Raw genomic sequence first — 225413 nt, forward strand, 5'->3', positions numbered from 1 at the left:
CATTGATCCTTAGGTAGCGTGAAGGGGAGGGCATCGCCGATCGGCGGCGCCCCCCCCGATCGCCCGCGGCCTCAGGCCTTGGTCGAGTGGGAGAAGCTCGGGTCGATCGCATCCCCGTTCGCGGGACGGGACATCAGCAGCTTCGCGACCCCCAGAACGAACAGCGCGACGGGCACCACGATGGTGTAATTGGGTGCGTTGAGCATGTGCAGGGCCGAAAGCAGGACGAGCGACGCCCCCACGGCAAAGATTCCAGTGCGATCCATGATGATCCTCTCCCTTTTATTTTGTCCGAAGCTGCGATGGATGGCAGCGGCCGTCAATGGGAAAAGCGAGGGCGGATCGGCCGGCGTGTCGCGACGCCGACGAATGCTTGAATTTGCTTGTCGTCCTTACCGCGCGCTGCGCCCTCAACCCAGCCGCGCCTCGATCGCGTCCCAGATCATGCCCGCGACATCGGTGCCGTCGAAGCGTTCGATCGCGACGATGCCGGTGGGGGAGGTGACGTTGATCTCGGTCAGCCACTTGCCGCCGATGACGTCGATGCCGACGAAGATCAGCCCGCGGCGTTTCAGTTCGGGGCCGAGCTCTGCGCAGATCGCGCGTTCGGTGTCGGTCAGTTCGGTCTTCACCGCCGAGCCGCCGACCGCGAGGTTCGAACGGATCTCGCCTTCGCCCGGCAAGCGGTTGATCGCGCCCGCGATTTCGCCGTCGACCAGCACGATGCGCTTGTCACCTTTCGCCACGTCGGGGAGGAAGGCCTGGATCATGTGCGGCTCGCGCCACGTCATGTTGAACACCTCGATCAGCGCCGAGAGGTTGGCGCCGTCACGCTCGACCTTGAAGATCGCCTTTCCGCCATTGCCGTGGAGCGGCTTCACCACGATCACGCCATGCGTGTCGAGAAAGGCGCGCGCCTCCTCCAGGCTGCGCGTGACGAGCGTCGGCGGCATGAAGTGCGCATAATCGAGCACGAACACCTTTTCCGGCGCGTTGCGGACGCTGGCGGGGTCGTTGACGACGAGCGTGCGGTCGGCGATCCGCTCCAGAAGATGGGTCGCGGTGATGTAGCCCAGGTCAAACGGCGGATCCTGCCGCATCAGCACGACATCGGCCTTGTCGCCCAGGTCGAGCGTCACGGGTTCGCCGAACCGGAAGTGATCGCCCGCGACGCGCTGCACGGTCACCGGGTGCGCCTTGGCCCAGAGGTGGCCGTCCGAATAGGTCAGGTCCTCCGCCAGATAGTGGAACAGCCGGTGCCCGCGCGCCTGCGCCGACAGCATCAGCGCGAAGGTGGAATCGCCCGCGATGTTCAGGCCGGCGAGCGGGTCCATCTGGACGGCGACGGTGAGTGGCATGGAAGACCTTTCGTGAATGGCCGGCAGGTAGGTCGGGGCGGCGCGAATGTCACGGCATCCACGCATTCTCGATGTGTCGGGGCCGCATGCCGGGCGCGATGAGGATCACGTCGACGCGGATATCGTCGCCCGCGCCGGCATAGCGCGGCATGAGGATCTCGGCCGCCGCCGCGACTCGCGCGAGGCGGCGTTCGTCGATCGCGAAATCGAGCTCGGCGGGGGTGGCGCGCAGCTTTACCTCGACAAAGGCGACCAGCGCGCCGCGCCGCGCGACCAGATCGACTTCGCCCGCCGGGGTGCGCACGCGCCGATCGAGAATCCGCCAGCCCTTCAGCCGCAGCCACCATCCCGCGAGCCGCTCGCCACGACGGCCCGCGGCCTCGGCGATGCGGCGGTCCCTCACGCCTTCATCGCCAGTGCGCGGGCATAGAGCGTCTTGCGGTCCAGCCCCAGCGCCTTGGCCACCTCGCCCGCGGCTTGGCCCGGGGAGAGGCGGGTGAGCGCCTCGGCGAGCGCGGCGTCGCCATCCGCTTCGCTGGCGGGCACCGGCTCGCCGGGCGGCGCGACGACGATCACGATCTCGCCCTTGGGCGGCGCGTCGGCATAGCGCGCGGCGAGGGCGGCGAGCGTTCCCGTCACCGCCTCCTCGAATCGCTTGGTGATCTCGCGCGTCACCGCCGCTTCGCGGTCGCCCAGCCGCTCGGCGAGCAGCGCGAGCGTGGCGGCGAGGCGCGGCCCCGATTCGTACAGCACCAGCGTCGCGCGGACGCCGCCGATCTCGTCGATCGCGTCTGTCTTGGCCTGTGCTTTCGGCGGCAGGAAGCCGACGAAGAGGAACCGGTCCGTCGGCAATCCGGCCAGCGTCAGCGCGGCGACCGCGGCGCACGGCCCCGGAATGGTGGCGACCAGATGCCCCGCCGCGCGCGCATCGCGCACCAGCTTGAAGCCGGGATCGGAGATGAGCGGCGTGCCCGCATCCGAGACGAGCGCGATCGCCTCGGTCCCCATGCGCGCGACGAGGCCGGGGCGGACGGCCTCGGCATTGTGATCGTGGTACGGCGTCATCGGGCGTTTGGTGCCGATGTGGCGGAGCAGGCCGGCGGTGACCCGGCTGTCCTCCACCGCGATCGCGTCGGCATGCGCCAGGACGTGTGCCGCGCGGGGGGAAAGGTCGCCGAGATTGCCGATCGGCGTCGCGACGATGTAGAGACCGGGGGAGAGAACAGAAGAATCCATGGGGACGATCATGCCAGAGGCGGGAACGATGGGACAGACGCGGATGGCATGGCGGCGCTGGAGCGCCATCGGCGCGGCGTGTCTGCTGGCCGCATGCCAGACGCTGGTGCCGCGCGCACCGGTCGAGGCGCCGCCACCGCGCGCCACCACCCGCGCCGCGCCGCGCGCCCAGCCGCGCGTCGAGACGAACGTGACTCAGGATGCGCAGCGCAACCGCGTCGCGCTGCTCGTGCCGCTGTCCGGCGGCAATGCGGGCGTGGGGCAGTCGATCGCGAACGCGACGATGCTGGCGCTGCTCGACACACAGAACGACCGCGTGCGGATCACCAATTACGACACCGCGACCGGGGCCGCCGCGGCGGCGCAGCGGGCCATCGCGGACGGCGCGCAACTGATCCTGGGGCCGCTGCTCGCCGAGGATGCACGCGCGGTGGGGCCGATCGCGCACGCGGCGAACGTCCCCGTCATCAGCTTTTCCAACGACACCGGCGTGGCGGGGAACGGCACCTATGTGATGGGCTATGCGCCCGCGCAGTCGATCCAGCGCGTGGTCGATTTCGCCAAGGGACGCGGTGTCACCACCTTTGCCGGGCTCGTCCCCAACGGCCTCTATGGCGAGCGCGCGTCGACCGCGTTCCTGCGCGCGGTGGAGGGCAGCGGCGGCCAGGTCGTCTCGCTCCAGACCTATGGTCGCACGCCTGGCGCGATCGGTGCGGCGGCGAATCGGCTGGTGGCGAAGGCCCCCTATGGCGCGGTGCTGATCGCCGATTCGGGCGCGACCGCGGCAGCCGCCACGCCGCTGGTGAAGAAGGGCAGCGGTGCCTCGACCCGGATCCTCGGCACCGAATTGTGGAATTCGGACGGCGCGCTCGGCAGCCGCGCGGCGCTGACCGGAGCGTGGTTCGCGAGCGTGTCGGACACGCTCTACCGGCAATATGCGGGCAAATACCGCGCGCGCTTCGCCAGCGGGCCGTATCGCCTGTCGAGCCTCGGCTATGACGCGGTGCTGCTGACGGTGCGGATCGCGCGCGACTGGCGGGTGGGAACGCCTTTTCCGGAAAGCCGCCTGCGCGATGCGGACGGGTTTTCGGGGATCGACGGCGCGTTCCGCTTCGGCCGCGACGGCGTCGCCGAACGCGCGCTGGAGGTGCAGGAGGTGCATCCCGGCGGCGCGACGATCGTCTCGCCCGCGCCGAGCGGGTTCGGGCGGTGATGCCGTTACGCGATCGATAGGCTCGGGGCGGGGGCGCCGGTCACGATCTCCGGCAGGATCGCGTCGAGCAGCAGCGCGCCCGCTTCGGTCACGCGCAGCCGGTCGCCTTCGTGGTGGACGAGACCCTGTGCTTCCATCCGCCCGATCGCCGGCCAGTCGAGCGGCGCGGTGCCGCCCGCCAGCGCCGCCACCCGCGCCACGCCGATCCCCTCGCGCAGCCTGAGCCCCATCAGCAACGCCTCGCTCGCGCGCTCGTGCGGGGTGAGAGGATCCTCGATCTCGATGCCGTGTCCATTGCGCGCCACCGCGGCGATCCAGTTCTCGGGCTTGCGGCGGCGCATCGTCGCCATTCCGCCGCGCCGGCCATGCGCGCCGGGGCCGATCCCGGCATAATCGGTGTAGCGCCAATAAGCGAGATTGTGGCGGCTCTCCCCGCCCGGCCGCGCATGGTTGGAGGTTTCATAGGCGGGAAGCCCCGCCGCCGCCGTCATCGCGCGAGTCATCTCGAACAGGTCGGCGGCGGAGTCGCCGTCGGGCACCACGATCCGCCCCGCCGCCGCCTCGGTCGCAAAGCGCGTGCCCGGCTCGATCGTCAACTGGTAGAGCGAGAGATGCTCGGTGCCGAACGCCAGCGCGCGGGCGAGTTCGGCCTCCCAGTCCCCCAGCCGGTGGCCGGGCCGCGCATAGATCAGGTCGAAGCTGACGCGCGGGAACACGGCTTGCGCGATCCCGAGCGCGGCGAGGCCTTCCTCCACGCCATGCGCGCGGCCGAGGAAACGAAGCTGTTCATCGTCCAGCGCCTGCAACCCGAGCGACACCCGGTTCACCCCCGCCGCCGCCAGATCGGCGAACCGTGCGGCCTCGACCGAGGAGGGGTTCGCCTCCAGCGTGATCTCGATCCCGGCATCGAAGCTCCAGGCGCGCTCGGCCGCGTCCAGCACGGCGGCGACGGTCGCGGGCGGCATCAGCGATGGCGTGCCGCCGCCAAAGAAGACCGAGCCCAGCCGCCGCCCCGGCAGCATCGCCGCCTCGTGGCGGAGGTCGGCGAGCAGCGCGTCAGCCCACGCCGCCTGATCCACTTCATCGCGGACATGGCTGTTGAAGTCGCAATAAGGGCATTTGGAGACGCAGAACGGCCAGTGGACGTAGAGCGCGAGCGGGGGTTCGGCGGCGTTCATGGTGCGTGCGCTATGGGCCGAAGCACGGCCAGATCAAAGCGCGTTACGATGGATGCGCACTCGCGCATTTTCCTCCACCAACGACTGGCCTATGCTGTCCACCGGACGCACCGCCGGTCGGGCATCAAACAGGGGACGGGTCATGCTCAAGCCACTTGCCCGGATCGCGCTGGTTCTCGCGGTCACGCTCACGTATCAGGAACATGCAATGGCTGAGCAAGCAGGTCACGTCACCGGCATCGGCGGCATATTCGTCAAGAGCAAGGATCCCAAGGCGCTCGCGAACTGGTATCGCGACATGCTCGGCCTCGACGTCAAACCATGGGGCGGGGCGGCATTGCCGTTCGATACGCCGGGCCATCCTCCGAAAGTTTCGTGGACGGCGTTCCCGGACACCAGCGACTATCTGGCCCCGTCGAACCGCGATTTCATGGTGAACTTCGCGGTCGACGACATGGATGCGATGATCGCGCGGCTGACCGCACACGGCGTTCCGATCCTCAAGCGCGACGACGATGATGCGTTCGGCCGGTTTGCCTGGATACAGGACCCGGACGGGACCAAGGTCGAGCTCTGGCAACCGAAGCGAGGCTGAGGCGAGACGCTGAAAACCGTGCCGCCAACCTCACCTTCGCGGTCGCGCTCGAGCGGCCAGTCACGCCCGCGGCATTGAGCCTACGCCCGGTGTTTCAGAACACCGCCGCCGCCAGTTGCCCGAACGCATCGGCGCGGTGGCTGATCGCGTGTTTGGCATCCGGATCCATTTCGCCGAAGGTGTCGTCGCGGCCATCGGCCTGGAACATCGCGTCATAGCCGAAGCCCTTGTCCCCGCGCGGCGGCCAGACGAGCGTGCCGTCGACGCGCCCCTCGAACCATTCGACATGGCCGTCGGGCCAGGCGAGCGCGAGCGCGCAGACGAAATGGGCGGAGCGCGCCATGTCCGGCTCTTCGTTCAACCGGTCCTCGACCAGCCGCATCGCGAGGTCGAAATCCTTGTCCGGGCCTCCCCAGCGCGCCGAGAAGATGCCGGGATCGCCGTTGAGCGCATCGACGCACAGCCCGCTGTCGTCCGCCAGCGCCGGCAGGCCCGACAGGTCGGCCGCCTGAAGCGCCTTCAGCTCGGCATTGGCGACGAAGGTGACCCCCGTCTCTTCGGGCTCGGGCAGGTCGAGCTCGGCGGCCGACACGACGTCCATTCCGTGTCCGGCCAGCAGGGCGCCGATCTCGCGCACCTTGCCGGGATTGTGGCTGGCGATCACCAGCCGGCCCGGCTTCAGCTTGCGGATCGCCTGCGGCTCCCGACCTTCCCCGCTCACCGCGCGACCGCCTTGGCTTGCGCGGCGAAGATGTCGGCGCAGCCGATCCGGGCGAGGCGGAGCAGGCGAAGCAGCGCCTCCTCGTCATAGGTGGCATGTTCGGCGGTGGCCTGCGCCTCGGCGATGTTGCCGTTTTCGAGCAGCACGAAATTGCCGTCGGCGTCCGCGTTCGAATCCTCGTCATAATCGAGATCGAGCACCGGCGTGCCCTGGTAGATGCCGCAACTGACCGCGGCGACCTTCTGCCGGATCGGATCGACCGTGAGCTTGCCGCTCGTCATCAGCCCGTCGACCGCGAGGCGCAGCGCGACCCACGCGCCCGAGATCGAGGCGGTGCGCGTGCCGCCATCGGCCTGGATCACGTCGCAATCGAGCACGATCTGGCGTTCGCCGAGCGCTTTCATGTCCACCACCGAACGCAGCGAGCGGCCGATCAGCCGCTGGATTTCCTGTGTGCGGCCCGATTGCTTGCCCTTGGCGGCCTCGCGGTTGCCGCGGGTGTGCGTGGCGCGGGGCAGCATGCCATATTCCGCCGTCACCCAGCCTTCGCCCTTGCCGCGCAGGAACGGCGGCACGCGCTCCTCGATCGAGGCGGTGACGAGCACCTTGGTGTCGCCGAAGCCGATGAGCACCGAGCCTTCCGCATGGCGGGTGAAGCGGGGTTCGATGCTGATCGCCCGCATCTGGTCTGGGGCGCGGCCGGATGGGCGCATGGGCATGATCCTGTTGCAACGGTGAATGAATGTCGCCGCGGCCTAGCCTTTCACATCGGCGCTCGCCAGCCTAGATCGGGGGCATGGCCGCGCTTCCCGTCACCGAGCTCACCGATCGTGCGCGCGCGATCTTCCGCGCGGTGGTCGACAGTTATCTGGCGAACGGCGCCCCCGTGGGGTCGCGCACCATCCAGCAGATTTCCGGGATCAGCCTGTCGCCCGCCTCGATCCGCGGCGTGATGCAGGAACTGGAGGAGTTGGGCCTGCTCGCCAGTCCGCATACCAGCGCGGGCCGCCTGCCGACCGACCGCGGCCTGCGGCTGTTCGTCGACGGCATGATGCAGGCGCTGGAGCCGACCGCCGAGGAACAGGCCGCGATCGAACGGCGCGCGGGTGGCGGCGGCCCGGTCGAGGAGGCGCTCGCCGCCACCACCGCGGCGCTGTCGGGCTTGTCGGCCTGTGCGGGGCTGGTGATGGTGCCGCGGCGCGAGATCGTGCTCCGCTCGATCGGTTTCGTGCCCCTGTCCGCCGAACAGGCGATGGCGGTGCTCGTCAGCCAGGACGGATCGGTCGAGAACCGGATGATCGCGCTGCCGCCGGGCATGAACCCCTCCGCGCTGGTCGAGGCCGGCAATTACATGAGCGCGACGCTCGGCGGACTGACGCTGGCCGAGGCGCGGGCGCGGCTCGAGCGCGAACTGGCGGATGGCCGCGCCGCGATCGATGGCGCCGCGCGCACGCTGGTGGAGCGCGGGATCGCGGTGTGGAGCGAGGATGCCGGTCGCCGCCCGGTGCTGATCGTGCGCGGGCAGGGGCGGCTGATCGACGCGGCCGATGCCGCGGACCTGCAACGCGTCAGCGACCTGCTCGACGATCTGGAGGGCAAGCAGGAGGTGGCCGGCCTGCTCGACAGCGCGCGCGCCGGCAACGCCACGCGAATCTTCATCGGCGCGGAGAACAATCTGTTCGCATTGTCGGGATCGTCCGTCATCGCACGGCCGTTCTGTGGGCCGGGCGGGCGCGTGCTCGGTGTGGTGGGCGTGATCGGGCCGGTGCGGTTGAACTATGCGCGCGTCGTGCCCATGGTGGATTTTACGGCCGGCGCGCTCGCCCGGCTCATGGGCTGATGCCTTCGACATTACAGGGAAATGCAGTGACCGATACCGAGAACACCGACCTGCGCGACGCGACGGCCGAGGCCGCACCCGAAGTGGCCGAGCACGATCGCGTGGCCGAGCTGGAGAACCAGTTGGCCGAAGCGAAGCAGAATGTCCTCTACGCCCAGGCCGAGGTGCAGAATGTACGCCGCCGCGCCGAGAAGGAGGCGCAGGACGCCCGCGCCTATGCCACCACGAACTTCGCGCGCGACATCCTGTCCGTCGCCGACAATCTGGAGCGCGGGCTGGCCGCGATCCCGGCCGACCTGCGCGCCGACGACAAGATGAAGGGCCTCGTCGCGGGGCTGGAAGCGACGGGTCGCGAGCTCGCCTCGGTGTTCCAGCGTAACGGCATCACCCGGATCGCCGCGATGGGCGAGCCGCTCGATCCCAACAAGCACCAGGCGATGATGGAGATGCCGAGCGACGCGACGCCCGGCACGATCGTCCAGGAAATGCAGCCCGGCTATATGCTGAAGGACCGCCTGCTGCGCCCTGCGCTGGTGGCGGTGGCGAAGGCGGGTTGACGAAACTGCCTTCGGGCGGAGCTCGAAGAGCATGAAGGACGCTGCATGGACGCCAATCTCACTGCCGATCGCCCGACCTTCGTCACGCATCTCGAATGTTCGCTGACGGGCGAGCGGTACGAGGCGGATACGCTTCACGGCCTCTCGCGCGCCGGGCGGCCGTTGCTCGTCCGCTATGATCTGGCGGCGGCCGCGGCGAGTCTGTCGCGCGATGCGTTGGAGGCGCGGGCGACCGATCTGTGGCGGTGGCGGGAGCTGCTGCCGGTGCGCGACACCGCGGACGTGGTGAGCCTCGGCGAGATCGAGACGCCGCTGATCCCCATTCCCCGATCCTCGGGCAGCCCCAACGTGCTCGTGAAGGACGAGGGGCGCCTGCCCACCGGCAGCTTCAAGGCGCGCGGGCTCGTCATGGCGGTGGCGATGGCCAAGGAACTGGGCGTCACCCGGATCGCGATGCCGACCAACGGCAATGCGGGCGCGGCGCTCGCCGCCTATGCGACGCGCGTCGGCATCGAGACGATCGTCTTCTGCCCGGCGGACACGCCCGAGATCAACGTGCGCGAGATCGCCGTTCAGGGTGCGCGCGTCTGGCGGGTCAACGGCCTGATCGACGATTGCGGTGCGATCGTCGGCAAGGGCGCGGCGGAGGGTCGCTGGTTCGACCTCTCGACGCTGAAGGAGCCCTATCGAATCGAGGGCAAGAAGACGATGGGGCTGGAACTCGCCGCGCAGTTCGGCTGGGAATTGCCCGACGCCATCTTCTATCCAACGGGTGGCGGCACCGGCCTGATCGGCATGTGGAAGGCGTTCGACGAACTGGAGGCGATGGGCTGGATCGGTGCGAAGCGGCCGCGTATGTATGCGGTGCAGGCGAGCGGTTGCGCGCCGATCGTCCGCGCGTTCGAAGAGGGCGTGGAGCATGCCGAGCGCTGGGAGGATGCGCATACCGTCGCCGCCGGCATCCGCGTGCCCCGGGCGGTCGGCGATTTCCTGATCCTGCGGGCGGTGCGCGAAAGTGGCGGCAAGGCGCTGGGCGTCGGCGACCCCGCGATCCTGAAGGCGGTGAGCGATTGTGCGACGAAGGACGGGCTGTTGCTCTGCCCAGAGGGCGGCGCGACTCTCGCCGCATACCGCGAGGCGCTGAACACCGGCGAGGTGGACGAGGACGAGCGCGTCGTGCTGTTCAACTGCGCGACGGGCCTGAAATACCCGATGCCGCCGGCGGATCAGGCGCTCGACCGTCACGCACCGATCGATTTCGACTCGCTCTAGGCTCGCGCGGATCAGCCGAACGGCAGCACACTCTCATATTGCGCGATCGGCGGGGCGCCGGCGACCGCCGCGCCCCGCCGCAGCAGGAAGGCGTGGCGGACGATTTCCGCCTGTTGCTCGATCCCGTAGCGGTGCAGCGGCCATCCGGGGCGGAAGGCGTAATCATAGCGGCAGAAGGGATGGCGCGCGATCGGGAGCATGACGCCGCGCTGATGCTGCCAAACATGAGTCATCTCGTGGACGAACAGCCCCTGCGCGCCGAGATGGCCGGTTGAGAAATCGTCGGACCAGCCGGTCCCGGCGGGGTGGAAATGGATATGGCCCCGCGGTGCCATCACCACGTCGCGCGGCTGGAAGAACGCCCATTTGCGCCGCACCAGCGTGACCGTGCCGTAATCGATCGCGCTGCCGAACACCGTGCGGGCGAGCGCCACCTCGCCCTCGGTCAGCGCGCGCACCGTCATTTGGGATCGGGTGCGCCAGCGCCGATCACGCCGGCATCCTGCTCGATGCGCGTGCCGTCGGCGAAGGAAAAGGTGAGGTGCATCGTGCCGCCCGGCTTGACGACCGGGTTGACGTCCGAGAGCATCACATGGAGCCCGCCCGGCGCGAAGCGCACCGTCGATCGTGCGGGGATCGGCAGCCGGTCGATGGGTGCCATCGCCGACACGCCGCCCGACTGCATCGATCGGTGCATCTGCGCCAGCACCGCGGTGTCGGCCGAAACCGCGATCAGCGTGGCCGGGGCTTTGCCGCCATGAATCGTGAAATAGGCCGCGGCCGGCCGGCCCGGCACCGCGGCCAGGCGCACCCAGGCGTGATCGACATAAAGCGGCTTGGCCTGGTTGCAGGCAGTGAGCGCGAGCGGCGCGATGAACAGGGGGATAGCACGGCGCATGGCAAAACCTCGTCCCGATCGGCGGAAAACTGGTTGCGTCCTAGGTTCCCGGCAATCTTGCGGCAAGCGCGGGCCCACCTATATCGCGCTCATCGGACAAGCGGTTGCGCGCCCGTAACGGCGCGGTTCCGTGATGGTTTTAATATCTGCGAGGGGCTGAAACAGACTCATGGCTAAAGTAATCGGTATCGATCTGGGCACCACCAACAGCTGCGTTTCCGTGATGGAAGCGGGCAAGCCCAAGGTGATCGAGAATGCGGAAGGCGCGCGCACGACGCCGTCGATCGTCGCTTTCGCCAAGGATGGCGAGCGGCTGGTCGGCCAGCCGGCCAAGCGCCAGGCCGTCACCAACGGCGACAACACGATCTTTGCGGTGAAGCGCCTGATCGGCCGCCGCTTTGACGATCCCGTCACCAAGAAGGACACCGAGCTGGTGCCCTACAAGATCGTGCGCGGCCAGAATGGCGATGCGTGGGTGAGCGCGGGCGGCAAGGATTACAGCCCGTCGCAGATCAGTGCCTTCACGCTCCAGAAGATGAAGGAAACCGCCGAGTCCTATCTTGGCGAGACGGTCACGCAGGCGGTCATCACCGTGCCGGCATACTTCAACGACGCCCAGCGCCAGGCGACCAAGGACGCGGGCCAGATCGCAGGGCTCGAAGTGCTGCGCATCATCAACGAGCCGACGGCCGCGGCGCTGGCCTATGGTCTCGAGAAGCAGGACGGCAAGACGATCGCGGTCTATGACCTCGGCGGCGGCACGTTCGACGTCTCGATCCTGGAGATCGGCGACGGCGTGTTCGAGGTGAAGGCGACCAACGGCGACACCTTCCTCGGCGGCGAGGATTTCGACAACAAGATCGTCGATTATCTGGCGCAGGGCTTCCAGAAGGACGAGGGCATCGACCTCACCAAGGACAAGCTCGCGCTGCAGCGCCTGAAGGAAGCCGCCGAAAAGGCGAAGATCGAGCTGAGCTCGGCGCAGTCGACCGAGGTGAACCTGCCCTTCATTACCGCCGATCAGAATGGCCCGAAGCATCTGGTGCGCAACATCACCCGCGCCGATCTCGAAAAGCTGGTCGAGGATCTCGTCAAGCGCACGCTGGACCCCTGCAAGAAGGCGCTGGCGGATGCCGGCCTGAAGGCGGCGGACATCAGCGAGGTCGTCCTCGTCGGCGGCATGACCCGCATGCCGCGCGTGCGTGAGGTCGTGAAGGACTTCTTCGGCAAGGAGCCGCACACCGGCGTGAACCCGGACGAGGTCGTGGCCATGGGCGCCGCGATCCAGGCGGGCGTGCTGCAGGGCGACGTGAAGGACGTGCTGCTGCTCGACGTGACGCCGCTGTCGCTCGGTATCGAGACGCTGGGCGGCGTGTTCACGCGGATGATCGATCGCAACACGACGATCCCGACGAAGAAGTCGCAGACCTATTCGACCGCGGACGACAATCAGGGCGCGGTGACGATCCGGGTGTTCCAGGGCGAGCGCGAGATGGCGGCGGACAACAAGATCCTCGGCCAGTTCGATCTCGTCGGCATCCCGCCGGCGCCGCGCGGCGTGCCGCAGATCGAGGTGACGTTCGACATCGACGCGAACGGCTTGGTCAGCGTGTCCGCGAAGGACAAGGGCACGGGCAAGGAGCAGCAGATTCGCATCCAGGCCTCGGGCGGCCTGTCGGACAGCGACATCGACCAGATGGTGCGCGATGCCGAGCAGTTCGCCGAGGAAGACAAGAAGCGCCGTGCGGGCGCCGAGGCGAAGAACAATGCCGAGAGCCTGATCCACACGACCGAACGCCAGCTTGCCGACAATGGCGACAAGGTGGACGACAGCCTGAAGTCCGAGATCCAGTCGGCGATCGACGACGCCAAGAAGGCGGTCGAGGGTGGTGACCCGGATGCGATGAACGACAAGGCGCAGGCGCTGGCGCAGGTCGCGATGAAGCTCGGCCAGGCGATCTACGAGAAGCAGGCGCAGGCGGATGCCGGCCCCGCGGCCGAAGGCGAAGCGCCCAAGGAGGACGTGGTCGACGCCGAGTTCTCCGAAGTCGACGACCACAAGTAAGTGTAGATGATGCACACCCCCCGTCATTCCCGCAGCCGCGAGAGTGACGGGGTGGCTTGTGGCAAGGGCCCGGTATGAGCACCACGATCGACTATTACGAACTGCTCGAATGCGAGCGGACCGCAGATGCCGGGACGATCAAATCGTCCTACCGCAAGCTCGCGATGAAATACCATCCGGACAAGAACGCGGGATGCAAAGACAGCGAATCCAAGTTCAAGGCCGTCAGTGAAGCCTACGACGTGCTGAAGGACCCGCAGAAGCGCGCGGCCTATGATCGTTATGGCCATGCCGCATTCCAGAATGGCGGCGGTGGCGGTGCCCAGGATTTCGGTGGCGGCTTTTCCGACATCTTCGAAAGCGTGTTCGGCGAGTTCATGGGCGGGCAGCGCGGCGGCGGTCGCCAGCAGCAGCGCCGCGGCGCCGATCTGCGCTACGACATGGAGATCGGCCTCGAAGAGGCCTATCACGGCAAGGCGACCGAGATCACGGTCGACGTTTCCGCCCCGTGCGACACCTGCGACGGATCGGGCGCACGCCCCGGCACGCACGCCAAGACCTGCGCGCATTGCGGCGGCCACGGCAAGGTGCGCGCGCAACAGGGATTCTTCGTGGTGGAGCGCGCCTGCGCGGTCTGCCAGGGATCGGGCCAGGTGATCGCCGATCCGTGCCCCGATTGCCGCGGCGAGGGCCGGGTCGAAAAGACCAAGACGCTGAGCGTCAACGTGCCGCCCGGCGTGGACGAGGGCACGCGCGTGCGGCTGACGGGCGAGGGCGAGGCGGGTCCGCGTGGCGCACCCGCGGGGGACCTCTATATTTTTCTGCATGTCGCGCGGCATCCGCTGTTCGAGCGAGAGGGCACGACGCTATTCGCGCGCGCGCCGATCAGCTTCACCACCGCGTCCCTGGGTGGCAGCATCGCCATTCCGGGGCTCGACGGCCACAAGCACGACATCAAGATCCCGGCGGGCATCCAGTCGGGCAAGCAGATCCGCCAGCGCGGCGCCGGCATGCCGGTGCTCCAGGGCCGCGGTCATGGCGATCTCGTGATCCAGATCGACGTCGAGACGCCGACGAAGCTGTCGCTTCGCCAGAAGGAGCTGCTCGAGATGTTCCGCGAAACCGAGACGGGGGACGAATGCCCGGCCAGCCAGGGCTTCTTTGCCAAGCTGAAGGGCGTGTTCGCGGGGGAGTGAGGCGTCCGGTGGCGTCGCCACCATGATCGGGGGGAAAGCGGATGGGCGCGTTGCTGTTGATCTGGGCGGCGATGGTGGCCGCAGGCGACACCCCGATCGGGCGGCTCCTGCACGCCGCTTTCGTCGAGCGCCCTGCTTCGTGGTGCGCGCGGGTGCGCCGCGGCCATGTCGCACTGGCGGTCCTGCTCGTCACGATCGCCGCTGCCGCGATGTGGGCGGGCGGGACGGACGCGATCAGCGTTCTCGGCATGGCGACGCCCGATCTGGCGATCTGGCTGACCAGCTTCGAGATCGCGACCTATCTCGACATGGCGGTGACCGTGGTGTTGGTGGCCTCAACCCTGCGCGGGCGGATCGTCGCAGCGCGGCTGGGCACCGCCGTCGCACATTTCACGCGATCGGCCGGGCGCCGGCGGCGGGTTCGATCGCAAGCCCGACGCTCCGATCCCGAGCCCGATGGGCTCGGCGTTTCGTTCGCTTGAATAGGGTCCCCCGGCCCTGTCCGCCCCTTCGTAAAGGGGCGGGGGCCGATGGATCAGAAGGTGGCGATGACCACCCCGACCACCAGCGCCTGAGCCGCGATCACCAGCATCGAGCTGGTCACGGTTTCGAACATGCGCATGGGAAGGTCTCCGATGCCGGAGAAATATCCGGCAAGGGCGATATGATGTTGATTGCGTATCCACGCAACTTTGTTGCGCGCAATCATGGTTGCAGAAAGTGCAAGTGGAACGTCAGCCGAACACCCGCGCGAAGATCGTGTCCACATGGCGGAGATGATAGCCCAGATCGAACTTCTCGCCGATCGTGTCCACCGAAAGCGCGGCAGTCACTTCGGGATCGGCCTTGAGCAGCTCTTCCAGGCTCAGCGCACCGTCCGCATCCCACACCTTCATCGCGTTGCGCTGCACGAGACGGTAGGCGTCCTCGCGGCTAACCCCCGCCTGCGTGAGCGCCAGCAGCACGCGCTGCGAATGGACGAGACCACCCATTTTGTTCAGGTTCTTCGCCATCCGCTCAGGATAGACGACGAGTTTGTCCATCACGCCGGTGAGGCGGGCGAGCGCGAAGTCGAGCGTGATCGTGGCGTCCGGCCCGATATAGCGTTCCACCGACGAATGGCTGATGTCGCGCTCATGCCATAGCGCGACGTTTTCGAGCGCTGGCGTGACATAGCCGCGCACCATGCGGGCCAAGCCCGTGAGATTTTCGGTCAGCACCGGGTTGCGCTTGTGCGGCATCGCCGACGAGCCCTTCTGGCCGGGCGAGAAATATTCCTCCGCCTCCAGCACCTCGGTGCGCTGGAGATGGCGTATCTCGGTCGCGAGCCGCTCGATCGAGCTCGCGATCACGCCCAGCGTGGCGAAGAACATCGCGTGGCGGTCGCGCGGGATCACCTGGGTCGACACCGGCTCGACCGACAGGCCCATCTTTTCAGCGACATGCTCCTCCACGCGTGGATCGATATTGGCAAACGTGCCCACCGCACCCGAGATCGCGCAGGTCGCGACATCGGCGCGCGCCGCCACCAGCCGCGCACGGTTGCGGGCGAATTCGGCATGCGCCTGCGCCATTTTCAGGCCGAAGGTGACGGGTTCGGCATGGATCCCGTGACTTCGGCCGATCGTCGGCGTCAACTTATGCTCGTGCGCGCGGCGTTCGAGCACGACGAGCAGCGCGTCGATATCGGCGATCAGCAGGTCGCTCGCCTGCGCCAACTGCACCGCGAGGCAGGTGTCGAGCACGTCGGACGAGGTCATGCCCTGGTGCATGAAGCGCGCTTCGTCGCCCACCTGTTCGGCCACCCAGGTGAGAAAGGCGATCACGTCATGCTTGGTGACCGCCTCGATCGCGTCGATCGCGGCGACATCGATCGCCGGCTGGGTCGCCCACCAGGTCCACAGGGCCGTCGCGGCGGATTTTGGGACGACGCCCAACTCGGCGAGTGCTTCGGTTGCATGCGCCTCGATCTCGAACCAGATGCGGAAACGCGCTTCCGGCGTCCAGATCGCGGTCATCTGCGGGCGGGAATAGCGGGGGACCATAGGGCGCTCTCGATCTCGGGATTGGCACGGTTCGCCGCGCCTCAAGGAGGGCGGGCGTTACCGAGCCGTTAGCAGGCCGCTCGCCGCCCTACAAATCGATCGGGGATTTCCTATATCCGATGACGAACGCTCGATGACTTCAAGTCCATGGGGACCACCTGTGGATGTCTTGGAGTTTCGCGTTCGATGATGATTGGAGACAAACGATGATGAAACCCTTTATTGTCGCCGGCGCCATGATCGTTGCTGGCCCTGCATTGGCGCAGGCCGTTCCGGCAGCTCCGCAAACCGCCGCCCCGCAGACGGCACCTGTCACGACCCCCGCCGATGCTGCACCGCAAGCGGCCGATCCCGCCTCCGCCACTCCGGCGCCGGCGACCGAACAGGTCGCGAGCGCCGTCGACCAGCAATTCGCCACCTATGACAAAAATGGCGACGGCAAGCTGAGCAAGGCCGAGTTCGGCGAATGGATGGTTACGCTGAAGACCGCGAGCGATCCCGCCACCAAGGCGACCAGCCCGGCGACCAAGGCCTGGGTGACCGCCGCGTTCGCGCAGGCCGATACCGACAAGAACGGCGTGCTGAGCAAGACCGAAGTCACCGGCTTTCTCGACAAGGGCAAATCGTGAGCGACACACGTCGCAAGTAAGGAAGGGGCCGTCCGCGAGGACGGCCCCTTCGCCGTGTCAGATCAGGCCCTGCGCCCGCATCGACACATGGCCCTTCGTGCCGACGATGATGTGATCGTGAAGCGCGATGCCGAGCGCTTTGCTGGCATGCTCGATCTGCCGCGTGATCTGGATGTCCGCGCGGCTGGGCGCCGGGTCGCCGCTCGGGTGATTGTGAACGAGGATGATCGCCGCGGCGTTCAGGTCGATCGCGCGGCGGATTACCTCGCGGACGTGCACCGCGGCCTGGTCGAGCGTCCCTTGGCTCATCACTTCGTCGCGGATCAGCATGTTGCGCGTGTTGAGGTGGAGCACGCGGAAGCGCTCGACGCCGTGATGCACCATGTCGGCGCGCAGATAATCGAGCAACGCCTGCCAGTTGGCGAGCACGGGCCGCTCGAACGCCTCGGCACGAAGCAGGCGGACGGCGGCGGCCTGCGCGATCTTGATTGCGGCGACCGAGGTTTCGCCCATGCCGTCGATTCGCGCCAGCGCTTCGCCGTCCGCGATCAGCACGCCGCCGATGCCGCCGAACTCGCGCAGCAGCGCCTTGGCCAGCGGCTTGGTGTCGCGCCGCGGGATGGCAAGCGCGAGCAGATATTCGATGAGTTCGTGATCGAGCAGCGCGTCGCCGCCGCCTTCGAACAGCCGCTGGCGCAGTCGGGCACGGTGGCCGATGCCGTCCTGCGGCGGGGGATCGTCCTCGGCCATCGGGCGGCAGGTTAGGATGCCCGTCCGCGTCGTGCAATTGCCAGCGGCGGGTGGCCGCGCCTATGATCGCGGCTGGTCGGCGTAGCGGAGTGTATCAGGGTTGAGCGACACGCGCGACGAGCCGCCAGCTGCCCGATCGCGTCCGTTGCGCCTTTCGGCGGGGGGCACGGCGCTGCTCGTGATCGCGCTGGCGGTGGTGTGGGGTGTGCGCAAGCCGATCGCCGAACATGTGATCGATCGCACCTTCGCGGCGCGGCACGTGCCCGTGCGCTACACGCTCACCGATCTGGGTCTTGGGCGGCAGCGGCTGACCGGCATCGTCATCGGCGATCCCGCGCATCCCGATCTCGTCGCCGACTGGATCGAAACCGAAACCGGCATCAGCCTGTCCGGACCCGAACTCGCGGGTTTGCGGATCGGCCATGCGCGCCTCCGCGGGCGGCTGGTGAACGGCCGTCTGTCGTTCGGCAGCCTCGACCGGCTGCTTCCCGCCTCGTCCGGCAAGCCTTCCGCGCTGCCGGCGATCGACGCGCGGATCGCCGATCTTCGCGTTCGGCTGGAGACGGTGTCCGGGCTCGTCGGGCTGCGCATTTCGGGCGCGGGGCGGCTCGATAACGGCTTTCGTGGCAGCATCGCCGCGGCGAGCGACGAACTGCGCGCCGGCGGCTGTTCGGGGGCGGGGGCCTCGGCGGTGATGGCCATCCATGTCGCGAAAGCCGGCCCCACCCTCACCGGGCCGGTGAGGCTCGCGTCGATCGCCTGCAAAGGGGTGAGCGCGCGGACAGCGGCGGCCGACGTCTCGGTGACGCTTACGCCGGGCTTCGACCGCTGGCAGGGCCAGGCACGCGCCCATGTCGCGCAAATCCGAAGCGTCGGCCTTGCCACGCGCGACGTTGCCGGCAAGATCGGCTTTGCCGGCGACGCACGCCGCACCACGGGCACGATCGCGGCGCACAGCGGCGGCTTCACGAGCCGCGGCGTCGCGGGCGCGGCGCTGACGCTGGCGGGCCGCTATGCCGTGGCCGGCGGCGCCGTCCGCTATGATGGCCAGGCGGGTGGCCATGGCATCGCTATCGCGCCCGATCGTCTCGCGCCGATCGGCCGGATCGCGGGACGCGCCGCCGGAACGCCGGTGGGACCGCTGCTCGACCGGCTGACGGCAGCGGCGGTCGCGGCGGGCAAGCGCTTCGATCTCGACGCGACGCTCGCCGCCACGACCGCGGGTGGCACGCCGCACGTCGGCGTGTCGCAGGTGGCGCTGAACGCCGCCTCGGGGGCGCGGGTCGCGCTTGCAGGCAGCGGGATCGGCTATGATGGAATCCAATTCACGCTTGTCCGGGCTCACGCCCGGATCGGCGGCGGCAGCCTTCCCGACGGGGTGGCGACCATCGCCTCGGGCGCGAGCGGAATCGTGGCGAACGTGGTCATCCAGCCCTACACGGCGGGCGCGGCGCGGCTGGCGCTGGCGCCGGTGCGCATCGGGATGGCGGGCGGTGCCGTTCGGATCGTCACTCGCGCGACGCTGTCGGGGCCGCTGGGCGATGGCCGGGTGGAGGGGCTGGCCGTGCCGCTCGATCTGCGCTGGAACGGCGGCCTTCTGGTCAACCCGGCCTGTACGCCGGTGGCGTTCGCGCGGCTGGCGCTGTCCGGCCTCGTGCTTGCGCCATCGCGGATCACGCTGTGTCCCACAGGACCCGCGTTGCTGCGCGCCACGGCCGCTGGCGTCTCGGTGGCGGTACGCACCGGGCCGGCGGCCCTCGACGGCACGCTCGGCCGCACGCCGCTCACGCTGACGGCCGCGGGGGGCGGCATCGACCGAAGCGGCTTTACGCTGACGACGGTGGCGGCAAGCATCGGCGCCGCCGATCGCGCGACGCGCATCGATGTCGGGCGGCTCGCCGGGCGCTTCGCGGGCGGCATGGCAGGCGGGACGTTCGCGGGCGCGGGCGGGCGGATCGGCACGGTGCCGCTCGTCCTCTCCGACGCCGCGGGCGATTGGCATTTGGCGCAGGGGCGCCTCACGCTCGGCGGCCGCCTGGCGGTGAGCGACACGCAGACGCCCGCGCGGTTCAAGCCGTTGCGCGCGGAATCCGTCGCCTTCATGCTCGCAGGCGATGCGATTACCGCGACCGCGAGCCTCCATGAACCGGCCAGTGATGTCCGGGTCGCCGACGTCACGATCGTCCATGCGCTGGGCAGCGGGGCAGGCCATGCCGATCTGCGGGTGCCGGCCCTTGCCTTCACCCCCGATTTCCAGCCCGATCGGCTCACCCCGCTGACGCTCGGTGTGATCGCCGATGTGCGCGGCACTATCGACGGCGCCGCGCACATCGCCTGGGATCCGCGAGGCGTGACGAGCGGCGGCGACTTCCACACCGGCGCGATCGATCTCGCCGCCGCGGTCGGCCCGGTCACGGGGATCGCGGGGACAATTCACTTCACCGACCTGCTCGCGCTCCAGAGCGCACCGGGGCAGATGGCGACGGTGAAGACGATCAACCCCGGCATACCGGTGAGCGACGGCATCATCCGCTACCAGACGCTGCCCGGTGCGCGCGTGCAGGTGGAGGGCGCGGCATGGCCCTTTGCCGGCGGCACGCTGCGGCTCGACCCCACCTTGCTCGATTTCGCGCAGGCGGGCGAACGGCGCATGACCTTCCACGTCGCGCATGTCGCGGCCGACCAGTTCCTCCAGCAGTTCGATTTCAAGAATCTCGACGCGAGCGGCGTGTTCGACGGGGTGCTGCCGATGATCTTCGATGCGAGCGGCGGCCGGATCGAGGGTGGCGCGCTCAAGGTGCGCGACGGCGGCGGCACGCTCGCCTATGTCGGCGAGATCAGCCAGAAGGATCTCGGCACCTGGGGCAATATCGCATTCCAGGCGCTGAAATCACTGCGCTATCGCAGCTTGGAGATCGCGCTGAACGGGCCGCTGGCGGGCGAGATGGTGACGGAGGTGCGGTTCGCCGGGATCAGCCAGGGGCAGGGGGCGAAATCCAATTTCCTCATCCGGCGACTGCAGCGGCTGCCGTTCGTGTTCAACATCCGGATCAAGGCACCGTTTCGCGGGCTGCTCGATTCGGCACAGTCCTTCTACGATCCCAAGCGGCTGGTGCAGCGCAATCTGCCGCAGTTGCTCGAAGAACAGGACAAGCGCACCGCGCCGCCCGCACCCGCGCCCATCGTTCAGCCCCCCGCAAGCAGGATCGTGCCATGACCGAAACAGGATTGACGATGGAGCCGGGGACCACGACCTTCGTGCGCAGGATGCGGGATGGAATGACGATCGCGCTGGCGGCACCGGCGATGCTTACGGGCTGCGTCAACGTATCGGCGCCGGACAAGCCGATCGTCATCAATCTGAACATCAACGTCACGCAGGAAGTGGTGTACCGTCTGGACGGCCAGGCGAAATCGCTGATCCAGCAGAATCCGGGGATTTTCTGATGAAGACCATGACGATCATCACCGCGGCGACACTCGGCATCGCGGGCCTGTGCGGCATCGCCTCGGCACAGCGCGACCCGGCCTATGCCGCCGCACGCGCGAGCGGGCAGGTGGGCGAGCAGCCCGACGGCTATCTCGGCCTCGTCGGCGCGGGCAGCGGCGAATATCGCGCGCTGGTCAACAACATCAATATCCAGCGCAAGGCGGCCTATACGCAAAAGGCCACCGCGACCGGCGCCACGGTGGAGCAGCTCGCCTTCACCAGCGGCTGCAACCTGATCGCGCAGACCGCGCCGGGCGAGAAATACCGCACCCCCGATGGCGTGTGGAAGACGCGCACCGCCGCCGCGCCGGAGCGCGATTCGCGCTGCGTGTAACGTCCTGCGCGGCCAGGATTGCGGGGCGGCGCCGACGGGCCGCCGCCCCGGTTGACTTGATCCCACCCCTTTTCTAAACGGGCCATGCAGCGGGAGGGCCTGGCCTTCGCCGCGCGTGTCCGTCGCCATCCGCAAGGCTGGCGACGTTTTCTTATCGGGATGCTTTGTTGGCCGACGACCGCCAGATCGACGACCTTGACCACCGTATCGCGCAGGCGCGTGCGGGTGGCGCGGTGCGTGACGGCGGTCCGAAGCGGCCGGCGAAGGGCTATTCGCAAGGCTCGCGCGTGCTCGCCGAGCTGATCGGCGCGCCCATTGGCGGCGGGGTGATCGGCTGGGCGCTGGACCGGTGGCTGGGCACCTCGCCCTGGTGCCTGCTGGTGCTGGTCGTGCTCAGCTTCGTCGTGGCGTTCCGTAACATCTACCGCATCTCGAAGGAGCGCGCCGAATGATCGCGGCTCCCTGCACAGTACGAGGACATGGCCGTGGCCGGTAAGATCGATCCCATGGAGCAGTTCCAGGTCGAGCCCGTGCTCGGCCGGCATCTGATGATCGGCGGGTTTGACCTGTCGTTCACCAACTCCGCGCTGTTCATGGTCGTGGTGTTCGTGCTGCTCGCGGTCTTCGTCTCGGGCGGCCTCAAGCGCCAGCTCATTCCCGGCCGCTGGCAGGTGATGGTCGAGGGCGCGGTGGGCTTCATCGACGACATGATGCGCGTGAACATCGGGCCCGAGGGCAAGGCGTTCGCGCCTTATATCTTCTCGCTCTTCTTCTTCATCCTGTTCGCCAATTTCATCGGTGTGCTGCCGCTCGCGATTCTGCCGCACCTCCATACCTTCGCGGTCACCAGCCACATCACGGTCACCGCGGTGCTGGCGTTCGTGTCGTTCGCGATCGTGCTGATCGTCGGCTTCGCGCGGCACGGCCTCAAATTCTTCTCGCTGTTCGTACCGCACGGCGCGCCGGCGTGGCTGATGCCGATCATCATCCCCGTCGAATTCGTGTCGTTCATGGTGCGCCCGTTCAGCCTCGGCCTGCGTCTGTTCGTCGCGATGACGGCGGGGCATATCCTGCTCGAGGTGTTCGGCAGTTTCGTGGTGCAGGGTTTCAACGCCGGTGGCACGCTCGGGCCCGTCGTCAGCGTGCTCAGCTTCGTGATGATCGTCGGCGTGTCGGCGCTGGAGCTGCTCGTCTGTGCGATCCAGGCCTATGTGTTCGCGCTGCTCACCTCGCTTTATCTCAACGACGCGGTGCATCTGCACTAGGTCGCGGTTTTCAATATCCATTCGGTTTCAACAGGAGTTTCGACATGACTGATCTTGGTGCAATGTACATCGGTGCCGGCCTCGCGGCCATCGGCGTTGGCCTGGCCGCGCTCGGCGTGGGCAACGTCTTCGGCTCGTTCCTCGAGGGTGCGCTGCGCAACCCGGGTGCCGCGGACGGCCAGCAGGGCCGCCTGTTCATCGGCTTCGCGGCTTCGGAGCTGCTCGGCCTGATCGCGTTCGTCGTCGCGATCCTCATCCTCTTCGTCGTCAAGTAAGCGAAGGGCGAGCGCTTCCATGCCGCAGCTATCCCAAATCGGTGCGATCTACGCCTCGCAGCTGTTCTGGCTCGCGATCGTATTCGGGCTGATCTATTTCGGGATCGGCAAGGCGATGGTGCCCAGGATCGAGCGGACGATCGATGATCGTTCCGCCCGAATCGCGGGCGACCTCGCTGCGGCGGAAGCGGCGCGTGCGGCGGCGCGTGCGGCGGACGAGGCCTATGAATCGGGCCTCGACGCGGCGCGGTCGACCGCGATGCACAAGGTCGCCGATGCCCAGCATGCGGCGACCGCCTCGCTCGAGGTGCGCATGAAGGCGAGCGACGCCGAGATCGCCGACCGGCTCGATGCCGCGACCGCGCGGATCGGCGACACCAAGCGCCAGGCGCTGGGCGAGATCGAGACGATGACGGTCGACGCGGTCGAGGCGATCGTCGCCAAATTGGCAGGCGTGACGGTCGATCGTGCCGCCGCCGAGCATCAGGTGAAGGCGGAATTGGCGCATGGCTGAGGCGAACCACCCGGTCACGCTGGCTACGACGAGGGGCACCGTGGAACTCCACACCGAACCGTCCGCCTTCGGCATCACCGCAGCGGGCTTCGTCGCGCTTTCCATGCTGGTGGTCATCGCCATCATCATCTGGAAGCGCGTGCCGGGCATGATCGCGGGCATGCTCGATGCCAAGATCGCCACAATTCGCGCACAACTCGACGAGGCTTCGCGCCTGCGGGCCGAAGCGGAGGCGATGCTGGTCGCGGCCAAGGCGCGCGATGCGGCGAGTGCCGGCGATGCGGCGTCGATCGTCGCCCATGCCGAGGCCGAGGCCAAGGCGCTGATCGCCAAGGCGGAAGCCGACGCCAATGATCTGATCGCACGCCGCGGCCAGATGGCGGAAGACAAGATCGCTGCGGCCGAGCGTTCGGCGCTCGAAGAGGTTCGCACCACCGCGGCCGATGCCGCCGCGCGGGCCGCGGCGACGCTGATCGCGCAGGCGCATGGTGCCGACAGCGACCGCGTGCTGGTCGATCGGGCGATCGCCGGTCTCGGACGTCCCAACTGACGCTCCGGTTCTGCGGAGCCGGGTGCGGATAAGGATCGATCATGCCCTGGCTGTTCCTCGGCATGGCCGTCATCTCCGAAGTGGCCTGGGCGCTCAGCCTGAAATGGGCGGCGATGCTGGGCACGTGGCAAGCCGCGAGCGCCCCCATCCTCATCAGCTTCGTCACCATGGGCCTGCTCGCGCTCGCCATGCGTGGGCTGCCGGCGGGCACCGCCTATGCGATGTGGACCGGATCGGGCGCGATCGGCGTGATCGTCGGCGGCGTCATCCTGTTCGGCGAGCGGGTGAGTCCGGTGCAAGGCGGCTTCATGGCGCTCACCGTGCTGGGCATCATCGGCACCAAGCTGTTCGCGCAGGGCTGAGCAGGTCGCCACTCGTCGTCGCTGCGTCTCACTTTGCCGCAGACCGGCGGCAGGGTCATTGCCGCTTTCCCCGCACTCGGGTCTAGGACGGGCTTCCGATGCCACCATCCTCATCCCTGATCGCGTTGGCGCTCGCGCTGGCCGCCACGCCGGCCGTTGCCGGGGCACAAGCCATGATCCAGCCGCTGCCGGCGCGCACGGACGCCGATCGGCTGGCCGACACGATGCGCCAGCTGGCGGTCAGCCCGCAGGACGTGAACACGCTGGCGACGGCCGGCGAATTGTCGCTGAAGCTCGACGATCTCACCGCAGCGGCGGGGTTCTTCGCGCGCGGCGACAAGGTCGATCCGCGCAACCCGCGGGTGAAGGCGGGCGAGGGCGCGCTGATGGTCCGCTCCGAGCGGCCGGGCGAGGCTTTGCGCTATTTTGCGCAGGCGGAAAGCTATGGCGGCGACGTGCGCGGCTTCGCGGCGGATCGCGGGCTGGCCTATGATCTCGTCGGCGATCAGCCGCGCGCGCAGCAGCAATATCGGATCGCGCTGAAAGCCGATCCGCAAGACGACGAGACCGTGCGCCGCTACGCTCTGTCGCTGGGGATCGCGGGCAAGCGCGACCAGGCGATCGCCGTGATCGAGCCGCTGTTGCGCAAAAACGACCGTGCGGCGTGGCGATCGCGCGCGTTCATCCTGGCGATGGGCGGCGATCAGGCGGGCGCCGAACATATTGCGACGACGATGATGCCGCCGGGCATGGCGCAGGGGCTGTTGCCGTTTTTCCAGCGGCTGCCGACGCTCTCGGTGGTCGATCGCGCCTTCGCGGTCCATTTCGGCGAGGTGCGGGCGAGCGCGGAGCGGATCGCGGACGCGCGGATGGCACCGGCCGCGGGGCCATTGGCGCCCGAACCCGTGGTGCAGGTGGCGGCGCAAAGTGCGCAGCCCGTGCTCCAGCCCGTAAAGCCGAAAAAGGATCGCCGCTCGAAGCGCGAGCGTGAGGCACAACCGGTTGCGATCGCCACTGCGACGACTCCGGTGCTCCCGCCGCCACCGGCCTATCGCGGCCAGAACGGCGTGGTGCTCGCGAGCACGGTGATGGCGCCGCCGCGCGCGGTGGTGCAGCGGCTTCCGCAGGCGACCGTCCCGGCGGTTCAGCCCTATCGTGCGCCCGTGACCGCGGCGCCCGTCGTCGCACGGATCCAGCCGGTCCCATTCCAGCCCGCCAAGCCGTTGTCGGTGGTGGTGGCCAGCCAACCGGCGATTCCCGTGGCGCCCGTGGCGATCGCCGCGGCTTCGCCATCGATTTCGCCGACGCCGGCATCGGAGGTCGCGGTGCCGCTGCCGACGCCCGGCTTCTCGAGCGTGGCGGCAGCGCCGGTGCGTTCCGTCTCTCCGACAGTGGCGCCGCCCGTCCACCACGTCGGGCGCGCGAGCGAAGACACGATTCTGGCTCGGATCATCGCGGGGTTGTCGATCCCGGCGGCCGAACTCGACGCCGCCGCGCCGCCGCGGCCGGGTGCCGCCGCACCGGTTGCGGTAGCCGCCGCCGACGACACCGAGCGGCTCGCCGCGCAAGCCGAGGCCGAGAAGGTGGCCGCCGAACGCGTCGCCGCGGAGCGCAAGGCCGCGCTCGACAAAAAGGCCGCCGACCGCAAGGCCGCTGCCGACAAGAAGGCGCTCGCCGCCAAGAAGGCCGCCGCTGAAGAAAAGGCGGAAGCCGCCAAGGAAGCCGCCGAGCAGCGCAAGCTGGAGCGCGCCAATCCCGAGCGCATCTGGGTTCAGGTCGCCGGCGGTGCCAACGAGGACGATCTGCCTAAGGCGTGGAAATCGGCCAAGGCCAAGGCGCCCGACATCTTCGGCAGCCGCGGCGGCTGGAGCACGCCCCTGCGCGCGACGAACCGCGTGCTGGCCGGGCCGTTCAAGACGTCCGATGAAGCGCGCGATTTCGTCAACGATCTGAAGAAGAAGGGCGTCTCCGCCTTCACCTTCACCAGCGAGGCGGGGCAGCCCGTCGTCAAGCTGCCCAAGTGAGCGGCCACGCGCCCTGGGCTTCGGACCCGGCGCGCAGCAAAGGACGGCTTCACGAGGAACAGAACGGGACCAGGGGCCCGCGCGACTCGTTCCAGCGCGATCGCGACCGGATCATCCACTCGATCAGCTTCCGCCGGCTGCGGCACAAGACGCAGGTGTTCATGGCGCCCGATGGCGACCATTTCCGCGTGCGGCTCACTCACAGCCTGGAGGTGGCGCAGATCGGCCGGACGATCGCGCGCGCACTCGGGTTGAACGAGGATCTGACCGAGGCGCTGTGCCTGGCGCATGATATCGGCCACCCGCCCTTCGGCCATGCCGGCGAGGATGCGCTCAAGGCGGCGCTGGCGGACGCTGGCGGGTTCGATCACAACGGCCATACTCTGCGAACGCTGACGCGGATCGAGCGGCCCTATCCGCGGTTCGACGGGCTCAATCTCAGTTGGGAGGCGCTGGAGGGGCTGGCCAAGCATAATGGGCCGATCCGCCATCCGGGATGGGCGCTGGCCGAAGCCGATGCGGACTATCCGCTCGACCTGACGAGCTGGCCGAGCCTGGAGGCGCAGGTTGCGGCGATCGCGGACGATATCGCCTATGACAATCACGATATCGACGACGGTCTGCGCGCGGGCCTGCTGACGCTGGATCAATTGTTGGCCGTGCCCATCGTCGCGCGCGGATGGGACGCGGCGTGCGCGCGCTTTCCCGAAGTGGCGCCGAAGCGCCTCGCCAGCGAATTGGTGCGCGGGCAGATCGGCCTGATGGCCAACGATCTGATCGCCGAAACCCGGTCGCGGATCGCGCGGAGCGGCGTCGGCGACGTGGCCGACGTGCGTGCCGCCGGCGAATGTCTGGTCGGCTTTTCGGACGCGATGCGGCGCGAGGAGCGCGACCTCAAACGCTTCATGTACGCCAATCTTTACCACCATCCGGTGCAACTGGCAGCGGCTGAGGCGGCGCACGGCATCGTCGCCGGGCTGTTCGCCGCCTATCAGGGCGATCCGGATGCGCTGTCGGAGGAGTGGCGCGACCGGCTGCCCGAGGACGAACCCGGCCGCAGCCGCCACATCGCCGATTTCATCGCCGGCATGACGGACCGCTATGCGATCACCGCCTATCGCCGGGTGGTGGGGCCGATCGATCTGCCCGAAGGCTTTTGACGACCGGCCCAGACTCGCTCAGCGTGCCGAGATCTCGACGCCCGCGGCGCTGCTCTGCACATCGGCGAGGCGGAACGAGACGGGCATGCCGCCAGCCGTGCCGCTGACGCGATCGCCGCGCACGACGAGGTGGAAGGTGCTGCCCGTCGAGCTGCGGCCATCGATCACCTGCATCGCGCCGGTGCCCTTGGCCGCGGTATAGACATAGGTCTGGCCGTCGCGGGTGAAGCGCTGCTGGCCCTCGGGCGCATGCGCCATGCCGATCGTCGAGGTGAGCGCGGCAGCGGCAGCGGCGAGGATCGCGAGGGTCTTGCGCATGATCGTGTCTTTCGCAGGAGGGACGTTCCGCACCGGAACCTTCGACTAGGAATTTATTGCGATGCAGCATCAGTTGCAAATGCAAACCCATCTTCGCTGCGTGCATTCGGTGCAATCGCGTGAGCGCATGATTTGAGTAGCGGTGGCGCTTGGGCTAGGGCGCAGCATCCTAGCCAGCCTGGAATTCGCATGACGCTCTACACCCGTTTCGCCGCGCACATCGATGCGGCGCTCGACACGCTCGTGACCGCGGGGGCGCTGCCCGCCGATATCGCGCGCCGGAACGTCACGGTCGAGCCGCCGCGCGACGCCACCCATGGCGACCTCGCCACCAACGCCGCGATGGTGCTGGCCAAGCCCGCGAAGACGAACCCGCGCGCGCTTGCCGAAGCTTTGGCGGCCGAACTCGGCAAGCTGGACGAGGTGGCGAGCGTCAGCGTTGCCGGACCGGGCTTCATCAATCTCGTCCTCACCGACGATAGTTGGCGGGCCGAACTCGCCGCCATCACCGATGCCGCCGCCGATTACGGCCGCTCGAACGTCGGGGGCGGGCAGACCGTCAACATCGAATATGTCTCCGCCAACCCGACCGGGCCGATGCACATGGGCCATTGCCGCGGCGCGGTGGTGGGCGATGCGCTGGCGAACCTGCTGGAGTTCGCCGGTAATCGCGTGATCCGCGAATATTATGTGAACGATGCCGGAGGGCAGGTGGACGTCCTCGCCCGCTCGGTCCATCTTCGCTACCGCGAGGCGCTGGGCGAGACGGTGACGATCCCCGAAGGCCTCTATCCCGGCGACTATCTCGTGCCCCTTGGCCAGGCGCTCGCCGCGGAATTCGGCGATCGGTTCGTGGGCGAGAACGAGGGCGAGTGGCTCGCGCTGTTCCGCACGCGCGCGGTGGCGGCGATGATGAACCTGATCCGCGCCGATCTCGCGCTGCTCGGCATCCATCACGAGACCTTCGCATCGGAGGCCGCACTGCAGGCCGCGCGCAAGCCCGAGGCGGCCGAAGCCGTGCTGCGCGCGCGCGGGCTCGTCTATGACGGCGTGCTCGAAGCGCCGAAGGGCGAAACGCCCGACGACTGGGAGCCGGTCGAGCTGCCGCTGTTCCGCTCGACGCGCTTCGGCGACGATCAGGATCGCCCGATCAAGAAGTCCAACGGGCAATGGACCTATTTCGGGGCGGACCTCGCCTATCATTTCCAGAAGGCGGAACGTGCCGATGCGCTGATCGACATCTGGGGCGCGGATCATGGCGGCACGGTCAAGCGGATCGTCGCCGCGGTCGAGGCGCTGACCGAGGGGCGCACGCCGCTCGACGTCAAGCTCGTGCAGATGGTCCGCCTGCTCCGCGGCGGCGAACCGGTCAAGATGTCGAAGCGCGCGGGCAATTTCGTGACGTTGGCCGATGTGGTGAATGAGGTCGGCAAGGACGTGGTGCGCTTTACCATGCTGACGCGGCGATCCGATGCGCAGATGGATTTCGATTTCGCCAAGGTGGTCGAGGCGTCGAAGGACAATCCGGTCTTCTACGTCAATTACGCGCACGCCCGGATCGCATCGCTCCACCGCCGCGCCGCCGAGGCGGGGATCGCCGACGGCGCGCCCGACCTGTCCCGGCTTGATACGGAAGAGCTGGCGCTGGTGAAGCTGGCGGCGCAGTTCCCGCGCATCGTGGAGACCGCGGCCAACGCGCGCGAGCCGCACAGAATAGCGTTCTATCTCTACGACTTGGCCGCCGCCTTTCACGCGTTGTGGAATGTCGGGAACGATCGGCCCGATCGTCGCTTCCTCGTCGTCGAGGATCCCGACGCCACGCGTGCGCGTCTGTTCTTGGCGTCGGCCGTCGGACAGATTATCCGTAACGGACTCTCGATCATGGGCGTCGAGGCGGTGTCGGAGATGAAGTGATGGCCGAGGACATGCACCTACGCGAGGAGGACCGGCTGCCCTGGCTCGAAACCGTCGAGCCGGACGATCACGCCGGGCCGCCGATCGGCCGCGTCGTCGGTCTGGTGATCCTGGGCCTCGTCGTGCTCGCTGGGATCGTCTTCGGCATCTACCGGCTGCAGCGCCATCCGGTGAACGGCAATGGCGAGCTGATCGCGGCGCAGGAGGGCGATTACAAGGTAAAGCCCGACGATCCCGGCGGGCTGAAGGTGGAGGGCGAGGGCCAGTCGGCGATCGCCACCAGCGCGGGCAAGGGCGCGGGCAACGGCGCGATCGACCTGAAGGCCGTGCCCGAGGCGCCGGTGGCGGCGCACCGCCCCGCCGCCAAGCCCACCGCGGTGGCCGAGGGCGGCCGCAACGCGGTGTCGCAAGTGCCCGAATCGCATAGTCGCCTCGTCGCCGCCGCACCCGTCACGGTGGTGCGTCCGCCCGCGGCCGGTGCGGGTAGCGGCGGTTCGCTCGTCCAGCTCGGCGCCTATCCGAGCGAGGCAGCGGCGAACGCCGCTTGGACGACGGTGTCGAAGCGGTTCGGCTATGTCGCCTCGCTCGGCAAGTCGGTGCAGCCGGTCGCCACCGGCGGGCGCACGCTCTACCGGCTGCGCGTCAACGCCGGCAGCGCGAACGCGGCGGCGGATATCTGCGGGCGGCTCCGCGTGGCGGGCGAAAGCTGCTTCGTCGCGAGCTGACCGGCACGCGGAAGAGGTGGCGGGGCGTTCGCCGGCGCGATAGACGATGGGCATGAAGCCCGTCATCTTCGGCCTGTCCGGCCCCGTCCTCACCGCCGACGAGCGCGGCTTTTTCGCCGAGGCGGAGCCGGCGGGCTACATCCTGTTCCGCCGCAACGTCGAAACGCGCGCGCAGCTTCGCGCGCTGACCGACTCGCTGCGTGCGCTCGCGGGCCGCGACGATCTGCCGATCCTGATCGACCAGGAGGGGGGCCGCGTCGCACGCATGGGGCCGCCGGAATGGCCGGCCTTTCCTGCGGGCCCCCGATTCGATGCCTTGTACGAGATCGCGCCCATGTCGGGCATCGAGGCGGCGCGCGCCAACGCCCATGCGCTAGGGCTGATGCTGAGCGAAGTGGGGATCAGCGTCGATTGCCTGCCGCTGCTGGATGTCGGCCAGCCGGACACGACCGACGCGATCGCCACGCGCGCCTATGGCCGCGAGCCGATGCGCGTGGCGGCGATGGGGCGGGCGACGCTGGAGGGACTGGCGGCCGGCGGCGTGGTGGGCGTGGTGAAGCATATGCCGGGGCATGGCCGGGCGCGGGTCGACAGCCATTATGCGCTGCCGACCGTGACCGCGTCCGACGCCGAACTGGCGGTGGATTTGACGCCGTTTCACACGCTCAATCAAGCACCTATGGGCATGACCTCGCACATCGTCTTCGAGGCTTGGGACGCCGATCGCCCCGCCACGCTGTCGCCGACCGTGATCGCCGACATCATCCGCGGGCGGATCGGGTTCGACGGGCTGTTGATGACCGACGATATCGACATGAAGGCGCTGAGCGGATCGGCCGCGGACAAGGCGGCGGGGGCGATCGCGGCGGGTTGCGACATCGTGCTCGATTGCTGGGCGCGGATGGATGAGATGGTCGCGATTGCCGATCGGCTGGGCGAGATCGCCGATCGGTCGCGCGAGCGCCTGACGCGCGCGATGGCGAGCGTCGGCGTAGGCCGGGGCGATTTCGCCGAACAGATCGCCAAGCGCGACGCACTGCTGGCGCTCGTACCCTAGCGCCATGGCGGCCACCGACGACAGGCTGACGCTGGATCTGGATGGCTGGGAAGGGCCGCTCGACCTGCTGCTGGCGCTTGCCCGCGGGCAGAAGGTCGATCTGCGCGCGATCTCGATCCTAGCGCTGGTGGAGCAATATCTCGGCTTCATGGAGCGCGCGCGGGCGTTGCAACTGGAACTCGCCGCCGATTACCTCGTCATGGCGGCGTGGCTCGCCTATCTCAAGTCCGCGCTGCTGCTGCCGCGCGATCCGGCGGTCGAGCCCGATCCGGACGAACTCGCGCTGCGGCTTCAGCTCCGGCTCGAGCGGCTCGATGCGATGCGCGACACTGGGGCGCGGCTGATGGCGCGCGATCGGCTCGGTCGCGACGTGTTCGCGCGCGGTGCGCCCGAGGGACTGCACAATGTGAAGACTGCGGCATGGCAGGTCGGCTTTTTCGACCTTGCCACCGCTTATGGCCGAGTCGCGGCGCGCACCCGGCCGGTGTTCCACGTCGTCGCCGATCGCCAGGTGATGACGCTGGAGGCCGCGCTCGAACGGCTTGTCGCGCTGCTGGGCGTCCAGATCCACTGGCAGCGGATCGAGCGCTTTCTTCCGGACGGCACCGATGGGCTGCGGCGATCGGCGCTGGCGTCGAGTTTTCTCGCCGCGCTCGAACTTGCGCGACAGGGCCGCGTGACGTTGCGCCAGGCCGAGCCGTTCGCGCCACTCTATCTCAAGGCGGGCGCATGACGTCGCCGGGTGATGCCGAGCGCGCGGTCGAGGCGGTGCTGTTCGCCGCGACCGAGCCGATGACCGCCGATGCGATCCGCGCGCATGTCGGCGTCGACGTGCGCGCGCCGCTGCTGGCACTGGCGGCGCATTACGCGGGACGGGGAGTAAATCTCGTCTGTCGCGGCGAGCGCTGGCATTTCCAGACCGCGCCCGATCTGGCGCATCTGCTGCGCCGCGATCGCGAGGAGCCGCGCCGCCTGAGCCGCGCCGGGGTCGAGACGCTGGCGATCGTGGCCTATCACGAGCCGGTCACGCGCGCCGAGATCGAGGCGATCCGCGGCGTGGCGGTGGCCAAGGGCACGCTGGACGTGCTGATGGAGGCAGGGTGGGTGCGCCCGGCGGGGCGGCGCGAGGTGCCGGGACGGCCGCTCGTCTATGCGACCACGCCGCATTTTCTGGCGCATTTCGGGCTGGCCTCGCGCCGCGATCTGCCGGGAATGGAGGATCTGCGCGCCGCCGGTTTGCTCGATCCGGTCGATCTGGCGTTGGAGGTGGAAAAGACGCGCGAGGAGGACTAGATAGACCTGAAGTTTCGGGAGAATTGTAATGGGCGGTTTCAGCCCCATCCACCTGCTCGTCCTCGCCGTCGTGGCGATCCTTCTGCTCGGCGGCGGCCGTTTCTCCAATTTGATGGGAGACGTGGCCAAGGGCGTGAAGAACTTCAAGAAGGGCATGTCGGAGCATGACGACGACGAAACCAAGCCCGCTGCCCGGATCGAAGCCAAGAAATCGGCCGATCCCGCGTTCGATCGCGATGGCAACCGCGTCCGCGACGATCGCCCTTGATCCGGCGCGCAGCGGTCGGCGGGGAAGGCTGAGATGTTCGATATCGCTCCATCCGAGTTCATGCTGGTGGCGTTCGTCGCGCTGATCGTGATCGGGCCCAAGGACCTGCCCAAAGCGATGCGGTTCCTCGGCCACTGGGTGGGCAAGGCGCGTGGCGTCGCCCGCCAGTTCCGGTCCGGCTTCGACGAGATGGTGCGGGAGGCGGAGCTTGCCGACATGGAGAAGCGCTGGGCGGCCGAGAACGAGCGGATCATGCGCGAGCATCCGGCGTCCGACGCCGCGGTGGCTGAGCCGGCGATGACGGATCACGGCATCGTCGATCACAGCGACGTTCCCGTCCATGTCGAAAAGCCGGCGATCGTCGCAGCGGCGCCCGGATCTCCCGCGCCGCATCCCGACGGAGCGCCGTCATGAGCGAGATCGACGACAGCCGGGCCCCGCTGCTCGATCACCTCATCGAGCTGCGCCGGCGTCTGCTGTATTGTACGGCGGCCATCGCGGTTACCTTTTGCGCCTCGCTCTATTTCTCACGCGAGATCTTCGGCTTTCTGCTTCACCCGCTGAAGGCCGCGGGTCAGAATACGGTGATCTACACCCAGATCTTTGAGGCGTTTTTCGTTCAGGTGAAGGTCGCGTTCTTCGCGGCGATGATGCTGTCGTTTCCGGTGATCGCCAACCAACTGTGGCAGTTCGTGGCACCGGGCCTTTATCGCAAGGAACGCCGGGCGCTTCTGCCGTTCATCTTCGCGACGCCGGTGCTGTTCCTGTCGGGGGCGGCGCTCGCCTATTTCGTTGCGGTGCCGATGGCGCTTCACTATCTGCTCGGCTTCCAGGGCAGCGTCGGTGGCGTGACACAACAGGCGCTCCCGGCGATCGGCAATTACCTGTCGTTCATCCAGCAATTTCTCTTCGGTTTCGGCCTGGCGTTCCTGCTGCCGGTGTTGCTGATGCTGCTGGAGCGCGCTGGGATCGTCACGCGCAAGCAACTGGTGGGCGCGCGGCGCTATGCGATCGTGGCGTCGGTCGCGATCGCCGCGGTGCTCACGCCGCCCGATCTGATGAGCCAGGTGCTGCTCGCGGTGCCGCTCATCATTCTCTATGAGGCCGCGCTGATCGGGATCTGGTTCACCGAGCGCAAACGCGCCAAGGATGCGGCCAAGGACGTAGTCTCCGCCTGAACCGCATATGCGAAAAGGGCTCTCGCATCGCTGCGAGAGCCCTTGGTCATGCGTTCCGGTGTAGCCTTACTTGGCGCCCGAATTGTCGGCCGCCTTGGTGACCGTCTTGCCTGCCGAGCTGACGTCCTTGCCGGCGCCGGCGACGGTGTTGCACGCGCTCACCATCAGCATGCCCGCGACCATCGTCAATCCAACCAGTTTACGCATGTTCGATCTCCTAAAAGCGTGGGTAACCCCGCGAAATAGTGCACGGAACGACCGTCCTTCGTCAATCATGGCGAAGTCGTCGACGGGCGCCTGCTTTAAATGTGAAGACCCGGAAACGTCACCGGGGGGGAGGGTGGACGCTTCCGGGTCTATGGCTGGATAGCGAAAGCGGGGGGCATAAGGTCGCTATCCGAAGGTCATAACGGTGATCGGGAAAGGAGGTTCCGGCGGGGCAGGGGTTTTTCTCCGCTTTGCCGAAAGCGCCCCGTCGTCAATCGCGCCCCGTCACGCTGATCGCGATCTCATAGGCGCCGACGAGCGGGTCATGGTGCAGGGGCGCGCGCAATTGGCGCGACAGGCCTTCCATCACGCGGCCATAGCGCGTGCCGGCGAGATCGCGGAGTAGATCGCTATCCACCAGCGACCTCGAGACGACGCGCAGCAGCGCCTTTCCGGGGTCCTCGGCGGGCTTCACGGCCACGCGGATCTGGGCGGATGGGTCGCAGTTGATCGCCAGCTCGATCGTCTCGGTCACGAGGAACGCCACGGCGACGGCGACGTCCTGATTGACGAGATAGGGGTCGATATCGATCGCGATACCGATTGCCGTCGATCCCTCGGGTGCGGTCGCGCGGATATTGGCGGCGAGCTCGCCGATCACCGCGCGCAGGTTCAGCCCGCGATTTTCCTCCATCTCCGCGAAATGGTTGCGATGGACGACTGCGAGCGCGTCGACGCGGCGCTGGATCGAGGAATAGGCCGCCGTCGCATCTGCGCTGCGCGCGCCGCGCGCATGGAAGTTGATGAGGCTGGAGATCACCTGAAGATTGTTCTTCACACGGTGATGCACCTCGCGCGTCAGCTTGGTCTGGCGGACGAGCCCCTCGGCCAGCCCGGCCTCGTGCAGCGCGACGGTGCGGCTGATCGCGCGGAACGTGTCGCCCAGCTCGCGGATCTCCTGCGCCGGCATCTGGTGGAGCGTACCCGGATCGATCACCTCGCCCGGCGTGAACGCCGCGACGCTGGTGCGCAGCGCACGCAAGGGGCGGATCAACAGCCGATCGACCACGAACCAGGCGATGCTCGCCGCCGCGGCCCACATCAGCAGCGGCAGCAGCAGGGCGATCACCAGCGGCGACGTGATCGGCGCGCTGCGAACGCTGGTGCGCAAGGCGAGCCCCGCCACCCCCAGGTCGATCCGCATCGTCTCCATGCGATCAAGCGGCTGGGCATCGGGGATCGACCCGAGGATCAGCGACCGCGACCCGTGGATCAGTTCGCTGCCATAGGGCGTCGCGTGCGCGGTGGGCAGGCCGATCCGCGCCAGAAACGCCTTGGGAAAGAATGCGCGAGCGACGGTCCGGCGTCCCGGTCCGGCCACCGCCATGACGAGGCCCTGGCCAGGCAGGATCTCGGCCACGATCGGCGTACCCATGGTGGGCAGGGCGACGCTGGCCGCGACGGGCTCACCGCAGAGCACATGGCCGACACGATCGGTGATGACGAAGCGCGTGCCGGCTACCGATTGCTGCGCGAAGACGCCCTGCGCGCGCGCGCAGCTCGGGGCGTCCGCGGGGTCGGCGCCGAGTGCGTTCACCGCGACGCGCAGCGCGGTCATGTCGCCCACCAGCTCGATCGCGATCGAGCGCGCGCTTTCGTCCGCGGAGACGCGCAACCGGGCGCGCATTTCCGCATCGGCGATCCGCGTCGTCTGCAGGGTGGCAAAGATCGCGATCAGCGCGAGCGGCAGCAACGCTGCGCTGAGGATCAGGAACAGTTTCGCGCCGGTCTGCATCCGGGCGAGTCGCGACACCGGACTGAGTGCCGTCAGGCGATCACGTGCGATAGCGGCATCGATGGAATTGTTTGAGGCCATGGCCGTTCGGCCGGCCGTCAGTCGAGCTTGCCGAGCAGGTCGAGCATCTCGTCGGGAACCGATTCTTCGACGGTTTTCTGATAGATCGACCGAAGCGCCGTGCCCATGTCGCGATCCTTGTTCTGGACCCTGGCTCCGGATAAATCGGGCTGCTTGGTCTTTGGCGTGTCGTGGCCCAAACTGAAAACATCCCCCTGCACGCCCGCACGTGAACGCGATAACAAACGATCTATCCCGAAGACCGGCCGGAAATCCAGCCGGGCGCATACGCGATTTGGTGTCCCTGAAACCAAATTGCATCTCGATGGTTCCCGGTCAGACCGAAAAATCCGTCCTACGTCAACGTAGGCGGCCATTTCGCGGAAATGACATTGCAACGCGGCGGCCACCGGGACAGATGGAGGCCGCCATTCAGGGAGTATCCGTTACCCATGTCGCTCGGACAGCAACTCGCACCGCATCTCCCCTTCCTGCGGCGCTACGGCCGGGCCCTGACGGGCAGCCAGAATCATGGCGACAAATATGTCCGTGCGACGCTCGAGGCGATCGTCGCCGCGCCCGCCGAATTCCCGAAGGACGTTGATCCGCGTCTCGGCCTCTACAAGATGTTCCAGGGCATCTGGAATTCGACCAACTACGACGAGCTGGGCGACGAGGCGGCGGGCGACAGCCCGGAAGGCCATGAGGCGACCGCGCGCGCGCGGCTTGCCCGGATGACGCCGCTGTCGCGTCAGGCGCTGCTGCTGACGGCGATGGAGGGCTTTACGCCCGAGGATGCGGCTTATTTGATCGAGGTCGAGCCGAGCGAGCTGGATGATCTCGTCGCCGAGGCGATGCGGGAGATCGAGCAGCAGACCCGCGCGCGCGTGCTCATCATCGAGGACGAGCCGCTGATCGCGATGGATATCGAGACGATCGTCCGCGATCTCGGCCATGACGTGACCGGCGTGGCGGTGACCCGCGACGAGGCCGTGGGGCTTGCGATGGAGGATCGCCCCGGGCTGGTTCTGGCCGACATTCAGCTTGCCGACGACAGTTCGGGCATCGATGCGGTGAAGGACATCTTGGCCGAGTTCGAGGTTCCGGTGATCTTCATCACCGCCTTCCCCGAGCGGCTGCTGACGGGCGAACGGCCCGAGCCGACCTTCCTCATCACCAAGCCGTTCCAGCGATCGACGGTGAAGGCGGCGATCAGCCAGGCGCTGTTCTTCGACCAGAGCACGGTGCCGGCGGTATAAACGGGACGGTTCCCGCGGGATAAACAAGACAGTTACGGAGCCAAAACGGGTTTCGCGTGTTGGGACGATCATGGCTGATCCGAATGAACGCATCGAAGTCGAGGCACAGGACGCACGGGCGGGCGCGACGCCCGGCGTCACCCGCTATGTGCTCGGCATATCGCTGATATTGATCGTGGCGATCTTTGCGTTTCTTATTCTGCGCTGAGGTATCTCAGTGCATCCGCTGGCAAATGTCGGCGTCGAGTCTTATGTAGGCGACCGTGCGTGGAGCACGACGAGCGGGGTTGAGGCCATTTCCATGAACGATACGACGCCGCGCGACAGCGATGACGGCGAAGAAGAACTGGTCGTCGTCGAACACGTCTCGCTCTCCGATCCCGAGTTCAAGACTCAATTGGCGCAGGTCATTCCGCATCTTCGCGCGTTCGGTCGCTCGCTTTCGGGCAGCCGCGATCTGGCCGACGATCTCGTTCAGGAAACGCTGCTGAAGGCATGGGCGGCGCGCAAGCGCTTTCAAGCCGGCACGAACATGCGCGCATGGACGTTCATCATCCTGCGCAATCTGTATCTGTCGCAAATGCGCCGCGCGCGGTTCAAGGGCGAGTGGGACGATCTCGTCGCCGACCGCATCCTGGCGGCGCCCGCGAGCCAGGATCGCCATGTCGAACTGGGCGACATGCAGCGCGCGCTGATGCATCTGCCGCAGCCCCAGCGCGAGGCGCTGATCCTCGTCGGCGCAGGCGGCTTCGCCTATGAAGAGGCCGCCGAAATCTGCAATGTGGCGGTCGGCACGATCAAGAGCCGGGTGGCGCGTGGCCGCGTGGCGCTCGAGACCATTCTGACGAACGGATCGCTCCCCTCGCGCCGCAGCCATGAGGTTGATGTCACGAAGACGGCGCTCGACACGATCATGGGTGAAGTCGAGGATCTGAGCCGCGGCCGCTAGCCGCCAGCGTCAGCGGCCGATCGGGATGCGGTCGAGCTGTTCGAGCGCGTGGCGCATGTCAGTCGGCAGATCGATGCGCGAGGAGAATGCACCCTTCAGCGCCGTGCCGACCGCATCGGTTTCGCGGGGCGAGCGGACGATGAAGTCGCCCCTGTTTCCCGCGTGAAGGCTGTGTGCATGATCCATGGCGTCTACAACCCCTGACACGAATATTTGTTGCGAGTCGGGGCAAGAGGCGGAGCGGAAGCTGCATGAATGTCACCATCGCCCGTTCCAGCCTGGCGGAAGCGCTGCGAAGGGCACGCGCGGAGTCGCCGTTCCTCACGCTTCTGCTGACGCGCGAGCCGGAGATCGCCGCGCGGCTCGAGAGCGGCGTGCTCGATCTCGCGGTTCATGACGCCACACCCGATGTGCCAGTGGCACGGCAGTTGCGGCTGGAACGTCGGGCGCTCGCGCTAAACGTCGCGATCGGCGATCTGGCGGGGCTGCTCGATCTCACGGCGGTCACGCAGGCGCTGAGCGATTTTGCGGACCGCGCGGTGGATCGTGCGATCGGGCAGGCGATCCGCGAACGGACTCCCGATGCCGAACCGCAGGGTTTCGCGGCGATCGCGCTCGGCAAACAAGGCAGCCGCGAGCTCAACTATTCGTCCGACATCGATCCGATCTTCCTCTTCGATCCGCAGATTCTCCCCCGTCGCCCGCGCGAGGAGCCGAGCGACGCGGCGGTGCGGATCGGGCGGCGGGTGGTCGAACTGCTCCAGGCGCGCGACGGCGACGGCTATGTGCTGCGCGTCGATCTTCGACTGCGGCCGTCGCCCGAAGTGACGCCGATCGTGCTGCCGGTGGATGCGGCGATCGGCTATTACGAGTCGCAGGCGCTCACCTGGGAACGCGCCGCCTTCATCCGCGCCCGCGCCGCTGCCGGAGACACGGATCTCGGTACGCGGTTTCTCGATGCGGTTCGGCCGTTCGTGTGGCGCCGCGCGCTCGATTTCGGTGCGGTTCAGGAAATCCGGGGCCTCACGCACCGGATCCGCGACCATCATGCGCAGGGCCAGGCGTTCGGCGCCGGTTACGATCTGAAGCGGGGCAGGGGCGGCATCCGCGAGATCGAGTTCTTCGCGCAGATCCACCAGTTGATCCATGGCGGCCGCGATCCGGCGCTGCGCGCCCCCGCGACACGCGACGCGCTGGCGGCGCTCGCCGCGGCCGGCCGGATCGATGCCGAGGATGCGGCCGTGCTGAGCGAGGCCTATACGCGGCTCCGCACGATCGAGCACCGCGTGCAGATGATCGACGACCGGCAGACTCATGCCCTGCCGGTGGCCGAAGCGCTTGATCGCGTCGCGCGGCTCCACGGCGTGAATGACGCCGACGCGCTGCTCGACTGGCTGCGGCCGTCGGTCGGGCATGTCGGGCGGATCTACGATGCGCTGGATGGCGACGCGCAACCGACCCTGCCGCATGACCCCGAAGCGCTGGACGAGGCGCTCGCCTCGGCGGGTTTCGGCGATCCCGCCACGGCGCGGGTCCGGATCGCGGCATGGCGTCAGGGCGGCTATCCCGCGCTCCGCAGCCCGCCCGCGCGCGCCGCGCTGGAGGCGGTGTTGCCGACGCTGGTGCCCGCCTTCGCCGGCGCGCCGGATCCGAACGCGGCGCTGCGGCACTTCGATGCGCTGCTCGAACGGCTGCCGAGCGCGATCAACATCTTTCGCCTGCTCGAGGCCCGGCCGGGGCTCGCGGCGCTGCTCGTCACGATCCTTTCGCATGCCGAACCCCTGGCCGAGGCGCTGGCGCGTCGTCCGGCCTTGCTCGACGGCCTGATCGACGCCTCCGCGCTCGATGCCGTCGGCAGCGTCGAAACGCTGGAGGCCGCGATGCGCGCGGGCGATGCCGGCGAGGATTATGGCGCGCGGCTCGATCACGTCCGCCGCATCGTCGGCGAGATGCGGTTTGCGCTCGGCGCGCAGATCGTGGCGGGTGCGGCGGATCCGCTGGTCGCGGCCGGCGGCTATGCGCGCGTGGCGGAAGCGGCGATCGGCGTGATCGCCACCGCGACGGTGGCGGAGTTCGCGCACGCGCATGGCGCGGTGCCGGACAGCGAGTTCGTCATCCTGGCGCTCGGCCGGATGGGCGGTGGGGCGATGACGCACGCGTCCGATCTCGACCTCGTCTATCTGTTCACCGGCGATTTCCGCAGCGAGTCGGATGGGGCGAAGCCGCTGGGTGCTACGCTCTATTACAACCGGCTGGCGCAGCGGATGACGGCCGCCTTGTCGGTCGCGACCGCGGCGGGGCCGCTCTATCCGATCGACACGCGGCTGCGCCCATCGGGTGCGCAGGGGCCGCTGGCGGTGTCGGTCGAATCCTTCGCGCGTTACCAGCGCGAGGATGCCTGGTCTTGGGAGCATATGGCGCTCACCCGTGCCCGCCCCGTGTTCGGCTCGGCCCGGGCGCGTGCGGACGTGGCGGCGGTGATCGCCGATGTGCTTCGGGGGCAGCGGCCCGCGCGCGATATCGTGCGGGACGCGGTGACGATGCGCGCCGATATGGCCGCGCACAAGCCGCCGCAGGGGCCGCTCGACGTCAAGCTGTCGCCGGGTGGGCTGGTCGATCTGGAATTCGCGGTGCACGTCACGCAACTCGTTCACCGTACCGGGTTCGATCCCGATCTGGGATGCGCGATCGATGCGCTCGCCGACCAGGGATTGCTGCCGCGCACGATGCGGGCGGCGCATGACGACCTCACGCGTGCGCTCGTCGCGCTGCGGCTGCTGGCGCCGGGCTCCGCCATTCCCGACCGGGCGACGCAGGCGCTGATCGCCGACACGCTGGCGCGGCCCGACTGGCAGGCCGTGACGGCGGCCCTCGACGCGACCCGGGCGGCGGTGCAGGGGGTGTGGCACGAGGTGAGCCATGGATGACGGTGCGACGATCCCCGCGGTGCGGGTGACGATGACGGACGGACGCGAGGCGGCGCTGGCGGACCTCGCCCGGCCGCTGGTGGTCTATTTCTATCCCAAGGACGATACGCCCGGCTGCACGCGCGAGGCGCAAGACTTTTCCGCGCTGGCGGACGACTTCGCACAGGCGGGCGTGACGGTCGTCGGCATTTCCAAGGATCCGCCCCAGAAACACGCCAAGTTCGCGGCCAAGCACGCGCTATCGGTGACGCTCGCCACCGATCCGGACGGCAGCGTCTGCGACGCGTTCGGTGTCTGGGGCGAGAAGAACCTCTATGGCCGCGTCTATATGGGTATCGAGCGGGCGACATTCCTGTTCGGCGCGGACGGAACGCTGGTGCGGCAGTGGCGCAAGGTGAAGGTGCCCGGCCATGCGCAGGCGGTGCTCGCGGGGGCCACCGGCGGCTGATTCGCATCGTTTCCCGTTTGCGGCGCGCAATTTTCAACGACTCGGCTTAACCATCAGGCATTCCGCCGCGCCGGGCCCACCATGGTCTTGCCGTGACGTCATAATGCTTGGCAAAGCACGATCGTCGGAAGCGCGGGGGGCCGTGGTTCGCGACGAAGCCGGAGCGCTCTGTCAGGGGCAGGCGCTTGCGAATGCAATTGGGGTCCGATGGCACAGTTCGACAAGGTTGGCGCCGCGACGATGATGCGGGCGAAGTGGGTTCTGCTCTCGGCCATCGCCTTCGGTGGCATCGCCCAGGCCGCCGAACCCGGCGCCTCGGCAGATGTGCAGAGCGCACAGATGGCCAATGTCGCGCAGCTTTCGCAATCGACGCTTCCCGGGTCCACCGTGGGCGGTGCGACCGAGATGGCGGGCGATCGGCAGTTCCGCAGCCTGTTCCTGTCGTGGAAGAAGCTCGACGCGGCACCGGGCGCGCGGATTGGCGGGATCGCCATCCCCTCCGTCCAGCCGGTCCAGCGGCTCGCCTTCACCAGCAATTTCGGCATCCGCAGCGATCCGTTCCAGGGCACCGCACGGATGCATGCCGGCGTCGATATCCCCGGCCCGGTCGGCACGCCGGTCTATGCCACCGCCGACGGCACCGTCGACGAGGCACAGCGCGCCGGCGGCTATGGCAACATGATCGAGATCGATCACGGCAAGGGCATCGCCACCCGCTACGGCCATCTCTCCAAGATCATCGTCGAGAATGGCGCGCACGTCGCGCGCGGCCAGTTGATCGGCCTGATGGGCTCGACCGGCCGCTCGACCGGCCCGCACCTCCATTACGAGGTCCGCATCGACGGCAAGGCGGTGAACCCCGCGCCCTTCCTGACCAGCACCGATTATCTGATCGCCGCGCAGGATCATGCGGTCCACGCGATCCCCGTCTCGACGGGCCCCGCCGCGCAGGATTGAGGCGTCGGCGCGGAGAGGTTGCCCGGCAGCTCGCGCGCGCCTATCTGATCGGCATGGCAACGCGCGCATCCGAGATCACGCTCACCCCCTCCGCCGCCGCGCGGGTGGCGACGATCGCCGCCAAGCAGGGCAAGCCGCCGATTCTGCGCCTCTCGGTCGATGGCGGTGGCTGCTCGGGTTTCCAGTACAAGTTCGGTTTCGCCGACGCGGTCGCGAATGACGACAGCGTGGCGGAAACCGACGGCGTGCGGCTCGTGGTGGACAGCATCAGCCTCGATCTCGTCCGCGGTTGCGCGGTCGATTATGTCGAATCGCTGGGTGGCGCGGCGTTCAAGGTCGAGAACCCCAACGCGGCGAGCGGCTGCGGCTGCGGCACCAGCTTCGCGGTCTGAGCCGGCGCGTGAAGCTCGTCACCTTTAACATCAACGGGATCAAGGCGCGCCTGCCGCGCCTGCTCGAATATCTGGCCGAAGAACAGCCGGAGATCGTGTGTCTCCAGGAACTGAAGACCAGCGACGAGACCTTTCCCGCCGCGGATATCGAAGCCGCCGGCTATGGGGCGCTGTGGCACGGGCAGAAGAGCTGGAACGGCGTCGCCGTGCTCGCCCGCGGCCAACAGCCGATCGAGCGGCAGCGCGGCCTGGCGGGCGAGCCGGAGGACGAGCATAGCCGCTATCTGGAGGCGGACATAGACGGCTTGGTGGTCGCCTCGATCTATCTGCCCAACGGCAATCCGCGCCCCGGCCCCAAATTCGATTACAAGCTGCGCTGGTTCGACCGGCTGGCGGCGCGGGGCCGCGAATTGCTCGCCGAGGAAGTCCCCGTGGTGCTGGCGGGCGATTACAACGTGATCCCCAATGATGACGACACCTATTCGGTGCGCGCCATGGCGGAGGATGCGCTGATGCAGCCTGAGAGCCGCGCGGCGTATCGCCGGCTGCTGGCGCAGGGCTGGATCGATGCGTTGCGCACGCGCGCGCCGGGCGGCGGCGTGTGGACGTTCTGGGATTACCAGGCGGGCGCATGGCAGCGCGACGCCGGCTTCCGGATCGATCATATGCTGCTCAGCCCGCAGGCGGCCGACCGGCTGGTCGATGCAGGGGTCGACAAGGCGTATCGCGCGCGCGAAAAGGCCAGCGATCATGCGCCGACCTGGGTGCGGTTGCGCTAGCCGCATGCCCCGAGCGGCCGGGCGGGTCGAAGGGGAATGGATGATGCGACGTTGGATCTTGGTCGGCCTCGGGCTGGCGGCGGCGTCGCCGGCCTTGGCGCAGGACGAGCCGCGCTTCTGCCCCACGCGGCCGAGCATCGGCGGATCGAGCTGCACCACCGAGACCGGCCAGGTTCAGTTCGAATATTCCTTCCTCGATTGGGAGCGGAACGACCAGCCCGACCAGCGCGAGGACCGCGTGATCGCCGGCGATTTTCTGGCCAGGCTGGGCATCGGCAAGGATACCGAGGTGCAGCTCGGCTGGACCGCTTACGGCCATGATCGCGCGCGCGACAAGGCGACGGGGCAGATCGACACGGTGAACGGCATCGGTGACGTGACGCTCGCGCTGCGCGAGCATCTTGCCGGCGCCGAGGGCAAGCCTTTCTCGGCCGGCGTTCAGGGCTTCGTCACGCTGCCGTCGGGGCGCTATCCGGTTGGCGCGGGAACGTGGAGCGCGGGCGCGATCGTGCCCGTGCAATATGAGCTTACCAAGAAGCTATCGGTGTCGTTCACCGGCGAGGCGGACGCGGCGGCGAACCAGTCCGGCGAAGGGCGGCATCTCGCGTATAACGGCATCGGCGGCCTGCGTTACAAACTGGCGGACAACGTCAACGTCTATGCCGAGCTCGAGCTCGAGCGCGACGACGATCCGCAGGGGCATGAAACACACGCGCTCGCGGCACTTTCGACCGCTTGGCGGCCCACCAAGCGGCTCCAGTTCGACGTGCTGGCGGTCGCCGGGCTGAACCATGATTCGCCCGATATCCGGCTGGTCACGGGCGGGGCGGTGCTCTTCTGATACTGCCGGCGGCCCTGATGCTTCAGGCGGTCGCCGGTCTACCGGCTTCACCGCCGTTGCCGCCCTTGTCGGTGACGGCGCGGCCATGCCCGGCTGGCGACGATGGCGAGATCACCGTCTGCGCGCGCAAGAGCGATCCGCCCAGGCTCGTGAAGCTGCCCGAGGAACGCGTCGCATCGCCGCAGGACCGGATGACCTTTCGCCTGCCGGGTCACGCCACCGGGAACGTCCATGCCTTTCAACGCGACCTGCAGGGCGCGACGTCGCAAGGCGCCGCGGTCACGATCAGGGTGCCGTTCGGCAAGGGCAAGAAGGACTGACGCGCGTCATTCGGTCGGGAGGCGCGGAGGTGCGGAGAGTTCTTGGGCGCGGTAGCGCCTGTTCCTGCGCATTGTGTGATGAAGGCCGCAAGCGCGGCCAATTGTCTTTCTCCGCGCCTCCGCGTGAATCGCACCTGGTCTGTGCTTCGACACGCTCAGCACGAACGGTCGATCCGACATCATCATGTTCAGAGCGTGCGCTCGTACACGATATAGGTCTTGTTGATCCGGCACTGGATCGTCTCGGCGATCGATCGCATGCCCTGATTGTCCTCCAGGATCCAGCCGATCTCGCCGCGGCTGGCGCCGTAGCGCGCGACCGAGGCCTTGCGGATATATTCGATCATCATGAAGGCGAGCTGGCTGGCCATCCGCGACGATTGCAGCTCCTTCACCACGCCCATCAGCGGCACGCGCATCGTCTTCACCTTGGGCGCGCGCAGCCACAACAGCAGCTTGGCCCAGCCGAACGGCAGCAGCGATCCGTTCAGCGGCTTGATCGCCTCGTTGAGGTCGGGAAGCGTAATCATGAACGCGACGGGCCTGCCGTCCAGTTCTGCGATGCGGATCAGGTCGTTGAACACGATCGGCTTCAACTTTACGCCCACATCCTTGATCTCGGGCGGGGTGAGGGGAACGAAGCCCCAATTGTCGGACCAGGCGTCGTTGAGGATCGAGAGGATGATCGCCGCCTCCTCCTCGAACTTCGTCTTGTCCACCTGGCGGACGACGATCCGCGGATTGTTCTCGCCCGATTTGATGATCCGCTTCACGATCGGCGGAAATTCCTGGGTGATATCAAGATCATAAGTGTAGAGTTCGCGCACCGGGGCATAGCCCGCGCGTTCGATCCAGCCGCGATATTCGGGCTTTGCATGGCCCATCATGATCGTCGGCGGATGGTCGAAGCCGTCGACCAGCAGGCCCGGCTCTTCCCAGATCGACATGCTGATCGGGCCGAGAGCACGCGTCATGCCCTGATCGCGCAGCCATTGCTCCGCCCGGGCGAGCAGCGCGACGAAGATGTCCTCGCGCTCCGCATCCATCAGCCCCCATTGGCCCACGCCCGGGCCGAAGCCCTGTTCGGCGGGCATGGTGAGCGCGAGCGTGTCGATATGCGCCGAGATCCGCCCGACCACGCGTCCGTCCTCTTCGGCCAGGAACAATTGCGCCTTCGCATGGCTGAACCAGCCGTTCTTCTCGGGCGTGAGGAGCCCCAGCGCCTCACCCTTCAACGGCGGCACCCAATGGGGATCGTCGCGGTAGAGGCGGAACGGCAGGTCGATGAAGGTCTTGCGGTCTCGCTTCGATTCGATCGGGCGGATGGTCAGGGTTGCCAAGGCGGCCTCCGGTTTCGTTGCGCAGACGGTATGCCGCGTCGTTACGTCAGCAATATGGCCATTGGCGAGCGATGTTTGCACCGCCGGCGACGGGGCGCGTGCGGGCGACCCCTGTAATGCCATGCCGTCGCCACTATCTGCCGGTAATGGACAGCCTCATGGATACCTCGCTACGCCTCGACCGCGGCTCGGCCGTGCCTGCCGCTCCCGCGCCCCGTGCCGCGCCGCTCAAGGTGGCGGACGACAAGGCGATGCTGCGTGCCGCCGCCGATCTGACGCGGGACCTCGTCCAGCCGCGCCCGCGCGTCTACTGGGCGGATCTGATCGCCTCGGCGGCGGTCGGCTATGGCGCGCTCGCGGTGTCGGTGAGCGTCGCGTCCGCCGGATGGGCGATCGCCGCGGCGGTGGTCGCGATGCTCGGCCTCTATCGTGGCCTGAGCTTCATTCATGAGGTGAGCCATATGAAGCATGCGGCGCTGCCGGGCTTTCGTCATGGCTGGAACGCGCTGATCGGCGTGCCGATGCTCACGCCGTCGTTCATGTACGAGGGCGTGCACAATCTCCATCACGCCAAGACGCGGTATGGCACCATCGAGGATCCCGAATATCTGCCGCTCGCGCTCATGAAGCCGTGGACGCTGCCGGTGTTCATCTTCATTTCCGCGCTCGCGCCGATCGCGCTGCTCTTCCGCTTCGCCGTGCTGTCGCCGATCTCGCTGCTGTCGGCGCGGCTGCGCACCGCGGTGGTGGAGCGGTATTCGGCGCTGGCGATCAACCCGCAATTCCGCCGCCGCGCGCCCGAAGGCGAGGCGCGGTGCTATTGGGATCGCGTCGAGACGGCGGCGAGCCTGTGGGCGATCGCGCTGATCGCGATGACCGTGACGGGCGTGCTGCCGCTGCGCGCGTTCCTGACCTTTCTCGGTGTCGCGTCGGGCGTCGCGGTGGTCAACCAGGTGCGCACGCTGGTGGCGCATCTGTGGGAGAATGACGGTGAACCGATGAGCGTCACCGCGCAATATCTCGACACGGTGAACGTGCCGCCGCCGGCGCTGCTGCCGGCTTTGTGGGCGCCGGTGGGCCTGCGCTACCACGCGCTCCACCATCTGCTGCCGGGGCTGCCCTATCATGCGCTGGGTGAGGCGCACCGTCGCATCTCGGCGGTGCTCGACGCGCAGTCGGTCTATCACAAGGCGAGCTATCCGGGATTGCCCGGCCTGGTCGCGCGGATCGCGCGCAGCACGATGGTGGTGCGCCGCTGAAGCCCCACCGGCGCCGCGCCTATTCCTCGGATCGGAACAGCACCGCTTCGCCGATCAGGAAGAACAGCAGGAACGGCGCCCAGGCCGCGAGGAAGGGCGGGTAGGCGCCCAGGCTGCCCATCGCGAGCGCGAAATTGTCCGCGACGAAATAGGCGAAGCCCAGCATCATCCCCGCGACCGCGCGGATGAACAGCTTGCCCGAGCGCGCGATGCCGAACGCCGCCACCGCGCCCAGCAGCGGCATCAGGCAGGCCGAAAGGGGCCCCGACAGCTTGTGCCACAAGGCGCCTTCCAGTGCTTTCGTGGGACGGCCCGCGCCCGAGAGATCGCCGATCGCCGCCTTGAGCGCGCCGAAGGACAGGCCGTCCGCGTTCACCGTGGCGAGCGTCAACTGATCGGGGCGCACGCCCTTGCCGACCACGATGGTCCCCAGATGCGTCAGCGTTCCCGCGCGCACGTCGAAGCGGGTCGCATCGGGTCCGATCGACCAGCCGTTCTTCGCCAGCCGCCCCCGGGGCGCGCGGATGATGCCGGCGAGATTGCCCCCCGCGCGATCGTAGAGCGTCACGCCCCCCAGCACGGCGCCGGCCCCGCGGCCCCGCACCTGGTCCACCTCGATCAGGTCGTCGCCGTCGCGTACCCACACATTGGTGCGGTCGCCGCGGTCGATCGGGAGGGGGCCGTAACCGACCTTTTCCCATTGATCGAGCGTGGCCTGGGCCCGGCTGACGATCCGGTCGTTGAAGGCGAAGCTCAGCACCGCGATGCCGAAACTGGCGACGATCAGCGGCGCGAGCACCTGATGCGCCGACATGCCGGATGCCTTCAGCGCGATGATCTCGCTATTCTGGTTCATCGTCATCAGCGTCAGGATCGTGCCCGGCAGCACCGAATAGGTCAGGCCGAACGCGATCAGCTCGGGCCCGCGCAGCGACACATAGCGCCAGATCTCGGCCTGGCCGTTGCCGTGATAGGCCAGGATCTTGCTGGATTCGGACAGAAGGTTGAGCGTGAGCAGCACGAGCACCAGCCCGCCCAGGATGCCGAACGTCCGCACGAGGAACAGCCGCGCCATATAGGCCGCCACGGTCGGCGACGGGAAGAGGCCCTTCAGGGTCATCGCGACGCCTCTCTGCGCTGGCCGGGCATGCGGCGGGTGACGGCCTTCGCGATCTTCGAAAAGCCGCGTTCCAGCGCACCGATCGGCTGGCCGCCGGGCACATAGGCGATGGTATAGTACATCCACAGCACCAGCCCGGCGAACACCGCGAACGGGCCCCACAGCGCGATCAGCGGATCCACCTTGCCGAGATCGCCGACGCCGGCAGCATATTGGTTCACTTTGAAATACACCACGATCATCACGATCGCGACGAACACGCCGAGCGCGGACGACGATCGCTTGGGCGGCACGCCGAGCGCGAGAGCCAGAAGCGGCAGCAGGAACATCGAGGCGACCTCGGTCAGACGGAAATGGAATTCGGACCGGCTGCCGTTGCGCTCCTGAAGGCTTTGCGCGTGATGGCCGGCGCGCGCGAGTTCGGGCAGCGTATATTCGAGATTGCCGCCGCCGCGCTGGCGGAAGCTTTCGAATTTCGGGAGATCGATCGGCAGGTCGTGCTGGCTGAAGGTCAGCACGCGCGGCACGTTGAACCCGATCCGGTTGTGGATCAGCGTGCCGTTGGTCAGGCGAAAGATGATGACGTTGGGATCGTCGGTCGCGAGGAACTGGCCGCTGGCGGCGGTGACGCCCAGCCAGTCGCCCTTGGCGGTCTGCGCGTGCACGAAGATGCCGGAAAGTTTGCGCCCCTCGTCGCGACTCTGCTCGATCCGCATCGTCATCCGGTCGCCCAGATGGGTGAACTCGCCCACCTTGATCGACGCGCCGAGCGCCCCGGTGCGCAGTTCGAAGCGAAGCTGTTCGTACGCGTAGCGTGAGGTCGGCTGGACATAGCCGACGATGCCGATGTTGATCGCCGCGAGCACGATCGCATACATATAGGGCACGCGAAGCAGCCGGCCGTAGCTCATGCCCACGCCGCGCATCACGTCCAGTTCGGAGGTCGTGGCGATCCGGCGAAAGGCGAGCAGCACGCCCAGCATCAGGCCGATCGGAATGCCGAGCCCCAGATATTCGGGCAGAAGATTGGCGAGCATCCGCCACACCACGCTGATCGGGCCGCCTTCGGTTGCCACGAAATCGAACAGCCGCAGCATCCGGTCGAGCACCAGCAGCATCGCGGCGACGATCAGCGTGGAGAAGAGCGGGACCGCGATGAGCCGGGCCATGTAGCGGTCGATGGATTTCATGGGGCTGGAAACGCGGCTCCGCTGGAATGGCGGCCACGTATAGAGGGGCAGGGGGCGAGCGTCAGCCGAAAAAGGCGCCGGTCATTCGGCGGCGATCTGCTGCTGCGCGGGCGTCGCGGCGACGGCGGCGGCGATCGCCTGTTCCAGCGCGGCGAGCGTGAACGGCTTGCGCAACACGCCGTGCTCGCCGAACTCGCTGGCGTTCACCTCGCCCGCAAAACCCGTGACGTACAGGACGGCGACAGCGGCGATCCGGTCGCCGAGCGCGGCGATCATCTCCGGCCCCGTACGACGCGGCATCAGCACGTCGGACAGGATGATGTCGATGGCATGCGCGTCGATCAGCGCGCCGGCCGCGAAGGGATCGTCGCAGGGCACGACATGATGGCCGAGCTCGACGAGCGCCTGGCTGGTCGCGGCCAGGACGCGCGGATCGTCCTCCACGACCAGGACGCGAAGCGCGGCGCGAGCACGCGGGCTGCCCGGATCGGCGATCGCGCTCGATACTTCGGCGGCGTGCGCGGGAGCGGATTCGCGTGGGATGTAGAGCGTCACCGTCGTGCCCACGCCCGGCGTGCTGGCGATGTCGACATCCCCGTCCAATTGGCGGACGAGTGCGAAGATCTGGCTCAGCCCCAGTCCCGTTCCCTTGCCGACGGGCTTGGTGGTGAAGAACGGCTCGAACACCCGCTCGACGATCTCGGGCGCCATGCCCTCGCCGCTGTCGGCGACCGCGATGGTGACGTGATCGCCCGCGGCGCACGCGCCCACTTCGCCCGCGGCGAGCGTCGCGCATGCGACCGCAATGCCGAGCGTGCCGCGCCCATTCATCGCGTCGCGCGCGTTGACGGCCAGATTGAGAATCGCGTTTTCGAGCTGGAGCCGGTCCGCGCAGACCCGCCAGCCCTGCGATCGGTCGTCGGTGGTGACGGTGATCGCATCGCCCAGCGTCCGGTCGAGCAGATTGGTCATGCCGCCGACCAGCGCGCCGACGCCGATCGGCTCGGGCTTCAGCGATTCCTCGCGGCTGAACGCGAGCAGGCGGCGGGTGAGCGCGGCGGCGCGATCGGCGCCCTCCCGCGCGCTGTCGAGGTGGCGGCGTGCGGTCGCGCCGTCGTGCAGGCTGCGTTGCGCAAGCTCGAGTCCGCCGAGCACGACCGCGAGCATGTTATTGAAATCATGCGCGATCCCACCGGTCAATTGGCCGACCGCGTCCATCTTCTGCGCCTGGCGGAGCTTGGCCTCCTGCGTGCGCAGTTCGTCGGTCGCCTGGGCCACCGCGGCGGCGAGTTCGACGGCGCGCTCCTGCGCCGCGTCCGCGTCCGCCCGCGCAAGGGCGCGCTCGCCGATCGCCTTCACCGTGAGCCAGCCCAGCGCGATCGCCCCCAGCACGATCAGGATGCCGAAGATCGCAAGCACGCCCGCGATGCGGCTCGACCGGTCGACCGAGGCCATCGCGGTCGCGGTGCGCTCGTCGAGCAGGCTGTGTTCGCGATCGATGATCTCGTCCAGCTCGGCGTTGATCTCCGTCAGCGAAGCGGCCTTGCGCGCCTTGTAATAGCGGGCCAGCGCCTGCTCGTTGAGCTTGTAGTTGGTCGAGAGCGCGATCAGCGACAATTCCTTGCCGCGCGTCTCATAGGCGTCGCGCAGCCGGTCGATCCGCGGCTGCTGCTCGACATTGTCGTCGGTGATCTGGTCGAGCCGGTCGATCTGGCCGCCCGCCTGTTGCCACTCGTCGAAATAGAGCTGGCCCAGCTGCTTGTCGCCGCTGATGACATAACGGCCGAGCGACGCCTCGGACCGGGCGATCGTCCCCGCCAGCGTGCGCGCGAGGATCATCACGTCATAGCTGTGCGTCTGCCGCCGGAGCGCGGCGTCGCGTTCGCGATTGGCGCTGCCGAGCGTCAGGATCAGCGCGATCAAAACGGCCGCGCCCAGCAGCGCCATCGCGACCAGCGTGATGGTGCGCCAGGCTGGCCAGCCTCCGGGGGCCGGTGCGTCCCGCTCGTCCCGCGTCATGACGGCGATCCTATCGGATGCCGATTGGCGTGAAAAGCGCCCCCACGCGCTTCAGCCGATGACGCCCACGGCCTGGCCCGCCGCGCGAAACATCGCCGTGATCCGCTCGATCTGTGCCGGTGTATGTTCGGCGCACAGCGAGCAGCGCAGCAGGAAGGTGCCGGCCGGCGTCGCGGGCGGGCGGGCCATGTTGACGTACAGCCCCGCCTCCAGCAGCGCCTGCCACATCGTGACGGCCTGTTCCTGATCGTCGAGGATCACCGCGATGATCGCCGATTCGGGCGTCTGCGTGCCCAGCCGGAATCCCATGTCGGTCAACGCGCCATGCAGCGTGCGCGCGTTGCTCCACAGCCGGGCGCGCTTGTCGTGCGCGACCGCCAGCTTGCGGATCGATTCCGCAGCGGTGGCGACGACCGAGGGCGGCAGGCTGGCGGTGAAGATATAGGCGCGGCAGGCGAGGCGGATCGCCTCGAACTTCGGATGGTTCGAAACGCAGAAGCCGCCGACGGTGCCGACAGATTTGGAAAAGGTGCCGACGATGAAATCCACCTGGTCGGCGAGATCCTGATCTTCGTACACGCCGCGGCCGTTGGGACCGAAAAAGCCCATCGAATGCGCTTCGTCGACCAGCACCATGCAGCCATGTTTCTTCGCCACCGCGACCATCTCGCGTAGCGGCGCGATGTCGCCGAGCATCGAATAGACGCCCTCCAGCACCACCAGCTTGGCGGGCTCCTTCGGCAGCCGCCCGAGCCTCTTGTCGAGATCCTCGACCGAATTGTGGCGGAAGCGCACGATCTCGGCATTGCCCTGCGCACACCCGTCATAGATCGAGGCATGGCTGTCGGCATCGAGAACGACATATTCACCCTTGCCGGCGAGCGTCGAGATCATGCCCAGATTGGCCATGTAGCCGGTCGAGAACACGATCGCGCCGGTCATGGCGTAGAAGTCGCGTAGCGCGTCCTCCACCTCGATATGATCGTGGAAGGTGCCGTTCAGCATCCGGCTGCCGTTGGTGCCCGAACCGAAGCGATCGAGCGCGGTCTTGCCGGCAGCGATCACGTCGGGATCGAACGTCATGCCCATGTAATTATAGGTGCCGAGCAGGATCGTGTCCTTGCCGCGGATCACCGCCTCGGTGGGCGATTTCACCTCTTCCATCACGATCGCGAACGGATCGCGCACGCCGGTGTCGAGCAAGGCGCGGCGTTCGGCGATCAGGCCGTCGAACTTGCTCATCAGGTCGCGTTCGGGCGCGACCGTCGGCGGATCGATCGGCAGGGCCTCGGCCTGGAATCCGGTTTCGGTCATCTCAGCCCCTCAGCTTTTCGACCGCGTCGACCAGCTGGCCGACCGTCTCGATATCCGCCTGCATGTTCATCGTGATGATGATGTCGAACTCGTCCTCGATCGCGGCGACGAAATCCATGACCGTCAGGCTGTCCCATTCGAGATCGCCCTGGAACGTCGTGGCTTCGGACAGTGCGACGCCCTTCTTGTTGAAGGGCGCGATCTGCGCGGCGACGGTGTCGAAGATGGTCTGGCGGTCGCTCATGATGGTCCTTTGCGGGTGCCGAGGCTCTGGCAGCCAAATGCGGCGGCTTTTCGACGCCTATAGCAGGCGGTGTGTGCGATACCATGCGGCGGTCGCGGCGAGCCCCGCGGGCGTGAGCGTCCGCGGCGTCCAGAGCGACGAGGGCGGGCGCTTCGCCGGATCCGCCGTCCAGTCGGCATGGCAGAGATAACGGGCGCGGTCCGCGGTCAGCTTGGCACCCGGCCCGCGCAGCTGAGCGTCGATCGCGGCGCCCGCGCGCAGCAACGACGCGGGCAGGTGGATCGGCCACACCCGCCGCCCCACCGCAGCGCCGATCGCATGGGCGAGTTCGGCATGCGTCATCCCGGTGCCGCCATCGTCCACCTCATAGACGGTGCGTGCACCATCGGTGGCGGCAAGCGCGAGCAGCAATTCGGCCAGATCCTCGACCGCGACCACCGACACGCGCCCCGGCGGCGGCAGCAGCGCGAGCCCGTATCGGGCGATGCGGAACATGTCGCGCATCTCGGTGTCGCGGGGGCCATAGATGCCGGTGGGGCGCACGATCGTCCAGGCGAGCGCGCTCGATTCAACCAGCCGCTCCGCCTCCGCCTTGGACCAGCCATAATCGGAAAGATGCGGCTCGCGTGCGGACAGCGACGAGACATGGACGAAGCGGCGCGTGCCGGCGCGGGTCGCCGCGGCGATCACCGCGCGCGTGCCCTCGACATTGCCGGCGACGAAACCCGCACGGTCGGCCGCGTTCACCACGCCCGCGACGTGGACGACGGCGTCGGCGCCCTCGACCAGCGCGGCGAGGGCGGCGGCGTCGTCCAGCGCGCCCGCGATCCACGTCACGCCCTCGCGCGCCGGCTGCGGCCGCCGGGCCAGCGCGCGGACATCATGCCCCTCGGCCAGCGCCTGGTCGATCAGATGTCCGCCGACGAAGCCGGTGCCGCCGGTGAGCGCTAGGATCACAGCAGCGCCAGATGGTTGCGGTGGACCAGCGCGGCGCGGGGCTCGTGGCCGAGGATCGCGGCGTGCTCGTCGCTGCGCTTGCCCAGCAGCCGCGCGGCATCGGCCGAATCATATTCCGCCAGCCCGCGCGCCACCATGCCATCGGGGCCGGCGATCACCACCAGATCGCCGCGGACGAAATCGCCCTCGATCGCGGTCGCCCCGGCCGAGAGCAGGCTGCCCCCCGCCGCCAGTGCCGCCGCCGCGCCGGCATCGATCCGGATCGTGCCCCGCGCGGTAAGCCCGCCCGACAGCCACGCCTTGCGCGCCGGCGCCGCGCGTTCGGGGACGAAGACCGTGTGCCGCGCCTCGGTGGAAAGCGGCCGGTCGACCCGCCCGGAGGCGATGACGAGCCCCACGCCCGCGCCCGTCGCGATCCGCGCCGCGGCGATCTTCGAAACCATGCCGCCCGATCCCATGCCCGACGCCGAACCCGCGCCCGCCAGCGCGGCGATCGAATCGATCCGGTCGACGCGGGGAATATGCCGTGCGGCGGGGTTCTGATGCGGATCGGCATCGTAGAGTCCGTCGACGTCAGACAGCAGCACCACGCCCTGTGCGCTCGCCGCCTGCGCCACGCGCGCGGCGAGCCGGTCATTGTCGCCGAAGCGGATCTCCGCGGTCGCCACGCTGTCATTCTCGTTGATGACGGGCACCGCGCCCAGCCCGAGCAGCCGCCCGAGCGTCGCCGCGGCGTTGAGATAGCGACGGCGATCCTCCAGATCGTCCAGCGTCACCAGCATTTGCGCGGCGACGAGCCCCTGCGCGGCGAGGAGCTCGGCCCAGACATGGCAGAGCGCGATCTGCCCGGTCGCGGCGGCCGCCTGCGCGTCCTCCAGGCTGGCACGGCCACCTTTGCCCAGCCCCAGCCGCCGCGCACCCAGCGCGATCGCGCCCGACGACACGATCGCCACCTGCTGTCCGTCGCGCACGCGCTCCGCAACATCGGCGACGAGCCCGCCCAGCCATTCGCGCCGCACCCCGCCATCGGGATCGACGAGCAGCGCGGAGCCGACCTTGACGATCAGCCGCGCGCAATCGGCGGGGGCGAAGATCATCGCGTCAGACCGGCGACCACGCGATCTCGTCCTCGCCCTCGTCATCGGCCGCGACCACCGTCGCCTTGCTGCCGATCGCCTCGAGCAACCGGTCGAGCACCGCCTCGACGCCGTCGCCGCTCGCGCCCGACAGCGGCAACACCGGCGCGCCGCTCGCCTCGGCCAGCTCGGCCGACAGGGCGGCGATCAGCTCGGCATCGAGCATGTCCACCTTGTTGAGCGCCACGACGACCGTCTTGTCGGTCAGCCCGGCACCGTAATTCTCCAGCTCGTCGCGCACGATCCTGTACGATTCGGCGACGTTCGCATCATTGGCGTCCACCAGATGCAGCAGCACGCGGCAGCGTTCGATATGGCCGAGGAACCGGTCGCCGATGCCTGCGCCATCTGCCGCGCCCTCGATCAGCCCCGGGATGTCGGCCACCACGAATTCGCGCGCCTTGTGGCGCACCACGCCGAGCTGCGGGCGCGTCGTGGTGAAGGCATAGGCGCCGACCTTCGCCTGCGCGTTGGTCACCGCGTTGATGAAGGTGGATTTGCCCGCATTGGGCAGCCCCACCAGCCCGGCATCGGCGAGCAGCTTGAGGCGCAGCCACACCCAGGCCTCCTGGTACGGCCAGCCGGTGCCGTGCTGGCGCGGCGCGCGGTTGGTCGCGGTCTTGTAGGTCGCGTTGCCGCGCCCGCCGTCGCCGCCGCGCAGGAAGATCTTGCGCTGCCCGGCCTCGGTGAAATCGAGCAGCACCTCCTCGCGATCCTCGGACAGCACCTGCGTGCCCACCGGCACCTTGATGACGAGATCGTCGCCGCCCGCGCCGGTGCAGTTCTGCCCCGATCCGCCATGGCCGCGCGGCGCACGGAAATGCTGGGTGTAGCGAAAGTCGATCAGCGTGTTGAGCCCGGCGACCGCCTCGAAGATGATGTCGCCGCCCTTGCCGCCATTGCCGCCATCGGGGCCGCCATATTCGATGTACTTCTCGCGACGGAAGCTGACGGCGCCGGGGCCGCCGGCGCCCGAACGCGTGAAGATCTTGGCCTGGTCGAGAAAATGCATGGCGCGTCCCGTAACGGCTTAGCGGTCTTAAAGCGACGGTTTAACGCCGGGCGTCACCGCTTGGCCAGCAGCGCCTCGGTCGCGAGCGCCCGCGCGGTGTCGCGTGGCAGCCCCAGCGCGCGCGCCATCGGCCGGCCGAGCAGCGCGTCGCCCAGCGCCATCAGCACCAATTGCAGGGTCTCTTCGTGGATCGGCTTTTCATCGGGCATGTGCCCCTCGGCGAGTTCGTCGACCAGATCGTGGATCGCGGTCAGGATCGGATCGAGCGCATCCTCGTCGCCGCTGAGGATCATCCAGCTCGCCAGCGCGCCCGCGCCGCCCTTGCCGAACGCGTCGAACGTCAGGTCCACCACGTCGCGCGGCTGCTGCTCGCCGGCGCGGACGCTGAGCACGGCGGCGCGGATCATGGCCACGATCCCCATCGCCATCCGTTCGATCAACGCCTTCTGCAACCCTTCCGCCGAGCCGAAATGGTGCAGCACATTGGCGTGCGTCCGCCCGATGCGCGCGGCCACCGCCTTCAGCGTGACGCTCGAGGGCCCCTGTTCCACGAGCAGCGCGCGCGCCGCCTCCAGCGCGGCATCGCGCGATTCGCCGGGCGGGAGACGGCGGCGGGGCGGGGTGGCGGCGGGCATGGGGGCGTTTCGGCGCAAAAACGGGCGAAGGCAATCGTGCAGGCGCCGGCTAGGCCGCGATCGGCACGGGCTCGCTCCTTCGCCCGTCCAGATCGAGGACATAGGCCGCGGACGGAAACTCGCCTTCGCGCGCTGCCGACGCCTTCGCCATCACCGCGCCCGTGGGCCGGAAACCAAGCTTGTGCAGCACGCGGCCCGATGCCGGATTGTCGAGGAAATGCCACGCGCCCAGCCGGCCGATCGGCAGGGCATGACGCGCCATGTCGATCACCGCGCGGCCGGCTTCGGTCGCATAGCCGCGACCCCATGCGTCCGGCTTCAGCCAATAGCCGAGCTGCGGCGTGCCACCTTCGTCGCTGATGCCGATCCCGCCCACCAGTTCGGGCGCGTCGCCCTCATGCGCGAACACCAGGAAGCGTGCGTCATGTGCGCTGCGGGGCAGGGCGACGAAGGCCTGCGCATCGGCCAGCGTGTAGGGATGCGGCACGCGCGTCAGCATCCGCGCGACCCTGGCCTCGCCGATCGCGGCGGCCAGCGCGGGCGCGTCCTCGGGCCAACTTGGCCGCAACATCAATCTCTTGGTCCGTGCGAACACGTCGGCATCCTCCTTTTGCGGGCGCTGGCACGTCCGTGTGACGGGCCGGCGACAGATGGAGGGAGGCACGAAAAAAGGGAGCCGGGGTGACCCTGCTCCCTTGTTCGGTATCGCTTTCGCGAACCCGGGTCACCCTGGTGGGCAACCCGGCCGGTTGCCCGTTATTCGGCGGCGTTCGCCATTTGCTCGATGAAGCAGAATTTGCGGCCGAGACGGCCTTCCTTGAACGCGACTCGGCCGTCGACCAGCGCGAAGAGCGTATGATCGGTGCCCATGCCGACGCCGGCGCCCGGATAGAATTTCGTGCCGCGCTGGCGCACGAGGATGTTGCCCGCGATCGCTTCCTGACCGCCGAACTTCTTCACGCCGAGGCGGCGACCGGCCGAATCGCGACCGTTGCGCGACGAACCGCCTGCTTTCTTATGTGCCATGTCGAATTCGCTCCTTACGCCTGGGCGGCCGGGGCGTCGTGCCCGGCTGCGGTTTGACCGCCGACGCTCACGATCTTCAGGATCGTGTGCTGCTGGCGATGGCCGTTCTTGCGGCGGTAGTTGTGACGGCGGCGCTTCTTGAAGACGATGACCTTGTCCGCCTTCGCCTGCGCGATGATCTCGGCGGCGACCGTGAAACCCTCGACCGAACGCAGCTCCGAGCCTTCGCCCGCGAGCAGCACATCACCGAGCGTCACCGACGCGCCGGCTTCGCCGTCGATCTTCTCGACGACGATCTTGTCTCCGGCGGCGACGCGGTACTGCTTGCCGCCCGTGCGCACGATTGCGAACATGGCTCTCTTCTTTCCAAAAACACCTGTGCCCCGCGCAGGCGAGACCCGGCGGGAAGAAAGCGCGAGCTAGGCGAGGGGGGGCGGAGTGTCAACCCAAACTAGCAGGCGATTGGCGCCTCAGTGGCGATGCTGCTGGCGCAGGCGGTAGCGGCCATCGGCATAGCCGACGAACAATCCCGATATCGCGGGATGGTCCACCGGCTCGTCGCTTTCGTCCGCCACCAGATTCTGCTGGCTGACATAGGCGACGTAGCTCGATTCCATGTTCTCGGCGAGCAGGTGATAGAAGGGCTGGTCCTTGCGGGGCCGCACGCCTTCGGGAATCGCGTCATACCATTCCTCGCTGTTGGCGAAGACCGGGTCGACGTCGAAGATCACGCCGCGAAAATCGAACATCCGGTGACGCACCACGTCGCCGATCGAGAACCGGGCATGCGCGATCGGGGGCGCCTTCACCTCGGTGGCGGCGGCGTGTTCGGTGATGTCGTGACGGGGCATGCCTGCAATCTAATCATTGTTTCGCAGCGCACAAGCAGCCCCTTGTATCCCCCAAATGATTGCGTTAGGGCGCGCCCCTCGACCGGCCGACCCCGCATCCAGCAGGGCCGTAAGATCCTCGCGGAGAGGTGGCAGAGTGGTCGAATGTACCGCACTCGAAATGCGGCGTGCCCTAACGGGTACCGTGGGTTCGAATCCCACCCTCTCCGCCATTTACCCGCCCGTTGGCATTGGTTCTGGATGATCTAGGCGGATGTTTCCTGCCAAATGCTGACACGCAGGTGGACAGATGTGCTCACCCCAATCCGAGCATATGGTAGGTGGCGTCGTGGTCATTCCTGAACGTTAGAGTTGATAGAGGTAAGTTGGTGGCTTTATCGCTCGACAGCGATGGCAGCCGCGGCTCTGCAACCCGGGGCCAGTTTCTGCTCGGTCCGCAACCCGGTTGGCAAAGCCCTCGTGTCAGCCGCCGATCGTCACGGTCGTGGGGTGCGGCATGTCCGGTATCGTGAAGAGCAGCGTATGCGCGTTGGCATCGACCCGCGCCGGCACTGGCCGGCCCGCCACGGCGACGTGCGGCAAAGCAGACGTCCACGCGTGTAACGTCACGTCGATCGCATGCCACCAGGGGTGGAAACGACCCTCCCGTGCCGCGAAGACCAGGTGGGTGGCGTCGCACGTCACGCGCTGCCGCAGATAGTCCCCGTGCCGATAGGCGAAGCTCACGCCGTCGTCGAGGTACAGCGAGCCGCGGCAGTCTGCGCCGGGATAGACGCCAAGCGCCAAATTGCCCTTCGGCACCTCGCCCGTCGCCTGCACCAGCGGCTGGCGGGGAACGATCGCGCCTGGCCGCACGAACACGGCGAGGCGGTCGAGCGTCGGCTTCTCGTTCGTGGCCGCGGCCGAGATGCGCTGGCCGGTCCAGTAATCATACCAGCCGGAACCGGGCAGAGGGTTGGTATAGGCCGCCGGCGATTCGGGCGTCGGCGGCGGCGCCACGAGCAGATCGTCGCCCAGCATGAACTGCTGTTCGGTGCCGCCGAGATGGTCGCCCTTGGCCACCACCCCGGGATAGTCGAGAAACACCGGCCGCATCAGCGGCAGGCCGGTACGGCTGTTCTCGTCCGCCAGCGCATAGAGATACGGCAGCAACCGGTAGCGTTCCTCGATGTAGCGGCGGCGGATCGCTTCCTGCTCCGGGCCATGGACCCACACCTCCTGCGCCGGCTTGTCCTTCTGGTAGTGATCGCGGAAGATCGGATTGAAGGCGCCCACCTCGATCCAGCGCGTCAGGAGTTCGGGCGATGGCGCATCGCCGGCGAAGCCGCCGATGTCGTCGCCCGCATAGGCGAAGCCGGACAGCCCCAGGCTGATGAGCTGCGTCGTCGACAGATTGAGATGCGCCCAACTCGATAGGTTGTCGCCGGTCCAGGTCGCGGCATAGCGCTGGCCGCCGGCATAGGAGGCGCGCGTCATCACGAACGGCCGGCGGTCGGGCGCGAGCGCGAGCACCCCCTCATAGGTCGCGCGCGTGTTGAGCAGACCATAGACGTTGTGCATCTCGGCATGCGTGGCCGTGCGGGGTGCGAAGCCGGGTTCCTCGATCCGGTGGCGGACATCGAGCGGCATGGTCTTGGTGGGCGTATCGAACACCGAGGGCTCGTTCATATCGTTCCAGAAGCCCGAGACCCCCATGCCGACGAGGGCGCGGAACTGGTTGCCCCACCACGCCCGCGCCTTGGGGCGGCTGAAATCCGGAAACACCGAAGGGCCTGGCCAGACCGGACCGACATAGGGCCGTCCGTCGGGCCGCTTGACGAAGATGTCCGCCGCGTTTCCGCTGTCATAGGCGGCATAGCCTTGGCCGGGCGCATCCGCGATGTGGAGGTCGGTGATGGCAACGAGGTGAAGGTCCTGCGTCGCGAGCGACCGCACCAGGCCGGGCAGATCCGGGAACGCCTTCGTGTCGACGGTGAATGGACGATCACGATCCTGATAGTCGATGTCGAGCCATAGCGCGTCGGCGGGGATGTGGTCGCGGCGCAGGCGGTCGGCGATGCCCTGCACCTCGCCCTGCGTCATGTAGCTCCAGTGCGATTGCTGGAAACCCAGCGCCCAGAGCGGGGTGAGCGGCGGCCTTCCCGTCAGATAGGTGTAATCCTGCACGATCGCCTTCGGCCCTGCTCCGGCCATGACATAATAGTCGAGCGGCCCGCCTTCGGCACCGAACGACCAGGTGTCGCGCTCCGCTTTGCCGAAATCGAAGTTGCTGCGCCACGTGTCGTCGAGGAACAGGCCGAAGCTGGTGCCGCCGTCCTGCAGCCCGATCACGAACGGCACCGACTTGTAGAGCGGGTCCGTCGCCGGGCCGAAGCCGAACGAGTCGCTGTTCCACAAGGTGAAGGCGCCGCCCCGCCGGTCGAGCGGACCGGTCTTGTCCCCCAGGCCGAAGAAATGCGCGTCGTTCGGCATCGCCTTGCGGACGTGGAAACCGCCTGCGGTGTCGAAGGCCAGCGCGTCGCCCGGCGCGTCGTCGAGCAGCACGTGACCGGCACGGTCCGCGATCGTCATCCGCAGATGTATCCGGTCGAGCGTGACGGTGATCGCGGCGGTGGTCAGCCGCGTCTCGTCGCCCGATTCCACGACCGTGAACGGCACGCGGTGCGCCCGCACATCGGCCGGCACCGCCCATGACGCATCCTCCGGCAGCGCGGGATGGCCGGCGCGTACGCGCACGATGTCGTCCCGCGGCGCCGTTATCTCCAGCACCACGCCGCCCTGCGCGACCGTGTAGCGATCGGTCGTCCGCGCGGAGGCGCTGGCTGCCGTCAGCGCCATGGCCGCGAGCAGCACGATATGCCGGCCCCTCATGCCAGAACGAAGCTTGCCGGCGTGCCGCCCGTCGCCGACGGCGCGATCACGACGTCGAAGGCGCCGGGATCGGGGTAGCTCGTCAGATCGGCATGGACATAGCCCAGATCGGCCGCGGTCAGCGTGAAGGCGACGGTCGCGCTCTGGCCGGGCGCGAGATCGAGATGCCGGATGCCCTTCAGCACGCGGATGGGCTGGGTGATGCCCGCCACCCGGTCATGAATGTAAAGCTGCGCCACCTCGTGGGCCGGCCGATGGCCGGTGTTGGTGACGGTGGCGGTAACCGTCAGCGCGCCACCGGCCGCCATCCGCGCCGGCGCGACGGTCGAACCATAGGCGATCGTCGAATAGGTCAGGCCATGACCGAACGGATAAAGCGGCGCGTTCGTCACTTCACGGTATCGCGCCTTATAGGCTTTATCGTCGGTCAGCTGCGGCCGCCCGGTCGGCCGGTGGTCGTAGAAGAACGGCTCCTGCCCCGAGGCCTGGGGAAAGCTGACCGGCAGGCGTCCCTGGGGTGCGGCGTCGCCGAACACGAGGTCGGCAAGCGCATGGCCGGTTTCCGACCCCAGGAACCATGTCGCCATGATCGCCGGTGCGGCGCGCACCGCGCCGGTCAGCGCGAGCGCGCGGCCGTGGCGCAGCAGCACCACCATCGGCTTGCCGAGCGCGGCGAGCGCCTCGGCCAGCGCGAGCTGGGGCGCGGGCACGCCGATATCGACGCGGGCCTGCGCTTCGCCCGACATGCCCATGCTCTCGCCCACCACCAGCACGATCACGTCGCTCGCCCGCGCGGCCGCCATCGCCGCCGCGATCCCGCCGGCGAGCGGTGCCTCGTAATCCGATCCGCGCGCGACGTGCAGCCGCGCGCCCGATCCCAGCGCGGCGCGGAAGCCTTCCTCGATCGTGACGTGGTTGGCGACGTCGGGAAACACCGCCCATGGGCCCGGCAGGTCGGCCCGATCGGACACGGCAGGCCCGATCAGGGCGATCGCTCCGGTCTTGGCCAGTGGGAGGAGCCCGCCGTCGTTCTTCAACAGCACGACCGACTTGCGCGCCGCTTCCCGCGCCAGCGCCACCGTCTCGGGTCGGCGTATGTCCGCCGCCTCGCGCGCCGGGTCGAGCGAGCGATAGGGATCGTCGAACAGCCCGAGCGCTTCCTTCACCGCGAGCACGCGGCGCACCGCCCGGTCGATCACGGCCATCGGCACCCGCCCGGCCCGCGCCAGATCGGGCAAATGCTTCCAGTAGAGGCCGCTCTGCATCGAAATGTCGCAGCCCGCGGTCAGCGCCTTGACGACCGCATCGGGTCCGTCGGCGGCGTAGCCGTGCAGGATCAATTCCTCGTCGCCGGTATAATCGGACACGACAAGGCCGTGGAAGTCCCATTGGTCGCGCAGAACCTCGGTGAGCAGATAATGGCTGCCGGTAGAGGGCACACCGGCGATGTCGTTGAAGCTCGCCATCGTCGACAATGCGCCCGCGTCGAAGGCCGCGCGGAACGGCGGCAGATGGACCTGCCACAGCGTCGTCAGCGGGATGTCGGCGGTGTTGTACTCCATGCCACCCTGCACCGCGCCATAAGCGGCAAAGTGTTTCGGGCATGAGAGCATGCTCGTCGGATCGCGCAGGTCCTTGCCCTGAAATCCTTTGACGCGTGCGACGCCGAACTGCGCGCCGAGCCACGGATCCTCGCCCGACCCCTCGGCCACGCGGCCCCAACGCTCGTCGCGCGCCACGTCGACCATCGGCGCGAAGGTCCAGTGGAGCCCACGCGCGGTTGCCTCGATTGCGGCGGCACGCGCCGTGCGCTCGGCGAGCGATGGATCGAAGCTCGCCGCCTCCCCGAGCGGGATTGGAAACTGGGTGCGGAAACCATGGATGACGTCGCCAGCGAAGATCAGCGGGATCTTGTGCCGCGTCTGCTCGACCGCGACCTGCTGCAACGCGCGCCCGAGGGCCACACCCGAGCCGTTGAACAGTCCGGTCAGTTCGCCACGCGCGATCCGCGCCTTCAGCTCGACCAGCCCCTGGCGCTGGAGACCGGGATTGACCGCGGCGCCATCGTTGCGGACGGGATCGCTGTAGATCGAAAGCTGCCCGGCCTTCTCCTCCAGGCTCATGGCTGCGATCAGCGCATCGATCCGCGGCGCGATCCGGCCCGGCCGGGCGAGCAGCGGCCCCGTCGCCACCGTGACGGCCAGCGCGGAAGCGCCCTTCAGGATCGCGCGGCGTGAAAGGGTCATGCAGATGCTCCTCGAGAATGGCCGAGCCACGCGCCAGCCGCTGCGACGGGGCGAAAGCCGGCGGCGTGAAAGCCGCGACGGATGATGGGGCCGCTGGCAGCGCTTCGACAGAACCAGTCCCAGACGAGTCCGGACCGATGATTTTCCAGCCCGATCAGGATCGGTCCCTGATCGATGCCCAGATACTCGCCGCATACCCAGCCCGCGCGCGGATCGTGGGCGCCGGTCTTGGTCGGCATGTCGGCGGGGAAGCTGGGATTGAACGCGTCGACAAAGCCATAGTCGCGGTAGATCGCAGCGCCGTACCGCGCCCGCAGCGCACGGATCAGCGGCACGCCCAGGTCGGGCCTGAACATCACCGAACCGATCGCAGCCGTGGGCGCGATCGTACCGTCGTCGAACGACTCGCCGTCGCCGTCCTGGATGCCACGCGCGCCATATTCGCGGAACAGCACGCGCCGGCCGCGCACCGCACCGGACGCGTCTGCCGGCCCCTGGCACGCTGTCAGGCCCCAGCAGTCCGCGCCATAGCCGACGAAACCGCCGGGGTTAGCGATCGCATAGGCTCGCTGCGCCGCCGTCGCGCGCTGCGAGTTGATGAAATAGTCGATGCCCTTGCCGCGCATGAAGCCATCGGCGACCCCGCGGAAGTCGTACCAGCCATGGGAATATTGGTGGCCGAACATCGGCGAGAAGCCGAGCCGCGGTTCACCGAAGTCGCTGCGCCAGCTTGTCCCGACCGTCGCGCTCCAACTCGCCCATGTCTGGGGCGGAAGCGGGTGCGTCGGCGAGGCGAGACCGAGCAGATAGATCAGCATGCCCTCGTTGTAGCGATCCCAGTTGCGGTCGATCAGGCCGCGCGCATCATGGTCGCGCAGGCCCGGCTCCGGATGCCAGCCCATGCTGACGAGCCCGTTGTCGCGCGCCATGAAGGTCCAGTCGACGCCTTCGTACAGGCGGAGCGCTGTCGCGCGCACTTGCGCCTCGATCGGATCGTCACGGTCGAAATAGCCCGCCGCCGTCAGCGCGCCGCCCAGGAAGAGCGCGGTGTCGACGCTCGACAATTCGCACCGCCCGAACCGCGTGGCGCCGGCCATGTCGAGAAAATGGTAGAAGAAGCCCTTGTGACCGATGCTGCCGGTCGGCTCGGGCCCCTGTCGACCCCGCGCGAAGGTGGCCAGCGTCGTCAGCGCACGGCGTGCCGCCGCGGCGCGCGCGACATAGCCACTCGCCGCGCCGATGCAGTAGGCGGTGAGCGCGAAGCCGGTCGCCGCGATCGAGGCGAAATTCGGTGACGGCCAGTTGTCGGGTGCCAAGCCGGTCACCGGGTGCGCGGTGTCCCAGAAATAGCGAAAGGTGCGCCGGTGAAGATCGGCGAGCACCGGGTCCAGCGATCCCGCCCTTTCCGCCCTGACGGAAACGCCGCCGCCGAGTGCAAGGCCGAGGCCGACACCCCCGCGAAGCAGACCACGCCGATCCATATGCATCGCTTCGCTCCTCAAGACCGGCGCCCGCCCGCCGCGCCGTGACCGGGCGCAGCGCAACATCGCGCGATGAACTGCTCGTGCGACGGCATCAGCGACACGTTCGAGGCGATCACCTTTCCGACATGATCGATCAGCGCGTGCAGATCGGCGTCGGCGACCCAGTCGACCGCCGGGTGATGGGTGCGCGGGTTCAAGCCCTGGCCGAGCATCACCTGTACCCAACTCGCCAGCCCGAACATCTCGGAGCCATCGCGGAAGAATTGGCCATCGGCACCGAACAGGTCGATGTTGCGCTGCAGCGCCTCCGGCACGGTCATCATCCGCATATGGTTCCAGAACGGCGAATCATCCCGCTGCGTGACGTGGTAGTGCAGGATCAGGAAATCGCGGATGCGCTCGTATTCGAACGTCGATTGCTCGTTGTAGACGTCCTGCAATGCGACGTCGCAGTCGGCGTGCGGGAACAGATGCATCAGGCGGTTGATACCCGCCTGGACGAGATAGATCGCGGTCGATTCCAACGGCTCGAGAAAGCCGCCGGCAAGACCGATGGCGATGACGTTGCGATCCCACAACTTGCGGCGCTTCCCGGTCGTGAAGCGGATCGGCTTCGGATCGGCCAAGGGCTTGCCGTCGAGATTCGCCAGCAGAATATCCGCTGCGCGGTCGTCGGTGGTGAAGGCGCTGCTGTAGACATGGCCGTTGCCGGTCCGATGCTGCAGCGGGATGCGCCACTGCCATCCCGCCTCGCGCGCGGTCGAGCGGGTATAGGGGGTCGGCGGCCCCATCTTTTCACACGGCACCGCCAGCGCACGGTCGCACGGCAGCCAGTGCGTCCAGTCGTCGAACCCGACCTCCAGCGCATCGCCGATCAGCAATGCGCGAAAGCCGGTGCAATCGAGAAACAGGTCTGCGCGGATGCGCTCGCCGCTTTCCAGTTGTACGCTGTCGACGAAACCGCGGTCTCCACCCCGATGCACGGTGACGACCTTGCCCTCGACGCGTCGCACACCCTGCGCCTCGGCCCGGCGGCGGAGGAAACGGGCATAGAGCACCGCATCGAAATGATAGGCATAGGCGATGTCGGCGAGTGGCGAGCCCTTGGGGGCGTCACTCGGCGCTGCCATGAACTTGCCGAGTGGCGCGGCGACCGTGTTCAGCGAATAGGCGCCGATATCCTTCGCCTGCCCCCTGGCCCGCGCCTTCAACCAATATTGGTGGAACGGCAGCAGCCCCAGATCGCGGCCGATGGTGCCGAAGCCGTGGACGTAGCTGTCGCCGATCCGGCCCCAGTCGTCGAACCGGATGCCGAGCTTGAAGCTGCCCTGCGTCTCGCGGACGAATTCCGCTTCGTCGATCTCGAGCATGCGGTTGAAGGCGGAAAGGTGAGGGACGGTCGCCTCGCCGACGCCGATCAGCCCGATCTCCTCCGATTCCACCAGCGTCACGTCGATCTTGCGACCGAACATCTTGGAGATGGCAGCCGCGCTCATCCAGCCCGCGGAACCGCCGCCGATGATCGCCACCGACCGGATCGGCGCCGCGCCTTGCTGTTCCGTCATCGATCACCGTTCAGGGTTTGAGTGCCGCGATCCAGGCACGCCTCGCATACCGGAACCGGTCAGGAAACGGGTGGCGTCGGGGCTGCGCGGCACGACGGCCGCGACCCGGGTAGGCGCCCGGACCGCGGCTGCCGCCGAACCGCCTAGAAGTGCAGGCCCGCCGAGAACTTCACCGTGAAGGGCAGGCCGGTCGAGGTCGAGCGGTTATACTGCGCTGGTGCGAGCAGGTTGACGTTGCCGTACGGCAGCCCTCCCGTGACGCCGGCCGGCAGTTGGGTGTTGTAGAAGATCGCGTTGGGATCGTAGTTCTTGAAGTTGAACAGGTTAAGGATGTCCGCGCGGACGAAGCCGCCGACCGACTTGTAAAACGTCACGTCCTTGGACACCTGAAGATCGATGTCCTTGTAGCCGAGGAAGCCGTTCGGCCGCCGGCTGTAGAACAACGACTCGCCGCCATAGGAGTTACAGGCCGCCGAGCAACCGATGATGGTGGTGGCGTATTGCGGCGTCGCCAGCGTGACCTTGGTCGCGGCCGAGATGCCCCAGAACAGATCGCGCGTGTAGGTCGCCACGATCCGGTGCGTCGGCACTGCGGTCGCCCGGACATAGGGATACAGGTAGCTGTACGGCAAATCGAACAGATACTGGTTGCTGTTGATCGAATAGGGGTTGGCCCCGCCCGCGAGATTGTTCTGTTCGGCATAGGACAGCGTGTACGAGATCGTCGCGCTCCAATGCGAATCCCGCGTGTACGCCTTCTGTGCGCCGATGCCGAGCTGCAGCAGCCGGTCCTTGGCACCGTTGTCGAACAGGATGAGCGAGCCCGCGCCGGGCACCCCCGATGCGCCCCATGGGATGCCGTTCTGGAAATAGGAGCCATCGCTGTAGCGGTTGCCGAGCCGGCCGACGATGCCGTCGAAGCTCTCGATGTACGACAGGGTGACTTCGGTGTTCCAGTCGCCGATCTTGTTGCGCATGCCGAGGCTGAACTGGTCGGAATGCGGCGTGCGGATGTTGTTGTGCAGCAGATCGATCTCGTGGGAGCTAGGCGCGATCGGGATCGTCGCCAGCCCCGCCGCCGTCAGATAGCTCGGATTGTAGGCATAGCAGTGGTTCGCCGAGTTGACGTCGTTCGCGGTGGCGCAGGCGCCAAACGAATCCGTGGTCTGCGCAGACGGGAAATAGACCTGCGGGTTGCCGTTGAGCGCAATCTTCAGCTGCTCCAGCGCCAGCGTGCCGAAGAGGTTGCGGTTGTATGCGCGGGCATAGCCGCCGAAGATGACGTGCCGGCTGTCGCCATAGACGTCGTAAGAGAAACCGAGGCGCGGCGAGAAATTGTTGGGCGCATGGCGGTTGGCGCCGGTGCTGATATAGTCGTTGATGTTGTAGCCGGGCGTGTTGCCGTTACCCTGCGCAAGGACGGAGGCGTAGCTCTGCGACACGGTCGAGGAAAACGGCCCGTTGATGCCGGCGACGACATAGCCGGGCGTCACATAGTTCAGATAGGCCGGCACCTCCTCGCGATCCCAGCGCAGGCCGAGGTTCACCGTCAGGTTGCGATTGATGTTCCAATCATCCTGCACATAGGCGCTGTACTGCTTGTCGGTGGTGGTCACGCTCGGCGACGCGACGCCGGCCGACAGCAGCGGGTACTGCACCTCGAACGGCGCGGCGGCGACCCCGTTGGGGGTAACGGCATAATAATAGGTCGCGCTGTTCAGGTCGTTGCTCGCATTCTGCGAGGTCAGCTTGATCGAGTTGAACGTGAAACCCACGCGGAACGTGTGGTCGCCTGCCAGCTTGACGTTGGGCACCGTCAGGTCGTCCTTCGCGGTCCAGCCGCGCTGACGGCTGATCGCGCCGATCCCCGATCCCGCACCGCCGACGACGATCAGCGTCGTTTGCTGCCCGTTGATCGTGCCGTCCGGATAATAGACATATTGCTGCTGCGGCGTGGTCGTGGTCGCGATCGTCGACGTGTTGGTATTCTGGTAGCCGACCAGCGCTTCGTTCGTCCAGCTCTCGGCGTTGTGCTGCCAGCGGAAGTCGGCGCGGCGGTCGTCGTTCTTGAACGGCGCACGAGTCGAGGCGGCCGCCTGCCCGGTATTGCCACTAAGCGAGTTTTCGAGGCGAAACTTGATCGTGCCCTCGAACCGGTCCTTGTCGGTCGGCTCCAGGTCGATCTTGCCGAAATACAGATTTTCGGTGAACGGGTTCGTCACTGGGCCATATTGGCTGGCGATATTCGCGGGGAGCACCGCCACCGCCTGGGCCGGCGAGATACCGGAACCGGGCACGACGCTGTACTGGTTCGACAGGTCCTTGTGTTCCCAGGTGAAGAAGAAGTGCGCGATATCCTTGACGATCGGGCCGCCAAGCGCGACGCCATACTGCTTGCTCGGCACCTTCGCCTTGGCGGTGTCGCTCGCTTCTTCGGCTATCGTGCGCGCGCGCAGATTCTGGTTGGTGTACTCGAAGAACGAGTCGCCGTGGAACTGGTTCGTGCCCGACTTGGTCTGCGCGATGATGACCGAGCTGCCGGCGTCGCCATAGGCGGCGCTGTAGTTCGACGTGACGACCTTGTATTCGCCGATCGCAAGCTGCGGGAACGGGTTGCCGGGATCGCCATTGCCCTGCGGGCCGCCGCTGCCGGTAATGCCGGAGCCGCCGTTGATGAAGTCCTTCTGGCTGACGCCGTCGATATAGACGTTCACCGACGAGGCGAGCTGTGCGCCGCCGCGGAGCGATGTGTTGCCCTGCGAATCGACCTGGAACTGGACGCCTGGAACCGTGTCGGCGAATTCGAGGAAGTTGCGCGTGATCTGCGGTAGCGCGGCGATGTCGTGCAGCGTTACGAACTGGTTCACTTCCGACGAGTGTACGTCGGTCGTCGGGCGCGTGCCGCGTACCACGATGTCGCCTGCCGCCGCTGCGTTCGCCGCATCCAGGTCCAGGACCGACGTCGATGCTACCGTGACGACTACATCCGCCGCCTGCGCACCGGCCACGACGTGGTAGTTGCCGGGCTGGAGACCGGCGATGACATAGGTGCCGTCAGCCCCCACCGTCGCACGACGAACCGAGCCGGTATTCACCTCGGTGGCCACGATCTCGACGCCGGCCTGGGCATGGCCGCGAAGCGTCGCCTGGGCGAGCTGGGCAAACGCCGCCGTTGGCGCGACAATTCCGCCGGCGGCGGCCATCGCCACCGCGGATGCTCCTAGCCGCGCAAGGACGGCCGCCCGCTGAAGACCCTTAACTTTCATGTTCCACCCCCTCATCCAGACTGCCAATCCAGTCCGTACGGCCCTCTGCGAGACCTCGTTCATCCGTATGTATCCGGTTACATTTGAAACGCAAGCAGGCGCATCGAGGACGACCGCTCGGCTTTCGGAGTGTGGCATCGCCGCCACAATCGCTGGCGGCCGCTCGATCGGGATCGGTATCCGGGGAGGCGTCTATCCTGGCCGCGTGGCGGCATGGGGATCGGCAGAACCATCGTTCCCGTCGCTGCTGGCCCTGACGATCAGGTCGGGGCAGAATTGCTGAAGCAGGGGCGGCGCCGGTCCATCGCCGAGCATCGCGATCAGCGCACGCAGAGCGACTTCCCCGATGTCTGCGGCCGGCACGCGGAGGGTCGTCAGCGCAAGGTGGCGCGCGAGTGGAATATCGTCGAACCCGACCACCGCGACATCCAGCGGCACGCGCACGCCGCGGGATCTCAATGCCTGCATGGCGCCGAATGCCATCATGTCGTTGGCGGCAAACACCGCGTCGAACGCGACGTTCGACGCGAATAGCCGATCGATCGCGCGCGCGCCTCCGTCGTCGCGAAAATCCCCCTCGATCAGCACCGGCGGATCGCCGCCGAGCGCGTGAAGAGCCGCAACGAACCCTTCGCGCCGCTCATCCGCATCATAGTTTCCCCGCGGCCCCGTGATGTGGACGATGCGCCGTCGACCGATCGCCAGGAGATGACGCGCGGCGGCGTGAGCACCCTCGCGATTGTCGACGCCGATCGTCGGCCGTTCGCTGTTCGGTTCGCAAAAGACCTGGAGGCAAGGGTGGTCGGCAGGGACGAGTGCGTCGATCTCGTCTGCGCGCAATTGCGGTGCCATGACGAGCAGCCCGTCGACACGGCCGTGCATGGCGCGAAGCGCCTGGCCGGCCAGCACCGGATCGGCATGCATGGTGGAGAGCAGCAACAGATATCCCGCCTCGCTCGCTGCGCGATCGAACCCGCGGATGAGTTCGGAGAAGAATTCGCCGTGAAGGTCGGGTACGACGATGCCGATGGTGTGCGTCTTGGAGCGGGACAGCGAGCGGGCGGCGGCGTTGGGGACATAGCGCAACGCGGCAACCGCTTTCATCACCCGCTCGCGGGTAGCGGTCGTGACGTTGTCGAGGTCGTTGAGCGTGCGGGAAACCGACGCGACCGAGACATTGGCCGATCGGGCAACGTCACGAATGGTCGCAGCGCGTGGCTTCAATCCCATAGACCGTTCCTTGTCGATCGCCGGACCGGGTCGAACGCGTTTGGGGGGACATCGGCCATTCGCCATCCTTGCAGCATCGCTTGATGATGACGTGAGTCCCGGCTTTTATCCAGCCAAAGCAGAGACAGGGTTCCGCGCGGACGCCCGGGAACAGGCTGCCGGAGCGGGCCGAGCGCGGAGCACTCGCGCGCGGTGTAAAGGGTGGACGGCGAAAAGAGGCGATTTCCGGACTCGTCGGTTGCGATCGAAGGCGCTCGCACCGCGCGGGGGCGCCACGGCCTCGTAGGCGGGACGATGAAGCCGCCTGACCTGTTGTCCGGGCCGGTGGTTGGGCGCACATGGGGACGGCTGATGTCCGCTTCCTCGCTCACGATTGATCGGCGCTCGAACGCCTTTCTGATGATCTATGCGCTCGCCAATGCCGGCGGGGTAATCGGCTATCTGCCGCTGCTCACGCTCTTGCTTCCGCTGAAGATCGAGCGGATCGCGGGCAATGCGCGGCTTGACCTGCTGGCAGCGACCGCAGTCGGCGGCGCGTTGGTGGCAAGTGCGGCGAACATCGGCTTTGGCTGGCTCAGCGACCGGTCGGTCGTTCGCGGCAATGGCCGGCGACGATGGATGGCCGGCGGCCTCGTCGCGATCGCCGCGTCCTATCTCCTGCTCATCGGGGCGTCCTCATGGTTCGCGCTGGTCGCCGCGGTGCTGTTGTTTCAGGTCGCGATCAATGCGCTGCTCGCGCCGATGGCCGCGCTGATGGCCGACGAGGTGCCCGACATCCAGAAGGGCGTTGCGGGCGGGCTGACGGCGCTAGCTGGCCCGGTGGCGTCGGGGATCGGCGCGGTGCTCGTCGGTCTCGCCATGCTCGGTGAAGACGCCCGCATGGCCATCATCCCGGCCGTGAGCGCTATGTTCGTCGTTCCGCTGCTGATGACGCGGGCACGGCCGGCCGACGACCCCGCCATGCCGCTTCCGCCAAGGCCGGCACGTCGCGACATCATCGTCGCCTGGGCAGCGCGGCTGCTGGTGCAGATCGCCGGGATCGCGCTGTCGCTGTACTTCTTCTACTATGTCGAGAGCCTGGTACCGGAGATGCCCAAGGCCATGCTGTCCCGGTCCGTCGGCCGCCTCATCGCGCTCGCCGCCGTGGCGGCCTTGCCGGTCGCGGTGCTGCTCGGCCGCCTCTCCGACCGCGTCGGGCGCCGTAAGCCGTTCCTGCTCGGGGCGGCGGCGCTGGCGGCAACAGGTCTCGCCGCTATGGCGCTGGTCCATGCCTGGCAGCCGGCCGCGGTCGGCTTCGTCCTGTACACGATCGGGGCAGCCGTGTTCCTGGCCTTGCACGCCGGCTTCACGATGCAGCTCCTGCCCGATCCACGGCACCGCGGGCGCGACCTGGGGCTGGTGAACCTCACCAACACGCTGCCGTCCGTCCTTGGCCCTCCGCTCGCGTGGCTCTTGGCGACGCCGCGCGACTTTTCTGCGCTCCTGCTGGCCTTGGCGGCGCTGACGATCGCGGGCGGCGCGACGATGCTTGGGGTGCGGGGCCGCCGTTAGATGAGGCGGCGCTGCCTTCAGGTCATGGAACGTATGTGGTCGATAAAAGCCTTGAGGGGCGGCGGCACAAGCCGGCGGCTGGAATGATAGAGAAAAGGTCCCGAGAAGGGTTGCCACCATTCCTTGAGAACGGGTCGCAACGCGCCGCTCGTCAGATGAGGCTCCAACCAGCCCTCGAACAGGTGGATGACGCCAACCCCTGCGATCGCGGCCTCGACGGCCAGATCGATCGCGCCACCGATGCCGACGGTGAGCCTGGCCTGGGGATCGATGCGGATCACCTCTCCCGCGCGCTCGAACTCCCAGGGAGAGGTCAGTCGACCGCTGGCGAAGCGACCGAGGATGGAGGGGTGGGCAAGGAGGTCGCGCGGGTGCGCGGGGAGGCCATGCCTGTCCAGATGCGCTGACGAGGCGGCCGTGGCGAAACGCTGTACGCGCGGACCGATCGGGATCGCGATCATGTCCTGCTCCAGCCGCTCGTCATAGCGGATGCCCGCGTCGCAGCCCGAGGCCAACACGTCGACGAAGCCGTCCTCGGCGACGATCTCCACGGCGATGCCAGGGTGTGCGGCGAGAAAGCCGGGCATGATCGTTGGCAGCACCAGCCGGGCGGCGCTGACCGGTACGTTCAGCCTGAGCGTGCCGGTCACCCCCTCTCGCAGGTCGTCGACGGCGCCCAGCGCCGCAGCCACCTCGTCGAGCGCTGGCGCGAGCCGCTCGAGCAAGCGGGCACCAGCCTCGGTAGGCGTCACGCTGCGCGTGGTTCGGTGAAGCAGGCGGACGCCGAGCGACGCCTCCAGCCGGCGCACCGCTTCACTCAACGTGGACGCGCCGACGCCTGCCGTGCGTGACGCCTCGCGAAAGCCGCGGGCGCGTGCCACGGCCAGGAAGGCATTCAAGTCGGCAAGGTCAGGTGTCATTGTTCGTCTTTCCGCACGGCCTGTGCCGATCATGCCGGATTATCACCGGGGCCACCAAGCCCTAGCTAGCCCGGGAAGGAGACGATCCATGACGACCATCAACCAGGCAGGCAGCTTCACCCTCGGCGATCGCGCGGTCACCCGGATGGGCTATGGCGCGATGCAGCTCGCCGGACCGCATGTGTTCGGACCACCGAGCGACCGCGATGCTGCGCTGGCCGTGCTGCGCGAGGCGGTGGCAGCGGGCGTCACCCACATCGACACCAGTGACTTCTACGGTCCGCACGTCGTCAACGCGTTGATCCGCGAGGCGCTCGCCCCTTATCCGGATGACCTCGTCCTGGTGACCAAGGTCGGCGCGGTGCGCGGGCACGATGCCTCCTGGAACATCGCGGCGTCCGCCGACGACCTGCGCCGTGCGATCGAGAACAATCTGCGCAACTTGGGGCTGGACGCACTGGACGTGGTCAACTTCCGCGCGATGCTCGGCGGCGGCAACCAAGGCCCGACCGAAGGGTCGATCGCCGCACCCTTCGCAGCACTGGCGGCGATGCGCGAAGAAGGGCTGATCCGTCATCTCGGCGTCAGCAACGTCACGGAGCGCCAGGTCGCAGAGGCGAGGGGGCTCGCGCCGGTCGTTTGCGTGCAGAACCAGTATAATCTTGCCCATCGAAACGATGACGCGCTGATCGACGCGCTGATCGCAGACGGCATCGCCTATGTGCCGTTCTTTCCACTGGGCGGATTCAGCCCGCTTCAGTCGTCGCAGCTGGACGAGGTCGCCGCCGAGCTCGGCGCGACGCCGATGCAGGTGGCGCTCGCCTGGCTGCTGCGGCGTTCGCCCAACATCCTGCTCATTCCAGGAACGTCGTCAGTGGGGCATTTACGCGAGAACCTAAAGGCCGCGTCGCTGCAATTGCCTGACGAGGCGCTGGCTAAGCTTGACCGGATCAGCAGCTAGCCGGTGTGAAGGTCAACCTGAACGCGCGACCGTAATCGGGCGCTCGTTCAGGCGCAATGAATGGCGGTTCGTGGGTCTGATCTGCCGCTGCCCCGGTCAACGGCGATTTTCGATCGTCATCACACAGCATCCAGTTTTACGGACGTTCTTTCTGCAATTTACCCTTCAAAAAGCCTTGTCTTATGTTCATCTCTAATCCCGAAAAGGCGCAACGGACTGGGTTTGAGATCCAACATCTCTAGAACGCCAGCCGCAGGCCACCCTGTGCCGATGCCCGGCGATCGGAGTCGCCGCTTTCCCCCGACACCGCGCCGAACAGCGCAAGTCGCGGCGACAATGCCACGTCCGCCCCCAACTTCGCGGTGGCGAGGAGCGGTGCGCGCGGTGCCCCCGCCGCCAGCAGGGCGACTGCGCCGCCGCCGAACCCGGCCAGCGCATAGGGCGTACGCCCCTCGGCCTGATAGCGCGCGCCGATCGTCAGGTACGGCCGAACGCCCGCGGTGCCGAAACTCACGTCTCGGGCGAACGTCACGCCCCCGTCGACGAACGTCGCGGTGGTGCGCCGCCCGGCGACCGTGAGCGCGAATGCGGAGCTGCCCGTTTCGGTTACGCCGTCGCGCGTGGTGCGGATCGCGGTGCCGCCGACGCTCGGGCGCATGCTCCACCCTCCTGCCAGCGCAAGCGTCGCATCGATGCTGGCGTCCGCAACCCAGCTATGCAGGGCGTAGCGTGCGCTCTCCGTGCCACCGGGCACGACGCGGCGCGTGCTGGCATGGGCATCGTCATAGGCCAGCGTCGCCCGAAAGCCGATCGCGCGATAGTGCGCGCGTCCGTGGACGCCCGCGACCGCCCCGTCGGCCATCGTCCGCGCGCCAAGGCCGGCCAGCGACTGATGGTCGTTCAGATAGCCGCCGAACGCGCCCAGCGACCAGCCGGCGCCCGCCACGCCGATCCCGCCCAGAAAGCCATAGCCGTTGGTCGTGGTCCGTGCGGTGCCCCGCTCGTCATTCACCTCCAGCGTGCGCGTGCTGCCCAGCGTACTGGCAAAGGTGTAGAGGCCCGGTGTGTCGCGGTTCGGCGCGAATGCAGCGCCACGGGCGGCGTCCGACAGCGTCAGGCCGTTCTCCGTGCCGATCTGGCGCGCGGCGGCATAAGCCTCGGGCGTAAGCTGCGCAAAGGCGGCGGCGTTGGTGCCGCCCGACGTGGTGACCAGCAGCGGCACGGCGGCGAGCAGCGCGGCGCTCGACCGGCCGCCGACCAGCGTGTCGTTGACGTAATCGACGCTGCGCCGGACCTGACCTGTGTAGGCCGCGTCGTTCAGGAATTCGCCGAGCAACCGGATGCGGTTGGCATCCTGCACCACGAAGCCGAACAGCGATGCGGGCTTGGTGATGGTCGTGAAGCTGCCGGTGATGCCACCAGTGGCGGTCACGAGATCCAGCGAGGCGCCCGGCGTTACATTGCCCGACGGCACGAGTTGCAACGTCGCGCCACTTGCGATCGAAACGGCGCCGTTGACGACGAGCTTGTCCGACACCGCCGGCGTGATCTCGAACAGCGACACCGACGTGGCGCCGAGCGCGACGTTGCCGTTGACTGTCATCGTCCCCGGCGATGCGCCGGGGCTGAGGATGCCGGCCACCGTGATGGTGCCATTGACCGTCCCCGCCGAACCGAACGTCGCCCCCTGGCCGACCGTGAAGCCCGACGCCGCCAGCGTCGAGCCGGCGAGCCCGACGAGCCGGCCGCCCGTCAGCGCGACGCTGCCCAGCGATGCCATGCCGGAGACGGTCGCGAAGCCCGCGCTCTGCCGATATACGGCTTCGTTGGCGATGGAAGAGAAGGCGACGGGCGCGGCCGCGCTGCCACCCGCTACGTCGATGCTGTTGCTGCCGGCGCCGCCGTCCACCGATCCGACGAAGCCCCCGGCGATGACGAGATGGTTGTCCGCCGCCCCGAAGGCGACGGCGGAGGACAGGCTGGCGTCCGCGCCCACCGTCAGATTGCCCGCGATCGCGGTCGCCGCATAGGACAGCGCGCCGCCTGCGAGCGTCAGCGTGCCCGATCCTTCCGTCACCAGCCGCTGGAAGCGGGTGAGCGTGCCGGCGCGTAGCGTATAGTCGCCCGCCGACAGGTCGAGCGTCGCGGTGCTTGCCCCCGTACCGCCCGAGACCGTGCCCGCGAGCGTGCCGCCGGCGGCGAGGCGGAAGCCGTTGACGCCCGCGCCGAGGTCGATCGCTCCCGCAAGCGTGCCGCCGCGCGCCACCGTGATCGTCTCGTTCCCCGAAAAGGCGAGCGTCGCGCCCGTGCTGCCGAGCGTTCCCGAAACGGTGAGGGCGCCGCCCGCGAGGCTCACCGCCTGGAAGCCGGTGACTGAGCCGGAGAGCGTGACGGGGCCGGCGGTCAGGAGGCGCAACGTGTTGGTGCCCGCACCGCCGTCGTAGCGGCCCGCGAGCGTCGGGGCCGTCGTCGCCAGCGTATCGTTGCCGGCGCCGAGTTGCACCGTCCTCAAATCGCGGTCGAGGGTGACGGTCACGCCCGTCGAGCCCGTGCCGATGATCTGGCCGACCGTGTAGGTGCCGCTGGTCAGGGCCAGGCCGGTGCCGCTCAGCGTTACCGTGCCGAAACTCTGGTCGAGCACCAGCCCGAGCGTGCCGCAGCCGTCCACCGCCAGGTTCTGGAAGTTGGATCGCGCGCCGATGCCGGTACGGTCGCCGGCGAGGACGACGCGGTACAGATTGGTGCCCGTGCCGCCATCGACTCCGCCTTGCGCCGTGCTGCCGACGCCCTCCACGAACGTGTCGTCGCCGGACCCGAGCTGGACGCGGCCGCCGATCGTGCCGTTATTGACGACGGTGTCGTTGCCGTCGGCCAGAGTGATGCCGCCCGCGATCGTACCGCCGTTGACGATGGCGAGATTGCCGCTGCCGGCGATGCCGGTGACGGTGGTCGCGCCCGTCGTCGCCAGCGACTGTCCGGTCGCGACCGTCAGCGTGCCGCCCGCCAGAGCGATGGTGCCGACGGCAAAGGTGCCGGAATAGACACCGATGCCCGTACCGGTCTGCGTGACGCTCGCGAAGTTGGCGATCCCCGATGCCGCCAACGTGGCGGTGCCCCCGGTCGCGTCGACGACGAACATGTTGGTGCCCGCGCCGCCGTCGACGAGACCCGAGACAATGCCGCCCGCGCGCTGGATGAAATAGTCATCGGCATGACCGAGCGTGACCGTGCCGTTGATGGTACCGGCATTGTCTGCAATCAGGGGGGACGGACCGGAGTAGTTAAGATAGTCGAGGCTCACATTGCCGTTTATCGTCCCGGCGTTGGTAAGCGAACCGCCCGAGACCCGGATTGCATACTGGTTAGTCCCTCCGGAAATTACACCGCCGGCAAGATTGGTGATGGTCATACCGTTATAGCCGCCGACGATGGCGGCGTCGGTACGACTAGCGATTGTGCCCGAGTTCGTAACGGACACAGTCGTGTACGACCCCTGTACGGCGTTCGCCCCGACGTCGATCGTGCCACTGTTATTCAAGCTATCGACGTTGACGATGCCCAAGGATGATGTGCTACCCGCCTGCCGGATCACGCCTGTGTTGATTACCGTGCCCGTAGCCCGGATGCCCGTGCCGCCGGCAAGCAGGATCGATCCTGTGTTGGTCACGCTTGCTCCTCCACCGACCGCCGCGAGCCCCGCGCTTGTGGACGCGTAAGTGGTCGTGTCGGCGACATTGATGGTGCCCGCGTTGACGAAGCTATCCTGCGCCGAAAGCGTGATCCCGCTTGAGAGATTGCCATATTGGTCTGTGCGCGTGATGGTGAGGGTGCCGTGGCTTGTGATCGCCAGCCCGGGTATGGCGGCGGCCGTTGTTCCGGATGTAGGCTGCGCCGCAACAACGGCGAGCGCGGGAGCGTTTGCCGTCACGAAGTCGGCGGTCACGTCCACAGTGCCGTTCCCAGCGAGGATCAGTGGCAGCGTTTGCGGTGCCGTAGTTTTCAGCACCAGTGATGCGCCCGCGACGAGCTCGTAACCGGCAGTCGCAAATGGTCCGACGGGCCCCAAGACGGCGCTAACTTGCCCGGTGACTCGGTAGCGTAGCAGGCCACCGTTGCTGGTTACCGTACCGCTGATACCTGCAAACAATCCGGTACCGGTGTTCGCCAGATCGGTCACCAGCGTGTCGCCGCGCCCAAGCGCTAAATTGCCGTTAAGTATGCCGCCCGGAAGCGCGACGAAGTTATTCGCGTTGTTAACGCTGCTCTGCGACGAAAGGAAGGTGACATTGCCATTGATGGTCCCCGCATTGAAGACGGTGCTATTGTATACGCTCGTCGAGCCATAGGGGTCGACTCCAGTGATCGCATAAGCTCCACCTGAAATCACACCGCCTTCGAGATTGTTGAGCACGCCATCGCTCGACAAGCCTACAGCGGTGCCCATCCCCGTTGCTGCGATCGTACCGCTATTGTTCAGCAGGATAGACGTGACCGCGCCATAAGTCGCGCCTTCGATCCGTCCTGTGTTGACCGCCGCGATGTTGCCCACGCTGCCAGTCAGTTGGACGGCCGTTCCAGACGAGGAACGAATCAGGCCACGATTGTCCAATGCGCTCGAGAACTGTTCGATCGCGGTACCCGACGCGATCACCGATCCAGTGTTGAGTAGAGTGCCGCCCGATTGCGCCACCCCGTTACCATTAGCCGCTATCGTCCCGCTGTTGGTAATCGCAGTCGCACCCAGATCGATCGCATACAGCCCTTGCGTCACCGTGGCTTGGATGCCGCCGGCATTGATGAAGTTGGGAGCCGCATTCGTGACATAATAGGGGCGGAGGAATGCTTGCCCGTTCGTCGTGATCGTTGCTTCGTTCCGGATCGTGCCTGCCCCGGCTAATTCAATCGTGCCCGGCGCGACGAAGCCGCTGGTGAGCGTGACCGTCGCACCTGATGCCGGTGCCAGACGCAGGCGTTGGAAGCTCGTCGGCAACGTCACGGCGGTCGCAATGCGCAAGTCTGCCGCGGGCGCGAGCACCACTGAATTGGTGCCTGCCCCGGCATCAAGCGTACCAGTTATTCCCGTCACCAGCGTCGCGGAGCCATTGTAGAGCGCGTAAACCAGATCGTTGCCGATGCCGAGTGTCACATTCCCCATGATGCGGCCTGCGGTCGAATCGACGGTAGCGTAGAAGCCGGTGCCCTGCGCAGGAACGTCGGTTACGTTGCCGGTGATCACTCCGGCGTTCGTAAGGGACAATTGAGAACTGGCCGCGATGGCTGTGCCACCGCTGGTGGCGATGCGACCGCCAGCGACATTGATGATCGTTATAGAGCTCCCCTGCACGGCCGCTCCGGTTCCGGCATTGCTGATGGTGCCGCTGTTAGTCAGCGGCTGCAGTTGCCCAAGGTTTGCGATCGTCGCCGCGTTCGACGATGACCGGATCGTGCCGCTGTTCGTCCAAACACCTGCAGTCGGACCCGCATCATAGGTGGTCGTCTGGTCGACCGCACTGCGCGTGGCTCCGTCAATCAGCCCCGCGTTAGACAAGCGGCCGACAGTTCCGACGATCGCCCCAATCGACCCCGTCGCAGCGTTGCTGATAACGTCGAAGCCACCCCGCGCGAGGTTCGACGATAGCAACGCCACGCCACCGGATCCACTGATGGTGCCACCATTGTCCAGACCCGCAATCGCGTAGCCCGAGTTGTTGCCCAGCGATGTGCCAATAATGATGCCGCTCGTTCCGGTCACGAGAGCTCCAGCCATGACAGTGACTGCCGAGCGGGTGCCGTAAGGATCATATCCTCCACCCGCCACGCCGCCCGAAAGCAGAGAAATCCCAGCTTGCGTGCCGCCGTCGACCGTACCGCCGATCAGTACTGAAGCGACCCGGTAGTTATAGGTTGTGGTACTGGCGGGCACCTCTACCGCGATCGCCGCAGCGCCGGTGTTCGTCACCCTCGCACCGCTGGCGACGGTTAGCGTCGTAGCATTCGTCGTAACGCGGATGCCGTTCGTGTCCGTCCCTGTACAGGTGGACGAACCGTTTGTAACAGTTGGATCAGGCGCGCACTGCGCTTGAGCATTGGACGGCAGCGCACAGCCCCATGCCAGCACGCTCGTGCCAAGCGCGAGCGACAAGCGGCGGCGATGCGCCCATTCCAATGCGGTCATCCTGAGTTCCCCCTGCTTCGACCAGCTGATCGAGCAGAGCGGATAAGATGACGGATCGTTTAGGTCGTCAAGCCCTCACACCGGCGCCGGTGGCCTCCCCGGCCTGGCGTATAGACAGCGCAGGGGCCCCGGCATCGAGGATGTGAACGATTGGTCACGTATCGGAAGGCCGCCGATGCTTGAGCGTCACCCGTTGGTTTCGAGGCCCGCGAACTAGTCGGCGTAGCGCGTGTTCCTGGCCATGTGCCGGTTCAGGTCTTCGTCGCCGGCCCACCAGACCGGGCCGCGTTCGCCGAGCGCCACCTTGGCCACCTGTACGGCGCCCCGCGCGGACCGCAGCGCGGCAGGATCGCCACCGGCCAACGCATCGCGGACGGCGCGGCGCGCCTTCATCAAGTCCGCGACATGCGCCTGGCGCAGCTCGTCGGAAAGATCCGGGTTCGCGCGGCGCCATAGCTGGCCGCGCACGACGATGTAGCGGCCGTCGGGCGTGACCGGGGGCGCCGTCACGCTTTCCGGCGCAGCAGCCAAGCGGCGATGCCGGCGATCGCGACCGTTCCGGTGGCGCCGGCTGCCATGGCGACGTGACGCCGCTGATCGGGACGCCGCCGCCCGCCGTCGGGGCCGCTCGGCGCCATCGGCGGATCGTACAAGGCGCCGCTGGTGTCGTCACCCGCAGCCGCGCGCTTCGACCAGATGTCGAGAAAGCCGCTCATGACTGCGGCGCCCAGGTTCGGCGTGGCGAACTGGCCGAGCTTCAGCGCGATCGCCGGCGCGCCGACGACACTGGTGTTGCGCGGGTGCCTCGCCAGCCGGACGACCGCCCGTGCGACGCTTTCCGGGGCGAGCGCGCCCGGCGGCAGCGAGAGCCTGGCACCGGTATAATTGCCGGCGTGATCGACGCCGGGCGTGTCGACGAAGGTGGGGTACACGTCGCACACATGGATGTGCGGCCGCTTCGACAATTCGCCGCGTAGCGCCTGGCTGAACCCGCGCAGGCCGAACTTGCTGGCGGCATAGGCGGCCGCATAGGGGGTGGCGACGAAGCCGCCGACCGAAATCATGTTGACCCAGATGCCATGGTCCTGCCGGAGGAAGATCGGCAGCACGGCATGCGCGTCGTTCATATGGCCGACGAGATTGGCCTCGATCACGCGCGCGTGATCGGCCATCGGCACGTCCTCGTAACGGCCAAGCACGCCGACGCCGACGCAACTGAACCACAGATCGATGCCGCCGAGCCACTGGCTGGCCTCGGCGGCGAACTCGCGAACGGCACCGGCGTCGGTCACGTCCACGGTGCGGAGCTGCGCCTGCCCACCCGCGTCCCGGCACCGGTTCGCGATGTCCGCCAACCCCGCTTCGCCGCGCGCGCCCAGCATGAGCCGGGCCCCTTGCGCGGCGAAGGCGATCGCGGTCGCCGCACCGATCCCGCTCGATGCGCCGGTGATGACGACGCGGAGGGGCGCCTCGGTCATCGGCCGATCGCGTCCTTGACGGCATCGGCCGCTTTGCCGAGCAGGCCCTTCTCGGCTTCCTTGGCCTCCGCCTTGGTCTTGAACGCTGCCCCTTCCGGCTCGGCGGGCGGCGCATAGACCGAAAACAGCTTGAGCGCGTCTGCGCCCTTGTTGATGACGTTGTGCTCCGAACCCTTGGGCACGACGACGAGGTGGTTGGCGCCCGCCTTGGTCGAATGGCCGTCGATGACGAACTGCGCTTGGCCTTCGACGATGAAGGTCGTCTGATCGGCGGGATGAGTCTCCAGCCCGATCTCCTCGCCCGCGGGGATGCTCATGAGGACGATCTGCACTTTGGGATCGCGATAGACCTCCTTCTGCCACAACGCATTCTTGCGCGTGAGATCGACCATGTCCTTGTTGAAGATCGCCATCGTTCATTCTCCCGTCCGTGTCGTGACGAGGACGAACGCGGGGCGGCGACGTTCCTGAAGAAAGCGATTCGATTGTCGTTCGAGGGTGGAACCCCGGGCGTGGCGGTCCCGGTCGACGGTCCCCGCGCACCCGCTCCGATGCCGCGCTAACTTATTGACGGGATTGGCTTGCCGTAAGCGATGCCGCCCTGCATCCTCCGCCGCGAGGGAGACGAGCATGCGTTGGATGGCGATGTTAGCGGCGGTCGGACTGGCGGCGCCCGCCATGGCTTCTCCGCCCGACCGGACGGAGCGGTTGCTCGCCGAACTGGCCGATGCGCCGGGGCCGTCGGGCTATGAGGAAGCGGTGCGCTCCATCATGGCGCGCGAACTCACCCCCCTGGCGGACAAGGTGAGCTATGACGGGGTCGGTTCGGTCATCGCGCAGCAGGGGAAGAGCGGCCCCAGGGTCATGCTCGATGCGCATATGGACGAACTGGGCGGGCTCGTCCGCCGCGTCACGCCGGCCGGCTTTCTGTCGATGCAGATGCTGGGCGGCTGGCTCGATCAGGCGCTGCCCGACCAGCGGTGGATCATCATCGGTCGCAAGGGGCCGGTGCACGCCGTGACGGGGATCCGCGACATCCACGTCGTGCCGGCGGACGAGCGCACCAAGGTGTTTCCCCGCGACAGTCTGTATCTCGACGTCGGTGCGCGCAACGCCGCGGAGGTCGAGGCGCTGGGCATCGGCCCGGGCGATCCGGTCGTGCCCGATTCGCCGTTCGTCGCGTTGCCGGGCGGCCGCTATCTCGGCAAGGCCTGGGACGACCGGGTGGGCTGCGCGGTCGTCGTCGAGGCCTTGCGGCGCCTGCGCGCGAGCGGCCATCCCAACCAGCTTTTCGTCGCGGCCACCGTGCAGGAGGAGATCGGCCTTCGCGGTGCTCGGACGGCGGCCGACGTCATCAAACCCGACATCGGCATTGCGATCGAGGGCGGGATCACCGGCGACAGCCCGGGCCGCAACCCGGAAGAGACGCAGGCCAGGCTGGGCGGTGGCCCGGGCTTGTTCCTCTACGACAGCAGTACGCTTCCCAACCGCCGCTTCGTCACGCTGGTAAGCGACGTGGCGGCGGCCAAGGACATCCCGCTGCAGCGAGACCTCGTGCAAGGCTATGGCGACGACAGCGCGGCGATCCAGGCGACCAATGGCGGCGTTCCCACCATCAACCTGGTCGTGCCCGCGCGTTACACCCACGCGCACAACGGCATCATCGATCGCGCCGATTTCGACCGCACCGTCGATCTGGTCGTCGCGCTGATCCAGCGCCTGGATGCGCCCACGGTCGCGAAGATGCGAGACTTCGCACCGGAGCGTTGAAGGTGGAGTGAGGCGCCGATCACATCTGGACCGATACGGCCGGGCGCGCGTCACACCGCGTCCGATCGGCTGTTCGGCGGATTTCCGTAGAGGGTCGTCTCGCCATAGCTTCGGACCAGGAGCGTGTAACGCTGCGCCAGTTCCAGATGCGCACGCCGCGCGCACTCGCTCGCTGCCGATCGAACGCGTTCGAGTTCCTGCTGGGCGCGTCTGAGGTGATGATCGCGGTCGGAGCCGTTCATGGCGACCTCCTGGTTCTGGATCGGGCCGTCGCTAGATCAGGTACGATCCGTCGGGGCGCGATGCTGCTGCTCGAAACGCTCGACCGCAACTTGCCCTCGATCGGCCCAGATCCCCCCCGATGCGGCCGAGACGTGGCGCGAGCGACAGAGCTACGCCGCCGCGACCGGGACCCTGGCCCATCATGGCATCGTCGTGCGGGCGGACGGGGCCGACGTCTATGTCGCGACGCGACGCGCGTGGCAGCCGCTCGTCTGCCGCATCGTGCCGACGCTCGGCTACGAGATCGGCGAGATCGATCGCCGTGACGTCGAGGTGTCGGGAACTCCCGGGTGAACCGCGGGCACCCAGCCAGGGCGCGTGGGTGCGTCAGCGCGGGGCCAGCACGACGGTGGTGGGCTGCGCCGACAGTGCGATCGTCTGCGCCCCGCGCTCCGCCGTGCCGGTCGCGACGGCATAGCGGCGCCCGCCCGCGGTGGTGGTCTCCAACCGCAGCCGGGCCGACGGTGTGGTCGCATCGGCCGGGTCGAGCGTCAGCGTGATCGCGCCGGTTTTGGGTGCATAGCTGGCGGAGGCGATCTTGCCCGCCTCCAGCGTGATCCACGCTCCTGCAGGCGCCACGAACAGGCGCGCGCGGGCGCCATCCTTGGGCGCCACCGTCACCTTGCCACCGGTTCGCGTCAGGTTGCCGCCATAGGCGAGCCAGCCGAACGTCGCGTCGTTCACCAGATACGTCGCCGCGGCATAGGCATGGCCGAAAAAGCCCATGCCGTAATCGCCGGTATAGGGATCCCAGGCCATGCGATCGGGCCAGCTGTGGAACGCCGCCGAGCCGAAGCCGTCGCGATCGATATTGGTGATCCCACCCATCATCCCGCCATAGGCGACGCGCAGCAGGTGCGTGTCGGCCGGGTTTGCACGGTACGCGTCGAACAGCGGGACCGCGTTGAGCGCGGAGCCATAATGGTGGATCTGCCGCTCGATCCGCGGATATTTGCCGCCGTACAGGAAATCCCAGTAGCGCCGAACATTGCCGTTATAGCCCCAGCTCGGGATCGTCGGATCATAGCCCAGGATCGCCTCGCGGGTGGTTTCGGCCTGCGGCTGATAGCCGAAATAGCGCATCCAGGCATAGACTTCGGGCTGGCCGGTCGAGTCCCAGGCCATCTCGCTGCCGAAGGGATAGCGCAGCGTCTTCCAGTGATCGGCGCGGTCCTTCATCAGCGCCTCCATATGCGTCGCCTCGACGGTCATGCCCTCGCGCTGGAGATCCTTCAGGATGTCGACGAACACGTCGCCCTCCATCAGCCCGAACTGCGTGTAATAGGGCGCATCGCGCATCATCGCGGTCACGGTCGTATAGGCATGGTCGAGATACCATTTCCAGCCATGCGCGCTCACCAGCCCCGGATGGTTGCGCGCCAGGCGGTAGAGCACCCAATGGCCGATCGCGACATGCGGGTAATTATAGGCGCGGCCGAGATCGTCGGCATCCTTGTGCGACCATGACGTCCAGCTTCGCCAATTCTCATTCGGGTCGTAATAGCCCGGATGCTCGGCCGGGGCGTAATAGAAGAGGCTCTTCTTGACCGCGCCGGCATGGTCGCCGCCGGCGACCTGGAGGTTGCCGACCACGGTCTTGTCGACCAGCGTTTCCAGCTTCCCAACTTCGGCGGGGTCGGGATTGTCGAGCTGCTTCATCATCGCCGCGACCCAACTTCCGGCGCCGCCTTCGTCGCTCATGCCCGAAATCCACACCCGCGGTTCCTGCGTGACGATCCGGCCCGCTTCCTTGTCGTAGGTGAGGATCGCGGGGGTGCGGTGGAACGGATCGGCGGGATCGTCGAACCATTGCCGCGTGGTGGTGAAATGGCCGATATCGGCCATCACCTGGTCGAGCGGCTTGGTGATGGCATAGCTCACCGTCTGTACCGTGCCGTCGGCATAGGTGATGCTGAGCCGTGCCGGGCCCCAGCCATGCGCCTGCACGGCGTAGCGCACCCAGCTCTTGGCGCCGGGAGCCGGCGTGGCGACCAGCGCGCCCGCTGGGAAAGACTCGATCCTGGCGACCTTGCTGCCATAGTTCAGGAACAGCGATGCGTGGAGGTCGGTCGGCACGACATAGCCGGGAATGCCGACCGCGACCGGGCGATGCTGCGCGGCGAGCGTCGCCTCGATGCCGCGAATATCGGGCGATTGCACGAAGCGCACGCCGATGTCGCGCCGTTCACCCGGGGCGAGCGTGATGCTGGTCGGCGCGTTCCACGGGGTGCCGGCCTTGCTCCATTCCCGGTCCGCATAGCCCTTCGATGCGAGGGTCCAGTCGTAAAAGCCTTCCGACGTCTGGCTGCGCCGGCTTTTCTCGGTGAAGGTCGCGTCCCTGGGCGCATCGCGCTCGGACGGCAGCGGGACATAGGCTTCGAGCGGGCTGTGCCCCTCGGGCAATACCAGCAGGGCCGGGCCCTTGCCGCTCAGCCGCGTGACCTGGAGATAGCCCGCGTCGCGCCCGATATAGGGATCGACGAAGCTGGCGGCGGCGTGCGCCTGTTCGAGCGTGCGGCCGTCGATGATGTTGTCGAACACCATCGGCATGCCGAGCACGCCGATCTCCACCGGCGTGCGCGCCGTGTTGACCAGGGTGAAGCGCAGCGCCGGGGTGCCGCCGACATCGACCCAGCGGCGCTCGACCCGGATCGGGATGCCGTCGCCCATCGAGGCTGTGATGTCGGCTGCGGCCAGCGTGGTGCCGCGCGCGGGCAGGATCGTGATCGCCCGGCGCCGGTGCGCCGAGGCGAAGTCACGCCATGCGCCGCCGGGGATGCGCAAGCGGATGTCGATGTCGCCGACATGGTTGTAGCCGTCGCCCTGGCGCTCTGCCTCGCGCGTGCCGGGCACGAAATCGAAGGTCGGTTCGGCGAGCGGCGACAGGCCGGCGAGCGTCTGCGTATCGCGCCGCAGGACGAGCCGTAGCGCACCGACGCGCAGCGAAGTGGTCGCGATCGGCCGGCAGACGGGCTTCGGCGGTTGGGCGTCCTGCGCGGTGACGGGAAGCGGCATCGCGGCGGCCAGGGCGAGTGACAAAGCACGCAGCCGTCGGATGGATGGCATCGGCTGTCTCACTGGTCGGCCATGGTGGATGCGCTGGGGTGCAGGAAGGCGGCGTGGGCCGAAGGCGCTTTGCCGGGCAGGTCGCATTCGGTGCTGCGGTTTGGTCGATGGATCAGGCGCGCGGAGCAGGACGGCACGGGCATTCCCCTTTCGACCATTTTACAGCAGCTAACCCGTCGCCACGTCAACGCACATTATACGATATAAGATCGAGGTGGTGGTGACCATCTGCACCTCTACGTCCTGGAGGGCGAGTATCTCGTCCAGGTGGGGGATACGCGTTTTCTTCTGAAGACGGCCGACTGCATTCTGGGTCCGCGGGGCGTTCCCCATGCATGGGCGTTCGTCGCGCTCAAGACGGGCCGCCTGCTTCTCAGCTATGCGCCGACCGGAAAGATGGAGGCGTTCTTCAACGCATAGGAGCAACTGGGCTTCAGCGCTGGCGGCTATTCCAAGGGAAGGATGCCGCCTTGCTGCGATCCTATGGCATGGAGCGTATGGGGCCGCCGATCCCGCTCTGATCGCGTTCCTTTATCAGTGCTGGCCATCCGATCGCGGCCGCGGCAGGGGTGTACGATGACAGCCAAGCGATTCTTCCGACATGCCGGACCTGCGTTGGCGCTGGCGGCGCTGATCGGGGCTCCCGGTTGCGTGCCCGCGGGGCATGTCGCGCCGCCCGCGGCCTCTGCCATGCCGGTGTTCGATCCCGTCCGCTTCTTCGCCGGCAGCACGCATGGCACGGGGACGCTGCATATCCTGTTTTCGAAATCCCGCAGCACGGATGTGCGCGGCATGGGCCTGGTAAGCCCGGCGGGCGAGATCACCCTGGATCAGGATGTCGTGCAGGGCGACGGCGCGGCCAAGCATCGCACCTGGCGGCTGCGGCCGGCCGGGCCGGGTCGATATACGGGCACGCTGACCGATGCGGTGGGGCCCGTATTCGCCGAGACCCATGGCAACGCGCTCCACATCGCCTTCGTCATGAAGGGAGGGCTGAAGGTCGAGCAGCGGCTCTATCTGCAACCCGGCGGGCAGGTCGCGCTCAACAGGATGACGGTGCGCAAGGCGGGGATCGTCGTGGCGCGCCTGGACGAACGGATCGAAAGGCGCGAATGACCGCAACCCGAGGCCTGACGGCCGATCCCGCGCACCGCACCGATGCGGGCGGGGATCACGCCCCGGTCGCCCCGACCGAACACCACCTCGTCCACCGAACGGGCTGGTTGCGTGCCGCCGTGCTTGGGGCGAATGACGGGATCATTTCGGTGTCCAGCCTGTTGGTCGGCGTCGCGGCGGCGCCAGCGGCAAGCCATGCGGGCGTGCTGCTGGCGGGATCGGCAGCGCTCGTGGGCGGTGCCTTGTCGATGGCGGCCGGCGAATATGTGTCGGTCAGCTCGCAGTCCGATACCGAGCGCGCGGACCTTGCCCGCGAACGCGCCGAGTTGCTACGCGCACCGGAGCAGGAAACCGCGGAGCTCGCGGCCATCTATGTCGCGCGTGGCGTGTCGCCCGCCGTCGCGCGGCAGGTGGCCGAACAGATGATGGCGCACGATGCCTTGGGCGCACATATGCGCGACGAACTCGGCCTTACGGAAGAGCTGGCCGCGCGCCCGCTGCAGGCGGCGTTCTCGTCCGCGCTGGCGTTCACGACCGGCGCGATCGTTCCGGTGCTGGTCGCCGCCTTCGCGCCGCACGACCGGGTCGTTCTGGCCGTGTCGGTGGTCGCGCTGCTGCTGCTGGCGCTGCTCGGCGCGATCGGCGCGACGATCGGCGGCGCGAGGATCGGGCGCGCGGTCGCCCGCGTCACCTTCTGGGGCGTCGCCGCGATGGGCGCGACGGCGGCGATCGGTCACCTGTTCGGCACCGCGGGCTGACCCGATCGCGGCGCGCGTGACGTACCTTAGACCGGCTGCATCATGACGCGAACAGCGACGCGGCCTTGTGCACGCGTGTCACGCCGGCATCGTCGGTCGTGGCATAGGTGAAGCCGGGCAACAGGCAATAGGCGCCGATCCGCCCCCGCGTGTCGATCGCGAGGAAGCCGACCTGAACGCCCTTGATCGCATCGCCGCGCAGGGCCGCGATGTGGCGGACGACCTCCTCGCATGCCTGTTGCGCGGTGCGCCCGGCCCTCATCGAGGCGACGACGCGGGCGCTGCCCGCCACGCGCGTCACCTCTTCGCCGAGACCGGTCGAGGTGGCGCCGCCGACGCCCTTCTCGACATACAGGCCGCTGCCCACCTGTGGCGAATCGCCGACCCGGCCGCGCATCTTGAACGCCATGCCCGATGTCGTGCAGCCGCCCGCCAGCCGCCCCGCCGGATCGCAGGCGAGGATACCGATCGTATCGTGATCGAGCGCGCCGCCCGGCGTGCGATAGGTGCCGGTCTCGCTGTTGGCGACGGGGCGATAGTCCTGTGTCTTTAACCATTTGCGCCACGCCGCCTCGGCCGGCGGGGTGAGCAGCGCGACCTTGGGAAAGCCGCGCTCGCGGGCGAAGCGTGTGGCGCCTTCGCCGACGATCAGCGTGTGAGGCGTATGCTCCATGACGGCGCGCGCGACCGAGATCGCATGCACCGCATCCTCCAGCGCGGCGACCGCGCCGACCTGGCCGGCATCGTCCATGATGACCGCATCCAGCGTGACGTGCCCGTCGCGATCGGGATAGCCGCCATAGCCGACCGAATGGTTGTCGGGATCGGCCTCGGGCACCATCGCGCCCGTCTCGATCGCGTCGAGCAACGTGCCCCCGGCACGCAGCCGCGCATAGGCCGCATCGTTGGCGGCCGCCCCGAAATCCCAGGTGGAGAGGATCAGGCACCGCGGCGGATCGCCTGCACCAGTTGCCTTGGCCGCGAGCGGGGCGGCCAGCCCCGATGCGCCGATCGTCGCCAGAAAAGTCCGCCGATCGTTCATGTGCCGCCCTTCGATTTCGAACCGATTTGCCCTTCGATATCGTTGAACGGGGCGCGCCCGCAAGCGCCCCGTCCAGACCGGTCGGATCAGAAACTGGTCGTCACGCCAATCGCGATGTTGCGGCCAAGGCTGTCGTAGCGCGCGGGGATCGTGTTGCTGCGCGCCAGGCTGATATTGTACGAATTGGCGAGGATCGGCGGATTGCGATCGAGCAGGTTGTTCGCGACCAGCCGCAGGCTGTAGCGCTTGGCGATGTTGAACGTCAGCGCGAGATCGAAATAGCTGACCGGATCGATCCGCGCGAACGTCGTCTGTGCGTTGGCCGCGGTGCCGCCGATCGCGGGATCGCCCGAATTGTTGGCGCTCGTCAGCGCGCCCACATAGCGCCAGTTGAAGGATGCGTTGAAGCTGCCGTCGGGCAAGGTGTAGGTCGTGCGCAGGCCGTGTGCCCATTTCGGCAGCAGCTGCCCGCAGCCATTGCCGTAATAGCCCGCGCAATTGCGCAGCGGCTCTACGGGCGAGTCCTGCCCGCCGGCAAAGGTGGTGAGCGATCCGTTGAAGCCGAAATTCACGCTGCCCGCGCCGCCCAGAGCGAGTGTGTAATCGCCCTGGAAATCCCAGCCGCGCGCGATCGAGAAATAATAGTTCGTCGTGCCCTCGCGGATGAAGCCGCTCGTCGGGTTGCCCGCGGCGGCGGCGTAGAGCGTGCCGTTGGCGGCACGCACGATCCCCGAACAGAAGAACGGATCGCCGTTCGAGCGCAGGCAGCCATCGGTGTAATAGCTGTCGTCATTGAAGCCGAGCGAGTTGTCAATCTTGATCCGGTAACGATCGACCGAGAAGACGAGGCCACGGACGAAACGGGGCTTCACCACGATGCCGTAGGTCTGGGTATAGGCGGTTTCCGGGTTGGCGGTGAAGCCGCCCGAGCGCACGGTGCACTGGTCGTTCGGGCACAGCAGCGTCGCGCTGCCGTACAGCGCGTCGGACAGGCCGGTCGCGCGGCACACGTCGCGCGAGGCGAGCGGCGCGGTGGTGGTGATCGTCTGGCCCGGATGGGCGGGATCGGCGATCTGGCGCGGCACGGGCGCGCAGAAATCATTGCCCGACGCGCCCTGCTTGGTGAAGCTGATGTTGCTCGCCTGGAAGGTTTCCACCACGCTCGGCGCGCGCTGCGCCTTGTTGAACGACAGGCGGAAGGTGAGGTCGGACACGGGGGCAAAGACGCCCTCCATCTTCCACGTCGTGAACGTGTCGGGATTGCTGTTGTACCGCGACACGCGGAACGCGCCGTTCGCCTGGAGCAGATCGGCGAAGCGCTTGTGCTGCACGAGCGGCACCTGCAATTCGACATTGCCTTCCCAGACATGCTGGCGAAGGTCGGAATCCGATCCGCCATTGTCGTTGTAGAAGGCGGCGTTGGCGGTCGAACTCTGTCGGTCTTCGCGATATTCGACGCCCAGCGCGAAGGCGAGGCCGTCTTCGGCGAAGGGCGACGTGATGCCATATTTGCCGAGATCGCCCGTTACGTTGGCCAACACGTCGTAGAGCTGGCCGACGGTCTTCTGCTTCTCGACGCTGTTCGCGCCGGAGATATAGTTCAGGAGCGCCGGACTGCCGCCGCCCGCGCTGAACGCATCGAATGCCACGCAGCCCGGATCGGTGCCGTTGATCGTGGCCACGCATGTCGGCACGCCGTTTGCGTTGACGACGTTCAGCGTGTTGTTGACGCGGCCGTAATCGGGCAGCGTCGCGGGCATGTATTCCTGTTGATTGCGCGCGTAGACGCCGCCGACGTCATAGGTCCAGGCCTCGCCGATCTTGCCACGCACGCCGCCCGTCGCGCGGAGGCCGGTGTTGACATAGGTGTCGTCGAGATACGGTACGTTGAGGCGATAGCGCACCTCCAGCGGCACCAGCGCCGCCGTGCCCGCCGCGGCGCCGCAGAGCGTGGTCGCCTGCGAGGACGAGAGATACGGATTGTTGCAGTTCACCTGATACGGGCTGGAGCCATAGGCGGTGTAGCTGAAGACGCGGTTCGGGAAGCGGTTGATCGATTTGTCGCGGAACCAAAGGCCCGAGCCGTAGACCTCGAATTCGGGGGACAGCTTGAGCGAAACAAAGCCGCCCGCATTCAGCCGGTTGTCCTGGCGCTGGTAGGAATAGCCGTCATAGGGATTGGCCGCATTGTTCGCGCCGATGCCGTAAGGCACGAAGGTGCGCGAGCCGTCCGGATTGTTGACATAGGCGGTGCCGTTGTTCGCGCCCGAACGCGGTGAGATATAGCCGCTGACGGAATAGGTGGAGAGCGAGCAACTGAGCGGGCCGTCTTTCGTCGTCTGCAAAAGCTGGCAGGCCGAGGTGGATCGTGAGGCATAGGGCAGCAGATCGGCATGCCGGTAATCGACGAAGCCCGAGACGTGGAGCTTGTCGTCGAACAGCGCGGTGCCCGCCGTCAGCGTCAGGTCGGCACGGCCGCCGTCGTTCGTCGTGCCGAACTCGGTCGGGAAGCCGGACGCCTGCGCCTGTTGCGTGACGATGTTCGGCTTGTTGTCGTGGTTGTAGAAATTATAGTTGGCGTCGAGCCGCAAACCCTTGAAATCGGGTTTCAGGATGAAGTTGACGACGCCTGCGACCGCATCCGATCCATAGACCGCCGATGCGCCGCCCGTCAGCACGTCCACGCGCTCGATCAACGAGATGGGGATGATGTTGAGGTCTTCGCCGTTGATCGTGCCGAGGCGCTTGCCGTCGATCAGCACCAGCGTGCGTTCGAAGCCGAGGTTGCGCAGCTTGACGCGTTGGCGCCCGTCGGAATCCTGGTAGTTTTGCTGGCTGTCGGGTGCGACCTGCGGAAGACGGTTCAAGACCTCCTCGACGTTGATCGGCGACTGCGCCTTGATGTCGAGCGCCGTCACCGATGTGATCGGTGCCGCGGCGGTGGAATTGGGGCGCTGGATGCGCGAGCCGGTCACCACGACGTCGAGGCCGGCAGCGTCTCCCGCCGACGCCTGCCCGGTGATCGCGTCGGACCGCGTCTGTGCGGAATCGGCGACGCTGCCCTGCGGCGGATCGGCTTGCTGGGCCGTAGCCGGCGTGGCGGCGAAAACCAACGCTGCGCCGAGTGCAGCAAGCGACGTCGTGTTGCGAAACCCCATCAACTTTCCCCCTTTTTCGCAGCCTGCTTTGCATGGCCACGGAAGGAGTTTGTCATACTAATAAAACAGCCGTCAATACCAATCCAAGTCCATTGTCTTGCAGTTGGTATTAATTGGACAGCGTCTTGGGCGCGCGAATTCGCACGCAGATCCGTAAAGCCGAGCAAAATCGGTGAGATAAGGATTGCGGTGGTGCCGGTTGCAGGAATCGAACCCGCGACATCCAGTTTACAAAACTGGCGCTCTACCAACTGAGCTAAACCGGCATCCGTGCGTCTCCATGCTTCACCGCACGCCGAAGGTCCAGCCCTCCGTCTGCGCGATCGCGTCGGTCATGCCGGGCGGTGCCCAGAGCCGGGGATCGGCGGCGTTGGCGCGCAGCCAGGCCGCGGTTAGGATCGCGTCGGTCGAATGATCGTCATAGCGTGCCAAGGCGGCGTGGGGCGTCGTGCCGAACGCGGCCAGCGCCGCGTCGAGCGCAGCGGCGTCGCGGATCTTGCTGCGGCCCTTGCGCATGCCCGACGCGCGCGCGGCGATCGCGGTGTAGATCTCGACCACGACGAGGCCGGCATCCGGCACGCGGTCGAACGGCCAGACGGCGGCCCGGTCCGCCAGATGGTGGAGCAGGCGCATGCCGGCGAAGCTCGCCTTGGCCACCTGCGCCGCGCCGATCGCATCATAGACGGTGGAGGGCTTGCGCGTGCCGTCGGTCGCGCGTTCGCAGGCGCGCCAGTGGAGGAAATCGGCCTTGGGTCCGTCCGCCGCGCCCAGATAGAAATGGCGTCCGCGCCGCGCTTCGAGGAACGTGGCCGCGCCCAGATCGGCATCGTCGCTCGCGCGGTCGACGAACGCCCATAAGGCCCGCGCGTCGCGCGTCGGCGGTTCGCCCGGCAGGTGCGCGCCGCGCTCGACAAAGGGCGCGGAGAAGCTGAAGTCGAAGCCGACGAGCATCGGTTCGCCCGCATGCGCGACGAGCCAGTCGAGAATGGCGGTGCGCGACCAGGCGCGATCCGGCGGCGGCACCAGCATCGGCGCGGCGCTGCCCGCGGTGCAGGTCGCGAGCGCGATCCCCTTGTGTCGGCTGCCCTTCGCGCCCGACCAGTCGATCGCGGCGAAGCGGGTGAAGCGGCCCTGCGGCGGGCGGACGCCCGCGATCACCGCTCGCGCTGCCGCAGCGACTGCCAATGCGCGAGCCGCTCGGCGATGCGGCGTTCGTGGCCGCGGTCGGTGGGTTCGTAGAAATGCTGCGGGGGCAGTTCGGCCGGCCAATAGTTCGCGCCCGAAAACCCGTCTGCCGCATCATGGTCATAGGCATAGCCCTTGCCATAGCCGATATCGCGCATCAGCTTGGTCGGCGCGTTCAGGATGTTGTCGGGCGGCATCAGCGATCCGGTTTCCTTCGCCGATCGCCACGCCGCCTTCTGCGCCTTGTACACCGCGTTGGATTTGGGCGCGACCGCCAGATAGACGCAGGCCTGCGCGATCGCGAGTTCGCCTTCGGGGCTGCCGAGAAAGTCGTAGCAATCCTTGGCGGCGAGGCACTGGACCAGCGCCTGCGGGTCGGCCAGCCCGATATCCTCGATCGCGGCACGCGTCAGGCGGCGCAGCAGATAGAGCGGCTCCTCGCCCGCGGTGAGCATCCGCGCGAGATAATAGAGCGCGGCGTCGGGATCCGAGCCGCGGATCGATTTGTGGAGCGCGCTGATGAGGTTGTAATGGCCCTCGCGATCCTTGTCGTACACCGCCACGCGGCGCTGGAGAAAGGCGGAGAGGCCGGCGGGGTCGAGAGGCTCGGGCAGATCGACCGAGAAGAGCGTTTCGACCTGGTTGAGCAGGAAGCGCCCGTCGCCGTCCGCGCTGGCGACCAGCGCGTCGCGCGCGGCGGCGTCGAGCGGCAGCGGGCGCTCCATCTCGGCCTCGGCGCGGTCGATCAGCAGTTCGAGCGCGGCGCGGTCGAGCCGGTGGAGGATCAGCACCTGCGCGCGGCTGAGCAGCGCCGCGTTCAACTCGAACGACGGGTTCTCGGTGGTCGCGCCGACGAGCGTGACGGTACCGTCCTCGACATAGGGCAGGAAACCGTCCTGCTGCGCGCGGTTGAAGCGGTGGATCTCGTCCACGAACAGCAATGTGCGCTTGCCCATCCGCGCATGGTCGCGCGCTTCGGCGAACGCCTTTTTCAGCTCCGCCACGCCCGAAAACACCGCGGAGATCGCGACGAAACGCAGATCGACCGCATCGGCGAGCAGCCGCGCGATCGTCGTCTTGCCCGTGCCCGGCGGGCCCCACAGGATCATCGACGACAGCCGCCCCGCCGCGACCATCCGCCCGATGGCGCCCTCGGGCCCGGTGATGTGATCCTGCCCCACGACCGCGTCCAGCGCGCGGGGCCGCAGGCGATCGGCGAGCGGTGCGTTCTCGTGGAGCGGTTCGGCGGGGGCGGCGGGTTCGAAGCCCGCGAAGAGATCGGCCATGCCCTCATGTAACGCTTTTCGACGGCGCGGGGAGGGGGACGCATGACGCTCCGGTCGGCTAGCTCAAAGATATATCTAGAGGGATCTTGACTCTTATTAACGGAGATATATCTTGGAGCCATCACGATACATGGAAGGAAAGACGATGTTTCACATGCACGGCCGCGATGGCGGCCCACGGGGCGGACGCTTCGAGCGCGGGCCCTTCTCGATGAGCTGGGAAATTCATGGCGAGCGCCATGGCGGCCGGCACGGTGGCGGGCGCGGCGATGGCGGCGGGCGCAGCCGGCGGATGTTCGACGGCGGCGAGCTGCGGCTCGTTCTCCTGAAGCTGATCGCCGACGCGCCGCGCCATGGCTATGACCTGATCCGCGAGATCGAGACGATGACCGGCGGCGCCTATGCGCCCAGCCCCGGCGTGGTCTATCCGACGCTGACGTTGCTGGGCGACATGGGGCTGATCGCCGAACAGGCGTCCGAGGGCGCGAAGAAGCTTTTCGCGGCGACCGAGGAGGGGCGCACACATCTGGGCGAGAATGCCGACCAGGTCGAAGCGCTGGTTGCGCGGCTGACCGGCTTGGGTTCGGAACGGTCGCGCCCCGATCACGCGCCGATCCGCCGCGCGATGGGCGCGCTGCACCAGGCGACGCGCGACCGGATCGCCCGCGGCGACTTGAGCGAGGATGCGCTTCACGATGTGGCGGCGCTGATCGACGAACTCGTCCGGAAGATCGAGCGCTTCAAGTGAGCGTCTCGGTCGCCCGCGTGCCGACCCGTTCGGCCAGTCGCTATCTCCAGCAGCTCGCCAAGCATTGGAGCCACAAGATGACGGTCGTGTTCTCCGAGCAGGAGGGCACGATCGACTTCCCGAGCGGCGCGCGGCTCGCGATGCGCGCCGAGAGCGAGAGCCTCGACGTGATCCTCACCGTGCCCGAGGGCGAAGACGTGGAGCGGATGCGCGAGGTGGTGGCGAGCCATCTCGATCGCTTCGCCTTTCGCGAGGCGCCGCTGACGTTCGACTGGCGGCCGGGGTGATGCGCCGTCAGAAGACGCCGGGCACGAAGCGCTTCACCCGCGCGGCATAGGCATCGTAGCCTTTGCCGAACTGCCGGCGGAGCAGCGCTTCCTCGTGGCGGATGCGGAACCAGGTGCCTATCGCGTAGAGCGGCAGGCCAACGATCAGGTTGCGCGTATGGCCATAGGCGACCGCCATGGCGATCGTCAGCAGGAACAGCGCGACATAGATCGGGTGGCGCACCACCGCGAAGGGGCCGGCCTGCACGAGCTGGTGATCGCTGCGGGTGCGCGCGACGAGGCTCCAATTGGCGCCCATCGCGAGCGACGACGCGCGGAACAGCGCCGCCGCGCCGAGCATCAACCCCAGCACGACCGCCGCCTCGGCCAGCGCCTTGGCCCCGAGCGGATCGAGATCGACGATGATCGGCCCCAGGCCGCCCGCGGCGATCCCGCACCCCTGTACGCCGATCCAGAACCACGAGGCACGCGCCCGCGTTTCCGCGACGGTTGTGGCGCGGCGCGCGCGGCGCCGCGCGCCCAGCAGCGCGACGAAAAACAGGAGGAAGCCAAACGCGAAGGCGGCGAGCCCCGGCAGCCCGACGGCGTCGACGGTCCAACGGATCATGCGCCTGTCCCCCTCATGCGCACCGTTCTATTGCGGCAACACACCACGCGCAAGCGGCCGCAGCCTTGACGCCAGCAACACCCCGGCGCCGATCTGCAACAGCCCATAGGCGCGCCGGCGGCCGGGCGCCCCGCCGAACGGCTTCACCAACGCATCGACCGCCGCAACATCGGATCGCCACAGATCGACATGCCGGCGCGGCTGGAGCAGCCCGAGCAGGCCATCGCCAATCATGAACACCGCCGCCATCTCGGCGGTGCGGCGCAGCGCGAGTCTTGTCATTTCTTCTTCTGGGCGGTCTGCCATGCCTGATACTCCTCGACGGCGATCGAGCGCTTCAACACGCGAGCCGCGGGATCGATCACGACATGCGCATTCGCCGGCACCGAAAGGCGGCCATGGCCGTCCGTCATCCGCACGCGCACGATCCGTTCGCCGATCTGCACCTCGACGGGCATCGGGAAGGGGGTGCCGGCCGCCGTCTTCCACGCCAGCGCCAGCGTGTTGCCCGTGCGGGTCTGGATCAGTTCGGGAAGCGCGGCCTGGCGCAGATAGGCATCGAAGAACCAGCCATAATCCTTGCCGGTCACGCGCCGCACGAAGGATTCATATTCGCACGTCGAGCCGAAGCGCGGCGCGAAATTGCCCGGCTTCGGATCGGTCCGGCCATAGACTTCGAGCCGGGTGACGGCGGCGAACGCCGCATCGCCGATCAGCCCGCGCAGCGTGTGGAGCATCCACGCGCCCTTGTAATAGATGTCCTGACCCGGCCCGCCCTTGCTCGTCTCGTACACCTGTTCCTCGGTGCGCAGCGTGCCCGACACGATCGGCTTCAGGTTCGCGATCTGATTGCGTTGCGCGTCGAGCATCACCGCATAACGGGCCTCGCCCTCGCGCCAGCGGCCATAGAGCGGCTGCATGTAGCTCTCATAGCCTTCGTGCAGCCAGTAATCGTCCCAATTGGCGGCGGTCAGCTGGTTGCCGAACCATTCATGGCCGAATTCGTGATGGAACAGCCAGTCGAATCCCTCGGGCGCCTTGGCATAGCCATTGCCGTACGCGTTGATCGTCTGGTGCTCCATGCCCTTGTGCGGCGTTTCCACCACGCCGACCTTTTCGTCGGCGAAGGGATAGGGCCCGACGACGCTTTCGTAGAAATCGAGCGTTGGTGCGAATTCGGCGAACAGCGCCGCGGCCTGCTTCTCCTCGCCCGGCAGATACCAGTACATCATCGGGATCATGTTCCCGAAACGGCTCTTGTAGGTGCCGCTGATCTCCTCATAGGGCCCGACGTTCAGCGCGATGCCATAGGTGTTGGGGTGGCCGGCTCGCCAGTTCCAACGCGTCCGCCCGTCGGCCAGCGTATCGACGCCCAGCAGCACGCCGTTCGACGGCGCCTTCAGCCCCGCGGGCACGGTGATGTGAAGCGTGGCCACGGCCGGCCGGCCTTCGGGAAAATCGAGGCACGGCCAGAAGATGTCGCAGCCGATCCCTTCCGCGGTGGTGGCGAACCAGGTCCGGCCGTCCGGCGTCTTCGACCAGACCATCCCCGAATCCCACGGCGCCTTCACCGCGACATGGGGCGTGCCGCCATAGACGATCCGCGCCGTTACCGATCGCCCCTTGGCGAGCGGGTGGGGCAAGGGGACGAACAACTGCCCTTCCGGGTTCGACCAGGTCCCGGGCGCGAGCGGCACGCCGTCGATCGCGATCGCGCTGACGGGCAGGTTCCGGTCAAGATCGATCACCAGCCGGCCGAGCGGCGCGGTTGCGGTGAAGGTCAGCGTGGCGATGCCCTCGAGCGCCTCGCGGTCGGGCAGTATTTCGAATTGCAGGTCGGCGCTGTCGAAGCGCATGGCGCGCTGTTCGGGCGGGCGCGCGCCGCCCGAGATTGCGGTCTGCGCGGTGATCGCGGGCTCGCCCTTGGCGGGAAGCGCGGCAGCGAGAAGAAGCGGGAGGAACATGGAGAAGGGAATAGGCGGCGATTGATGGAATCGCCATACTCCCCATATACCGAGCCAATGCCGCTTCCCGTTGAAGCGGCCCCGGAGTTCGCATGACCCAGACCTACCCCGTGCTTCCGCTGCGCGACATCGTCGTTTTCCCGCACATGATCGTTCCCCTGTTCGTCGGCCGCGACAAATCGGTCGCCGCGCTGGAAGCCGCGATGGCGGCCGACAAGGAGATCTTCCTGGTCGCCCAGCTCGACCCCGCCGAGGACGATCCCGATCGCGAGGACCTTTACGAGGTGGGCGTGACGGCCACCGTGCTCCAGCTCCTGAAGCTGCCCGACGGCACTGTCCGCGTGCTGGTCGAGGGCAAGCTGCGCGCGCGCCTCGACGAACTGGCGGCGGCCGAGGACGGCCATTTGACCGCTACGGTCGTGATGCTCGACGAGCGCGAGGCCGAGGGTATCGAGGTCGAGGCGCTGATGCGATCGGCGGTCGACGGGTTCGAGGCCTATGCCAAGCTCAACAAGAAGCTGCCGAGCGAGACCGCGCAGCAACTGGGCGAGATCGTCAAGGCCTCGCAACTGGGCGACGCGATCCTCGCCAACATCCAGGTGAAGGTGGCCGACAAGCAGGCCGTCCTCGTCGAGGTCGATCCCGCCAAGCGGCTGGAGATGGCGCTGGCGCTCATGGAGGGCGAACTCGGCGTGCTGCAGGTCGAGAAGAAGATCAAGAGCCGCGTCAAGCGTCAGATGGAGAAGACGCAGCGCGAATATTATCTCAACGAGCAGTTGAAGGCGATCCAGCGCGAACTCGGCAATGACGGCGAGGAGGGCGATGGCGACGAGATCGCCGAGCTGACGCAGAAGATCGCCACGATGAAGCTCAGCAAGGAGGCGCGCACCAAGGCGACCGCCGAGCTGAAGAAGCTGAAGACGATGGCGCCGATGAGCGCCGAGGCGACCGTCGTGCGCAATTATCTCGACGTGCTGCTCGGGCTGCCCTGGGGCAAGAAGTCGAAGATCCGCAAGGACATCGCCGCCGCGCAGGGGGTACTAGACGAGGATCATTACGCGCTCGAGAAGGTGAAGGACCGGATCGTCGAGTATCTCGGCGTGCAGGCGCGCACCAACAAGCTGAAGGGGCCGATCCTGTGCCTCGTCGGGCCGCCCGGCGTCGGCAAGACCTCGCTCGGCAAGAGCATCGCCAAGGCGACGGGGCGCGAGTTCATCCGCCAGAGCCTCGGCGGCGTGCGCGACGAGGCCGAGATCCGCGGCCATCGGCGTACCTATATCGGCTCGCTGCCCGGCAAGATCGTGACCAACCTGAAAAAGGCCGGCACGTCGAACCCGCTGTTCCTGCTCGACGAGATCGACAAGCTCGGCCAGGACTTCCGCGGCGACCCGGCCTCGGCGCTGCTGGAAGTGCTCGATCCCGAGCAGAACGCGAAGTTCAACGATCATTATCTGGAGATCGACATCGATCTGTCGGACGTGATGTTCGTGTGCACCGCCAACACGCTCAATCTGCCGCAGCCGCTGCTCGACCGGATGGAGATCATCCGGCTGGAGGGCTATACCGAGGACGAGAAGGTCGAGATCGCAGAGCGGCATCTGGTCGCCAAGCAGATCGAGGCGCATGGGCTGAAGCCCGGCGAGTTCACGCTGACGCCCGAGGGGCTGCGCGCGCTCATTCAGCGCTATACGCGCGAGGCGGGGGTGCGCACGCTGGAGCGCGAGATCGCCAAATTATGCCGCAAGGCGCTGCGCCAGATCCTGGAGGGCAAGACGGCGAGCGTGACGGTCACGCCGGACAATCTGTCCGACTATGCCGGTGTACAGAAATTCCGGCATGGCCTCAGCGAAACCGAGCACCAGATCGGCGCGGTCACCGGCCTCGCCTGGACGGAGGTGGGCGGCGAATTGCTGACGATCGAGAGCGTCACCGTGCCCGGCAAGGGGAGTGCCAAGATCACCGGCAAGCTCGGCGACGTGATGAAGGAGTCGATCGAGACGGCGTTCAGCTATGTGAAGGCGCGTGCACCCAGCTATGGCATCAAGCCCAGCCTGTTCCAGCGCAAGGACGTGCACGTCCATCTGCCCGAAGGGGCGGTGCCGAAGGACGGCCCCTCGGCCGGCATCGGCATCGTGACGTCGATCGTCTCGACGCTGACGGGCGTGCCGATCCGCAAGGAGGTGGCGATGACAGGCGAGGTCACGCTGCGCGGCCGGGTGCTGCCGATTGGCGGCCTGAAGGAAAAGCTGCTCGCGGCGCTTCGCGGCGGGATCGAGACGGTGCTGATCCCGGCGGAGAACGAAAAGGATCTGGCCGAGATCCCGGCGAACGTGCGCGAGGGGCTGACGATCGTGCCGGTGGCGCATGTCGACGAGGTGCTGCGTCTGGCGCTTGTCGAGCCGCTGATCGCGATCGATTGGACCGATGCGGACGAGCTTGCCGCGCTGCCGCCTGCGCCGATCGCACCGGTGGGTGGGGAAATGCACCACTGAGCGCCATTCGGCGCACGATCCGCCACGTTTCGTTACGGGAACGTGGCGGATTCGTTTGACTTGGGGCAGCACGCTCGCATTATTGGGGTTCGCGTGCGCGCCCCGACTCCGGCGCGCGCCAAGCATTTCCGGGGGTAATCGAGTATGAACAAGCAGGAATTGATCGGTACGGTCGCGGACACGTCCGGGCTCACCAAGGGTGACGCGAGCAAGGCGGTCGAGGCGGTGTTCGACGCGATCTCGGCTGCGCTGAAGAAGGGCGACGAGGTCCGCCTGGTGGGTTTCGGCACCTTCACCATCTCGAAGCGCAAGGCGTCGACCGGGCGCAATCCGCGCACCGGCGAGCCGATGACGATCAAGGCGTCGAGCCAGCCCAAGTTCAAGGCGGGCAAGGGGCTGAAGGATTCGGTAAACTGATTTTGCGATTTTGCGGGCTGGACAGCGGGCGATGCCCCGCGTAGAGGCCCGCTTCCCGGTTTCGGGCGCGTAGCTCAGCGGTAGAGCACACCCTTCACACGGGTGGGGTCACAGGTTCAATCCCTGTCGCGCCCACCATGATCCGGCCCGTCGAGCATCGCTCGGCGGGCCGTTCTGGTTTCGGGCTCAGCGCGCGAGCCGTCCGTCTTCCAACGCTGCCGTCTCGAACGGGAACAGCAGATGCGGCGAGGGCTCGCCCACGTCGTGCGCGATGTCGGCCGGGGCGACACGGTGCAGGATATGACGGATCACCGCGCGGCGCGCGCGTTTCTTGTCGTCGGCGCGCACGCAATACCAGGGCGCGAGCGTCGTGTGCGTGCGCGTCAGCATCGTGTCGCGCGCGGCGGTATAGGCATCCCATTTCTTCTGCGCGACGGCATCGAGCGACGAGACCTTCAGCGCCTTCAGCGGATCGTGCGTGCGCGCGTCCAGCCGTGCCTTCTGCTCGTCCTTGTCGATATCCAGCCACAGCTTGATGACGTGGATCCCGCTTTCGACCAGCATCCGCTCGAATTCGGGGGCGTCGCGCAGGAACTCGGCCTGCTGCGCGGGCGTGGAATAGCCCATCACCACCTCCACTCCCGCGCGGTTGTACCAGGAGCGGTTGAAGATCACGAGTTCGCCCGCCGTCGGCAGATGCGCGACATAGCGCTGGAAATACCATTGGCCGAGTTCGCGGTCGGAAGGCTTGGGCAGTGCCACCACGCGCGTGTTGCGAATCGAGAGATGCTCGACGATCCGCTTGATGGTGCCGTCCTTGCCCGCCGCATCGCGCCCCTCGAGCACCACCACGATCCGTTCGCCGCTCTCGGCCGCCGCCATCTGGGTGCGCACGAGGCCGAGCTGCAGTCGTTCAAGCTTGCTGAGGGAGTCGGTCTGGTGGCTCATCGGGGTCCTTCCGGCGGAATGAATGCGAAAGGATAACGTGGATCGGCCCCGAAGGTCGCAAAGTCGTCATGGCGGCATGCCAGGGATCGGGAAAGAGAATGGCGCGAAGCCTTTGCGATCGGACGGTTCCATGGCAGGGGTGTGAAGTGCGGTTCGGGATGGGCAGATGCGGCTGAGAATGGATGCGCGGATGGGGCGCGTGCTGGCGCGCGTGCGGCCCGCCAACGTCTATTCGCTCGCCGAACTGGCGCTGCTCGCGCTGCTCGGCATCCAGGCGGCGCGGCTCGTCTGGGTGGTGGTCACCCCGGTTGCGCCGCTCGGCGACTGGCGTCCGCTGGCGCCGGTGACGGCGGGTGCGCCGATCGATATCCTCACCGGCTTCGATCCCTTCTTCCGGTCGAGCGCGGCGGCGCCCGCCACGGTCACCGCGCTCAATCTCACGCTGTTCGGCACGCGGCTGAACGACGCGACCGGCCGCGGCTCGGCGATCATCGCAGGCGCGGACGGCGTGCAGCAGAGCGTCGCGGTGGGTGAGGAGATCCAGCCGGGCGTCCGGCTGAAGATGGTGGCGTTCGACCACGTCACGATCGATCGCGGCGGCACGAGCGAGGACCTGTTCCTCGACCAGTCCGGCGCGGCGCCGGCCGTCCCGCCGGGCGCCGCGGGCGCGCTTCCGCCACCGGGCGTCGGCGCGCCGCCCGCACCGCCCGCGCAGGGCGTTCCGGTCGCGAAGCTGCGGCAGGAGATCGGCTTCATCCCCCGGATCGACGCGGGGCGGATCAGCGGCCTCGTCGTCCGGTCGTCGGGCAGCGGCGCGCTCTTCCGCCAGGCGGGGCTGCGCGACGGCGACGTCGTCACCTCGATCGGCGGCCGGCCGGTCACCGGGCCGCAGGATATCGATCGGCTCGTCACCGATTTCGCCGGCGGCGGCAGCATCCCCCTCATCGTCGAACGCGGGCGCGACACGCTGCCGCTTTCCATCATGGTCGCACCCTCCAAATGAACCCACGCTATCTGATCCCCGCGTTGCTGCTCGCGCCCGTCATGGCGGTCGCGCCGCTGGCCGCGCAGACGACGCTCAACGTGCGCGACGCGGATATCCGCGCCTTCATCGCCGATGCCGCTAAGGTGACGGGGCGCACCTTCATCATCGACAGCCGGGTGCAGGGCAAGGTGACCGTCGTCACCGACCGGCCGCTCAGCCGCTCCGAATATTTCGAGGTGTTCCTCTCCACGCTGCGCGCCAACGGGCTGGTCGCGGTGCCGACCGCGGGCGGCGCGTTCCGCGTCCAGCCGCTCGACAACGCCGCCACCCAGCCGAGCCGCGTCGGCGCCGCGGGCGCCAACCGCAATGCCTATGTCACCGAGATCGTGCGGCTCCATTCGATCGACGCGACGTCGGCGGTCGATACGGTGCGGCCGCTGGTGAGCGCACAGGGGTCGGTAAGCGCGAATCGCGGCGGCAACAGCCTGGTGATCGTCGATTTCGCCGACAATATCCGTCGCATCCGCGAGGTGCTGCGCCGGATCGACACCGATGGCGCCGCGACCCGTGTGGTCGCGCTGAAGAACGCCAACGCCAAGGAAATCGCGACCGCGCTGCAGGGCTTGGCCGGCAGTGCGACGGGAACGGCCGGCGGCGGCGCGGCAGCGGGATCCAACGGCAGCGGCGTGTCCGTCGTGGCGGTCGAAAGCTCGAACGCGGTGGCGCTGCGCGGCGATCCCGCGGCGGTGGCGCGGCTCGCGCAGGTGGCGGCCGATCTCGACCAGAAGGCGCGCAGCGGCACCGACATCCGCGTGGTGTTCCTCGAAAACGCCGATGCCGAGCAGTTGCTGCCCGTGCTCCAGCGGCTCGTCGGCCAGTCGCCCGACACGGTTGCCGAGACGACGCTGTCGCGCGGCAGCTTCCAGACCTCGGGCAGCAATGGCTCGGGCACCGGCGCGGTGACCCAGGTGGCGCAGCAGCCGGTGACGCTGCCGCAATCCTCGAGCACCGGCGGCGGCACCGCGACCGGCCAGCAGGCGGCGGTCTCGACGCAGGGCGGGCGGACGGCCGCGGTCGTCACGCGCTTCGCCGGCGCCAACGCGATCGTGATTGCAGGGCCTACTGAGGTGCAGCGCCAGCTCGCCGAAGTGATCCGCCAGCTCGATATCCGCCGCGAACAGGTGCAGATCGAGGCGATCGTCGCCGAAGTGTCCGACGCCACCGCCAGCCAGCTCGGCGCGCAGCTTCTGCTCGGCAATCTGAAGGGCGGCGCGTTCGCCGCCACCAGCTATTCGAACGCGGTGCCCAACTTGCTGACCATCGCCGGCGCGGTCGGTGCGCGCGCGCTCAACACCACGACCACGACGATCAACGGCAGCACCGTCACCACCAGCACCAACAGCACGATCAGCGACACGCTCGCCCAGTCCGCGCTCACCTCTATCCTCGGATCGACCGGCGGGTTCATCGGCGGCGCGGGCAAGGTGGGCGATACGATCATCGGCGCGATCATCAACGCGGTGAAGAGCGACACCGCCTCCAACCTGCTCCAGGCGCCCCACCTCGTCACGCTCGACAACCAGCAGGCGCACAGCCTGGTCGGGCAGGAGATCCCGATCACCACGGGGCAGGCGCTGTCGCTCGCGTCGAACAATCTCGACAACGCGTTCCGCACCGTGCAGCGCGAGAATGTCGGCATCCAATTGGACGTGAAGCCACAGATCAGCTCGTCGGGCGCGCTGAAACTCTATCTGCGGCTCGAGGTCAGCTCGATCGCCGGGCCAGTGTCGGCGAGCAATTCGGAGCTGATCCTCAACAAGCGCGGTATCGAGAACACCTTCGTGGTGGACGATGGCCAGATCGTCGTGATCGGCGGCCTATTGAGCGACGAGGAGCGCCGCACGATCGAGAAGACGCCGGTGCTTGGCGATCTGCCGGTGCTCGGCAACCTGTTCCGATCCAAGGCGAAATCGCGAACGAAGACCAATCTGATGATCTTCATCCGCCCGACCATCCTGCGCACCGCCGAGGACAGCCGGCGGATTACCGAACAGCATTATGGCTATCTGCGCGGGCTCCAGGCAGAGGGCCAGCCGGGCGTCGAACCGTCGATCGACGAACTCGTCCGCGACTATATGAACGCCGCACCCCCGATCCCGCATGCGCCGATGCGCGGCAGCATCGAGGATCCGCGGGTCGCCGTCCCCGTGGTCACCAGCGCCGGCGCCCATGCGCGCGCGCGGGCGGAGCGGACGAAGTGATGGGGGCCGACGCAACTCGTTCCCCGGCGCTGCTCGTTCCCCGGCGAAGGCCGGGGGCCAGGTGGGAGACGGCAGAGGCAAGCCGTTGCGCGTCGTCACGGGAGCCTTCCCACCTGAGCCCCGGCCTTCGCCCGGGAACTGGTCTTGCGATCGCATCCTTCCCTGATTCGGCAACAGGCCGGGTGAAAGCAGGCTGATGGCCACGCAGCCCATTCCGATCACTCCCACGATCCCCTATGCCTTTGCCCGCAAGTTCGGCGTGGTGGCGGATGGCGAGGCGGTGGCGATGCGCGAGGGGGCCGATCCCAAGGCGCTGCTCGAGCTGCGCCGCCATCTCGGCCGGCCGTTCGACGTGCGGTTCGTGGCGCCGCCCGCGTTCGACCGGCTGCTCTCCGACGCCTATGCGATGGACGGGCAGGCGACCGCGCTCGCGGCGGTCGGCATGGGCGACGCGCTCGATCTGCTCGCGGGCGATCTGCCCACCGCCGAGGATCTGCTCGACACCGCGGACGACGCGCCCGCGATCCGGCTCATCAACGGCGTGATCGCCGATGCCGCGCGCAACGGCGTGTCGGACATCCATATCGAACCGTACGAGACCGGCCTCGTCGTGCGGATGCGGATCGACGGCGTGCTGCGCGAGACGCTGCGGATGCCGCCGCACGTCGCCCCCGTGGTCGTCAGCCGGATCAAGGTGATGGCGCGGCTCGACATCGCCGAACGCCGCGTGCCGCAGGACGGTCGGATGGGGCTGACATTGGGCGGCAAGCTGCTCGACGTGCGCGTCTCCACGCTGCCGAGCCGCGCCGGGGAGCGCGTCGTGCTGCGCATCCTCGACAAGGACAATGCCGGGATCGATCTCGAGGCGCTGGGGCTGACGCCCACGCTCTATGCGCTGCTCAAGGAAGCGCTGGCCGAGCCGAACGGCATCCTGCTCGTCACCGGCCCGACGGGATCGGGCAAGACCACCAGCCTCTATGCCGCGCTGCGCCTGCTGAACGACGGCAGCCGCAACATTCTGACCGTCGAGGATCCCGTCGAATATGCGGTCGACGGCGTGGGACAGACGCAGGTCAATCCCAAGGTGGGCCTGACCTTCGCCGCCGGGCTGCGCGCGATCCTCCGCCAGGATCCCGACGTGGTGATGGTCGGCGAAATCCGCGATCGCGAGACGGCGGAGATCGCGGTGCAGGCCTCGCTCACCGGGCATCTGGTGCTGTCCACCGTCCACACCAACGACGCGATCGGCGCGATCACCCGGATGCGCGACATGAAGGTGGAAAGCTTTCTGCTGGCCTCCACGCTGCGCGCGGTGATCGCGCAGCGGCTGGTGCGGCGGCTCTGCCCCGCGTGCCGCCAGCCGGTGCCCGCGCGCGAGACCGTCGCGCCGCTGCTTGGCATCGCGCCCGATGCCACCGTCTATGTGGCGCAGGGTTGCGAGCAATGCGGCCAGTCGGGCTTCAAGGGCCGGATGGGCGTGTTCGAGGCGGTGCGGGTGGACGAGACGATCCGCCGCTTCATCAACGACGGCGCCGACGAAAGCGCGATCGCCGCGCACGCCTTTGCCCGGCTGCCGAACATGGCGGCGGCGGCGCGCGATCTGGTGTTGAACGGGCTGACCACCGCCGAGGAAGCCGTGCGGGTGTCGCGGCGCGATGCGGCGGATGTCGACGAAGCGCAGGCCTTGCCCGTGAATGGCTGATTTCGACTATCTCGCCATCGATACGCGCGGGGCGGAGAAGCGTGGGCATGTCGCGGCGGAGACGATCGATGCCGCACGCGGCGTGCTCGACGGCCGCCGCCTCTATGTCGTGCGGATCGAGGCCGGCGCGCCGCCCCAGGCCTCGCGCGGCCGGCCGTTGTTCGGGTTGCAGCTCGGCACGCCCAAGATGTCGGGCAAGCAGCTGACGCTCTTCACCCGCCAGCTCGCGACGCTGAACCGCGTCTCGCCGCTCGAGGAATCGCTGCGCACGATCACCCGCCAGACCGAGCAGGACGCCGTGCGTGCCATCGTCGAACAGGTGCATGCGGGCGTGGTCGAGGGGCGCCGGCTGGCGGATGCGATGGCGCGCGCGCCCAAGAGCTTCCCGGCGCTCTACCGCGCGATGGTGTCCGCGGGCGAGAGTTCGGGTTCGCTCCCGACGATCCTCGATCGGCTGGCGGCGCTGCTCGAACGCCAGGCGGAGATCCGCGGCAAGCTCATCACCGCGCTTGCCTATCCCGCGATCCTCGCGGTGGTGGCGATGGGCGTGGTGGGGGCGCTGATGATGTTCGTCGTACCGCAAGTTGTCGAGCAATTCGATAATGTCGGCCAGCAACTGCCGTTGTTGACCCGGATCGTGATGGGGGCGTCGAGCTTCCTTGTTCATGCCTGGTGGATGATGCTGTTGGGTGTCATCCTCGCCAGCGTCGGGCTGTGGCAGGCGCTGAAAGAGCCCGGCCTGCGGCTCGCCTTCGACACCTGGCTGCTGCGCATCCCCCTGCTCGGGCGGCTGCTGCGCGACCTGCACGCGGCACGGATGGCGCGCACGCTCGGCACCATGGTCGCGAGTCGCCTGCCGCTGCTCGACGGGCTGAACCTCACCGCCAGTACGATCCACAACCGCCGCTTGCGGGTCGCCTCCGACGAGATCGTCGAGGCGATTCGCGGCGGCGGCAGCCTGTCGGCCGCGATGCGGCGGACCGGCGTCTTTCCCCCGCTGCTCACGTATCTCACCGCGAGCGGCGAAACGGCGGGGCGACTGGACGAGATGCTGGAACGCGCCGCCGATTATCTCGAACGCGAGTTCGACCGCTTCACCGCCACCGCGCTTTCGCTGCTCGAGCCGGCGATCATCGTCGTGATGGGCGGTATCGTCGCGACGATCGTGCTATCCATCCTGCTGCCGATCCTGCAGCTCAACACGCTTGCGGGGCAATAGGCGCCAATGAGGTTTCCCATGACGGCCCATCATGATCTTCGCCCCCGCGGGCGCCGCCCGTCCGCTGCGTCGCGCAAGCCCGGGGAGGGCGAGAGCGGCTTCACGCTCGTCGAGCTGATGGTCGTCATCGTCATCATCGGCCTGCTCGCGACCATCGTGGCGCTGAACGTGCTGCCGTCGGGCGACAAGGCGCGCGAGGAAAAGGCGAAGGCCGATATCGCGCAGATCGAGGGGGGGCTCGAACTCTACAAGCTCCAGAACCTCAACTACCCGACCACGACGCAGGGGCTGAACGCGCTGGTCGTGGCGCCCGCCGGCCTTGCCGATCCGTCGCGCTACCAGCGTGGGGGCTATCTCAAGAAGCTGCCCAACGATCCCTGGGGCCGGCCGTATCTCTACGCCTCGCCCGGCACGCATGGCGATGCGGACGTGTGGACCTTCGGCGCCGACGGCAAGGAAGGCGGGCAGGGGATCGATGCCGATATCGGAAGCTGGCAGTAACCCGCCCGAACGGGGCTACGCGTCCCTTAGGCGTTCCACCGACCACGGCTTCACGTGCTCGGTGCGTTCCGCCGAACACGGCTCCGAGTCGCTGGAGCGTTCCGCCGGACACGGCTTCACGCTGGTCGAGCTGATGGTCGTCGTGACCATCATCGCGCTGGCATCGGCCGCGGCGGTGCTCGCGATGCCCGATCCCCGCGGCCGCGTGCTGGACGAGGCGATGCGCTTCGCCGCGCGCGCCCGATCGGCGCACGATGCCGCGATCGTCGGCGATCGCCCGGTCAGCCTCTGGGTGACGACGGGCGGCTATGGTTTCGATCGCCGCGTCGCGGGGCGATGGCTGCCGCTGGCCGAGGCGCCGCTCAGGGTGGCGAGCTGGAACGACGGCACCCGCGCCGTGGTGCCGGACGAGGGCGGGCGGACGCGGGTGACGTTCGACTCTACGGGGCTGGTCGACCGGCCCGCGGATGTCCGCCTGATGCGCGCCGGGGCCGCGGCGGTGGTGCGGATCGGCGCGGACGGCAGCGTGCGCGCCGATGCGGAGTGAACGCGGCTTCACGCTGATCGAGGTCATGGTGGCGCTGGCGGTCTTCAGCCTCGCGGTGCTGGCGCTGGTGCGGCTGGAGAGCGCGACGATTCGCGGCGCGGCCACGCTCGACGGCAGCCTCGTCGGCGACATGGTCGCGCGCAACGTCGCGATCGAGGCGCTGACCGACGCGCGCGCGCCGACGATCGGTGTGGTTCGCGGCGGCGAGGTTAATGGTGGCCGCCAGTGGAACTGGACGCGCACCGTGACGCCGCTCGGCGATGCGCGGATCGTGACGATCGACGTGGTCGTGACCGATCCGCGCGGCCAGGTGCTCGGCCGCGCGTCGCTCGTGCGACCGCCCGATCCGGCGACGGGCGCCTGAGGATGGGCGAGGGCCCTACCCGGAAGCCATGCGCGGCGGATGCGGGCTTCACGCTCATCGAAGTGATGGTCGCGTTGCTGATCTTCGCGATGCTGGCGCTGGCGGGCACCGCGATCCTGTCGTTCAGCATCCGGGCGCAGGCGGCGACTGGCGCGAAGCTCGACGACAATGCCGCGTTCAACCGGACCGTCTCGGCGCTGGCGGCGGACTGCGCCCAGGCGATCGTCCGCCCGACGCGCGACGAGCGCGGGACGGTGCTGCCGGCCTTTGCGGGCGAGGCCGGGTCGACGGTGGCGCCGATGCTGCGGATGGTGCGGGGTGGCTGGTCCAACGTCGATGGTGCCGCGCGGCCGAGCGAGCAGAAGCTGGCCTGGACGCTCGACGGCCACCGCCTCGAGCGCATCGTCTGGCCCCAGCTCGACGGGGCCGCGCCGCTCGTCGCCGCGCCGATGCTCGATCATGTGATGGCGGTGGCGTTGCGCTATCGCTTTCGCGGCGCGTGGAGCGACCGTTGGGACGGCAGCAACGGCATCCCCCTGCCGCAGGCGATCGAAGTGCGGATCGTTCGCGACGACGGCATGCAGTATCGCGCGCTGATGCTGGTCGGCACCGGCTATGTGCCCCGTGCCGGCTGATCGCGAATCCGAGCGCGGCGCGGCGCTGCTGACGGTGCTGCTGATCGTCGCCGTGGTCGCGGTGATGGCGGGTGCCGCGCTCGAGAAGCTCAGGCTCACCACCCGACTGGCGGGCAACGCCGCGGTGACGGGGCAGGCGCGCGGTTGGGCCTATGCCGCCGAGACGATGGCACTATCGCGCGTGTCGTCGCTGCTGGCGCGCAGCCCGGATCGGGTGACGTTGGCGGGCGGCTGGAGCGACCAACCCTATCCGCTGCCGCTGCCCGGTGGTGGACTGGCGACCGCACGCGTGACCGATGGTGGCAATTGCTTCAATCTCAACGGGCTCGTCTCACAGGCGGCGGTGGGCACCTATGTCATGAACGAGACGACGCGGACGGAGTTCGCACGCCTGATGCGGCTGCTGCAGGTTCCGGCGGGCGCCGCCGAGCAGATCGCGGCTTCCACGGCCGACTGGATCGACACCGATCAGCAGCCGCAGCCGAACGGTGCGGAGGACCCCACCTATCTGGCGAGGGCGGTGCCGTATCGGACCGCCGGTACGCTGATGGGCGATCCGAGCGAACTGCGCGCGGTGGCGGGGATGACGCCCGAGATCTACGCCACGCTGCGCCCCTGGGTGTGCACGCTACCGATGCCGCGGCCATCGCGGATCAACCTCAACACGCTGTCGCCGGAGCGCGCGCCGCTGATCGCGATGCTCGCGCCCGATACGCTTTCGGTCGGTGCGGTTCAGGCGCAGCTCGTCAAACGGCCGCCACAGGGCTTCGCCGATTCGGGTGGCTTCTGGCAGGGGCTGGCGCAAAGCGGCGGCGCGGCGAAGCAGGATCAGACCGGCGTGACGACGACATGGTTCGATCTGCGCGTGGACGTGAGCCTGGGAGGCGCCATGCTGGTCGAACATGCGACGATCGACGCGACTCGGCTTCCCGCGCGGCTCGTATCGCGGCAATGGGGGGACGAACCGTGACCACGCTCCTCTTCCTTCCCTCGGGCGATGCCGAATGGCGCTGGATGCGAGTCGCGGATGCGCGCGTGGAAGAGGGCCTCGGCATCCCCGCCGACGATGCCCCCGTGATCGCGATCGCGCCCGCCGAAGCAGTGACGCTGCATTGGGCGGAACTGCCGATGCGATCGACGGCGCAGGGCATCGCGGCGGCGCGAATCCTGGCGGGGGAGGCCAGCGCCTCGCCGCTGGCCGAGCTGCACGTCGCGGTCGGGGACGAGGGCAGCGCGGAGCGGCCGATCGGCGTGGTGGGTGCCGCCACCATGCACTCATGGCTGACGATGCTCGCCAGCGCGGGGATTGATCCGCTGGCGATCGTGCCCGCGCCCATGCTGCTGCCGCGCCCCGAGCAGGGCTATGTGCGCGCCGAGCTTGGCGGAAGCGGCGTGGTCCGCGGGTCGAGCAGCGGGTTCGCCGACGAAGACCGGCTGACCGAACTCGTCACCCACGGCATCGCACCCGAGACGCTCGATCGCACGACGCTCGCGGCGAGCGTGGCGCGCGTGGCGGATGCGCCTGGCCTCGATCTGCGGCAGGGGCCGTTCGCGCGCCGCAAGCGCTTCGCGATCGATTGGGCGCTGGTGCGTCGGCTCGTCTGGCTTTCGGTCGCGGTGCTGAGCGTGACGCTGGCGATCGATCTGGTGAAGATCGCGCGCTACGATTTCGGGGCGGATGCGCTCCAGGCGCGCGCCGATGCGCTGGCAGGGCAGAGCCTGCCGCGTGGCGAGACGGTGACCGACCCGGCGCGCCAACTGGACGAGCGGCTGGCGCGGGTGCGCGGACCGGGGCAGGGCTTCAGTGCGACCACCGCCGCGGTGTTCGCCGCGGTGCGCGGTTTGCCCGGCGTCGATCTCACCGCGCTCGATTTTCAGGCGAATGGCGACGTGCGGATCGGCGTGGCCACCGATCGCGAATCGGCGGCGACCGATCTGAAGCGTGCGCTGGAGGCGGCAGGCTTCACCGTCCGCGCCGGTGTGTTCCAGTCCAACGCCGGCCGTGTGACCGGCGAGATGACGGTGTCGCCCCGATGAGCACGCTATCCACCTGGTTCGCGGGGCGGTCGCCGCGCGAAAAGCGGCTGTTGCTGGTGATGGCAGCGCTCGCTGCGCTCACCTTGTTATGGGCGCTCGTCATCCGCCCCGTCGGCGACGGGCTGTCGAACGCGCGCGAGCGCCACGCCGATGCGGTGGAGCGGCTGGGCGAGACCCAGGCGCGGATCGATGCGCTGCGTCTGGCGACGCTTCACCGGCGCGTGCCGATCACCGGCGGACTGGCCGATACGGTTCGCGCCCGCGCCGAGGCGGCGGGGTTCGTCATCGCCAGCCTCGATCCGGCAGGGCCGGACCGGGTGAAGATCGGCATCGCCTCGGCGCGACCGGGTGCGCTCACCGCCTGGCTCGCGCGCAGCGAAGCGGCCGGCATCCTGGTCGATTCGGCGACGCTGACCGACAATGGCGATCGCACCGTGGGCGCGACGCTCGTGTTGAAGGTGCGCGCGTCATGACCCCGATCCGCCTAAAGACGCGGCCGACGGCATTGCTCGGCGCGGTCTTCGTCGTGACCTTGGTGCTCCTGCTGCCGATGCGGCTGGCGCTCGGCATGCTGGGTGCGGGCGAGCAGGGGCTTTCGGCGCGCACGGTGTCGGGCAGCCTGTGGTCCGGAACGCTGCGCGATGCGCATTTCGCCGGGCTGCCGCTCGGCGATCTCGACGCGCGCGTCTCGCCGCTGGCGCTGCTGGTCGGCCGTGCGCGCGTGGCGCTGGATAGCCGGGGCGCCGCGCGACCGGTGCATGGTGCCGCCAGTGTCAGCCGGCACGGCTTCGGCGTCGAGTCGATGAGCGCGAGCCTGCCGACGGGAACGCTGTTCGCGCCGCTGCCGGTCGCCGGGCTCGATCTCGACGCGCTGACAGTGCGGTTTCGCGACGGTCAGTGCATCGCAGCCGAGGGCCGGGTGCGGGCGGCCTTGTCGGGCAGCGTGGGCGGGATCGTGCTGCCCGCCAGCGTCGCTGGCGACGCGCGCTGCGACGGCGGCGCCTTGCTTCTCCCGCTGGCGAGCCAGGCGGGGACCGAATCGGTGGCGTTGCGGATCACGGGTGCGGGCACCTACCGCGCCGCGCTGTCGATGCGCCCGGCCGATGCCACCGCGGCGCAACGGCTCGAGGCCGCCGGGTTCACCCCGGCAGGGGGCGCATATCGGCTTTCGATCGAAGGACGTTTCTGATGTGCTTGACGCGGGCCAAGCGCAGCCGCTAGGGGCAGCGCCTTCGCGGCGATCGTAGTTCAATTGGTTAGAGCGTCGGCTTGTGATGCCGGATGTTGCGGGTTCAAGTCCCGTCGGTCGCCCCATTTTTTCCCGACGACCTCCCTTTACGGAAGATGGCGCATGACCAGCGGCTGGGGCTTCCCCGATTTCGACGACCATGAGGGCGTCCATCTCTTCACCGATCCCGCATCCGGCCTGAAGGCCGTGATCGCGGTCCATTCGACGGCGCTCGGGCCAGCGGCGGGCGGTGCGCGCTTCTGGCATTATGCCGACAGTTCGGCAGCGATCACCGATGCGCTGCGCCTGTCGCGCGGCATGAGCTTCAAGAACGCGATGGCCGGGCTGCCCCTCGGTGGCGGCAAGGGCGTCGTGCTGGCCGATGCGCCGGGTGCGACGATCAGCACGCAGCAGCTCGAAGCCTTTGGCCGTGCCGTCGAATCGCTCGCCGGGCGCTATGTGACGGCCGAGGATGTCGGCATGTCCGAAGCGCGGATGAAGGTGATCGCCAGCCAGACGCGCTATGTCTCCGGCCTGCCGGTGGAGAGTGGCGCGGCGGGCGGCGATCCGGGGCCCTATACCGCGCTCGGCATCTATCTCGGCGTGAAAGCGGCGGCGAAGCGTGGCCTCGGCGCGGACGACATGCGCGGCGTGCGAGTCGCGATCCAGGGTGTCGGGTCGGTCGGTGGCGGGCTGGCACGGCTGTTGGCGAAGGACGGCGCGGTGCTGACCCTCGCCGATGTCGATCAGACCCGTGCCGAGGCACTGGCGGCCGAGCTGGGCGCGAGCACCGCATCGGCGGAGACGATCCTCGCCACCGATGCGGATATCGTCAGCCCGAATGCGCTGGGTGCGATCCTCGACGCCGGAACCATCGCCGGCCTGAAGGCGAAGGTCGTGGCGGGCGGCGCGAACAACCAGCTCGCCGAAGCGGCGGATGGCCGCCGCATCCACGAGCGCGGCATCGTCTATGCCCCCGATTACGTCATCAACGCCGGCGGTATCATCAATGTCGGCCTGGAATATCTGGGCCAGGGCGACGAAGCCGAGGTGAAGGCGCGGATCGCCCGCATCCCCGATCGGCTGACCGAAGTGTGGGACGAAAGCGACCGGACCGGCGCGCCGGCGTCGGAGGTGGCCGATATGCTGGCCAAGCGCCTGATCGGGCGCTGAGAAAAGGCGGGTCGCGGGCCGACGCCGATCCGCCACGTCCGAGGTGACAGCCTCCGATCGTTCCCATATGGCGGACGGATCGTGCCCAGCCTTCACGCCTTCGCCAACCCCGCCCGGTTCCTGACGATCGCACGGCCGCTGACGCCCGTGCTCTTCTGGGCCGGCGTCGCGCTGATCGCGCTGGGCTGCTGGGCGGGACTGACGCAGACGCCGCCCGATTATCTTCAGGGCGAAACCGTCCGTATCCTCTATATCCATGTGCCCGCCGCCTGGCTCGGCATGGGCGGATGGAGCGGCATCGCGCTCTCCTCGATCGCCTATCTCGTCTGGCGGCATCCGCTGGCGAGCGTCGCCGCGCGGGCCATCGCCGTGCCGGGGGCGACCTTCGCGGCGATCTGCCTGGTCTCGGGCTCGATCTGGGGGCGGCCCACTTGGGGGACGTGGTGGCAATGGGACGGGCGGTTGACGTCGATGTTGCTGCTGTTCTTCGTGTATCTCGGCTATCTGGCGCTCGCGCGGGCGGATGCGGAGCGGGGCGGCGACGGGCGTATCCCGGCGGTGTTCGGCATCGCCGGTTCGGTGCTGCTGCCGATCATCCGCTATTCGGTGGTGTGGTGGAACAGCCTCCACCAGGGCCCCAGCATCGGGTTGACCGGCTCCACGATCGATCGATCGATCCTCTGGCCTTTGCCGATCATGCTGGCGGGCTTCACGTTCGTCTTCGCCGCGATCGTCCTGATGCGGATGCGGACGCTGCTGGCGCTGGCCAAGGCCGAGGCACGGATGCGGCGGATGGCGCGCGCATGAACCCCTGGCCTTTCGTGGCAGCCGCTTACGGCGTGACGCTGGCGGGTGCCGCGGTGCTGGCGATCGTGAGCATGGTCGCCATGCGCCGCGCCGAACGCGCCGCCTCCGACCGGCGCGATCGATGAAGGCACAGCATCAGCGTTTGACGCTGTCGCTGCTGGCGCTGGGTGCGGTCGCGGCGGCGGGGCTGCTCGCGCTGTCCGCGCTGAAGGATCAGGCGTCGTTCTTCTACGCGCCGTCCGATGTGCGACGCGACGGCCTGCCGCTCGGCCGTGCGGTGCGTCTGGGCGGCATGGTCGAGCGTGGATCCGTGCGCCGCGCACCGGACGGCGTGACTGTCCATTTCGTCGTGACCGATGGGCGGGCGACGACCCCGGTCACCTTCGCGGGCATCGTGCCCGATCTCTTCCGCGAAAAATCCGGTGTGGTCGCGGAGGGTCAGTTCCAGCCCGGCGGTGCGTTCATCGCGACCAATCTGCTCGCCAAGCATGACGAGAAATACATGCCGCCCCAGCTTGCGGGCAAGATGCACGAGACGAAGACGCTGGAGCCATGATGGCGGAAGCGGGACTTGCCGCCTTGTGGTTTGCCGGTGCGCTGGCGGCGCTGCAACTGGCGATGGCGGCGATCGGGCTGCGGCGCGGGCGCGACGACGTCATGGCCGCCACCCGCGCGGTGGCGGTGGTGCAGGGCGTGCTTGCCACGCTGGCGATGGCCCTGCTGATCGGCGTCTTTCTGGCGTCCGACATGTCGGTGAAGCTGGTCGTCGAGAACAGCCATTCGGCCAAGCCCTGGATCTACAAATTCGCCGGCTCCTGGGGCAATCATGAGGGATCGATGCTGCTCTGGGTGACGATCCTGGGGCTGGCGGGCGGAGCGGTCGCGGTGCTGGAGCGACGCTTGCCCGAGCGCACGCTGATCGCCACGCTGGGCGCGCAGGCGGCGATCGCGCTCGGCTTCTACGCCTTCCTGCTCTTCGCCTCGAACCCGTTTGCGCGGCTGGCGCCGGCGCCGGCGGATGGCCTGGGGCTGAACCCGTTGCTGCAGGATCCCGGCTTGGCGTTCCACCCGCCGACGCTCTACATCGGCTATGTCGGGCTGTCGGTGGCCTTTTCCTTCGCGGTCGGTGCGCTCGTCACGCGCGATGTGGGGCCGGTGTTCGCCCGCGCGATGCGGCGCTGGGTGCTGGGGGCATGGATCTTCCTGACGCTCGGGATCACGGCCGGGTCCTATTGGGCCTATTACGACCTCGGCTGGGGTGGCTGGTGGTTCTGGGATCCCGTCGAGAACGCTTCGCTGATGCCGTGGCTGGCCGCGACCGCGCTGCTGCACTCGGTCAGCGTGCTCGCCACCCGTGACGGGCTGCGCGCGTGGACGATCATGCTCGCGGTGGTGGCGTTCTCGATGTCGATGATCGGCACGTTTCTGGTGCGGTCGGGCATCCTGACGAGCGTCCATGCCTTCGCCGTCGACCCCACGCGGGGTGCGTTCATTCTCGCGCTGCTCGGCCTCTATATCGGGGGCGCGCTGGCGCTGTTCGCCGCGCGCATCGGCACGGTGCGGATCGGCAACACGTTCGAACTCGTGAGCCGCGAAGCGGGGCTGGTGCTCAACAATCTGCTGCTCAGCGTGATCCTCGGGCTCGTGCTGATCTTCACGCTTTATCCTCTGGTGGCGGCGGGCTTCGGCGTTCAGCTATCGATCGGGGCACCCGTGTTCGATCGCTTCATCGGCCCGATCGCGCTGCTGCTCGTGATCGCGATGGCGGCCGGGCCGTTGCTGCGGTGGCGCCGTGACGACGCATCCGAATTGATCGAGCGCCTGTTCTGGCCGATTGCGGTGGCGGGCTGCGCGGGCGCGGCGCTCGTGCTGTTCGCGCCGATGGGCATCCTGCCGCTGGCGGGCCTGTCGCTGGCGGCGGGGTTGGCGGTGGCGAGCGTGGCGCCGCTCTGGAAACGCAATCCGCGCCGGACGCCGCTTTTCACCTATGGCATGGTCGTCGCTCATCTGGGGATCGCGGTCAGCCTGGCAGGGATGGCGTGCGACAGCGCGTTCACCGAGGAGACGCTGGTGGCGGTTCATGTCGGAGAGCCGGCCCGCGTCGGTCCCTATCTCGTCACGCTCGATGGCATCGGCCCGGTGATCGGCGAGAACTGGTCCGGGCTCGAGGCCAAGCTGACCGCGACGCGTGGTGACGACGTGATCGTCCTGCGTCCGCAGCAGCGTTATTTTTCCGATCCCCCAACCACGACCAGCCATTCCGCCATCGCCACGCTGTGGGATGGGCAACTCTATACCGTTCTGGGGGCGGCGGACGGCACCGGGCGCTGGCAGCTCCGCTTGTGGTGGAAGCCGTTCGTCACACTCATCTGGCTGGGCGGTGCGCTGATCGCGCTGGGGGGCGCGCTTTCGCTTTTCGGGCGGCTGCGGCGCGAACGGCGATCGGCCACGCGGCAGGCCTGGGCATGAAGCGGCTCGCGCTATGGGCGCCGCTCGGCGTGTTCGCCCTGCTGCTGCTGGTGGTGGCGAGCGGGCTGATCCGCCCCGGCGACCGCACGATCCATTCGGCGTTGGTCGGCCAGCGGCTGCCCGTCTTCGCGCTCGCACCCGTCGCGGCGGGTAAGCCGGGGCTGGCGACCACCGATTTCGGGCATGGGCGCCCCCGGCTGCTCAATGTGTTCGCGAGCTGGTGCGTGCCGTGCGTCGCCGAGATCCCGCAATTGATGCGGCTGAAGGCGATGGGCGTGGAGATCGATGGACTGGCGATCCACGACACGGGCCCGGCGATCGCGGCGTTTCTGCGCACCAACGGCGACCCCTATTCACGGATTGGCAACGACGTCGATGCGCATGTGCAACTGGCGCTTGGATCCTCGGGCGTCCCCGAAAGCTTCGTGATCGACGGCGACGGGCGGATCGCGATGCAGAAGGTGGGCGACATCCGGCCCGAGGACGTGGCCGAGATCGTGGCGGCGGTGGAGAAGGCGCGGTGATCCGCGTGGGCGCTACTTTTTGGGCGATGGTCACGGCCATGGGGCTGCTGTGCTTCGCTGCGCCCGTTGCGGCGGAACCGGCCAGCACCACGGCCTATGCGAACACCCAGCTTGCCGATCCGGCGCAAGAGGCAAGCGCCAAGGCGCTGATGACGACGTTGCGCTGCGTCGTGTGCCAGGGCCAGTCGATCGCGGATAGCGATGCGGCGATGGCGGGCGACATGCGGGCGCTCGTCCGGCGGAATATCGCCGCGGGCGCGTCGCCCGAGTCGATCCGTGGTTGGATGGTCGCGCGTTACGGCGCCTATGTGAGCTATGATCCACCCTTGTCCGGATTGACCTGGCCGCTCTGGGCGGCCCCGTTCGTGCTGCTGGGCCTCGGCGGTTGGATCGCCCGCGCCAGTTTCCGGCGCCGCCGCTGATGGGGTGGCTGTGGCTCGCATTGATCGGTGGGGTGGCGATGGGGGGGCTCATCGCGCTCCGCGTACCCCGCACGCTGTGGTCGTTCGCCGGCGCGGCATTGATGCTCGCGGCCGCAGGCTATGCGCTTCAGGGCAGTCCCAATCTACCGGCGCATCCCGCCATCACCGACGCGCGCGTCGCGCGCGACGATCCGGGGATCATCGATCTGCGCGACCGGATGTTCGGCCGGTTCACGAATGACGGGGCCTATCTGATCGCCGCGGATGCGATGCTCGGGATCGGCGATCGGAAGGCGGCGCTTCAGGCCATCCTCGGCGGAATTCGCGCCGTACCCAAAAGTGCGATGCTCTGGACGGCACTCGGCGGGTCGCTGGCGATGCGGGACGGCGGCGTGGTGTCGCCGCCGTCACGGTTCGCGTTCGATCAGGCGATGCGGCTGGCGCCGCGTCATCCCGGGCCGCCCTTCTTCGCCGGGCTGGCCTATATCCGCAGCGGGGACTTCACGACGGCCCGCGCCTGCTGGAAGCGGGCGCTGCGACTGGCGCCTGCCGGCGCCTCGTATCGCCGCGATATAGCGATGCGGCTGTCTCTGCTCGAAAATTATCTCGCGAGAATGCCGAGCCAGCCGCCCCGCTGATTATTGGCCGCGGCCGGTCTTCGCCTGCAATTCGTCGATCCGCTTCGACGCATCCGCCTTGGTCAGCGTATCGTCGAACGCTTCGCCGGCCTCTTCGCTCAGCGTCTTCAGATAGCTGGCTTGGGCGCCGGTCATCGCTTCGCCGCCGGTGGTCCAGTCGTCCGGATCCTTTTCCGCGTTGCCGGTCGGATGGTCCTTGGGGTTGGGCTGTTCGGTCATGTCAATTCCTTCCGATGACCCAACCCCCATGTTCCTTATCCGTTCCACGCTTCGTAAGGCAGGTCGAGATCGTCGGCCACGGCCTTGTAGGCGATCTTGCCCTTGTACACGTTGAGGCCAGCAGCGAGATGCGGATCGGCTTTCATCGCCGCTTCGGCGCCGAGCGTCGCGAGCTTCAGCGCGAAGGGCAGCGTCGCGTTGTTGAGCGCGAAGGCCGATGTACGCGCGACCGCGCCGGGCATGTTGGCGACGCAATAATGGATCACGCCGTCCACCTCGAACACGGGATCCTCGTGCGTGGTCGCATGGCTCGTCTCAAAACACCCGCCCTGATCGATCGCGATGTCGACCAGCACCGATCCGCGCTTCATCGTCTTCAGCATCTCGCGCGTGACGAGCTTGGGCGCGGCGGCACCGGGCACCAGCACGGCGCCGATCACCAGGTGCGCGTTCTTCACCGCCGCGGCGATCGCCGCCTTGGAGGCATAGGCAGTCTTGATCTGGCTCGAGAAGAACATGTCCAGTTCGGCCAACCGATCGTTGGAGATGTCGTAGATCGTCACGTCCGCTCGCATGCCCACCGCCATCTGCGCGGCGTTCACACCCGAAACGCCGCCGCCGAGGATCGCGACCTTGGCGGGCGCGACGCCTGGCACGCCGCCCAGCAGCACGCCGCGGCCGCCCTGTTCCTTTTCGAGATAATGCGCGCCGACCTGGACCGACATGCGACCTGCGACTTCGGACATCGGCTTCAGCAGCGGCAGCCCGCCGCGCGGCCCGGTGACCGTCTCATAGGCGATGCAGGTCGCGCCCGACTTCATCAGGCCCTCCGCCTGCGGCTTGTCGGCGGCGAGGTGCAGATAGGTGAACAGCAGGTGACGCGGCTCGAGCATCGCGATCTCGCGCGCCTGCGGCTCCTTCACCTTCACGATCATGTCGGCGCCCGCGAACACGCTGGCCGCATCGGGCAGGATGGTCGCGCCTGCCGCGACATAGTCGGCATCGTCGAAATCGATGCCCGCGCCCGCGCCCGTTTCCACCACGACGGCGTGACCCGCCGCGACGAGTTCGGCGACCGACGGCGGGGTGAGACCGACCCGGTATTCGTGGTTCTTGATCTCCTTGGGAACTCCGACTCGCATCATATTCTCTCCATCGATCCTGTGGGTGGGCCTATAGCGGGGCGGTTCGCCCCTGTCCCGTTGCAGTGGGACGGATGGGCATCTATATCAGGCGCTTACAGCCGGGGGGCGATTTCGCGAACCATGACCATGATCCCAGCCTTCCCGAGCACCGCGTCGCTCCGGTGAGCACGCCCCTAATCGCCGCCACCCCCGCGGCCCGCCCATCGGGCGAACCACAGGCCGTGCCCGGCCATCATCGCCCCGAGGCCCTCGGCAAGCTCGCATTGGGCGCGGTCGGCGTGGTGTTCGGCGACATCGGCACCAGCCCGCTCTACGCCTTTCGCGAGACGTTCGCGGGACACCACCGGCTGACGCTCGACTCGTTTCACATCATGGGCGTCATCAGCCTGATCTTCTGGTCGATGATGATCGTGGTGACGCTGAAATATGTCGCGATCATCATGCGCGCCGACAACCGTGGCGAGGGGGGCAGCCTAGCGCTCCTCGCGCTGATATCGGGTCGCACCAAGACGAAACGCTGGACGCGCGGCATCGTGCTGCTGGGGGTGTTCGCGACCGCCCTGTTCTACGGCGACAGCATGATTACGCCGGCCGTGACCGTGCTCGGTGCGGTCGAGGGGCTCGCGATCGCCGAGCCTTCGCTCGGCGGGCTGGTGCTGCCGGCGTCCGTCGCGATCCTGATCTTCTTGTTCACCATCCAGCGCAACGGCACGGCGCGGATCGGCCTGATCTTCGGCCCGGTAATGCTGCTTTATTTCGCGACGATCGCGGTGCTGGGCGTGTTGAGCATCGCTAAGACGCCTTATGTTATCGCGGCATTGTCGCCTCATTATGCGATCGAGTTCTTCGCGCTCGATCCGCTGCGCGCCTTCCTCGCGCTCGGTTCGGTGGTGCTGGCAGTCACGGGGGCGGAGGCGCTCTACGCCGATATGGGCCATTTCGGCCGACGACCGATCGGGCTTTCCTGGCTCGTGTTCGTGCTGCCGGCGCTGATCCTCAACTATATGGGCCAAGGCGCGCTGCTGATCCGTGAAGGCGCCGCGGTGCTGCACAGCCCGTTTTACGAACTGGCGCCCGACCGCCTGCAGTTGCCGCTCGTGATCCTCGCGACCGCGGCGGCGGTGATCGCAAGCCAGGCGGTGATTTCGGGCGCCTTCTCGGTCACGCAACAGGCGATCCAGCTCGGGTTCATGCCGCGGTTGCGGATCGAGCATACGAGCGCGCAGACCGAGGGGCAGATCTATGTGCCGCTTGTCAACTGGGCGTTGATGGTGATGGTGATCCTGCTCGTCCTCTTCTTCCGCACCTCGTCCAATCTCACCAGCGCTTACGGGATTGCGGTGACGGGGGCGATGTTCATCGATTCGTGCCTGTTGTCGGTCGTGCTGTTCCGGCTGTGGAACTGGCCGACCTATGCGGCGCTCCCGTTGCTCGGCCTCTTCTTCCTGGTCGACGGCGCGTATTTCACGGCGAACCTCACCAAGGTGCCGTCGGGGGGCTGGTTCCCGCTGCTCGTGGGCTTCCTGATCTTCACCTTGCTCACGACCTGGTCGAAGGGGCGCAAGCTGATGATCGACCGGATGCACGAGGCGGCGATGCCGATGAAGGTGTTCATCGATTCGGCGGCGTCGTCGGCCGCGCGGGTGCCCGGCACGGCGGTGTTCATGACATCGGCCCGGGACGGCGTGCCGCACGCGCTGCTGCACAATCTGAAGCACAACAAGGTGCTCCACGAGCGCATCGTGCTGCTGACCGTGTCCATCGCGGGCCAGCCCTATTGGGCCGAGGGTGACCGTGTGCGGATCGAGCCGCTCGGCCACGGTTTCCACCGGATGGTGATGCATTATGGCTTCATGGAGGAACCCGATGTCCCGGCGGGTCTGAAGCAAGTCAATCAGTGCGGCGCGGCGTTCAAGATGATGGACACCAGCTTCTTCCTGTCGCGGCAGACGCTACTGGCTTCGGACAAGCCGGGCATGATGCTGTGGCGCGAGAAGCTGTTCGCGTGGATGCTGCGCAATGCGGAAACGGCGATGGAATTCTTCCGTCTGCCGACCAACCGCGTGGTGGAGCTGGGCAGCCAGATCGAGATTTGACCGACGCGACCGCTCCTGCTCCGATCATCGTGACCGCGCTGTTCGGGCGATCCGATCAGGGCTGGCTCGACGGCGCGCGCCGCGAGCATTTCCCGCCCGAGCGCAACCAGCTCGATGCGCATCTGACGCTGTTCCACCATCTGCCGCCGTCGATCGAATCGGAGCTGAAGCATCGTCTGGTGCAGGAAACCCGCGGAATCCGGCCGCCGCCCGCGCGCGTGTCGGCGCTGATGCCGCTAGGCCGCGGCGTGGCCTATCGGATCGATTCGCCCGAGCTCGCCGCGATCCGCGTCCGGCTGGTCGACGCGTTCGCCGGGCTGCTGACGCCGCAGGATGCGGGCGGCTGGCGCCCGCATGTGACGATCCAGAACAAGGTGACGCCCGCTGCCGCGAAGGTGCTGCTCGCCGCGCTCAACCGCGATTTCCGCGCGCGCGACGTGGAGATCGTGGGGCTCGGCACCTGGTGGTATCGCGGTGGTCCCTGGGAAGCGCTGTCGCGTCACATGTTCGCTTGACCGAGCGAAACGCGGTTCCTATAGCCCGCGCCTCGCAGTCGCGAGCCCATTGGGGCGAAGTAGCTCAGTTGGTTAGAGCACGGGAATCATAATCCTGGGGTCGGGGGTTCAAGTCCCTCCTTCGCTACCAAATCTTCGGAAAACACGCCGTGCGGATCGTTCGCGACCAGGATAGCGTCGCCGCGTGCAAGCGCGAGCAAGGTCAGGCCGTGTGCGCGCGCTTGATCGATGGCGAGGCTCGTGGGGGCGGACACCCCGACGAGCATGCCGACGCCGGCGACCAGCGCCTTGTCGATCATCTCGAAGCTCAGGCGCGAGGTGACCAGTAGGAAGGCGGGCAGGGGGCGTGACTCCATCGCCAGTGCGCCCACGAGCTTGTCCAGCGCATTGTGGCGGCCCACATCTTCATAGGCCGCGACGATCCTGCCATCGGTGTCGCATGCGGCGGCGGCATGCGTGGCGCCCGTGGCGGCGTTCAGCGGCTGATGATCGCGAAGCGCGGCAAGCGCGGCGAAGATCGCGGCGACCGGGGTGTCGGGCCGGGGAGGCACTTTCGTCACCGGGCGGCGAAGCTGTTCCAGGCCGGCGATGCCGCACAGGCCACACGAGGTATCGCTGGTGCGGTGGCGCACCCGATCGTGGATGCGGCCCCGGCAGCGCGCGGATAGTGCGACGCGGACGATCCAGCCGGCCTCCGCTTCGAATGGTTCGACCGCGATCACGTCGGCTGCGGTGTCCGCCAGCCGTTCGGTCAGCATGAAGCCGATCGCGAACGGCGCGAGATCGGCGGGCGTCATCATCATCACCGCATAGCCCAGCCCATCCACCTCGATCGCGACCGGCGCTTCGATCGCGATGCTGCGTTGCGCACGCGCGAAGCCATGGGGGAGCAAGCGGATGACGGCTTCGGTTCGCGCGACGGTCACAGCGCGAGAAGATCGTCGCGCGTGTTGATGTTGGGAATGGGCGCGGACGCCTCTACCGGGATGCCGCCGATCGTCCGGGCGAAGAACCGCACCGACGGACTGGTCGGCGCCGAAGATTGCAGCAGCGCCACGAGTTCGTCCAGAGCTGATACCGGCCACACGCCCAGCACCGGCGCATCGACGCAATAGGAGGGCAGGCGCCGCAGAAGTGCCGGGATCAGGGCATCGGGTATCGCGGGCATGTCACAGGCGATCGTCAGCACCGCGGCGAAGCCGTGCCGGGCGGCGTGATCCAGCGCCCCGGCGATGCCCCCTAGTGGCCCCAATCCCGATCCGGGCACGTCGGCGATCCCGTGCTCGCCCCCGACATGAACGACCGTCTCCACATGAGGGGCGATAGCTGCGGCGGCATGCTGGGCGAGTGTATTTTCGCCCAGCATCGCCGCCGCCTTGTCCGATCCGAAGCGCGACGATCGCCCGCCGGCGAGCACCGCGCCAAGGATCCGTGTCATGGGTTCAGGCGGATCCGCACCGGAACCGACTTCGCGGCCGGCACATGGCTCTCGATCGCATGATGTTCGAGCGCGATCAGGATGTTGAGCTCGGGATAATAGCCGCCGATGCAGCCCGCGGGGATGTCGTACTCCACCACGCGCAGGCCATCCACGACGCGCTCGTGTCCGTCCTGCGCATCGCTTTCCAGCCCGATCGTGTCGCCGTCGCTCAAACCCAGAGCCAGAATGTCGGCGCGGTTCATCATCGCGACCTGGCGCGTGCCCTTGATGCCGCGGAACCGGTCGTCATAGCCATAGATCGTCGTATTGAACTGGTCGTTCGACCGAAGCGTGACGAGGCGGAACCGGCCGTCCTGCTCGGCGAATCCGGTCGCGTTCAGCGCGCGGGGCACGTTGAATTCGGCCTTGCCGCTCTTGGTTTCCCATTTGCGATGCGAAGCCGGATTGCCCTTCCAGAAGCCGCCGGGAACGAAGAGCTTGTCGTTGAAGTTCGCGAACTTGTCGGGATAGCAATTCTCGATCGCGTTGCGCACCTTGCCGTAATCGCCGACCCACTCGTCCCACGGCACGTTGGGGTTGGGCGCGATCGTCGCCTTGGCGATGCCCGCGACGATCGCGGGTTCGGAAAGCAAGGTGGGCGCGGCCGGCGTCGCCTTGCCGACCGAACCATAGATGTGGCTGAACGAATCCTCGATCGAGACAGCCTGTCGCCCGCCCGCCTGCATGTCCTGCTCCATGCGGCCGAGGCACGGCAGGATCCAGGATTCCTCCCCCGGCGTCAGGTGCGATTTGTTGAGTTTGGTCGCGATGTGAACGGTGATCGGCAGCTTGGCCCAGGCTTCCTTCATGCGCCCCTGATCGGGGATCGCGCGGAGGAAATTGCCGCCCAGCTGGACGAACCCCTGCGCCGTGCCGGCGAGGATCTCGCGGCAGCTCTCGACCGTGTCCCAGCCCTTCTCGGTCGGCGGCTCGAATTCGAACAGCGCCTTCAGCCGCTCCACGGGCGCGAGTTCGGTCTTCTCGGTGATGCCGACGGTGCGCTGGCCCTGCACGTTGCTGTGGCCGCGGACCGGGCCTGGGCCTGCGCCCTCACGGCCGATATTGCCGCGTAGCAGCAGGAAATTGATAATCATGTACAGGCTGTCCATCCCGTACCGATGCTGGGTGATGCCCATGCCATAGACCGCGATCACGCGCTCGGCCTTCATATAGACACGTGCCGCATCCTCGATCGCCGACCGGGTGAGGCCGCTTTCGTGGACGATGTCGTCCCAGGTCGCTTTGCGCGCGAAGGTCGCGAAATCCTCGAAGCGGACGGTGTGCTGCTCGATGAAATGCGCATCGACCACGCGGGGCCGGCCTTCGGCCTTCGCCCGGTCGTCCGCCTCGATCACGATCTTGCAGATGCCGAGGATCGCGGCGATGTCGCCGCCCGCCCGGACCTGATGATATTGCGAGGAGATCTGCGTCGAGCTGCCCGTCGCCATCTCGATCGGATTCTGCGGATTGGCGAAACGCTCCCAGCCACGCTCCTTCAAGGGATTGAAGGTGACGATGTCGACCCCGCGCTTGGCGCAGTCGCTGAGCGTGTGGAGCATGCGCGGAGCATTGGTGCCGACATTCTGCCCGAAAGCGAAGATCGCATCGCACTTCTCGTAATCTTCAAGCTGGATGGTTGCGACCGGCGATCCGATCGCGTTCTTCATGCCGACCGACGTGGTCTCGTGGCACATGTTCGAACTGTCGGGCAGGTTCTGCTGACCCCACATCCGCGCGAACAGTGCGTACATGAACGAGGTTTCCAGGCTCGCCCGGCCCGAGGAGTAGAGAATCACCTTTTTGGGATCGCACGTCTTCAGCTTGGTGCCGATGGCGGTGAACGCCTCGTCCCAGCTTGCCGCCACATATTTGTCGGTCGCCCGGTCGTAACGCATCGGATGCGTCAGGCGCCCGGCCTGTTCGAGATCGTAATCCGGCCAGAGGTCGAGTTCGGACACGGTGTGCTTGGCAAAGAATTCGGGTGTCACGCGGTGGCTGGTCAATTCCCACGCCGTCGCCTTCGCGCCGTTTTCGCAGAATTCGGCGATGTGCGGCTTGGCGGGCTTGCCCCAGGCGCAGCTCACGCACATCACGCCTTCGGGCTTGTTCTGCCGGCGCAGCGCGTCGAGCGTCGCCGGGCTGATGCCTTCCTTCGGCAGGACTTCGGCCATGCCCTTCATCGAACCCCAGCCGCCAGCCGGTGCCGTGTATTCCTTGATGACGATCTTCTCGTCGGCCATGGTGATTCCCTCAAACGCGCTTCGATGCCCAACGAAGCATCGCGCCATCGGATGCAGAGCGCCATTCAAATCGGCGATGCAATTGCCTAGATCAGCGCCACGCCATGTCAGGAACCGAACGATGACCACCCACACCACGCGCATGCTCATCCTGGGCTCGGGCCCTGCCGGCCTTTCCGCCGCCATTTACGGCGCGCGCGCGGGGATGGCGCCGATCGTGGTGCAGGGCATCCAGCCCGGCGGCCAGCTCACGACGACGACTGACGTGGAAAATTATCCGGGCTTCAAGGACGTGATTCAGGGCCCCTGGCTGATGGAGCAGATGCAGGCGCAGGCGGAACATGTCGGCACGCGGATGATGTGGGACACGATCGTGTCGGTCGACCTGACGAAGCGGCCCTTCCGCCTCGTGGGCGACGGCGGCGACATCTATGAGGGCGAGGTGCTCGTGATCGCGACCGGCGCGCAGGCCAAATGGCTGGGGCTCGACAGCGAGGAGGCCATGAAGGGCAAGGGCGTCTCCGCCTGCGCCACCTGCGACGGGTTCTTCTATCGCGGCAAGAAGGTCGCGGTGATCGGCGGCGGCAACACGGCGGTGGAAGAGGCGCTCTACCTCACCAACCATTCGCCCGACGTGACGCTGATCCACCGCCGCGATTCGCTGCGCGCCGAGCGGATCCTCCAGGAGCGGCTTTTCGCGCACAAGGGCGTGAGCGTGCTGTGGAACAAGGAGGTTCGCGGCTTCGTGGACGGGGGCGGCAATGCCGGGCTCGTCGCGCTGGAGCTGGAGGATACGGTCACCGGCGAGCATAGCCGCCTCGATGTCGATGGCGGGTTCGTCGCGATCGGGCATCATCCGGCCACCGAACTCTTCCGCGGCCATCTCGCGCTCGATCCGGATGGCTATATCGCGGTCGAGACCGGCAGTACGCGGACGAGCGTCGAAGGCGTGTTCGCGTGCGGAGACGTGGCCGACAAGGTCTATCGCCAGGCGGTGACGGCGGCCGGAACGGGCTGCATGGCGGCGCTGGATGCCGAGCGGTTCCTCGCCGCGGCGGAATTCGCCGAAATGGCCGAGGCGGCGGAATAGCCTCGCGCGATCACGCCCCGTCCAGATGGCGGCGGATCGCGGTTTCCAGCGCTGCGCCCGCATCGCCGGCAAAGCTGTGCGATGCGGTATCGATCACGTCGATCGCCAGGCCGAGTCCCCGCGTCGCATCGGCAAAGGCGATCGCGGTTGCGTCGCCCGTGGCGAGCAGGATCTGCGCATCGTCGCCCCATGCCGTGATGGCGGCCAGGACTCGCGCGGCCAGATCGTCGGGTTCGCGTACCGACAATTTGCGCAGGCCGAGCAGCAGTTTGCGGGCATCTACCCCGCCGCGCAGCATCTGCCACCAGGCGCGCGGATCGCGCAGGCGCTGGGCATAGCGGGCGCGGATCGCGGCGGCAGGGGGCAGGGCGTCCCCGCTCTCCACCACCCAGGGATTGGCAAGCACGATCCGGTCGATTCCCGTCGCCCGTCCGAACAGGGCAAGCGCGCTGGCCGCATCGCAATTGCCGAAGCCCACCAGCCGCCGAAGATGCGGTGCGGTCGCGCGGAAGCACGCCGCCGCCGCCGCCATGTCGTCGGCCGAATCCGCATAGCCGCCGTTCGCGCCACTCGAGTCGCCCGTGCCCCGGCGATCGTAGCGAAACACCGGGACGCCGGTGGCGGCGAGGCGATGGGCGAGCATCGCCATGCCGCGATGCGCCCCGGCGCGCACCTCGTTGCCGCCCGAGACGATCAGCAGTCCGGTGGTGCCTGTGGCCTCGTCGAGCGTTCCGACGAGCGTCTCGCCAGCGCACGGAAAGCGGATCAGCCGGCGCACGCGGCGATCCAACCGGCGATATCCTCGGCGAGCCGCTCCGCCAGCGCGGGATCGTTGGCGGGCTCTGCCCGTCGCCAGAGCGGCGTACCGGGAAGCTTCATGGTGGCGTCGCGCGGATCGGTCTCCAGGCGGATCGTGCGGACCGGCGCCCGGGGCGCGGGGTCGGACGGTCTGGCGACGGCCAGCTCCGCCAGCATCGCGCGCGATAGCCGGTTGCCGGCATAATCGGCATCGCCGTCGATCATTGTATCGCGATCGTGCCGTGCGTCGGACGAAAGACCCGCCTGCCGGACGCGGCGAAGATCGCGCAAGACCGCCTCACCCGTCATCGGCGATAGATACCATCGTGCCTTTGGGGCCGCGTGGCTGTCGAGCAAGACGCCGCTGCGGATGCCGATCGCATGGATCGGGCGGTCACGGCCGAGCCGTTCGGCCAGCGCTTCATAGGCGCTGCGCATCATCGCGATCTCGGCGTCGCAGATCGCCGTCAGGCTCTCGCCCGTGCCCGGGAAATCCGGCAACACGCTGCCGATCCCGCGCCGGGCGAGTTCGCGCAGGATCGTGGTCGTGAACTGCCGCGTTCGGTTCGCTTCCTCGAACAGCGGCAGCGCAGCGATGACGAGCGGGCCGGTATCGGGGCCGAAGCGGAGCATGGCCTCGTAGCCGCCCGGCCAGACATAGCCATCGATGCCGGGATCGTTCGAAGGCGCGCCTTCCGTCAGATCAGCGCCTTCTCGCCGGCAAACGCGACGAGCGCGCCGAACGTCTCCAGCATCTCGCCATCCACCTCGTCGTCCTCGATCAGGATACCCAGCCGATCCTCGAGTTCGGTGAGTACGCCTGCCACCGCCATCGAGTCGAGCTCGGGCAACGCGCCGAACAGCGGCGTTTCGGGGCGGAACGCGGCGACGCGTTCGGGCGAGAGGCCGAGGATGTCGGCGAGCACGCCGCGGATGGTCGCATCGACCTGGGAAGTGCCTTCGGGGATCACGCGCGGCCTCGCGGAGGGTTGCAGATGGCAACGCGTTAAAGCGCGGGGGTGAATTCGGCAACGGCTTGGCGCTATGAGGAATCCGATGATCGCGCTCGACCCAGTCCCGCAACGGATCGATCGGCTGCCTTCGTGCGGCCGTGCGGACGATATCGCGTTGCTCGACAAGGCAGGGGCGATGACGTTCGCCGAGCTCGAAGTGGCAGTGGCATCCGCTGCGGCGTGGCTCGCGGGGCAGGGTTTCGCACCGGGCGACCGGGTGGCGACATGGCTGCCCAAGACTCGGTTGGCATGTACCATGCCGCTGGCGGTCGCCCGCGCGGGGCTGGTGCACGTGCCTATCAACCCGGCACTCCGGCGCGCGCAGGTGGCGCATATCCTGGCCGATAGCGGTGCGTCCCTGTTGGTGAGCCAGTCGTCGCGAGCCGCGACGCTCGAGACCGGGGATGTGCCGCCCGGGTGTCGGCTGATCGATGAATCGAACGTGCCTCTTGCCGGATATTCCTATCCCGGCGACGATGGGGATGCCGGCGCGCTCGCTGCGATCCTCTATACCTCGGGGTCGACGGGATTGCCCAAGGGCGTGATGCTGAGCCATGTCAATCTCTGGCTGGGTGCGGTGGCGGTGGCGGATTATCTGCGGCTCACGCCAAAGGACCGCGTGCTCGCGGTGCTGCCGCTCAGCTTCGATTACGGTCAGAACCAGCTCTTCTCGACCTGGCGCGCCGGCGCGTGCGTCGCGCCGCTCGACTATCTCGCCGCGCGCGACGTGGTTAAGGCGGTGGAGCGGACCGGGGCGACGACGCTGGCGGGCGTGCCGCCGCTCTGGGTGCAGTTGCTCGAAGCGGACTGGCCACCAGAGATCGCGGGACGGATGAAGCGGCTCACCAATTCGGGCGGCGCGTTGACACCGCGCCTCGTCCAAGCGTTGCGCGCGCGGTTTCCGGCGGCAGACCTGTACGCGATGTACGGGCTGACCGAGGCGTTCCGCTCCACCTATCTCGCGCCGGCCTTGATCGATACGCATCCCGACGCGATGGGCACGGCCATACCCTTTGCCGAGGTGATGGCTGTCCGCGCCGATGGCGCCCGCGCGGCTCCAGGCGAGCCGGGCGAACTCGTGCATGCCGGGCCGTTGGTCGCGCAAGGCTATTGGCGCGATCCCGAACGCAGCGCCGCGCGCTTTCGCCCGGCGCCGGATTTTGCCGCATCGGGCGGCATGGCGGTATGGTCGGGCGATACTGTAATCGAAGGCGCCGACGGCCTGTTCCGGTTCGTCGGCCGCGAGGACGAGATGATGAAATCGGCGGGCAACCGGATCAGCCCCGCCGAGATCGAGGCCGCGGTGCTGGCCGGCGAGGAAGCGCGCGAGGCGGTGGCGGTCGGCGTGCCCGATCCGCGCTTGGGGCAGGCGATCGTCGTCGTGCTGGCGGGTGACCCGGCGCGCGAGCCGGAACTGCGCGCGCGGCTTCGCACCGAGCTGCCGAGCTTCATGCAGCCGCAACGCTATGACTGGCGGCCCGCGCTGCCCCGCAATGCGAACGGCAAACTCGATCGTGCGGCGATCCGGGCCGAGGTGACCGCGTGAAGCCGACCGGGCCGCTCCCACCCGAATTCGCGCATCAGACCGGCGTCTTGCACATCGCCGGTCGCAGCGCGGAAGACTGGGTGACGGAGGCGGGCGACACGCCGCTGTTCGTCTATGACCTGGCGATCGTTGAAGCGCGGATCGCGCGGTTTCGTGCCGCGATGCCCGCGATCGATCTCCATTACGCGATCAAGGCCAATCCGCATCCCGGTCTGCTCGGCGCGATCGGCGGGTTGGTGGATGGGCTGGACGTCGCATCGGCAGGCGAGTTGCGCGCCGCGATCGGCGTGAAGCCGGCGGCGGCGATCAGCTTTGCGGGCCCGGGCAAGCGCGACGACGAACTGGCGCTTGCGATCGGTGCCGGCGCGACGCTCAACGTCGAATCCGAAGGCGAGGCGGCGCGGGCGCTCGCGATCGGCGAACGGCTCGAGATCGTGCCGCGGCTCGCGATCCGCGTGAACCCGGACGTCGAACTGCGCGGATCGGGAATGAAGATGGGCGGCCGCCCGTCGCCGTTCGGCGTGGATGCGGTGCGCGCCGCGGCGCTGGTGCGGACCGTGCGCGCGGGCGGCGCGGATTGGCGTGGGTTTCACATCTATGCCGGTTCGCAGGCGCTGGATGCGGGGGCGATCGTCGAGACGCAGGCCGCGACCCTGGCGCTTGCCGCCCGACTGGCGGACGAGGCGGGCGCCGTGCCGCCGCTGGTCAATCTGGGCGGCGGGTTCGGCGTGCCGTATTTCGCGGGCGATCGGCCGCTCGCGGTCGAGGCTGTGGGTGCGGCGCTCGGCGAGGCGCTGGCGCAGCGGCCCGAGGTGCTGGCGGGCAGCCGCTTCGCCATCGAACTCGGCCGCTGGCTGGTCGCGGAGGCGGGTGTGTATCTCACCCGGATCGTCGATCGCAAGGAAAGCCAGGGCGAGACGTTTCTCGTGGTGGATGGCGGCCTCAACCACCAACTCGCCGCCAGCGGCAATTTCGGGACGGTGGTCAGGCGCAATTACCCGCTCGCACTCGCGAGCCGGATGGGCGCCGGGGCGGACGAGACGGTGTCGGTCGTCGGCCCCCTGTGCACCCCGCTCGACCGGCTGGGCGACCGGGTCGCGCTGCCGCACGCGGCGGCCGGCGATCTCGTTGCGATCTTTCTCGCCGGCGCTTATGGAGCGAGCGCCAGCCCGGCGGCGTTCCTCGGGCATCCGCCCGCGGCCGAGCTGCTGGCCGACCATTGCTAAACGCTATATTCACCTCTCCCGCTGCATAGCCGATCCCGATCATGCGTGCCGCCTCGGCGGGGCATGAAATCAGGAGAATCAAGGCCATGCGCTTGTCCATGCTGTCCCGTACCCCGCTGATCGCCAGCCTGGCCGCGTCGGCCCTGACCGGTTGCGTCGACGGCAACAACGCCCGGCCCGAGCTGCCGCCGGCGTCCTATGTGGCCAGCAAGGAACAGGCGGGCGAGGAATATGTCATCGGCCCGCTCGACCAGCTCAACATCTTCGTCTGGCGCAATCCGGAGCTATCGGCCAAGGTGCAGGTGCGTCCCGACGGCCGCATCACCACGCCGCTCATCAACGACATGCCCGCGGTCGGCAAGACGCCCGCGATGCTCGCCGACGACATGAAGGCGGCGCTGGGGCAATATGTGAAGGACCCGATCGTCTCGGTGATCGTGGAGAATTTCTCCGGCACCTACAGCCAGCAGATCCGCGTCGTGGGTGCGACCGAAAAGCCCGCCTCGATCCCGTATCGCGCGAACATGACCTTGCTCGATGCGATGATCGCGGTGGGCGGCCTCAGCCAATATGCGGCGGGCAACAAGGCCCGGCTCGTCCGCTACAACCGCGCGACCGGCAAGCAGACCGAATATCAGCTCCAGATCTCCCGCCTGCTGAAGCGCGGGGATTCCTCGGCCAATGTCCGGCTGGAGCCCGGCGACGTCATCATCATCCCCGAATCGATGTTCTGAGGCCGATCGGATGGGTGGAATCTATGACGAGATGCGGCTCGCGCTGCATGCGATCTGGACGCGGCGCTGGCTCGCGCTCGGCGTCGCGTGGGGCGTGTGCCTGGTCGGCTGGCTGGTGGTGTCGCAAATCCCCAGCCGTTACGATTCGCACGCCCGGGTCATGGTGCAGATGCAGTCGGTGCTGCCCGCCTCGGTCGACAATCCCGCACCCAGCCAGCAGAACAGCGTCGACACGATCCGCCAGACGCTCGTCTCGGCGGTAAATCTCGAAAAGGTCGTTCGCGGCACCGATCTCGCCAACACGGTCGCGAGCGACCGCGACGTCGCCGACCGGGTCGCGAGCCTCGCCCAGAACATCAAGGTGACCGCGCAGCAGGACAATCTGTTCGAGATCACCACCACTGCGTCCAGCCCCAAGCTGGCGCGCACGATCACGCAGAAGCTGATCGATATCTTCATCGAGCAGAATCTTGCCGGCGACCGATCCAGCAACGGCCAGTCGCTCGCTTTCCTCGACAAGCAATTGGCGCAGCTTCAGGACAAGCTGCAGGACGCCGAGACGAAGCGCGCCGATTTCCAGAACCGGTATCTGGGATCGATGCCGGGCACCGGCTCCGTCGCGGACCGGATCGGCGCGGCACGCACGCAGATGGCGCAGATCGACGCCGATCTGGGTGCCGCGCAATCCGGCGTCGCCGCGGTCGCGGGGCAGATGGCGGGCGTGGCGCCGACGCTGCCCGGCACCGCCGGCGGTGCCGCCGGCCCGGCCCGGGCGCGGGTCATCGCGATCCAGGGCCAGCTCGCCGATGCGCGGGCGCGTGGCTATACCGATGCGCATCCGGACGTGATCGCGCTGAAAAGCCAGTTGGCGGCGGCGACCGCAGCGGCACGCGGCGAGCCGGTTTCGGGCGGCGCCGCGGGCACGCCCAATCCGTTCTACCAGTCGCTTCAGTCGATGCAGGCGGAAAAGCAGAGCCAGGTCGCGGCGCTGCGTATCCGCAAGAGCCAGCTCCAGTCGGATCTCGATCAGCTCAATTCCAAGCTCGCGGGCGATCCGCAGGTTGCCGCCGAACAGGGCGATATCGATCGCCAATATCAGGTGACGAAGGACGCGTATGCGCAGTTGCTCGCCCAGCGTCAGCAGATCGCCCTGCGCGGCCAGGCCCAGTCGCAGACCGACCAGGTGAAGTTCAGCGTGATCGATCCCCCCACCACGCCGCACACGCCGACCGCGCCCAACCGCATGCTGCTGCTGTCGGGCGTGCTGGTGGCGGGCATCGCCGGCGGGATCGGCGCGGCGTTTGCGCTCGGCCAGTTGCGGCAGACCTTCGCCACCACCACGCGACTGGAACGCGCGACCGGCATGCCGGTGATCGGCGCAATCGGTGAGGTGGTGACGCGCGCCCAGTCCGAGAAGCGCGCGCGGGGAATGAAGATGTTCGCTGGCGGCCTTGCCGCGCTGGGAGCCGCCTATGTGCTGCTGCTCGGTGTCGAAGTGCTTCAGCGGGGAATGGCGGCATGACGAAGATCCATCCGAAACGCGCGCCTTCGCTGCTCGAGCGCGCCGCCCAGGTCTATGACTTCAGCGAGCATCTGCGGCGGCAGGACGACGCGCCGATGCCGCCGATAACACCGGCTTTGGTGCCTCCCGGTCCGCCGGTCGAGCCGGTCTTTGCCGCCGACGTTCCGGAGGAATTTCGCGCTCCGCTGGCGCGCGGCGAAGTGGCGGCGATCGACCGGATGATGCTCGCGCAGAACGGCATGATCGTGCCCGGCGCGCCGGTCGGGCCGCTCGCCGAGGAGTTTCGGCTGGTCAAGCGCCAGTTGAACCTCGTGCGCCAGCGGATCGCCGAAAGCGACGCACCCGCCAAGGCGCGGACGATCCTCGTCTGCTCGGCGCGTCCGCGTGACGGCAAGACCTTCACCGCGATCAACCTCGCGCTGTCGCTCGCCGCCGAGCGCGATACCGAAGTGCTGCTGGTCGATGCCGATTTCGCCAAGCCCGACATCATGGCGCAGCTCGGCGTCGACGAGGGATCCGGGCTGCTCGATGCGCTCGCCGATTCGCACCTCGATGTCGAGACGCTGATCGTGCCCACCGATGTGCCCAATCTGTCGCTGCTCCCCGCTGGCACCAAGACCTCGACCGACACCGAATTGCTGGCCAGCGCCCGCACCCGGGCGGTGCTCGCGCGGCTCTTGTCGGCCAATCCCAACCGGTTGGTAATCTTCGATTCGCCACCCGCTCTCGCGGCATCGCCCGCCTCGGTGCTGGCGATGCTGGTGGGGCAGGTGATGCTCGTGGTCCGCGCCGATCTCACGCCCGAAAGCGAGCTGCGCGCCGCCGTGCAGTTGCTCGACGGGTGCGAGCATATCCAGCTCGTCCTCAACGCGGTGTCCTTCGTGCCGGGCGGCGCCCGGTTCGGCAGCTATTACGACCAGGAGTCGTCCCAGTGATCCGTCCCGTCCTTCTCGCCACCGCCGCGATGCTCGCGCTGCCGTCCGTCGCCAACGCGCAGGACCGGCCGCGGACCAGCGTCACGCCCTATATCGAAGTGAGCCAGACGCTCGACGCCGATCTCAAGGGCGGCGACACCGTCACCTACACGAGCGTCGCTGCGGGCGTGGACGCGGCGGTGACGACCGCGCGTATCAACGGCCAGATCAGCTATCGTTACGAGCACCGCTTCGGCGAGGGCCATGATCTGGGCGACGACGATATCCACACCGGCCTCGCGCGCGTCGACGCCAAACTGACGCCGGCGCTGACGTTCGAGGCAGGCGGCATCGCCACGCGCGCGCGTTCCGACATCCGCGGGGCGGCGCCGGGCGTACTTGTCGGCAATGTCGACAATGTCAGCCAGCTCTACGGCGTCTATGCCGGCCCGACGCTTGCCACCCAGTTGGGCGTGGTGAACGTGGGGGCTGCCTATCAGATCGGCTATACCAAGGTCGAGACGCCCACCTATGCCGGGCCGATCGATGGCCAGCGCCTCGATTATTACGATCATTCGCTCGGCCAGCTCGCGACCGCCACCGTCGGCATCGCGCCGGGAACGGTGCTGCCTGTCGGCGTGACGCTCAGCGGCCTGTACGAGCGCGAGGATGGCGCGCAGCTCGGCCAGCGCTTTGAGGGGTATCACGGGCGCGGCGACGTGCTGCTACCAGTCTCGCCCAACGTCGCGCTGACCGCCGGTGTCGGCTATGAGCGGATCGAGGCCAGCCAGCGCGATCCGCTGTTGACGGCCGGCGGCACGCCCGTGCTGGATGGCAATGGTCGATTCGAGACGGATCCCAATTCGCCGCGCCGGATCGCCTACCGCACCGATGGCGTCTATTATGATGCGGGCGTGGTTTGGCGACCCGACCGCCGCACGTCGGTGGAGGCGCATGTCGGCCGCCGCTACGGATCGCTCAGCTATACCGGCACGGCGACGTACCAGGCGTCCAAGACGGTCGGCTTCGCCGTGAATGTCTATGACAGCGTCCAGACCTTCGGCCAGCAATTGCGGCAGGGCGTCGCGGCGTTGCCGACGAGCTTCGTTTCCAATCAGGATCCCTTCTCGCAACAGTTCAACGGCTGCGTCTTCGGCACGAGCGGCGGAGCGCCCGGCGGTTGCCTCGATTCGGTGTTCCAGTCGATCACCACCGCCAGCTATCGTGCGCGCGGCGTCGATGCGGTGGGAACGATCACCCGCGGGCTCTCCACCTTCGGCGTGGGTATCGGCTACGCCAACCGGCGCCTCTATGCGCCGACCGGCGGCTCCGGCATCGTGGTCTATGGTGACGAGGACGAGAGCTATTACGGTCAGCTCTTCTGGGCGCGCAGCCTTTCGCGCAACTCGGGGCTCGATGTGAACGCGTTCGTGGATTATTACACCACGCAGCTTTCGGGCGGGGAGGGCACCTGGTCCTATGGGGCGACGGGCAGCTATTATCGCAATTTCGGCCGCCTGAGCACCACGGCTTCGGTGGGGCTCTACAGCTTCAAGGTGGGCGACCTCTCCAGCGACGTGTCGCTGCAGGCGCTTCTCGGCGCGCGGTATCACTTCTAGGAACGGCAGCGATGTACGACGATCATTTCGGATTGACCGGCCGGCCCTTCCAGCTGACCCCCGACCCGCGTTTCTGGTTCGAGACCGACACCCACCGGAAGGCGATGGCCTATCTCGGCTATGGCCTCGCGCAGGGCGAAGGCTTCATCGTCATCACCGGCGATATCGGTGCGGGCAAGACGACGCTGGTCGGCCATCTGATGGATACGCTCGATCAGCAGCGCCTGAACCCGATCAAGATCGTCTCCACCGCGATCGAGGCATCCGATCTGCTGCGCATCGTGGCGACCGCGCTCGGGGTGCAGACGAAGGGCATGGAGAAGGCCGATCTGCTGATCGCGATCGAGCGCGGACTTCACGCGGTCGCGCGGGGCGGCAAGCGCACGCTGCTGATCGTCGACGAGGCGCAGGCGCTGCCGGTCGCCAGCCTCGAAGAATTGCGCATGCTGTCGAACTTCCAGGCCGGCGGCCATGCGATGCTGCAGATCGTGTTGCTCGGCCAGCCCGAGTTCCGCGACCGGCTGCACGGCGAGGATCGCCTCGAACAGATGCGCCAGCGCGTGATCGCGATCCACCATCTCGATCCGATGGAGGCGCATGAAGTCTCCGATTACATCGCGCACCGGCTCGCGGTGGTCGGCTGGACCGGGCGGCCCGATTTCACCGAGGATGCGTTCGATGCCTTTTATCGCGGATCGGGCGGGGTGCCGCGCCGGCTGAACCTGCTCGCCGGCCGGACGATGTTGCACGCGGCGATCGGCGGCATCAACCTGATCGACGGCGCGACCGTGGACGCGGTGATCCGCGATCTCCATGCGGATCTGCCGATGCCGATGCCGATCGGGGCACCGCTTGCGGATGCGCCCGCGCCGATGAAGCCCGAACCCGTCGAGCGCCTCCCCGCTCCGGCAGCGGCGGCGCCCGTCATCGTCACGCCGATGCCGGCACCCGCGTCGGCAACGCCCGTCCGCGAGGCGCCGGCTCCGACGGAAGAAGTGAAGCGACCGTCCTGGTTCGAATCGGCCACCGCGCCCGTCGCGCGTCCGGCGCCCCGCGTTGTGTTGACGCCCGAGCCCGAGCCCGAGCCGATCGTCGTCCCACCCGAGGCCGAGGCAGACTGCGCGCCCGAGCCGGAGGCCGAGCCGGCGGTGGTTTCACCCGATCCGACGCTCATCGCGCGGATCGCGGCGCTCGAGGCGCAGGTCGAGCAGCAGGAGGTGGCGTTGCGCCGCGTGCTGACGCTGCTGGTGGATTGGGTGGAGACCGACGCGCAGCGGCCGCCTTATGCGCCGATCCGCAACTTCGCGGCCTGACGCCATGCTCAACGGCATGTCGGTCGATGTGGAGGATTGGTTCCAGGTCGGTGCCTTCGAACGGGTGATCGACAAGGCGGATTGGGATGCGCTCGCGCCGCGCGTTGAGCGCAACACCGATGCGGTGCTCGCGCTGTTCGAGGATGCGGGCGTCAAGGCCACCTTCTTCACGCTCGGCTGGGTCGCGCATCGCTATCCGGCGCTCGTCCGCCGGATCGTGGATGCGGGCCATGAGATCGCCAGCCATGGCTGGGATCATGCGCGCGTCTTCACGATGGATGCGGCCGCCTTTCGCGCCGACCTTGCCAAGGCGCGCAGCGCGATCGAACAGGCGGGCGGCGCGGCCGTCACCGGCTATCGCGCGCCGAGCTTTTCGATCGATCCGCGCACGCCCTGGGCGCATGCGGTGCTAGCGGAGGCCGGCTATCGCTATTCGTCCAGCGTCGCTCCGGTGCGCCACGACCATTATGGATGGCGCGAGGCGCCCCGCTACGCCTTTCGACCACTGCCCGACTCCGCGCTGATCGAGGTGCCGGTGACCGTGGCGGAGTTCGCAGGGCGGCGGCTTGCGACCGGTGGCGGCTTTTTCCGCATGTTGCCCGCAGCGATCACGGATTATGCGGTCCGGCAGGTGAACGCCGAGGCGCAACCGGCGATGTTCTATTTCCATCCCTGGGAGATCGATCCCGGCCAGCCGCGCGTGGCGAATGCGCCGTTGAAATCGCGCATCCGCCATTATGCGCGGCTGCGCGCGATGGCGGGCAAGTTGCGCGGACTGATGGCGCGGCACGATTGGGGACGGGTGGACGCGGCCATCGGCGCCGCCGCGTGACTGAGTCGATCGGCGTTCGCGCGGCGGATCTGCGCCACGACGCCGACCGGATTGCTGCTTTCGTCACCGAAACGCCCGGCGCTACGCCGTTTCACCTGCCGGCGTGGAGCATGGCGGTCGAGGTGGGATGCGGCCAGCGCGCGCGCTATCTGGTCGCCGAACGGGGCAATGGTGCGATTGCCGGCGTGCTGCCGTTGACCGAAATGCGCTCGCCCCTGTTCGGGCGCGCGCTCGTGTCGACCGGTTTCGGCGTCGATGGCGGCATCTTGGGGGAGGGCGTTGCGCCATTGGCGGCGGCGGCCTGGACGCTGGCGCAGCGGATCGGCTGCCCCGGCGTCGAGCTTCGCGGCGGCGCGCTGCCTGAGGAATGGGATGTCGATGCCGACAGCTATCTCGGCTTCGCACGCGACCTTGCCGGCGATGACGCGGCCGAACTGCTCGCCATTCCCCGCAAGCAACGCGCCGAAGTGCGCCGCGCGCTGGGCATCGACCTGGAGGTCGTGACGGGCGAAACGCCGGCGCTGCTGCGCGAACATCACCGCATCTATGCCGAATCGGTCCGCAACCTGGGGACGCCGGTGTTTCCGGCCCGCTTGTTCCGCGAAGTCGCCGGACGACTCGATGCCGATGTGCTCACCGTCCGCCACGAAGGACGGCCGGTCGCGAGCGTGCTCAGCCTGTATTTCGACGGGACCGTTTATCCTTATTGGGGTGGTGGCGGTGCGGCGGCGCGAGCCCTGCGCGCCAACGACCGGATGTATTTCGCGCTGATGGCGCATGCGCGTGCCCGTGGGGCGACGCGGTTCGATTTCGGCCGATCGAAGACCGGAACCGGTGCGGCGGCGTTCAAGAAGAATTGGGGGTTTGCGCCCATGCCCCGCCATTACGCCACGCGAAGCGCGGGGCCGCGCCGCGAGGTGAACCCGCTCAACCCCAAATATGTGGCGATGGTCGCGGCGTGGAAGCGCCTGCCGTTGCCGATCGCCAACCGCCTCGGCCCCTGGATCGCGCGGGGGCTGGGGTGAGCGACATCCTCTTCCTCGCGCACCGTGTGCCGTTTCCGCCCGACCGCGGCGACAAGATCCGCAGCTATCACGTGCTCCGTCATCTGGCGGCGCGTGCGCGCGTGCATCTGGTGGCGTTCGCCGACGAATTGGCGGATCGCGACCCGCCGCCCGAGTTCCGCGCGATGCTGGCAAGCTGCACCATCCTGCCCCGCCGCAAGGCACGGGGCCGTGCGGCGATCGAAGCCCTGGTGAGCCGACGCCCGGCATCGCTCGCCGCCTTCGCCGACAAGGCCATGGCCGCCGCCGTGGCGGATGTGCTGGCGAACCACGACATCGCGCGGATCTATGCCTTTTCCGGGCAGATGGCGCAGTATCTCCCGATGGCGCGCATGCCCGTCGTCATGGACTTCGTCGATGTCGATTCCGCCAAGTTCGCCGGCTTCGCGGCCCGGGCGCGGGGCACGATGCGCTGGCTGATGGCACGCGAGGCGCGGCTGCTCGGTGCCTATGAACGCGCCGTCTCGCAGCGCGTAGCGGCCAGCCTGTTCGTCAGCGAGTCGGAGGCCGCGCTGTTCCGCTCGGGCGGCGCGATCGGAACGGTGAAGGTCGTCGAAAACGGGATCGACACCGCGCATTTCGATCCGGACGGTCGCTTCGATCGGATGGCGGAGGATCGCCCCTTGATCGTCTTCACCGGGCAGATGGATTATGCGCCGAATATCGAGGCGGTGACGGGCTTTGCGCGTGACGTGATGCCGCTGGTCCGCCGGCGCCACCCGCAGGCGCTGTTCGCGGTCGTCGGGCGAGCCCCGACGGCAGCGGTGCGCGCGCTGGCCGGCGAGGACGTGATCGTGACGGGCACCGTACCGGATACGCGCGGTTGGCTGGCCGCGGCCGATCTGTGCGTGGCGCCGCTGGCGCTCGCGCGTGGCATCCAGAACAAGGTGCTGGAGGCGATGGCGATGGCGCGTCCGGTGATCGCTTCCTCCGCCGCGGCGCAAGGCATCGATCATGCCGGTACGATCCGCATCGCCGATGATCCCGCGGATCTGGCCGATAGCGTCTGCGCCGTGCTCGACGGCCCCTGGGCCGCGGCGACCCTGGGGCAGGCGGCGCGGCATCAAGTGATCGCGCGCTACGCCTGGGATGCGCGGCTCGCGCCGCTCGATGCGCTGATGGGCTTCCCGTGACGCTGGCGCTGACCGCGTCGAAGGGGCGTTCGATCGGCGCATGGCCGGGCCATGGTGGCGCGCTCCTGTTGGTCGCCGCGTTGATCGTATCGCTGTTCTACCGCGATGCGCATGCGCTCGTCCGCATCTGGTGGACCAGCACGACGTTCGGCCACTGCCTCTTCATCGGCCCCGTCATCGCCTGGCTGGTGTGGCAGCGCCGGGCCCAACTCGCCCGCCTCACCCCCGCCGCATGGTGGCCGGGCCTCGCGCTCGTCGCGGTGGGCGGGGCGGGGTGGTTGATGGGAGAGGCGGCGACGGTGTCGTTCGCGCGCCAGTTGGGCCTGATCGTCATGCTGCAGGGCGCGGTGGTCACGCTGCTCGGGCCCCAGGTGGCGCGCGGGCTGCTCTTCCCGCTGGCCTATGCGCTGTTCCTCGTGCCGATGGGCGAGGGGCTGGAGACGCCGTTGCAGAACGTGACGGTGGCCATGGTGATGCCGATGCTGCGCGCGGTCGGCGTGCCCGCCAGCGTGGATGGCGTGCTGATCCATGCCGGACGCTATTATTTCGAAGTGGCCGAGGCCTGTTCGGGCGCCAAATTCGTCATCGCGATGATCGCGTTCGGCGTGCTGGTCGCGAATGTGTGTTTCGTCTCCTGGCGGCGGCGGGCGATGTTCCTGGCCGTCAGCCTGATCGTGCCCGTGCTGGCGAACGGCGTGCGGGCGTTCGCCACGATCTGGGCGGCGCAGCTCACCTCGCTGGAGGCGGCGACCGGGTTCGATCACATCGTTTACGGCTGGGTGTTCTTCGGGCTCGTGATGGCGGCGGTGCTGGGGATCGCTTGGCGGTGGTTCGATCGTGCGCCCGATGCGCCCGCCTTCGATCCGGTCGCGCTCGATCGGCCGGTCGGGCACCGCATCGATCTCGGCCTTGCCGCGCTGCTGGTGCTCGCCACCGCCGTGATCTTTCCCGCCTGGAGCGGTGCCGTCGCGGCCCGTGCGCAGGCGTTGCCCAACCATATCGATCTGCCCGACGTCCCGGGCTGGCATCGCGCGTTCCTCAGCACGCGCGCGCCCTGGGAGCCGTTCCATCCGGGGGCGGACCATCATCTCTTCGGCCGCTATGCCGACGATCGTGGCGATGCGGTAGACGTGGCGATCGCGGTCTATGGCGCGCAGGCACAAGGGCGCGAACTGGTCGGCTTCGGTACGGGCGTGCTGCGCGAGGAGGATCGCTGGGTGCGGATCGCGGACCTGCCGCCGATCGACGGCGGCTCGGTGATGCGGATCACCGCGCCGGGCCCGGGCCGGCAGGCGGTGGAGCGGATCGTCGCGACATGGTATCGCGTCGGCGATGTCACGACGCACGACGAGAGGCTGGTGAAGGTGGCGACGATGCGCGCGCGGCTGTTCGGTGGCCCGCAACGGGCCGTCGCGGTGCATCTGTCGGCCGAGGTGCTGCCCGGCCATGATCCGGTCGTCGCGATCCGGGCGTTTCGCGCGGCGCTCGGCCCGATCGACGCGCTGGCAGACCGTTCCGCGGGCATGCGCTGAGATGTGCGGCATCGCCGGGATCTTCCATCCCGGAATCCCCAAGCCGGTCGATCCGCAGCGCATCGGGCGGATGATCGACGCGCTGGCGCATCGCGGGCCCGATGGGGACGGGGTGTGGACCGCGCCGGGTGTGGGGCTGGGTCATCGGCGTCTGTCGATCATCGATCTGGCCGGCTCGCCCCAGCCGATGCGCGACGATGCGCTGACCGTCACCTATAATGGCGAGATCTACAATTTCGCCGAGCTGCGCGCCGAGCTCGAAGAGCGGGGCGCGCGTTTCCGGACGGCGGGCGATACCGAGGTGCTGCTGCACGGCTGGCGCGCCTGGGGGCCGGGGCTGCTCGACCGGCTGAACGGCATGTTCGCCTTCGCGATCCACGATGCCGATGCGCAGGCGCTGTTCCTCGCGCGCGACCGGCTGGGGGTGAAGCCGCTCCATTGGGTGGAACTGTCCGACGGCTCGGTCGCCTTCGCCTCCGAACTGAAGGGGCTGCTCGCCCACCCGTTGCTCCGCCGCACGCCCGATCTGCGCGCGGTCGAGGATTATCTGGCGTTCGGCTATGTCCCCGACGATGCCTGCCTCGTCGCGGGAGTGCACAAGCTGGCGGCCGGGCATTTCCTGCTGATCGCGCGCGGCAGACCGGTGCCCGCGCCCCGCCGATGGTGGGATCTGGATTTCTCGAACCGCGCACGCGGCTCGGCCGCGGCGCTGGGCGACGAACTCGTGGCGCGGATGCGCGACGGGGTGCGCTCGCGGATGGTCGCGGACGTGCCGCTCGGGGCGTTCCTGTCGGGCGGCGTGGACAGTTCGGCGGTGGTCGCGCTGATGGCGGAGGCATCGCGCGATGCGATCACCACCTGCACGATCGGTTTCGACGAAGCGGGGCATGACGAGCGTGCGCATGCCGACGCCGTCGCGGCGCGCTTTGCGACCGACCACCATGCGCGGGTGGTGCGGTCGGACGATGCCGGGCTGATCGACACGCTGGTCGCTGCGTTCGACGAACCCTTCGCCGATGCCTCGGCGCTTGCCACCTATCAAGTATGTGCGCTCGCGCGCGAGCGGGTTACGGTCGCGCTGTCGGGCGACGGCGCGGACGAGGCGCTGGCCGGGTATCGCCGCTACCGGTTCCAGGCTGCCGAAGAGCGGGTCCGTGCGCTGATGCCCGCCGGCCTGCGCCGCGATGCGTTCGGCGCACTGGGGCGCTGGTATCCCAAGGCGGATTGGGCGCCGCGCCCGTTGCGCGCGAAATCCACCTTGCTCGCGCTCGCGGCCGATGGCGACGCGGCCTATGCGCGAGCGGTGGGCGTGACCACGCCCGAATGGCGGGCGCGCCTGTTCTCGGCGGAGGCCCGTCGCGCGCTCGGCGGCTATCGTGCCGAGGACCGCTATGTGGCGACGATGCGGGCGGCGCCGGCGCGCGATGCGCTCGACCGTGCGCAATATGCCGACATCAAGCATTGGCTGCCGGGCGATATCCTCACCAAGGTCGACCGCACCAGCATGGCGGTCGGGCTGGAGGCGCGCGAGCCGCTGCTCGACCACCGGCTGATCGAATTCGCGGCCACGCTGCCGGTGTCGATGCGGCTGCGCCACGGCCAGGGCAAGTGGCTGATGAAGCGCGCGATGCGGCCCTATCTGCCGCGCGAGATCCTCTATCGGCCCAAGATGGGGTTCGTCACGCCGATCGGTGCCTGGTTCCGGGGGGCGCTCGCCGACGAAGCCGCGGCGCTGGCGCGATCGCGGACCTTGAACGACACGGGATGGTTCGACATGGCCGCCATCGGCGCGATGGCGGCCGAACATCGCAGCGGGCGCGGCGAGCATGGGCGGACGCTCTGGCAGTTCCTCATGCTGGAACGGAGCATGGCGCGGCTGTTCGGTTGAGCGGCGCTCAGCCCACCGCCTCGATCACCGCCGCGCGCAGTTCGGGGATGCCATAGCCGGTTTCGCTCGAGGTCTGCAGGATGTCCGGATGCGCGGCGGGACGCTTGCGCACCTCGTCCGCCATCGCCGCCAGCGTGACGGACAATTCGGTCGGCTTCACCTTGTCGGTCTTGGTCAGGACCATGCGATAGCTGACTGCGGCCTTGTCGAGCATCTCCATGATCTCGCGATCGACGTCCTTGAGCCCGTGACGCGAATCGACCAGCACCAGCGTGCGCTTCAGCACGTCGCGACCGCGCAGGAAGTCGTTCACGAGGAACCGCCACTTCTTGACCATGTCCTTGGGCGCCTTGGCAAAGCCATAGCCCGGCATGTCGACCAAGCGAAACGCGAGCGGATCGCCCACGTCGAAGAAGTTCAATTCCTGCGTGCGCCCCGGCGTGTTGGACGTGCGCGCGAGCGCGTTGCGGCCGGCCAGCGCGTTCAGCAGCGACGATTTGCCGACATTGGAACGCCCCGCGAACGCCACCTCGGGTACGTCGGGCGCGGGGATATATTCCAGCGTCGGCGCCGATTTCAGAAACGCGATCGGCCCCGCGAAGAGCTTGCGCGCCGTCTCGATCTGCTCGGGTTCGAAGCTCATTTCGCCACCGGCGTCTTCAGCTGCGGATGACGTGCATAGAGCAGCTTCTGTTGCAGGATCGAGATGCAGTTGGTGGTGATCCAATAGACCTGCAGCCCGACCGCGAACGGCGCCATCACGAACATCAGCACCCAGGGCATGAACGCGAAGACCTGCTTTTGCGTATCGTCCATCGGCGTCGGGTTCAGGCGGAACTGGAAGAACATCGAGATGCCGAGCAGGATCGGCACGACACCGATTGCGATCATGTGCGGCGGCGTGAAGGGCAGGAGGCCGAACAGGTTCACCGGCGTCAGCGGATCGGGCGACGACAGATCCTTGATCCACAGGACGAAGGGCTGGTGCCGCATCTCGATCGTGATCATCAGCACTTTGTAGAGCGCGTAGAAGATCGGCACCTGGATCAGCGTCGGCAGGCAGCCGGCGAGCGGATTGACCTTCTCCTGCTTGTAGAGCGCCATGATCTCCTGCTGCTGGCGCGGCTTGTCGTCCTTGTAGCGTTCCTGGAGCGCCTTCATCTTCGGCTGGATGGCGCGCATCGCCGCCATCGAGGCGAACTGGCGCTGCGCGATCGGGAACATCACCGCGCGGATCGTCAGCGTCAGCAGGATGATGGCGAGGCCGAAATTGCCGACGATGTGGAACAGCCAGTCGAGATAGGTGAAGATCGGCTTTTCGACGATTTCGAAGTAACCCCAGTCGATCGCCTTGTCGAATTTCGGGATACCCGCGGCTTCGTAGCGCTGGAGCGTCTTCACTTCCTTGGCGCCCGCGAAGAAGCGCGTCGTCTGGGTGACGGCTTTGCCCGGCGCGAGCAGCTTGGGGCTGAGCGTGTAATCGCCCTGATAGGTGGTGTTCGCACCGGCGCGGAACTGGCCGTCGAACGTCGCGCCCTGATCGGGCACCAGCGCGGTCAGCCAATATTTGTCCGCAAAGCCGAGCCAGCCGCCCTGCGTCGAGAAATGCTGCGGCGCGCTGTCGAGATCCTTGAACTTGTACCCGTAATCCGCGCTGCCCTCGTGCACCGAGGTGGGGCCGGTATGATTCTGCCAGGTGGAGGCATCCTTCGAGACGCCCGACCGGTTGACGAAGCCGTACGGCGCAACCGGCACGGGTGCGGCGCCGGCGTTCAGCACCGTTTGCTGCACCGTGAACATATAGTCGGAATCGACCGACAGCGTGATGCGGAAGCGCTGGCCGGTGGCGTTCGCCGCGTCGAGCGTCACGGGATGGCCGGGCGACAGCAGCGTTCCGGTCGCCTTCCACACCGTGTCGGCGGACGGCGGCTTCAGCCCCTCGTCACGCCAGCCGAATCCGGCGAAATAGGCTTCGGGCGCGCCGGCCGGGGAAAGGAGGCGGATCGGCGCGGAGTTCTTCGCGATCGTTTCCTTGTAATCCACCAGAACGAGATCGTCGATCCGCGCGCCCTTCAGGTTGAGCGAGCCCCGGATCTTGGGCGTCTCGATCCGGACGCGGGGCGTCTCGCCCAGCACGACCGCGCGGTCGCGCATCGCGGCGGGGCCGTCGGCGGTGGGATCGGCGTTCGGGTTGGCGACGATCTTCGTCTTGCCGTCCGCGATCTTGGTCACGGGCGGATTGGCGGTCGGGAAGAATTTGCCCTGGATCAGCGGCCAGCCGAACAGGATCAGCGCCGCGATCACCGCGAACACCACGAAGTTCTGACGATCGTCTTTCACGGCTAGGCCCCAATCTTCATGGAACGGGATCGGGTCCGTACCCGCCCCATGGATGACAGCGCGCGATGCGCTTTGCCGCCAGCCAGCTCCCTCTGGCCGCGCCATAGCGGCGAAGCGCGGTGATTGCATAGGCCGAACAGGAGGGCTGGAACCGGCATGAGGATGGCAGGATCAACGACGGCCCGAGCTGCCAACCCCGCGCGAGGAGGATCAGCAGGCGCGCGATCACCGGCGCACCTTGCCGAGCGCCTTGGCCAGTTCCCGCCGCAGGTCGCCATAATCGCGCTCGATCCCGCCGTTGCGGCCGATCAGAACGTGATCCGCGCCCGCGATGCCGTTTTCCGGCAGCAGCTCGCGCGCCAGCGATCGCAGCCGCCGCTTCATGCGGTTGCGCACCACGGCGTTGCCGACTTTCTTGGTGACGGTGAAGCCGACGCGCATCGTGTCGTCACCGTCCTTGCGCGCGCGCACCAGCAGGACGAATCCCGGCATCGGCGCCCGCTTTCCCCCGTTGGCCGCCAGGAAATCCCGGCGGCGCGTGAGGATGTTCAGGCCGACAGCTTCTTGCGGCCGCGGTTGCGGCGGGCGCGAATCACGCTCCGTCCGCCGACCGTCGCCATCCGTGCGCGAAAGCCGTGACGGCGGGTGCGCACCAGGTTGCTCGGCTGAAAGGTCCGCTTCATCGTTCATGTCCTGATCGTACGAATGAAAAGGGCCGCCACGCGGGACGGCCTTTGTTGGCGGCAGCGCATAGGCAAGACGGGGCGCCAAGTCAATTCGCTCCGGGCGGTCCGATGTCGCGGGTGCGGGCATGCCGCCGCCGCGCACTCGGCCGGCGCATGGCGCGATCGACCAGGTTCCCCGTCCGCGGCCAGCGCCGCTTCAGCCGGGCCCAGCGCACCTTGGCGCGGTAGGAGTTGCGCAGGATCAGGATCAGTCCGCCCGCGAACAGGAATATCCCGCCCGGCCCGGGCAGCGGCCCCACCACCCCTGCGCCCACGATCAGGACGCCGCCGAGGACGAGCTGGGCGATCCGCATCGCGGGGTGACGGGGTGGGCGCATCGCCGCCATGTGGCTCCGGTGTGTTGCGGCGGCAAGACGGCGCCGGTGGCGCGCCCTGCAAAACCGCTTATGAACGGCGGCTGACGATGGGCATTCGGGGGTGTGCGCGTGGCGACGATCGTATCGACGGTGGCGTATCTGGGGCTGGAGGCGCGCGCCGTCGAGGTGCAGGTGCAGCTCATCCCGGGGCTTCCCGCCTTCAACGTCGTCGGTCTGGGCGACAAGGCGGTGGGGGAAAGCCGCGAGCGGGTGCGTGGCGCGATCGCCGCGATGGGCCTCGCGCTGCCGCCCAAGCGGATCGCGGTAAACCTTTCGCCCGCCGATCTGCCCAAGGAGGGATCGCATTTCGACCTGCCGATCGCGCTCGCGCTGCTCGGCGCGATGGGCATCGTCGATGTCGAGACGCTGGCGGACTATGTCGTGGTGGGCGAACTGGGGCTCGACGCACGGATCGCACCGTCGCCGGGCGTGCTGCTCGCCGCGCTCCACGCATCGGCAGAAGGGAAGGGGCTGGTCTGCCCTGCGGCGCAGGGATCGGAAGCGGCCTGGGCCGGATCGATCGAGGTGGTCGCCGCGCCCGATCTCCTCGGCCTCATCAACCATTTCAAGGGTCACGGGCTGCTTCGCCCACCGGAACCGGGCGAAGCGGACGATGTCGTGCACGGGCCGGACCTGCGCCAGGTGAAGGGGCAGGAGACCGCCAAGCGGGCGCTCGAGATCGCAGCGGCCGGCGGCCACAACCTGTTGATGTGCGGGCCGCCGGGCGCGGGAAAGTCGCTGATGGCGGCGTGTCTGCCGGGAATATTGCCGCCGCTCGATGCGGCCGAGGCGCTGGAGGTGTCGATGGTGCAGTCGGTGGCGGGGACGCTCGCGAACGGACGCCTGACCCGCAATCGCCCGTTTCGCAGCCCGCATCATTCGGCCTCCATGGCGGCGCTGACGGGCGGCGGTGTGGACGCCCCACCTTACTCTGCATCAGCCCACCTTACTCTGCATCAGTCTACCTTACTTTGCAGCAGGGGCCCTTCCTTGCAGCGTGGGGACGGCTGTGAACATCCATGTTCTCGCCGCGCCCGCCGAAGAACGATTGCACTCGATGGACCTCCGTTGCACCGAGATATTTTAAGATGGCCAGTTGCGTTGCTCATGACGATGCTTTGTTAGTATCGATGGAACGAAAGCGGGGAACAGTCTCTGGCGGCCCTGATGATCCTGCGCGCCCTTGGCCGATGAGAGTTGATCCGGCCGAAGGAGAGGCGCTCTCGTCATGGTTAAGCCGCATCGCTTTGTTATACAAAGTCGCCTACCCAGATCTGTTAGAACGATATCTTGGCGTTAGTAAAAATGACGGTGATATCAATCTTACAGAAGACCTAAACCTCATCAATCGGATCGCCCAGTTGTCCCGGGTCCCATTCGATAAAGTCAGAGCGATGACTTTCCGAGGGATGGTGCCGTTATCCTTTGGAAAGGGACTTGGCAGTTTCGCTGATTACGTTTTAGAGCAGACGGTGTTGCTTAGAAGCTGGGGGCGTTGGGAAGGGATAGACGGCCAAACTTCCGACTGGCAGCCGTGGATATCTCATGGTCTGGTGCGTGCATGTCGGAAATGCGCCGCTTCAGATCAGGTCATCTTTGCGAGGTTGGAATGGTTACTGCCGATCATGCTGTCGTGTCCTAAACACGGATGCTATCTGGACGAGTGTTTTATCACCCCCGGCCGCTTCATCTCCTGGAAGGTGGCTCTACCGGGCAAGCCTAGTGCAGCAACACGGTTGCTCTACAAAACTACGTATCAAGCCATCGTTAGTGGCGTCACAACCGACTATACAGGGGCAAAGCCAGCGGCACTTTGGTTTAGAAAATTACGAACAGTCATCGAGGAGCTTGCTGCTCCAGCCTATGTTCATGGGGACGACCGAAAGATCATAAAGGCGCTTTGGTCTAATATCGGCGAGGACGCTCCATACGCAGTCCGCAAAACCTTTGAAAATATGAAATGGCAGGACCAGCTTAAAATATTACAAGTTGCAGCTTTCTCCATGAAGTACATGGGCGAAATGCTAATTTACCAGAAGAAGACTCTGCGTAAACAAGAGGCGGTCCGACGCGCTAAAGATATCAATATATATTTGGCTGGCGCAACGTCGTCGTATAGCTGGCAAAAGAATCTAGGCTACGGAGGCTATAAACGGGCAGTAGTCGATCCGATCTACGCCTCGTTATTACGATCAACCCTTTACTGGTATGATGATGTAAGTATCGAGCGTGCTTGCAAAGTGGAAGAATATCTAACGGCAAGGGGTGTGACGAGATATGCTATCCGGGAGATCAGGCTTGTTGAGCAGAAAGGCAATCATGAATCCTCCATCATCTACTTCGGCCTGCCAGAAGATGGCTCTTGGAGCGATGTGAGGAGCGGAATCGCTAACAATCGCATCCTGCGAGGGATGGACTAACTTCAAAACCGTCCGCAAGTGCAAATCGCCTCCGTCCTTTAAGGTATACCCTTCATGGATGGATCGATGCGACACAAAATCGCGTCTCAAAACGGTCGCAAAATGAATTGTGGAGCATATCGCGCGGATGGTCTAGAGCGTTCTGCGACACTTCACGCGGCCAGGATCGATCATGGGCGAACTTTACGGATATGCGAGGGTTTCGACCGCCGGCCAGGACCTCACATTGCAGCGTTCTGCCTTGAAGGCCGCTGGTTGCGCGGTGATCCGGGAAGAAAAAGCGAGTGGGACTTCGCGGCAAGGGCGGCAAGAACTAGGCATCCTGTTAGAATTCCTGCGACCAGGGGATACGCTCGTGGTCACCCGCATCGACCGGCTGGCCCGGTCGATGCGGGATCTCCAAGACATCGTTCACTCGTTGAAGGATCGAGGGGTCTCGCTCCGCGCGACAGAGCAGCCGATCGATACATCGTCCGCTGCGGGGAAGGCGTTCTTGGACATGCTTGGCGTGTTCGCGGAGTTCGAGACTAACTTGCGACGCGAAAGACAGATGGAGGGGATCGCCGATGCCAAGGCGAGGGGGGTGTACGCCGGCAAAGGCCGTAAGCCGACCGTGGACGGCACGGAGGTTCGTAGGCTGAGGGCCGACGGCGAAAAGCCGTCGGCTATAGCACGCCAGCTCAATATTTCCCGAGCCTCGGTCTATCGGCACCTTGAAGGTCTTGCACAAGGCGCAAGCGCATGAAGTATAGCTTTGCCGACTTGTTTGCTGGTTGCGGCGGCCTCTCGTTGGGCTTGTCGCAGGCTGGACTTCAAGGGAAGTTCGCGATCGAGCGCGATCCAATGGCGTTCGAGACGTTTGCTACCAATTTTATCGACCGTCGTACGCCGGGTATATCTTTCGACTGGCCAGCATGGCTCGAGCCGGAGGCATGGGACATCGAGCATCTGCTCGCCCAGCATAAGACTGACCTAATCGGATTACGCGGAACAATTGACGTTCTAGCCGGTGGACCACCATGCCAGGGGTTTAGTTTTGCGGGTCGGCGCGTCGAGGGTGATCCGCGTAACCTGCTCTTTGAAAAGTACGTAAACGTCGTCGAAGCCCTCCAGCCGCAGGCCCTCATCCTGGAGAACGTCCCCGGCATGCGAGTGGCCCATGCGCGCAGGAACGTCATTACGCTCCCGATCGCGGGCGAGCAGGCTGAGAAGCCCAAGTCCTTCTATGACAAGCTCATCGATAGCCTCGACGTAGCTGGTTATAAGATGGAGGCCATGCTGGTCGACTCTTCGCGGTTCGGAGTACCACAGCGCCGCTCCCGTCTTATCGCCGTAGGCATCCGGAAGGACCTGTGCGAGTGGCTCGATGGCGGGATTGCCCGCATGTTCGTGCTGCTAGAAGAGGCTCGTGTAAATCAGCTCCGCGAGTTGGGCCTTCCCGAGGTCGTCAGTGCATCCAGCGCATTGTCGGATCTCGAAACCAATGGCCGGGAGATGATCGATTGCGTTGACCCGGAATCCTCTAGGGGCTTCCGCGAGATCAAGTACGGCGCACCGACGACGCCCTACCAACGGCTCATGCAGGCTGGGCTCGAGGGCGGCATGAATAGCATGCGACTAGCCCGGCATCGTGACGATGTCCGGGAGCGGTTCGGTCGCATCCTTGCAGAATGTCGCAAGGGCGTCCGCATGAATGACGAAAGTCGCAAGACGTACGGACTAAAAAAGCACCGCATCTATCCGATGGCTAGCGGGGAGCCCGCACCCACGGTCACGACCTTGCCGGACGACATCCTCCACTATTCCGAGCCGCGCATCCTGACCGTACGCGAAACCGCTCGATTGCAGTCTTTTCCAGATTGGTTCGAGTTCAAGGGAAAGTTCACGACAGGGGGTGACCGCCGGACCAAGGAGTGCCCGCGGTACACGCAGGTTGGAAATGCGGTCCCGCCGTATCTGGCCAGGGCGATTGGCGTTGCGGTGCGCACCCTTCTGGAGGAAGTCGCACTTACGAAGTCTGTGTTCGGCGACGATGCAGGGGATTTACCGGTCGCAGCGACGGCCTAGGGGGGATAATGACGGGGGAAGTCATCGTAACGCCGTTCCCGGCGGAGCTCGTTAACTGGGCGGGCAACCGCTCCGGTGGAGTGCGGCGCCTGTTTGATGCCGAGAGCGGCCGGCCAGGCAAGGCAGTCTTTGAAACGAACTTATTGCACCGGCTGGAAGCATGGGCCGGATCGATCGCCACGTCGCCTGGCAGTGTCCCGCGCATATTGTTGCTTGTTGGCGGACCTGGGAACGGCAAGACCGAGGCGATCGAGTCTACGGTAGGTTGGCTCGACGCTGCGCTTGCCGCCAACGGCAAGCTCGCCGAAGAACTCAGGAAATCCTTCTTTCCGCCAGAAGGGACCGCCGTCCCGCGCCTTGTCAGGGTCGATACGCGGGAGCTGGGGCTGGGGTCGCGCGGCCTCGGCCTGTCGATCGTCCAAGACGCGTCGGCCGTAGTTGGCGCAACGGGAAAGCAAGCTGCTCAGCTCCTGCTGGATGAGCTCGACGCGGTGCAGGCGGCGGGTCAGGATGAGGCGTACCTGTGCTGCGTGAACCGTGGCGTGCTGGACGATGCCCTCATCGACGCGATCGATCACGAAAGGGAGGGTCCACGACGTCTGCTGGAGGCAGTAACTCGCGCTGTCAGCCTCGCACCCGACGCCCCCTCGTGCTGGCCGCTCGCGGGGTTTGCCGACGTTGCGGTGTGGCCCATGGACGCTGAATCGCTGCTGCTATCTCCGGTTGCTGGCGGGGAAGAGCCTGCACGCAGCTTGCTGCGCACCGCCTTGGAAGAATCGATGTGGCCAGCTTCGGGATCGTGTGCAGGCGGTGCCTCCTGTCCGTTCTGTGGAAGCCGCGAGCGGCTTGCTCGCGAACGCGAAGAAGCATCCCTCATGCAGATTCTTCGATGGTTCGAGGTCGCGAGTGGAAAACGCTGGAGCTTTCGCGACCTTTTCTCGCTTGCATCCTACTTGCTTGCGGGTCATCGGGTTTCCCCCCGCGAAGCGAGCCTCGAACCATGCGAGTGGGCTGGAAAGCTGGCCGGGCTTGACGAGATCGCTCGTCGGGGTGGGAAGCCGGCCAAAGAGCAATCGACGGCAATCTTCCAGTTGGTATCGGCACAGTACCAACATGCACTCTTCCACCGCTGGGAGCGCGACGCTGGTCCTGCACTATTGCGCGAGATCAAGGAGCTCAAGCTCGACGACGACAACACCGCAATGGGCCTTCAATGGTTCCTGTCATCGCGGCGGACGGCATACCTACCCGCGATGATCAGCAGCGCCCTCGAAGGTGTTGCCGAACTTCTCGACCCAGCCCTTACCGATCCGAACACCGAAGTGCAGGCTACTAGGAATACGCGCTTCGCACTTCGCGAGCTGGATGTCAGGTTCAGCCGATCCGTGCTGGAAGGGCTCGACTTCATTCGAAAACTGCACGTGCTTTCCAGGCTCGAAGTGGACCTGCTTGAACGTCTGGCCAAGCTGGACTCCGAGCTTTCGGTCGGCGGTGTCCGTCGAAGACGGCCGGCATCTGCCACGAACGTCCAGCGTTTCATCCGGGATTTCGCGTGCCGCCTTACGCGTCGTGCGCTTGGTACCCGGGCTGCCGCAGTTCTGGACGCGCCGATACTTTCCGATTTTCAGCGGGTCTTGGAAGACACCGCTGGCGACGACTTGTTCGATGTCGCCCAGGAAGTCGAGCTGCTCCTTAACCGAAACCAGGATTTCGAGATCTCGCTGACAACGACCTTTGGCCAGCCCTTGCCGCCGATGATCCGGCGCGCAACCCTCGTCGTACCTTCCCGATCGGTGCAACCACTCGATGCGGAAAAGGCAGGCAGGCCCGCGTCTCCCATTTGCTTCCTGAAGGTGGGTGACGGTCGATCGGGTCAGCCCATTGCCCTGACATATGATCTCTTTAAGGCCGTCAAGGAATTGGAAAAGGGCATGTCGGTCGCATCGCTCCCTCGTGCTGTGCTTGCGTTGCTAGACACGACCCGGGCACGCCTGTCTGGCCCCATCGTCAGGGACAAGCTGGTTCTAGACCGCGCGCGCATCCGCATCGGGTCTAGCGGAACATCTGTCGTGCAAAGGCGATCCGGCTTTGCTGTTCGCAAGGACGGGGGCAGCCGATGACGCTCGCAAAATTCCGCGAAGAGCCTTGGCGCACGTCCCATCGCGCCTACCAGGACTCGGCGCTCGCCATGTCACCGGCGCCGGAATATGCCAGCTCGGAGGTAATCCTGTCCTCCTTGTACCGTCATGCCGGCTTGGATGGCGCGAGCGAACGCACCGTTCCGCAGCGGGGCAGGGACCTCGACAAGGAAGTTCAGTGGTACCGGGATAGGTCGCGCAAGCCAGAAGCAGCCGCGCTGGATGCAGACACCTTCCACACGCTGCTCCACTCCGTGCTCGAGAGCCCAAAACTTCCGAACCAATCCTCCAAGCGGTTCGTGCAGGTTACGCCGCTTGTACCACAGGCCGCCGTATTTTCGGGATCGGCGCGCCTAAGCAGCAATTCCTGGCCTGCAGGTGCATTGGTCAGGCGGATGGTCTGGCTCGGATCATCGGACGCGACGGCAGCAGCAGAGACCTGGCGGTCCTTGTTCGAAGCCCTGTCGGTTGCCGACAACGACGACATCTTCGCCCGCTTCCTCCAAGCCGAGATCGAGGCCTGGTCCCCGGAACCGGCTTGGGGGGCCGTCGAGCCGGACGAACAATCAACGCTGGATCCAGAAGACCGGGAGGGGCTCGACTACCCAGCGCGGCGATTTGTGCGCGACCTTGGCTCCATCATCGATGCCAAGAATACGATGACGCGCCGGCAGTGGACGAGCCTGCTCGAAGCGATCGTCAGGCTCGCTGCCGTGGCGCACGTCACCTGGCTTTGCGACGTCCACGCTAAGTCGTGGGAGTGCATCAGGGCAGCTCTCGACGGCAGTGGACCAAGCGACGCGGCGGCTGCGCGCGCGACGATGTACCCGAGGGCGTTCCAGTTCCTTTCGTACGGTGATCGAGCGCTTCCGGGCATCAAGGATCGTGCCTCGGCTTTCCTGCAGGCGAGGCTCGGTCTCAACGCAGCACTATGGGCGCTGGAAGCCGCAGGCGTGGAAGGCGCGTCGCTTTCTTCGGCCGCAGGAGTGGCGGACGTTTGCATCCGCCTTCGCGAACACGCCAGCAAGGTGGAGTCGACCGGAGTACGCAACGTCCTCGCCGATGTTTCCGAGCGCGAAACGCGAACGCTGCTATGCAAGAAGGGGATCGGCTCGAATATCATGGAGTTCGCGCGCCACGTCCTTGGCCAGCGCCAAGCCGCGAATCCCGTCCTGCGTGGGTACGATCAGGGCTTCTCCCTTCGCAAGCGCGGCACCAGCAATTCGAGCCCGTGGGTTGTTGGGCTGGGACCCGTCAGCGTGCTTGCGCTCGTGCACTGCTCGTTGGCTGGGACGACCGGCCCGCGTTCGGTACGGCGCCTTTCCCAGCACCTCGCTGGATATGGGGCGATCGTCGACTATCGCGACATAGCAACGAACGATCTGGGTCATCAGCTTCGAATGCTCGGCTTGGTGCTTGATAGCCCCGACGCAGAAAGCGGCATGCTGCTCGTGCCTCCCTTTCCCACCCGCCAAGAAGAACCTGCATGAACCGCCTAGCATCTGTCATCGCGGATCTGATCCGCGACAAGCTCACCCAATCGCCGGGCGGCGATGAAGGCGAGGTGCGGTTGATCTTCCACGGTCCACAGAAGGAGATACTTGGCGAAGTCTTCGAGCTTTTGACCACGGCGACTGACGTCGGTCCTCGGGTTCCCATACTGCTCCAGCTGCCAAGCCTACCAGCAGGCGAAGAGAACCCGCCCGTCGGCGTTTCTGGGCGTTGCGACGATACCCATCTGCTGAACCTCCGCAACTCGCCTTCCCAGCCAACATTCCTGGCGCTAGTTCCTCCCGGCCAGCACAGCATGCGCTCCGTAACGTCCACTACGGACGAGTTTGGCGTTGCCGCCGCGAACAACGGTGGGAACGTACCGTTCGAGGATTGGTGGGCGGACGAATTCATCCAGGATTTGGTCCGCGTTGGCGTCGGTCAGGCCGGCGTCCAGGATCAGCAGCAGCGCGACGACGCACGTACCCTGATCGGCAAGGCCGCTTCGGCAGCCGACGAGATGGATCCAGAGCGGACGCAGCGTGCTGCTGCCTGGAAGGTACTCTCGCGGCTTTTCGCCGCGGTGCCGGGGCTCCCCGGCTTCACTTCAGGCCAGCAAGTCAGCCTTGCGTGCGGCATGCCACCGATGCGCGACGGCTTACTATCTTCTCGCGAGCAGGTGGCGGTCTTGGAAAAGATTGCCGACGCAATGTCCGACGGCTTCGGTCCCGGCATCCGTCGAGCACAAGAAAACGCTCCCGTCGATGACATCCGCCACCTTGATGCGTTTCTCGCCCACCTGCGCGAGGCATGCGATCTCCCGACTGCGTTCGAAAGGGCGACGGCCGCTTATTACGCGCCTGGTAGCGGGCTGGACATGCCCGTGGCACCAGATTGGTGGCGGGTCCTGACGACTGAGAAGTGGTCCGAATTGCTCACCGAGGATGCTACCGCGCAAGGCGATATCCGCATGGGCTGTTCGAATGCCCTCATCCCGCTTGGAAAGGGCATGCCGATCCTTGTCGAGGGCAATGTCGCCCTCACGTTCGAGACGGTTGGGCCGGATGCCTCGGGCACCGTGGTCTCGATCGAGCGAGGCAAGGGCAACAAGCTCGGGGAAGTCAAAGTTGGCGACGAGGAAGCGGTATTCCTCGACGAGTCACCACCCGGCCATAAGGCCCCGATTCGATACGCGGCATCTGCCGATGGCTTCAAGCCCGGCGCGATCAAGGTAGTCTCACTTGCAACATGGCAGCCGGGTATCTTTGTTGCGTCGCGGCTTGCTCGCAAGCTGACCCCGCCCCGTAAGCCAACTCGGCGCGTCAAGGGCGCCCCTGAGTACGAGACGAGCCTCGTCGTGCCCGGTGGCGGGCGCTATGAATTGTTGGTGTTTACCTCGCCGGGCATCGTGTTGGATGCCGCCGCCAAGGGCACTGCAGACGACGCTCAAGACCGCGTCGACGCAGTCCAGCAACTCGTCGTCCGTCCAGTGCGAGATGGCTTCCACCAAATTGAGGTCGAGGCCGAAACAAATTACCAGGTCGACATCGGCTTCAGTCGGCCGGTTACCGACGGCTCGACGTCGCACGAAGCCTGCCGGGTCTTCCTCGTGGTCGAGGATGTTGTCGAGCAGGGCTGTCGGAGCGAGTTCGAGCGACTGATCCGGGCCAATCGACGCGCGATCGAGCCATCCGAAGCCAAGCCGGTCGTCCAGTTGAACCGGAGCGCACGCTCGTCGAGCTTGCAGGATTGGATGCTGTCCGAGGATTCTGCCGGGCGTTCCTATCTTCCGATCGTACTCGCCGACGACTACGTCGATGCCTGGGTCCAACCTGTATGGGGCACAGGCACCGGCCCAATTTTTTCAAATGGACGCTTTCTCCAGGATCCGCGTCCGGATGCCGCTGAGTTTCAGCCGCCATCGGGCTTCGTCGAAGCTAGGCAGAAATTGGCTGCGCGCATCCGCGGCACCGGCGACCAAACCGGATTGATGGAATCTGCCGAGTTGGGGAAGTGGCTCGCTACCGACGAGGAATTCCGCGCCGTCGTCGAACGGTACCTTGATGCGTACCAGGCTTGGCTAGCCGCCGAACCGGACGTGGCCTGCTGGGTCGACGTAGGCGTCATCACGTCGCTGGAGGATGATCGCAGGACGATTTCCCGCGTCCCTGACGCCATAATCCTGTCCCCGCTTCATCCGCTACGCCTCGCTTGGCATGCAGTTGCCCAGAGGGTGCTTCTTGAAGCCGAGGCGGGCGGAAACCCGTGCCCCGCGGTGAGCGTCCTTGACCCAGATTGCGTGCCGGACCTCCTGACGCTGTCGCTTCGATCGCCAGGCGGAATCGAGAAGGTCGACTTTCTCGCTGTAGAGAATGGAACGGATTATTGGTCGGTTTTGTGGAACGGGGAGAGGCTCGGCCGTCTTCCTAGCCGATCAAGGATCGCCCCGTTTGGCGACGGGTTCGGCATATCGGTTGGCGGCATCTCCGTCGGTTTCAGCGCGGCTCAGGTGGGGCGCGCCTTGGAGGACGTGTCCGGGCTCCTATCGGCCAAGCCCACGATTGGCGTCGTGGTAGCAAGTGCCGGCGGCACGACGGACGCCTGCAACGAGGGTCTCATCAACTGGTGTGCGGACCGATATCGCGACGGAGATACCCGCGCCCCGCGTCAAGCTGCCGGCCCGCGTCTCGTCGAGATCTACGACCACCGTGACGGTGACTCTCGGCCCGACGATGCCACGATCGCGAATTTGTCCGAAGATACCCGCAATAGCGTTCGATGGTTCGAGGGCCAGCCAGCCTCCGCCCGGCCGGACCTAGGGATCATCGCGCAGCTCGACATGTCCGAGCCAAGCGCCGCGCCGGTTGCTGGGCGGTCGCCGCTTGGCCATGGCGGCCTGCTCCGCCACAGGGTCCGGCGCCAACTCCCGGGAGCGTTCCTCAGCGAGACGCGCCAGTCGCTGGCTGGGTCGGCCTCTGGCGATGTCCTGGCCGACAAGGTCGCGGCCTGCGTCGGAACGATGGAAAGCCTCGGCGACCGACGCACTGGTATGCGGTTCGCACCGAACGTGAACGCCGTCCGCGACATGCTCGAGACGCGCCGGACCGACTTCGTCGCGGTATCGTCCTCGGCAATCGATCCTGCCTGCTTCCTGGGTGGATGGCTGGAGGATGCATACCTCTGGGACTACGACATGCCCTCCTATTCGCACCGGGCGGGCGACACCAACGGCTACTACCTCTTGTCGCGGGTCAAGCAGGCGGACCGCGAGGCGTTGTCAAAGGCGCTCAGTCGCCTGCCGGGGTGTGCGGCGATCGAGCACGAACAAGTCCAGGATGTCCTGCTAGAGATCGCGCGGCGCGGTATCCCCACGATCCGGGGCTTGGCCGGTGACAATGCCGGTGCCACCGGTGATCTCGGCCTCTTCGTGGCCGTTCGACTGCTCCAAGATCGTTTTCGCCTCTCGAACATCGGCGAGAGTCTCGTCCCTGTCATCGACGGTACAGGCGATGAAGTTACGGTCTGCGTCATCGTACCGGTCGACCCGTTCCGCGGGTATTTTTCCGACCTGGCCAAATCCCTTGGCAAGGATCGGAAGGATGCTTCCCTTTCCCGCCCTGACCTTCTGGTGGTCGGCGTGAAGCTCGGTGCGGAAGGCGTGCGGATCCACCTCACGCCCGTCGAGGTGAAATGCCGCCCCGGCACGGTATTCCCGCCTTCGGAGGTCAACGACGCTCTCGAACAAGCGCGTACCTTCTCACGTCTTCTTGCGAACATGCTCCCACACGACGACCAGCCCGTGGCGTGGGCGCTCGGGTTCCAGCACCTGCTCCTCTCGATCATCGGCTTCGGCATGCGGGTCTATAGCCAGCATCCTGATGTGGTAGGACGCGAAGCTCAGTGGTCATCGCTTCACGAGCGGATTGCGTCCGCCATACTAGATCCGCGACCCTGCGTGTCAGTCGACCAGCGCGGCCGGCTCATCATCGTGGACGACAGCCCCCGCAGTGGCGTGCGGGACCGGGACGAAGATGGCTTTGACGAAACCCTTACAATCGGGAGCGGCGATGCTGGCCAGATCGTCTCAGGGGACCCGCTTGCCTTCTATGACAGCGTTCGAGCTCGGGTCGGACAATGGGATCTCTTCCCGGCAAACGAAGCGTTCACGACGGGTCTCGTGCAGCCGCACGCCGATCTCGAAATTGAGGACGTAACGGATGAGTCGTTACTCGTGGCAGGGACTGAAGACAACGAGCCGGATGCCACGCCAAAGGTGCCACCTTCGGTGAATACCCCAGGACCGGCCGATATTGACCCTACCGTTGGGTCTACCGGGATCATCCTGTCCATCGGTACCACGGTAGACAGTTTCCGACCCGGCGAAGTGCAGCTGAACATATCCGATACTCGATTAAACCAGCTAAACATGGGCGTCGTTGGCGATCTCGGCACGGGTAAGACACAGCTACTGAAGTCGCTAATCATGCAGATTTCAGACGCTTCCGAAGCAAATCGTGGCATTCGACCGCGATTCCTGATTTTTGACTACAAGCGAGATTACAGCAGCCCAGATTTCGTCAAGGCAACCGGCGCGCGTGTCGTTAAGCCCTATCGATTACCGCTAAACCTGTTCGACACGAGCGCCATCAGCGATGCGGCCGCACCGTGGCTCGATCGATTTCGCTTCTTCGCGGACGTGCTCGACAAGATCTATACCGGGATCGGCCCCGTCCAGCGCGACAAGCTAAAGAAAGCGGTGCGCGCCGCCTATGAAGCTTGCCTGCCAGACCAGCAGCCCACACTTTATGATGTCCACTCGGCGTACGCCGAGCTTCTAGATGGCAAGTCAGACTCGCCGATGGCAATCATCGACGATCTGGTCGACATGGAGGTTTTCGCCTCGAAGACCAGCGAAACCCAATCGTTTGACACCTTTCTCGATGGTGTCGTGGTAATCTCACTTGACGCTTTGGGCCAGGACGATCGCAGCAAGAACATGCTCGTCGCCGTCATGTTGAACATGTTCTACGAAAACATGCTGCGCACGCAAAAGCAGCCGTTCATCGGCAGCGATCCGCAATTGCGCGCGGTCGACTCTTACCTGCTAGTCGACGAAGCTGATAATATTATGCGCTACGAGTTCGATGTATTGCGCAAGTTGTTGTTGCAGGGGCGCGAGTTTGGGACGGGGGTAATCCTCGCGTCTCAATACCTACGGCACTTTAAGGTCAATGCGACCGACTACCGCGAACCACTCTTGAGCTGGTTCGTACATAAAGTCCCGAACGTCACGCCCGCCGAGCTTTCAGCTCTTGGGCTTACGGGCGGTGCCGCGGAAATGGCGGAGCGGGTCAAGTCGCTCCAAGTCCACCAGTGCCTCTACAAGTCATTTGACGTGCCGGGCGAGGTGGTCCGGGGCCTACCGTTCTTCGAGCTGGAGGCGCGCCGCGAGAGATCGGAAAAGTAGTCGAGATGGTGGATACCCTCACGCCAGCACAACGATCGGAACGCATGTCGCGCATCCGATCGACGAACACGAAACCTGAAGTCGCCTTGCGAAAGGCACTCCACCGCTTGGGATTTCGCTTCCGACTGCATGGGCGCCGGCTTCCAGGGAAACCGGATATTGTCCTGCCTAAGTATCGCACGGCCATCTTCGTACACGGTTGTTTTTGGCACCGACATGCGGGGTGCAGCATCGCGACCACTCCCAAGTCGAACACCGAATTCTGGGTAGATAAGTTCGATCGCAACACGGCACGGGACGCAATTAAGCGAGCCCAGCTCGAGGCCGATGGATGGAACGTTATAGTCGTCTGGGAATGTGACCTGAAGACCGTTGAGAAAGCTCGAGCGGCGGCCTCTATAATCAGCGACGAGGTCCGGTCAGCATCAAGCGGCTAGGATTGGGACGAATAGCCGAAGTATGGCTACCCGCCGAGTTACCCTGACCGGTCGAACATCTCATCGTGACCAGATGAGATTGAAGCTGCCATCGTCGCCTTCGACAAGGTTGGCGTAGATCGGGGCGGGGAAGATTGGATCATCGAGCTTTACCGCCATGTAGGATCGATCCTCGCGTGAAACCTTCGACCAAGCGGCGCCGAGCTCGGTGGTGCCCGCGTATACCCTGGCATCCGGAGCCCTCTCGCTGTCCTTCTGGACGCGGACGATCTTAACCTCCGTCTTGATGGTGAGCGTTGCGAGCGTGCCGGTGAACCCGCCGTCGGTCGCCGTGAAGTTGCCGATGGTAGCCATGTCTGATCTCCTTGCTTCGATCCGCGCCCGTCGCGGCCTCGATGGCGATCACGTGCCGGGGGCGATCGGTGATGCACCGCTTGCGGCCGAAGCAACGCGGAGGACGGCAGGAGGGGGCTTTTTTGCTTCGCGGTGCAAAGCCGCAGGCGGCGGAAAAAAGGTCCCGCTTGTCGTTGCAGCTAGGCGATAGAGGCGCAGCCGCCTCCCGGTTAGATCAAGCCAGACAGAGGCTGTGCGGGGCGGTGAGTGGCAATGGCAGACAGAAATTGGATCAATTCGCGATCCCGATCATCGCGGTTCTGCATGCTTCCACGGCGAAAAGCAGCGGGAGCGTTCAAAGAATCATCAGGAGCGGCCGCAAGTTGGGAACACGGTCTTCGAACGGTCACCTTGGCCGGGTCGTAGGGCGCTGCAGCGCCATCACGTCATCGTAGGACCCGAGTAGTCGCTCGCGCCGAAGCCGGGGTTTGCGCCAATAATCATCAGGCGTGGGTTCAGCAGGGGAGGGCTACTGATTAGGCTGAAGCCACAGGCGCCATGGAAAGCTTCAGTGCCGCATTCCTGCCAAACGCATTAATCCGGTTGTACATGCCTAAAGCATTTTCATCTGGAGAAATCATTCGAACGAGTCTCCTTGCATGGCAGCCTTAGATACATCATGAACGAACGACAGAAGTTGGGTAGCCGATAAGGTGCGCCGGATGTACGGAAGTGGGTCGGTAATTCGGCTAAGCATGACTGAAGGGTCAGTCCAAACCGCTCCGGTCAGATCCGTCGGGAGTAGTGCTGCTCGTCTCCTCTCCCTCCGTTAGCGGGTTGATCGAATGATTGCTTGGCGCGCTGGATCTAATATTGCGACGGTTAATCCTGAAAGACTGCTCTACCCTGATCTGATTAGCCTTCTCATCGGACGCGATCTGCTTAAAGAACGGCTTTACGGTCTCACCGGTCCCCGCGAGGACATAGGTAACACGGAGGCCAACGACGGCGAGCCACACAAGGGTATCAGACAGAGCGACAGCGCCGACCAACATGCGCGCTTCGTTGCGCATGATCGCGAGCGCCGCATTCGAAAGGCAGCGGACCGTTACGATGTGCAGTTGCTGGGCTGACACAGTCAGCGGCGCTGATCCGATGGTGTAGGTGGGAGCAATCACTTGCGGATAAAGGGCTTCCAGCTTCTGGACAATGTGGCGCGCCGAACTCTCTAAAATTGCGAATGTCTGTTCGAGGTAATCGTCGTCAACGGGAATTTTCTGATCTTCGCGCGCGGTGCTGCCGGGGTACTTCCGAATATAGAATGCGTCGGGATACCCCATCCGATGAACGTAGAGGTTCCGGCGATCATGAACCTCCTCAAGATCCTGGTAGGCCGTATCTGATGCCGCTAATTCTACGTTGAACTTAGTTTTATAAAACTTAAGCTTGTCAGACAGGCTTCCACGCGTAAGCCCGTTCATAAGTTTGTCTAGAATGTAGGCCTCAATACCTTGGTTCCAGACAATCGTTAGCAGTTCGGCATGCGACATCTCCAAGCGTTTGTCGTCTTTGAGCCAGTCCTTACTTCGTGTCGCCATTTCCGCAACGATCGCGACGATAAAAACTTCGTAGATCGATATCGCCTGCACTAAGATGACTGAGCGCAATGTCTTCGGATAGATATCGCGCGCGTGGAAGGTGACGCTCTTCCATGGTCGCTTGATTGTCTTCGCTCCCACCTTGAATACGACACTTGCCGGGTGGCCCGGCTGCTGCATGATCGCTTTTCCGGTTTGATGCAGCGTCTCGTAGGCTTGCGTCGAGGCTTCGTAGAGCACGCGCAAACGAGTGAGATCGCGACGGAACTCCTTAAAAGCCTCAAATTTCATTGTTGCGATTCCAATTCGTGCTGATGTTCGATCGCTTTTGGGGCGGCCTCGCTTTTAAAGCCATCAGAACACCGCGCGCATCGGTTGGCGCCCGAATAGCTCCAGAACTTACTGCGCGGTGGCGACCATACAGTGGGCGCGTGCCGTCGCAACCGTGTCCGACCAAGCCGGCATTTACATCCTGACCGAGCGTCCGGAGTCGCGGAGCGCTGGGAAAGCGCTAGATGGCCGTTTCGGGGTCGACACGCGGAGGGTGGGGCTACGTTGGTGCGCAGCCTGTTGACGTGCGCTGATAGACGGAGCCTTCTCTTCTTGGCTCGGCATCATTGCGCGTCGCGGAGCTTGCGGTAGCCGATATCAAGCGTAAGCTCGCGCCGATGGGGCCCATCGCTCTCCTCGGTGAGATATCCGACATCCAGACGGTTAACCGGCGCAGGCGTGTCGAAAGCGCAAGCAGGACCGCGCCGAACTTCACGCCGCTCGAATTCCTCGACACACGGGAAAGGGGATTGTCTCGAATTTTGGCATGGCTCCTCAACCCGCGTGGGTCGCACGAGCAGGGGTCCGCCTTCCTCGAGGAGTTCACGCGCTGGCTCGAGCTTGACGATGAATGGCGCCGCGACCTCGACGACGCGTGGGTGATCCTCGAGGCGCCGACGATCGCGATCACGAAGATCGGCTACCTCGACGTGCTCGTGCGGCTTAAGGGCCGCATGCTCGCGATCGAGAACAAGCCGACGGCGACCGATCAACCAGAGCAGGTCCGCCGCTACCTCGCCGACCTCTCATCGCGGCGTCTCGACGCGCACTGTCTCGTCTACCTCTCCGGCACGGGAAGCGCGCCCTCGGACGAGAGCGTCGGCGCGGACGAGTTCGGAGCGGCGGTAGCCGCCGGGACGCTCCGCGTGCGCGGCTACGCGGCGATCGCCGACTGGATGGACGCCTGCGCTCCGCGATGCGTCGCTCCGACCGTGTCGGCGATGCTGGCCGGCATCAAGAGTCACGTACTGAAGGAGTTCTCGGGAGTGACGGACCTAGGCGAGGTGGAGGAGATCGGGGACGCGGTGCTGTCCTCGCGGGACCGGCTGGAGGCTGGTTTGGCGCTTCTGGAGGCTGAGGCCTCTATCAAGGAGAGGCTGCTCGCGACGCTCGTGACGGAGGTGGAGGAACTCGTCCGTGGAAGGCGGGGATGGCGGGTCCGACGGTCGGACATCGGGTTATCAAACAACAGCGGCGTAGTCATCGGCCTGACGCCCAACGCCGCCGTCGGGTTCGGAATCCAGTTCGACAAGTCCGGGCACCGGGTGCTGTTCTACGGCGTGAACAGCATGGACGACCGACCGCTGCCCCGGGGAACGAAGAGGGTCATGCAGGAACTCATCGGCGTGAAGACCGGGACGGTAGCCTGGCCGGTTTGGAAGCAGGTCGGGCCCAACGACAAGTTCTTTGCGATGCCGAAGGCTACGGGACGGGAGTTCTGGCTAGGCCTGAGCGACGGGTCGGTCGCGCGCATGCTCTTCGGCTACGTCGAGGAGGTCGAGCGGACGCTCAGGCGCGAGAAGCTGCTCGTGACGGTTAAGGAGCGCGTCCTCGCCGAGTGAAAATGGGCCCGCCGCGATCATCACTGTGTCCAGCAAGCGGTCATCGCCTACCTGTCATTGGCGACGACGACGTAGACCGCTCGGTAGCGTTCAAAGTGGCGCGCCTCGTGACCGAGATTGCCTGCTGCTCGCGCTTGGCGACGAGGGGACCGAGGGGCGCTATCACGTTCCCTCCCCATAGCGGCGTCACCTGCGTGGAGCGGGTCTGTCGGCATCTTCAGCGGAATGGACGATCATGGAAGAGCTGGAATTAGGTTTTTGCTCAACAACGGACGCTATCGGGAGTGCAGATGCTTGCACGAAATTCCGCAATTGGGTCAAGCTGCTGAGCTAACCGTGCCGTTGATCGCGACTCACCCGCCATCTAAGCTCGACGTCGATGAGCATCAATGAGAGCCTTTCATGAAGCGGCAGACTTACATAGCGCACGGCCGCCTCGCGTCTCGTGAGATCCGGCTCGATGCCGCTCGCAACCAGCGCCACGGCATTCAGGTCATGGCGTTCGAGCAACTTGCCGCGCGCCTCGCTGGCGGTTTCGCGCAAACGATTGACGCAGAAACGCTGCGCGATGCGATCCAAAAGGCTCTGCCCGAGAACGACCTCGGCGAACTTAATGCGATCAAACTTCTTCCGGGTATGACGGGGGCCGCAGCCGACACCCTGCACAAAGTCTGGCGTACCGACATCGATCTTTCAGCAAGGGCCGGCGATCATCCCCGGCTCGATGCTTTGGCAACGCTCGAACAGGCAGTTCTCGAACGTCTGCCCTCGTCGATGTTGCGTCCGGTCGATCTGGCGTTCCAAGCCATCGCGCGGCTCGGCCATGCGCCCGCACTGTTCGACGAGATCGAGATTGTCGGCATCAGCGAACTATCGCCCTGTTGGCGCGACCTGCTGGTAAAGCTCGCAGGCACTTTGCCGGTGCGGTGGAACGCCGGGCCACGCTCCGTTCCCGAATGGCTTGAAGGCTCGGCCGTCGAGATCATCCGCTCTAAACCCGCCACGCCGAAGGTCGAGGCGATGAGCACTGCCAGCGGTTATCATGAGGCGATCGAGGCGTTGCGCTGGGCGCGAGAGCTGATCGCCAACGGGATCGCGAAGCCGTCGGAGATCGCGATCGCGGCTGCCGCCCCGGCAGCGTATGACGACGAGTTCATGGCGCTTCGTGCGGACGCCAATATCGACCTTCACTTCGTCCACAGCATCCGGGTGGTGACCACCCGGGATGGTCAAACTGCCGCGGCGCTCGCCGACCTATTGGTGCGCGGGATCTCGCAGGGCCGCCTTCGCCGCCTCACCACGCTGCTGTCTGGCTCAGGGCCGTTTCAGGCATTGCCAGATGGCTGGCAGCGCGTGCTGCCGCCCGATGCTCCATTATCGTCCGCCAACGCCTGGGAGCGGCTTCTGAGCGGTCTCACCGCCGATCGGTGGCCCGACGGCATCGATCATACGGCCAAGCTGCGCACGATCGTCGAAAAGCTCAGCGGTGGGCCCGGTGATGCCGAGGAGATCGGCCGCGCCTTCCTGTCGGGTAGTTCGCTGCGCATCTGGAGAAAGGCTTTGCTCGCGGGTAGTGCGGCGGCGATCGACGTGACCATCGACGGTTTGCGCCAGGAGGATGCTTGTGAAGCGTGCGTGTCGGTCGCGTGGATGCCGGCTTCGGCGCTGGCCGCCTCGCCCCGCAAATTCGTGCGCCTGCTCGGTTTGACTTCGACGGGATGGCCGCGACGGATCTCCGAGGATCGTCTGCTGTCCGACCACATCGTGCCGGTCGCGGAGCTCGATCCGTTGCCCGTCACTGCAGCCGATCGCCGCGACTTCGAGACGATTCTCTGCACGACGACAGAGCAAGTCGTGCTGTCACGCGCGCGGCGTGACAACGAAGGGCGGCTGCTCGGCAAAAGCCCGCTGCTGCGCGGGCATCCCGAACCTCGCTATGTCCGCCGAAACCGGCGGCCGGCGCATGCGATGAGCGAGACCGATCGCCTGCTGGCCCGGCCCACCGACTTTGGCGCCAACGATCAGGCGCGCTCGGCTGTCGCCTGCTGGAGCAACTGGCAGCGGTCCGCGGTAACGCCTCATGACGGTATGGTTCGTGCCGATCATCCCGCGCTCTTGGCGGCTTTGGAGCGCGTGCAGTCTGCGAGTTCGCTCACCAAGCTGCTGCGCAACCCGCTCGGTTTCACCTGGAGTTACGCCCTCGGCATCGGGGCACCGGGAAGCGCCGAAGAGGCGTTGGTACTAGATGCGCGCCAGAGTGGCATCCTGCTCCACGAGACGCTGGATCATGCCGTGCGGCTGCTTGAAGGCCAAGGGAGCCTCGCCGGTGCCCGATCAGATCAGGTCATCGCCGCAATCGAGCAGGCATCCGCGATCGTCGCAGAGCAGTGGCAGGCCGAGCAGGCGGTACCACCTTTGGTCGTCTGGCGACGCACGATCGAGGAGGCTCGCCTAACCGCGCTGAACGCGCTCCAGCATCCCGAGCCGGCTTTCGACGGTCAGAAATGCTACACCGAGGTGCCGTTCGGCGGACAGGAAGCCAAGTCCGACGGAGCCTTGCCCTGGGACCCAGCGATGGCGGTGGAAATCGCCGACACCGGCTTCAAGATCTGGGGTTACATCGATCGGCTCGACCTTTCCGGAGATGGCGCACAGGCCAGGGTGCTGGACTACAAGGGAGGCAGGCTTCCCCCGAAGCCGGTGACCCTGCAGGGTGGGAAAGAGCTGCAGCGCTGCCTTTACGCTTATGCCGTAAAGGCGCTGCTCGGCGATGGCGTCGAGATCGACGCGGCGCTTCTCTACCCGCGCGATACTGAGGCTCGCCACCTCGAAGAGCCGGGCGTGGTGTTGGAAGAGCTGGCTGGACATTTGAGCGCAGCGCGCGCGAGCCTGCTCGCTGGTCGCGCTGTGATCGGCCCCGACAATGGCGGCGACTATGACGATCTGAGCTTTGCGCTGCCGGCCAATGCCGCCAATGGCTATTGTCCCCGCAAGCTGGAGCCCGCTCGAGAGGCGCTGGGCGACGCAGCGCTCGTCTGGGAGGCGATCTGATGAACATCGCGACCCCAATCCTTCGCGATGAAGCGGCTCGCCTGGTCGCAATGACCGCGCACGATCGCTCTGTCCTGGTCGAAGCCGGCGCTGGCTCAGGCAAGACCGCTGTCATGGCAGGGCGGCTCGCGCTGCTGCTCGCCGGCGGCGCAGCACCCAAGGCGATCGCAGCAGTCACCTTCACCGAGCTGGCCGCAAGCGAGCTCCTGGCGCGCGTCCGCGACTTCGTCGACGAGCTGCTCGACGGGCATGTTCCACGCGAGCTTGCGATCGCGCTGCCCGACGGCCTCTCGGACGCGCAGCGAGCGAACCTCGACCAAGCCGCCTCCGCGATCGACGAGATCACCTGCTCAACGATCCACGGCTTTTGTCAGCGGCTTATCAAGCCCTATCCGGTCGAGGCCGACATCGATCCCGGCGCTTCACTGATGGATCCCGCGCAAGCGGACCTCGTGTTTGGCGATGTCATCGATGGCTGGCTACGCGACATTCTCAACTCCGGCGAAGAGAGCCTCGTGTCCGAGCTCGTCTTCGTCAGCCCGACCAAGGCGAGCGAGCTGATCGCAACCGCGGCTGGCGCGCTGCGCGACAATCGTGTGCTGGTGGCGCCTGTGGCCGGCGCGCTTGGGGCCTTAGTGATAGCCTATCGCGCAGCGGCCGATGCTTATCGTGCCTTCGTCGTCGGGACGGCAGCGCAGGAGCCTGAGAGCATCGCTGGCGCGTCTGCCTTTGTGGAAATGGGCGAAGCGGTCGCGGTTGCGTCTGCGAACGATAGCCCGGCGACACTCGTCCGCCTGCTTTCCTCGGTGCCGCACCCGTCGCTTTGCACCGCCAAGGGCACGTTCAGCGTCTACAAGAAGAAGGGCAAATGGGAGGCGGCGGCAAAGGCTGCCGGCCTCTCCAAAGCAGACGGGGGCCTGCTCAACGGCCAAGCCGAAGAACTCCATCTCGCCTGTTGCCAGGGCTGGACCGCTCTGCTCCAGGCTGTGGCTGGGCGTGTGCTGGCCGACCTGATGAGCGCGATCCAACCGATCGTCGACAACTTCCGCGATTATAAGCGCTCGGCAGCGCTGCTCGATTTTGATGACCTGATCTTCGCGGCGCGCGATCTGCTGCGCGATCATCCAGCGGTGCGGGGAGCGCTGGCAAAGCGCTACGCGCATGTCTTGGTGGACGAATTTCAGGACACAGATCCACTCCAAACCGAGATCTTTTGGCGGCTCTGCGGCGACCCGGTCGATGGCGCCGATCCGAAGAATTGGGCGAATTATCGGATCAGGCCGGGAGCGCTCTTTCTCGTCGGCGACCCGAAACAGGCGATCTACCGCTTCCGTGGTGCCGACGTTGCCGCCTACATCCGCGCTCGCGAAGCGATTCGGGCGCAGAGCCCCAACGACCTGCTGTCGATCTCGACCAACTTCCGCTCTTGCGCCGCGATCCTTGCATATGTGAACGAGCGCTTTGCACCGCACATGTCGGTCGAGCTGGGGCAGCCGGGGTTCACGGCGCTCGATAGCTTCCACCCCGATCATGGCGAGGGGCTGTGCGTTGCAGCACTTGCCGTTCCTTGCGCGGGCGAGGACGGCAAGGCCAAGGCGGGTGCGCAGCGCGATTGCGAAGCGGAGGCAGTCGCTGAGATGTGCTGCCGGCTGATCGGCAGCCAGATCATTGTCGATCGCAAGACCGACACGCGTCGGCCCTGCCGGCCAGGCGACATTGCCCTGCTGGCACCGGGCGGCACGGAGTTGTGGCGCTACGAGGAGGCACTTGAGAAGCGCGGCGTACCGGTCGCGACGCAGGCGGGAAAAGGCTTTTATCGTCGCCAGGAGGTACAGGACCTTATCGCGATCACGCGCGTGCTGGCTGACAGTCGCGACACCCTCGCTCTGATCGCGCTGCTACGCGGACCGCTGGTCGGGCTGACCGAGGAGCAACTGCTCGACCTCGTCTGGAGCCAGCCTCGCGATCCTGCGCGACCGGATGCTCGGCGGCGGCTCACCATGCAACTCGATCCGGAAGCGATCGAAAATAGCCACGCTCGCGATATCGTCGAAAAGCTCCAGGTGCTTCGGCGAGGGATCAATGGGACCACGCCGCATCAGATGCTTGCAGAGGCGATCGACCTGTTGCGCGTCCGGCCCATTCTCCTCCAGCGCCATGGCGGGCAGGCGGAGCGTCCGCTGGCGAACGTCGATCTCTATCTGAGCCTCGCCCAACCTTATGGCGTACGCGGGCTGAGGGCGTTTGCAGATGCAATGACCGCAGCGTGGGAGGGCAAGACGCGATCGGCGGAAGGGCGCCCCGATGCTCAGGAGGAAGCGGTGTCGCTGGTGACCATGCACGCCTCCAAGGGACTTGAATGGCCTATCGTCGTACCAATCAACACGATGACAGCTGGCAACGACGTGCGGGACCCGATCATCGACAGCGACACGAAGACGATCTTCCTTCCTGTCCTCGGCGTTGCGCCTGCGGGCTACGAGGATGCCAAGGCAGCAGAAGTCGCCGAGCGTGAGCGTGAGCGGCTGCGGCTCTGGTATGTCGCGGCTACCCGCGCGCGCGAATTACTCGTGCTGCCAAAGCTCGACGTGCCGGCCTCAAAGAGCAGCTGGAATGCATTGATGGACTTCGATCTTGATGGCCTTCCCCTGATCGACATCGAGCAGCATCCGGCGGGGTTCGAAACGATCGACGGCGATCCGGAGAATGGGCAAACACGCGATGTCTTCGCGAGCGAGGCGGCAGCGGTTGTAGCGGCAACCATCAGGCTCCGCTGGGTCGCTCCAAGCAGGGACGAGGATCCGTCAGGCCCGCTGGACGTCGTATCCGTACCGCAGATCGTCATTGCCGGCGAAGACGACGAACCGCCAGCGGACGAAGCAGTCGTCATCCAAGGTGGCCGTGAGCGGGGTCTCGTCATCCACAAGCTGTTCGAGGAGGTTCTTACCGGCGAGACCGCCGACGATGTGGCTGCACTCGTCGGACGAGCTGTAGACCTGATCCGGGAAATGGGGCGCGAGCCCGGGGCTGACGCAGCCAACGGCCTGTCGGCCGATGAGATGGGCGAGACTGTTGCGAAGACGCTAGCTTTGCCCGAAATCGCCGCAATCCGGGCGAGGCTTCTGCCCGAGCTGTCAGTCTACGGGTTGAGCGAGGAAGATGGCGTCGAACTTGCCACATTTGGCATCGTCGATGCGCTTTGCATCGGTGAAGATGGCAAGCCTGAGCTGGTGATCGACTGGAAAAGTGATGTGGATCCCAGCCCGGCGGCATCGGATCACTACCGCTTGCAGGTTCGACGATATCTTGAAGTGGCCAATGTTTCTCATGGGATGGTTGTGTTCGTAACCAGCGGAATCGTGCTGCATGTCAGCCAAGTTCCGCCGCTCGCCTCGAGCGTGAGAAGCTAGGGCGTGCATGCAAGAATGGCGGCGGTGAGGTCTTCGCTTCCAATCTCCCCAGCAATGTAGCGGGCGTTAAGCTTTTCAACCCCGTCAGGAAGGACGCCCCCTTCATAGCGCACGTTCCCCCGCGCGAAATCAACCTCAGCCTGCCGACGGGACCGCTCAGCGTTGCTGATGGTTTGTGCCGGTGCGGAGATGGGGTTGTCGGACGGCAATGATCGATCCTTCCGGTAGATGGTGTATCAGCATCTTGTGGCACCGCCAATCGATGAAGCGGCGTCCATCTTATTGTGAGCCTAGCACAACCTATGGCGTTCGCGGATTGGGGCGGAAGCCGACCGGACTGTCAGGCTTCGATCAGGCAACGTGTCACTCGTTGAGCAGACGATTCACAGCCTCGGTAAGCTTGGTTTTCAGGCTCCGATCGACTTGTTCAACGCTTTTCAAGGCAACGGCGAGCGTGGCCTCCGCTTGATTCTAGAGCTTGCCGGGCCGTCTGAAGTCTGCAATCCCGCATTCACGGCGCGGTCAATCCCGCCCGTGGGGCGTGGAAACCCCGACAGTCACGTGGTCCGGTCAAGCTTTTGGCCGGGCGGCTGTCGCGCATGTCCAAGGCTTGCCCAAAGGCGGCAGCGCCTTGACCACGTGCAGGGTTTCCAACGCCCGGCTTCGGCCGGGACGCCTCTCAACGATCGGAGGCCCTGATGTCTGTGTCGTCATCACCTGATTGCGGCGCGTCGCGCCGTCATATTCTGCAAGATGCTCCGGAGTTGTTGAAAAACATGTGCCACGACTACAATGCATCATTAAACCAGGTGATGGTTGCCTTTATGTGCGCCGCGCAATTCCAAGGTGGCGACAGAGCGGCACGCTTCATGCACACCGTAAGTTTGTACATGGTAGGTGAGTTAGTCTGCCAACCTGGTGAATAACTACGTTGGGCCGGCGCCGAGATACCTTTGAACGACTGACGCATATTCGTAGGGGATTGAGTCTTGATGTCCCCGCATTGCCCATGATCGCCACATGCCCGCCTCTGCAGACAGAGCGGTAAATTTGTAAGGCCATCCATCAAGGAGATGCGCTACCATCGTCATCATTCGGTGCCGATCGACGCTTGATAACAGCTCTGGAGCGCCGAGCTTCGTTTCGAATAGAGCGGGGCGGGGGTCACCTCCATGGTGTTTGCATACCACATCCCTCAAGCGCTGTGCTCGTGGATTAGCGGTGACGATGGAGAGGACTTGGCGGACAAGGTTGAAGAACGCGACGGGGTAAAGATGCTTCAAGGTGGCTGGAGGCCTAGCGCGGCCAGCTATAATCGAGCGAAGGTTATGTTCGAATTGAAGCGTCTCTGACCGCGCGGGGAGGTGCGGATAGAAACGTCGGTCGCTGCCGCAGACGTGGCAATTGGGATCATCTCCGCGATGTGGCACTGCGGGCGAGGCGCATTCAATGCAGCGATCTGCAAGCACTAGGCCATGCCGTGAGCAAGTGCTTGAAATAGCAAGCCTCCAGTTCTTCCGATAGTACGGCTGCGGGTCATGGCGGAGGCATTCTCCGCACCACTGTTGCCCGGCGCGGCGCCTCGTCCGATGATAGACGCCGAGGGGCAGCACCCATCTTGAGGCATTGTTTACTCTCACGCGTTCGTAAAGCGTGCCCTCAAGTGACGGGAGCGTGGTCCCCCAAGCTTTCGTAGCGCTGGTCCCTGTGAGGCTGGCGAGAGTCTGGACGATATCGCTAGGTGCCATGGCATCAAGGTCGCGGTTCCATAGATGCCGGTTCGGCCAGACGATGTGGCAAAAGGTATGGAGTTTGGGCGAGTTGCCGACTGCGACGCGCAAGAGCCAAGATGAGAGTAACTCGTCATCCTTTGGCTTCGGTCTCCAAGGGAGAAGGTCGCGCACGGGCTACTCTCGATATCCAAGGGACAGCTCTGCTGCACGTCGTCGCTCGTCAGGCGGTATCCACCGCAGCCCGTCGATTAAAGGTAAATCGACACGTTCGGCCCCGCTTTGAATTGCTTCTGCTGCGGCAGCACTAACTAGCCGAACAATCTCACCGATAGTGCCGCCTGATAAAGCGAGGATTTTTCCCATGAGACGCGCGCCAGATAGGTTGGACTCTTGCTTCAGCGGCAGGGTCATCTCGAGCGTGTTTAGCAGCGCACGAGAGCCATTTTCAGATGTCCACTTGGGAAGTGGCCAGTGTTCAAAACGGTTTGAAAGTTGCTCGTCCGATTGCAAAGCGCGGACCGCCGTTATCAGTCCGCAACCGACCAAGTGTATCTGCCGCTCGTTCGATATGTATCTCAACAGGTTCAAGAACGCGCGTTGCTGCTCGATGCGTCCACTGTGTATATTGTGCATCTCGTCTATAACGAGAATCTTCAGTCCTATGGCTTCAAAGAGCCGAAGAGTTTGACTCTGGAGCTGACTTAAAATCGATGTGCGACGGACCGGGGCATTGAGCCGATCAAGAAGCGACGTATAAAACTGGCGCGGATCCGGCGTTGGAGGCATTTGCACATACAGGACTTTGGCCGTTATGGCGTCCGCAGTGGGATCGTCGTCAATTGGGTGAAGGTTGATGAAGCGGTTCACCAGCATAGTCTTGCCGTTGTTTGTAGGTCCTGAAATCAACATGCTGGCGGGACGATGCGATTTGGCGCTGGTAAGAAGCTCCTCCAAACGGGCCGCAATGCGCTTGGCCGTGGCATACGCGACGAAGGGCTGGGCTTTGAGAGCTTCGAGCCTGATCGAAGCAGGCGCGTCGATGATCGCCTGTGTAGCTGGAGTGAGGCGGCGCTCGACAGAACTCATTCATAAACCTCGAAGGTATCGTCATCGTCGGGCGTTAGCGCTTCTGTATACCGCCATGGGGCTTGGGCGAGAGGCGCTGGCGCCTCGGTCGCCACCGGCTTTGAATCTTCGCCGCCTATTTTATTCCGCGTACGGCGTTCAACAGCTAATCGTGAGCGCCGGGCTTGAGCTTTGTTCGCTGCGGCAGAGCTTGTGATTTGCCGTTGTGCCTCTACCGCGGCAAACAGCGCGGTCTCGTCGTAGTCGGCACGACCGTCCTTGCGAACTAATCGCCGGGCAGCCTCTAGTTCCCACAAGGATAGTGACGGGCGGGATATATCCCTCGCGCCGATGCGATAATATCGATTGTCATCAGGGGACAAAAGCCAGATCGACGAAACGTCGCGGGGGTCCCGGCGAACGATGAAAGTGTCATGCTTCCCGTGCATCAGATAGGAGCGCAGAATGTCGTCCATGTAATGGACTCCGCCCCAACGAATGCCGCGTTGCGTGAGTTTTCGGCGCTCTAGCGGCAAGAAGTCGATCAGAAGCCTTTGCGGATCTTGTATGTCTGTTGAGATACCGCGACCGGTATTCTGACCATCGCCAAAGATCCCCCGCATCCATTTAGTGTACGGAGTGATGCCGTGATGCGTGTGGAGAGTGCGATGATACTGCCCCGAAAAGAAAGTAGCAAACATCAGCTCAAGTTCGGGAAGAGTCATCGCCGCTTCACGGTCAGGGTTTCTATCGCCGCGTTCGGCGATTGACGCCCCCGTTGCGCCCGGTAGTGTCTTCACTGAGGCCATAGCAGTGCCCACCATCCGCTCGATAATGCCACCAAAATGGGGCATGCCCCCAGGCCTGAAGTTGATCTTCATGCCCCACGCGTCACAGCCGCGCTCAACCGCCTCTGAGTGAAAATCCGATCCGTTGTCGACGTAAATTTCATCCGGCCTGCCGTACATGGGCCAAGGAAAGTCGAGGCCGATACGATTTGCCCAATTGTCTTTCGGCAGGATAGAATGGACTAAGCACAGGCCGACGGAGGTTGCTGAAGGCGCTTCCAATGACAGGTGGAAGCCTAAAACAGCTCTCGAAAACTCGTCGATGGCAATAGTGATGAACGGCCTCTGTAGTGGAAGACGATTGATCTCATCTACCACTATGACGTCGACTTTAGTGTGATCAATCTGAACCCGCTGGAGCGGGGCGGTAGTGTTGGGAGTCGATCCGCTTACGGGCCTAAACCGTTCGCCGGCCTTCTTTCTCCCTTCCCTTGCTGCAACGATGTCGATGTCGGGAATTCGTTTAAGACGCCTCGTGATCGAGCCTCTACTAGGCAGAGCAAGTCCTTCAGCAGCACATCGCCGTCGGATTTCGGTAACGGTTTGAACGATGTTCGGACGCATTCTGCTGAGATGAAACTTCTCAAATACGCTCGCGATGATGGCATCGACACGCGGGTCAAGAAAACTATGACCCTGTACGCCTTTCCCTTTTGTAGGCAGAAGATCGCGAAGTCGGCGGGTCGCTCGATACCGCTTCAAAATTGTCCAGATCGTTCGCGTTGAGCACCCCAACAGAAGCGCAGCCTCTTCGGCCTCAACGCGCGTGCATTCGGATTTTGCTACCAAGGGTGCCACAATTTCGCGGCGCACAAGGGCAACTTCTAACTCTGCAGGGCTCAGATCTGCGGCATCCACGCCATCTGCTGGCTGAGGAGAGCCGATTTTAGCTACATTTCTGACTCGGCTATCTGGCACGGGTCCAAGCATCTAAGGTTTGCTGGTGCAGTGCAAGGCGGTCCCGGGTGCAAAGTGACCCGGGTCATTTAGGCATCAAAAGACCAGTCGGGTGCAATGTAACATGGGTCTTCCACAGGCGGGCTGAAGGTGAAGCCGGGCGAGGTGAGCCTCGCGCATCTCGGCGTGCTGTTCCTCGACGAACTGCCCGAGTTCCAGCGCGCGGTGCTCGATTCGCTGCGCCAGCCGCTCGAGACCGGCATCGTGAGCGTCGCGCGCGCCAACGCGCATGTGAATTTTCCGGCACGCGTGCAGTTGATCGCGGCGATGAATCCCTGCCGATGCGGTCATCTGGGCGATGCGAGCCTCGCCTGCGCCCGTGCACCGCGATGCGCCGCCGATTATCAGGGCAAGATATCGGGCCCGTTGCTCGATCGGATCGATCTGCATGTCGATGTGGCGGCCGTCACCGCCGCCGATCTCGTCCTGCCGCCGCCCGGCGAAGGTTCCGCCGAAGTCGCAAGCCGCGTCGCCGCCGCGCGGCAGGTTCAGACGCGCCGTTACGCGAACGCCGCGGCACGGACCAATGCCGAAGCCGATGGTCCGCTGCTGGATGCGGTCGCGACGCCCGATGATCCGGGGCGCACGCTGCTGGCGCAGGCGGCCGAGACGATGCGGCTCACCGCACGGGGCTATACGCGGATTCTGCGGGTGGCGCGCACGATCGCGGACCTGGCGGGCGTCGAATCGGTCGGGCGAACGCATGTTGCGGAGGCTTTGAGCTATCGCCGCCGGCCACCCGTGGCGTAGCGCCAGGTTGACGGGGGGCACCGATCTGCTATGGGCGCCCTCGTCCCGGGGGTTCGTCCGCCGGGTTCCGTCCAAGACAGTGGGTGCCGCGGGTTCGCCGTGGCTTAATTTCCCGCCGAGACGGGGATGAAGGATTTCACCGCCCGATCGCTTCCACGAAGCGTCGCCGGTCTGCCTCCCATGCCCCATCGAAGGACACCCCGGTGGGGTTCCGCTCCACCGGTCTTGAACCGGGTGATACGTTCGCGCGTGTCGCCCAGAATGTGGAGAATGGCATGGATCGCGATCAGAAGACCGCAGCCGTCGCCGAGCTGAACCGCAATTTTGCCGAAGTCGGCGTGGTGGTCGTCACCCGCAACCTCGGCATGACCGTCGCACAGTCCACTGTGCTGCGGAACAAGATGCGTGACGCCGGCGCGACCTACAGGGTCTCGAAGAACAAGCTTGCCATCATCGCGCTCGACGGCACGGACTACGGCTCGATCGGCAGCATGCTGACCGGTCCCGTGGCGCTGGCCACCTCGATCGATCCCGTCGCGGCCGCCAAGGTGGCCGTGGATTTCGCGAAGACGAACGACAAGTTCGAAATCGTGGGCGGGGCGATGGGCGCGACTCCTCTCGACGTAGCCGGCGTGCAGGCGCTCGCGACGTTGCCCTCGCTGGATGAACTGCGCGCCAAGATCCTCGGCCTCATCGTGGCACCCGCCACGAAGATCGCCACGATCGCGCAGGCTCCCGCGGCGCAGCTCGCCCGCGTGCTGTCGGCCTATGCCGAGAAGGACAAGGCAGACGCCTGATTTTCGGATCTTCGTTTCGACCGACTGACACTTTGGGGCGATGCGCCCCGCATGGAGAATGAACATGGCAGACCTGAACGCGCTGGTTGACAGCCTGAGCGAACTGACCGTCCTCGAGGCGGCCGAGCTTTCCAAGATGCTCGAAGAGAAGTGGGGCGTTTCGGCGGCCGCAGCGGTTGCCGCACCGGCCGCCGGTGGCGGCGGCGCAGCAGCCCCCGCAGCCGAAGAGCAGACCGAGTTCGACGTGATCCTCACCGGCGACGGTGGCAAGAAGATCAACGTCATCAAGGAAGTCCGCGCGATCACCTCGCTCGGCCTGACCGAAGCCAAGACGCTGGTCGAGTCGGCTCCCAAGGCCGTCAAGGAAGGCGTGTCGAAGGACGAGGCCGCCAAGATCAAGGCGCAGCTCGAAGCCGCCGGCGCGACCGTCGAGGTCAAGTAAGCCGCAGCGGGCGCGCGCTGGCAACAGCGCGCGAAACCCGCAAGGCCGGCCGGCGGAGCACAGCTCCGTTCGATGTCATGGGATTCAGTCCCATGACGGCTCGCCGACGAAAAAGAAGGGCGGCTCCTTGCGGGGCTGCCCTTTTTCGTTGCTCCCGGCTATCCGCTTGCGTTACCCGGAGCGCCACGCCGATGCGGGTGTGGTGGAATTGGTAGACGCGCCGGACTCAAAATCCGGTTCCGCAAGGAGTGTCGGTTCGAGCCCGACCACCCGCACCAGACGCGCGCCTAGAGCGAGGCCGCGCGATCGTCGAACAGGCCGAACAGCATCGTCGAGGCGTACATGGCGATCGCCTGATCGCGCGGCATGGTGCCCGCCCATTTGCGCATGTCGAACGCGGCGTTCTGGAGCGCCATCAGTGCCTGCGCCGCGATCAGCGCGTCGACCGGGCGGCATGACCCTTGCGCGATGCCGTCCATGATCGTGCCCGCATAACGCCTGGCGGTCCGGTTCGATCGATCGAGCATGGCGGCGCGCGCCTCGGGCGGCAGGCCGCTCAGTGCGGTGGTGCGCAGCAGCGGGCCGCGTTCGGCGAACTGCACGTCGAGCAGGGTAGCGATCACGCTCGACAGCCGGTGCCACTCACTGCCGCCGACGGCGTCCGCGCGGGCCTGCGCGCCGGCGATGGTGTCGAAGCTGCGCCGGTAACAGGCGATGACGAGGTCGTCCTTGGCGTCGAGATGGTGGTAGAAACTGCCCTTGGTGACGTTCAGCTGCGAGGCGATGCGCTGCACCGACGCGCCGCGATAGCCCAGTTCGTTGATGAGCCGGGTGGCCGCCAGCAGGAACGCCTCTCGCCCCGGCTCGCGGCCGTCATGCGCCAGTTCCAGCATCGTCGGCGACCAGCTCTCGCCGGGCGCGGCGATGCCGTTGGCGAAGACGTCCATCAGCCGCGCCTCCACCCGGCCATATTGATCGGGATCGTAGCGCGACAGCCAGACCGGGAGCCAGAAGGTGTTTTCGAGCAGCACATGCGCGCGTGCGCCGAACAGATCGGTCTGCGCGCGCGTGGAGGCCGTGCCCCATAATCCCCGCGTGGCGCGGAAGACGCGCTGCCAACCCGCCATCAGCCGGGCGCGCACCGGATCCTCCGTGGCGCGCAGATCGGACAGGACCGCGAAGGCGGTCTCCTCGCCACGCTCGATCCGGGCGAGTCGGTCCATGTTGAGCGAGAGATAGCGCGCGACGCGTTCGCGCGCGCTGGGCGCGGTCATCGCCTCGTCGAGCATCGCCATCAGGCTGGCGAGCGTGTTTTCGAAGGCGGCGGCGGCAAGGTCTTCCTTGCGCTTGAAATAATAGGTGACGCTGGTCGTGTTGAGCCCGACCCGACGTGCGACATCGGCGAAGGTCATGCCCTTCGCGCTCTGTTCGTTGATCGCCTCGGCCGCCGCGGCCAGGATCGCATCGCGCTTCGCTCGAAAACGCTTCGTGCCCTGTTCGCCTTCGGTGGCACGCCCCTCCATCACGCTCATGCCGCGGACAGTATCAGCTTCGATTCGAAGGAACAGTGTTTTTTGCAGCAGGCGGTGCGCCGCGCCGTATCGGCGTCGAAAGCCGCGGCACGGCGCTTTACCGAAGATGCGGTACGGTCTAAGCGCGGTGGCGACGAGCGATGGAGAGGGTGCGATGGATTTCACGCTGAGCGAGCGCGAGACGTTTTTCCGGGACCGGGTCCGCGATTTCATCGCGCGCGAGATCGCGCCGCGCCAGGCGGATTACGACGCGCAGAGCCATGAGGGCGATCGGTGGAAGGTGCTGCCGGTGATCGAAGAGGTGAAGGAGAAGGCGAAAGCCGCCGGTCTCTGGAATTTCTTCATGCCGCCGCATTCCGGCCAGACCCATGTCGACGACAGTTTCGAATTCGAGGGCACGCAGCTCACGAACCTCGAATATGCGCTGTGCGCCGAGGAGATGGGCAAGATCGGCTGGGCCAGCGAATGCTTCAACTGTTCGGCGCCCGATACCGGCAATATGGAGGTTTTCCATCGCTACGGTACGCTGGAACAGAAGGAGCGGTGGCTGCGACCGCTGATGAACGGCGAGATCCGCTCCGCCTTCCTCATGACCGAGCCGGCGGTGGCGTCGTCCGATGCTACCAATATCGAGACCGCGATGATCCGCGACGGCGATCACTACGTCATCAACGGCACGAAATGGTGGTCGAGCGGCGTCGGCGACCCGCGCTGTGCCGTTGCCATAGTGATGGGCAAGACCAGCTTTGAGGGTTCGCGCCATAGCCAGCAAAGCCAGATCCTGGTGCCGATGGACACGCCGGGCGTGACGATCAAGCGGATGCTTTCGGTATATGGGTACGATCACGCGCCGCATGGTCACGGCGAGGTCGAGCTGAAGGACGTGCGGGTTCCGGTCGAGAACGTCCTGCTCGGTGAAGGGCGCGGCTTCGAGATCGCGCAGGGTCGTCTCGGGCCGGGTCGCATCCATCACTGCATGCGCACCATCGGCGTCGCCGAAACCGCGATCGAGGCGATGGCGAAGCGGCTGCTCAGCCGGGTGGCGTTCGGCAAGCGGATCGCGGATCACTCGGTCTGGGAGCAGCGGATCGCCAAGGCGCGGATCGATATCGAGATGACGCGGCTGCTCTGCCTGAAGGCGGCCGACATGATGGACAAGGCCGGGAACAAGGCGGCGCAGCTCGAGATTTCGATGATCAAGGTGCAGGCGCCGAACATGGCGCTCCAGATCCTGGACGATGCGATCCAAGCGCATGGCGGCGGCGGGGTCTCGGGCGATTTCAAGCTGGCGCATGACTGGGCGGCGATGCGCACGCTGCGTTTCGCCGACGGGCCGGACGAGGTGCACAACCGGTCGATCGCGCGCAACGAGTTCGGCAAATATGGCGCGCGGAACAGCGACCGGGTGTCGAGCGGCGATGTCGGAGCGAGCCGCTGATGAAGGCCGCGGTCCTGTTCGAGGCCAAGACGCCGCTCTCCATCGAGGACGTCGCGGTCTCCAAACCGCTCGCGCACGAGGTGCTGATCCGGACGATGGCGGTGGGCGTCTGCCGGTCGGACCTCCACTTCGTCGACGGCGCCTACCCGCACGCGATGCCGACCATTCCCGGTCATGAGGCGTGCGGCGTCGTCGAAGCGATCGGCGACGAGGTGAGAAGCGTGAAGGTGGGCGATCACGTCGTCACCTGCCTCTCGGCCTTTTGCGGTCAGTGCGAGTTCTGCGTCACCGGCCGTATGTCGCTGTGCGTCGATGCGAGCGTGCGGCGGCCCCGGGGCGCGGCACCGCGGCTGATGATGGGCGAGACGCCGATCGCCCAGATGCTGAACCTCTCCGCCTATGCCGAGATGATGCTGGTGCACGAACATGCGTGCGTCGCGATCGATCGCGACATGCCGATGGACCGCGCGGCGCTGCTCGGTTGTGCCGTCACGACGGGGGCGGGCGCGGTGTTCAACGCCGCGGCGGTCGTGCCGGGCGAAACCGTGTGCGTCGTCGGGTGCGGCGGGATCGGCCTTGCCGCGATCAATGCCGCGAAGATCGCCGGCGCCGGCAAGGTGATCGCGCTCGATCCCGTGGCAGAAAAGCGCGCGCTGGCCGAGAAGCTGGGCGCGACCCACACGATCGATGCGGGGAGCGAAACCGCCGCCGATGAGGTGGTCGCCATCAGCAAGGGCGGCGTCCATCATGCGATCGAGGCGGTCGGCCGTCCGCAATCCGCCGCCACGGCGGTGAAGGTGCTGCGGCGCGGTGGCACCGCCACGATCCTGGGCATGATGCCGCTGGGCGAGAAGGTGGGGCTCTCCGCGCTCGATCTGCTGGCCGACAAGACGCTGCAGGGCGCGCTGATGGGTCGCAACCACTTCCCGGTCGACATCCCCCGGCTGGTGGATTTCTACATGCGCGGATTGCTCGATCTCGACACGATCATCGCGGATCGCATGCCGCTCGAACGGATCAACGACGCGTTCGACGAATTGCGCAAGGGCGACACCACGCGCAGCGTCATCACCTTCGCATGACCGACACGCGCTCCGCCACGATCCCCGTGGGCGAGAAGGACCGGCTGGACACGGCCCGGCTGACCGCCTGGATGGAGGCGAACGTGGCCGGCTTCGAGGGGCCGCTCACCTATGCCAAGTTCGCCGGCGGCCAGTCGAATCCGACCTACCGGATCGACAGCCCTTCGGGCGCCTATGTGCTGCGCCGCAAGCCGTTCGGCGAATTGCTGCCGAGCGCGCATGCGGTCGACCGCGAATATCGGCTGATCTCGGGGCTCCATCCTACCGGCTTCCCGGTCGCCAAGCCTTATGGCCTGTGCACCGACGAGTCGGTGATCGGTGCGATGTTCTACGTCATGGGGCTGGCCGATGGCCGCAATCTCTGGGACGGAACGCTGCCGGGTTACGCGCCGGCCGAGCGTACTGCGCTGTACGAGGCGATGTGCGATACGCTCGCCGATCTTCACAATGCGGATTACCAGGCCGCCGGTCTCGGCGATTACGGCAAGCCCGGCAATTATTTCGCCCGCCAGGTCGAACGCTGGACGCGGCAATATCGCGCGAGCGAAACCGAGACGATGCCCGAAGTCGAGCGGCTGATCGAATGGCTGCCGCGCACCATTCCCGAACAGACGCGCACCTCGATCGTTCATGGCGATTACCGCATCGACAACATGATCTTCGCGCCCGACACGCCGCGGGTGATCGCGGTGCTCGATTGGGAGCTGTCGACGCTCGGCGATCCGTTGGCCGATTTCTCCTATTTCCTGATGAGCTGGGTGACCGAACCGGAAGGCCGGTCGGGGGTGCTCGGCCATACCGGTCCCGAGACGGGCATCCCGACGATCGCGGCGATGACCGCGCGTTACTGCGCCCGCACCGGTCGCGACGGCATCCCCGATCTCAACTGGTACTTCGCGTATAATCTGTTCCGCCTGACGGGCATCGTCCAGGGCATCAAAAAACGCATCGCCGCTGGCACGGCGTCGAGCGCGCAGGCGGAAACATCGGCCGCCGGAGTCTACCGGCTCGCCGCCGCGAGCTGGAAATTCGCGCAGATGGCAGGAGCCTAGGCGATGACGACGACGCTCTTCGATCTGCGCGGCACGGTCGCGGTCATCACCGGTTCGTCGCGCGGGATCGGCAAGGCATCCGCCTTCGCGCTCGCCGAACAGGGGGCGAAGGTGGTGATCTCCAGCCGCAAGCAGGACGCGTGCGATGCGGTCGCCGCCGAGATCGACGCGCGCTTCGGCAAGGGCACCGCGCTGGCGGTCGCCGCGAGCATCTCGGACAAGGCCGCGCTGCAGCATCTGGTGGACGAGACGCGCCGCTGCTTCGGCCGGATCGACGTGCTGGTCTGCAACGCCGCCTCCAATCCCTATTACGGGCCGCAGGCCGGGATCAGCGACGAGCAGTTCCGCAAGGTGCTCGACAACAACATTCTGTCCAACCATTGGCTGATCGCGATGGTGGCGCCCGAGATGCGCGCGCGCAAAGCGGGGAGCATCGTCATCGTCTCGTCGATCGGCGGTTTGCGGGGCACCCCGATCATCGGCGCCTATGCGATCTCCAAGGCCGCGGACATGCAGTTGGCGCGCAACCTGGCGCATGAATTCGGCCCCGATGGGGTGCGCGTGAACTGCATCGCGCCGGGCCTGATCCGCACCGATTTCGCCAAGGCCTTGTGGGAAGACGAAGCCGCGGTGGCCGAGCGCAACCGCACCACGCCGCTCGGCCGGATCGGCGAGCCGCATGAGATCGCGGGCGCGGTCGTCTATCTCGCCGCGCCCGCCAGTGGCTTCATGACGGGCCAGGTCATGGTGATCGACGGCGGCGTTACGATCTGAGGGAGCGATCCATGCGTTTCGAGAACAAGTCGATCGTCGTCACCGGTGCCGGATCCGGAATCGGCCGCGCCACGGCATTGCTGTTCGCGCGCGAAGGCGGTCGCGTCATCGTCGCGGATCGAAGCGAGGGCGCGCAGGCCACGGTCGACAGGATCGCCGCCGATGGTGGCGATGCGCGCGCGATCCAGATGGACGCCGGCGACGAAGCGGACGTGATCCGCACGATCGCACTGGCCTGCGACAGCTTCGGCGGCCTCGACATCCTGTTCGCCAATGCCGGCATTTCCGGCGGCATGGCCAATCTGTTCGACACCGATGTCGCGCTCATCACCGAGGTGCTGCGCGTCAATCTGATCGGCCCGTTTCTCGCGATCAAACATGCGGCACCCAGGATCGCGGAGCGCGGCGGGGGCGCGATCGTGCTGACCGCGAGCGTGGCGGGGCTGCGATCGGGCGCGGGTTCGCCCGCCTATTCGGCGTCCAAGGCCGGTGTCATCAACCTGGCGCAGGTGTCGGCGCAGCAGCTTTCGGGATCGAACGTCCGCGTCAATGCGGTCTGCCCGGGCCTGACCGAGACCGGCATGACGAAGCCCGTGTTCGACTATGCCCGCGAGGCCGACAAGATGGACCGGGTAGGGCGCCTCAATCCGCTTCGCCGTGGCGCCCAGCCCGAAGAGCTGGCCGAGGTCGCGGCGTTCCTCGCGTCGGATGCGGCGAGTTATGTCAATGGTCAGGCGATCGTGGTGGATGGCGGGCTGTCGTCCAGCCACCCCGTCACCCGGCAGGACTATGGCAAAACCGCCGCCTAGATCAGGCGGCGGTGTGGAGCTGGGCGAAGCTGGTGAAATAGGCGCGCAGATTGGCGTCGGTGATGGACGCCGTCAGTTGGGAGACGGTGGCGTGAAGGTCGTTCGAGACGGTGGTCGGGCCGGCGCGGCGATAGCCCATGCTCCACGCTTCGAAGCTGCGCGTCTCGATCCGGTCCTGCGACAGGAGCACGATCGCATGATGGCGTTCGTCCCGTGCGATGCGCGCATAGACGGTATCGACCGCGGACTCCTCACCTTCGAGCGCCTGAAGGAAACGCCGGCCGCCGGCGACGAGCATGCCCGTCACGCCCACCCGCGCATTGTTGCGCCGCGACGCCGTCAGGATCGACTCCAGCGTGGTGTCGTCCAGCGGCGTTCGTGTCGTGCTGATATAGAGTAGCCGCTTCATCCGTGACTCCCAAGTGATTGGGATCACCGTAAAATCACTGTTCCAATGAACCGTTAACGACGCCTTCAACCTGGATCAATCGCGCAGCCGGATCAGGCCTTCCTGCGCCACGCTGGCGACCAGCCGGCCATCGCGCGTGAAGATCTTGCCCCGGTTGAACCCGCGCGCGTGCCCCGCCCATGGACTGTCGGTCGCGTAGAGCAGCCAGTCATCGGCGCGAAAGTCCTCGTGCAGCCAGAGCGCATGGTCGAGGCTCGCGGTCTGGAGATTGTGCGTCATCCAGTTGACGCCGTGCGGCAAGGTGCACGTGCCGAGCAGCGACATGTCGCTGGCATAGGCAAGGATCGCACGGTGCAGGGCCGGATCGTCGCCGATCGGTGCGCACAGGCGAAACCAGCTTGCCTGATGCGGTTCGCGAACCTCCGGGCGAAACCAGCTTCGGGGATGCACGGGGCGGATCTCGATCGGCCGGGCGCGCAGCAGGTGACGGCGGTATTTTTCGGGGATGTCGTCGATCGCCTCGGCGCGCAACGCGCGTTCCGACTGCAGCGCCTCGGGCGGCGGCACGTCGGGCATCGCGTCCTGGTGATGCAGCCCCTCCTCCGGCGTCTGGAAGGAGGCCGCCATGTTGAGGATCGGCTGGCCCTTCTGCATCGCGATCACGCGCCGCGTCGCGAAGCTGCGCCCCTCGAAATCCCGCACCACGCGGAAGAGGATCGGATGATCCTCGCTGCCCGGACGCATGAAATAGGCGTGCAGCGAGTGCGCCGCCTTGGGGCCGTCATTCGATCGCTGCGCGGCTTGCAGCGCTTGCGCGATCACCTGCCCGCCGAACACGCGACCGATGCCGCCGGGCTGGCGCTTGCCGCGATAGAGGTCGGTATCGATCTCCTCCACCTCGAGCAGATCGACCAGCCCGTGCGCCAGGGCATCGCGAGATGCGTCGGCTGGCATGTCGGGCGCCATCAATAGCCCGCCGCGACCGCCAGCCGGTCCGCGTGAAAATTGGCATCGCCGAACACTTCGGCCAGCACGCGCGCGCGCTTCATATAGAAGCCGATATCATATTCGTCGGTCATGCCGATGCCGCCATGCATCTGCACGCCCTCCTGCACGCTCAGCGTGGTCGCGAGTGCGGTCATCGCCTTGGCCACCGATACGGCTTCGTCGGCACGGTCATGGCCGGCGTCGAGCAGTTGCTGCGCCTTCAGCACCGCCGCGCGTGCGACCTCCATCTCGGAATAGAGATGCGCGGCGCGGTGCTGGAGCGCCTGGAAGCTGCCGATCAGCAGGCCGAACTGCTTGCGCTCCTTGAGATAGCCGACCGTCCGGTCCATCGCACCGCGGCCCACGCCGAGCAGTTCGGCCGACGCGCCCGTGCGCCCCGCCCGCAGCAGCCGGTCGAGCGGGTCGCGGCCGGCATCCACCTCGCCGATCACGGCATCGGCATCGACGGTGACGCCGTCGAAGCTGAGGCGCGCGGCGAGGCTGGAATCGGCGAGCCGCTCGGCATCGGCGGACAGCCCTGCGGCATCCTTGGGCACGGCGAACAGCGTCACACCGGCGGCATCGTCGGGGCTGCCGGCGGTGCGCGCGGCGACGATCAGCAGGTCGGCGACATGGCCGTGCACGACGAAGCGCTTCGCACCGGACAGGCGAAAGCCGTTGCCCGAACGCTCGGCGGTCATCGCGACCGTGCCGCGGTGCTTCGCGCCCTCGTCGATCGCGAGTGCCGCCACGGTTTCACCCGCGACGATGCCCGGAAACCAGCGCTCCGCCTGCGCGCTGCCCTTGAGCGCCTCCACGGCTGCCACCGACGTGGTGAGAAAGGGCGAGGGGGACAGATTGCGGCCGATCTCCTCGAGCACGATCCCGGCCTCGACATGGCCCATGCCGAGGCCGCCCAGGTCCTCGCCGATCAGGATGCCGGTGAAGCCCATTTCCGCGAACTGCTTCCACAGATCGCGGCTGAAGCCCGTCGCATCCTCCGCATCGCGAAGCGCGCGCATATGGCTGACGGGGGCGGCCTCCGCCACGAAGTCGCGGATCGTGTCCTGGAGCGTGGTCTGATCGTCGTCGAGATAGAGAGGCATGGTCTTCTTTCTTTCGTCGTGCCCCGCGACGGGGGCACCTCCGGAGTGTCCGTGCACTGCCACGCCGGCGCATGCGCGGGCGTGGCGGCCGGGGGCGGCTCAGGCCCCCGGCAGTTCCAGGATCCGCTTGGCGATGATGTTCAACTGGATCTCGCTCGTGCCGCCCTCGATCGAGTTGGCCTTGGTGCGAAGCCAGGCGCGGGGCGCGGCGCCGCCATGGCTGGCTTCGCTGTCCCATTCGAGCGCGTCCGATCCGCCGGCCGCCATGATGAGTTCGTGGCGGCTCTTGTTCAGCTCGGTGCCGTAATATTTCATCATGCTCGGCTGGGCCGGGTGGGCACGGCCGGCCTTCAGCTCGTCGATAAACCGTTCGGACATCGCCCCGAACGCCTTGGCACGCACCTCGAACAGCGCGATCGACGCGCGCAGCAGCGGATCGGCCAGCCGGCCGTCATGACCCAGCCCCACCGTCGCAATCGCGCCGATGACCAACGGGTTCTCGCCCTGGCCGCCGAGCCCCATGCCCGAGATCATCTCGCGTTCGTGGCCGAGCAGATATTTGGCTACGTCCCAGCCCTTGTTCTCGTCGTGAACGCGGTTGACCTTGGGCACCTCGACATTGTCGAAAAAGGTCTCGCAAAACGGCGAGTTGCCACTGATGAGCAGGATCGGCTTGGTCGAGACGCCGGGCGAGGCCATGTCGAACAGCACGAAGCTGATCCCGCCCTGCTTTGATTCCTTCGATGTGCGGACGAGGCAGAAGATCCAGTCCGCCTTGTCGGCATAGCTCGTCCACACCTTCTGGCCGTTGACGAGATAATGGTCGCCCTTGTCCTCCGCCGACGTGGCGAGGCCGGCGAGATCGGAACCGGCATTGGGTTCGGAATAGCCCTGGCACCAGCGGATCTCGCCGCGCGCGATCTTGGTCAGGTGGTCGAGCTTCTGCTCCTCGGTGCCGTATTTGAGCAAAGCGGGCCCGAGCATCGAGATGCCGAACGAATTCAGCGGATTGCGCGCGTGGATCGCGGCCATCTCTTCGCGCAGGATCTTGGTTTCGGCCGGGCTGAGCCCGCCGCCGCCATAGGCCTTGGGCCAATCGGGCACGGCCCAGCCCTTGGCCGCCATCCGGTCGAGCCAGTCCTTCTGCGCCGGGCTCGATGGCGTGAAGTTGCGGCCGCCCCAGCAGACGTCCTTGTCGGTGCGGACCGGCTCGCGCATCTCGGGCGGACAGTTCTCCGCCAGCCAGGCGCGGGTTTCGGTGCGGAAGGTGTCGAGATCGCTCACTTGATGGTTCCGTTCTTCAGGCTCTGCGCGACGGTGAAGCCGTGCTTTTCCAATCCCTTGACGACCTTGTCATAGCCTTCGGTCTTGGCCCAGAACATCGGGCCACCACGGTAGATGGGCCAGCCATAGCCATAGATCCACACGACATCGACATCGCTCGCGCGCTGCGCCTTGCCTTCTTCGAGGATCAGCGCGCCTTCGTTCACCATCGGATAGAGCGTGCGCTCGACGATCTCCTCGTCGGTGATCTCGCGGACATTGCTGCCCGATTTGGCGCGGAACTCCTCGATGATCTCGGCGACGCGGGGCGAGGGGGTCGGCTGCCGCTTCTCGTCATAATCGTAGAAACCGGCCTGTTTCTTCTGCCCCCATCGCCCTTCGGCGGCGAGCGCGTCGCGAATGTTCTCGATGCGGCTCGGATCGCGATGCCAACCGATGTCCACGCCCGCCAGATCGCTCATTTGGAACGGCCCCATCGGCATGCCGAACGCGACATGGACGCGGTCGATCTGCTCGGGGGTCGCACCCTCCATCAGCAATTTGTTCGCCTCGACCTGGCGCGGCATCAGCATGCGGTTGCCGATGAAGCCATAGGTGACGCCGGCCACGACCGCGACCTTCTTGATCCTCTTGGCGAGCGCCATGACCGTCGCCAGCACGTCGTTCGCGGTCTTTTCCCCGCGCACGACCTCCAGCAGCTTCATGACGTTGGCGGGCGAGAAGAAGTGCATGCCGACGACGTCCTGCGGACGCCTGGTGCACGCCGCGATCTCGTCGATGTCGAGGTAGGACGTGTTCGAGGCGAGGATCGCGCCGGGTTTGCAGATCGCATCCAGCTTGGTGAAGATGTCCTTCTTCACCTCCATGGTCTCGTACACCGCCTCGATCACCAGATCGCATTCCGCCAACGCGGCGAAATCGAGCGTCGGATTGAGCGCGCCCATGGCGGCCTCGACCTGCCCGGGCTTCAGCCGGCCCTTGGCGGCGGACGCCTCGTAATTCTTGCGCACCACGCCGGTGCCGCGATCGAGCGCCTCCTGCTGCATTTCCACGATCGTCACCGGGATGCCGGCCGACAGGAAGTTCATCGCGATGCCGCCACCCATCGTGCCGGCGCCGATCACGCCCACGCGCTTGATGTCGCGCAGCGTGGTGTCGGCGGGAACGTCGTCGATCTTGGCGGCCTGCCGCTCGGCGAAGAAGATGTGGCGCTGTGCGGCGGACTGGACGCCGGTCATCAGCCGCATGAACTCCTGCCGCTCGAACGCGATGCCGTCGGCGAAGCTCGAACCATCGGTTGCCTTTTCGACGCAGGCGATGTTCGCGGCGGGCGCTTCGAAGCCACGGAACCGGCGTGCATTCTCCTTCTTGAAGGCGGCCACCGCCTCCGGATCGGGCTGGGCGGTCTTTTCGGATGCGCGGGGCAGGGGGCGCTTGTGCGCAACTTCCTGCGCGAAGGCGATCGCGTCGGCGACGAGACTGTCCTCGCCGACGATCCGGTCGATCAGCCCGGTATCCAGCGCCGTCTTCGCCGAGATCGGATCGCCCTTCGCCGTCATCTCCAGCGCGAGCTTCACGCCCGCGATCCGCGGAATGCGTTGCGTGCCGCCCGCACCCGGCAGCAGGCCGAGCTTCACCTCGGGCGTGCCGATCTTCGCCGACGGCACCGCGACCCGGTAGTGGCAGCCAAGCGTCACCTCGCATCCGCCACCCAGCGCCGTGCCGTGGATCGCCGCGACCACCGGCTTGGACGACGCCTCGATCATGTCCACGACCATGGGGAGGCCCGGCTCGACCGGCGGCTTGCCGAATTCGGTGATGTCGGCGCCCGCGAAAAAGGTGCGGCCGTCGCAGCGGATCACCATCGCGGCAACGCTGTCGTCGTTCACGCCCTGTTTGATCGCGGCTTCCAGCCCCTGGCGGACGGCGGCGCCCAGCGCGTTGACGGGCGGATTGTTCGACACGATCACGAGCACATCGCCGTGGCGCTCGGTGCGGATGGGGGACGTCATTCCTGCTCTCCTGTCATCGTCGTCAGATCAGCGCCGCGTAGATCATGGTCTTCAATTCGCGGCGAATGGGGTAAAGGCTGCTGGGGGCGAGCTGGGTCATGAACACCATGGTGACACGCTCGACCGGATCGACGAAGAAGGCGGTCGAAAACATGCCGCCCCAATAATATTCGCCCTGCGACCCGGGAATCATCGTCTTGGCGACATCGTCGTTGATCGCAAAGCCGAGTCCGAAGCCGGTGCCGGCATTGGTCGCCTCGCTGAACAGCGACTTCGACATCGAGGCGAGATCGGACTGGCCGGGCAGATGGTTCCGCGTCATCAGCTCGAGCGTCTTGCGCCCAAGGATGCGCGCGCCGTCCAGCGTCCCGCCGTTCAGGCACATGGTGCAGAACCGATGATAATCGAGCGCGGTCGAGACGAGCCCGCCGCCGCCCGAAAGCAGCTGCGGCGGCCGGCTCCACGCGCTGGCGGCGCCACGGTCGAGCATGACGCGGCCCTTGATGGGGTCGAAGGTGTAGCAGTCGGTCAGGCGATCGACCTTGTCGGCGGGCACCGTGAAGCCGGTATCGTCCATGCCGAGCGGCGCGAAGATTCGTTCGGCGAAGAACCGGTCGAGCGGCATGCCCGATACGCGCTGCACCACGGCGCCCAGCACGTCGGTCGCGACCGAATAATTCCAGGATTGCCCCGGCGAGAATTCCAGCGGCAGTTCGGCCAGCGCCGCGACGAAGCCGTCGAGATCATGGTTGCCGTGCCAGCTTTCGATCTTGCCGGCGCGGTAGGCCGCATCGACGTTGGTGCGGTTCTGGAAGCCGTAGGTGAACCCCGCGGTATGGCGGAGCAGGTCGACCATCCGCATCGGCTCCGCGAGCGGGCGGGTCGAGAAGGGCACGCCGGCGCCCCCGCCTTGATAGACCGAGAGCTTGGCGAATTCGGGCAGAATGTGATGGACGGGCGTGTCGAGCGCCACCTTGCCGGCCTCCACCAGCATCATGAACGCCACCGAGGTGATCGGCTTGGTCATCGATGCGATGCGGAACAGCGACGTCTCGTCGACCGGGGCGCCCTGTTCACGCGCGGCACCGGTGCTGGAGAAATGCGCGATCCGGCCTTCGCGCGCGACGAGCAGTTGCGCGTTCGGCAATTTGCCGCTCGCCACATAGCGCTCCGCGAGCATCGCATCGATCGCCGCCAGGCGTCCGGCATCGAAGCCGCAGCTTTCGGGATTTGCAGTCTGCACGCCATACCTCTGGTTCGAAGCGTCCTGGTCCTATTGCCTTGAGCGGCGCAGGAATCAACTCTAACCTTGCGATCAGAGCCCCCAGGGGCAAACCCGGAATTCAACTTGGAGTGCGTGCCTTGGCCAGCGAACCGATCATCGCCCTCGATCCAGCATGGCCCGCGATGACGATCGCCGAAACCGAGCGGCTGCTCACGGCGCCGGGCCAGCGGTTCGAGATGGAAACCGTGGCGGTCGACGGGGTGGACACGCGGGTGTGGAAGAACGCGCCGCCCACGCTCGGCGGGATCGCCGCTGCCGCCAAGGCGCATGGCGAGCGGCTGTTCGTGATCCATGAGGACGAGCGCATCACCTATGACGCCACCCACCGTGCCACCGCGGCGCTGGCGCGGGCGCTGATCGCGCGGGGGGTGGGGAAGGGCGACCGGGTCGCGATCGCCATGCGCAACCTGCCCGAATGGCCGGTCGCGTTCTTCGCGGCGGTGTCGATCGGCGCGATCGCGGTCCCGCTCAACGCGTGGTGGACGGGCGCGGAGCTGGAATATGGCCTGACCGATTCCGGTGCCCGGGTGCTGATCGTGGACGGCGATCGCTACGCCCGGCTGGCGCAGGATCATGCCGCGCTGCCCGCTCTGGAACAGGTGCTGGTGACTCGCGCCACCACGCCGCTCGCATCGCCCGCCACGCGGCTGGAGGAGGTGCTGGGCCTGCCGCGCGATTGGGCGAAATTGCCCGATGTCGCCATCCCGCAGGCCGAGGTCGCGCCGGAGGACCCCGCCACGATCTTCTACACCAGCGGCACGACCGGGCGACCCAAGGGTGCGCTCGGCAGCCACCGCAATCTGACGACGAACATCCTGTCGTCGGGCTATGCCGCCGCGCGCACCGCGCTGCGCCGGGGCGAGATGCCGGCCCCCCCGGCGCCGCGGACGATGCTGACCGTCATTCCGCTGTTTCACGTCACCGCCTGCTCGGCGGGGATGATGGGCGCGATCGCCACGGGCAGCACGATGGTGTTCATGCGCCGCTGGGACACGGTGCGCGCGATGGAGATCATCCAGGCCGAGCGGGTGAACGTGACCGGCGGCGTGCCGACGATCGCATGGCAGTTGCTCGAACATCCCGATCGCGCGAACTATGATCTCTCCAGCCTCGAATCGATCGCCTATGGCGGTGCACCGTCCGCGCCCGAGTTGGTGCGGCGCATCCATGAGGAGTTCGGCGCGCTGCCCGGCAATGGCTGGGGCATGACCGAGACGATGGCCACGGTCACCAATTTCGGTGGCGAGGATTATCTGAACCGGCCCACCAGCGCCGGGCCGCCCGTCGCCGTAGCCGATCTGCGGATCAGGGACGAGACCGGCACGGTGGACCTGTCGACGGGCGAGATCGGCGAACTCTGGGTGCGCGGGCCGATGGTGGTGAAGGGCTATTGGAACCGGCCCGAAGCGACTGCGGAGACGTTCGTCGACGGCTGGGTGCGCACCGGCGATCTGGCGCGGCTGGACGAGGAGGGATTTCTCTACATCGTCGACCGCGCAAAGGACATGGTGATCCGCGGGGGCGAGAACATCTATTCGATCGAGGTGGAGAACGTCCTCTATGCGCATCCGGCGGTGACGGACGCCGCGCTGATCGGGCTGCCGCACCGGACGCTCGGCGAGGAGCCGGCCGCTGTCGTCCATCTCGCGCCGGGCATGACGGCCAGCGAGGCCGAGTTGCAGGCCTGGGTGCGCGTGCGGCTGGCGGCGTTCAAGACGCCGGTGGCGATCCGGTTCGTGGCGGACACGCTGCCGCGCAACGCCAATGGCAAGATCCTGAAAAAGGATCTGAAGACGCTGTTCGACGATCGGACGGCAAGGGCCGGGGCCGAAGTTGGCACCTAGAGGGTCCGGCCGGCGGGATTGTTCGAGCGATATCAAAGGCATAGCGCGAAATGGCGCCTGCCCCGATCGCGACCGCACGCCCATCAACGCCGATGGTGCTCGCCGCGATACCCGGCTAGCATGCGGCCATGGCCGACGATCACAGCAGCACCGAGGCCCATGCGCCGCCGGTCGGGGACAATATCCTGGGCATTCCCGCCGGAGTCGATGCCGCGGACGCGGTCCGCATCGCCATGCGGCGCGACCGGCTGCTGGCCTCCCTCACGCTGACGGCGGGCGTGGGGCTGGTGCTCGCCACCCCCTTCGCGCTTAAGTCGGGGTCGGAATTCTTCCTGCCGCTCACCGTATCGCTGGTGATCGCGGTGGCGCTGGTGCCCGTGCTCGAATGGCTGGAGCGGCGCGGCGTGCCGTCCGCGGTCGCCGCCATGACGTGCGTCGTCGCCTTCCTCGTCGCCGCCAATGTGGCGATCGCCGCGATCGTGGTGCCGGCCACCGATTTCTTCCGCCTGCTGCCGACGCGGATCGGCCGCATCCAGCACAATCTGGCGCCGCTGCTCGAACTCTATTCGAGCCTCGAAAAATATGTGAACAAGACGCTGCGCACCGTCGCGGCAGCACCCATCCGCCAGGCGCCGAGCACCGCCACCGCGCCGCCCAGCTCGATCCTCGAACTCGCCGCGACATCGGCGCCGACGCTGATCGTGCAGTTCCTGTTCGGGCTGCTGATCGTGTTCTTCTTCCTGTCCGGCTGGACGCGGATGCGGCGGCGCACGATCACCGGCCGCACCAGCTTCGACGGCGCGATGGCGACGGCGCGCGTGATCCAGGAGGTGGTGGACGACGTCTCGGCCTATCTCGGCACGATCACCGTCATCAACCTGACGCTGGGCGTCATCACCGGCTTCGCGCTGTGGATGGTGGGCATGCCCTATCCCGCGATGTGGGGCGGGATCGTCGCCATGCTCAACTATATCCCCTATTTCGGCCCGGTGATCGGCGCGCTGCTGCTGGCGGTGGGCGGGCTCATGACCTTTGCCGACATCTGGCGCGCGTTGCTGCCGCCGGCGATCATGTACGGGCTGCACCTGATGGAGGCGAACGTCATAACGCCACTGGTGGTGGGTCACCGGCTGACGATCAGCCCGATCATGATTCTCATCTCGCTCAGCTTCTGGGGATGGGTGTGGGGCACGACGGGCGCGCTGCTCGCGGTGCCGCTGCTCATCATCCTGCAGACCGTGCTGCGCGCCGCGGGCAAGCCCGATATCGCCGGTTTCCTGTTCGAACACGGCACGCTGGTGCAGCCGCCGCGCGGCCGTTCGCGCCGGGCGAACGAAAAGGATGAAACACTTGGTTGACAGGGTTGGAGGCCTCGCCTAGTTGGCGCCTCCACGCTGCTTCAGCGGGTGTAGCTCAGTTGGTTAGAGCGCCGGCCTGTCACGCCGGAGGTCGCGGGTTCGAGCCCCGTCACTCGCGCCAGCGCGCACGCAAATAGCGAAGCTGTTTGCGAGACGCGTCAGCGCGACCGCCGGGGCCATGCCCCGTTCGACGTTGCGGGCTTTGCCCGTGGCGCGATCCGCCCCAGCCGCGGGTTATTCTCACAAGCCATTCCTTGCTCACGCTCGCAATAACGGTCCAGCGACCCGCTGGGACGGTCGAAGCGTTCGCTCCGCAAGCACCGCGCCGCGCGGTACAGGCCCTTCGACAAGCTCAGGGCGAACGCAGAAGAGGTGACGTCTTCAAACCATCCCCGTTCGTGCTGAGCCGGTCGGAGCACCTGCTCCGCAGCCAGCCCCCGCATTCGCTACACCCGGTGTTAACCAAGCGCGGCAACGCCTCGGAACTTCAGCGAAACCGCCCGCCACCCTGGGCGCCCCCTATCGCCAGCGCCCCGTCTCCATCCACTGCAGCAGCGGCTTGAGCGGCGCGATCCAGATCATTCCCATTACCAGATAGAACAGGAGCTGCGCGACCCAGTGCCAGCGGCCCACCATCGGCGACAGGCTGGCGACGAGCCCGCACCAGAACAGGATCAGCGCCAGGATCGCGAAGATTCCGGCGGGTTTTCGCCAGCTTGGCGTCATGGCACGATCCAGTCCTGTTCGGTGGCGATGGCGTGAAGTGGCACGTCCCATGGATCGGGCACGAGGCGGTCGACCCGCTGCACGCTCCACGCCACGCCGACGCGCCAGGCACCCGGATGGGCGGCGAAGGCGCGGTCGTAATGGCCCGCGCCCTGGCCCAGCCGATGGCCCGCGGAATCGAAGCCGAGCAGCGGGGTGAGGATGATCGCGGGCACGCGCTCGGCGGCCTCAGGCGCGGGTTGCCGCAGCCCGAACGGACCCGCGGCAAGCGCAATCTCCGCGTCCCAATCGAGAAACCGCAGCGGCGTCGCGCGATCCACGACATGGGGCAGCGCGAGAATACACCCCGCGGCGCGCGCCGCCTCGAACAGCGGCGCTGGATCGGTCTCGCCCCCCACCGGCACATAGCCGGCGACGACGAGGCCCGGCGACAGGCGTTGCAGAAAGGCGTCGTCGACGCGAATCGCGCCGCCGGGATGCGACAGGCGCAGCGCGCGCAGGTGGCGGCGGAGAGCGACCTTGGCGCTCATGCGGGGTGGCTGCGGGGCGGGGTGGCGGGCCCACCATGGCCGTGTGCCGGGTTATCCACTGACGCACGGTACGTCAGGTGGGAACCATGTACGTCGGACCAGGGTCCGGGCAGGGACAGTCCCCTTTGGATGATGAATAGCCTCAGGGATAATAAAGGCTCGATACCGGGCAGAACCCGCCGCTTGCCTATCTAGGCGCTCGGCGGGGTTTGCTCAAGGGCGGCGGCAAGGCTTTCGAGCCGTTCGGCGATGCGCGCGAGCGCGGCCTCGCTCACCGCGGCGCCCGCCGGCGGGCGGTGGAGCGAATCGTCCAGATCGTCCGCGAGCATCATCGCCACGAAGAACATCGCGCGTTCGGGGCTGAGCCCGCCCGCCGCACGCTGCGCCATCGGCCAGCGTTCGGCGATCATCGCGCCGAGCAGGTCGACGCGCGCCTCTTCGCCGTCGCGGCAGGCGACGCTGTAGCTGCGGCCGCCGAAGGACAGGGTCACCTCGGCCATCAGCCGGTGCTCCCGCGCGCGATCACGTCGTCGAGCGCCGCGACCGCCTCCGCCATCCGGGCCTTCAGCGCATCGTGGCGCCGCGCGAGCGCATCGGCGCTTGCCGCGCGTGCGGCGATCGCGCCCTCGATCCGGGCGATCGCGGCGTCGACGCGCGCGGCGGCCGAATGCGGGTCGTCGGAAATTTCGTCTGCCATCGGCCGGGGATAGGCATGGCGGCGGCGGCGGGCAACCGGCGATTGCGGCGGGGCGGTTGACATGCGACGAGCCGCCCGCGAAGGCGGGGCGCCGATCGCGCGGGCGCCGCGTGGCGCGCGCTGGCCGCGCCGTCACACCCCGGGTTCGCGAGATCGTCCGGCACGAATATATTGTGCGATATCAAAGGTTTGACGGGGAGTTCTGCCATGACGGTGAAGGTTGCGATCAACGGATTCGGGCGCATCGGCCGCCTCGTCGCGCGCGCGCTGCTCGAAAAGGGCGGCGAACTGGAGCTCGTCGCGATCAACGATCTGGCCGACGCCAAGTCGAACGCCTGGCTGTTCAGCCGCGACAGCGTGCACGGCCGCTACCCCGGCGACGTTTCGGCGGACGGCAACGACCTCGTCGTGGACGGCAAGCGCATCCGCGTGACCGCCGAGCGCGATCCGGCGAACCTGCCGCATGCCGAACTGGGCGTCGAGATCGTGCTGGAATGCACCGGCTTCTTCACCGATCGCGCCGGCGCACAGAAGCATATCGATGCCGGCGCCAAGAAGGTGCTGATCTCGGCGCCGGCCAAGGGCGTCGATCTCACCGTCGTGTACGGCGTGAACGACGACAAGCTGGAGGCGGGGCACCACATCGTCTCCAACGCGTCGTGCACCACCAATTGCCTGGCGCCCGTCGCCAAGGTGCTGAACGACGCGATCGGCATCGAGCGCGGGCTGATGACGACCGTCCACGCCTACACCAACGACCAGAAGATCCTCGATCAGATCCATCCCGATCTGCGCCGCGCGCGCGCTGCCGCGATGTCGATGATCCCGACGACGACGGGCGCTGCGCGCGCCGTGGCCGAGGTGCTGCCGGAACTGAAGGGCAAGCTCGACGGCTCCGCGATCCGCGTGCCCGTGCCCGACGTCAGCATGATCGACCTGACCTTCACCCCCTCGCGCGATACGACGCGCGACGAGGTGAACGCGGTGCTGAAGGCCGCGGCGGAGGAGGGGCCCCTGAAGGGCGTCCTCGTCTATACCGACGAGCCGCTCGTCTCGATCGACCTGATGCATTCGCCGCAAAGCTCGACGGTCGACAGCCTGGAGACCGCGGTGATCGACGGCAAGCTCGTGCGCGTGCTGAGCTGGTACGACAATGAGTGGGGCTTCTCGAACCGCATGGTCGACACCGCGACCGCGATGGCCGCGTTCGTCTGAGGCCGGGCTGGTGACGGGTCGCCTGATCGGCATCGCGCGCCATGGCCGCCCCAAGGGGCCGATGGAGACGGTCGAGACGATCACGGTGACGGTGGAAGGCGGGATCCAGGGCGATTTTCGCGGCACGATCAAGCCCGGCGGCAAGGGCCGGCGGCAGGTGACGCTGATCGAGCGGATCGACTGGGAGGCGGCGATGGCGGAGGTGGGCCACACCATCGCCTGGTCCGAACGGCGCTCCAACCTGCTCGTCGAGGGGCTGGACCTGCCGCAGGTTCCAGGCGTCCGGCTGCGGATCGGCGCCGAGGTGGTGCTGGAGATCACGCGCGAAACCGATCCGTGCGAGCGGATGGAAGCGCTGGCACCCGGCCTGAAGGCGGCGTTGCTGCCCGATTGGCGCGGCGGCGCCTGTGCGCGGGTGAAGGTGGGTGGCACGATCGCCATCGGTGATGCAATCGGGATCGAAGAACCATGACCAAGCCGTTCAAGACGCTCGATGATATGGGCGAGATCGCGGGCAAGCGGGTGCTCGTTCGCGAAGACCTGAACGTGCCGATGGCCGAGGGTCAGGTGACCGACGACACCCGGCTGCGCGCCACGGTCGCGACCGTCACGGAGCTGGCGGACCGGGGCGCGATCGTGCTGGTCCTCGCGCATTTCGGCCGCCCCAAGGGGCAGCGTCACCCGGACATGTCTCTGGCGATGGTGGTGCGTCCCTATGCCGGGCTGCTCGGGTGGCCGGTGCGCTTCGTTGACTGGGACGGCGCCGAGGATGCGGTGGCCATGATGCAGCCGGGCGACATCGCGGTGCTGGAGAACACCCGCTTCTTCGCAGGCGAAGAGACGAACGACCCGCAAGTGATTGCGAATATGGCAAACCTCGGCGATTTCTACGTCAACGACGCCTTTTCCGCGGCGCACCGCGCGCATGCCTCGACCGAGGGGCTGGCGCATGCGCTGCCCGCCTTTGCCGGCCGCGCGATGGAGGCCGAGCTCGACGCGCTGCAAAAGGCGCTGGGCGCCCCCGAGCATCCGGTGGCGGCGGTGGTCGGCGGGGCCAAGGTGTCGAGCAAGCTCGCGGTGCTGAAGCATCTGGTCGGGCAGGTGGATCACCTCATCATCGGCGGCGGGATGGCCAACACCTTCCTCGCGGCGCGCGGCGTGAACGTGGGCAAGTCGCTGTGCGAGCACGATCTGACCGGCACCGCGGATTCGATCCTCGACGCCGCGGAGCGCGCCGGCTGCACCGTGCATCTGCCGTACGACGTGGTGGTGGCGAAGGAATTCCGCGCCGACCCGCCGACGCGCACCGTCAACGTGCACGAGGTGGCGGCCGACGAGATGATCCTCGATATCGGGCCCGCGGCGGTCGAGGCGCTGGGCGACGTGCTGAAGAATTGCCGCACCCTGGTGTGGAACGGTCCGCTGGGTGCGTTCGAGACCACACCTTTCGACGTGGCGACGGTGGCGCTCGCGCGGATCGCCGCGGCGCTGACGCAGGACGGCACGCTCGTGTCGGTGGCGGGTGGCGGCGATACGGTGGCGGCGCTCAACCATGCCGGGGTGGCGGGCGACTTCACCTTCGTCTCGACCGCGGGCGGCGCGTTCCTCGAATGGATGGAGGGGCAGGCGCTGCCCGGCGTCGCGGCGCTGATGGGCTGATTCAGCCCGCCGGCGGCGCCTCGCGCAGCAGCGGCACGAGCAGCGCGTTCAGATCGTCGAGATCGAACGCGCCCGTCTTGGCGTAGCGGATCGTGCCGGCGCGATCGATGACATAGTTGGTCGGCAGCGCGCCCATCACGCCATAGGGCCCCTTGATCCGGCGCGCCGACTGGATCGTCATCTTCGCGAACAGCGGCTTCAACTGATAGGGCGACAGCGAATCCTCGGTCGCCACCGCGAACACGCGCAGGCCGTTCGGCTTGCGGAGCTGGTAATAGGAATCGAGCAGCGGCAGCTCGCGCTTGCACGGGCCGCACCATGTCGCCCAGAAGTTCAGCACCACCACCTGTCCGCGCAGGTCGGCCAGATGGACCTTGCTGCCGTCGATCAGCGTCATCTCGAATTCGGGCGCCGCGTCGCCGACGCGCGGCTCTTTCGCCGGCAGCGATGCCGATGACGCCAGCAGGAGCGCCGCGGCGATAAAGCCCATTCTCGTCATGATCGTCCCCCCGGCGCGCAGGATGATCCGCGGGGCCGCCGCCGTCAACACGGCGGCGTTGCGGCGAGCGGAGCGCGTCGATAAGGCGGGACCACCTGGCGGACGAGGGTGACCCCTTCGCGACCATCGAGAGGGATCGACCATGACTTCGCAGCACGACGTAATGATGGCGCAGATGGTGAGCGGTGCGGGCTTCATCGCCGCGCTCGACCAGAGCGGCGGCTCCACCCCCGGCGCCCTGAAGGCTTATGGCGTGCGCGAGGATGGCTGGTCGAACGACGAGCAGATGTACGACTTGATCCACCAGATGCGCGTGCGGATCATCACCGCGCCGTCGTTCACCGGCGCGCGCATCCTGGCGGCGATCCTGTTCGAGCGCACTATGGACGGCGAGGCCGACGGCGTGCCGGTGCCGACCGCGCTGTGGAACCGTGGCGTCGTGCCGATGCTGAAGATGGACAAGGGGCTGGAGGACGAGGCGGACGGCGTCCAGCTAATGAAGCCGATCCCCGGGCTCGATCCGCTGCTGGCGCGCGCCAAGAGCCTGGGTGTGTTCGGCACCAAGATGCGATCGGTGGTGAAGAGCGCCTCGGCTACCGGCATCGCGGCGATCGTCGCGCAGCAGTTCGAGATCGCGGCGCAGATCGCCGGCCACGGGCTGATGCCGATCCTCGAGCCCGAAGTGTCGCTCAAAAGCCCCGATCGCGCCGCCGCCGAGACGATGCTGCACGACGAACTGCGTCGTGGGCTCGATGCGCTCACGGGCGACGCGCGCGTGATGCTGAAGCTGACGATCCCGGCCGAGCCCGACCTCTATGCCGATCTGATCGGCCATCACCGCGTCGCCCGCGTCGTGGCGCTGTCGGGTGGCTATTCGCGCGACGAGGCCTGTGCCGAACTCGCCAAGAATCATGGCCTGATCGCGAGCTTCAGCCGCGCGCTGCTCGAGGATCTGCGCCACGGGATGGACGATGCCGAATTCGACCGTACGCTTGCCACCGCGATCGACGCGATCTACCGCGCCTCGACCGTGAAGATGTAACCGCGGATGGGCGAGCAGCGGTTCGACTATCACCGCTCGGTGGCGCCCATGCTCTGGGTGCTGGCCGGGATCTCGATCCTCGAACTGCTGCTCGTCCATCTGCTCGTCTCGCTGTTGCTGAACGCGGCGGCGGCGGCATTGCTGTCGCTGCTCACGGCGGCGGGCGTGATCTGGCTGGGCGTCGCGATCGCCGCGATGAAGCGGCGGCCGGTGCTGCTCGATGCCGAGCGGCTGGTGATGCGCGTCGGCACGTTCAAGTCCGTCACCATACCGGTATCGACCATCGCTGGCCTCCGCACCGAATGGGGCGCCCAGGCGCTGAAAGCGCGCACGCTGCTGAAACTCTCGCTCGTCGCCTATCCCAATGTGATCGTCGACCTGACCGAACCGCGCCCCGGCCGGCACGGAATCATCGCGATCGCGCACCGGCTGGACGATCCCGCCGCCTTCGTCGCGGCGATCGAGCGGCTTTCGCCGGCCCCTTCGAGCCGCTAGGCGGGCGGGATGACTGAAGACGATCCCCTGGGCCCGCTCGATCCCGAATTCGCGGCGGCCTTCACACGCGACATCCGCCGGCCGCCGTGCCAGCTCTATCTCGTCTCGCCGCTCGCGGTCAGCGACGGCTTTCCCGATCGACTGGCGCGCGCGCTCGACGCCGGGCCGGTGGCGGCGTTCCAGTTCCGCGTGAAGGATGTCGACCAGCACGCCGCCGCCGCGCTCGCCGAGCCGCTCCAGCGGATCTGCGCCGACCGCGACGTGGCGTTCCTCGTCAACGACAGCGTGGCGCTGGCCAAACGGCTCGGCGCGGACGGCGTCCATCTGGGGCAGGACGATGGCGATCCGCGCGAGGCGCGGCTGGAGCTCGGCCCCAACGCCCAGATCGGCGTCACCTGCCACGACAGCCGCCATCTCGCGATGGAAGCGGGCGAGGCGGGGGCGGATTATGTCGCGTTCGGCAGCTTCCATCCCACGGTGACCAAGACGACGAGCCACACCCCGGATCGCTCGATCCTGTCTTGGTGGGCGACGCTGTTCGAGATGCCGTGCGTCGCGATCGGCGGGATCACGCCCGCCAATGCCGCGCCGCTGGTGAAGGCGGGCGCCGATTTCCTCGCCGTCAGCCATGCGGTGTGGGGTGGGGACGAGGCCGCGGCGGTGCAGGCGTTCACCGCGATCCTCGGCTGAAGACGTTTCGCCGCGGAAACAAGCGGCGGCTCCGGTTGTTGTCGCTCCGGATAAAATGCGAAGGGGTGGACGATGTTGCGTATGATGACGGCCTTGGCGACGGGGGCGGCTGCGATCGCCGCGGTGGCGATCCCCTTGGCAGCGCAGCAGCCGGCCGCGACGCCGGCTGCCGCCGCGTCCGCGCAGCCGACGCCGGGCGGAAAGCCCGCGCTCGATCCGTCGATCCTGCACGTTCAGGTGATCCTCGATCATCTCGGCTTCTCGCCCGGCATCCTCGACGGGCGCGAGGGCATGTCGCTCACCGCGGCGCTGAATGGCTTCCAGGAGAGCCGCGGCCTGCCGATCACCGGCAAGATCGATCCCGAGACGCTGAAGGCGCTCGCGGCCTATCGCGACATCCGGCCCACCGTGACGGTGACGCTCGATCCCGCGATCCTCGCCGGCCCGTACACGCCCAACATCCCGCATGGCGAAGACCAGCAGGCGAAGCTGCCGGCGCTCGGCTACCGCGATCCGATGGAGAAGCTGGGCGAGATGTTTCACACCACGCCCGACGTGATCCGCGAACTGAACGCGCCGGGCACGAAGCTGGCGCCGGGCGTGAAGGTCGTCTTCCCAGACGCTGTGACGACGGGCCGCGCCTATGACCCCAAGCTGAAGCCCGAATGGCGCGAGACGCTCGCCATGCTGAACGTCGATTCGACTCAGCCCCAGGCCGCCAAGGTGGTCGTGTCCAAATCCAAGAAGGTGCTGCGCGTGCTGGATGCGCAGGGCAAGCTGGTCGCGCAGTTCCAGGTGACGACGGGCAGCACGCACGATCCGCTGCCGCTCGGCACGTGGAAGATCTACGGCGCCGACACCAACCCCAAATTCCACTTCAACCCCGCGCTGTTCTGGGATGCGAAGAAGGGCGAGAAGAAGGCGATGCTGCCGCCGGGGCCGAACGGCCCGGTCGGCGTGGTGTGGCTCGATCTCTCCAAGGAACATTACGGCATCCACGGCACGCCCGAACCCTCGCTGATCGGGCGCACCGCGAGCCATGGCTGCGTGCGGCTGGCCAATTGGAACGCGGCGCGGCTGGCCCTGATGGTCAAGCCGGGCACCCCGGCGGTGTTCGAGGAATAGCCGCGTGACTCGGCTCGGCTGGGGAATATTGGGGCTGATCCTGGTGACGCTCGTCGGCTTCTTGTCGCTCACCTCGTTCGGGGTGACCGACGGAAGTCGCATCCGTGCGGCGCTGACGCGGGCGCCGGCCCCAGTGCCCGCGTCCATAGCTGCCGCCCCGATGCCGGGCGGACCCGGGCTGATCGTTCCTGTCTCGGGCGTGGCGCGGGCGGCCTTGTACGACAGTTGGGGCGATGCCCGCGACGGCGGCACGCGCCAGCATCACGGCACCGACATTCCGGCGCCCGCGGGCACCCCGGTGATCGCCGCCGCGCCCGGTCGCGTCGAGAAACTGTTCCAGAGCGCGGCGGGCGGCACCACCCTTTATGTCCGTTCGCCAGACGGGCGCTGGACCTATTACTACGCGCATCTGGCGGGCTATGCGCCGGGCGTGCATGAAGGGATGGCGGTCACTACGGGGGACTCGCTGGGCTTCGTCGGCGATACGGGCGATGCCGGCGCGGGCAATTTCCACCTCCATTTCGGGATGGCGCGGATGCAGCCGGGCGAGCATTGGTGGCAGGGGACGGACGTCGATCCCTTCCCACTGCTTGCCGCCGGGCGGCTCCCCGGCTAAGGCGCCGCCTTCGGGTTTTTCGTGGCAAGCGGAACGCCCCTTCGCTCTTTCCAGCAGGTATCCCATGAAGATCAGCGGCGTGGACATCCGTCCGGGCAACATCATCGAATATGAAGGCGGCATCTGGCGCGCGGTGAAGATCCAGCATACCCAGCCCGGCAAGGGCGGCGCCTATATGCAGGTCGAGATGAAGAACCTCATCGACGGCCGCAAGAACAACGTGCGCTTCCGCTCGGCCGAGACGGTGGAGCGTGTGCGGCTCGACACCAAGGATTTCCAGTTTCTGTTCCGCGACGGCGACGCGCTGACCTTCATGGACAAGGACAATTACGAGCAGATCACGCTCGACGCGGGCATTCTAGGCGACGCCGCGGCGTTCCTGCAGGACGGTATGGATGTCGTGCTCGAACTCTATGACGACAGGCCGATTTCGGTCGAGCTGCCGAGCACGATCGAAGCCACGATCGTCGAGGCCGACGCGGTCGTGAAGGGGCAGACCGCTTCGTCCAGCTACAAGCCCGCGGTGCTCGACAACGGCGTGCGCGTGATGGTGCCGCCGCATATCGGCGCTGGCACGCGGATCGTGGTCGACGTCTACGAGCAGACCTATGTGAGGCGCGCCGACTGATCCCCAGCCGCCTACCGTGCGGCTGTTTACTCCGTTCGTGCTGAGCTTGTCGAAGCACATGCCGTCAGGCGCCACCGCGCTTGGCAGGCCCTTTGACAGGCTCAGAGCGAACGGGGATACAATGTTTTCGCCAGGAGCGATCCATGCCTTCCCATTCCGGTATCATGACCGTCATCGAGCGCGCCGCACGCAAGGCCGCGCCGAAGCTGCGCCGCGACTTCAACGAGGTCCAGCACCTGCAGGTGAGCCGCAAGGGGCCGGCGGATTTCGTGTCGATGGCCGACAAGCAGGCCGAGCAGACGATCTACGAGGAACTTTCGCACGCGCGCCCCGATTGGGGGTTCCTGATGGAGGAGCGCGGCGAGGTGGCGGGCGATCCCTCCAAACCGCGCTTCATCGTCGATCCGCTCGACGGCACGTCGAACTTCCTCCACGGGCTGCCCCATTTCGCGATCTCGATAGCGGTCGAGGAGGTGTTGCCGAACGGCAAGCGCGAGGTGACCTCGGCGCTCGTCTACCAGCCGCTGACCGACGAGAGCTTCTGGGCCGAAAAGGGGCGCGGCGCGTGGCTCACCGACCAGCGGCTGCGCGTGTCGTCGAGGCGCGAACTGCCCGATGCGCTCATCGCCACGGGCATTCCGTTTCTCGGCCATGGCGATTTCGTCCAGTGGAGCCGCATCTTCGGTGCGGTCGCCCCCGAGGTCGCGGGCATCCGACGCTTCGGCGCCGCGGCGCTCGATCTCGCCTGGGTCGCGGCGGGGCGATATGACGGCTATTGGGAATCGGGGCTGAAACCTTGGGACACCGCGGCGGGCGTGCTGCTCGTCAAGGAGGCCGGCGGCTTCGTTACCGATTTCCGCGGCGGCGACCGCGCGAACGAACGCAACGAGTATCTCGCCGCGAACGACCAGATCCACTCGCGCCTTCACAAGCTGGTGGCGGGCGCGCTGCGCTGACCGGGCGGAGGTCGGGCCGGTGGTGTTGCGAGTGATTCTCACGGCCTCCAGCCTTGCCCGCACTCGGCCATTTGCCTAAAGCCGACGCATCACTTCGCACCTGCGAGAAACCCTTTGGTCGACCTGTCGCAATATCTGCCCATCCTGCTGTTCCTCGGCGTGGCGCTCGCGCTGTCGAGCGCGTTCGTGCTGCTGCCGATGCTGGTGTCGCGCCTGACCGGCTCGCACAAGCCGACCGTCGCCAAGCTGTCCGAATATGAATGCGGCTTTCCCGCGTTCGAGGATCCGCGCAGCCAGTTCGACGTGCGCTTTTATCTCGTTGCCATTCTGTTCATCGTCTTCGATCTCGAGGCGGCGTTCCTATATCCTTGGGCAGTCAGCGTTTTTTCGCTGGGTTGGACGGCCTGGATCTCGATGATGGTGTTTATTGCAGAGCTTGCGCTGGGCCTTGCCTATGCCTGGAAGAAGGGAGCCCTCGATTGGGAGTAGAGCTCACGCCCGCACCCGCCGTTCGCGGTGAGGTGTTGCCGCCGGATCAGGGCTTCTTCGACAGCCTGAACGGCGAGCTGACCGACAAGGGTTTCCTCGTCACCTCGACCGAGGAGCTGTTTCAGTGGGCGCGCACGGGCTCGCTGTGGTGGATGACGTTCGGCCTCGCCTGCTGCGCGGTCGAGATGATCCACGTCAACATGCCGCGCTACGACCTCGAGCGTTTCGGCGCGGCGCCGCGCGCTTCGCCGCGCCAGTCGGACGTGATGATCGTGGCGGGCACGCTGTGCAACAAGATGGCGCCGGCGCTCCGCAAGGTCTACGACCAGATGTCGGAGCCCAAATACGTCGTCTCGATGGGCAGCTGCGCCAATGGCGGCGGCTATTATCATTACAGCTATAGCGTCGTTCGCGGTTGCGACCGGATCGTGCCGGTGGACATCTACGTCCCCGGCTGCCCGCCGACCGCCGAGGCTTTGCTGTACGGTATCATGCAGCTCCAGCGGAAGATCCGCCGCAGCGGGAGCATCGAGCGATGAGGGCGCCGGCACCCGCCTGGGCCGCGGACCTGAACGGCGCGACGATCGAGGCCGCGCGCGGCGCGATCGGCGCGGCTTTGCTCGACGCGGTTGAGCATGTTGGCGAGGTCGCGCTCCATGTGCGCCGCGACGCGCTGGTCGCGGCGATGATGGCGCTACGGGACACGCCGGGCCTCGAATATCAGCAGTTGATGGAAATCGCGGGCGTCGATTATCCCGATCGCGGCGCCGAGCGGTTCGAAGTGGTCTATTGCCTGCTCTCGCTCACGCGCAACCATCGTCTTCGCGTGCATGTCGCGGCGGACGACGAGAACCCGGTGCCGTCGGTGACGGGGCTGTGGCCGGTCGCCGGCTGGCTCGAGCGCGAGGTCTATGATCTCTACGGCGTGTTGTTCGCGGGCAACGCGGATCTGCGCCGGATCCTGACCGATTATGGTTTTCGGGGCCATCCGCTGCGCAAGGACTTCCCGATGACGGGCTATGTCGAGCTGCGATATTCCGAGGAGGAAAAGCGCGTCGTGTACGAGCCCGTGCAGCTCGCGCAGGATTTCCGCACCTTCGACTTCATGAGCCCATGGGAAGGCGCCGAATATGCGCTGCCCGGCGACGAGAAGGCGGCGCTGCCGGAGGCCAAGGGTGCGCCGACGCCGCTCTCGGCCGATGCGGTCGGCAAGGCCGATGCCGCGCAGAGCGCGACCAAGGCGCCTGCTGCGCCGAGCGAGGGCTATGCCAAAAAGGACGTGGGCGGCTCGGATCAGACCGGTGCCGGCCAGGCGGGTGCCGATGCGGCGCCCAAGCCGGCCGATCCCGACGTGACGCCCACCAAGGGCGCAGGACAGAACCAGTGAGCGATACCATCACCACCGACGCGAGCGGCGGCATCGGCACCTATGTCGATCAGGTGCTCCACGAGACCGATGCGGCCGATCCGACGACCGGCGACGTCACGATCCAGAACTACACGATCAATTTCGGCCCGCAGCATCCCGCCGCGCACGGCGTGCTGCGGCTGGTGATGGAGCTGGACGGCGAGATCGTCGAACGCGTCGATCCGCATGTCGGCTTGCTCCACCGCGGCACCGAGAAGCTGATCGAGTACAAGACCTACACGCAGGCGCTGCCCTATTTCGATCGGCTCGATTATTGTTCGCCGCTCTGCATGGAGCATAGCTACGTGCTGGCGGTCGAGAAGCTGCTCGATCTGGAGGTGCCGCTGCGCGCGCAATATCTGCGCGTGTTCTTCGCCGAGCTGACGCGCATTTCCAATCACATGCTCAATCTGGGCTCGCACGTCATGGACGTCGGCGCGATGACGCCGAACCTGTGGCTGTTCGAGATCCGCGAAGACTGCATGAATTTCTTCGAACGCGCCTCTGGCGCGCGCATGCACGCCAATTATTTCCGCGTTGGCGGCGTGCACCAGGACGTGCCGCTGAAGCTGCTGACCGACATTGCCGACTGGCTCGACACGCGGCTGCCGCGCCTGTTCGAGGATGCGCTGAGCCTCGTGGTCGACAATCGCATCTTCAAGCAGCGCAACGTCGACATCGCGACGGTCAGCCGCGACGATGCGATCGCCTGGGGCTTTTCGGGCCCGATGATCCGTGCGGCGGGCATTCCCTGGGATCTGCGCAAGTCGCAGCCCTATGACGTGTACGACCGGATGGAGTTCGATGTGCCGGTCGGCACACGGGGCGATTGCTACGACCGGTTCATGGTGCGCGTGGAAGAGGTCCGCCAGTCGGCGCGGATCATGAAACAGTGCCTCGCCGAGATGCCCGAAGGTCCGATCATGACGCTCGACCGCAAGGTCGGCCCGCCCAAGCGCGGCGACATGAAGCGGTCGATGGAAGCGCTGATCCACCATTTCAAGCTCTACACCGAGGGCTATCACGTCCCCGCAGGCGACGTATATGTCGCGACCGAAAGCCCCAAGGGCGAATTCGGCGTGTATCTGGTCGCCGACGGATCGAACAAACCCTATCGCTGCAAGATCCGCCCGACCGCGTTCAGCCACCTCCAGGCGGCCGACTTCATGATGAAGGGCCATATGCTCGCGGACACCACTGCGGTGCTGGGCGCGATGGATATCGTTTTTGGTGAATGTGACCGCTGATGGCTGAAGCACCCAAGATCCCCGACGAAGCCGAGATGCGCGCGCGCTGGGGCGGCTTTGCCTGGACCGACGCCAACCAGGCCAAGGCGAACGAGATCCTCGGCCGCTATCCCAAGGGACGCGAGCAATCCGCCTCGCTGCCGCTGCTCGATCTGGCGCAGCGCCAGGTGGGGGCGGAGACGCAGACGCAGGGCTGGTTGCCCGTGCCGGTGATCGAGTTCGTCGCGCGCCAGATCGGCGTGCCCTATATGCGCGTGTACGAGGTTGTCACCTTCTACACGATGTTCAACCTGGCGCCGGTCGGCCGCTATCATGTTCAGGTGTGCGGCACGACGCCGTGCATGCTGGCGGGTAGCGACGACGTGCTGGCGGCATGCAAGAATCGCGGGCTGGTCAAGGGCGGCACCACCCCCGACGGCCTGTTCACGCTGACGGAGGTGGAATGCCTCGGCACTTGTGCGAACGCGCCGATGGTCCAGATCAACGACGATAATTACGAGGATCTGGATTATGATCGCACCTTGGCGGTGCTCGATGCGCTGACCAAGGGCGAGCACCCCAAGCCCGGCTCGACGATCGGCCGCCAGACGAGCTGCCCCGAAGGCGGCCCGACCTCGCTGAAGGCGATGGTCGATGCGAACCACGATTATCGGGGGGAGTGGGCCTGATGCTAGCCGACAAGGACCGCATCTTCACCAATCTCTACGGCTTTCAGTCCTGGAAGCTGGACGCGGCGCGTGTGCGTGGCGATTGGGATGATACCAAGGCGCTGATGGGCAAGGGCCAGGACGCGATCATCGACGTCATCAAGGCGTCGGGCCTGCGCGGCCGCGGCGGGGCGGGCTTCCCGACCGGCACGAAATGGTCGTTCATGCCCAAGGAGCCGAAGCCCGATCGGCCGAACTTCCTCGTCATCAACGCCGACGAGAGCGAGCCGGGCAGTTGCAAGGATCGCGAGATCATGCGCCACGATCCGCACAAGCTGATCGAGGGTGCGCTGATCGCCGGCTACGCGATGCGTGCGCGGGCGGCGTATATCTATATCCGCGGCGAGTATATCCGCGAGGCCGAAGTGCTCTTCGCCGCGGTCGCCGAGGCGTATGACGCGGGGCTGATTGGCAAGAACGCGTGCGGCTCTGGCTATGATTTCGACGTGTTCGTCCATCGCGGCGCGGGCGCCTATATCTGCGGCGAAGAGACCGCGATGCTCGAAAGCCTGGAGGGCAAGAAGGGCCAGCCGCGCCTCAAGCCGCCATTCCCGGCGGGGGCAGGGCTCTATGGCTGCCCGACGACGGTCAACAACGTCGAATCCATCGCGGTCGCGCCGACCATCCTGCGCCGCGGTGCGGATTGGTTCGCCAGCTTCGGCGCGGAGAACAACAAGGGCACCAAGCTCTTCCAGATCAGCGGCCATGTGAATACGCCCTGCGTCGTCGAAGAGGCGATGGGCATCACTTTCCGCGAGCTGATCGAGACGCATTGCGGCGGCATCCGGGGCGGGTGGGACAATCTGCTGGCGGTGATCCCGGGCGGATCGTCGGTGCCGCTGGTGCCGGCCGCCGAGATCATGGATTGCCCGATGGATTTCGACGGGCTGAAGAAGGTGGGATCGGGCCTGGGCACCGCGGCGGTGATCGTGATGGACAAATCCACCGACATCGTCCGCGCGATCAGCCGCATCAGCTATTTCTACAAGCATGAGAGCTGCGGCCAGTGCACGCCGTGCCGCGAGGGCACCGGCTGGATGTGGCGCGTGATGGAGCGGATGCGCACCGGCGACGCCGACCTGTCCGAGATCGACATGCTCCAGCAGGTGACCAAGCAGGTCGAGGGCCATTCGATCTGCGCGCTGGGCGATGCCGCCGCGTGGCCGATCCAGGGCCTCATCAAGCATTTCCGCCCCGAGATGGAACGCCGCATCACCGCGAACCGCGGCGGCGACCTGTCGCCGATGATGGAAGCCGCCGAATAATGCCAACAGTCAAAGTCGATGGCGTCGAGATCGAGGTGCCGCAGGGTGCCACCGTGCTGCAGGCCTGCGAGCTTGCCGGCAAGGAGATTCCGCGTTTCTGCTATCACGAGCGCCTCAGCATCGCCGGCAATTGCCGGATGTGCTTGGTCGAGGTGAAGCCCGGGCCGCCCAAGCCGCAGGCGTCGTGCGCGCTGCCGGCGGCGGACAAGCAGGAGATCTTCACCAATTCGCCGATGGTGAAGAACGCCCGTGAGGGCATCATGGAATTTCTGCTCATCAACCATCCGCTCGATTGCCCGATCTGCGATCAGGGCGGCGAATGCGATCTGCAGGACCAGTCGATCGCCTATGGCCGCGGCCATTCGCGGTATGACGAGAACAAGCGCGCGGTTACCGAGAAATATATGGGGCCGATCGTCAAGACGGTCATGACCCGCTGCATCCAGTGCACGCGCTGCATCCGCTTCGCCGAAGAGGTGTCGGGCGTCGAGGAGATCGGCGCGATCTACCGCGGCGAGGACATGCAGATCACCTCCTATCTCGAAAACGCGGTGAAGAGCGAACTCTCCGGCAACGTGGTCGATCTGTGCCCGGTGGGCGCGCTGACCTCCAAGCCTTATGCGTTCGAGGCACGGCCCTGGGAACTGCGCAAGACGCTCACGATCGACGTGATGGATGCGGTCGGCACCAACATCCGGCTCGACAGCCGTGGCCGGCAGGTGCTTCGCTGCGTTCCGCGGATCAACGAGGACGTGAACGAGGAGTGGGCGACCGACAAGACGCGCCATGCGATCGACGGACTGGTCCGCCGCCGGCTCGATCGGCCCTATGTCCGCGTGAACGGCAAGCTTCAGCCGGCGAGCTGGGACGAGGCGTTCGCCGCGATCGTCGCGGTGAATGCGGGCAGCAGCGTCGCCGCGATCGCGGGCGACCTGGTCGATTGCGAGACGATGTATGCCGCCAAGGCGCTCCTCGCCAAGCTCGGCTCGACGCTGCTCGAGGGGCGGCAGACGGGGATGGCGTACGATACGTCGAGCCTCGCCGCGGTGAACTTCAACACCACGATCGCGGGCACCGAGGATGCGGACGCGATCCTGCTCGTCGGCACCAATCTGCGCTGGGAAGCGCCGCTGGTGAACACGCGCGTGCGCAAGGCGATCAAGAAGGGCGCGAAGGTCTTTGCAATCGGGCCCGAAACCGACCTGACCTATAAGGTCGAATGGCTGGGCGACGATCTGGCGCTGCTGGGCGCGCTGCCCGATGGGGTGACCAAGGCGTTCGAAGGTGCGACCAAGCCGATGGTGATCGTCGGCGGTGCGGCCATGAAGGGCGGCCACGGTGCCGCGCTCGCGCTGGTGGAAACGCTGGGGTTGATAAAGGACGGGTGGAACGGCTTCAACGTCGTCCATATGGCGGCGTCGCGGATGGGCGGGCTGATGCTCGGCTATGCGCAGAAGGGCGGCATCGCCGACGTCATGGGGGCGAAGCTCGGCTTCTTCCTCGGCGCCGACGAGGTCGATTACACACAATTCGCCGGCTTCAAGGTCTACATCGGCCACCACGGCGACAAGGGCGCAGCCGCGGCCGACGTCGTGCTGCCGGGCGTCACCTATGCCGAGAAATCGGGTACCTGGGTGAATCTGGAGGGCCGCGTCCAGCGTGGCGAGCGCGCGGTGTTCGCACCGGGCGACGCCCGCGAGGACTGGACGATTCTGCGTGCGCTATCCGAGGCGATGGGCGCGACGCTGTCGTTCGACAGCCTGGCGGGGCTTCGCGAGGCGATGTACGCCGCGGTGCCCGCGCTGCGCGATCAGGCGCTCGTTCGGTTCGACTGGCAGGTGCCGGCGAACGACACCAAGGGCGAGGGCACGCTGGCGGGTTATCCGATCAAGGACTTCTATCTGACCAACGCGATCTGCCGCGCATCGCCGACGATGCAGCGCTGCTCGGCCGAACTGCTCCACGGCGAAGACTTCGCGGAGGCGGCGGAATGACCGAGTGGATCCAGGGCGGGCTCGGCTTCGGCTTCGGATGGTTCGTCGCGCACCTCATCTACATCCTCGTCATCGCGCTGCCGCTGATGCTGTCGGTGGCGATGATTATCTATGCCGACCGCAAGATCTGGGCGGCGATGGCGCTACGCCGCGGGCCCAATGTGGTCGGGCCGTTCGGCCTGCTGCAAAGCTTCGCGGACGGGCTGAAGGTGTTCCTCCAGGAAACCATCATCCCCTCGGCGGCGAACCGCACCCTGTTCCTGCTCGCACCGATCATCACCTTCACGGTCGCGCTGATCGTGTGGGCGGTGGTGCCGTTCCAGGCCGGGGTGGTGCTGGCGGACATCAATGTTGGCCTGCTCTACGTGCTGGCGACCTCGTCGCTCGGCGTCTACGGCATCATCCTGGCGGGCTGGGCGTCGAACTCGAAATATCCCTTCTACTCCGCGCTTCGCGCCGCGGCGCAGATGGTGAGCTATGAGGTGGCGATCGGCTTCATCCTCATCTCGATCGTGCTGTGGTCGGGCACGTTCAACCTGTCGGGCATCGTGCTGGCGCAGAAGGGCCTCTATGGCTGGGCGAACGGCTTCGCCGCCAACCCGCTGCTCTTCCCGATGGCGGTGATGTTCCTGATCTCGAGTCTGGCCGAGACTCAGCGCGCGCCGTTCGATCTGGCCGAGGCCGAGAGCGAGCTCGTCGCGGGCTACCAGACCGAATACAGCTCGATGAGCTTCGCCCTCTACTGGCTCGGCGAATATGCCAACGTCATCCTGATGTGCGTGCTCAATGCCACGCTCTTCTGGGGCGGATGGCTGCCGCCGCTCGACTGGGCGCCGCTCTATTATGTGCCCGGCATCGTGTGGCTGCTGCTCAAGATGCTCGGCTTCTTCTTCGTGTTCAGCTGGATCAAGGCAACCGTGCCGCGGTATCGCTACGACCAGCTGATGCGGCTGGGCTGGAAGGTCTTTCTTCCCGTCTCGCTGTTCTGGGTTTTCCTCGTCTCGGGCGTGCTGATGGCGATGCGCGTAGGGTTCGGATCATGATCGCGCGATATATCAAGGCGTTCACCCTCTGGGAGTTCGTGAAGGCGCATGCGCTGACGTTGCGCTACTTCTTCAAGGCGAAGGCGACGATCAACTATCCGTTCGAGCGCAACCCGGTGTCGCCGCGGTTCCGTGGCGAACATGCGCTGCGCCGCTATCCCAACGGCGAGGAACGCTGCATCGCGTGCAAGCTGTGCGAAGCGGTGTGCCCGGCGCAGGCGATCACGATCGAGGCCGAGCCGCGCGACGACGGTTCGCGGCGCACGACGCGTTATGACATCGACATGACCAAGTGCATCTTCTGCGGCCTGTGCGCCGAGGCCTGCCCGGTCGACGCGGTGGTCGAGGGGCCGAACTACGAATATTCGACCGAGACGCGCGAGGAGCTGATCTACGACAAGGCCAAGCTGCTCGATAATGGCGACCGTTGGGAAAGCGCGATCGCGGCGAACCTTGCCGCCGATGCGCCGTACCGGTAATGGCCGCGTCGTTCGAATCATGGGCAGTCGGGGGGCCTGAAGCGTGATCCAGGCATTCGCCTTCTATCTGTTCGCCTTCGTCGTCGTGGTGAGTGCCACGATGACCATCGCCTCGCGCAATCCGGTCCATTCAGTGATGTGGCTGATCCTGGCGTTCTTCAACGCCGCGGGGCTGATGGTGCTGGTGGGCGCCGAGTTCATCGCGATGCTGCTCGTCATCGTCTATGTCGGTGCGGTCGCGGTGCTGTTCCTGTTCGTGGTGATGATGCTCGACATCGACGTGGCGACGGTGCGCGGTGGCGTGGCGCGCTATTTCGGCATCGGCCTGGCCATCGCGGTAGCGCTCGCCGCCGAAGTGTTCATCGCGGTGGGCGCGTGGAGCACCGGCCCGATCCAGCTCGCGCGCCGCGCGGCGCCGATCGATGCCGCCGTGCCCAACATCCAGGCGATCGGCAATTTGCTCTACACGCGCTATCTGTTCGTGTTCGAAGGTGCGGGGCTCGTGCTGCTCGTCGCGATGATCGGCGCGATCGTGCTGACCCACCGCCAGCGCGGCGGCGTGAAGGCGCAGAACATCAGCCGCCAGGTCGCGCGCCGTCCGCAGGATGCCACGCGCAACATGAAGCCCGTCGTGGGCCAAGGAATGGATTTGTGATCGGGCTCGTCCACTATCTGGTCGTCGCGGCGATCCTGTTCACGCTCGGCGTGCTCGGGATCTTCCTCAATCGCAAGAATCTGATCGTCATCCTGATGGCGATCGAGCTGATCCTGCTCGCGGTGAACCTGAACCTCGTCGCCTTCTCGGCCTATCTGCACGATCTGGTCGGGCAAGTGTTCGCGATGTTCGTGCTGACCGTCGCGGCCGGCGAGGCCGCGATCGGCCTGGCGATCCTGGTGATCTATTTCCGTGGCCGCGGCACGATCGCGGTCGACGACGTCAACCGGATGAAGGGGTAACTCGGTTGATCGAGCTCATCGTTTTCCTGCCGCTGCTCGCGGCCGCCATCGCCGGGTTCGGCAACAAGGCGCTGGGGTTCACGCCGACCAAGTTGGTGACGACGGGCGCGTTGTTCGTCTCGTGCGCGCTCTCCTGGCCGGTGTTCATCGGTTATCTGTCGGGCCATAGCGCCGCGACCGTGGTGCCGGTGCTCGAATGGATCCACTCGGGCGACATGGACGTATCGTGGTCGCTGCGCGTCGACGCGCTCACCGCGGTGATGCTCGTCGTCATCACCAGCGTGTCCGCGCTCGTCCACCTCTATAGCTGGGGCTATATGAGCGAGGACCCGGACCAGCCGCGCTTCTTCGCCTATCTGTCGCTCTTCACCTTCGCGATGCTGATGCTCGTCACCGCGAACAACCTCGTCCAGATGTTCTTCGGCTGGGAGGGCGTGGGGCTCGCCTCCTATCTGCTGATCGGTTTCTGGTTCCGCAAACCCTCGGCCAATGCCGCCGCGATCAAGGCGTTCGTCGTCAACCGCGTCGGCGATCTGGGCTTCATGCTGGGCATCTTCGGCACGTTCCTGGTATTCGGCACGGTGTCGATCCCGGCGATCCTGGCCGCGGCGCCGCACATGGCCGGTTCGACGATCGGCTTTCTCTGGTTCCGCGCGGATACGATGACCGTGCTCTGCCTGCTGCTGTTCGTCGGCGCGATGGGCAAGTCGGCGCAGCTCGGCCTTCACACCTGGCTGCCCGACGCGATGGAAGGTCCGACGCCGGTTTCCGCGCTGATCCACGCCGCCACGATGGTGACGGCGGGCGTGTTCATGGTGTGTCGCCTGTCGCCGATGTTCGAGACGTCGCCCGTGGCGCTCGGCGTGGTGACCACGATCGGGGCGGCGACGTGCCTGTTCGCGGCGACCTGCGGCCTGGTGCAGACCGACATCAAGCGCGTGATCGCCTATTCGACCTGTTCGCAGCTCGGCTATATGTTCTTCGCCGCCGGCGTTGGCGCCTATGGCGCGGCGATGTTCCACCTGTTCACGCACGCCTTCTTCAAGGCCTTGCTGTTCCTCGGCGCGGGTTCGGTGATCCACGCGATGCATCACGAGCAGGACATGCGCTATTATGGCGGCCTGCGTAAGCAGATCCCGGTGACGTTCTGGGGCATGATGGCGGGCACGCTCGCGATCACCGGCGTCGGCATTCCCGGCATCTTCGGCCTGCCACAGATCGGCTTTGCCGGCTTCCATTCGAAGGACGCGATCATCGAGGCGAGCTGGGCGGCGGGGCAGCCGGGCGTGTGGTTCGTCGGCGTGCTGGTGGCGCTCCTCACCAGCTTCTATTCGTGGCGCGTGATGTTTCTGACCTTCTGGGGCAAGCCGCGCTGGGCCGCATCCGAGCATATCCAGCATGCGCTGCACGACGCGCATGGTCATGGGCATGATGCGCACGGCCACGACGCGCACGGCCATCATCCGGACGAGGCACATGGCAATCCGGCGCAGGCCGAGGACTCGGGCGATCATCCGTCGGAACATGGTCCGTCGCAGCATGACCTGCCCGCCGGCACCGGCGGCTATCATCCGCACGAGAGCCCGCTGCCGATGCTCGTGCCGCTGATCCTGCTGTCGATCGGTGCGGTTGCGGCGGGCTTTGTCTTCCACGGCTATTTCATCGAGCCGACCGCCGGCGAGGACTATTGGAAGGGCGCGATCGCGTTCCGCGAGCATCTGATGCATGCGATGCACGGTGTGCCCGTGCCGGTGAAGCTTTCGGCTACCGCCGCCATGCTGCTGGGGCTGTTCACCGCCTGGTATGCCTATATCCGCGCACCGAATTTCCCGGCGCAGGTGACCGGGCAGTTCGGCATCCTCTACCGTTTCCTCCTCCACAAATGGTATTTCGACGAGCTGTACCATCTGATCTTCGTGCGCCCCGCGTTCGCGATCGGACGGCTGCTCTGGCACCGCGGCGACGAGAAGACGATCGACCGGTTCGGGCCGAACGGCTCGGCCTGGGTCGTGCAGATCGGCTCGCGCGTCGCCGGCCGCTTCCAGACGGGATATGTCTACACCTATGCCTTCGTCATGCTGATCGGGCTGACCGCCGCGGTTACTTGGGCGATCGGATCCTTCCGATGACCGGTTTCCCGATCCTCTCCGTGATGCTGGCGATCCCCATGATCGCCGCCGTCGTCTGCCTCTTCCTGTCTGCGGAAGGCGCGCGCCGGCTCGCACTCGCGGCCACGCTGGTCGACTTCGTGCTCGGCATCGTGATGTGGGCGCATTACGACATCGGCGGTGCGCAGTGGCAGTTCGTCGAACATGCCGATCTGTTCGGCAGCTTCGCCTGGGCGCTGGGCATCGACGGCTTTGCGCTGATGCTCATCATGCTCAGCGTGTTCCTGATGCCAATCTGCATCGGCGCGAGCTGGCGTTCGGTGACGAACCGCGTGCCCGAATATATGGCCGCGTTCCTGTTCACCGAGGTGCTGATGATCGGCACGTTCGCGGCGCAGGATCTGTTCCTGTTCTATGTGTTCTTCGAGGCCGGGCTGATCCCGATGTACCTCATCATCGGCATCTGGGGCGGCGCGAACCGGATTTACGCGAGCTACAAATTCTTCCTCTACACGCTGCTCGGTTCGGTCGTGATGTTCATCGCCATGCTCTACATGGCGATCGACGCAGGCACGACGAGCATCCCGCTGCTGCAGGCGCACGACTTCCCCGCGCATGTGCAGACCTGGCTGTGGCTTGCCTTCTTCGCGTCGTTCGCGGTGAAGATGCCGATGTGGCCGGTGCACACCTGGCTGCCCGACGCGCACGTCCAGGCGCCGACCGCGGGTTCGGTGATCCTGGCGGGCGTGCTGTTGAAGCTCGGCGGCTATGGCTTCCTGCGCTTTTCGCTGCCGATGTTTCCCGAGGCATCGGGTCAGCTCACCTGGCTGATCTTCGGCCTGTCGGCGATCGCGGTGATCTACACTAGCCTCGTCGCTCTGGTGCAGAACGACATGAAGAAGCTGATCGCCTATAGCTCGGTCGCGCATATGGCGATCGTGACGATCGGTCTGTTCGCGTTCAACCGGCAGGGGCTCGAGGGCGCGATGCTGATGATGCTCAGCCACGGGCTGGTGTCGGGTGCGCTGTTCCTGTGCGTCGGCGTGATCTACGATCGGCTGCACACGCGCGAGATCGCACGCTATGGCGGCCTCAGCATCAACATGCCGCGCTACGCGCTGTTCTTCCTGTTCTTCACGATGGCGTCGATCGGGCTGCCGGGGACGAGCGGTTTCGTCGCCGAATTCCTGTCGCTGATGGGCACCTATCAGGTCTCGACCTGGATCGCTTTGCTGTGCACGACGAGCATCATCCTGGGCGCTGCCTATATGCTGTTCCTCTACCGCCGCGTCGCGTTCGGCGAGATCCGCTCGGACGAGGTGCGCGGCATGGCCGATCTGTCGGGCCGCGAGCTGTGGCTGCTGGCACCGATCGCGGCGGTCGTGCTGTGGATGGGCATCTATCCCGAAAGTTTCCTCAGCCCGATGCGCAAGGATATCGGCGTGCTGCTCGCGCGGGTCGACCGCGCGACGCCGCCGAGCGACTCCCGGCCGACATCCGGCCATCCTACCACGCCTGACGCGCATGCGGAGGCGCACTGATGGATTACGCCGCAAATCTGGCGATGACGCTGCCCGAACTCGTGCTGGCACTCGGGGCGATCGCGCTGATGCTCGTATCCGCCTGGGGCGGGCAGGGCTCGACCCGCGCGGTTTCGATCGCCTCGGTCTTCGTGCTCGCGGGCGCGGGGATCGCGCTGGTGGGGCCGGCGTCGTCCGGCGCTTCGGCGTTCGGCGGCCTCTACCGTGCCGATGCGTTCGCCGCCTTCGCCAAGGTGCTGATCTATATCGCTTCGGCGGTGGCGATCATGATGGCGCCCGATTTCTTCCGCCGCACCGCGGGTGACGATCTGAAGCCCGAATATCCGGTGCTGATCCTGTTGTCCGCGGCGGGCATGGGAATGATGGTGTCGGCGGGCGACATGCTGACGCTCTATGTCGGGCTCGAACTCCAGAGTCTGGCGGCCTATGTGCTCGCGAGCTTCATGCGGCAGGACCAGCGTTCGGCGGAGGCTGGGCTCAAATATTTCGTGCTCGGCGCGCTGGCGAGCGGGATTCTGCTCTACGGCATCAGCCTCGTCTACGGTTTTGCCGGCACGACGCTCTTCAGCGGCATCGCGCAGGCCTATGCGGGCTCGCGGTCGCTCGGCCTGTTGTTCGGGCTGGTCTTCGTGTTCGCGGGCATCGCGTTCAAGATCTCGGCAGTGCCGTTCCACATGTGGACGCCCGACGTGTACGAGGGTGCGCCGACGCCGGTCACCGCCTTCTTCGCTTCCGCGCCCAAGGTCGCGGCAATGGGCCTCGCGGTGCGCGTTGCGGTCGGGGCGATGGGGCCCGCGGCCGACCAGTGGCGCCAGATCGTGATCTTCGCCGCGCTCGCCTCGATCGTGCTCGGCGCCGTCGCGGCGATCGGACAGACGAACATCAAACGGCTGCTCGCCTATTCGTCGATCAACAATGTCGGCTTTGCGCTCGTCGGCCTGGCGGCGGGCACGCCCGAGGGTGCGGCGTCGGTGCTGATGTACCTGACGATCTATGTCGCGATGACGCTCGGTTCGTTCCTGATCGTCCTCCAGATGCGCGCGCCCGACGGCACGCCGGTGGAGGACATCGCTGCGCTCTCCGGCCTGTCGCGGACGCGGCCGGGGCTCGCGGCTGCGCTGGCGATCTTCATGTTCAGCCTGGCCGGCATCCCGCCGCTGTTCGGCTTCTACGCCAAGTTCGCGGTGTTCCACGCCGCGGTCGCCGCCGGGCTTTTCCCGCTGGCGGTGGTGGGCATCGCGGCCTCGGTGATCGGCGCCTATTATTATCTGCGCGTGGTGAAGACGATGTATTTCGACGAGCCGGGCGCCGACTTCGCGCGGCTTGACAACCGGGTCGAGGGTGGGCTGATCGCGCTGGCGGCGCTGTTCAACTCGCCGATCGGCTATCTGGCGATACCTTTCCTGGGGGCGTGGAGCATGACAGCGGCACGCGCGCTGTTCTGAGTATCGTCCGCACGGTCGCGGATACCGGATCGACCAACGCCGACCTGCGCGACCTGGCCGCGTCCGGCGCCGAGGACGGGCTGTGGCTGCGCGCCGAGCGGCAAAGCGCGGGACGCGGACGGCTCGGGCGGGATTGGGCGTCGCCGGCAGGCAATCTCTATGCGAGCCATCTGGTGCGGCTGCGACCCACCGATCCGCCCGCACCGACGCTGGCGCTGGTGGCCGCGGTGGCGCTCGAGGAGGCGGTGGACATCGTCGCGCGATCGCAGGGCCGGACGGTCGCGGCACGGCTCAAATGGCCCAACGATTTGTTGATCGACGGCGCCAAGGTTTCGGGCATCCTGCTGGAACGGGCCGGGGACTCTGTCGTGATCGGGATCGGCGTCAATCTGGCGCACCACCCCGATCTGCCCGATCGGCCGACCACCAGCCTGGCCGCACATGGCGTGGACGTTACGCCCACCAAGCTGCTGGAATCGCTTGCGGAGACGATGGGCCGCTGGATCGCGGCATGGCGCGCGGAGGGGCTCGCCCCGGTGCGCAGCCGCTGGCTCGAGCGCGCGCACCCGATCGGCACCGCGCTCGGCGTGAACCTGCCCGATGGCGATGCGGTAACCGGCGCGTTCGACGGGCTCGACGCGAGCGGTGCGCTGCTACTCCGCCTTTCGGATGGTGGACGGCGTATCGTCCACGCCGCCGACGTGTTTCTGGCATGAGCGCGGCGCCGGCCGATCGGGCGCGGTGGCGCGGCGCTCGAGCCGACCCGCACGAACCGAAGGATTGACGCCGATGCTGCTCGCGATCGATGCCGGCAACACCAATGTCGTGTTCGCGCTCGTGGACACGGGGCTCGTCAAGGCCCGTTGGCGGATCGCCACCGATCCGCGGCGCACCGCGGACGAATATGCCGTGTGGCTCAGC

At 66.8% G+C, this 225413-nt stretch carries 212 protein-coding genes, 7 tRNA genes and 2 pseudogenes (2 of these 221 cut by a window edge); 138 read left to right on the forward strand and 83 right to left on the reverse strand.

Annotation, left to right across the window (positions count from 1 at the left end):
* Positions 1-6, forward strand: partial view of a hypothetical protein gene (locus L8H00_RS07905; RefSeq protein WP_242096763.1) — the 3' end only. Its footprint begins 288 nt before the window's first position; 6 of the gene's 294 nt are visible here — the last part of the coding sequence; its start codon lies beyond the left edge, outside the window; its stop codon occupies positions 4-6.
* 65 nt (positions 7-71) lie between these two features.
* Here L8H00_RS07905 and L8H00_RS07910 read toward each other — a convergent pair whose 3' ends face one another.
* From L8H00_RS07910 to rsmI, 4 genes are all read right to left on the reverse strand, one after another.
* Complete coding sequence (locus tag L8H00_RS07910; protein ID WP_242096764.1) at positions 72-266, reverse strand: hypothetical protein; 195 nt, start codon at positions 264-266, stop codon at positions 72-74.
* A 144-nt stretch (positions 267-410) separates the two neighbouring features.
* Complete coding sequence (gshB, locus tag L8H00_RS07915) at positions 411-1358, reverse strand: glutathione synthase (protein ID WP_242096765.1); 948 nt, start codon at positions 1356-1358, stop codon at positions 411-413.
* Positions 1359-1407: 49 nt separating this feature from the next.
* Positions 1408-1761, reverse strand: a complete 354-nt coding sequence (locus tag L8H00_RS07920) for a YraN family protein (protein WP_242096766.1) — start codon at positions 1759-1761, stop codon at positions 1408-1410.
* Complete coding sequence (rsmI, locus tag L8H00_RS07925; RefSeq protein ID WP_242096767.1) at positions 1758-2606, reverse strand: 16S rRNA (cytidine(1402)-2'-O)-methyltransferase; 849 nt, start codon at positions 2604-2606, stop codon at positions 1758-1760. The genes L8H00_RS07920 and rsmI overlap by 4 nt, the downstream gene beginning before the upstream one ends.
* A 16-nt stretch (positions 2607-2622) precedes the next feature.
* On the opposite strand from rsmI, the gene L8H00_RS07930 reads away from it, so the two are divergent.
* Complete coding sequence (locus L8H00_RS07930) at positions 2623-3807, forward strand: penicillin-binding protein activator (RefSeq protein ID WP_242097049.1); 1185 nt, start codon at positions 2623-2625, stop codon at positions 3805-3807.
* A gap of 5 nt (positions 3808-3812) precedes the next feature.
* Here L8H00_RS07930 and hemW read toward each other — a convergent pair whose 3' ends face one another.
* Positions 3813-4985 carry a radical SAM family heme chaperone HemW gene (gene hemW, locus L8H00_RS07935; protein ID WP_242096768.1) on the reverse strand — a complete coding sequence of 391 codons (1173 nt, stop codon included), beginning with the start codon at positions 4983-4985 and terminating at the stop codon, positions 3813-3815.
* Between the two features lie 142 nt (positions 4986-5127).
* On the opposite strand from hemW, the gene L8H00_RS07940 reads away from it, so the two are divergent.
* Positions 5128-5580 (forward strand): VOC family protein, encoded by a 453-nt coding sequence (locus tag L8H00_RS07940; RefSeq protein ID WP_242096769.1) that lies wholly within the window; start codon positions 5128-5130, stop codon positions 5578-5580.
* A 94-nt stretch (positions 5581-5674) separates the two neighbouring features.
* Here L8H00_RS07940 and rdgB read toward each other — a convergent pair whose 3' ends face one another.
* Complete coding sequence (gene rdgB, locus L8H00_RS07945; protein ID WP_242096770.1) at positions 5675-6301, reverse strand: RdgB/HAM1 family non-canonical purine NTP pyrophosphatase; 627 nt, start codon at positions 6299-6301, stop codon at positions 5675-5677.
* The gene (gene rph / locus L8H00_RS07950; protein WP_242096771.1) at positions 6298-7014 is read right to left on the reverse strand and encodes a ribonuclease PH; all 717 of its coding nucleotides are present in this window, start codon (positions 7012-7014) and stop codon (positions 6298-6300) included. The genes rdgB and rph overlap by 4 nt, the downstream gene beginning before the upstream one ends.
* 83 nt (positions 7015-7097) lie before the next feature.
* On the opposite strand from rph, the gene hrcA reads away from it, so the two are divergent.
* From hrcA to L8H00_RS07965, 3 genes are read left to right on the forward strand one after another with little or no spacing between them, the layout of a single operon-like run.
* Entirely contained in the window at positions 7098-8141 is a 1044-nt protein-coding gene (gene hrcA, locus L8H00_RS07955) for a heat-inducible transcriptional repressor HrcA (RefSeq protein ID WP_242096772.1), read from the forward strand.
* Positions 8142-8167: 26 nt separating this feature from the next.
* Positions 8168-8698 carry a nucleotide exchange factor GrpE gene (gene grpE / locus L8H00_RS07960; RefSeq protein WP_242096773.1) on the forward strand — a complete coding sequence of 177 codons (531 nt, stop codon included), beginning with the start codon at positions 8168-8170 and terminating at the stop codon, positions 8696-8698.
* Between the two features lie 45 nt (positions 8699-8743).
* Complete coding sequence (locus tag L8H00_RS07965; RefSeq protein ID WP_242096774.1) at positions 8744-9970, forward strand: threonine synthase; 1227 nt, start codon at positions 8744-8746, stop codon at positions 9968-9970.
* A gap of 11 nt (positions 9971-9981) precedes the next feature.
* Here the strand turns inward: L8H00_RS07965 and L8H00_RS07970 are convergent, their stop codons facing one another.
* Positions 9982-10434, reverse strand: coding sequence for a vgr related protein (locus L8H00_RS07970; protein WP_242096775.1), 453 nt, complete (start codon positions 10432-10434; stop codon positions 9982-9984).
* The gene (locus tag L8H00_RS07975) at positions 10431-10868 is read right to left on the reverse strand and encodes a copper chaperone PCu(A)C (RefSeq protein ID WP_242096776.1); all 438 of its coding nucleotides are present in this window, start codon (positions 10866-10868) and stop codon (positions 10431-10433) included. Before L8H00_RS07975 ends, L8H00_RS07970 begins: the two co-directional genes overlap by 4 nt.
* Before the next feature lie 169 nt (positions 10869-11037).
* Between L8H00_RS07975 and dnaK the strand changes: the two genes are divergently transcribed.
* The 3 genes from dnaK (at position 11038) to L8H00_RS07990 (ending at position 14611) form a co-directional block, all read left to right on the forward strand.
* Complete coding sequence (gene dnaK, locus L8H00_RS07980) at positions 11038-12933, forward strand: molecular chaperone DnaK (protein WP_242096777.1); 1896 nt, start codon at positions 11038-11040, stop codon at positions 12931-12933.
* Between the two features lie 74 nt (positions 12934-13007).
* A complete protein-coding gene (dnaJ, locus tag L8H00_RS07985; RefSeq protein ID WP_242096778.1) occupies positions 13008-14129 on the forward strand; it encodes a molecular chaperone DnaJ in 1122 nt (373 codons plus the stop codon).
* 41 nt (positions 14130-14170) lie between these two features.
* Complete coding sequence (locus L8H00_RS07990; protein WP_242096779.1) at positions 14171-14611, forward strand: hypothetical protein; 441 nt, start codon at positions 14171-14173, stop codon at positions 14609-14611.
* A 53-nt stretch (positions 14612-14664) separates the two neighbouring features.
* On the opposite strand, the gene L8H00_RS07995 is transcribed toward L8H00_RS07990, so the two are convergent.
* Both L8H00_RS07995 and purB read right to left on the reverse strand, forming a co-directional pair.
* The gene (locus L8H00_RS07995) at positions 14665-14838 is read right to left on the reverse strand and encodes a hypothetical protein (RefSeq protein WP_242096780.1); all 174 of its coding nucleotides are present in this window, start codon (positions 14836-14838) and stop codon (positions 14665-14667) included.
* A gap of 25 nt (positions 14839-14863) precedes the next feature.
* A complete protein-coding gene (gene purB / locus L8H00_RS08000) occupies positions 14864-16174 on the reverse strand; it encodes an adenylosuccinate lyase (RefSeq protein ID WP_242096781.1) in 1311 nt (436 codons plus the stop codon).
* A gap of 206 nt (positions 16175-16380) precedes the next feature.
* Between purB and L8H00_RS08005 the strand changes: the two genes are divergently transcribed.
* The gene (locus tag L8H00_RS08005) at positions 16381-16803 is read left to right on the forward strand and encodes an EF-hand domain-containing protein (RefSeq protein WP_242096782.1); all 423 of its coding nucleotides are present in this window, start codon (positions 16381-16383) and stop codon (positions 16801-16803) included.
* Between the two features lie 57 nt (positions 16804-16860).
* Here the strand turns inward: L8H00_RS08005 and radC are convergent, their stop codons facing one another.
* The gene (radC, locus tag L8H00_RS08010) at positions 16861-17553 is read right to left on the reverse strand and encodes a DNA repair protein RadC (RefSeq protein WP_242096783.1); all 693 of its coding nucleotides are present in this window, start codon (positions 17551-17553) and stop codon (positions 16861-16863) included.
* Positions 17554-17653: 100 nt separating this feature from the next.
* Between radC and L8H00_RS08015 the strand changes: the two genes are divergently transcribed.
* The 11 genes from L8H00_RS08015 to L8H00_RS08065 all read left to right on the forward strand — a co-directional run bounded on the left by L8H00_RS08015 (position 17654) and on the right by L8H00_RS08065 (position 27527).
* Positions 17654-20770, forward strand: coding sequence for a YdbH domain-containing protein (locus tag L8H00_RS08015; RefSeq protein WP_242096784.1), 3117 nt, complete (start codon positions 17654-17656; stop codon positions 20768-20770).
* Positions 20771-20820: 50 nt separating this feature from the next.
* On the forward strand, positions 20821-21000 hold the full coding sequence (locus tag L8H00_RS08020) for a YnbE family lipoprotein (RefSeq protein ID WP_242097050.1): 180 nt from the start codon (positions 20821-20823) through the stop codon (positions 20998-21000).
* Positions 21001-21008: 8 nt separating this feature from the next.
* Positions 21009-21377 (forward strand): YdbL family protein, encoded by a 369-nt coding sequence (locus tag L8H00_RS08025; RefSeq protein WP_242097051.1) that lies wholly within the window; start codon positions 21009-21011, stop codon positions 21375-21377.
* Positions 21378-21544: 167 nt separating this feature from the next.
* The gene (locus L8H00_RS08030) at positions 21545-21829 is read left to right on the forward strand and encodes an AtpZ/AtpI family protein (protein WP_242096785.1); all 285 of its coding nucleotides are present in this window, start codon (positions 21545-21547) and stop codon (positions 21827-21829) included.
* A gap of 27 nt (positions 21830-21856) precedes the next feature.
* Positions 21857-22642 carry a F0F1 ATP synthase subunit A gene (locus tag L8H00_RS08035; protein ID WP_242096786.1) on the forward strand — a complete coding sequence of 262 codons (786 nt, stop codon included), beginning with the start codon at positions 21857-21859 and terminating at the stop codon, positions 22640-22642.
* Positions 22643-22704: 62 nt separating this feature from the next.
* Positions 22705-22917 (forward strand): F0F1 ATP synthase subunit C, encoded by a 213-nt coding sequence (locus L8H00_RS08040; protein ID WP_010164404.1) that lies wholly within the window; start codon positions 22705-22707, stop codon positions 22915-22917.
* Positions 22918-22936: 19 nt separating this feature from the next.
* Positions 22937-23431 (forward strand): ATPase, encoded by a 495-nt coding sequence (locus tag L8H00_RS08045; RefSeq protein ID WP_242096787.1) that lies wholly within the window; start codon positions 22937-22939, stop codon positions 23429-23431.
* On the forward strand, positions 23424-23981 hold the full coding sequence (locus L8H00_RS08050) for a hypothetical protein (protein WP_242096788.1): 558 nt from the start codon (positions 23424-23426) through the stop codon (positions 23979-23981). The genes L8H00_RS08045 and L8H00_RS08050 overlap by 8 nt, the downstream gene beginning before the upstream one ends.
* Before the next feature lie 41 nt (positions 23982-24022).
* A complete protein-coding gene (locus tag L8H00_RS08055; RefSeq protein ID WP_242096789.1) occupies positions 24023-24343 on the forward strand; it encodes an SMR family transporter in 321 nt (106 codons plus the stop codon).
* Positions 24344-24441: 98 nt separating this feature from the next.
* Positions 24442-26367 (forward strand): SPOR domain-containing protein, encoded by a 1926-nt coding sequence (locus L8H00_RS08060; protein ID WP_242096790.1) that lies wholly within the window; start codon positions 24442-24444, stop codon positions 26365-26367.
* Positions 26364-27527 carry a deoxyguanosinetriphosphate triphosphohydrolase gene (locus L8H00_RS08065; RefSeq protein ID WP_242096791.1) on the forward strand — a complete coding sequence of 388 codons (1164 nt, stop codon included), beginning with the start codon at positions 26364-26366 and terminating at the stop codon, positions 27525-27527. The genes L8H00_RS08060 and L8H00_RS08065 overlap by 4 nt, the downstream gene beginning before the upstream one ends.
* Before the next feature lie 18 nt (positions 27528-27545).
* Here L8H00_RS08065 and L8H00_RS08070 read toward each other — a convergent pair whose 3' ends face one another.
* Positions 27546-27845, reverse strand: coding sequence for a hypothetical protein (locus L8H00_RS08070; protein ID WP_242096792.1), 300 nt, complete (start codon positions 27843-27845; stop codon positions 27546-27548).
* A gap of 189 nt (positions 27846-28034) precedes the next feature.
* On the opposite strand from L8H00_RS08070, the gene argS reads away from it, so the two are divergent.
* From argS to tatC, 8 genes are read left to right on the forward strand one after another with little or no spacing between them, the layout of a single operon-like run.
* Entirely contained in the window at positions 28035-29759 is a 1725-nt protein-coding gene (argS, locus tag L8H00_RS08075; protein ID WP_242096793.1) for an arginine--tRNA ligase, read from the forward strand.
* Complete coding sequence (locus L8H00_RS08080; RefSeq protein ID WP_242096794.1) at positions 29759-30484, forward strand: SPOR domain-containing protein; 726 nt, start codon at positions 29759-29761, stop codon at positions 30482-30484. Before argS ends, L8H00_RS08080 begins: the two co-directional genes overlap by 1 nt.
* A 52-nt stretch (positions 30485-30536) precedes the next feature.
* A complete protein-coding gene (locus L8H00_RS08085) occupies positions 30537-31541 on the forward strand; it encodes a glycoside hydrolase family 3 N-terminal domain-containing protein (protein WP_242096795.1) in 1005 nt (334 codons plus the stop codon).
* A gap of 4 nt (positions 31542-31545) precedes the next feature.
* Positions 31546-32274 (forward strand): ScpA family protein, encoded by a 729-nt coding sequence (locus L8H00_RS08090; RefSeq protein WP_242096796.1) that lies wholly within the window; start codon positions 31546-31548, stop codon positions 32272-32274.
* Positions 32271-32834, forward strand: coding sequence for an SMC-Scp complex subunit ScpB (scpB, locus tag L8H00_RS08095; protein ID WP_242096797.1), 564 nt, complete (start codon positions 32271-32273; stop codon positions 32832-32834). The genes L8H00_RS08090 and scpB overlap by 4 nt, the downstream gene beginning before the upstream one ends.
* A gap of 28 nt (positions 32835-32862) precedes the next feature.
* Entirely contained in the window at positions 32863-33102 is a 240-nt protein-coding gene (locus L8H00_RS08100; RefSeq protein WP_242096798.1) for a Sec-independent protein translocase subunit TatA, read from the forward strand.
* Between the two features lie 33 nt (positions 33103-33135).
* Entirely contained in the window at positions 33136-33516 is a 381-nt protein-coding gene (tatB, locus tag L8H00_RS08105) for a Sec-independent protein translocase protein TatB (protein WP_242096799.1), read from the forward strand.
* A complete protein-coding gene (tatC, locus tag L8H00_RS08110; protein ID WP_242096800.1) occupies positions 33513-34280 on the forward strand; it encodes a twin-arginine translocase subunit TatC in 768 nt (255 codons plus the stop codon). The genes tatB and tatC overlap by 4 nt, the downstream gene beginning before the upstream one ends.
* A gap of 66 nt (positions 34281-34346) precedes the next feature.
* Here tatC and L8H00_RS08115 read toward each other — a convergent pair whose 3' ends face one another.
* The 3 genes from L8H00_RS08115 to L8H00_RS08125 form a co-directional block, all read right to left on the reverse strand.
* Complete coding sequence (locus L8H00_RS08115) at positions 34347-34487, reverse strand: entericidin A/B family lipoprotein (RefSeq protein WP_242096801.1); 141 nt, start codon at positions 34485-34487, stop codon at positions 34347-34349.
* 271 nt (positions 34488-34758) lie between these two features.
* The gene (locus L8H00_RS08120; protein ID WP_242097052.1) at positions 34759-36282 is read right to left on the reverse strand and encodes a sensor histidine kinase; all 1524 of its coding nucleotides are present in this window, start codon (positions 36280-36282) and stop codon (positions 34759-34761) included.
* Positions 36283-36380: 98 nt separating this feature from the next.
* Positions 36381-36542 (reverse strand): NepR family anti-sigma factor, encoded by a 162-nt coding sequence (locus tag L8H00_RS08125; protein WP_242096802.1) that lies wholly within the window; start codon positions 36540-36542, stop codon positions 36381-36383.
* Positions 36543-36794: 252 nt separating this feature from the next.
* Between L8H00_RS08125 and L8H00_RS08130 the strand changes: the two genes are divergently transcribed.
* The 3 genes from L8H00_RS08130 (at position 36795) to L8H00_RS08140 (ending at position 38550) form a co-directional block, all read left to right on the forward strand.
* Positions 36795-37601 (forward strand): response regulator, encoded by an 807-nt coding sequence (locus L8H00_RS08130; RefSeq protein ID WP_242096803.1) that lies wholly within the window; start codon positions 36795-36797, stop codon positions 37599-37601.
* A gap of 70 nt (positions 37602-37671) precedes the next feature.
* Entirely contained in the window at positions 37672-37809 is a 138-nt protein-coding gene (locus L8H00_RS08135; RefSeq protein ID WP_242096804.1) for a hypothetical protein, read from the forward strand.
* 93 nt (positions 37810-37902) lie between these two features.
* Complete coding sequence (locus L8H00_RS08140; RefSeq protein WP_242096805.1) at positions 37903-38550, forward strand: sigma-70 family RNA polymerase sigma factor; 648 nt, start codon at positions 37903-37905, stop codon at positions 38548-38550.
* Positions 38551-38559: 9 nt separating this feature from the next.
* Here L8H00_RS08140 and L8H00_RS08145 read toward each other — a convergent pair whose 3' ends face one another.
* Positions 38560-38736: a hypothetical protein gene (locus tag L8H00_RS08145; RefSeq protein WP_242096806.1), complete on the reverse strand. Its 177-nt coding sequence runs from the start codon at positions 38734-38736 to the stop codon at positions 38560-38562.
* Between the two features lie 65 nt (positions 38737-38801).
* Between L8H00_RS08145 and L8H00_RS08150 the strand changes: the two genes are divergently transcribed.
* The 7 genes from L8H00_RS08150 to L8H00_RS08180 all read left to right on the forward strand — a co-directional run bounded on the left by L8H00_RS08150 (position 38802) and on the right by L8H00_RS08180 (position 45214).
* Positions 38802-41477 carry a bifunctional [glutamine synthetase] adenylyltransferase/[glutamine synthetase]-adenylyl-L-tyrosine phosphorylase gene (locus L8H00_RS08150; protein ID WP_242096807.1) on the forward strand — a complete coding sequence of 892 codons (2676 nt, stop codon included), beginning with the start codon at positions 38802-38804 and terminating at the stop codon, positions 41475-41477.
* Positions 41470-41925, forward strand: coding sequence for a peroxiredoxin (locus tag L8H00_RS08155; RefSeq protein ID WP_242096808.1), 456 nt, complete (start codon positions 41470-41472; stop codon positions 41923-41925). Before L8H00_RS08150 ends, L8H00_RS08155 begins: the two co-directional genes overlap by 8 nt.
* A gap of 207 nt (positions 41926-42132) precedes the next feature.
* On the forward strand, positions 42133-42882 hold the full coding sequence (locus L8H00_RS08160) for a M23 family metallopeptidase (protein ID WP_242096809.1): 750 nt from the start codon (positions 42133-42135) through the stop codon (positions 42880-42882).
* 53 nt (positions 42883-42935) lie between these two features.
* A complete protein-coding gene (gene erpA / locus L8H00_RS08165) occupies positions 42936-43274 on the forward strand; it encodes an iron-sulfur cluster insertion protein ErpA (protein WP_242096810.1) in 339 nt (112 codons plus the stop codon).
* Between the two features lie 8 nt (positions 43275-43282).
* Positions 43283-44053: an exodeoxyribonuclease III gene (xth, locus tag L8H00_RS08170; protein WP_242096811.1), complete on the forward strand. Its 771-nt coding sequence runs from the start codon at positions 43283-43285 to the stop codon at positions 44051-44053.
* A gap of 43 nt (positions 44054-44096) precedes the next feature.
* A complete protein-coding gene (locus tag L8H00_RS08175) occupies positions 44097-44894 on the forward strand; it encodes a transporter (protein ID WP_242096812.1) in 798 nt (265 codons plus the stop codon).
* 17 nt (positions 44895-44911) lie between these two features.
* Positions 44912-45214: a hypothetical protein gene (locus L8H00_RS08180; protein WP_242096813.1), complete on the forward strand. Its 303-nt coding sequence runs from the start codon at positions 44912-44914 to the stop codon at positions 45212-45214.
* A 188-nt stretch (positions 45215-45402) separates the two neighbouring features.
* On the opposite strand, the gene L8H00_RS08185 is transcribed toward L8H00_RS08180, so the two are convergent.
* Positions 45403-46554 (reverse strand): N-acetyltransferase, encoded by a 1152-nt coding sequence (locus L8H00_RS08185; RefSeq protein WP_242096814.1) that lies wholly within the window; start codon positions 46552-46554, stop codon positions 45403-45405.
* A 158-nt stretch (positions 46555-46712) separates the two neighbouring features.
* On the opposite strand from L8H00_RS08185, the gene L8H00_RS08190 reads away from it, so the two are divergent.
* On the forward strand, positions 46713-47813 hold the full coding sequence (locus tag L8H00_RS08190) for a fatty acid desaturase (protein WP_242096815.1): 1101 nt from the start codon (positions 46713-46715) through the stop codon (positions 47811-47813).
* 19 nt (positions 47814-47832) lie between these two features.
* Here the strand turns inward: L8H00_RS08190 and lptG are convergent, their stop codons facing one another.
* From lptG to hspQ, 13 genes are all read right to left on the reverse strand, one after another.
* Positions 47833-48933 carry an LPS export ABC transporter permease LptG gene (gene lptG, locus L8H00_RS08195; RefSeq protein WP_242096816.1) on the reverse strand — a complete coding sequence of 367 codons (1101 nt, stop codon included), beginning with the start codon at positions 48931-48933 and terminating at the stop codon, positions 47833-47835.
* Complete coding sequence (lptF, locus tag L8H00_RS08200; RefSeq protein WP_242096817.1) at positions 48930-50123, reverse strand: LPS export ABC transporter permease LptF; 1194 nt, start codon at positions 50121-50123, stop codon at positions 48930-48932. The genes lptG and lptF overlap by 4 nt, the downstream gene beginning before the upstream one ends.
* 81 nt (positions 50124-50204) lie before the next feature.
* Positions 50205-52142: an ATP-binding protein gene (locus L8H00_RS08205; RefSeq protein ID WP_242096818.1), complete on the reverse strand. Its 1938-nt coding sequence runs from the start codon at positions 52140-52142 to the stop codon at positions 50205-50207.
* A gap of 51 nt (positions 52143-52193) precedes the next feature.
* Positions 52194-53456, reverse strand: coding sequence for an aminotransferase class I/II-fold pyridoxal phosphate-dependent enzyme (locus L8H00_RS08210; protein ID WP_242096819.1), 1263 nt, complete (start codon positions 53454-53456; stop codon positions 52194-52196).
* A gap of 1 nt (position 53457) precedes the next feature.
* On the reverse strand, positions 53458-53700 hold the full coding sequence (locus L8H00_RS08215; protein ID WP_242096820.1) for an acyl carrier protein: 243 nt from the start codon (positions 53698-53700) through the stop codon (positions 53458-53460).
* 57 nt (positions 53701-53757) lie between these two features.
* Positions 53758-54657, reverse strand: coding sequence for an NAD(P)H-binding protein (locus L8H00_RS08220; protein ID WP_242096821.1), 900 nt, complete (start codon positions 54655-54657; stop codon positions 53758-53760).
* A complete protein-coding gene (gene proB / locus L8H00_RS08225) occupies positions 54654-55754 on the reverse strand; it encodes a glutamate 5-kinase (RefSeq protein WP_242096822.1) in 1101 nt (366 codons plus the stop codon). The genes L8H00_RS08220 and proB overlap by 4 nt, the downstream gene beginning before the upstream one ends.
* 4 nt (positions 55755-55758) lie before the next feature.
* A complete protein-coding gene (obgE, locus tag L8H00_RS08230) occupies positions 55759-56805 on the reverse strand; it encodes a GTPase ObgE (RefSeq protein ID WP_242096823.1) in 1047 nt (348 codons plus the stop codon).
* 53 nt (positions 56806-56858) lie between these two features.
* The gene (locus L8H00_RS08235) at positions 56859-57440 is read right to left on the reverse strand and encodes a TetR/AcrR family transcriptional regulator (RefSeq protein ID WP_242096824.1); all 582 of its coding nucleotides are present in this window, start codon (positions 57438-57440) and stop codon (positions 56859-56861) included.
* A 49-nt stretch (positions 57441-57489) separates the two neighbouring features.
* Positions 57490-58011 carry a GNAT family N-acetyltransferase gene (locus L8H00_RS08240; RefSeq protein WP_242096825.1) on the reverse strand — a complete coding sequence of 174 codons (522 nt, stop codon included), beginning with the start codon at positions 58009-58011 and terminating at the stop codon, positions 57490-57492.
* A gap of 185 nt (positions 58012-58196) precedes the next feature.
* The gene (gene rpmA / locus L8H00_RS08245) at positions 58197-58466 is read right to left on the reverse strand and encodes a 50S ribosomal protein L27 (RefSeq protein ID WP_242096826.1); all 270 of its coding nucleotides are present in this window, start codon (positions 58464-58466) and stop codon (positions 58197-58199) included.
* Between the two features lie 14 nt (positions 58467-58480).
* Positions 58481-58819: a 50S ribosomal protein L21 gene (gene rplU, locus L8H00_RS08250; protein ID WP_242096827.1), complete on the reverse strand. Its 339-nt coding sequence runs from the start codon at positions 58817-58819 to the stop codon at positions 58481-58483.
* A gap of 117 nt (positions 58820-58936) precedes the next feature.
* The gene (hspQ, locus tag L8H00_RS08255; RefSeq protein WP_242096828.1) at positions 58937-59317 is read right to left on the reverse strand and encodes a heat shock protein HspQ; all 381 of its coding nucleotides are present in this window, start codon (positions 59315-59317) and stop codon (positions 58937-58939) included.
* 122 nt (positions 59318-59439) lie between these two features.
* On the opposite strand from hspQ, the gene L8H00_RS08260 reads away from it, so the two are divergent.
* Positions 59440-59529, forward strand: a tRNA-Ser gene (locus tag L8H00_RS08260).
* A gap of 250 nt (positions 59530-59779) precedes the next feature.
* Here L8H00_RS08260 and L8H00_RS08265 read toward each other — a convergent pair.
* The 6 genes from L8H00_RS08265 to L8H00_RS08290 form a co-directional block, all read right to left on the reverse strand.
* Positions 59780-62188 carry a TIM-barrel domain-containing protein gene (locus L8H00_RS08265; RefSeq protein WP_242096829.1) on the reverse strand — a complete coding sequence of 803 codons (2409 nt, stop codon included), beginning with the start codon at positions 62186-62188 and terminating at the stop codon, positions 59780-59782.
* Positions 62185-64434 carry a glycoside hydrolase family 3 N-terminal domain-containing protein gene (locus tag L8H00_RS08270; protein WP_242096830.1) on the reverse strand — a complete coding sequence of 750 codons (2250 nt, stop codon included), beginning with the start codon at positions 64432-64434 and terminating at the stop codon, positions 62185-62187. The genes L8H00_RS08265 and L8H00_RS08270 overlap by 4 nt, the downstream gene beginning before the upstream one ends.
* On the reverse strand, positions 64431-65921 hold the full coding sequence (locus L8H00_RS08275) for a glucoamylase family protein (protein ID WP_242096831.1): 1491 nt from the start codon (positions 65919-65921) through the stop codon (positions 64431-64433). Before L8H00_RS08275 ends, L8H00_RS08270 begins: the two co-directional genes overlap by 4 nt.
* Before the next feature lie 11 nt (positions 65922-65932).
* Positions 65933-67483, reverse strand: coding sequence for a tryptophan halogenase family protein (locus L8H00_RS08280; protein ID WP_242096832.1), 1551 nt, complete (start codon positions 67481-67483; stop codon positions 65933-65935).
* Between the two features lie 143 nt (positions 67484-67626).
* Positions 67627-70686 carry a TonB-dependent receptor gene (locus L8H00_RS08285; protein WP_242097053.1) on the reverse strand — a complete coding sequence of 1020 codons (3060 nt, stop codon included), beginning with the start codon at positions 70684-70686 and terminating at the stop codon, positions 67627-67629.
* 255 nt (positions 70687-70941) lie between these two features.
* Positions 70942-71979 (reverse strand): LacI family DNA-binding transcriptional regulator, encoded by a 1038-nt coding sequence (locus tag L8H00_RS08290; RefSeq protein WP_242096833.1) that lies wholly within the window; start codon positions 71977-71979, stop codon positions 70942-70944.
* A 351-nt stretch (positions 71980-72330) separates the two neighbouring features.
* Here L8H00_RS08290 and L8H00_RS08295 point away from each other — a divergent pair, with 351 nt between their 5' ends.
* Positions 72331-73530, forward strand: coding sequence for an MFS transporter (locus L8H00_RS08295; RefSeq protein ID WP_242096834.1), 1200 nt, complete (start codon positions 72331-72333; stop codon positions 73528-73530).
* Between the two features lie 17 nt (positions 73531-73547).
* Here the strand turns inward: L8H00_RS08295 and L8H00_RS08300 are convergent, their stop codons facing one another.
* Positions 73548-74450: a LysR family transcriptional regulator gene (locus tag L8H00_RS08300; protein WP_242096835.1), complete on the reverse strand. Its 903-nt coding sequence runs from the start codon at positions 74448-74450 to the stop codon at positions 73548-73550.
* Between the two features lie 88 nt (positions 74451-74538).
* Between L8H00_RS08300 and L8H00_RS08305 the strand changes: the two genes are divergently transcribed.
* Complete coding sequence (locus L8H00_RS08305) at positions 74539-75411, forward strand: aldo/keto reductase family oxidoreductase (protein ID WP_242097054.1); 873 nt, start codon at positions 74539-74541, stop codon at positions 75409-75411.
* 238 nt (positions 75412-75649) lie between these two features.
* Here L8H00_RS08305 and L8H00_RS08310 read toward each other — a convergent pair whose 3' ends face one another.
* From L8H00_RS08310 to L8H00_RS08325, 4 genes are all read right to left on the reverse strand, one after another.
* Positions 75650-80647 (reverse strand): autotransporter outer membrane beta-barrel domain-containing protein, encoded by a 4998-nt coding sequence (locus tag L8H00_RS08310; protein ID WP_242096836.1) that lies wholly within the window; start codon positions 80645-80647, stop codon positions 75650-75652.
* A gap of 1152 nt (positions 80648-81799) precedes the next feature.
* Entirely contained in the window at positions 81800-82096 is a 297-nt protein-coding gene (locus tag L8H00_RS08315) for a hypothetical protein (protein WP_242096837.1), read from the reverse strand.
* On the reverse strand, positions 82093-83064 hold the full coding sequence (locus L8H00_RS08320; RefSeq protein WP_242096838.1) for an SDR family oxidoreductase: 972 nt from the start codon (positions 83062-83064) through the stop codon (positions 82093-82095). The genes L8H00_RS08315 and L8H00_RS08320 overlap by 4 nt, the downstream gene beginning before the upstream one ends.
* Complete coding sequence (locus L8H00_RS08325; RefSeq protein WP_242096839.1) at positions 83061-83477, reverse strand: cupin domain-containing protein; 417 nt, start codon at positions 83475-83477, stop codon at positions 83061-83063. Before L8H00_RS08325 ends, L8H00_RS08320 begins: the two co-directional genes overlap by 4 nt.
* Before the next feature lie 217 nt (positions 83478-83694).
* On the opposite strand from L8H00_RS08325, the gene L8H00_RS08330 reads away from it, so the two are divergent.
* Complete coding sequence (locus L8H00_RS08330; RefSeq protein WP_242096840.1) at positions 83695-84834, forward strand: M42 family metallopeptidase; 1140 nt, start codon at positions 83695-83697, stop codon at positions 84832-84834.
* Between the two features lie 50 nt (positions 84835-84884).
* Here L8H00_RS08330 and L8H00_RS08335 read toward each other — a convergent pair whose 3' ends face one another.
* Complete coding sequence (locus L8H00_RS08335) at positions 84885-85076, reverse strand: hypothetical protein (protein WP_242096841.1); 192 nt, start codon at positions 85074-85076, stop codon at positions 84885-84887.
* Between L8H00_RS08335 and L8H00_RS08340 the strand changes: the two genes are divergently transcribed.
* Positions 85075-85410, forward strand: coding sequence for a hypothetical protein (locus L8H00_RS08340; RefSeq protein WP_242096842.1), 336 nt, complete (start codon positions 85075-85077; stop codon positions 85408-85410). The genes L8H00_RS08335 and L8H00_RS08340 overlap by 2 nt on opposite strands.
* Positions 85411-85443: 33 nt before the next feature.
* On the opposite strand, the gene L8H00_RS08345 is transcribed toward L8H00_RS08340, so the two are convergent.
* The gene (locus L8H00_RS08345) at positions 85444-88182 is read right to left on the reverse strand and encodes a DUF5695 domain-containing protein (RefSeq protein ID WP_242096843.1); all 2739 of its coding nucleotides are present in this window, start codon (positions 88180-88182) and stop codon (positions 85444-85446) included.
* Positions 88183-88758: 576 nt separating this feature from the next.
* On the opposite strand from L8H00_RS08345, the gene L8H00_RS08350 reads away from it, so the two are divergent.
* Positions 88759-89298 carry a DUF3833 family protein gene (locus L8H00_RS08350; RefSeq protein ID WP_242096844.1) on the forward strand — a complete coding sequence of 180 codons (540 nt, stop codon included), beginning with the start codon at positions 88759-88761 and terminating at the stop codon, positions 89296-89298.
* Positions 89295-90056 (forward strand): VIT family protein, encoded by a 762-nt coding sequence (locus L8H00_RS08355; protein ID WP_242096845.1) that lies wholly within the window; start codon positions 89295-89297, stop codon positions 90054-90056. Before L8H00_RS08350 ends, L8H00_RS08355 begins: the two co-directional genes overlap by 4 nt.
* Before the next feature lie 40 nt (positions 90057-90096).
* Here L8H00_RS08355 and L8H00_RS08360 read toward each other — a convergent pair whose 3' ends face one another.
* From L8H00_RS08360 to L8H00_RS08380, 5 genes are all read right to left on the reverse strand, one after another.
* A complete protein-coding gene (locus L8H00_RS08360; RefSeq protein WP_242096846.1) occupies positions 90097-91098 on the reverse strand; it encodes a N(4)-(beta-N-acetylglucosaminyl)-L-asparaginase in 1002 nt (333 codons plus the stop codon).
* Positions 91099-91184: 86 nt separating this feature from the next.
* Positions 91185-94256, reverse strand: coding sequence for a TonB-dependent receptor (locus tag L8H00_RS08365; protein ID WP_242096847.1), 3072 nt, complete (start codon positions 94254-94256; stop codon positions 91185-91187).
* A 190-nt stretch (positions 94257-94446) separates the two neighbouring features.
* Positions 94447-94522, reverse strand: a tRNA-Thr gene (locus tag L8H00_RS08370).
* A gap of 19 nt (positions 94523-94541) precedes the next feature.
* Positions 94542-95414, reverse strand: a complete 873-nt coding sequence (locus tag L8H00_RS08375) for a hypothetical protein (RefSeq protein WP_242096848.1) — start codon at positions 95412-95414, stop codon at positions 94542-94544.
* Positions 95411-96727, reverse strand: a complete 1317-nt coding sequence (locus L8H00_RS08380; RefSeq protein WP_242096849.1) for a replication-associated recombination protein A — start codon at positions 96725-96727, stop codon at positions 95411-95413. The genes L8H00_RS08375 and L8H00_RS08380 overlap by 4 nt, the downstream gene beginning before the upstream one ends.
* Positions 96728-96872: 145 nt before the next feature.
* Here L8H00_RS08380 and L8H00_RS08385 point away from each other — a divergent pair, with 145 nt between their 5' ends.
* Positions 96873-97475 carry a PadR family transcriptional regulator gene (locus tag L8H00_RS08385; RefSeq protein ID WP_242096850.1) on the forward strand — a complete coding sequence of 201 codons (603 nt, stop codon included), beginning with the start codon at positions 96873-96875 and terminating at the stop codon, positions 97473-97475.
* Entirely contained in the window at positions 97472-97762 is a 291-nt protein-coding gene (locus tag L8H00_RS08390; protein ID WP_242096851.1) for a DUF2218 domain-containing protein, read from the forward strand. Before L8H00_RS08385 ends, L8H00_RS08390 begins: the two co-directional genes overlap by 4 nt.
* Positions 97763-97769: 7 nt before the next feature.
* On the opposite strand, the gene L8H00_RS08395 is transcribed toward L8H00_RS08390, so the two are convergent.
* The 3 genes from L8H00_RS08395 to L8H00_RS08405 are packed head-to-tail and all read right to left on the reverse strand — an operon-like array spanning position 97770 to position 100333.
* Positions 97770-98369, reverse strand: coding sequence for an isoprenylcysteine carboxylmethyltransferase family protein (locus L8H00_RS08395; RefSeq protein WP_242096852.1), 600 nt, complete (start codon positions 98367-98369; stop codon positions 97770-97772).
* 27 nt (positions 98370-98396) lie between these two features.
* Positions 98397-98651: a hypothetical protein gene (locus L8H00_RS08400; protein ID WP_242096853.1), complete on the reverse strand. Its 255-nt coding sequence runs from the start codon at positions 98649-98651 to the stop codon at positions 98397-98399.
* Entirely contained in the window at positions 98648-100333 is a 1686-nt protein-coding gene (locus L8H00_RS08405; RefSeq protein ID WP_242096854.1) for a M1 family metallopeptidase, read from the reverse strand. The genes L8H00_RS08400 and L8H00_RS08405 overlap by 4 nt, the downstream gene beginning before the upstream one ends.
* Positions 100334-100425: 92 nt before the next feature.
* Here L8H00_RS08405 and lon point away from each other — a divergent pair, with 92 nt between their 5' ends.
* The 3 genes from lon to L8H00_RS08420 all read left to right on the forward strand — a co-directional run bounded on the left by lon (position 100426) and on the right by L8H00_RS08420 (position 103380).
* On the forward strand, positions 100426-102825 hold the full coding sequence (gene lon, locus L8H00_RS08410) for an endopeptidase La (protein WP_242096855.1): 2400 nt from the start codon (positions 100426-100428) through the stop codon (positions 102823-102825).
* Between the two features lie 144 nt (positions 102826-102969).
* A complete protein-coding gene (locus L8H00_RS08415) occupies positions 102970-103242 on the forward strand; it encodes an HU family DNA-binding protein (RefSeq protein ID WP_242096856.1) in 273 nt (90 codons plus the stop codon).
* Between the two features lie 63 nt (positions 103243-103305).
* Positions 103306-103380: transfer RNA gene (locus L8H00_RS08420), tRNA-Val, on the forward strand.
* Between the two features lie 48 nt (positions 103381-103428).
* Here L8H00_RS08420 and ppk2 read toward each other — a convergent pair.
* Positions 103429-104190, reverse strand: coding sequence for a polyphosphate kinase 2 (gene ppk2, locus L8H00_RS08425; protein ID WP_242096857.1), 762 nt, complete (start codon positions 104188-104190; stop codon positions 103429-103431).
* Positions 104191-104356: 166 nt separating this feature from the next.
* Between ppk2 and L8H00_RS08430 the strand changes: the two genes are divergently transcribed.
* The 21 genes from L8H00_RS08430 (at position 104357) to L8H00_RS08525 (ending at position 121702) form a co-directional block, all read left to right on the forward strand.
* The gene (locus L8H00_RS08430; RefSeq protein ID WP_242096858.1) at positions 104357-105193 is read left to right on the forward strand and encodes a type II secretion system protein N; all 837 of its coding nucleotides are present in this window, start codon (positions 104357-104359) and stop codon (positions 105191-105193) included.
* Between the two features lie 41 nt (positions 105194-105234).
* Positions 105235-107436 carry a type II secretion system secretin GspD gene (gene gspD, locus L8H00_RS08435; RefSeq protein WP_242097055.1) on the forward strand — a complete coding sequence of 734 codons (2202 nt, stop codon included), beginning with the start codon at positions 105235-105237 and terminating at the stop codon, positions 107434-107436.
* A gap of 196 nt (positions 107437-107632) precedes the next feature.
* The gene (locus L8H00_RS08440) at positions 107633-109138 is read left to right on the forward strand and encodes an ATPase, T2SS/T4P/T4SS family (RefSeq protein ID WP_242096859.1); all 1506 of its coding nucleotides are present in this window, start codon (positions 107633-107635) and stop codon (positions 109136-109138) included.
* On the forward strand, positions 109131-110357 hold the full coding sequence (gene gspF, locus L8H00_RS08445) for a type II secretion system inner membrane protein GspF (RefSeq protein ID WP_242096860.1): 1227 nt from the start codon (positions 109131-109133) through the stop codon (positions 110355-110357). The genes L8H00_RS08440 and gspF overlap by 8 nt, the downstream gene beginning before the upstream one ends.
* An 18-nt stretch (positions 110358-110375) precedes the next feature.
* Positions 110376-110858 carry a type II secretion system major pseudopilin GspG gene (gene gspG / locus L8H00_RS08450; protein WP_277924332.1) on the forward strand — a complete coding sequence of 161 codons (483 nt, stop codon included), beginning with the start codon at positions 110376-110378 and terminating at the stop codon, positions 110856-110858.
* A gap of 61 nt (positions 110859-110919) precedes the next feature.
* Positions 110920-111405, forward strand: coding sequence for a GspH/FimT family pseudopilin (locus tag L8H00_RS08455; RefSeq protein WP_347340719.1), 486 nt, complete (start codon positions 110920-110922; stop codon positions 111403-111405).
* Positions 111395-111769, forward strand: a complete 375-nt coding sequence (gspI, locus tag L8H00_RS08460) for a type II secretion system minor pseudopilin GspI (protein ID WP_242096861.1) — start codon at positions 111395-111397, stop codon at positions 111767-111769. The genes L8H00_RS08455 and gspI overlap by 11 nt, the downstream gene beginning before the upstream one ends.
* Positions 111770-111771: 2 nt before the next feature.
* Positions 111772-112404, forward strand: coding sequence for a type II secretion system minor pseudopilin GspJ (gene gspJ / locus L8H00_RS08465; protein WP_242096862.1), 633 nt, complete (start codon positions 111772-111774; stop codon positions 112402-112404).
* Complete coding sequence (gspK, locus tag L8H00_RS08470) at positions 112385-113374, forward strand: type II secretion system minor pseudopilin GspK (protein ID WP_242096863.1); 990 nt, start codon at positions 112385-112387, stop codon at positions 113372-113374. The genes gspJ and gspK overlap by 20 nt, the downstream gene beginning before the upstream one ends.
* The gene (gene gspL / locus L8H00_RS08475) at positions 113371-114441 is read left to right on the forward strand and encodes a type II secretion system protein GspL (RefSeq protein ID WP_242096864.1); all 1071 of its coding nucleotides are present in this window, start codon (positions 113371-113373) and stop codon (positions 114439-114441) included. Before gspK ends, gspL begins: the two co-directional genes overlap by 4 nt.
* Positions 114438-114914: a type II secretion system protein GspM gene (gspM, locus tag L8H00_RS08480; RefSeq protein ID WP_242096865.1), complete on the forward strand. Its 477-nt coding sequence runs from the start codon at positions 114438-114440 to the stop codon at positions 114912-114914. Before gspL ends, gspM begins: the two co-directional genes overlap by 4 nt.
* Complete coding sequence (locus L8H00_RS08485) at positions 114911-115630, forward strand: type II secretion system protein N (RefSeq protein ID WP_242096866.1); 720 nt, start codon at positions 114911-114913, stop codon at positions 115628-115630. Before gspM ends, L8H00_RS08485 begins: the two co-directional genes overlap by 4 nt.
* A gap of 48 nt (positions 115631-115678) precedes the next feature.
* Positions 115679-115755, forward strand: a tRNA-His gene (locus L8H00_RS08490).
* 37 nt (positions 115756-115792) lie between these two features.
* Positions 115793-116842: a Glu/Leu/Phe/Val dehydrogenase dimerization domain-containing protein gene (locus tag L8H00_RS08495; RefSeq protein WP_242096867.1), complete on the forward strand. Its 1050-nt coding sequence runs from the start codon at positions 115793-115795 to the stop codon at positions 116840-116842.
* An 81-nt stretch (positions 116843-116923) separates the two neighbouring features.
* Positions 116924-117649, forward strand: coding sequence for a heme ABC transporter permease CcmC (gene ccmC / locus L8H00_RS08500; RefSeq protein ID WP_242096868.1), 726 nt, complete (start codon positions 116924-116926; stop codon positions 117647-117649).
* Positions 117646-117774: a hypothetical protein gene (locus L8H00_RS18825; protein ID WP_267381054.1), complete on the forward strand. Its 129-nt coding sequence runs from the start codon at positions 117646-117648 to the stop codon at positions 117772-117774. Before ccmC ends, L8H00_RS18825 begins: the two co-directional genes overlap by 4 nt.
* Entirely contained in the window at positions 117771-118205 is a 435-nt protein-coding gene (gene ccmE / locus L8H00_RS08505) for a cytochrome c maturation protein CcmE (RefSeq protein WP_242096869.1), read from the forward strand. The genes L8H00_RS18825 and ccmE overlap by 4 nt, the downstream gene beginning before the upstream one ends.
* Complete coding sequence (locus L8H00_RS08510) at positions 118202-120118, forward strand: heme lyase CcmF/NrfE family subunit (protein WP_242096870.1); 1917 nt, start codon at positions 118202-118204, stop codon at positions 120116-120118. Before ccmE ends, L8H00_RS08510 begins: the two co-directional genes overlap by 4 nt.
* A complete protein-coding gene (locus tag L8H00_RS08515) occupies positions 120115-120642 on the forward strand; it encodes a redoxin family protein (protein WP_242096871.1) in 528 nt (175 codons plus the stop codon). Before L8H00_RS08510 ends, L8H00_RS08515 begins: the two co-directional genes overlap by 4 nt.
* A gap of 38 nt (positions 120643-120680) precedes the next feature.
* The gene (locus L8H00_RS08520) at positions 120681-121064 is read left to right on the forward strand and encodes a cytochrome c-type biogenesis protein (RefSeq protein WP_242097058.1); all 384 of its coding nucleotides are present in this window, start codon (positions 120681-120683) and stop codon (positions 121062-121064) included.
* A complete protein-coding gene (locus L8H00_RS08525) occupies positions 121064-121702 on the forward strand; it encodes a hypothetical protein (protein WP_242096872.1) in 639 nt (212 codons plus the stop codon). Before L8H00_RS08520 ends, L8H00_RS08525 begins: the two co-directional genes overlap by 1 nt.
* Here the strand turns inward: L8H00_RS08525 and L8H00_RS08530 are convergent, their stop codons facing one another.
* Together L8H00_RS08530 and ald are read right to left on the reverse strand one after the other, a co-directional pair.
* On the reverse strand, positions 121703-121921 hold the full coding sequence (locus L8H00_RS08530) for a DUF3072 domain-containing protein (protein ID WP_242096873.1): 219 nt from the start codon (positions 121919-121921) through the stop codon (positions 121703-121705).
* Positions 121922-121956: 35 nt separating this feature from the next.
* Entirely contained in the window at positions 121957-123063 is a 1107-nt protein-coding gene (gene ald, locus L8H00_RS08535; protein WP_242097059.1) for an alanine dehydrogenase, read from the reverse strand.
* A 224-nt stretch (positions 123064-123287) separates the two neighbouring features.
* On the opposite strand from ald, the gene L8H00_RS08540 reads away from it, so the two are divergent.
* The 3 genes from L8H00_RS08540 (at position 123288) to L8H00_RS08550 (ending at position 125807) form a co-directional block, all read left to right on the forward strand.
* Positions 123288-125162 carry a potassium transporter Kup gene (locus L8H00_RS08540; RefSeq protein WP_242097060.1) on the forward strand — a complete coding sequence of 625 codons (1875 nt, stop codon included), beginning with the start codon at positions 123288-123290 and terminating at the stop codon, positions 125160-125162.
* The gene (locus L8H00_RS08545) at positions 125159-125677 is read left to right on the forward strand and encodes a 2'-5' RNA ligase family protein (RefSeq protein WP_242096874.1); all 519 of its coding nucleotides are present in this window, start codon (positions 125159-125161) and stop codon (positions 125675-125677) included. Before L8H00_RS08540 ends, L8H00_RS08545 begins: the two co-directional genes overlap by 4 nt.
* A 53-nt stretch (positions 125678-125730) precedes the next feature.
* Positions 125731-125807 (forward strand) — tRNA-Met (locus L8H00_RS08550).
* Here the strand turns inward: L8H00_RS08550 and fdhD are convergent.
* The 3 genes from fdhD to L8H00_RS08565 form a co-directional block, all read right to left on the reverse strand.
* Positions 125764-126480, reverse strand: a complete 717-nt coding sequence (fdhD, locus tag L8H00_RS08555; RefSeq protein ID WP_347340720.1) for a formate dehydrogenase accessory sulfurtransferase FdhD — start codon at positions 126478-126480, stop codon at positions 125764-125766. The genes L8H00_RS08550 and fdhD overlap by 44 nt on opposite strands.
* Positions 126481-126599: 119 nt before the next feature.
* Positions 126600-127115, reverse strand: a complete 516-nt coding sequence (locus L8H00_RS08560) for an NTP transferase domain-containing protein (RefSeq protein WP_242096875.1) — start codon at positions 127113-127115, stop codon at positions 126600-126602.
* Positions 127112-129397, reverse strand: coding sequence for an FdhF/YdeP family oxidoreductase (locus L8H00_RS08565; protein ID WP_242096876.1), 2286 nt, complete (start codon positions 129395-129397; stop codon positions 127112-127114). The genes L8H00_RS08560 and L8H00_RS08565 overlap by 4 nt, the downstream gene beginning before the upstream one ends.
* Before the next feature lie 121 nt (positions 129398-129518).
* Here L8H00_RS08565 and trxB point away from each other — a divergent pair, with 121 nt between their 5' ends.
* On the forward strand, positions 129519-130487 hold the full coding sequence (gene trxB, locus L8H00_RS08570) for a thioredoxin-disulfide reductase (protein WP_242096877.1): 969 nt from the start codon (positions 129519-129521) through the stop codon (positions 130485-130487).
* 10 nt (positions 130488-130497) lie between these two features.
* Here trxB and L8H00_RS08575 read toward each other — a convergent pair whose 3' ends face one another.
* The 3 genes from L8H00_RS08575 to L8H00_RS08585 all read right to left on the reverse strand — a co-directional run bounded on the left by L8H00_RS08575 (position 130498) and on the right by L8H00_RS08585 (position 132256).
* Positions 130498-131265, reverse strand: a complete 768-nt coding sequence (locus L8H00_RS08575; protein ID WP_242096878.1) for a hydrolase 1, exosortase A system-associated — start codon at positions 131263-131265, stop codon at positions 130498-130500.
* Positions 131253-131918, reverse strand: coding sequence for a hypothetical protein (locus L8H00_RS08580; protein WP_242096879.1), 666 nt, complete (start codon positions 131916-131918; stop codon positions 131253-131255). Before L8H00_RS08580 ends, L8H00_RS08575 begins: the two co-directional genes overlap by 13 nt.
* Positions 131919-131983: 65 nt before the next feature.
* Positions 131984-132256 carry an acyl carrier protein gene (locus tag L8H00_RS08585; RefSeq protein WP_242096880.1) on the reverse strand — a complete coding sequence of 91 codons (273 nt, stop codon included), beginning with the start codon at positions 132254-132256 and terminating at the stop codon, positions 131984-131986.
* An 85-nt stretch (positions 132257-132341) separates the two neighbouring features.
* Between L8H00_RS08585 and L8H00_RS08590 the strand changes: the two genes are divergently transcribed.
* The 12 genes from L8H00_RS08590 to L8H00_RS08645 all read left to right on the forward strand — a co-directional run bounded on the left by L8H00_RS08590 (position 132342) and on the right by L8H00_RS08645 (position 147621).
* Positions 132342-133844, forward strand: a complete 1503-nt coding sequence (locus tag L8H00_RS08590; protein WP_242096881.1) for an AMP-binding protein — start codon at positions 132342-132344, stop codon at positions 133842-133844.
* On the forward strand, positions 133841-135070 hold the full coding sequence (locus tag L8H00_RS08595; protein ID WP_242096882.1) for a pyridoxal-dependent decarboxylase, exosortase A system-associated: 1230 nt from the start codon (positions 133841-133843) through the stop codon (positions 135068-135070). The genes L8H00_RS08590 and L8H00_RS08595 overlap by 4 nt, the downstream gene beginning before the upstream one ends.
* Before the next feature lie 86 nt (positions 135071-135156).
* Positions 135157-135804, forward strand: coding sequence for an XrtA/PEP-CTERM system exopolysaccharide export protein (locus tag L8H00_RS08600; protein ID WP_242096883.1), 648 nt, complete (start codon positions 135157-135159; stop codon positions 135802-135804).
* Between the two features lie 10 nt (positions 135805-135814).
* Positions 135815-137326, forward strand: a complete 1512-nt coding sequence (locus tag L8H00_RS08605; protein ID WP_242096884.1) for an XrtA system polysaccharide chain length determinant — start codon at positions 135815-135817, stop codon at positions 137324-137326.
* Positions 137323-138261, forward strand: a complete 939-nt coding sequence (locus L8H00_RS08610; protein ID WP_242096885.1) for an AAA family ATPase — start codon at positions 137323-137325, stop codon at positions 138259-138261. Before L8H00_RS08605 ends, L8H00_RS08610 begins: the two co-directional genes overlap by 4 nt.
* Positions 138258-139859, forward strand: coding sequence for a hypothetical protein (locus tag L8H00_RS08615; protein ID WP_242096886.1), 1602 nt, complete (start codon positions 138258-138260; stop codon positions 139857-139859). The genes L8H00_RS08610 and L8H00_RS08615 overlap by 4 nt, the downstream gene beginning before the upstream one ends.
* 11 nt (positions 139860-139870) lie before the next feature.
* Positions 139871-141172: an AAA family ATPase gene (locus L8H00_RS08620; protein WP_242096887.1), complete on the forward strand. Its 1302-nt coding sequence runs from the start codon at positions 139871-139873 to the stop codon at positions 141170-141172.
* Positions 141173-141176: 4 nt separating this feature from the next.
* Positions 141177-142004 carry an XrtA system polysaccharide deacetylase gene (locus tag L8H00_RS08625; RefSeq protein ID WP_242096888.1) on the forward strand — a complete coding sequence of 276 codons (828 nt, stop codon included), beginning with the start codon at positions 141177-141179 and terminating at the stop codon, positions 142002-142004.
* Positions 142001-143029 (forward strand): FemAB family XrtA/PEP-CTERM system-associated protein, encoded by a 1029-nt coding sequence (locus tag L8H00_RS08630; RefSeq protein WP_242096889.1) that lies wholly within the window; start codon positions 142001-142003, stop codon positions 143027-143029. The genes L8H00_RS08625 and L8H00_RS08630 overlap by 4 nt, the downstream gene beginning before the upstream one ends.
* Positions 143026-144201: a TIGR03087 family PEP-CTERM/XrtA system glycosyltransferase gene (locus L8H00_RS08635; RefSeq protein WP_242096890.1), complete on the forward strand. Its 1176-nt coding sequence runs from the start codon at positions 143026-143028 to the stop codon at positions 144199-144201. The genes L8H00_RS08630 and L8H00_RS08635 overlap by 4 nt, the downstream gene beginning before the upstream one ends.
* 2 nt (positions 144202-144203) lie before the next feature.
* The gene (xrtA, locus tag L8H00_RS08640; protein WP_242097062.1) at positions 144204-145733 is read left to right on the forward strand and encodes an exosortase A; all 1530 of its coding nucleotides are present in this window, start codon (positions 144204-144206) and stop codon (positions 145731-145733) included.
* A gap of 1 nt (position 145734) precedes the next feature.
* Positions 145735-147621: an XrtA/PEP-CTERM system amidotransferase gene (locus L8H00_RS08645; protein WP_242096891.1), complete on the forward strand. Its 1887-nt coding sequence runs from the start codon at positions 145735-145737 to the stop codon at positions 147619-147621.
* A gap of 7 nt (positions 147622-147628) precedes the next feature.
* On the opposite strand, the gene yihA is transcribed toward L8H00_RS08645, so the two are convergent.
* The 6 genes from yihA to L8H00_RS08675 all read right to left on the reverse strand — a co-directional run bounded on the left by yihA (position 147629) and on the right by L8H00_RS08675 (position 151033).
* The gene (yihA, locus tag L8H00_RS08650) at positions 147629-148264 is read right to left on the reverse strand and encodes a ribosome biogenesis GTP-binding protein YihA/YsxC (RefSeq protein WP_242096892.1); all 636 of its coding nucleotides are present in this window, start codon (positions 148262-148264) and stop codon (positions 147629-147631) included.
* The gene (gene yidC, locus L8H00_RS08655) at positions 148261-149961 is read right to left on the reverse strand and encodes a membrane protein insertase YidC (RefSeq protein ID WP_242096893.1); all 1701 of its coding nucleotides are present in this window, start codon (positions 149959-149961) and stop codon (positions 148261-148263) included. The genes yihA and yidC overlap by 4 nt, the downstream gene beginning before the upstream one ends.
* 16 nt (positions 149962-149977) lie before the next feature.
* Positions 149978-150190, reverse strand: coding sequence for a membrane protein insertion efficiency factor YidD (yidD, locus tag L8H00_RS08660; protein ID WP_242096894.1), 213 nt, complete (start codon positions 150188-150190; stop codon positions 149978-149980).
* Complete coding sequence (gene rnpA, locus L8H00_RS08665; RefSeq protein WP_242096895.1) at positions 150187-150453, reverse strand: ribonuclease P protein component; 267 nt, start codon at positions 150451-150453, stop codon at positions 150187-150189. Before rnpA ends, yidD begins: the two co-directional genes overlap by 4 nt.
* Positions 150454-150509: 56 nt before the next feature.
* Positions 150510-150644, reverse strand: a complete 135-nt coding sequence (rpmH, locus tag L8H00_RS08670; RefSeq protein ID WP_242096896.1) for a 50S ribosomal protein L34 — start codon at positions 150642-150644, stop codon at positions 150510-150512.
* Positions 150645-150733: 89 nt separating this feature from the next.
* The gene (locus L8H00_RS08675) at positions 150734-151033 is read right to left on the reverse strand and encodes a hypothetical protein (RefSeq protein ID WP_242096897.1); all 300 of its coding nucleotides are present in this window, start codon (positions 151031-151033) and stop codon (positions 150734-150736) included.
* 99 nt (positions 151034-151132) lie between these two features.
* Between L8H00_RS08675 and L8H00_RS08680 the strand changes: the two are divergent.
* The 8 genes and pseudogenes from L8H00_RS08680 to vsr form a co-directional block, all read left to right on the forward strand.
* A pseudogene (locus L8H00_RS08680) lies at positions 151133-152011 on the forward strand (ATP-binding protein); the annotation flags it as partial.
* 140 nt (positions 152012-152151) lie between these two features.
* A complete protein-coding gene (locus tag L8H00_RS08685) occupies positions 152152-153483 on the forward strand; it encodes a TniQ family protein (RefSeq protein WP_242096898.1) in 1332 nt (443 codons plus the stop codon).
* Positions 153484-153655: 172 nt separating this feature from the next.
* Positions 153656-154228 carry a recombinase family protein gene (locus L8H00_RS08690; protein ID WP_242096899.1) on the forward strand — a complete coding sequence of 191 codons (573 nt, stop codon included), beginning with the start codon at positions 153656-153658 and terminating at the stop codon, positions 154226-154228.
* On the forward strand, positions 154225-155550 hold the full coding sequence (locus tag L8H00_RS08695; RefSeq protein ID WP_242096900.1) for a DNA cytosine methyltransferase: 1326 nt from the start codon (positions 154225-154227) through the stop codon (positions 155548-155550). The genes L8H00_RS08690 and L8H00_RS08695 overlap by 4 nt, the downstream gene beginning before the upstream one ends.
* An 8-nt stretch (positions 155551-155558) precedes the next feature.
* Complete coding sequence (locus tag L8H00_RS08700) at positions 155559-157670, forward strand: hypothetical protein (protein WP_242096901.1); 2112 nt, start codon at positions 155559-155561, stop codon at positions 157668-157670.
* The gene (locus tag L8H00_RS08705) at positions 157667-159178 is read left to right on the forward strand and encodes a hypothetical protein (protein WP_242096902.1); all 1512 of its coding nucleotides are present in this window, start codon (positions 157667-157669) and stop codon (positions 159176-159178) included. Before L8H00_RS08700 ends, L8H00_RS08705 begins: the two co-directional genes overlap by 4 nt.
* Positions 159175-164646, forward strand: coding sequence for a hypothetical protein (locus L8H00_RS08710; RefSeq protein WP_242096903.1), 5472 nt, complete (start codon positions 159175-159177; stop codon positions 164644-164646). The genes L8H00_RS08705 and L8H00_RS08710 overlap by 4 nt, the downstream gene beginning before the upstream one ends.
* 5 nt (positions 164647-164651) lie before the next feature.
* Positions 164652-165083 (forward strand): DNA mismatch endonuclease Vsr, encoded by a 432-nt coding sequence (vsr, locus tag L8H00_RS08715; protein WP_277924334.1) that lies wholly within the window; start codon positions 164652-164654, stop codon positions 165081-165083.
* A 60-nt stretch (positions 165084-165143) separates the two neighbouring features.
* On the opposite strand, the gene L8H00_RS08720 is transcribed toward vsr, so the two are convergent.
* Complete coding sequence (locus L8H00_RS08720; RefSeq protein WP_242096904.1) at positions 165144-165437, reverse strand: DUF736 domain-containing protein; 294 nt, start codon at positions 165435-165437, stop codon at positions 165144-165146.
* 746 nt (positions 165438-166183) lie between these two features.
* Complete coding sequence (locus tag L8H00_RS08725) at positions 166184-167305, reverse strand: hypothetical protein (protein WP_242096905.1); 1122 nt, start codon at positions 167303-167305, stop codon at positions 166184-166186.
* Positions 167306-167631: 326 nt separating this feature from the next.
* Here L8H00_RS08725 and L8H00_RS08730 point away from each other — a divergent pair, with 326 nt between their 5' ends.
* The 3 genes from L8H00_RS08730 (at position 167632) to L8H00_RS08740 (ending at position 175367) form a co-directional block, all read left to right on the forward strand.
* A complete protein-coding gene (locus L8H00_RS08730; RefSeq protein ID WP_242096906.1) occupies positions 167632-168906 on the forward strand; it encodes a PD-(D/E)XK nuclease family protein in 1275 nt (424 codons plus the stop codon).
* A 402-nt stretch (positions 168907-169308) separates the two neighbouring features.
* Positions 169309-171957: a PD-(D/E)XK nuclease family protein gene (locus tag L8H00_RS08735; RefSeq protein ID WP_242096907.1), complete on the forward strand. Its 2649-nt coding sequence runs from the start codon at positions 169309-169311 to the stop codon at positions 171955-171957.
* Positions 171957-175367, forward strand: a complete 3411-nt coding sequence (locus L8H00_RS08740; protein ID WP_242096908.1) for a UvrD-helicase domain-containing protein — start codon at positions 171957-171959, stop codon at positions 175365-175367. Before L8H00_RS08735 ends, L8H00_RS08740 begins: the two co-directional genes overlap by 1 nt.
* Positions 175368-177274: 1907 nt before the next feature.
* Here the strand turns inward: L8H00_RS08740 and L8H00_RS08745 are convergent.
* Both L8H00_RS08745 and L8H00_RS08750 read right to left on the reverse strand, forming a co-directional pair.
* Positions 177275-178186 carry a TniB family NTP-binding protein gene (locus L8H00_RS08745; RefSeq protein WP_242096909.1) on the reverse strand — a complete coding sequence of 304 codons (912 nt, stop codon included), beginning with the start codon at positions 178184-178186 and terminating at the stop codon, positions 177275-177277.
* Positions 178183-179871: a Mu transposase C-terminal domain-containing protein gene (locus L8H00_RS08750; RefSeq protein WP_242096910.1), complete on the reverse strand. Its 1689-nt coding sequence runs from the start codon at positions 179869-179871 to the stop codon at positions 178183-178185. The genes L8H00_RS08745 and L8H00_RS08750 overlap by 4 nt, the downstream gene beginning before the upstream one ends.
* Before the next feature lie 177 nt (positions 179872-180048).
* Between L8H00_RS08750 and L8H00_RS08755 the strand changes: the two are divergent.
* The 4 genes and pseudogenes from L8H00_RS08755 to L8H00_RS08770 all read left to right on the forward strand — a co-directional run.
* Positions 180049-180720: pseudogene (locus L8H00_RS08755) on the forward strand (ATP-binding protein); the annotation flags it as partial.
* Positions 180721-180995: 275 nt separating this feature from the next.
* Positions 180996-181517, forward strand: a complete 522-nt coding sequence (gene rplJ, locus L8H00_RS08760) for a 50S ribosomal protein L10 (RefSeq protein ID WP_242097064.1) — start codon at positions 180996-180998, stop codon at positions 181515-181517.
* A gap of 64 nt (positions 181518-181581) precedes the next feature.
* Entirely contained in the window at positions 181582-181959 is a 378-nt protein-coding gene (rplL, locus tag L8H00_RS08765) for a 50S ribosomal protein L7/L12 (protein ID WP_242096911.1), read from the forward strand.
* Positions 181960-182152: 193 nt separating this feature from the next.
* Positions 182153-182237 (forward strand) — tRNA-Leu (locus tag L8H00_RS08770).
* 9 nt (positions 182238-182246) lie between these two features.
* Here L8H00_RS08770 and L8H00_RS08775 read toward each other — a convergent pair.
* On the reverse strand, positions 182247-183491 hold the full coding sequence (locus L8H00_RS08775) for a TetR/AcrR family transcriptional regulator (protein WP_242096912.1): 1245 nt from the start codon (positions 183489-183491) through the stop codon (positions 182247-182249).
* A 154-nt stretch (positions 183492-183645) separates the two neighbouring features.
* Here L8H00_RS08775 and L8H00_RS08780 point away from each other — a divergent pair, with 154 nt between their 5' ends.
* From L8H00_RS08780 to L8H00_RS08800, 5 genes are read left to right on the forward strand one after another with little or no spacing between them, the layout of a single operon-like run.
* Entirely contained in the window at positions 183646-184929 is a 1284-nt protein-coding gene (locus L8H00_RS08780) for an acyl-CoA dehydrogenase family protein (RefSeq protein ID WP_242096913.1), read from the forward strand.
* Positions 184929-186011: a Zn-dependent alcohol dehydrogenase gene (locus tag L8H00_RS08785; protein ID WP_242096914.1), complete on the forward strand. Its 1083-nt coding sequence runs from the start codon at positions 184929-184931 to the stop codon at positions 186009-186011. The genes L8H00_RS08780 and L8H00_RS08785 overlap by 1 nt, the downstream gene beginning before the upstream one ends.
* Positions 186008-187063, forward strand: coding sequence for a phosphotransferase family protein (locus L8H00_RS08790; RefSeq protein WP_242096915.1), 1056 nt, complete (start codon positions 186008-186010; stop codon positions 187061-187063). Before L8H00_RS08785 ends, L8H00_RS08790 begins: the two co-directional genes overlap by 4 nt.
* Positions 187064-187066: 3 nt before the next feature.
* A complete protein-coding gene (locus tag L8H00_RS08795) occupies positions 187067-187837 on the forward strand; it encodes an SDR family oxidoreductase (RefSeq protein ID WP_242096916.1) in 771 nt (256 codons plus the stop codon).
* A gap of 11 nt (positions 187838-187848) precedes the next feature.
* The gene (locus tag L8H00_RS08800) at positions 187849-188646 is read left to right on the forward strand and encodes an SDR family oxidoreductase (protein ID WP_242096917.1); all 798 of its coding nucleotides are present in this window, start codon (positions 187849-187851) and stop codon (positions 188644-188646) included.
* 1 nt (position 188647) lies between these two features.
* On the opposite strand, the gene L8H00_RS08805 is transcribed toward L8H00_RS08800, so the two are convergent.
* The 6 genes from L8H00_RS08805 to L8H00_RS08830 all read right to left on the reverse strand — a co-directional run bounded on the left by L8H00_RS08805 (position 188648) and on the right by L8H00_RS08830 (position 195687).
* Positions 188648-189055 (reverse strand): BLUF domain-containing protein, encoded by a 408-nt coding sequence (locus L8H00_RS08805; RefSeq protein ID WP_242096918.1) that lies wholly within the window; start codon positions 189053-189055, stop codon positions 188648-188650.
* Between the two features lie 75 nt (positions 189056-189130).
* Complete coding sequence (locus L8H00_RS08810) at positions 189131-190009, reverse strand: acyl-CoA thioesterase II (protein ID WP_242096919.1); 879 nt, start codon at positions 190007-190009, stop codon at positions 189131-189133.
* Between the two features lie 11 nt (positions 190010-190020).
* The gene (locus tag L8H00_RS08815; protein WP_242096920.1) at positions 190021-191148 is read right to left on the reverse strand and encodes an acyl-CoA dehydrogenase family protein; all 1128 of its coding nucleotides are present in this window, start codon (positions 191146-191148) and stop codon (positions 190021-190023) included.
* Between the two features lie 99 nt (positions 191149-191247).
* Positions 191248-192432: an acyl-CoA dehydrogenase family protein gene (locus L8H00_RS08820; RefSeq protein WP_242096921.1), complete on the reverse strand. Its 1185-nt coding sequence runs from the start codon at positions 192430-192432 to the stop codon at positions 191248-191250.
* Positions 192429-194444, reverse strand: coding sequence for a 3-hydroxyacyl-CoA dehydrogenase NAD-binding domain-containing protein (locus tag L8H00_RS08825; RefSeq protein WP_242096922.1), 2016 nt, complete (start codon positions 194442-194444; stop codon positions 192429-192431). The genes L8H00_RS08820 and L8H00_RS08825 overlap by 4 nt, the downstream gene beginning before the upstream one ends.
* A gap of 22 nt (positions 194445-194466) precedes the next feature.
* Positions 194467-195687: a serine hydrolase domain-containing protein gene (locus L8H00_RS08830; RefSeq protein ID WP_242096923.1), complete on the reverse strand. Its 1221-nt coding sequence runs from the start codon at positions 195685-195687 to the stop codon at positions 194467-194469.
* 164 nt (positions 195688-195851) lie between these two features.
* On the opposite strand from L8H00_RS08830, the gene L8H00_RS08835 reads away from it, so the two are divergent.
* The 3 genes from L8H00_RS08835 (at position 195852) to L8H00_RS08845 (ending at position 199052) form a co-directional block, all read left to right on the forward strand.
* Complete coding sequence (locus tag L8H00_RS08835; RefSeq protein WP_242097065.1) at positions 195852-197573, forward strand: class I adenylate-forming enzyme family protein; 1722 nt, start codon at positions 195852-195854, stop codon at positions 197571-197573.
* Positions 197574-197806: 233 nt separating this feature from the next.
* Entirely contained in the window at positions 197807-198931 is a 1125-nt protein-coding gene (locus L8H00_RS08840; protein ID WP_242097066.1) for an AI-2E family transporter, read from the forward strand.
* Between the two features lie 44 nt (positions 198932-198975).
* Positions 198976-199052: transfer RNA gene (locus L8H00_RS08845), tRNA-Asp, on the forward strand.
* A 398-nt stretch (positions 199053-199450) separates the two neighbouring features.
* On the opposite strand, the gene L8H00_RS08850 is transcribed toward L8H00_RS08845, so the two are convergent.
* The 4 genes from L8H00_RS08850 to L8H00_RS08865 all read right to left on the reverse strand — a co-directional run bounded on the left by L8H00_RS08850 (position 199451) and on the right by L8H00_RS08865 (position 200947).
* Entirely contained in the window at positions 199451-199657 is a 207-nt protein-coding gene (locus L8H00_RS08850) for a DUF2842 domain-containing protein (protein ID WP_242096924.1), read from the reverse strand.
* On the reverse strand, positions 199654-200187 hold the full coding sequence (locus L8H00_RS08855; protein WP_242096925.1) for a 5-formyltetrahydrofolate cyclo-ligase: 534 nt from the start codon (positions 200185-200187) through the stop codon (positions 199654-199656). The genes L8H00_RS08850 and L8H00_RS08855 overlap by 4 nt, the downstream gene beginning before the upstream one ends.
* A 191-nt stretch (positions 200188-200378) precedes the next feature.
* A complete protein-coding gene (locus tag L8H00_RS08860) occupies positions 200379-200687 on the reverse strand; it encodes a cell division protein ZapA (RefSeq protein WP_242096926.1) in 309 nt (102 codons plus the stop codon).
* Positions 200687-200947: a hypothetical protein gene (locus tag L8H00_RS08865; RefSeq protein ID WP_242096927.1), complete on the reverse strand. Its 261-nt coding sequence runs from the start codon at positions 200945-200947 to the stop codon at positions 200687-200689. Before L8H00_RS08865 ends, L8H00_RS08860 begins: the two co-directional genes overlap by 1 nt.
* 144 nt (positions 200948-201091) lie before the next feature.
* Here L8H00_RS08865 and gap point away from each other — a divergent pair, with 144 nt between their 5' ends.
* The 3 genes from gap (at position 201092) to L8H00_RS08880 (ending at position 203758) form a co-directional block, all read left to right on the forward strand.
* Positions 201092-202099: a type I glyceraldehyde-3-phosphate dehydrogenase gene (gene gap / locus L8H00_RS08870; RefSeq protein WP_242096928.1), complete on the forward strand. Its 1008-nt coding sequence runs from the start codon at positions 201092-201094 to the stop codon at positions 202097-202099.
* 61 nt (positions 202100-202160) lie between these two features.
* Positions 202161-202571 (forward strand): MOSC domain-containing protein, encoded by a 411-nt coding sequence (locus L8H00_RS08875; protein WP_242097067.1) that lies wholly within the window; start codon positions 202161-202163, stop codon positions 202569-202571.
* Positions 202568-203758 carry a phosphoglycerate kinase gene (locus tag L8H00_RS08880; protein WP_242096929.1) on the forward strand — a complete coding sequence of 397 codons (1191 nt, stop codon included), beginning with the start codon at positions 202568-202570 and terminating at the stop codon, positions 203756-203758. Before L8H00_RS08875 ends, L8H00_RS08880 begins: the two co-directional genes overlap by 4 nt.
* Position 203759: 1 nt before the next feature.
* Here the strand turns inward: L8H00_RS08880 and L8H00_RS08885 are convergent, their stop codons facing one another.
* The gene (locus tag L8H00_RS08885; protein WP_242096930.1) at positions 203760-204257 is read right to left on the reverse strand and encodes a TlpA disulfide reductase family protein; all 498 of its coding nucleotides are present in this window, start codon (positions 204255-204257) and stop codon (positions 203760-203762) included.
* A gap of 142 nt (positions 204258-204399) precedes the next feature.
* On the opposite strand from L8H00_RS08885, the gene L8H00_RS08890 reads away from it, so the two are divergent.
* The 23 genes from L8H00_RS08890 to L8H00_RS09000 form a co-directional block, all read left to right on the forward strand.
* Entirely contained in the window at positions 204400-205299 is a 900-nt protein-coding gene (locus L8H00_RS08890; RefSeq protein WP_242096931.1) for a fructose bisphosphate aldolase, read from the forward strand.
* A gap of 6 nt (positions 205300-205305) precedes the next feature.
* A complete protein-coding gene (locus L8H00_RS08895) occupies positions 205306-205794 on the forward strand; it encodes a hypothetical protein (protein ID WP_242096932.1) in 489 nt (162 codons plus the stop codon).
* A gap of 9 nt (positions 205795-205803) precedes the next feature.
* Positions 205804-206484: a thiamine phosphate synthase gene (gene thiE / locus L8H00_RS08900; RefSeq protein WP_242096933.1), complete on the forward strand. Its 681-nt coding sequence runs from the start codon at positions 205804-205806 to the stop codon at positions 206482-206484.
* Between the two features lie 72 nt (positions 206485-206556).
* Positions 206557-207609, forward strand: a complete 1053-nt coding sequence (locus L8H00_RS08905; RefSeq protein ID WP_242096934.1) for a L,D-transpeptidase — start codon at positions 206557-206559, stop codon at positions 207607-207609.
* 4 nt (positions 207610-207613) lie between these two features.
* Entirely contained in the window at positions 207614-208225 is a 612-nt protein-coding gene (locus tag L8H00_RS08910) for a M23 family metallopeptidase (RefSeq protein WP_242096935.1), read from the forward strand.
* Positions 208226-208289: 64 nt separating this feature from the next.
* Complete coding sequence (efp, locus tag L8H00_RS08915) at positions 208290-208853, forward strand: elongation factor P (RefSeq protein ID WP_242096936.1); 564 nt, start codon at positions 208290-208292, stop codon at positions 208851-208853.
* A 143-nt stretch (positions 208854-208996) separates the two neighbouring features.
* Entirely contained in the window at positions 208997-209809 is an 813-nt protein-coding gene (locus L8H00_RS08920; RefSeq protein WP_242096937.1) for an inositol monophosphatase family protein, read from the forward strand.
* A gap of 114 nt (positions 209810-209923) precedes the next feature.
* Positions 209924-210298 (forward strand): NADH-quinone oxidoreductase subunit A, encoded by a 375-nt coding sequence (gene ndhC, locus L8H00_RS08925; protein WP_242096938.1) that lies wholly within the window; start codon positions 209924-209926, stop codon positions 210296-210298.
* On the forward strand, positions 210289-210837 hold the full coding sequence (locus tag L8H00_RS08930; protein ID WP_242096939.1) for an NADH-quinone oxidoreductase subunit B: 549 nt from the start codon (positions 210289-210291) through the stop codon (positions 210835-210837). The genes ndhC and L8H00_RS08930 overlap by 10 nt, the downstream gene beginning before the upstream one ends.
* Entirely contained in the window at positions 210834-211685 is an 852-nt protein-coding gene (locus L8H00_RS08935) for an NADH-quinone oxidoreductase subunit C (protein WP_242096940.1), read from the forward strand. Before L8H00_RS08930 ends, L8H00_RS08935 begins: the two co-directional genes overlap by 4 nt.
* A gap of 32 nt (positions 211686-211717) precedes the next feature.
* Positions 211718-212953, forward strand: coding sequence for an NADH-quinone oxidoreductase subunit D (locus L8H00_RS08940; RefSeq protein WP_242097068.1), 1236 nt, complete (start codon positions 211718-211720; stop codon positions 212951-212953).
* Positions 212953-213621 carry an NAD(P)H-dependent oxidoreductase subunit E gene (locus L8H00_RS08945; RefSeq protein ID WP_242096941.1) on the forward strand — a complete coding sequence of 223 codons (669 nt, stop codon included), beginning with the start codon at positions 212953-212955 and terminating at the stop codon, positions 213619-213621. The genes L8H00_RS08940 and L8H00_RS08945 overlap by 1 nt, the downstream gene beginning before the upstream one ends.
* Positions 213621-214925 (forward strand): NADH-quinone oxidoreductase subunit NuoF, encoded by a 1305-nt coding sequence (gene nuoF / locus L8H00_RS08950; protein WP_242096942.1) that lies wholly within the window; start codon positions 213621-213623, stop codon positions 214923-214925. The genes L8H00_RS08945 and nuoF overlap by 1 nt, the downstream gene beginning before the upstream one ends.
* Positions 214925-216919 (forward strand): NADH-quinone oxidoreductase subunit NuoG, encoded by a 1995-nt coding sequence (gene nuoG / locus L8H00_RS08955; protein WP_242096943.1) that lies wholly within the window; start codon positions 214925-214927, stop codon positions 216917-216919. The genes nuoF and nuoG overlap by 1 nt, the downstream gene beginning before the upstream one ends.
* The gene (gene nuoH / locus L8H00_RS08960) at positions 216916-217962 is read left to right on the forward strand and encodes an NADH-quinone oxidoreductase subunit NuoH (protein WP_242096944.1); all 1047 of its coding nucleotides are present in this window, start codon (positions 216916-216918) and stop codon (positions 217960-217962) included. Before nuoG ends, nuoH begins: the two co-directional genes overlap by 4 nt.
* Positions 217959-218441, forward strand: coding sequence for an NADH-quinone oxidoreductase subunit NuoI (nuoI, locus tag L8H00_RS08965; protein WP_242096945.1), 483 nt, complete (start codon positions 217959-217961; stop codon positions 218439-218441). Before nuoH ends, nuoI begins: the two co-directional genes overlap by 4 nt.
* A 43-nt stretch (positions 218442-218484) precedes the next feature.
* Complete coding sequence (locus L8H00_RS08970; protein ID WP_242096946.1) at positions 218485-219096, forward strand: NADH-quinone oxidoreductase subunit J; 612 nt, start codon at positions 218485-218487, stop codon at positions 219094-219096.
* Positions 219093-219398 (forward strand): NADH-quinone oxidoreductase subunit NuoK, encoded by a 306-nt coding sequence (nuoK, locus tag L8H00_RS08975; protein WP_242096947.1) that lies wholly within the window; start codon positions 219093-219095, stop codon positions 219396-219398. The genes L8H00_RS08970 and nuoK overlap by 4 nt, the downstream gene beginning before the upstream one ends.
* Positions 219399-219403: 5 nt before the next feature.
* Positions 219404-221527, forward strand: coding sequence for an NADH-quinone oxidoreductase subunit L (gene nuoL / locus L8H00_RS08980; protein WP_242096948.1), 2124 nt, complete (start codon positions 219404-219406; stop codon positions 221525-221527).
* On the forward strand, positions 221524-223047 hold the full coding sequence (locus tag L8H00_RS08985; RefSeq protein ID WP_242096949.1) for an NADH-quinone oxidoreductase subunit M: 1524 nt from the start codon (positions 221524-221526) through the stop codon (positions 223045-223047). The genes nuoL and L8H00_RS08985 overlap by 4 nt, the downstream gene beginning before the upstream one ends.
* Positions 223047-224492 (forward strand): NADH-quinone oxidoreductase subunit NuoN, encoded by a 1446-nt coding sequence (gene nuoN, locus L8H00_RS08990; protein ID WP_242096950.1) that lies wholly within the window; start codon positions 223047-223049, stop codon positions 224490-224492. Before L8H00_RS08985 ends, nuoN begins: the two co-directional genes overlap by 1 nt.
* Before the next feature lie 2 nt (positions 224493-224494).
* Positions 224495-225208, forward strand: a complete 714-nt coding sequence (locus L8H00_RS08995) for a biotin--[acetyl-CoA-carboxylase] ligase (RefSeq protein WP_347340721.1) — start codon at positions 224495-224497, stop codon at positions 225206-225208.
* A 73-nt stretch (positions 225209-225281) separates the two neighbouring features.
* Positions 225282-225413: the 5' end (the start) of a type III pantothenate kinase gene (locus L8H00_RS09000; RefSeq protein ID WP_242096951.1), read on the forward strand. 666 nt of this gene lie beyond the right edge of the window; 132 of the gene's 798 nt are visible here — the first part of the coding sequence; it begins with the start codon at positions 225282-225284; its stop codon lies beyond the right edge, outside the window.

It is taken from the genome of Sphingomonas sp. CROZ-RG-20F-R02-07 (assembly GCF_022662335.1).
Taxonomy (GTDB): domain Bacteria; phylum Pseudomonadota; class Alphaproteobacteria; order Sphingomonadales; family Sphingomonadaceae; genus Sphingomonas.

What these genes read in the sequence shown, in the direction of transcription:
- L8H00_RS07910 (WP_242096764.1), bottom strand. Translation starts at nt 266, where the DNA reads ATGGATCGCACTGGAATCTTTGCCGTGGGGGCGTCGCTCGTCCTGCTT.
- gshB (WP_242096765.1), bottom strand. Translation starts at nt 1,358, where the DNA reads ATGCCACTCACCGTCGCCGTCCAGATGGACCCGCTCGCCGGCCTGAAC.
- rsmI (WP_242096767.1), bottom strand. Translation starts at nt 2,606, where the DNA reads ATGATCGTCCCCATGGATTCTTCTGTTCTCTCCCCCGGTCTCTACATC.
- L8H00_RS07930 (WP_242097049.1), top strand. Translation starts at nt 2,623, where the DNA reads ATGGGACAGACGCGGATGGCATGGCGGCGCTGGAGCGCCATCGGCGCG.
- hemW (WP_242096768.1), bottom strand. Translation starts at nt 4,985, where the DNA reads ATGAACGCCGCCGAACCCCCGCTCGCGCTCTACGTCCACTGGCCGTTC.
- L8H00_RS07940 (WP_242096769.1), top strand. Translation starts at nt 5,128, where the DNA reads ATGCTCAAGCCACTTGCCCGGATCGCGCTGGTTCTCGCGGTCACGCTC.
- rph (WP_242096771.1), bottom strand. Translation starts at nt 7,014, where the DNA reads ATGCGCCCATCCGGCCGCGCCCCAGACCAGATGCGGGCGATCAGCATC.
- hrcA (WP_242096772.1), top strand. Translation starts at nt 7,098, where the DNA reads ATGGCCGCGCTTCCCGTCACCGAGCTCACCGATCGTGCGCGCGCGATC.
- L8H00_RS07965 (WP_242096774.1), top strand. Translation starts at nt 8,744, where the DNA reads ATGGACGCCAATCTCACTGCCGATCGCCCGACCTTCGTCACGCATCTC.
- L8H00_RS07970 (WP_242096775.1), bottom strand. Translation starts at nt 10,434, where the DNA reads ATGACGGTGCGCGCGCTGACCGAGGGCGAGGTGGCGCTCGCCCGCACG.
- L8H00_RS07975 (WP_242096776.1), bottom strand. Translation starts at nt 10,868, where the DNA reads ATGCGCCGTGCTATCCCCCTGTTCATCGCGCCGCTCGCGCTCACTGCC.
- dnaK (WP_242096777.1), top strand. Translation starts at nt 11,038, where the DNA reads ATGGCTAAAGTAATCGGTATCGATCTGGGCACCACCAACAGCTGCGTT.
- dnaJ (WP_242096778.1), top strand. Translation starts at nt 13,008, where the DNA reads ATGAGCACCACGATCGACTATTACGAACTGCTCGAATGCGAGCGGACC.
- L8H00_RS07990 (WP_242096779.1), top strand. Translation starts at nt 14,171, where the DNA reads ATGGGCGCGTTGCTGTTGATCTGGGCGGCGATGGTGGCCGCAGGCGAC.
- L8H00_RS07995 (WP_242096780.1), bottom strand. Translation starts at nt 14,838, where the DNA reads ATGATTGCGCGCAACAAAGTTGCGTGGATACGCAATCAACATCATATC.
- purB (WP_242096781.1), bottom strand. Translation starts at nt 16,174, where the DNA reads ATGGTCCCCCGCTATTCCCGCCCGCAGATGACCGCGATCTGGACGCCG.
- L8H00_RS08005 (WP_242096782.1), top strand. Translation starts at nt 16,381, where the DNA reads ATGATGAAACCCTTTATTGTCGCCGGCGCCATGATCGTTGCTGGCCCT.
- radC (WP_242096783.1), bottom strand. Translation starts at nt 17,553, where the DNA reads ATGGCCGAGGACGATCCCCCGCCGCAGGACGGCATCGGCCACCGTGCC.
- L8H00_RS08020 (WP_242097050.1), top strand. Translation starts at nt 20,821, where the DNA reads ATGCGGGATGGAATGACGATCGCGCTGGCGGCACCGGCGATGCTTACG.
- L8H00_RS08025 (WP_242097051.1), top strand. Translation starts at nt 21,009, where the DNA reads ATGACGATCATCACCGCGGCGACACTCGGCATCGCGGGCCTGTGCGGC.
- L8H00_RS08035 (WP_242096786.1), top strand. Translation starts at nt 21,857, where the DNA reads ATGGCCGTGGCCGGTAAGATCGATCCCATGGAGCAGTTCCAGGTCGAG.
- L8H00_RS08040 (WP_010164404.1), top strand. Translation starts at nt 22,705, where the DNA reads ATGTACATCGGTGCCGGCCTCGCGGCCATCGGCGTTGGCCTGGCCGCG.
- L8H00_RS08045 (WP_242096787.1), top strand. Translation starts at nt 22,937, where the DNA reads ATGCCGCAGCTATCCCAAATCGGTGCGATCTACGCCTCGCAGCTGTTC.
- L8H00_RS08050 (WP_242096788.1), top strand. Translation starts at nt 23,424, where the DNA reads ATGGCTGAGGCGAACCACCCGGTCACGCTGGCTACGACGAGGGGCACC.
- L8H00_RS08055 (WP_242096789.1), top strand. Translation starts at nt 24,023, where the DNA reads ATGCCCTGGCTGTTCCTCGGCATGGCCGTCATCTCCGAAGTGGCCTGG.
- L8H00_RS08060 (WP_242096790.1), top strand. Translation starts at nt 24,442, where the DNA reads ATGCCACCATCCTCATCCCTGATCGCGTTGGCGCTCGCGCTGGCCGCC.
- L8H00_RS08070 (WP_242096792.1), bottom strand. Translation starts at nt 27,845, where the DNA reads ATGCGCAAGACCCTCGCGATCCTCGCCGCTGCCGCTGCCGCGCTCACC.
- argS (WP_242096793.1), top strand. Translation starts at nt 28,035, where the DNA reads ATGACGCTCTACACCCGTTTCGCCGCGCACATCGATGCGGCGCTCGAC.
- L8H00_RS08080 (WP_242096794.1), top strand. Translation starts at nt 29,759, where the DNA reads ATGGCCGAGGACATGCACCTACGCGAGGAGGACCGGCTGCCCTGGCTC.
- L8H00_RS08085 (WP_242096795.1), top strand. Translation starts at nt 30,537, where the DNA reads ATGAAGCCCGTCATCTTCGGCCTGTCCGGCCCCGTCCTCACCGCCGAC.
- L8H00_RS08090 (WP_242096796.1), top strand. Translation starts at nt 31,546, where the DNA reads ATGGCGGCCACCGACGACAGGCTGACGCTGGATCTGGATGGCTGGGAA.
- scpB (WP_242096797.1), top strand. Translation starts at nt 32,271, where the DNA reads ATGACGTCGCCGGGTGATGCCGAGCGCGCGGTCGAGGCGGTGCTGTTC.
- L8H00_RS08100 (WP_242096798.1), top strand. Translation starts at nt 32,863, where the DNA reads ATGGGCGGTTTCAGCCCCATCCACCTGCTCGTCCTCGCCGTCGTGGCG.
- tatB (WP_242096799.1), top strand. Translation starts at nt 33,136, where the DNA reads ATGTTCGATATCGCTCCATCCGAGTTCATGCTGGTGGCGTTCGTCGCG.
- tatC (WP_242096800.1), top strand. Translation starts at nt 33,513, where the DNA reads ATGAGCGAGATCGACGACAGCCGGGCCCCGCTGCTCGATCACCTCATC.
- L8H00_RS08115 (WP_242096801.1), bottom strand. Translation starts at nt 34,487, where the DNA reads ATGCGTAAACTGGTTGGATTGACGATGGTCGCGGGCATGCTGATGGTG.
- L8H00_RS08120 (WP_242097052.1), bottom strand. Translation starts at nt 36,282, where the DNA reads ATGCAGACCGGCGCGAAACTGTTCCTGATCCTCAGCGCAGCGTTGCTG.
- L8H00_RS08130 (WP_242096803.1), top strand. Translation starts at nt 36,795, where the DNA reads ATGTCGCTCGGACAGCAACTCGCACCGCATCTCCCCTTCCTGCGGCGC.
- L8H00_RS08135 (WP_242096804.1), top strand. Translation starts at nt 37,672, where the DNA reads ATGGCTGATCCGAATGAACGCATCGAAGTCGAGGCACAGGACGCACGG.
- L8H00_RS08140 (WP_242096805.1), top strand. Translation starts at nt 37,903, where the DNA reads ATGAACGATACGACGCCGCGCGACAGCGATGACGGCGAAGAAGAACTG.
- L8H00_RS08145 (WP_242096806.1), bottom strand. Translation starts at nt 38,736, where the DNA reads ATGGATCATGCACACAGCCTTCACGCGGGAAACAGGGGCGACTTCATC.
- L8H00_RS08150 (WP_242096807.1), top strand. Translation starts at nt 38,802, where the DNA reads ATGAATGTCACCATCGCCCGTTCCAGCCTGGCGGAAGCGCTGCGAAGG.
- L8H00_RS08155 (WP_242096808.1), top strand. Translation starts at nt 41,470, where the DNA reads ATGGATGACGGTGCGACGATCCCCGCGGTGCGGGTGACGATGACGGAC.
- L8H00_RS08160 (WP_242096809.1), top strand. Translation starts at nt 42,133, where the DNA reads ATGGCACAGTTCGACAAGGTTGGCGCCGCGACGATGATGCGGGCGAAG.
- erpA (WP_242096810.1), top strand. Translation starts at nt 42,936, where the DNA reads ATGGCAACGCGCGCATCCGAGATCACGCTCACCCCCTCCGCCGCCGCG.
- L8H00_RS08175 (WP_242096812.1), top strand. Translation starts at nt 44,097, where the DNA reads ATGCGACGTTGGATCTTGGTCGGCCTCGGGCTGGCGGCGGCGTCGCCG.
- L8H00_RS08180 (WP_242096813.1), top strand. Translation starts at nt 44,912, where the DNA reads ATGCTTCAGGCGGTCGCCGGTCTACCGGCTTCACCGCCGTTGCCGCCC.
- L8H00_RS08190 (WP_242096815.1), top strand. Translation starts at nt 46,713, where the DNA reads ATGGATACCTCGCTACGCCTCGACCGCGGCTCGGCCGTGCCTGCCGCT.
- lptG (WP_242096816.1), bottom strand. Translation starts at nt 48,933, where the DNA reads ATGACCCTGAAGGGCCTCTTCCCGTCGCCGACCGTGGCGGCCTATATG.
- lptF (WP_242096817.1), bottom strand. Translation starts at nt 50,123, where the DNA reads ATGAAATCCATCGACCGCTACATGGCCCGGCTCATCGCGGTCCCGCTC.
- L8H00_RS08205 (WP_242096818.1), bottom strand. Translation starts at nt 52,142, where the DNA reads ATGACGCGGGACGAGCGGGACGCACCGGCCCCCGGAGGCTGGCCAGCC.
- L8H00_RS08210 (WP_242096819.1), bottom strand. Translation starts at nt 53,456, where the DNA reads ATGACCGAAACCGGATTCCAGGCCGAGGCCCTGCCGATCGATCCGCCG.
- L8H00_RS08215 (WP_242096820.1), bottom strand. Translation starts at nt 53,700, where the DNA reads ATGAGCGACCGCCAGACCATCTTCGACACCGTCGCCGCGCAGATCGCG.
- proB (WP_242096822.1), bottom strand. Translation starts at nt 55,754, where the DNA reads ATGATCTTCGCCCCCGCCGATTGCGCGCGGCTGATCGTCAAGGTCGGC.
- obgE (WP_242096823.1), bottom strand. Translation starts at nt 56,805, where the DNA reads ATGCATTTTCTCGACCAGGCCAAGATCTTCACGCGTTCGGGCGCCGGC.
- L8H00_RS08235 (WP_242096824.1), bottom strand. Translation starts at nt 57,440, where the DNA reads ATGCCCGCCGCCACCCCGCCCCGCCGCCGTCTCCCGCCCGGCGAATCG.
- L8H00_RS08240 (WP_242096825.1), bottom strand. Translation starts at nt 58,011, where the DNA reads ATGTTGCGGCCAAGTTGGCCCGAGGACGCGCCCGCGCTGGCCGCCGCG.
- rpmA (WP_242096826.1), bottom strand. Translation starts at nt 58,466, where the DNA reads ATGGCACATAAGAAAGCAGGCGGTTCGTCGCGCAACGGTCGCGATTCG.
- rplU (WP_242096827.1), bottom strand. Translation starts at nt 58,819, where the DNA reads ATGTTCGCAATCGTGCGCACGGGCGGCAAGCAGTACCGCGTCGCCGCC.
- hspQ (WP_242096828.1), bottom strand. Translation starts at nt 59,317, where the DNA reads ATGCCCCGTCACGACATCACCGAACACGCCGCCGCCACCGAGGTGAAG.
- L8H00_RS08265 (WP_242096829.1), bottom strand. Translation starts at nt 62,188, where the DNA reads ATGAGGGGCCGGCATATCGTGCTGCTCGCGGCCATGGCGCTGACGGCA.
- L8H00_RS08270 (WP_242096830.1), bottom strand. Translation starts at nt 64,434, where the DNA reads ATGACCCTTTCACGCCGCGCGATCCTGAAGGGCGCTTCCGCGCTGGCC.
- L8H00_RS08275 (WP_242096831.1), bottom strand. Translation starts at nt 65,921, where the DNA reads ATGCATATGGATCGGCGTGGTCTGCTTCGCGGGGGTGTCGGCCTCGGC.
- L8H00_RS08280 (WP_242096832.1), bottom strand. Translation starts at nt 67,483, where the DNA reads ATGACGGAACAGCAAGGCGCGGCGCCGATCCGGTCGGTGGCGATCATC.
- L8H00_RS08285 (WP_242097053.1), bottom strand. Translation starts at nt 70,686, where the DNA reads ATGGCCGCCGCCGGCGGAATTGTCGCGCCAACGGCGGCGTTTGCCCAG.
- L8H00_RS08290 (WP_242096833.1), bottom strand. Translation starts at nt 71,979, where the DNA reads ATGGGATTGAAGCCACGCGCTGCGACCATTCGTGACGTTGCCCGATCG.
- L8H00_RS08295 (WP_242096834.1), top strand. Translation starts at nt 72,331, where the DNA reads ATGTCCGCTTCCTCGCTCACGATTGATCGGCGCTCGAACGCCTTTCTG.
- L8H00_RS08300 (WP_242096835.1), bottom strand. Translation starts at nt 74,450, where the DNA reads ATGACACCTGACCTTGCCGACTTGAATGCCTTCCTGGCCGTGGCACGC.
- L8H00_RS08305 (WP_242097054.1), top strand. Translation starts at nt 74,539, where the DNA reads ATGACGACCATCAACCAGGCAGGCAGCTTCACCCTCGGCGATCGCGCG.
- L8H00_RS08320 (WP_242096838.1), bottom strand. Translation starts at nt 83,064, where the DNA reads ATGACCGAGGCGCCCCTCCGCGTCGTCATCACCGGCGCATCGAGCGGG.
- L8H00_RS08325 (WP_242096839.1), bottom strand. Translation starts at nt 83,477, where the DNA reads ATGGCGATCTTCAACAAGGACATGGTCGATCTCACGCGCAAGAATGCG.
- L8H00_RS08330 (WP_242096840.1), top strand. Translation starts at nt 83,695, where the DNA reads ATGCGTTGGATGGCGATGTTAGCGGCGGTCGGACTGGCGGCGCCCGCC.
- L8H00_RS08340 (WP_242096842.1), top strand. Translation starts at nt 85,075, where the DNA reads ATGGCGACCTCCTGGTTCTGGATCGGGCCGTCGCTAGATCAGGTACGA.
- L8H00_RS08335 (WP_242096841.1), bottom strand. Translation starts at nt 85,076, where the DNA reads ATGAACGGCTCCGACCGCGATCATCACCTCAGACGCGCCCAGCAGGAA.
- L8H00_RS08345 (WP_242096843.1), bottom strand. Translation starts at nt 88,182, where the DNA reads ATGCCATCCATCCGACGGCTGCGTGCTTTGTCACTCGCCCTGGCCGCC.
- L8H00_RS08350 (WP_242096844.1), top strand. Translation starts at nt 88,759, where the DNA reads ATGACAGCCAAGCGATTCTTCCGACATGCCGGACCTGCGTTGGCGCTG.
- L8H00_RS08355 (WP_242096845.1), top strand. Translation starts at nt 89,295, where the DNA reads ATGACCGCAACCCGAGGCCTGACGGCCGATCCCGCGCACCGCACCGAT.
- L8H00_RS08360 (WP_242096846.1), bottom strand. Translation starts at nt 91,098, where the DNA reads ATGAACGATCGGCGGACTTTTCTGGCGACGATCGGCGCATCGGGGCTG.
- L8H00_RS08365 (WP_242096847.1), bottom strand. Translation starts at nt 94,256, where the DNA reads ATGGGGTTTCGCAACACGACGTCGCTTGCTGCACTCGGCGCAGCGTTG.
- L8H00_RS08380 (WP_242096849.1), bottom strand. Translation starts at nt 96,727, where the DNA reads ATGGCCGATCTCTTCGCGGGCTTCGAACCCGCCGCCCCCGCCGAACCG.
- L8H00_RS08385 (WP_242096850.1), top strand. Translation starts at nt 96,873, where the DNA reads ATGTTTCACATGCACGGCCGCGATGGCGGCCCACGGGGCGGACGCTTC.
- L8H00_RS08395 (WP_242096852.1), bottom strand. Translation starts at nt 98,369, where the DNA reads ATGATCCGTTGGACCGTCGACGCCGTCGGGCTGCCGGGGCTCGCCGCC.
- L8H00_RS08400 (WP_242096853.1), bottom strand. Translation starts at nt 98,651, where the DNA reads ATGACAAGACTCGCGCTGCGCCGCACCGCCGAGATGGCGGCGGTGTTC.
- L8H00_RS08405 (WP_242096854.1), bottom strand. Translation starts at nt 100,333, where the DNA reads ATGTTCCTCCCGCTTCTTCTCGCTGCCGCGCTTCCCGCCAAGGGCGAG.
- lon (WP_242096855.1), top strand. Translation starts at nt 100,426, where the DNA reads ATGACCCAGACCTACCCCGTGCTTCCGCTGCGCGACATCGTCGTTTTC.
- L8H00_RS08415 (WP_242096856.1), top strand. Translation starts at nt 102,970, where the DNA reads ATGAACAAGCAGGAATTGATCGGTACGGTCGCGGACACGTCCGGGCTC.
- ppk2 (WP_242096857.1), bottom strand. Translation starts at nt 104,190, where the DNA reads ATGAGCCACCAGACCGACTCCCTCAGCAAGCTTGAACGACTGCAGCTC.
- L8H00_RS08430 (WP_242096858.1), top strand. Translation starts at nt 104,357, where the DNA reads ATGCGGCTGAGAATGGATGCGCGGATGGGGCGCGTGCTGGCGCGCGTG.
- gspD (WP_242097055.1), top strand. Translation starts at nt 105,235, where the DNA reads ATGGCGGTCGCGCCGCTGGCCGCGCAGACGACGCTCAACGTGCGCGAC.
- L8H00_RS08440 (WP_242096859.1), top strand. Translation starts at nt 107,633, where the DNA reads ATGGCCACGCAGCCCATTCCGATCACTCCCACGATCCCCTATGCCTTT.
- gspF (WP_242096860.1), top strand. Translation starts at nt 109,131, where the DNA reads ATGGCTGATTTCGACTATCTCGCCATCGATACGCGCGGGGCGGAGAAG.
- gspG (WP_277924332.1), top strand. Translation starts at nt 110,376, where the DNA reads ATGACGGCCCATCATGATCTTCGCCCCCGCGGGCGCCGCCCGTCCGCT.
- gspI (WP_242096861.1), top strand. Translation starts at nt 111,395, where the DNA reads ATGCGGAGTGAACGCGGCTTCACGCTGATCGAGGTCATGGTGGCGCTG.
- gspJ (WP_242096862.1), top strand. Translation starts at nt 111,772, where the DNA reads ATGGGCGAGGGCCCTACCCGGAAGCCATGCGCGGCGGATGCGGGCTTC.
- gspK (WP_242096863.1), top strand. Translation starts at nt 112,385, where the DNA reads ATGTGCCCCGTGCCGGCTGATCGCGAATCCGAGCGCGGCGCGGCGCTG.
- gspM (WP_242096865.1), top strand. Translation starts at nt 114,438, where the DNA reads ATGAGCACGCTATCCACCTGGTTCGCGGGGCGGTCGCCGCGCGAAAAG.
- L8H00_RS08485 (WP_242096866.1), top strand. Translation starts at nt 114,911, where the DNA reads ATGACCCCGATCCGCCTAAAGACGCGGCCGACGGCATTGCTCGGCGCG.
- L8H00_RS08495 (WP_242096867.1), top strand. Translation starts at nt 115,793, where the DNA reads ATGACCAGCGGCTGGGGCTTCCCCGATTTCGACGACCATGAGGGCGTC.
- L8H00_RS18825 (WP_267381054.1), top strand. Translation starts at nt 117,646, where the DNA reads ATGAACCCCTGGCCTTTCGTGGCAGCCGCTTACGGCGTGACGCTGGCG.
- ccmE (WP_242096869.1), top strand. Translation starts at nt 117,771, where the DNA reads ATGAAGGCACAGCATCAGCGTTTGACGCTGTCGCTGCTGGCGCTGGGT.
- L8H00_RS08510 (WP_242096870.1), top strand. Translation starts at nt 118,202, where the DNA reads ATGATGGCGGAAGCGGGACTTGCCGCCTTGTGGTTTGCCGGTGCGCTG.
- L8H00_RS08515 (WP_242096871.1), top strand. Translation starts at nt 120,115, where the DNA reads ATGAAGCGGCTCGCGCTATGGGCGCCGCTCGGCGTGTTCGCCCTGCTG.
- L8H00_RS08520 (WP_242097058.1), top strand. Translation starts at nt 120,681, where the DNA reads ATGGGGCTGCTGTGCTTCGCTGCGCCCGTTGCGGCGGAACCGGCCAGC.
- L8H00_RS08525 (WP_242096872.1), top strand. Translation starts at nt 121,064, where the DNA reads ATGGGGTGGCTGTGGCTCGCATTGATCGGTGGGGTGGCGATGGGGGGG.
- L8H00_RS08530 (WP_242096873.1), bottom strand. Translation starts at nt 121,921, where the DNA reads ATGACCGAACAGCCCAACCCCAAGGACCATCCGACCGGCAACGCGGAA.
- ald (WP_242097059.1), bottom strand. Translation starts at nt 123,063, where the DNA reads ATGCGAGTCGGAGTTCCCAAGGAGATCAAGAACCACGAATACCGGGTC.
- fdhD (WP_347340720.1), bottom strand. Translation starts at nt 126,480, where the DNA reads ATGATGATGACGCCCGCCGATCTCGCGCCGTTCGCGATCGGCTTCATG.
- L8H00_RS08560 (WP_242096875.1), bottom strand. Translation starts at nt 127,115, where the DNA reads ATGACACGGATCCTTGGCGCGGTGCTCGCCGGCGGGCGATCGTCGCGC.
- L8H00_RS08565 (WP_242096876.1), bottom strand. Translation starts at nt 129,397, where the DNA reads ATGGCCGACGAGAAGATCGTCATCAAGGAATACACGGCACCGGCTGGC.
- trxB (WP_242096877.1), top strand. Translation starts at nt 129,519, where the DNA reads ATGACCACCCACACCACGCGCATGCTCATCCTGGGCTCGGGCCCTGCC.
- L8H00_RS08580 (WP_242096879.1), bottom strand. Translation starts at nt 131,918, where the DNA reads ATGCTCCGCTTCGGCCCCGATACCGGCCCGCTCGTCATCGCTGCGCTG.
- L8H00_RS08590 (WP_242096881.1), top strand. Translation starts at nt 132,342, where the DNA reads ATGATCGCGCTCGACCCAGTCCCGCAACGGATCGATCGGCTGCCTTCG.
- L8H00_RS08600 (WP_242096883.1), top strand. Translation starts at nt 135,157, where the DNA reads ATGCGCTTGTCCATGCTGTCCCGTACCCCGCTGATCGCCAGCCTGGCC.
- L8H00_RS08605 (WP_242096884.1), top strand. Translation starts at nt 135,815, where the DNA reads ATGGGTGGAATCTATGACGAGATGCGGCTCGCGCTGCATGCGATCTGG.
- L8H00_RS08610 (WP_242096885.1), top strand. Translation starts at nt 137,323, where the DNA reads ATGACGAAGATCCATCCGAAACGCGCGCCTTCGCTGCTCGAGCGCGCC.
- L8H00_RS08620 (WP_242096887.1), top strand. Translation starts at nt 139,871, where the DNA reads ATGTACGACGATCATTTCGGATTGACCGGCCGGCCCTTCCAGCTGACC.
- L8H00_RS08625 (WP_242096888.1), top strand. Translation starts at nt 141,177, where the DNA reads ATGCTCAACGGCATGTCGGTCGATGTGGAGGATTGGTTCCAGGTCGGT.
- L8H00_RS08645 (WP_242096891.1), top strand. Translation starts at nt 145,735, where the DNA reads ATGTGCGGCATCGCCGGGATCTTCCATCCCGGAATCCCCAAGCCGGTC.
- yihA (WP_242096892.1), bottom strand. Translation starts at nt 148,264, where the DNA reads ATGAGCTTCGAACCCGAGCAGATCGAGACGGCGCGCAAGCTCTTCGCG.
- rnpA (WP_242096895.1), bottom strand. Translation starts at nt 150,453, where the DNA reads ATGCCGGGATTCGTCCTGCTGGTGCGCGCGCGCAAGGACGGTGACGAC.
- rpmH (WP_242096896.1), bottom strand. Translation starts at nt 150,644, where the DNA reads ATGAAGCGGACCTTTCAGCCGAGCAACCTGGTGCGCACCCGCCGTCAC.
- L8H00_RS08675 (WP_242096897.1), bottom strand. Translation starts at nt 151,033, where the DNA reads ATGGCGGCGATGCGCCCACCCCGTCACCCCGCGATGCGGATCGCCCAG.
- L8H00_RS08685 (WP_242096898.1), top strand. Translation starts at nt 152,152, where the DNA reads ATGGCCAGTTGCGTTGCTCATGACGATGCTTTGTTAGTATCGATGGAA.
- L8H00_RS08690 (WP_242096899.1), top strand. Translation starts at nt 153,656, where the DNA reads ATGGGCGAACTTTACGGATATGCGAGGGTTTCGACCGCCGGCCAGGAC.
- L8H00_RS08695 (WP_242096900.1), top strand. Translation starts at nt 154,225, where the DNA reads ATGAAGTATAGCTTTGCCGACTTGTTTGCTGGTTGCGGCGGCCTCTCG.
- L8H00_RS08700 (WP_242096901.1), top strand. Translation starts at nt 155,559, where the DNA reads ATGACGGGGGAAGTCATCGTAACGCCGTTCCCGGCGGAGCTCGTTAAC.
- L8H00_RS08705 (WP_242096902.1), top strand. Translation starts at nt 157,667, where the DNA reads ATGACGCTCGCAAAATTCCGCGAAGAGCCTTGGCGCACGTCCCATCGC.
- L8H00_RS08710 (WP_242096903.1), top strand. Translation starts at nt 159,175, where the DNA reads ATGAACCGCCTAGCATCTGTCATCGCGGATCTGATCCGCGACAAGCTC.
- vsr (WP_277924334.1), top strand. Translation starts at nt 164,652, where the DNA reads ATGGTGGATACCCTCACGCCAGCACAACGATCGGAACGCATGTCGCGC.
- L8H00_RS08720 (WP_242096904.1), bottom strand. Translation starts at nt 165,437, where the DNA reads ATGGCTACCATCGGCAACTTCACGGCGACCGACGGCGGGTTCACCGGC.
- L8H00_RS08725 (WP_242096905.1), bottom strand. Translation starts at nt 167,305, where the DNA reads ATGAAATTTGAGGCTTTTAAGGAGTTCCGTCGCGATCTCACTCGTTTG.
- L8H00_RS08735 (WP_242096907.1), top strand. Translation starts at nt 169,309, where the DNA reads ATGAAGCGGCAGACTTACATAGCGCACGGCCGCCTCGCGTCTCGTGAG.
- L8H00_RS08740 (WP_242096908.1), top strand. Translation starts at nt 171,957, where the DNA reads ATGAACATCGCGACCCCAATCCTTCGCGATGAAGCGGCTCGCCTGGTC.
- L8H00_RS08745 (WP_242096909.1), bottom strand. Translation starts at nt 178,186, where the DNA reads ATGAGTTCTGTCGAGCGCCGCCTCACTCCAGCTACACAGGCGATCATC.
- rplJ (WP_242097064.1), top strand. Translation starts at nt 180,996, where the DNA reads ATGGATCGCGATCAGAAGACCGCAGCCGTCGCCGAGCTGAACCGCAAT.
- rplL (WP_242096911.1), top strand. Translation starts at nt 181,582, where the DNA reads ATGGCAGACCTGAACGCGCTGGTTGACAGCCTGAGCGAACTGACCGTC.
- L8H00_RS08775 (WP_242096912.1), bottom strand. Translation starts at nt 183,491, where the DNA reads ATGAGCGTGATGGAGGGGCGTGCCACCGAAGGCGAACAGGGCACGAAG.
- L8H00_RS08780 (WP_242096913.1), top strand. Translation starts at nt 183,646, where the DNA reads ATGGATTTCACGCTGAGCGAGCGCGAGACGTTTTTCCGGGACCGGGTC.
- L8H00_RS08785 (WP_242096914.1), top strand. Translation starts at nt 184,929, where the DNA reads ATGAAGGCCGCGGTCCTGTTCGAGGCCAAGACGCCGCTCTCCATCGAG.
- L8H00_RS08790 (WP_242096915.1), top strand. Translation starts at nt 186,008, where the DNA reads ATGACCGACACGCGCTCCGCCACGATCCCCGTGGGCGAGAAGGACCGG.
- L8H00_RS08795 (WP_242096916.1), top strand. Translation starts at nt 187,067, where the DNA reads ATGACGACGACGCTCTTCGATCTGCGCGGCACGGTCGCGGTCATCACC.
- L8H00_RS08800 (WP_242096917.1), top strand. Translation starts at nt 187,849, where the DNA reads ATGCGTTTCGAGAACAAGTCGATCGTCGTCACCGGTGCCGGATCCGGA.
- L8H00_RS08805 (WP_242096918.1), bottom strand. Translation starts at nt 189,055, where the DNA reads ATGAAGCGGCTACTCTATATCAGCACGACACGAACGCCGCTGGACGAC.
- L8H00_RS08810 (WP_242096919.1), bottom strand. Translation starts at nt 190,009, where the DNA reads ATGCCAGCCGACGCATCTCGCGATGCCCTGGCGCACGGGCTGGTCGAT.
- L8H00_RS08815 (WP_242096920.1), bottom strand. Translation starts at nt 191,148, where the DNA reads ATGCCTCTCTATCTCGACGACGATCAGACCACGCTCCAGGACACGATC.
- L8H00_RS08825 (WP_242096922.1), bottom strand. Translation starts at nt 194,444, where the DNA reads ATGACGTCCCCCATCCGCACCGAGCGCCACGGCGATGTGCTCGTGATC.
- L8H00_RS08835 (WP_242097065.1), top strand. Translation starts at nt 195,852, where the DNA reads ATGACGATCGCCGAAACCGAGCGGCTGCTCACGGCGCCGGGCCAGCGG.
- L8H00_RS08840 (WP_242097066.1), top strand. Translation starts at nt 197,807, where the DNA reads ATGCGGCGCGACCGGCTGCTGGCCTCCCTCACGCTGACGGCGGGCGTG.
- L8H00_RS08850 (WP_242096924.1), bottom strand. Translation starts at nt 199,657, where the DNA reads ATGACGCCAAGCTGGCGAAAACCCGCCGGAATCTTCGCGATCCTGGCG.
- L8H00_RS08855 (WP_242096925.1), bottom strand. Translation starts at nt 200,187, where the DNA reads ATGAGCGCCAAGGTCGCTCTCCGCCGCCACCTGCGCGCGCTGCGCCTG.
- L8H00_RS08860 (WP_242096926.1), bottom strand. Translation starts at nt 200,687, where the DNA reads ATGGCCGAGGTGACCCTGTCCTTCGGCGGCCGCAGCTACAGCGTCGCC.
- L8H00_RS08865 (WP_242096927.1), bottom strand. Translation starts at nt 200,947, where the DNA reads ATGTCAACCGCCCCGCCGCAATCGCCGGTTGCCCGCCGCCGCCGCCAT.
- gap (WP_242096928.1), top strand. Translation starts at nt 201,092, where the DNA reads ATGACGGTGAAGGTTGCGATCAACGGATTCGGGCGCATCGGCCGCCTC.
- L8H00_RS08875 (WP_242097067.1), top strand. Translation starts at nt 202,161, where the DNA reads ATGGAGACGGTCGAGACGATCACGGTGACGGTGGAAGGCGGGATCCAG.
- L8H00_RS08880 (WP_242096929.1), top strand. Translation starts at nt 202,568, where the DNA reads ATGACCAAGCCGTTCAAGACGCTCGATGATATGGGCGAGATCGCGGGC.
- L8H00_RS08885 (WP_242096930.1), bottom strand. Translation starts at nt 204,257, where the DNA reads ATGACGAGAATGGGCTTTATCGCCGCGGCGCTCCTGCTGGCGTCATCG.
- L8H00_RS08890 (WP_242096931.1), top strand. Translation starts at nt 204,400, where the DNA reads ATGACTTCGCAGCACGACGTAATGATGGCGCAGATGGTGAGCGGTGCG.
- L8H00_RS08895 (WP_242096932.1), top strand. Translation starts at nt 205,306, where the DNA reads ATGGGCGAGCAGCGGTTCGACTATCACCGCTCGGTGGCGCCCATGCTC.
- thiE (WP_242096933.1), top strand. Translation starts at nt 205,804, where the DNA reads ATGACTGAAGACGATCCCCTGGGCCCGCTCGATCCCGAATTCGCGGCG.
- L8H00_RS08905 (WP_242096934.1), top strand. Translation starts at nt 206,557, where the DNA reads ATGTTGCGTATGATGACGGCCTTGGCGACGGGGGCGGCTGCGATCGCC.
- efp (WP_242096936.1), top strand. Translation starts at nt 208,290, where the DNA reads ATGAAGATCAGCGGCGTGGACATCCGTCCGGGCAACATCATCGAATAT.
- L8H00_RS08920 (WP_242096937.1), top strand. Translation starts at nt 208,997, where the DNA reads ATGCCTTCCCATTCCGGTATCATGACCGTCATCGAGCGCGCCGCACGC.
- L8H00_RS08935 (WP_242096940.1), top strand. Translation starts at nt 210,834, where the DNA reads ATGAGGGCGCCGGCACCCGCCTGGGCCGCGGACCTGAACGGCGCGACG.
- L8H00_RS08945 (WP_242096941.1), top strand. Translation starts at nt 212,953, where the DNA reads ATGGCTGAAGCACCCAAGATCCCCGACGAAGCCGAGATGCGCGCGCGC.
- nuoF (WP_242096942.1), top strand. Translation starts at nt 213,621, where the DNA reads ATGCTAGCCGACAAGGACCGCATCTTCACCAATCTCTACGGCTTTCAG.
- nuoG (WP_242096943.1), top strand. Translation starts at nt 214,925, where the DNA reads ATGCCAACAGTCAAAGTCGATGGCGTCGAGATCGAGGTGCCGCAGGGT.
- nuoH (WP_242096944.1), top strand. Translation starts at nt 216,916, where the DNA reads ATGACCGAGTGGATCCAGGGCGGGCTCGGCTTCGGCTTCGGATGGTTC.
- nuoI (WP_242096945.1), top strand. Translation starts at nt 217,959, where the DNA reads ATGATCGCGCGATATATCAAGGCGTTCACCCTCTGGGAGTTCGTGAAG.
- L8H00_RS08985 (WP_242096949.1), top strand. Translation starts at nt 221,524, where the DNA reads ATGACCGGTTTCCCGATCCTCTCCGTGATGCTGGCGATCCCCATGATC.
- nuoN (WP_242096950.1), top strand. Translation starts at nt 223,047, where the DNA reads ATGGATTACGCCGCAAATCTGGCGATGACGCTGCCCGAACTCGTGCTG.